The organism is Erythrobacter sp. F6033, assembly GCF_023016005.1.
Taxonomy (GTDB): domain Bacteria; phylum Pseudomonadota; class Alphaproteobacteria; order Sphingomonadales; family Sphingomonadaceae; genus Erythrobacter.
Window position 1 is genome coordinate 1,658,873 of the sequence record NZ_JALKAZ010000001.1, and the last position, 228,529, is coordinate 1,887,401.

Genomic DNA, 228,529 nt, shown 5'->3' on the forward strand with positions numbered 1-228,529 from the left:
AAGCTTGCCCGCGCCGTCCATATAGAAATCGCCCTGCCCGTTGAAATTCGCAGCTCTAGTGTGCGGCACCACAAGCAAAAGCGCATCCATCCGCTTCGGATCCCACTGCTCCGACAAATCGCGAAAGGCATCGCGCGGCCCGTCGAGCCAGATGTTGTCAGCGTTCAGACAAAAGAACGGATCGGGGAGATGCGGCTGCGCTCGAATAAGACCGCCACCGGTTTCCAGCAAAGCATCGCGCTCATCCGAAATCACGACTTTGGGCGCAGCCCTTTCAAGAACATGTGCCTCCAGCGCATCGGCCAAATAGTGAACATTCACCACCGCTTTGGCGATGCCATTTTCCGCCAATCGATCGAGGGCGTGATCGATCAGCGGCTTGCCCGCCACGCGCACCATCGGTTTGGGCTGACTGGCTGTCAGCGGACGCATACGTTTGCCCATGCCGGCCGCCATGACCATCGCGGTGTCGCTTGCTAGGCCATTGCCGTTCACGTGATCTTTCCTCCACCATTCTGGCGCAGCTCGGCTGGAATATTCTCCGTAAACCAATCGGCAACGGGCTTAAGCGCTGGGTGGGCCAGATCGCGCTCCATTGCGGCCCAGACACGCGGGATCATATCGAGATAACGCGGTTTGCCATCGCGTTTATATAGACGCGTGAAGATGCCGACGATCTTGGCGTTCCTTTGCGCACCAAGGCGCGCATAATCCGCTTCAAATTCGTCGCCCGCATCCGCCCGATCAAGGTATCGCTTCAGCATTGCAGCTTCCAGGGCTTCAGGCACGTCGCGGCGGGCATCCTGAAGCAGTGAAACAAGATCATAGGCAGGATGGCCGACCAATGCGTCCTGAAAATCGATCAGGCCCTGCGGAGCTTTGTCAGCCGGATCACCCAGAAGCATAATGTTTTCGGCATGATAGTCGCGCAGCACCGTCACTCCGGGGTTTTGGCGCGCGAGCATGGGAGCCAAAGCTTCCTCCCAAGCCGCATCATAAGCGGCTGCATCAACGGTCAATTCCTGCGCAGGCGCATACCATTCCGTGAGCAATCCGGTTTCTCGCCGATAGGTCGGCATGTCGTAAGCAGGAAAAGGCCCAGCTGGCCGCTTGTGAAGCTCAACCAACGCATCAATTGCGCCTTCATAGGCTGCCGTTTCGCGATCGGGATGATCATCGAGCCAATCGCGCATCCGGTCGTTGCCGAAATCCTCGATCAGCACCCAACCTTGAGGAGCGTCAGATGCGTAAATCTCAGGTGCGCGCAGGCCTTCGCTTGAAAGCCATTCAGCGACATTGAGAAAGGGCACCGGGTCTTCGTGCGGCGGCGGGGCGTGCATAAGCATCGCGCCAGTCCCGTCTCCGCCGCGAAGCCGGAAGTAACGGCGGAAAGAGGCATCGCCCGGAATCGGGTCGATATCGGCATTGCCCCAGCCCGCTTTTGCCAGAAATTCGTGTAGCCCGTCAGGAAGTTCGCTCATGGCATCCGTCCTAGCCAATCGGCACCCGCGCGGGCAATCGCAATTCGGCCTGAACCGGCGGTTTCCAACAGGATCGAAAGGCAAGCGGGCTCATGCGCAAATCCGCCCGCATGATCGGGCCATTCGGCAATCATGGCTGCGCCTTCGCGATAATCATCAAGCCCGATTTCCTCCACTTCGGCTGGGTCATTCAAGCGGTAGAAATCGGCATGAACCACAGGCACACGGAGCGGCGGCGCATCGTAGGTTTCGATGATTGTGAAGGTAGGCGAAGGAACCTCCTGCTCGTAACCAAGCGCCGCGATAATGGCGCGGGCGAGCGTCGTTTTACCCGCGCCCAATCCGCCTTCGAGTTCGATTACATCTTCGGGCCGGAGCACTTCAGCCAATTGCGCACCAAACGCGTCCATCGCGGCCAGGTCTGGTAGCTCGTATTGCTTGGTCTGACTCACGGCAGGTGGATGATCGCGGTCGTGCCCACGCCTTCCTCGCTGGTGATTTCCAGCAATCCGCCATGTGCGGCGACCAATTGCCGCGCCAACGGGATGCCGAGCCCTGTGCGCTTTTCGGTGTCGCTATCTTCCGCTGAACGTCCTCCATCGAGAGCCCGTTCAAGTTCATCCGACGCCATGCCGGCGCCGTTGTCGGAGATCACAAAACTTGTGCTCCATTCACCTTCGGGATCGGGTTTAAGGATTTCGATCAAGATATGGCCATCTGGTCCGGTCCCGCTGATCGCATTGTCGAGCAGATTGCCAACGGCACGGCCCAACTGGCGCGGATCGATATCAACCTTGCGCCCGCGCTTGCCTTTCAAATCCAGGCCGAGCTGGGCTTTGATGATCGCGGTTTCCCGCTCGCGTACCAGCTTGGTCAGGAAGGCCAAAAGATCGGTCTCTTCCTTGGTGATCGGTAATAGGCCAGCTTCGCTTTGCGACAGGTCCAGCACGTTTTCGACCTGCTCGGTCAAACGCGCCACCGCCGTTAGGATTGAATCGATATATTCGCTCGCGCCTTCATCGATCTCACCTGCGGCGCCGCTCTTGAGCAGTTCAGCATAGCCACCAATCGTGGTGAGCGGCGTGCGGAATTCGTATGACATATTGGCGAGGAAGCGCGCCTTGACTGCATCTGCCTCTTCAAGAGCAACCGCGCGCTCACGCAGCGCCTGTTCGGCCTTTTGCGAATCCGTAATGTCGAGAACAGTCAGCAAGCCGTTGCCATCTGGCAGCGGAACACCAGCGAACCGAAGCGTTCGCCCATCAGAAAGCTGCGCCCGCCCCTCTTTTTCCATTCGATCAAGCGTGGCAGCACGAACAACCGCTCCGATCCGTTTCGCTTCGGTGGGCTTGGTAAGATTCTTGCCGATCGCTTCCAACAACGCATCGGCACTTGGGTGCGTATCGAGGAATTCGCTCGACAGCCCCCATGTGCCAGCAAAAGAACGGTTCCAGAGTTGAACCGACCCATCAGGCGCAAAGATCGCCAGCGCTTCAAACAGACTATCGAGCGTCGCCGTTCGTGTGCGCAAAAGAGTGTCGCGCGTGGCGGAAAGTGCGAGACTTTCCGTTTGGTCCTCTGCAACGAGCACAATCCCACCATCGGGCATTGGCTGCGCCACAATGCGCAAATGAACACCGCCTGCGAGAGGCCATGCCTCTTCCTGCATTTCGGTGGAGTCGAACCAAGCGGCATGCTCGCTGCGCCACTCGGGGAAATCGCGCACTTCCGGTGTCAGCCCCTTTTCGCGGGCTTCCGACAGAAACCGCTCAAACGGCAAACTGTCCCGCACCGCGCCGTCAGGCAACTCAAATAGGCGGCGGAATGGCTGATTGGCGAAGGTAAGCTCTTCGGCATCACTGAATTGCGCAACGCCGACGGAAAGCTGATCGAGCATCTCGCGCTGCGCCTCGCGAAATGCCTTGAATTCGCGCAAAACCTGCTGCTGTTCCTCGATATCAATCGCGTATCCGGTCACGCCTTCCTTACCGAGCGGCTGATTGCTCACCCGTAATGTGCGTCGTTCACCGTGCAGGGTGGCTGTAGTAGTCCGCTCTTCAGGCTCCTGCTTTTCAAGCACCGCGCGAGCTTTTTGCGCTGGACTTTGGCCGTCTTCCGGCTCCAGCAATTCGATCTGGCCTTCGATAACTGCCGCTGCGCTTTCTGCATCGACCGCATCGACATAAGCTTGATTTACAAGCTGCAATTTCAAGTCACGCCCGCGAAACCACATCGGCACCGGAGCAGCCTCAATCAGACCAACCAACGCAGCGAAATCGCTTTCTGCCTGAGAGGCCGCCTTACGCATTCGCGACAATTCATCTTGGCTCTCAGTAAAGTCGAACACCCAAACCAGTGCCGCGCCACCCGGCGAAACCTGAGGATCGGCAAGCGCCCCTTGCAATGCCAGACTGCGTCCCGAACCCGGCGGCGTAATCGCGATTTGAAATGGCGCTGCGCTCTTCTGGGTTAGGCGAACACTCTCTGACAGCGATTTCACCTGAGACTCGGACAGCCCCTGTTTGCCCGCATCGTCATCTTCTGGCGCCAATTCACTGAGATAGTTGGGCATCGCATCCAGACCGAGCCAGCGCGCAAGACGCTCTGGCGCTTCGATCCGGCCATCCACCCTCACCAACATCGGAATGGCGGGCGCCATATCGAGCATACGCTGCATTCTTTTCAGCGATGTCTGAAGAGCTTTGGTGCGCCGTGTCTTCGCACTTGCGCGGACCATCATGATCGCCGCGCCCGCAGTCCAGGCGGCGAGCACCAGTCCGATGATGGCAAGAGCGAGCGGCGAAAGTTCCATAGATTGCAGCTATGCCGCCGAAGGCGCGGATGCAACTATCCTCACAAGGAAAAGCCCCCGCAAATTCGATGATTTGCGCGGGGCTTCCCTGTATTGTCGATAAACCGAGCTTTCGCTCAGGAAAAATCGCTTAGTAGCGGTAGTGATCCGGCTTGAACGGACCAGCCGCAGGCACACCGATATAATCGGCCTGTTTCTGACTGAGCTGTGTCAGCTGAACGCCAAGCTTTTCGAGATGCAGCGCCGCCACTTTCTCATCGAGATGCTTTGGCAGGACGTAAACGTCATTCTCGTACTCATCAGATTTGGTGAAGAGTTCGATCTGAGCCAGCGTCTGGTTGGTAAAGCTGGCGGACATGACGAAGCTGGGATGGCCGGTGGCGCAGCCGAGGTTCACCAAACGACCCTTGGCAAGGATCAGCAGCGATTTGCCCTCTGGGAAGGTGACCATATCGGTGCCTTCCTTGATCTCTTTCCAGTCGTAATTGTCGAGCGCAGAGATCTGAATTTCGCTGTCGAAGTGACCGATATTGCACACGATCGCCATGTTTTTCATGTTCTTCATGTGCTCGCCGGTGATCACGTCTTCGTTACCGGTCGCGGTCACGAAAATGTCAGCACGCTTGGTGGCTTCATCCATAGAGACGACTTCAAAGCCGTCCATCGCCGCTTGCAGAGCGCAGATCGGATCGATTTCGGTGACCATGACGCGGGCACCGCCATCGCGAAGCGAAGCAGCAGAGCCTTTGCCAACATCACCGTATCCGGCAACACAAGCGACCTTACCGGCCAGCATCACATCGGTTGCGCGGCGGATCGCGTCGACCAGCGATTCCTTACAACCATACAGGTTGTCGAACTTCGACTTGGTCACACTGTCGTTTACGTTGATCGCCGGGAAAGGCAGCTTGCCCTGCTTGGCGATCTGGTAAAGGCGCATAACGCCCGTCGTGGTTTCTTCCGAAACGCCTTTAATATTCTGAACAGTCTTGGTCAGATAACCGGGCTTCTCAGAGACATAGGCTTTCAGAGCCTTTTGCATCTCGATTTCTTCGGCGTTCTGCGGAGCGGGCATTTCTTCGCCAGCTTCGATGCGCGCGCCCCAAAGCGCAAACATCGTCGCATCGCCGCCATCGTCGAGTATGATGTTGGTGGTCAGATCAGGATCGGCATCGGTCGACCAGTCGAAAATGCGGCCAACATACTTCCAGTAATCCGCCAGTGTTTCGCCTTTAACTGCGAATACCGGAATGCCCTGATCCGCGATAGCGGCAGCGGCGTGATCCTGTGTCGAGAAAATGTTGCAGGTTGCCCAGCGAACTTCCGCGCCAAGGGCTGTCAGCGTTTCGATCAGAACAGCGGTCTGGATCGTCATGTGCAGCGAGCCGGTGATGCGCGCGCCTTTAAGCGGCTGCGCTGCGCCATATTCTTCGCGCAGAGCCATCAGGCCCGGCATTTCGGTTTCGGCAATTGCAATCTCGTCGCGACCATATTGTGCGAGCGCGATGTCTTTGATGATATATTCGTGCGTATGTGCGGCGGTCGCCATTCTAGTCTCCATCGGGGGTAATTTGCGTTACCGCGCCCTAGCGATCTAGCCGCAGACAATCAAATATAAAGTTTTCTTTATATCTCTATGTCGCACTTATCCGCGAAGCCATATTGGTACTTTCGACGATGGAATGTCTTTGACTGTTGCACCGTCCGCTCCCTGCGGAGTGGGCGCTGTCAAAACTTGCTGTTCGTATGTCAGCTTTGCATCCACTGCCTCGCCAACGCCACCGGCTTTAGTGGGAGCCTGAGCCAACTCCTCGCTGGCTTTACTTTCAAGCAATGTGTTGGCTATCACCGAAAGCCGCGCGCGATCCTGAGTCCGAGCGAGTTCGGAGGTGGCGCTCTTCAAATCAGAACAGTCCAGCGTCGGGTGGCCATCACCATAACGATTGGCGATCGTTACTCCGATGCGATCAAGCGTACGCTTGGGCCCTTTTGATCCGTAAGTGGCGACCATATTCCTGCTGAGGTGTTTATGCGCATCGGCAAGGTTCTGCTGATGTGTGCGGGCGAACAAGTCATATTCCCCCCGGAAATCATGAGCGCCCGTGCGGCAGCGGAGCGAAGTCACCATCAGCATGATGTTGAGGCTTCGTATGTTCTCCGCATTGGCTGCTATCGGACTGATATAGCTTTGATCGGCCTCTTGTGCGTTTAGCGCGCTGGCTGTGCTCGCCGCAGTCAGGGCGAAGGCCGCCCCCCATGCTCCAATTGTTCCGCCAACAGACATCTTGTTCTCCCCTTTGCCGCGATCCCCATCGCGTGCATCAGAGGTATGCCAAAGGTGTTTACCTGATCTTCAAAGCTCTCGGTAAAGGCTTCTTAACCCAAACTTTGCCGAGCATCCGTTCGCTTTAGCATTGCCGCTCAGAGGCAAGCACCTATATCTGCGTTCGAAGCGTTGGGACATTTTCGATACCCCGTATCCAGCGCAGCTCACACAATGATGGAGGATGCGATGACAATTTCGGTAGGTGACAAACTTCCCGAGGCAACACTGGTCAAAGCCACAGCCGAAGGTCCGCAGCAGGTTCAGGCAAGCGAGTATTTCGCGGGCAAGAAAGTTGCTCTGTTTTCAGTGCCTGGTGCTTTCACACCGACTTGTTCGGCAAAGCACCTTCCCGGCTTCGTTGAGAAAGCCGAAGACCTGAAAGCCAAGGGCGTCGATGAAATCGTCGGCACTGCGGTCAACGATGCATTTGTAATGGGTGCATGGAATCAGGCGGCGGGCAGCGACGACATCACTATGCTCGCAGATGGCAATGCCGACTTCGCCGAAGCGGTCGGCCTGACAATGGACGGCAGCGGTTTCGGCATGGGCAAGCGCGGTCAGCGTTTTTCGATGGTGATCAATGACGGCGTCGTTGAACAGCTGAACGTCGAAGAGCCAGGCGACTTCAAAGTCTCCAGCGCAGAGCATATGCTCGGTCAGCTCTAGAGCTTTCCATATTGCAGATACAAAAAGGGTGCCTCGATTGAGGCGCCCTTTTTACTGTGACCCTCGAAGGGCTCAGAAGCCCATCAGGCTCATCACTTCCTTACGGCTGCGATGATCTTCGAGGAAACAGCCCATCATGCGGCTGGTCAGCATCTCGACCTCGTGCACTTTAACGCCGCGGCCCGTCATACAGCCGTGCTCTGCCTGAATCACAACGGCGACACCGCGCGGCTCCAGATTGTCCCAGATGCATTCGGCGACCTCTGCAGTGAGGCGCTCTTGAACCTGCAAGCGGTTGGCGAAGCCATGCAGCACACGCGCGAGCTTTGAAATGCCGGTGATCTTCTTGTCAGGCAGATAGGCGATGTGCGCTTTGCCCTTGATCGGCGCCATGTGGTGCTCGCAATGCGAGTGGAACGGGATGTCTTTCAGAAGGACAATCTCGTCATATCCGCCGACTTCTTCAAAGATTCGCGACAAATGCATCGCGGGATCTTCTTGATTGCCAGCACAATATTCCAGCCAAGCCCGACCAACACGCTTGGGCGTATCCAGCAAGCCTTCGCGGGTGGGATCGTCCCCCGCCCACTTAATTAGGGTTCGCACTGCTTCTTGTACGTCTTCAGGAACGTCGGGCTTGCTCAAAGGATTCTCCGGGTCAAATTCATCGTGATCATGCACGTTCATGTAGTTCATGGCTAACGTCTTTCTACGCAAAGAAGCAGACCGGGTGCACGGCCTTCCTCATATTCAAGATGATCCCACTGAAGAAAATCGCCGTGCGTACAAAGGGTTCCCTGCAAAATTTGCAGTCTGAACTGGCCGGGCCACATCGAACTGCAGGTATGATCACGCGGTTTGCCGTGAAAGAAGCCATTACCCCCAACAAAAAAGCCCACCCCGCTAGGGATGGGCTTTCTTGGCGCGCCAGGAAGGATTCGAACCTCCGGCCGCCTGATTCGTAGTCAGGTACTCTATCCAGCTGAGCTACTGGCGCGCGAGAAGTGGGCACATACGGGTGGTTGATCAGCTTGGCAACCTCTGTTTGCGGCCAAACTCAGGAATATTCAGCTTTCTCCGAAAAGACCCGCTGCGAGAGCGCAATCGAGCGGCGGCTTTTTAAGCTGCCGGATGCTTTCAGGCGTATGCCAAGCAATTTCGCCGCCTTCCAATGCTGCCGGAATTCCATCCCATCGCGCGATTCTGTAAAGTAGGATGACAATCGGTATTCCATCCTCACTCACTGCGCCTTCAGCGAAACCTGCGGGTTCACAATCGATGGCATTTACAGAAATGCCCAGTTCCTCATGAAGTTCGCGAATCAAAGATTCTGTTGGCTTTTCATGGTGTTCCACTTTCCCACCAGGGAATTCCCATAGCCCTCCATGATGCTTTTCAGCAGGCCTTTTGTGCATCAGCCATGTGCCATCGCGCCCCTTAAGAGCGCCTGCAACTACGGGAAGCCACGTGCCTGTCATGTCGGATTTCTTTCCATTTTGTCGCTCCGCATCAACCTTTTCTTAATGGTCGGCGGCGATACCGGCCTTCGTCAGGAACGTATTGACAGGTGAAGCATGAAGTTAGCGACATTTTTCAAGAGTATTGGTTCGGATCAGTCCGGCGCCACTGCTGTTGAATACGGCCTGATTGTTAGTTTGATCGTGATTGCAATGGTTGGTGCTCTCCAAGGTGTAGCCGAAGAGAACAGCAACGTTTGGAGCCGCGTCCAGACTGCACAAGAGGAAGCGAGCAACTGACCAAATTAACGCTTTTGAAAGGCTGCGAATTAGCAATTTCTCAAGAGCTGTTGCTTACAACCTCCAATGTCCGGATCGATCTTTTCGATTTGAACAACGGGTAACGAAGACCAAAACCAGGAGACTACCAATGAAATTCTTCAACAAACTTGCACGTGACGAGCAGGGCGCAACCGCAATTGAGTACGGCCTTATCGCTGCTCTGATCGCTGTTGCAGCTATCACCGCTATGCAGAGCCTCGGCTCGACCCTTTCGGATACTTTCTCGGAAGTACAGACCGAAATGGCTGCCTAAGTCTAACGACTTACGGAAAAAGGAAGCGGCGGGGAGTTCCCCGCCGCTTTTCTTTTGCGCGCTGCATATTTGAAGCGCTTCAATATCGCACCGGCCGCAGGATCAGCGCCCGCGAACGACCAGCTTAACTTTCTGCCCCGCGCGCAGAGTGTCGCTTGATCCCATGGCGTTGAGCACCCGGAAACGTTCGACCTGATTCGAATCGTAAGCCATGCGCCGCGCAAGTGAGCTGACCGTATCGCCGCGCTGAACAGTAACCACATCGATTTTCCGAGGTATCACCGCACTCGCTTCGCGCTGACTGATCCGGCGCATCGATTGGAACATCGAAGAAAACGCATTTGACCGGCCCGCGGGCGTGATCGCCTGAAAGTGATAAGCGCGATCGTTCGAAAACTCATACGCGAAAATCGTCACATCAACCTGGCTGTTGCCATTGTTGACCCGAGCCGTGCCGTAAGCAGCGCGAATCCCATTAACGGTAGTGCGCTGAATGCTGGAAGGCGCGAGATTGTTATTCTCACCGCCCAAAGTGGTGAACTGTTGGCGGACATAGCTGTCGAGATCGCCGGCATAAGGGGCCAAAGTCAGTTGCGCCTTACCGCTTTGGCCATTGATGCTGACCGCGCGAGTGCCGTTGACCATGTAAAAGCCCTGCGGCGCGGTGAATGAAAGCATCAGTTCGGGATGAATAAACTGGCTGCCTTCGATCACGCCTTGCTCAGGATCATCGCCGTAAATCATGCCATCAATGCGAGACAGGAATGTGTCGCGATTGGTTGCACCGCTGGCCAGACCTTCGGTTTTCGCAAGCGCGGTCCGAACGCGGCTGGCCGGATCGGGGTGTGTTGAAGCCCATTCCGGCACCGAAGCGTTGTTTCGACCTTGAAGCCGGGCGTCCAGTGAATTTTGCGCCGCGAGGCTCGCAAGCACGGTGCTCATCGCCTTTGGATCATAGCCTGCACGCTGAAGATAAAGGATGCCCAGATCATCGGCCTCTAGTTCCTGACTGCGCGAAAATCGTAGCGTAAGCAGCTGCGATCCCTGCAAAAATCCGCGCGAGACCGTATTGCCGATCGAACTGTCGCCAAGCAGGATTGAGCTACCGATTGCCCCAAGCACACCGAGGATGGAATTGCGCTGAGCGGCTTGTTGGCGGCGCTGCGAATGCCGCGCGGCAACATGGCCGACTTCGTGCCCCAGAACGCCGGCAAGCTCCGCTTCATTATTCATCAATGAAACAAGCTGGCGAGTGGAATAGATATAGCCGCCTGGAACTGCGAAGGCATTGTTGACCGGGCTGTTCAACAAGCTGACCGTAAAGCTATCGCGCGCGTTGCCTAGTCCGGATTGCACGGCGATATTCTTGCCAACCTGTTCGACATAGGCGGCCTGAGGTCCCGACATTGCCCCACCAAATTCGGAGAGCAATTGCGGATGATATTGCGCGCCCTGCTGCGCTTCTTGTTGGGTGATCGGTGTGGACGCCGACGGAACGGAGCCGCCTCCGCCCATGCAGCCACTTAACGCAAGAGCAAGCGGTGCAGTCCCCGCGATCAGAAATTTTCGTGATGTTTTCGACACTTGCTCTCTCCTCTTTACGATCTCCGCGCCCCACCCCGCGCTATCAATCTGTCTCTGTTGTAGACATGACTATCGGGCAAGCGATGCCATGCGGCAACCCTTTGGTAAGGATGACAAACTGTAAAATCTTGCTTCGGGTTAGCCGCCGAGCTGTAGAAAACGCTCTTCACGTGTGCGGATCAACGTCTCGCTCGGAAGATCGGCCAGAGCGTCCAATTCCTCGCTCAAAGCTTTACCAAGACTGGCAGCCATCATCGCTGGATCACGGTGCGCACCGCCCGCTGGCTCTTTTACGATCCGGTCGATCACTTTCAGACGTTTGAGGTGCTGCGCGGTCACTTTCATGGCCTGCGCTGCTTCCGATGCTTTGTCCGATGTCCGCCAAAGGATCGATGCGCAGCCTTCCGGTGAGATCACCGAGTAAATCGAATGCTCAAGCATCAGGACGCGCTCGGCACTTGCCAGAGCAACGGCTCCGCCAGAGCCGCCCTCGCCTACGATGACCGATACCATCGGGACGGGAAGCGCGAGGCAAGCCTCGGTCGAACGGGCAATCGCTTCTGCCTGACCGCGTTCTTCGGCTTCGATGCCCGGAAACGCGCCGGAAGTATCGACCAAGGTCACAACCGGTAGGCCAAAACGGCCCGCCATTTCCATCAGGCGGATCGATTTGCGATACCCCTCTGGTTTACCCATGCCGAAATTGTGTTTGATCCGGCTTTGGGTGTCATTGCCCTTTTCATGCCCGATCAGCATGACGCGCCTGTTTTGGCCCTTGGGGCCTTTCAATTTCGCAAAGCCCCCCATGATTGCGAGGTCATCACCGAAATAGCGATCCCCGCCGAGCGGCATAAACTCTTCAAACGCAAAATCAGCATAGTCGCGGAAATGCGGCCGCTCCGGATGCCGGGCCACCTGCGTTTTTTGCCACGGTGTAAGCGAGGCATAGGTGCTGGCCAAAAGATCCGCGCTCTTGGTTTCAAGCCGCGCGATCTCGCTGGAGATATCCACCTCATCGTTTTCACTGGCACTGCGCAGTTCGGCGATGCGCTCTTCGAGTTGAGCGACGGGTTTCTCGAAATCGAGGTAGGAAGTCATGGCACACCCGCTAATCCCATCCACGGCCTGTAGCAAGGGGAATGGTCGTCTATCACCTGTTGGCAAGCGGGTGGCGCGCATTGACCAGGGATACCAATCGGGCGGCATCGACATGCGTGTATATCTGCGTTGTGGCTATATCGGCATGGCCAAGCAGGGTTTGTAGCACCCTCAGGTCTGCCCCGCCCTCAAGCAGGTGCGTGGCGAAGGCATGGCGCAGGACATGCGGGCTAATTCCTGTCGGATCGAGGCCAGCTCTCGCGGCGAGCTCCTTGAGCAATTGGAACAATCGCACGCGGCTGAGATGTTTTCCTCTGCGTGAAGGGAATAAGAACCGGGACGCTGGCTCGCGGGGCCGAACAGACAGCCATTTCTGCAATGCCTCGCGCGCGCGATCGCTTACCGGCACCATTCGCGCCGCTCCGCCTTTGCCCGTCACTGTAATCAAAGGGGCATCGCGCGGCACCGCGCTTACAGGTAGAGAAACAAGCTCGGTCGCCCGCAATCCAGAGCCGTAGAGCATCTCCAAAAGAACAAGCTGCCTCAGCCCCGCAGGTTTGCCGCTTTGCGCCTCAAACTCGGCGCGCTCCATCAACGCTTCTACTTGTTCATGCGACAGAACTTTCGGCAGCGGGCGACTGGTTCGCGGATTGGGCAGCGCGCCAGATGGGTCATCTTCACGCCACCCCTCATCAACGGCGAAACCGAAAAACTGCCGTAAAGTCGATGACTTACGCGCCACCGTTGACGGAGCGAGTGCGCTCCATTCGCCTGCGAGCTTGGCGACTTGCGCGCGCGATGCCTCGGCTAAATCCCCAAGCGATTCTTCGGCACCGGAAAGATCGCGGGCATAAGCGGCGAGTGTATTTGCAGCCGCCCCTCGTTCAGCTGCCAGCATATCCAGAAAGGCCCGCGTGGCTGCCGACACCGCCGGTATCAGGCCCGCGAGACCGCTTCTGCTGCGATCATCCGGGCTTCCGCCTCTAAGCCAACGCGTCGCAATGCAGAGGTGATGTGATAGAGATGAAGCGGAGTCATTTGCGACCAGCTTTCCCCTTGCATGCCCAACCCGGCCAGCATGGCGACAAGAGTGCGGTTCTGAACCTCTGCCGCGCGCTCAATTGTGCGGGTCCAACGGGTCGTCCGGCTCAGATCAATACCAAGCGCGCCCTCCATGGATTCGCGCTCTGCCCCGCTCAGTCTATCGAGGCCCGCGAGGCCCGCGACTAGGAATGCGGAGGCCAAACCATCGGCGCTTTCATCATTGTCGGCAAATGTATCCAGCGCTTCGAGATCCGCTGATCCCGCACCAGCCGTGCCCACAGCCAGCAAGGCCCAACCCATGCTGCCATCAGCCATCATTCCGCGCCAAGCCGCTGCATCGCGATCAAGACCGGCAGACAACATCGAACTGATCAAAGCACCAGAATAACCCGCCAAGTCTTCAGCCGGTGAAATGCGCGCCGCTGCATATGCAGTTGTTATCAACCCGGCATAGCTGCGCTCTTCACCCCATACACTTTGCATGGCGGCGATCCTGTCGTTCGTTCGCGCTGCGACATAGGCATCACGCAATGATCGCGCGATAGTACCAGCTTCTCCGCCAATCGCGTTGTCTGCGTAAACCTGACTGTAGAAATCGACCATCGCATTTGCCGATAGAATGCCGTCCTGCGCCGCGGTTTGCACCCATGGCTCACGCATCGCCAATGGCAGCATTGGAGCGGCGGCGGCCGACCGCGCAAAATAGCCCGCATTTGGTCCATCCATCGCAGCGTTTAGCAACCCTTGGGGAACCTCTTCTCCGACAGCGTTAGCCAGAGCAAACCGCCATGGGGTCAAGTCTTCAACTGCATCCCATTCGATCTCCACCGCGCGCCGCCCGCGCCCTGCGGCTCCGGCGTAGCGCTGCGCCAGTAGCAGATCGATTTCCGGTGCAATTTCGTTTTCAATCCCGCGATCAAGCTGCGACGCGGCCAACGCGCCTTCGCCTGCATAGGCATTGCAGATAGCCTGCATCATCACCCATTGTGGATCTTCCCGCACGCCGCCCTGCAATCGGACAGCAGGGCAAGCGCCATTGAAGTCAGTCAGAGCAACATAAGAAGTTAGCGCCTGACTGGTCAGCGCGGTGTCCCAGTTACCTGTGTCCACGTCTTGAGCAATCGCCCGCGCAACGGCGAATTCGCCCATACGATTGAGAACACCCGCGCGCAGGTCTGCAAATTCTACCGGATTCATGCCGTCGGGTGCAGCCAATCGACTGGCCAAGGCACGGCGCACAAGGATATGCCCCCAGCGCGATACCATCGGTTTTTTCGTGCCTGCCAAAATCGCTCTGACCAAAGAGGCTGGCTGTTTTCCAAGCGAAGCGGTTGCCAAGCCGCCTTCTTCCGGTGTCAACAGCCCGACTTGCGAAAGCGAACGCCGTGCCGCCGGCGGAATGTCGAACTTCGGTTTTAGACCGAGGCGGTCATCAAGCTCATCCGGAGTGAGCGCTTCAAGCTCTTCGAGGCTTGGCAATCCACTTAGCTCATCGCCTGAAAGCGTGGGCACTGGCGGTAAACCACCGGGCGCCGCAGCCGGGGCGGGAACCGCCGGATTGCCTGGCGTGACGGGCGGCGCCGAACCTGGCGCAGGCGCAGCAGTGGGAAGCGCGGTGGGTGGCGGCGTAGGCGTCGGCGCTGGTGCAGGATCGTCAAATCCGGGCGGCAAAAGCGATTCAGGCGCGTCTTGCGCCGTCGCGAGACTAGTCGCCAAGATACCGCCGGTAGCACCCAAAACGCCCAGCGCCCCTGCACTTGCCAACCAATAATTACGCCGCATCATTCACTCTCCGCAGCTGCGCCGGGCACAGTCACCGTCTGAACAATCGGACGGATCGGTTCTTCTCCGCCATCGATATAGGCAAGCGCCAAAATTCCAACCACTAATGCAGCGATCAGCCAAGGCACGCGGCCCCGGCTGCGCGCTTTGCTGTGTGCAAGAGAAGAATGCGACCTGTTTGCCATATTGCGCGCGCTCTACCCCATCTATAGGCCATGCCGCAATGACTGCAGAGACCTCTTTAAACGACGCAGATATCGATCGGATTGCGGCGCGGATTGACCGCCCCGTGGTGTTGATCGGCCTTATGGGCGCAGGAAAGTCGACTGTCGGCCGCCGCCTCGCCGCGATGCTGGGCCGCGATTTCATTGATGCCGATGACGCGATAGAGGACGCCGCTCAGCGTAAAATCTCCGAAATTTTCGAAGAATTTGGCGAAGCCTATTTCCGCGATGGGGAACGCCGCGTGATCGCCCGTCTGATAGAAGAGAACAGCGGTGTTATCGCAACAGGTGGAGGCGCATTCGTCGATCCAGAAACGCGTGCCTTGATTCTGGAAAAGGCGATTGCCGTTTGGATCGACTGCGATTTGGACACTCTGGTCGAACGGACATCACGGCGGAACCACAGGCCGCTGCTTCGCAATGGCGATCCACGCGAGATACTGGGCAGGCTCATCAAAGAACGCGGGCCGCTTTACAGTCAGGCTCAGGTCCGGGTGCTGAGCGAAGATGGCCCACACAATGATACAGCAAAATTGATTATCGAGGCGATAGACCAATGGATGTGATCCCTGTTTCCCTCGCGGGGCGCAGTTACGATGTGATGATCGAGCGCGGCTGCGTTCTGGAAAGTTTCGCCGCAAGCGCAGGAGACTACCTCACAAGCTATCGTACGACCGGACAGACTGAAGCCCGCAAGGTCCCGATTGTTGCGGACACAAACACACACCGCATCTTCAAAACCGCCATTGAGCAGAGCTTAGACTCGAACGGGTTTTGCGCCGACTGGTTTGTGGTTGAGCCGGGAGAAGGTGCGAAAAGCTGGGCCGTTCTGGAGCAGCTGACGGACTGGTTGTTGGAACTCGGCATCACCCGTTCGGACAATGTCATCGCGCTTGGCGGCGGCGTTGTTGGTGATCTGACGGGCTTTGCTTGTGCTGTGCTGAAACGCGGCTGCGGCTTTGTGCAGATCCCAACCACACTGTTGGCGCAGGTTGATAGCTCAGTCGGCGGAAAAACCGCCATCAACACGCGGGCTGGAAAAAACCTGATCGGGGCTTTCCATCAACCCGTCGCTGTTCTGATTGACCCATTGGTGCTCGACACACTGCCCGACCGTGAAATGCGCGCAGGTTATGCCGAAGTGATCAAATACGGGCTGCTCGGCGATGCTGCATTTTTTAATTGGCTTGCCGAAAATGGCACCGATGTTCTGGCCCGCGAACCGAGCACCCTTGCCCATGCCATCGCAACCAGCATCCGCGCGAAGGCCGCTATCGTTGCAGAGGATGAGCGCGAGACGACGGGCGTTCGGGCTCTGCTTAACTTGGGCCATACATTCGGGCATGCCTTGGAGGCAGAGACAGGGTTTTCCGATCGCCTTCTCCACGGCGAAGCGGTTGCGACCGGAATGGTACTCGCCGCGCATTACTCGGCGCGGCGCGGTGAACTCTCACAATCCGATGCTGAACGTGCGAGGCAGGCTATCGCTGCAGCAGGCTTGCCTGCCGAGCTCGCGAAGCTTGGCATAACGTGTTCCGGCACGGCTCTTGCCGATCACATGCGCCACGACAAAAAAATGGAAGGCGGCACGCTGCCGTTCCTGCTGCTCAAATCCATCGGGCAAGCCTATCTTGCACGCGACGTAGAACTGTCAGACATCGCCGAATTTCTCGATGCACAATTGGTGAAGCAATGACGCGCTTCATCGATCTCTCGATCCCCATCACCAATGATGTGATCTCTGATCCAGAAGTGATGCGGCCCAAAATCCAGTACATGACGCATGAAGATACATGGGCGCAGATCGCCATGTTCTTTCCGGGTTTAGAGAAGGATGACTTGCCCGATGGCGAAGGCTGGGCCGTTGAAATGCTCGAGCTTTCAACACACAACGGCACCCATATGGATGCGCCGTGGCACTACCATTCCACCACCGACGATGGCGCGAACCCCGCGCCGAGCATTGATGAGGCACCGCTAGACCGGTTTTTAAGGCCGGGAGTGAAGCTCGATTTTTCGCATATGCCGCATGGGCATGTGGTCACCGCGTTTGAACTCGAAAACGCCTTCGCCAAAATCGAATACAAGCTGCAACCGCTCGATATTGTCCTGATCCAATCCGGCGCGGTTTACGGCACTGACAACTTCACCGATCAAGGCGTGGGATTGGGCGCGGAGGCGACCCTGTGGCTAACCGAACGCGGCGTCGAAGTGGTCGGCACCGATGCATGGAGCTGGGACGCGCCGTTTAGCCACACTGCCAAACGATGGGCCGAAAAGCGTGATCCAGCGATAATCTGGGAAGGCCACAAAGCGGGCCGTATCCGTCCATATTATCAGATCGAAAAACTGACCAACCTCGAAGCGCTACCCGCCCATGGCTTCACGTTCAGCTGTTTCCCGGTCAAAATTGAACGCGCCAGCGCCGGATGGATCCGCGCAGTCGCCATGGTCGACGAGTAGAATTTTCAGCCAGCAGGGCGGCTCGGCAATTTCGACACTTTTGATCCGAGGTCGCTTATCGAAGCGCCATTTGCAGCCTCTTCAGCGACCATCTCATCGTGCTCCGCGAACAAACGTTCGACCTCTGCGCGCCGCTCAAGCAGCATATGGGCAATACCCGGTGCCAGGCTTTCGCCTTCACCGATTTGCCCGAACAGAGCAGCGATATCGCTCTCCGTCGCTTCGCGAGCGGTCTTAAAAAATTGGCCCTTGCGATCGAAGTAGCCGGTGCCTTTTTTAGCCACGATCCCAATCCCTTCCAAGATCCAAGCTTTCCCTGTGCCGACGAATCGACAGGCAAAGTGTCTCTAATGAAGAGCTGATTGGCGAGTCATACTGCGTAAAATCGCGCAAACCGACGCATTTTGGCGTTTGCATACAACAACTTGGAAATTTCACGCCAGCATGCAATCGCGAAAATTTCGCGCCGCTGACCGGTTATGACTCGGTTGTGGAGCTACTCGAGTTCGAGAATCACTGCATCGACAGCAAGGCTTTCGCCTTCCGCTGCGTTGATCTTGGAGATTGTTGCTTGCTTTTCAGCGCGCAGAATATTCTCCATTTTCATCGCCTCGACCGTAGCCAAAGGCTGCCCCGGCTGAACTTCTTCGCCTTCGCCAACATGCAGTTTCACGAGCATGCCGGGCATCGGACAGATCAGCATCTTGGAAAGATCAGGCGGTTCTTTCTCGATCATCATGCTTTCGAGATGCGCAAGTCTTTGAGGCACAACCAATGCACGGTGCGAGGCTCCGCGCGTCGTGATGACCCAATGATTGCCATCGCGTTCTACGATTAGACCATAACGCTCGCCGCCCTCCCCATCGGGCGAAGTGGACGCAGTTGCTTCAACCATGCCGGGCAACCAATCACAATTGCCTTCGACGCGTTCACCATCGACGATTGCGTGCCCCTCGCCCAGAACGACTTCGTGGCGAGTATCACCGAGCTTCACAAGCCACTCGCTTGTGACACCCTGCAAACCGTCAAGCTGGCCTGAGATGCGCTGCGCGCGCGCCTGCCAGGTGAATTCATTGCCCGCACAGATCGCGGCGAGCATCCTACGGAAATCATCGTTAACCGGCGCGCCCTCGAACCCATCGGGATATTCCTCGGCAATGAAGCCGGTGGTCAGCTCGCCTGAACGGAACCGATCGTGCTGCATAATCGCGCTGAGGAAATCGACATTGTGGCCAAGGCCTTTGATGCGGAAACTGTCGAGCGCTTCGATCTGCAGATCTGCCGCCTCCTCGCGGGTTGGCGCCCAAGTGATCAGCTTTGCAATCATCGGATCGTAGAACATGCTGACTTCGCCGCCCTCGAACACACCATCGTCGACGCGAATGCTGCCCGCGCCATATGCGATACCGCGGCGGGCCTTCCCTTGCACTTCACCGTCATCCAACCAGCCTTCAATCGGCGGTGAGTATTCAATCAAACGTCCGGTCGATGGCAGGAAGCCGCGATAGGGGTCTTCGGCATAAACGCGGTTTTCGATCGACCAGCCGTCAATTCCAATATCGTCCTGCGTCGTGGCAAGCTTCTCGCCAGCGGCCACACGGATCATCTGCTCGACCAGATCAACGCCGGTGATTGCTTCGGTAACGGGATGCTCCACCTGAAGGCGAGTGTTCATTTCGAGGAAGTAGAAACTTTCACCAGTCGGATCGGCACCGCTAACAATCAATTCGACCGTGCCAGCCGAATGGTAATCGACCGCTTTGGACAGGGCGACGCATTGCTCGCCCATCGCTTTGCGCATTTTGTCGGTCACGAACGGTGACGGCGCTTCCTCAACGACCTTTTGGTGACGGCGCTGGATCGAGCATTCGCGCTCGTTCAGATACAGCACATTGCCATGCTTATCGCCGAGGATTTGGATTTCGATATGGCGAGGGTTTTCGATAAATTTCTCGATAAACACACGATCATCACCGAATGAATTAAGCCCTTCGCGCTTGGTCGCTTCAAAGCCTTCACGAACGTCCTTTTCAGACCACGCAAGACGCATGCCTTTGCCGCCGCCGCCAGCGGAAGCTTTCATCATTACTGGATAGCCAATACCGTCCGAAATCTCGACCGCGTGCTCCGTATCGCGAATTTCACCGACAAAGCCGGGAACAACATTCACGCCCGCTTCTTTGGCGAGTTTCTTCGATTCAATCTTGTCACCCATCGCGGCGATTGCGCCCGCTGGCGGGCCGATGAAAGCAATGTTCTCAGCCGCGAGCGCCTCAACGAAACTCGCGCGCTCGGACAGGAAACCATAGCCGGGGTGAACGGCCTCTGAGCCCGTTTCTTTACACGCCGCGATGATCTTTTCCGGGATCAGATAGCTTTCCGCCGCTGGTGCGGGGCCGATATGCACCGCCTCGTCTGCCATTTTAACAAACGGGGCGCGGGCATCTGCATCGGAATAGACCGCCACAGTGGCGATCCCCATTTTGCGCGCTGTCGTGATGACACGGCAGGCAATCTCACCGCGATTGGCAATCAGAATCTTGGAAAACAAACGGAACCTCCGAAAGGGTGCACTAGCGTTGGAAAGCCTATGGCGTTTCACACGCTTTCAGGCAACCTATCGGGAAACACTGTCAGCCTGGCCGGTTGGCCAGTTCGCTCAATTCCTTTGTACGCGCTTCCGTCAATTCGGTCTTGCAAACGGAGACGAGCAAAGGCTCCAAGGTTCCTCCGCGCGCCCAATATCCATCCACACGGCAATGCGCATCGCGATATTTGATCCACGCTCGCTGCCCTTCGAGCAAGCTTGCAAACCAGCCGGGCCGATCATCCCATTCCGAATTCCAGCTTTCGTCGCGAGCCTTCATTTTGGCGCTGGTGATCTTCCACTGGGCATTCAACTTCGCATCGGCCAACCGGTAGTCGATTGCCGCACAAAGGTTCATTTCCTGCTGGATACCCTGATCGCGTTTTTCTTCGTCGCAAACGGGCGTTGGCGCGGCTTGCAACAACAATGAAAGCATCAACGCGGACATTCATTCTCTCCCTTATCCCAGCGCGGCAAAGCCCTGCGCCAGATCGGCTTTGATATCGTCGATATGCTCGATCCCGACAGAAACGCGGATGACATCGGGCCCGGCGCCTGCCGCGATCAATTCATCCCCTTCAAGCTGGCTATGGGTAGTCGAAGCCGGATGGATAATCAGTGAACGGGTGTCACCAATGTTGGCCAGATGACTGAAAAGTTTGATGTTGGAGACAAGTTGCACGCCCGCTTCGTATCCGCCTTTCAAGCCGAAGGTGAAGACAGCGCCGCCCTTCCCGCCGAGATATTTCTGCGCATGCGGGTGATAGAGATTGTCCGGCAGACCGGCATAGCTGACCCATGCGACCTGCTCTTGATCTGTCAGCCATTCGGCCAGCGCCATCGCATTCTGGCAATGCCGCTCCATCCGCAGATGCAGCGTTTCCATGCCTGTCAGCGCCAGAAACGCATTCATCGGGGCCATAGCAGGGCCAAGGTCGCGCAAGCCAAGCACGCGGCATGCAATGATAAAGGCAATCGGCCCGATCGGCTCCAATGCATCCACCAAAACCGCCCCATGATAGGAACCGTTCGGCTGCGTCAGCGAAGGGAATTTGTCACCCTGCGCTTTCCAATCGAAATTGCCGCTATCCACCAGCACGCCGCCAATCGCATTGCCGTGTCCGTTGAGGAACTTGGTGGTGGAATGGACGACAATGTCCGCGCCATGTTCAATCGGGCGGCACAGCGCCGGGCTGGCCATCGTGTTGTCGACCATCAGCGGCACACCGCCGGCATGAGCCACATCGGCAATCGCCGAAATATCGCTGACCACGCCGCCGGGATTGGCGAGGCTTTCGATGAACACACAGCGTGTCTTGTCATCCATCGCCGCGCGGACATTCTCGGCATCGTCAGCATCAACGAAGCGGGTTTCCCAACCGAACTTCTTGAACGCCTCACCCAACTGATTGAGTGAACCGCCATAAAGCTTCTTCGCTGCGACGATATTGCAGCCCGGCTCCATCAGCGTGTGGAAAGCCAGCAATTGCGCCGCGTGGCCCGACGCTACGCCAAGGGCGCCAACGCCGCCCTCCAATGCCGCAACTTTCTTTTCAAGCGCATCATTGGTCGGGTTCATGATCCGCGAATAGATGTTCCCGAATTCCGCCAGTGAGAACAGGTTTGCCGCATGCTCGGGACTATCGAAGACGTAGGATGACGTCTGATAGATCGGCGTGATCCGGGCGTTTGTGGTCGGGTCTGGCTGACACCCCGCGTGAACGGTTAGAGTTTCAGGGCGCGTTTCGGGTGGCAGATCGGTCATGGAAGCACTCTTTCGCAATATTGTTTCAATGCAGATGCATAATGCGGTGCACCGCGGCGGTCACCCTCCACTTTGACGAGAGATTCTATCGCGCCATCTAGCATAGCTATGTTGGCGGATGACAACGCGCCCAATGGCTCGACATAAATGCCGATGGTGAACAGGATCGCGCCGGTTTCAGGCAAGCGGCGCAGCGTCTGGCGCTCCGATCTCACGAACAGGGTATCGCCTGCATTATCAGGCGTCACATGCGCAAATTCCTCTTGCGGAGGCCGCTTTGCCAGCCAACGCCGCTCTCCTGTCGGCGCGATAAACCAATTGCAGCGGCCATAAATCGCGCCGGGCGTGAGTGAATCCATGAACCGATCAACCCCGGTCGCGAGGTGCTCTTCATAGCCCGCAATCGGCGCATGAAGCGCGCGGAGCGGCAGGCCGATCTTGTCCTTGGGATACCAATCAGAAGGCCACGCAACGGCGGCACCAATCAGGCGATAGACATCCTCGTTCTCGCGCTTCGTAAGCAGGCACATATCTTCATGGGTCGAGAGGGCTGCTTCTGGAAGCGCACCGCTAACGCCAAGCATTTCAGCGAGTTCTTCGCCCGGAGCATCAGCTTCCGGTAAAAGCTGCACACCCTCGGGCCAATCGGCGAAAGCACGGACACGTGCGGCGCGATCAGGCTCAGGCTCAAGCCACTCCTCTTGGGAAAGCCGTACAAGACCCATCCGAAGTTGACCGCCACCACGCGCTTTTGGAAGCAGCGAATTGACGGAAAAGCCTAGGGTCATCCTTCAAGGTCAGCCTCTGCGAAAAATCGCCAAGCGTAGAAAATTGTGAAAGCCAAGAAACCCATCAAGGCAAATTTCACAGGGTCAACACCGCCGCCAATCGAACCGTTCAACCATGCGTAGAGCCGCACCAAGCCAGCGATCAATAACCAAATCGTCGCTGTACAAATAATTTGCCCCACCACTCGTCCTACCAGCCTAAGCAAAAGCTGATAAAATTTCTCAAGATTCACTCCGCAGCCTCATCCAGCCCTTCACCCAGTGGCGGCATGTTGTGCCCTAACAGCGTGAGGATATCCGCCGCGCATTCGACCACGTTTGAACCCGGCCCATAGATGCCCTGTACGCCTGCTTCCCGAAGGAAGTCGTAATCCTGCGGCGGGATCACGCCGCCTGCGGTCACTTTGATATCGCCGCGTCCCGCTTCTTTCAGCAAGCGGATGAGTTCGGGGATCAGGGTCTTGTGCCCTGCCGCCAGACTGGATGCACCGACGACATCGACATCGGCTTCGATGGCGTTGTCGCATGTCTCTTGAGGCGTTTGAAACAGCGGGCCTGATACGACTTCAAAGCCCATATCTGAAAAGGCGCTGGCGATGACATTGGCGCCGCGATCGTGGCCGTCCTGCCCCATTTTCGCGACCATGATGCGTGGTTTGCGGCCCAAGCGGCGCTCTACTGCGTCGACGCCATCTGTAACCTGCGCCCAGCGGCGATCAAATTCATATGCGCTTTTGTAGACACCTGTGACGGGTTTTGGCGTTGCGTCATGGCGACCGAAGACGGTCTCCATCGCCATCGAAATCTCGCCCAATGTCGCATCATGGCGCGCAGCTTCGACTGCGAGTTCGAGCACATTGCCGCCTGCCGTGCAGCCATTCGTCAACGCCTCAAGCACAGCCCGACACGCGGCTTCATCACGGTTTGCGCGGACCTGCTCAAGTCTGGCGATCTGGCCCTTGCGCACCTTCGCATTGTCGATGTCGAGCGTGTCGATAGGGTCTTCTTCGTCTTTGCGATATTTGTTCACGCCGACGATCACGGTCTCGCCCTTGTCGATGCCGGTCTGCTTTTCCGCCGCCGCGCGTTCAATCGCGGCTTTCGGTGCGCCAGTGGCGACGTAAGCGGTCATTCCGCCAGCCGCATCGACTTCCGCGATCAGCTTTTCGGCTTCCTCAACCAGCGTCGCGGTCAACGCCTCGATATAGTGCGAACCTCCCAATGGATCGACGACATTGGTGATGCCGCTTTCCTCTTGCAGCACCAATTGCGTGTTACGCGCGATCCGCGCTGAGAAATCGGTGGGCAGTGCGATGGCTTCGTCGAGCGCATTCGTGTGGAGCGACTGCGTACCGCCCAATGTCGCCGCCATCGCTTCAATCGTGGTCCGCATCACATTGTTGTACGGGTCCTGCTCTTGCAGGGAGACACCGGACGTCTGACAGTGCGTGCGAAGCATCTTGGACCGTTCGCTTTGCGCGCCCAGCCCGTCCATCACACGGTACCAAAGCGTCCGCGCAGCGCGCAGTTTCGCGATCTCCATGAAGAAGTTCATGCCGATACCGAAGAAGAACGAAAGCCGCCCGGCAAAGGCATCGATATCGAGGCCCGTCGCCATCGCTTTCTCGGCGTATTCCTTGCCATCGGCAATGGTGAAGGCAAGCTCCTGAACAGCCGTCGCGCCGGCCTCATGCATGTGATAGCCCGAAATCGAAATGCTGTTGAATTTCGGCATGTTGGCAGACGTATATGCGATAATGTCCGACACAATCCGCATGCTTGGCTCTGGCGGATAGATGTAGGTGTTGCGCACCATAAACTCTTTGAGAATGTCGTTCTGGATCGTGCCGGACAGCTTCTCCGCTGGCACGCCGGAACGCTCTCCGGCGACGATATAGAACGCCATGACCGGGATCACCGCGCCGTTCATTGTCATGGAGACGCTCATCGTATCGAGCGGGATCTGATCGAACAGAACTTCCATATCGGCGACTGTATCGATCGCCACGCCCGCCTTGCCGACATCGCCGACAACACGGTCGTGATCGCTGTCATAGCCGCGGTGGGTGGCAAGATCGAAAGCGACCGACAGCCCCTTTTGCCCCATTGCCAGATTGCGGCGGTAAAAGGCGTTCGATTCCTCGGCGGTGGAGAAGCCCGCATATTGGCGGATCGTCCACGGACGCCCCGCATACATGCTGGCCTTCACACCGCGCGTGAACGGCGCAAAGCCCGGCAGGCCGGGATCGAAATCGGAATGATCCGCCTCGGTATAAAGCGGCTTGATATCGAAACCCTCGGGTGTCGACCAAGTCAGATCGCGCCCCTTCGATTCCTTGTCAGCGAGGGCTTTCCAGTCGGCGGGGGTCGGTTTGTCAGTCATGAGAATTTCCATAACCGTTCGCCCTGAGCCTGTCGAAGGGCGAATTCGTGCTTCGACAGGCTCGGCACGAACGGGCCGCTATTTTCCAGTAAACTTCGCCTTGCGCTTATCGAGAAACGCCTGCCCGCCTTCTTTCGCATCATCGCTGGCACCGGCAATTGCTTGCGCTTCAGCCTCCGCCTGAAGGACCTGAGGCAATGCGCCGTCGAGCGCCGCGCCGATGTTCCGCTTGATATGCGCGTATGCGACTGTGGGACCGTTGGCGAGCTTTGCGGCGAGCGCGCGGGCTTCGTCCATCAATGTCGCATCGTCCACGCATTTGTAGATCAGGCCCCAGTCCTCCGCCTGCTCCGCGCCGATTTTCTCGCCGAGCATCATCATGCGGGTTGCGCGGGCGCGGCCGATTGCTCGGGCCAGCATCCAAGTGGATCCGCCATCGGGGACAAGGCCGATATTGACGAAGGCTTGCAGGAAATACGCGCTTTTGCCCGCAATGGTGAAGTCGGCCGCGAGCGCGAGGCTGCACCCGACACCCGCCGCAGGGCCATTCACCGCGCAGATCACTGGCACCTTCGCGCGCAGGATCTGGTTGATCGCGGGGTTATAGTGATTGGAGAGCGCCTCGTGAGAGCCGCCCTTGCTGCCCGTGCTACGCGCCGAAAGGTCTGCTCCGGAGCAAAAGCCCTTACCCTCCCCCGTAATCAAAACCGCACGCGCATCCCCGAGGTCGTAAAAGACCTGGCCGATTTCATTCGCCATTTGTGGCGGCATCGCATTGAGCCGTTCTGGCCGGTTCAAAGTGATAGTCGTCAGCGGTCCATCGGTTTCGACGCGAATGGTTTCGTAGGTCAAAGATGCTCTCCCAAGCGTTTCGTTTCGCAACTGTTATTGGCGCGCTGGAGGAGCCTGCGCAAGTCCGTTAGGGCGCGCTGCGTTCCCGGTTCGAAGCGCAAGCGATCAATGCGCCTCTTTCGGGGTCTCCATAATCTCTGTCAGGATGCCCTGCATATCTTTCGGGTGGAGAAAGAAGATCGGCGTGCCATGCGCGCCAATGCGGGTCGGGCCGAGAATGCGCTTGCCCATGGCCTCAAACTCCTCACGGGCCTTGGCAATATCGGGCACTTCAAAACAGACATGATGCTGACCGCCAGCCGGATTTTTGGCGAGGAATCCGTTGATGGGTGAGCTTTCGTCAAATGGTTCGATCAACTCGATCTGAGTGCCGTTCATGGCGCTGTCCGCCGGAGTATCGACAAAGCAGACCTTCACGCCCTGCTCCGGCAAATCGAACGGCTCATGAATATGCGTGGCACCCATCACATCGCGATAATGCGCGATGGAGGCTTCGATGGAGGGCGTTGCAACGCCGATATGGTTGAGACGGCCTAGTTTCATTGGAAGCTTTCTTGTAGATTATTCATAACGGTCTTGAACCAGATATCGTTCGCCGGCTTTTTATGTCGAGATAGTGCTTACCGGCGCAGCCAAGCCCTCACGCTGGCCACGAAAGCCAGTATTATCCAGACCTCAATGAGAACAATAGCGGTCCACACAAAAGGAAATGCCAATGGATGAGAATCCATCGTCATGCTTTCCAAGCTTCCTTTGATCTCGATTGCGCCGTCGAACAGATCGAACAATCCTGTCAGGGTCCAAAAACAAACACCAAATAAGGTAAAGGCCGCGCTTTGCCTCTCTTTTCCTTTGGGAACATCATCAGCTTTGGGAATGATACTCACAACGGAATATTATCGTGCTTCTTCCAAGGGTTCTCAAGCTGCTTCGTTCGCAGCTTGCGTAGCCCCAGTGCGATCCGTTTGCGTGTATTTCGCGGGTAAATCACTTCGTCGATATAGCCGCGCTGTGCGGCCACGAACGGGTTCGCGAAGCGGTCTTCGTATTCTTTGGTTTTCTCGGCAATCTTTTCCGCATCGCCGCGATCTTGGCGGAAGATAATCTCCACTGCGCCCTTTGCACCCATCACCGCGATTTCCGCAGTCGGCCAAGCGTAGTTGAGGTCCCCGCGAAGGTGTTTTGACGCCATCACGTCATACGCGCCGCCATAGGCCTTTCGCGTGATGATCGTGATTTTCGGCACGGTCGCCTCGCCATAGGCGAACAACAGCTTCGCGCCGTGTTTGATAATGCCGCCAAGCTCTTGTGAAGTACCGGGCAGGAAGCCGGGAACATCCACCAGCGTCACAATCGGAATTTCAAACGCATCGCAGAACCGCACAAAGCGCGCTGCTTTCTTTGATGAGTTGATATCGAGCACACCGGCCAGCACCATCGGCTGGTTCGCGACGATGCCCACAGTGCGTCCTTCAACGCGGCCAAAGCCACAAATAATGTTTGCGGCATGGGTCGGCTGGATTTCAAAGAAATCGCCTTCATCCACGATTTTCGCGATCACCTCATGCATGTCGTAAGGCTGGTTCGCGTTGTCAGGGATCAACGTGTCGAGGCTTTCCTCTACGCGGTCCCACGGATCGTTTACCGGCAACACCGGCGCAGTCTCGCGGTTCGACAGCGGCAGATATTGGAAGAACCGCCGTGTTGCGAGCAGCGCGTCAATGTCATTCTCAAACGCAATGTCGGCCACAGAAGTCTTGGTCGTATGCGTGATCGCCCCGCCCAATTCCTCCTGAGTGACTTCTTCGTTGGTGACGGTCTTCACCACGTCAGGGCCGGTTACGAACATGTAGCTGCTGTCTTTCACCATAAAGATGAAATCTGTCATCGCAGGCGAATACACAGCGCCGCCAGCACAAGGCCCCATGATCAGGCTAATCTGCGGAATGACGCCGGATGCGAGCACGTTACGCTGGAACACGTCGGCGTATCCGCCGAGTGACGCTACGCCTTCCTGAATGCGCGCGCCGCCGCTGTCGTTCATACCGATCACCGGCGCGCCGACCTTCATCGCGGTTTCCATCACCTTGCAGATTTTCTCCGCATGGCGCTTTGACAGCGAGCCACCAAAGACGGTGAAATCCTGACTGTAAACGTACACAAGACGGCCATTGATGGTGCCTGATCCGGTAACGACCCCGTCGCCCGGGATTTTCTGCGTTTCCATGCCGAAATCAACGCAGTCATGCTCAACGAAGCGGTCGATCTCTTCAAAGCTTCCGTCATCGAGGAGAACATCGATCCGTTCGCGCGCGGTCAGCTTACCTTTGGCATGCTGCGCAGCGATGCGCTTTTCCCCGCCGCCCATTTCGGCAGCTTCACGACGACGTTCCATTTCGGCGATATTGGCGGACATTTACGCACCCCTGATTCAATTGTTCAGAGGTCGTTGCCGCAGCCGCGTCGCAGCGTCAACAATAGCGGTTCGACGATACGATCAGAATTTGAGCGTCAGGCTCCGGGCTAGCGCGGGATGGATGCTCTCCGTCACTCTGAGTGCCTTTGTCATTCCGATGTTAGCCTCATCACGGTTTTTGACGATGGCTTCGATGATCTGCCGCGCACATTCTGATGCAGGCATCTTCTTCATCGGATTGCCGTCATTCATCTGCGTATCGACCACAGGCGGCAGAGCCTCGATCACGTGGATGTTCGTGTCTTTCAACTGTTCGCGAAGGCTGAGTGTGTAGAACCGCAATCCCGCCTTTGTCGCGCAGTAAACCGGCTGACGCGCGGCAGGCGCAATCGCTAGGCCGCTGGTGACATTGACGATGGCCGCTTCGGATCGCGACTTTAGCCGTTCCATCAACGCCCCGCCCAGCCGGATCGGCGCGTTTAGGTTGGCGTAGATGCAATCATCCGCCGCATCCGCATCCGGCGTGCCTTTACGAAAGTCGTGATCGACCAGCTGGCCTGCATTGTTGATCAGGATATCCAGCTCTCGCTCTCCCCATGCCTCAACCAGAGCATCAACACCGGCGGCGTCGGAAAGGCCCGATTCGATCACTTCGAAACCCATAGTCTGCATCGCGGCGACCCGTTCTGCATTGCGGCCAGTCACCACAACGGTGGCGCCCAGCTCTTTCAGCTGGAGCGCCATTTCCTTGCCGATACCGGCTGTTCCGCCTGTCAGCAGAACTGTTTTGCCTTGGATGTCCATGATCTGCGTCCTTTACTTAAACAGGACCAATTCCTCGGCCATGGTCGGGTGGATTGCAGTGGTGGAATCAAAGTCCGCTTTTGTCAGACCGACTTTCACCGCGATAGCGGCGGCCTGCATAATCTCCGGTGATTCCGGGCCGATCATGTGGATGCCAACGATCTTGTCGTTCGCTGCGTCTACGATCATCTTGTAAAGACTGCGCTCATTCCGACCTGCAACGACATTCTTCATCGCGCGGAAATCGGACTGGAACACTTTGATATTGCCAAGCGAATTGCGCGCTTCGCCTTCGGTCATACCCACCGCAGCAATCGGCGGATGGCTAAATACCGCGCTCGGAATGCAGGAATGGTCGACAGCGTATGGCTCAACATCGCCAAACACGCTGTCGGCAAAGGCTTGGCCCTCGCGGATCGCGACAGGAGTCAGCTGAACCCGGTCTGTCACATCGCCAACGGCATAGATGTAGTCCACATTCGTCTTGCTGAATTCGTCGACTTTGATCTCGCCTTTTTTACCGAGCTCCACGCCAACCTTGTCGAGGCCCAGTCCTTCGATATTCGGCACGCGCCCGGTCGCGATCATCACTTGATCGAAATCGCGTGCATCGTGACCCGTCATCTTGACGCTCAGCGAGCCGTCTTCGTTTTTCTCAATGCTTTCAAACTCAGCGTTGAAGCAAAACTCAATGCCCTTCGCGAGCGAAATTTTGAGTAACCGGTCCTGCAATGCCGCGTCATAACTGCGCAGGATCACATCGGAGCGATTCACGATGGTCACCTTGCTACCGAATTCGTTGAAGATGCCGGCAAATTCATTGGCGATATAGCCGCCACCCGCGATCAGGATACGCTTTGGCACTTCATCAAGGTGGAAGGCTTCGTTCGAGGTGATCGTGTGTTCGCTGCCCGGAAATTCTGGCACGAACGGGCGCGCGCCGGTGGCGACAAGAATGTACTTTGCGGTGACGACTTTGCCGCTTGAGAGCGTAATCTCATGATCGCCTGTGATCTCTGCCCGCTCGCGGAAAATGGTAACGCCGTGATTGTCGAGCGTTTCGCCATACAACCCTTCGAGCCGGTCGATGTCTTTTTGCACGTGGTCGCGCAGTTTCACCCAGTCGAAGCTCTTGCCTTCGATGGTCCAACCAAATTGTGCAGCGTCCTCGATGTCTTCGGCAAAATGCGCGCCGTAAACGAGCATCTTTTTCGGCACACAACCGCGAATGACGCAGGTACCGCCGACGCGATATTCTTCGGCTGCAGCTACACGAGCGCCATGCGCGGAGGCCACACGGCTGGCGCGTGTGCCGCCCGAGCCAATCCCGATTGTGAAAAGGTCAAAGTCGTATTCGGTATCGGGCATTGTGGTCCTCCTATTGTGCCTGACGATATGGCGCGGGCGGCGGCCATTGCCAACCGCCCGCGCGCATACAATCGCTTTTCGGCATGGGAGGCCGAATGGTTACGCGAACAATTTATCCCTGTGCAGAACGCGGGCCACGTTGGCCGCCACCAGATCCACCACGACGACCGGAACCTCCACGGCGATTGCCGCCGCCTGGACGACCACCACTGCCGCCACCACCGGAGTGGTTTGGACGGCCTTTGCGCGCCTGATGCTTCTGTTTTGGCTTGGACGAACCTTCGCCCGGTCCGTCACCGCCGCCGCGTGGCTTACCGCCGCCCTGCGGTTTCTTACGAAACGGCTTGGGTTTGACGCGCGGTTGGCGCTGTTTCACTTCACGTTTGGTCGGGCCGACGCCTTCGACGACTGCGCGGAAATTGTCCGGCAGCGGAAGGCGCTCCATCTGTGCATCGGTCGTTTTCTGAATATCTTTAAGATATGCGCGCTCATCCTCGGCGCAGAACGCAATCGCGATGCCATCTTTGCCAGCACGCGCGGTCCGTCCGATGCGGTGAACATATTGCTCGGGCACATTCGGCAGTTCGTAATTGATCACGTGGCTGACACCTGGGATATCGATCCCGCGCGCAGCCACATCGGTCGCGATCAGGATGGAGACTTTGCCCCGGCGAAACTCGTCGAGAGCCCGCTGACGCTGCCCCTGAGATTTATTGCCGTGGATCGCGTTGGCTTCGATGCCGCCCTGACCCAGCTTCTTCACAACGCGGTCTGCGCCATGTTTTGTGCGGGTGAAGATCAGCACACGCTCCAGCTCACCTGGAACCTCATGCCGTCCGCGAAGCATCATTTCGAGCAGCGATTGCTTCTCGTCCTGTTGAACCATGAACAGGAACTGCTCGATGCGCTCAGCGGTGGAACTTTCCGGTGTGACAGAGACCTGCACAGGATTGGTGCAATAGCCGCTGACCAGTTCCTTGATCGCCTTTGGCATCGTCGCGCTGAAGAACAGTGTCTGACGCTCTTTCGGCACCAGTTTGTTGATCGTGCGCAGCGCGTGGATAAAGCCGAGGTCGAGCATCTGATCGGCTTCGTCGAGGACAAGCACTTCGACACCGCTGAGGTTGAACGCCTTCTGATCGATCAGGTCGAGCAAACGGCCCGGTGTCGCGATCAGGATATCGGTGCCACGATGCAGCTTGTTCCGGTCTTTATTGACCGAAGTGCCGCCAACGATGACCTGCACTTTCAGGCCCGCAAGCGCGCCGTAATCCTTGGCGCTGTCGGCGATTTGCACCGCCAATTCGCGCGTCGGGGCGAGCACCAGCATGCGGCAGCTCTTGAAGGGAATACGGTTGTCGCTTTCGCGCAGCCGGTCGATTGAAGGCAGCATAAACGCCGCCGTTTTACCGGTTCCTGTTTGGGCAATGCCCAACAGATCACGGCCCGCAAGAACGGGCGGGATCGCCTGCTCCTGAATAGGTGTAGGAGTAGAATAGCCCTTGAGATCAAGCGCCTGCAGAACGGGCTGAGACAGCCCGAGTGTTTCAAAAGTCATTGAGAAAAATCTCGCAATATATGCGAAGCGCGCACCGGAATCGGCGCGCGGTCGCGGTGGTTAAAGAACCGCCCGCGTGAATAGGGAAGTTGTAAAGTGGTAGGGAGACATGCGCCGGGGCGGAGTATTTAGAGCCGCCGCTTCACGCTAGGCATGCGTGTCTCGTTCGATGGGTCAGATGGGGGAGGATAAGTGAAAAGTCAAAGTTATTCTAATTCTGATTGAGGTTATGGCTATTCAAGAGGTCGAGAAAGTCATCAAGTCGTTGGTCTATCGGAGGCACGCCCGGAATCGAATGGATCAATCTTTCCACGGGGTTCTTATGATCACCAAAAATGAGATGAACATTCCTTTTATATTCGTCACTCAGCACAGGCTTTTCATTGACATAAAAGAGGCAATTTCGTGCATAAATTTGCACCACATGGTTGAGCGCCTCAACCTCGTTTGAATTGGCGGTCAAGGTCGTCAATCTGGGACGTGGTGAGTATTGGTTGGGCCTCGTGTACAAAACTGAGATGTGTGGCAGTAGTGGGACTAGAACACTGGGCCTGTGCCAGTGTTCGGCTTGAATGGTCATGTTCTGATAAAAGCCATCCCCAAAAACGAATTCTCGTTCAGGAGAAAAAATAACAAGAAATTTCCCACTTCCGGATAGATTTCTCATCGCGTTTGGAAGAGCTCTGGAAATGTTCGCACCGATCAATGCATTTCTTTCTACTGATGGCAGTGGGCCTCGAAACTCCTCGGCCAACGCGACCCCAGATTCACGGTATTTGGGGCTGCGAGCAACCAGAGACAAAATGCATTCAAGCAGCTGATCGAAAAGCTCATCATCAATCGACTGCGGGAGCATTCGTGAGTCTAACGGTGCTTCAAACGGAGGGCCGGCAGGATCGAGCTTCTCAAGAAAGCTAATTATTATTGGGAAATTGTTGTCAGCATTTTGGAATGCCTGCTCGTAGCTTGAGTCCCAAACCGAGCCATCACCTTGGTTGCCGAGCTTAATGTGATGTCCGTTGCCAATCACACCAAAATTCTTTGGGCTGGATCTCCGGACCTCTCCATCTGGGAGCAGCCAATTCACACCGCCGCTACTGTCCGACCAATTCTTTGATACTACTTCGGGCCACCAATGGTGCCTTTCTGATTTGAGTCGTCCCATCTACCTTCAGGCTAACCCAAACCAGCCGCTTTCATCAACGCCGTCGTGCTCGCATCAAACTCGCCTTCGCCGCCTTCCATATCTTTGGCCATTTTCTTGCCAAGCTCCACGCCGAATTGATCGAACGGGTTGATGCCCATCAGCACGGCGTTCGCGAAGGTGCGGTGTTCGTGGAACGCGATCAGCGCACCGAACATGCCTGCATCCAGATCATCGACGAGGAACATCGCGCTGGGCCGGTCTCCGGGGAAGGCACGCGCGGGGTCTTTGCCGTCGGCTGACATATTGCCGCCCGCCATCAAAGCCGCGCCCTGTGCCAGGCAGTTCATTAGCAATGCTTTGTGATGCGCAGGGTCAAGTTCGTCTCCCGGCGCGATGCTGGCGATAAAGTCCGCCGGCACAAGCTGTGTGCCCTGATGCAGCAACTGGAACACGGCGTGCTGTGCATCGGTGCCCACCCCGCCCCATGTGATCGGCGCGGTTGATCCGCTCACCGGCTCCCCAGATGCGGTCACGCTTTTGCCGTTGGACTCCATTTCAAGCTGCTGGAGATAGTCAGGCAGCAGCGCCAGACGCTCGTCATAGGCAAACACCGCGCGGGTCTGGCACCCACGAAGGCGCGTGTAATACTGGTCAGCGAACGCCGCGAGCAGCGGGCCGTTGGCACGGCCATCAGCTTCGCGAAAATGTGTGTCGATGGCCTGCGCCCCGGCGAGCATTGCGCGGAAATCCTCCATCCCCACGGCCATAGCCACCGGAAAGCCGATGCTTGACCACAGCGAATAGCGCCCGCCGACGCTTTCAGGGAAAGGCAGCACGCGCGTCTCGTCTACACCCCACTCAACGGCCTTTTCAGGGTTCGCCGTCAGCGCAACAACGCGCCCGCTCGGATCGGCCACATCATTGTCGGCCAGCCATTTCAGGGCGCTCGCCGCATTGGTCATCGTCTCGGTCGTGGTGAATGTCTTCGACGCAACCGCGATCATAGTGGTCGTGGGGTCACAGGCCGCAAACGCCTGTTCCAATGCCAAACCGTCAATGTTCGAGACAACGTGGACATCCATGCGTTTCAGATCACGCGTCAACGCATCGACGGCCAGATCGGGGCCAAGCGCAGACCCACCAATGCCGATATGGATCAGATGCTTGACCTCTCCCAGCGCGCCATCGTGAATGGCATCGACCAGCATGCCCATGCGAGCGAGAAGTGCCATGGCCTCTTCAACATCGGCTTCGGTGCCGCTGCCGCGCATCGCGCCATGCGTTGCAGGGCGGCCCTCGGTCGGATTGACCATGCCGCCATCAAACAAGGCCGAGCGCGCCGCATCAAAACCGACAGCTTCTGCCAACGCTTCGAACGCGTCCAGAAAACCGTCGCTAAGGTGCGTTTTCGACCAGTCGAGCAGGACGCCATTTGGGCCATGCTCTGGAATATCGAACTCGATCCGCTGGCTGAGTTTACTCACCCGGTCGGGATCATTCGCGAAGAGATCAGCCAGCGTGGAATGCTCGATAGCCTCCAAACGGGACCAAATTGCGGACATTTCTGATGCGGACATGTGTCAAACCCCTTTGCGCGATGTGTCGCTGCGAGTAAGGGGGCGAGCAATGAATGTTAAGACACAAACTGCACCTGTCGACACAGTAGAGAGCGAAATGAGCGAAGAAACCAGCGGCGATAGCTGGTGGGGCTTCACAAAGTTCGTCCTGAAGCTGGTCACAGCCGTCCTGATCTTCCGCATCTGCGTCTTTTCGCCGTTTTCGATCCCGAGCGAGAGCATGCTGCCACGCCTAATGAACGGCGATTATTTGCTTGCTGCGAAATGGTCGTACGGATTCTCAGGCAATTCATTGCCGTTTGAACTTGGCCTGCCAGAAGGTCGTATTCTCGCAAGCCAGCCCGAGCGCGGCGATCTGGTGATTTTCAAACATCCGATCGACAACACCGACTACATCAAGCGTGTGATCGCATTGCCAGGCGACAGGATCAGCGTTCTTGGCGGACAATTGGTGCTGAATGGCGAATTTGTCCCGCGTGAGCAGATCGAAGATTTCGATATTCCCGTTTCGATCAACACGAGCTGCGCATGGGGATCGGACGAGGTCACCAATGATGCGGGCGAACAAGTGTGCCGATACCGTCAGTTTAAGGAAACCCTGCCCGGCGGACGCAGCTACAGCGTGCTCGATTTCGGCCTGACCCAAGGCGACAGCTTTGAGGAAGTCACCGTTCCCGAAGGCCATATGTTCGTGATGGGCGACAATCGTGACAATTCTCGCGACAGCCGGTTTGAGGCTATGTCAGGCGATGCGGTCGGTCTCGTTCCGCAAGACAAACTTGTTGGCGAGGCATTTGTGATCATCTGGTCGACCGATGGTGGCTCAGAATGGCTTAAGCCTTGGACATGGTTCTCCTCGGCGCGGGGCAGCCGGATCGGAACAGTGCTTTGAGTGTTATATCGCTATGACAAAGCTCATTCCTGAAACCCGCGAATGGCTCGAAGCGACCGGCTTTGCAGTCGTGAATGAAGCGCCTTGGTTGGAAGCGTTGACACATGGCAGCTTCAACGGGGGAGGCAACGCAACGAGCGAGGCAGATTACCAGCGGCTTGAATTCCTTGGTGACCGCGTACTCGGCCTCTCCGTCGCGGCGTGGCTCTATAGCGCGGGCGACGCGCCGGAGGGCCGTTTGTCGCAGCGTTTGAACGCTCTGGTCAGCGGCGCGACTTGTGCGCGGATCGCTCGCAATATCAACCTTCCCGATCACATCAGATTGGGCAAACAAGCCCGCGAAGATGGCGGCGCGGATAGCGATAACATCCTTGGCGATGTAGTTGAGGCCTTGATCGGTGCGAGCTTTATCGAGCACGGCTATGACGTGACGCGCGACCAGATTTATCGTCTGTGGGATGGCGAGCTTTCCGGCGATTCCGGCAAGGCAAAGCATCCCAAAAGCGCGCTGCAAGAATGGGCGGCAGGCAATCGCCGCGCGATGCCGAACTACGATGTGGTCGACCGCAGCGGCCCCGATCACGCCGCGTCATTCACTGTCCGCGTCAGCATTCACAACGTGGGTGAGGCAGAAGGCACAGCATCAAGCAAAAGCGAAGCTGAAAAGCGCGCTGCACAAGCATTTTTGGAGGAATTCGGGTGAACACAGAAGCGCCAACCCAGTGCGGTGTCGTCGCCGTTATTGGTGCCCCCAATGCAGGCAAATCGACATTGGTGAACAATCTTGTCGGTCAGAAGGTCGCAATCACGAGCGCCAAGGCGCAAACGACCCGCGCCCGCATGTTAGGCATCGCGTTATATGGCACGGTGCAAATGATCCTGGTCGATACGCCGGGCATATTCGAACCCAAGCGTCGCCTGGATCGCGCTATGGTCAGCGCCGCATGGGAAGGCGCGGAAAGCGCGGATGCGATCCTGCTACTCGTCGATCCGATCAAACAGCGGCGTCATGAATTGATTCCGCTGCTTGAAGCTTTGGGAAAGCGGCCCGAGAAAAAAATTCTCGTCCTCAATAAGGTCGACAAAGCCAAAAAAGAGCCTCTGCTGGAATTGGCCCAGGAGCTTTCCGAGCGGATCGCTTTTGATGAGGTTTTCTTCATCTCCGCGCTGAGCGGAGATGGTGTGGACGAAATGAAAGAGGCACTGGCGAAAGCGATGCCCGATGGCCCGTGGATGTACCCGGAAGATCAGGTCTCGGATGCCTCAGAGCGCTTGCTCGCCGCGGAAATCACCCGCGAGCAGGTCTATGCCCAACTGCATGAAGAACTCCCGTATGATGCAGCGATACGTCCGGAAAGCTACACCCAACGCCCCGATGGCAGCGTAGAAGTGCGGCAACAAATCGTGATCGCCCGCGACAGTCAGAAACCGATTGTGCTGGGCAAAGGCGGACAGAAAATCAAAGCCATCGGCGAAGCAGCGCGCGCTGAACTTTCGGAAATTTTGGGCGTGAAAGTGCACCTGTTCCTACATGTCAAAGTGAGCGAAGGCTGGAGCGAAGACAAAGAAGTGTTCGAAGAAATGGGGCTCGATTGGGTCAAGTGATCCGCACAGTTAAGACTTTGCCTGTAATAGCTGCGTTGGCAGTTAGTGCCTGCTCACCGGATGCCAGTCTTTCACCTGACGATCTTCCGGAGGACTTGTTCCAGAGTGGCCCGGAAGCAAACGAAGCGACCCCTCCTTACGGCATTAACCTTTATCCAGACACCAAAGTCATTTCGGCGATGCTCGACGGCATCACAATGCTGGTTGAGGTCAATGCCACTTCCGATGAGCTTGAAGCGTTTTATCGCTCAGAGTTCGAACGGCTCGGCTACGATGTAGTTGAACGCAGCGAAAACGGCGACCAAGTCAGTCTTCGCTCCAACGGCACGGGAAGACGGCAAGGTGATCTGACAATAGCGATTAATCGGATGGAAGGAGCCCCAAACCGCTACATCCTCGTTTTCGGAAAAATGTTCGACAGCCACACTTCGCAATAACTAACGCGCAGTAGCTATACGCCCAAGCGGCTAACGCTTCTTCGCAATCTTGATCTTCTGCTGTTTTGCAAAGCTCTTGGTGGAATCCTCGCTGCGGTTCAGTGCCTTCGCGATTTGCTTAAGTCCCTGCCCTTTTGAGGCGAGCAGCTTTAGCCGCGCTGCCTCTTCAGCGTTCCATGGCTGCTTGTGCCGTTCGAAATGTTCCTTGCCCATGCAGCTTTCCTTGGTCAGAGCCGCCCGAACTTCTCAAGCTTCGCGCGCAAGGCGCTCTCATCGAACGGTTTGACAATGTAATCATCTGCGCCTGCACCGATGCCTTCATGGATGTCTTTCGCCTCACCATTGGAGGTGCAAAACATCACGATCGGTTCTTTCGGCGTTGGAATTGCGCGCAGTTTGGACACGAATTCGATTCCGTCCATCTCGGGCATGTTCCAATCGGTCAGAACCACTGCGGGCATGCTCTGTTTGCAGCGCGCCAGGGCTTCTTCACCGTTTTCGGCCTCAACCGGAACATAGCCCAGGCTTTTTGCGATCTTCGAAGACACTTTGCGAATGACCCGGCTGTCATCGACGATCAGGCAAACTTTGGCAGTTTCCTGTTGCACATCCGTACCGTCAAAGCGTCCGCGCATAGCCTTCGCTTGCTCGACGATCGATTCAGTACCGGATGCCTCACCGCCAGCATGGGCAGCGTCGATCGCTTCCTGAACATCCTCAGGCGCGTCGACAGGCTGCACGTCTTCGCGAGCTTGTGTCAGCCGTTCGGCGAGCGTCTTGCCTTCCATCGCGTGTTTATTGCGGTTCGGGCCGGCGTTGCGTTTGATTAGATTTTGAATGGTTCGTGCTCCCCGCCAAGAACTGCGAAGTCTTGTTCACCGTGCAGAGTGTGAGCTCCATCTGGCTCAGTCTCGCCCTCACCCGGTGTCATCCGCACGTGCAGATACGGCATCCAGATGTCGCCATATTCCGCTTTCTGATACCAAACGTCGAGCACATCATAGCTTGCCCACATGCCATCAGGCTCGCGGAGGCGCAGACCCTCGCCGATGCGCGGAACGGCCGCAAAGCGGATACGCTCCTGATTCTGGTGCGTTTCGTTTTGAACTTCGATCTCAATCACGTGTCTTGGTCCTCGATATTGAGACACGTGCTAAGGGGAAATACTAAAGGATTTATGAGCGCCGCCGATGCTTTTTCAATCTGCGGCGCTCGTTGCCATATCAATCGCTCTTGGCCGGGGCCTTTTTCTTGGCAGGAGCTTTCTTCTTTGCCGCAGGCTTTTTCGCAGCTGCTTTCTTCTTTGGAGCGGCCTTTTTGCGCTTTTTCTTCGCTGGCCCCTTGGCTGCGCGTGCATCGATCAATTCGATGGCTTGCGCGGCTTCGATATCCTCGGGCTTCACGTCCTTGGGGATCGTCGCGTTAACATTGCCGTCGGTGACGTATGGGCCATAGCGCCCCGGCATCACCTTAATCTCGCCGCCGCTGGTCGGATGTTCACCGAGTGTCTTGATCGGCTCTGCCTTGCCGCGAGAACCGCCTTTGCGGTTTGCAGCCTCCGCCAGCATGGTGACGGCGGCGTTCATGCCTGTGTCGAAGACATCGCGTGTGCTGGTCAGCTTCGCATATTTGCCATCATGGCGCAGATACGGGCCATAACGACCAATTGCAGCCTCGATCTCTTTACCCGTTTCAGGGTGCGCGCCGACAATGCGCGGCAGATCAAGCAGTTTGACCGCCCATTCCAGATCGAAATCGTCGAGGTCTTTCGGGATCGAAGCCCGGACTTTCTTTTCGTCCACTTCCATCTCGACATACGGCCCGAAGCGGCCCGATTTCCGATGGATTTCCGCGCCGGTCTCCGGGTGTTCACCCATCAAGCCATCCTCGGCTGGATCGGCACCGTCCGCGCCCGGTTGAGCAAAGCGGCGTGTGTATTTGCACTCGGGATAATTCTGACATGCGATAAACGCACCAAAACGTCCGCCGCGCAGGTTCAGCTTGCCACCTTCGCGTCCCTCTTGCTCGCAAAGCGGGCAGAAACGCGCATCCTTGCCGTCTTCGCGCTCGGGGAAGAGATAGTCGGAAAGATACTCGTCGAGCACTTCGGTGACTTCGCTGGGCAGCTTCTCCATGACCTCTTCGGTCTTGGGCTTGAAGTCCTTCCAGAACTTCGACAGCAGCTCTTTGTAATCCTCGCGCCCGTCGGAAACGACATCGAGCTCGTCCTCCATGCCAGCGGTGAATTCATAGGCGACATAGGTCGGGAAAAACCGTTCGAGGAATGCCGTGAGCAGGCGCCCGCTTTCCTCTGCGAAGAACCGGTTTTTCTCCATGCGGACATAATCGCGGTCGCGCACGGTCTGAATGGTCGAGGCGTAGGTTGAAGGGCGACCGATGCCGAGCTCTTCAAGCCGTTTGACCAAAGACGCTTCCGAGAAACGCGGCGGTGGCTGAGTGAAGTGCTGGTTCGCCTCGACAGCGGTTTTGGCCGGCACATCGCCGTCCTTCATCGCTGGCAGCAGACCGTCTTCATCATCGTCCGACTTGTCGTCGAAACCTTCCTGATAGACCGCAAAGAAGCCCGGGAATTTCACAACCTGGCCGGTTGCGCGCAGCTCATGCTGGCCCGTTGCATCGCGCAAAGTCACAGTCGTGCGTTCGAGCTGCGCAGCGGACATCTGGCTCGCCATCGCACGCTTGAAGATCAGCGAATACAGCTTCGCTTCGTCACCTGCGCCGACCTTGTCGCGGCTGAAATTGGTCGGGCGAATGGCTTCGTGCGCTTCCTGAGCGTTCTTGGCTTTGGTACTGTAGAAACGCGGCTTTTCAGGGCGGTATTCGGTCGCAAAACGCTCTTCGATGGCGTCGCGTGCGGCCATGATCGCCGACATGTCCATCTGCACACCATCGGTACGCATATATGTGATCGCGCCTGCTTCGTAGAGCGACTGCGCAAGACGCATCGTATGGCTCGCGGAAAAGCCTAGCTTGCGCGAGGCCTCCTGCTGCATGGTCGATGTGGTGAATGGCGGAGACGGATTGCGCTTGAGCGGCTTTGTCTCGATGCCCTCAACGGTAAAACGTCCGCTTTCAACAGCGGCTTTCGCCTCCATCGCGGTGCCTTCACCGCCGAGAGAGAGCTTTTCGAGCTTATCGCCTTTGTACCGCACCAGCCGCGCATCAAACTCGGTGCCGTCATGCTGGAGCTTCGCGAGCACTGACCAATACTCGTCGGGCTTGAACGCTTCGATTTCGCGTTCCCGGTCAACGATCAGGCGCAGCGCAACCGATTGCACACGGCCAGCCGATTTCGCACCGGGTAGCTTGCGCCACAGCACCGGAGAAAGCGTGAAGCCGAATAGGTAATCGAGAGCGCGGCGGGCCAGATAGGCATCAATCAAAGGCTGATCGAGCTCGCGCGGCGACTTCATCGCTTCGGTCACAGCAGATTTGGTGATTGCGTTGAATGTGACCCGGTCGACCTTTGTAGGCAGGTTCTTGCGCTTCCTCAAAAGCTCCTGAACATGCCAGCTGATCGCTTCGCCTTCACGATCAGGGTCGGTCGCGAGAACGAGACGGTCAGCATCCTTGGCCGCGTCACTGATTTCTTTGAACCGCTTCTGCTTGTCGCGGTACAGTTCCCAATCCATCGCAAAATCATCGTCAGGCCGCACGCTGCCATCCTTCGGCGGCAGATCGCGGACATGGCCGTAGCTGGCGAGAACTTTGAAGTCCTTGCCCAGATATTTTTCGATAGTCTTCGCTTTGGCGGGCGATTCAACAATGACAAGCTGCATGGTGTTCTGGTCTGTGTCCCTACACGTGTACGTATGCGCGAGAGTGGGGTCGGCATCCGCAAAGCGTCAAGTGGTCATTCGAATGTTTGTGTAACATCGCTCATCCGATCGGAGAGCAGGCCGTATACCGCAACACAGAGTAATGTGAACCATGCGAGAGCAACTGCCAAAAATAGATTAGCCGTGATCGTCAGCGCTTGGTAGGCAAACTCGCTGAACCCTAAGTACGAATACTCGTACCAAAGCAACAAACCGATACCGGTAAAATACACCATCAGCGGCGGAATGAAGGTGAAGATCAAAGGCCTCTGGAATGCCTCCGTTTCTGCCCAACTCCATTTCATCGCATCACCAACTCCGCCCCCTTTTGCAGCGGCATGAGGATAGGCAGCTTGCAAGCGCAGCGCGAGATAAACGCCGGGTAGTAAGAACAAGAGCGCGCCCAAGAATACGCAAATCCCAACAATCAAACTCAGCCCAAAATACGTTCCTATTCCGGTGGCGATGCCATTGGGAAGGTTCCCGTTGTGCTGCATAAGCTTGACCATCAGAGCAAAACCAAGGCCCCACGTGACAATGCTAAAAACAAGGTAGAGGCCGTCGCTTTCGAGCAATAATAGATCGAGTGTCGAATATCCAACCAAGTAGATTAGAACATAGGCAGCAAGCCAGCCGACGCCAGATTGCAACAAACGGACCTGCTCTGAAGCCAGGAAGGAAAGCGCGTCTGATTCTACTCGGCTCATGCGAACACCTCTGTCAGGTCTTCCATCTCTTCCGAAAGCACCCGGTAGGTGGCGACTGACAGCGCCATCATCATGATCGGGATGATGTTGAGCGAAATGGAGAGGAAAACTCCGGCGAGCGGATTGTTGACCATGTCACTGCCTTGGAAAACGGTGCTTCCGGTGAATGTCGCAACAACAATGACACCCCAAAAAGCAATAATCCCGATCACGCCAATCGCGGTGTAGGCGAGCGATAGCGAAAACGTGCTGCCGTCGCTCTTACGCCATGCATCTCCGATCGCGTCGAACAGATTGCTCTTACCAGCGACCAGATAGCACGGGGCCATGATCCATTTCGCGCCAAGCAAAATTCCCGGAATCCAGAAGAAATTGAATCCGATCATGATTGCCATGCCAAGGATAATTGCCATGCCGAAAAAGCTGAACACCCGATATTGGTCATCATGGGTTAGCCCTGCCCGCGCCAGCATCTGTCGGCACAGCCAGTACTGCGCCGGGAAATAGAGAAGGAAACTCAGGGTCGAAACCAACCCTTCAACCATGTCGACCGCCAACAGCAAACCAATCGCTGCAAAGACAGCTAAATACATTGCGATTTCACGGCGACTTGCTCCCAGCACATCAAATGTGCCGCTGATCAATTCGCCAGTGGTTGCGGTCCGATTTGGTACATAGGCCATGCTGACTATTCAAAGACCTCCATCATCTCTTCGGCGGGATCGCTGGAGAGACGGTAGATCGCAATGGCCAAGCCGATAAAGATTGCCGAGGCAACAGAATCGGCGATGGCAGACGCCACGATGATCGGGATGGATGAAAAGCCACTAAGCAAGCCGGTGAAACCGCCGAGCACCGCGCTGACGATGAAGATCGAAATCGCAAGGATGACCGCCGCACCGAAGATCGACCAGCTATGGCCGCTTGTCTTCTCCCAGCTTTCCCCGAAAGTATCCATTGCGGGGAGCTTGCCTTCAATCACTAAAGGCAGCGCCAGAGACCACCGCACGATCAGTATTATGCCAGGGACAATAAGCAGCAGGATGCCAAGGCCGATGCCTAGGATGGCGAGAAGGTAAATCCCTAGCCATGGCCAAAACCGCCCAAAACCAGGGGAAGGATCCCGGGCCATCAGAGCAGCATAAAGCCAGTAAATCAGAACGATGCTGATCAGAAATGCCACGATATAGATTATGACTACTCCCGCGCCCATCGCCAGCATTTTCTCAGTGATGTTAAAGCCTGCATTGAATCCAAGGGCACTGCTTGGTCCGCCCTCTCCAATCCATCCATTAAAGGCGTTGATCGGCACCATAATTGCCAGAAATATTCCGACCAACCGGCCGTTTTCTCGTAATTCTGCAAATGTCTGGCCGAGCAGACTTGAAAGTGTAAGCCCTTGGTTCATTTGAATTCTACGCCCCTGTTTTTCATGTGTTAACCGCCTGCCCCGGTTAGGCTCACCAGTCCACCGGCATGGCGTTCCAATTCCCCGGCAATCTCCAGTTCCAGCAGCGCCATGTGCACTGCGGCTGCGCTCGTATCTGACTGACGAATTAGCTCATCAACGCTAATCGGAGCGGTCGAAAGCAAGCCAGAAACGGCATGAGTGCCCGCCCCCGGATCAGCCTGCGTCAATTCGCTATTGTCGAATTCTATCTCCTCTTCGGCAACGCGGAATGTAGAGCGCGGCGCGCCTGTAAAACTCTGCAACAGCTCGATCACTTCGTCCGGCGATTGCACAAGCACAGCGCCATCCCGAATAAGCTGATTACAACCAAGTGATCGCGTATCAAGCGGTGAACCGGGGATGGCCATGACCTCGCGGCCCGCCTCACCCGCCAAGCGCGCAGTGATTAGCGTGCCCGATTTCGGCGCAGCCTCCACGACCAAAGTACCGCTGGCCAATCCTGCGATAATCCGGTTGCGGCTTGGGAAATGGCGCCCGCGCGGTTCCGTCCCTGGCGGTTGTTCCGCAATCAGCAGGCCTTCTGTCGCAATCTGTTCCTGAAGATCGGCGTGTTGCGGCGGATAGGCGATGTCGATCCCGCTGGCGATTACACCGATGGTTCCCCCACCGCTTGCTTGCAATGCCCCTTGATGGCTTGCTCCATCGATACCGCGAGCGAGACCAGAGACCACGGTAAAACCTGCCTCGGCTAGCGAGCCTGCAAACTCCCGCGCCAGTTTGACCGCCGCTGCACTGGCATTGCGCGCGCCAACCATCGCTACGCATGGCTGGGATGCGAGGGCGAGCTTGCCACGGCACGTGATGATTGGCGGTGCGCTTTCCAATTGTGCGAGCAATTCGGGGTAGTCGGGTTGATCGTGGAAGAGATACCGCGCGCCCGCTTTGCGAACGCCAATGACTTCCGCTTCAATGCGTTCAACCGGTGCCGGTTGATAAGAATTTTTCCCACGGCTTGCGAGTTCCGGCAACGCCTCAAGAGCAGCAGTCGCAGTGCCAAAACGCGTTAAGAGCTGCGCGTAGCTAACGGGGCCAATATTTGGCGATCGCAGCAATCGAATTCGGGCGAACGCCTCGGCTTGAGATAGCGCTGAACCTGTGTCGCCGCTCACTTCTTGCTGCCGACCTTGGGCTCTTCACCTCTCATAAGCCGCCCGATATTCGCGCGATGTTGCACCAACACAATCGCAGCGATGCCGATCAGCGGCCAGACAACGAGCGCATAACCCATCAGCCAAGCCGCGACAGGTGCGGCGACAACCGTGGTCATGGAAGACACCGAAGAAATACGGCTGATCGCGAGCGTTGCCGCCCAGATTCCAGCGCAAACAAGCATGACAGGCCAAGCAAGCGCCAGCAGAACGCCGGCTGCTGTGGCGAAGCCCTTGCCTCCCTTGAATTTGAGCCACGGCGTGAAGCAATGCCCTGCAACAGCAGCAACGGCAGCGACTCCTTCCGTGCCAGACAGAAAGTGCTGCGCCAAAAAGACAGGCACAGCCCCTTTTGCGGCATCCAAAAGAACGGTTGCAGCAGCCAAGCCTTTGTTACCTGTGCGCAGGACATTGGTGGCGCCGATGCTGCCACTGCCGATATCGCGCACATCGCCCAAACCCGCAGCCTTTGTCAGCACAAGGCCAAACGGGATTGATCCCATTAGAAATCCCATAAGCGCCGCGTAGATCAATTCCATGTTGGTCCTTTATCCAAATGCCGATTGGCTTTTGCCGGTTCACATTTATCCGTGCCTAAGTAATAGACAGCCCGACGACAAGCTTACAGCGGACAATAACAGCCATTACCGATCCATCTGCCCCAATTCTGATCCTCGACACCGGCGTTGGCGGGCTGACGGTGCTTGGCGAAGTGCGCAAAATGTTGCCGGAAGCACCGGTTATCTTCGCCGCCGATCAAGCAGGCCTGCCCTATGGCACGAAGAGCGAGGCAGAGGTCGCTGCGCGGGTCTGCGGACTGCTTGGACGGATGGCAGAACGGTATCGCCCTCGGCTGATCTGTATCGCATGCAACACTGCAAGCACGATCGCTTTGGGAATGGTACGCGATGTGTTGGAGATCCCGATTGTCGGCACAGTGCCCGCCATCAAACCAGCTGCGGCTCTAACCAAAAGCGGCACAATCGGATTGCTCGGGACCGAGGCAACCATTCGTCAGACGTATGTCGACAACCTCGAACATGAATTTGCCGCGGGAAAAACGATGCTTCGCCATGCAGCGCCCGGCTTGGTCGAACCCGCCGAAAGAAAGCTGCGCGGCAAACCAGTCGATCAATCAGAGATCGACACGGCTGTGGCGGGTCTGCTCGCGAAACCAGGTGCAGAGACGATCGATACGGTAGTGCTCGCCTGTACGCACTTCCCGTTACTCGCCGATGAGCTGAAGATTGCTTTGGGCGAGCATATCAACCTGATCGACGGCGCGGAGGGAATTGCAAAGCGTATCGAATTCCTCACTCGTGGACAGGAATTCTGCCGCTCTAAGCCAGATTTTGCGGTGACAACTGGCCCGCTTGAAGCATTCGTTCCGCTCGGCCCGGCACTTGCCCAATACGGGATTGAGGACATTCAGACTTTTTAGCTGAGAACCACTCGCAAAGATCGCGGTGGCAAAACCGATCACACTTTCCTAGATAATCGGCAACAACAGGGTGCAATCACGGGCTACGATCCCAAAACCTTACGGCACTTCACAGCACGAGTCTGTCATTTGAATTACGATCAAGTATTCGACACCGCGATTGACCGCCTTCACGAAGAAGGTCGCTATCGCGTGTTCATAGACATCATGCGTAACAAAGGCGCGTATCCCAATGCCCGGTGCTTTCACGGACATAACGGGCCAAAGCCGATCACAGTTTGGTGCTCGAATGATTACTTGTGCATGGGCCAGCACGAAAAAGTTATCGCCGCGATGGAAGAGGCTCTGCACGATGTTGGCGCTGGATCGGGCGGCACACGCAATATTGGCGGCAACACGCATTTGCACGTTGAGCTCGAAAAAGAACTCGCCGATCTTCACGGCAAAGATAGCGCGCTGACCTTTACCAGCGGCTATGTCTCAAACGACGCAACGCTCTCTACCTTGGGCAAACTGCTTCCCGGCTGCGTAATTTTCTCGGACGCGCTCAACCACGCAAGCATGATTGCCGGCATCCGTAATTCGGGCTGCGAGAAACGCGTTTTCCGCCACAATGACATGGCGCATCTGGAAGAGATGCTGGCGGCAGAAGACCACAGCGCGCCAAAAGTTATCGCGTTCGAAAGTGTCTATTCGATGGATGGCGACGTCGCACCGATTCATGCGATTTGCGATCTTGCCGAGAAATACAACGCGCTGACCTATATCGACGAGGTCCACGCGGTTGGCATGTATGGCGAGAATGGTGGCGGAATTTCGCAGCGGGACAATGCTGCGCACCGCATCGACATTATCGAAGGCACCTTGGGCAAAGCATTCGGCGTTATGGGCGGATATATTGCCGCAGACACTCGCATCGTTGATTGCATTCGCTCCTATGCCCCCGGCTTTATCTTCACGACATCGCTCTCACCTGTTCTCGTTGCTGGTGTTCTCGCGTCTGTGAAGCACCTCAAAGCAAGCAATGTTGAACGCAACGCCCAGCAGCAGGCGGCGGCTGTTCTGAAACTGAAATTTGCCGAAGCGGGCTTGCCCGTAATGGACAGCGTCACACATATCGTGCCGCTAATGGTCGGCGATCCGGTCCGCGCGAAGAAGATCAGCGATATCCTTCTCGCCGAGTACGGCGTCTATGTTCAGCCGATCAATTTCCCAACAGTTCCCCGGGGCACAGAGCGGTTGCGCTTCACTCCCGGGCCCCATCACACAGAAGAGATGATGGACGAACTGACCAACGCATTGGTCGAGATTTGGGACCGTCTGGATATGGAACTGGCGCAGGCTGCTTGATCCGCTCCAGTTGATCGCGCACTTCCATCGCTACTCTAGAGGACAATCATATATGGGCCGATACATAGCTTTTTTGCTGCCTGCATCCTGCCTCTTAGCAGCCTGCGGAGGGGGCAGTTCTAGTGCTCCCCCGCCAACCAGCACTCCCGCCCCCTCACCATCGCCAAGCCCGACTCCTGTACCGACATACACCGCCTTTGCCGACCAGACTGGTGCGCAGAGCTATGTTTCTAGCTGCGCAGGTTACGACACCAATGTAACTCCTGCTGTTACAATTGCCGCATCGGCCTTTGGTGACGGTTTAAGCTTCGATCTTGCCGCTGACAAAGAAACGTGGACGATTACCGGTTCAGGTTTGAACGCGATGTTTGGACCGACACCAACCGCGGACAGTGACGACAACGAAACAATCTATGTTCGCCAGATTGCCCAAGGCCCACAAGTATTTATTTTGCGGTCACCCAGCCTCAACGGTCTAACTGTCGAGTTTGCCCGGGCTGGCTCGGTTGCTGTCCGAACCACTGGAGACATTGAGTTTTCATGTGTGTTCGGCGTCCCAACGCAGACCAACGATACGTTCCCGACATCGGTCGGAGCATCAGACGTGGACGTCACAGGCTTTGCTCGAATTATTGGGGGAGCAGACGCGGGGCCTTATGATCTTAGTTCCAGCACTGCGAGCCTAGCGGGCAACCCCAATGGAGGCGATTTGACCCTTTCGTTGACGCTTGCTGGTAGCCGAGACACAGGTATCCCAATGCCACCGCAATCTCCGGTCGACTTTGGATCGTTTAGCGGAAACGGACCGGTTACGATTTCAGCTACAAACTTTGGCGGAAATCTCTCGTCCAATGACCTGTCTGGGGTCACTGCAAACTTTGGCGGATGGTTCTTCGGCCCTCAGGCAATCGAGACTGGAATCTCCTTCAGCGCTGAAGGCATTAGGACCGATGGCAGCCGTATCGTCATCCACGGCACAGTTATCGCCCGATAGAGATTCTCCGCAATTCAGTTCGGCCCCATCACACACTTGATCAGACCAGACGGCGCGGTTCCCTAACGGATTTTGCGCGGCTACGGGCTTAGGCTAGTCCTTTTGCTCAATTCAGTAAGGACACAATTAAAATGAGCGGCAACCCCGAACAAAAGTATGACGAAGTAGTACGCGGGCGCAAATCGATCCGTGGCTATCTCGACAAGCCTGTTTCGCGTGAATTGATCGAAGAAGTGCTCGGCCTAGCGATGCGTTCGCCTTCGTCGATGAACACACAGCCGTATCACTTCCACGTGATCACGGGCGAACCGCTCGACAAAATCCGCAAGGGCAACACCGAACGTATTCTTGCTGGTGAACCGGACAGCCGCGAATTCCGGCGCGGTGAGCCTTTTGCAGGCGTCCACCGCGAACGTCAGATCGAAGTCGCCAAACAGCTCTTCGCCGAAATGGGGATCGAGCGTGACGACAAGGAGGCACGTCAAGACTGGGTTCTGCGCGGTTTTCGCCAGTTTGACGCGCCCGTCTGCGTGATCGTCACCTACGACCGCGAACTGGGCACCAGCGATGACACAGCGTTTGATTGCGGTGCGGCGACGACTGCTCTTGTAAACGCGGCATGGTCGCGCGGGCTCGGCTGCGTCATCAATTCGCAGGGCATCATGCAGAGTCCGGTCGTTCGTGAACATGCCGGTATTCCGGACGATCAGGTCATAATGAAAGCGGTGGCAATGGGCTGGCCTGACCCCGATTTTCCAGCGAATGCGGTATACACTCACCGCAAGGAACCAAGCGACGCTATGCGGTTCGTCGGCTTTGATTGACCGTTCGTCAGGCACCGACTCCTAACCGTTATTCAACGGTTCGCCGCATCTGACACCCCAATCACCCTCACATTTGCAAGTCTGACTTGTAAATTCATCTGAATGAAAGTGTCAGGGGCCATAGCGGGGCGAGTTTGAAGGAGTACACAATGAAAAAGATTTCACTCAGGTCGCGTGGTTTGGCTGCTGTGGCCGTGGTTTCGATGGCGGCACCAGCCGCTCTGGCGGCCCAAGATGCGGGCCCTGTTCGGGTGTCGGACCAAACACAAGGTGACGTGTTGACCACCGTAACCGGTTCACCGCCTGCCGATTTATCGGGCCTTACCGAAGGACCGGAGATCGAAGGTCTGATCTCTGCCCGCGACGGTAATCGTCTGCAGGTCACGTCTGCTGACGGCACCAACACCGTTGTCACAATCGGCAGCGGCACCGTGATCAAGGCAAAAGGCGGATTTCTCGGCCTTGGCCGAACCGCTCTTACCGAAGATGCTTTGCTCAACGGTCTGCCTGTAAGCGTAGAGACTGTGGAATGGGCCAACCGTTTGGTCGCCACCGAGGTCGGGCTGAAGAACAAAGATTTGAAAACTGCGGCGATGATCCGCAGCGGCACCAATCAGCGTTTCGAACAGCAAGGTGCGCGGATTACCGAGAACACTATCGCGACAGAGGCCCTTCGCGGCCGCTTTGGCGATATTGACCAGTACAATGTCAAAGGCACAACGAACGTGTATTTTGACACTGGCAAATACAACCTCTCGGCAGAATCCCGCGCAGAGCTTTGTCAGGCGGCATCGCAAGCAGAAGGCATGAGCAACGCGCTTCTGCTGGTCGTCGGCTACACCGATTCAACGGGCAGCTATGAGATCAATCAGGAACTCAGCGAAAAGCGTGCTGGCCGCGTGGTCAATTTCCTTCAGCAGGAATGCAGCTGGAAACCGTACCGCATGCTTACGCCAACCGGCATGGCAGCGTCTGACCCGGCAGCGGACAACTCAACCGCATACGGCAAAGCACAAAACCGCCGCGTTGCGGTAAACATCCTGGTCAGCAAGAGCGCCGAAGGATTGAACTAAAACCGGCCAGAATTGATCGCAAATTATGAAAAGGGCGGTCCTTCGGGGCCGCCCTTTTTCGTCCTTCATCAGCAAGTGATGACGGTTGACTAGGCTTCACAATATTTAGCCTAGTTGGGAATAGAGCGCGATGCTAACATAATTGCCAAACAGTAACTTAAGGTAGAAATATGAAACGGGTAGCGCTCTTACTCGGCACGGCATCGCTCACATTAGTTGCGTGCGGCAGCGAAGGGTCTGCTCCCTCTCCTATCGGTGGCGGGCCGACGCCTACTCCGGTCCCCACTCCGACTCCGACGCCGACACCCACCCCTACTCCAACACCGGTGAGTTACACGCCAGTTGCCACGCAAAGCGGTGATTGGACAATATTGCATACGATTTGCTGGCGGACTGCCGACAGCGAGTTAGGAATACTTGGATTCGAAGAAGCGCAACCCAATACGCTCTCGATCAGTTACTCAGAGAGCCGTGAAGAGTATCGAATGCTTGGTGACGGCATCGATCTGAGTTTCGGGCCGCAAGACTCGCCCTCGCAAATCCCTGGTGGATATACCTCCTACAATCGAAGCGTAGCTGGTGGATTGCTGGACAACTTTTTGATCACCCTTGCGCCACTCGATCGGAACGACACCCTAGTCGCAGAGTACTTTGGGTACTTTACAACCAATATCAACAGTTTAGCAGGCCTCCTGCGCAGCTATGGCTGTCAATTTGGAATGCCTACACAAACTGGAGATTTTGCGGATCAAACGCTGACCTACAGCAACCAATCAATCTTCGGAACGGCATCACGCGACGGTCCAGGGACCGGAGCTGGCGCTTACTCAATCAGCGACACCGTCGCTGAAATGACCTTTGATCCGGTGCGTGGCGAAGTGGATATTATACTCGACATTGCTGCAAATAGGGGCTCTGGAAACACGATTGAGCTAGGTGAATATTCTGGATCATTGAGCGTTAACCAGGACACTGGACAATTCGAAGGTTCTCTTCAATCAACGCTAGTTCTTAACAGCACGTCACAGGTTTCCGGCTATCTGTATGGCCCAAAAAGCAGCGAAGCAGCCATGACATTCGCCGTAACCGGAACGCAATCAGCCGACATAACCTTCCGTTTCTTTGGACAATCATTCTTAAACGCTGACTGACTTTGTGGATGGACTAAGATAGCCAAGTTCGCTCTACGGCTGTGCGCACTACCTCAAACTCACGACATTGTCGCTCGGCTCGCGTTGCCGCGTGCCGTTGAAGAGGCTCATCATTGGTTCGTCGGTAACGATCACGCATTCGGCATCACCAAAGCCGTTAAAGCCGGTCTTCATCGCTGCGCCGTAGGCTCCAAGCATGCCGATTTCGATGTAATCGCCCGCTTGAATATCCGCCGGTAGCGGGAATGGCCCTGCCATATAGTCTGCATCGTCGCAGGTTGGCCCGTAAAATGCGAAGTCCTCCAGACCATCGCGCAGATCATCTTCGAGTGCACTGACAGGGAACCGCCATGCGACGTGTGCTGCGTCATACAGCGCGCCATAGGCACCGTCATTGATGTACAGTTCGCTGCCGCGGCGCTTTTCGACCTTCACGATCATCGAGCTGTATTCAGCGCAAAGCGCCCTGCCCGGCTCGCACCACAGCTCAGCATTGTAAGCGATCGGCAACGCGTAGAAATGCTGATGAATGATCGAAAAGTAATCTTCGAGCGGCGGCGGCTCCATTCCCGGATAGATGCTTGGAAAACCTCCGCCCACGTCGATCATGTCGATCACAACGGAGGCCTCGGCAATCGCTGCACGGGTACGGTCCAGCGCTTGCACAAAGGCGAATGGCGTCATCGCTTGGCTTCCAACATGGAAGCATACGCCGAGCCAGTCGCAATGTTGGCGGGTCACTTGCAGCAATTCCGGGAGGTCTGTGAGATCGCAGCCAAACTTGCTGGCAAGCGACAATTCCGAATATTCGGATGAAACGCGAAGACGCACGCACAGACGCAGGTCTTTTGCTGGCTCACCCGTTTCGGGGTCGCTGCACGCGCCAACGATCTTCTCCAGCTCTTCGACACTGTCGAGGCTGAAGGTTTTCACGCCGTGCTTGAAATACGCTTCACGAATGGCACTGGGCGTTTTGATCGGGTGCATAAAGCACAGTGTCGCATCGGGCAGCGCTGCGCGGACAAGGCGCACTTCAGCAATCGAGGCAACATCATAATGCGTTACGCCTGCGCCCCATAGCACCTCAATCAAATCGGGCGCAGGATTCGCTTTAACCGCATACAGAACCTTGCCCGGAAACTTCCCGACAAAGAATTCCGCAGCACGCTTGGCAGCATGCGGGCGATTGAGGATGACCGGTTCGTCGGGCTGGAGAGCCCTCGCTACGGTCTTGGCATCAGGATAAGTGTGCAATTCAAGGGACCCCCAGAAGGTTCAGCTGTTTAACCAAACGGTTTTGAGGCTGCCTTGCGGTTTAGTCCCTTGGGGCAGCGGAAGCGCGCATATAAACCTTATGCGCGCTCTCGCAATATAAAATCATTCGATGTGCGAAAAGTTCCGCAAATCAGAACGAAACAGCCGGGCGCTGATCCACGGTGCCTTTTTCGCTGTCGTCCAGCCGGTTGAAATCAGCTTCCTGAAAACCGAGCGTACCCGCAAACAGAACCGCCGGAAACGCCTCACGGGCGGTGTTGAACCGCGCAACGGCTGCGTTCAACGCGCGGCGCGATGCTGCCAGCTTGTCTTCGACATCAGCCAGCTCGGTCTGAAGTTCCTGAAAGTTTGTGTTCGCTTTTAGGTCGGGGTAATCTTCGCCCAGCGCCAGCAGATTATCGAGTGCAATTTTCAGCCCTTTTTCATCAGATGACGAAGGATTGCCCTTGGCCGCAGTGTTACGCGCCTGAATCACATTCTCTAGCGTCGAGGATTCGTGCGAAGCATAGCCCTTCACCGTCTCGACCAAATTAGGGATCAGATCATGACGCAAGCGAAGCTGCGCATCAATATCGGCGACACCCTGACGAACATTTTGACGAAGCCCGACCAGATTGTTGTAGATGCCGATAACAAGCAGCACCAACCCAACAACAATCACGACAATCGCGGATGTCCAGAACCAGCCAAAAATCTCAAACATTGTGCACCCCTCCTTATGCGGGCAACTATATACTAACTTCCATTGGTTAAAAGATCGCAGCTTTTATAAGAAATTCGGGAAAAATCATGCGTGCGGATGTTCAGGGATTGATGAATGGGGAGCTGGGAGACTGGCTCCAGCAGCAATCTGCCATGCGTGCAGAAGCGAAGGAAAGCGCGCATTCCCGTTGGACCTGGGGTGCAGTCGTTCTGCTCCCATTGCTCGCCTTTATGTGGTTCGGTCCAAGTTTTTCCGGGCAATTGAAATTCTTCCTTTCCGCTGGCGGCGCAATTGGCGTTGGCGCTTGGGGATACATGCCGATCAACGCCGCCAAGAAAACGATTAAAGTCGGCATCAACTCAGCGATCGCTCGGTCTTTGGGCGTTGAATATGCCCATGATGTGGAGCCGGGCGGCGAATTTGAGGCGTGTCGGACCTATGGTTTGGTCCCAGATTACGATCGTTCAGGCTTCGAAGATCGCTGGTTCGGACAGATCGAAGGGCATCATTTCGAACTGTATGAAGCCCATCTGGAAGAGCGGCGCGGTTCGGGGAAAAACCGCCGCTGGGTCACAGTGTTTCGCGGCGCGATTACCGCAATGGAATTTGGTCGCCCGTTCCATTCAACCACACTCCTTCAACGCGCGGGCAAGCACAAGAAATGGCTTGGCTTTGGCGGACGCAAAGACAATGTGAAATTTCGCGGTCATCAGCTTGACTATGTCGATCAGGTCCACCCGGACTTTGAAGACGTCTTTGAGATTTGGAGCGACGATCAGGTGGAAGCGCGCGTTCTTGTGCACCCATCCTATGTCGAACACCTGCTCGCAGTTGAAAAAGCGTTTCAAGGTGAAGCGGTACGCGCGCTATTCACGCGCGGCTCGGTCGTTATCGCGGTTGAGAGCAATAATCTTTTTGAAAGCGGCTCACTCAATGCCGCGGACGATGAAGCGCGCGTTGCCGAGGCTGCGGAACAATTTGCAGCCCTTGCCGGACTTGCTCTGGCGATCAATCAGAATGAGCGCGGAAGAGTCCTCAACAAAATGGACCCGTCCAGCGATCTCACGAATGAAGGTGGTTTTGGTCGCCGCAGACGCAGCGTCCGCCGCTAACTCAACCGGTTGCGGAAATCCTCATATTCGAAACGCTTCACGCATTCGAGCGCGTCGGTTTCGCTGTCCCACAGCCAGATCGAGGGTAACTGCACACCGTTAAACGTGTTCGTCTTCACCATCGAATAATGCGCTTGATCAAGAAACGCGAAACGCGCGCCTGCTTCAGCCGGAACGGGCAGCTTGTAGTCGCCAATCACATCCCCCGCGAGGCATGACGGCCCTCCCATACGGATCGGAATGCTGTCTTCGTCTGTCAGCTCACCCAGCATGGCGGGGCGATAGGGTGCTTCCAGCACATCGGGCATGTGGCACGTCGCTGAAATATCGCTGATCCCGATAGGCACTTCGTTGAAGCCGGTATCGAGAAGTGTGCCGACCAGAATGCCTGCATCCAATGCGATGGCCTCGCCCGGCTCAATGATGATTTCCGCACCCGTATCCGCCGCCGCATCACGCAGAAATTCGGTCAACGCATCGCGTTCATAGTCCGCGCGCGTGATATGGTGCCCGCCGCCCATATTGATCCATTTCAGCTGACCAAACCACGGCTCGATTGCGTCGAATACGCGGTCCCATGTCTGCCGGAGCGGCTCGAATGTCTGCTCGCACAGATTGTGGAAGTGGATGCCCTCGACGCCCTCCATCGCTTCCTCGGTCAGCTGATCCAGCGGGAAGCCGAGCCGCGAACCGGGCGCAGAAGGATCGTATTTCGGCACTTCGCCGGTCGCGACCATTGGATTGATGCGCAGGCCCACGGAAACATCGCCGCCGGTGGTGGCCGCGTGATCAAGGATCAACGCCGCACGCTTCATCTGTCCGGGTGAGTTGAAAATCACATGCTCGGACAGACGGCAAATCTCTTCGAGTTCCTCCGGCTTGAAGGCCGCGGAATAGGTCGCAATTTCGCCGTCATAGAATTCGCTCGCGAGCCGCGCTTCCCACAAGCCGCTAGTGGAGACGCCATCGAGATATTCGCCAATGATATGCGCGGTCGACCACATGGAAAACGCCTTAAGCGCGGCGAACACTTTGATGCTGGCGCCATCGCTTGCGGCCTCGTCACGGATACCCGCGAGTAGCTGGCAATTCGCACGAATTTTCGCCGCGTCCACGACGAAAGCAGGACTGTCGACGCGGGAGAGATCGAACTGGGCGAACGCGCCCGGATCACCGGCTTTGGTTTGCATTAGAACTTTACCGGCCCGTCCAGCTCTGCGACTTGCCACGGCAGGCCGTGCTCATTCAGCATCTCCATGAATGGATCCGGGTCCATTTCTTCCATATTAAATACGCCCTCACCTGACCATTTCCCGGTCACCATCATCGCACTACCGATCATCGCGGGAACGCCGGTCGTGTAAGAAACAGCCTGATTGCCGGTCTCTTCATAGGCGGCTTCGTGGCTGCAAATGTTGTTGATGTAGAACGTCTTCTCGCCTGAACCGTCCAGCGCCTCGCCCGTAGCGATACAGCCGATATTGGTGTTGCCTTTGGTCGTCTCGCCAAGGCTTTCCGGCTTAGGCAGAACGGCAGCAAGGAATTGCAGCGGGATGATTTCCTTGCCCTGATAGGTGATTGGCTCAATCCCCGTCATGCCGACATTCTGCAGCACGGTCAGGTGTTTAATATACTCATCGCCGAACGTCATCCAGAAACGCGCCCGCTCAATCTCAGGGTTGAATTTCGAAAGGCTTTCCAGCTCTTCGTGATACATCAGATAAGCCTGACGGGTGCCGACTTTCTCAAAATCGAACGGGGTCGAAACTTGCATCGCGGGCGTTTCCACCCACTCGCCGTTCTCCCAATGGCGCGCAGGCGCGGTCACTTCGCGGATATTGATTTCCGGATTGAAGTTGGTGGCAAACGCCTGACCATGGTCGCCGCCGTTGCAATCGAGAATATCAAGCGTGCGGATCGTCTTCAGCTTGTGCTTCTTCAGCCACATGGTGAAGACACTTGTCACACCGGGATCAAACCCGCTGCCGAGCAGCGCCATCAGGCCCGCTTCCTTGAAACGATCATGATAAGCCCATTGCCAATGGTATTCGAACTTCGCTTCGTCCTTGGGCTCGTAATTGGCCGTGTCGAGATAATGCGTGCCCGCCTCCAGACACGCATCCATGATCGGCAAATCCTGATAAGGCAGCGCCAGGTTCACGACGAGCGTCGCGCCGACTTTCTTGATCAAATTGACCATCGCCGGAACTTCTTCGGCATCAATCTCATAGGTTTCGATGCTTTGGCCAGTGCGGGTTTTTACGCTCTCCGCGATGGCATCACACTTGGACTTGGTCCGGCTGGCCAGGTGGATCTCCGGAAAGATGCCTGAATTCATCGCCATTTTGTGGACGCAAACCGAGCTAACCCCGCCTGCCCCGATCACCAGAACTGTCGACATATCCGTAACCTTTCAAATTCGATTCTTGCGCGCTCACTAGTCCAATGCGCTAAGACGGACAAATGATCCAAGACGAAATAAAAAAGCCGACCGCTGTTGGCGTTGCCGAAGCCCTGAAAAGCATCCAGTCCATCCCTCTGCAACCGACCCCGCTTTTGCCTATCGAAATTGGCGGAATTCGGGCGCATGTTAAGTGCGAGAACTTGCAACCGATCGGCGCTTTCAAGATCAGAGGCGCATGGTGGAGGCTCAACAATCTGGAAAGCGATCATGCCGTTGCCGTCTCAAGCGGAAACCATGCACAAGGCGTGGCGTGGGCCGCAAAGCGATTGGGCCTGAAGGCAACCATCGTCATGCCGCGGGACGCACCGGAAGTGAAACTCGCCAACACCCGCGCTCTTGGCGCGGAAGTCGTCCTGTATGAGCGCCCCGGCGAAGACCGCGATGCTGTTGCAGCCAAGTTGATCGACGAACGCGGCGGCACTCTGGTGCACGCATTCGGCGATCCGTGGGTGATGGAGGGGCAAGGCACCGCTGGCTTGGAAGCGGCAGAGCAGTTGGGCCATGCGCCGAGCCGCCTTATCACATGCTGCGGCGGTGGCGGATTGGCCGCGGGCCTTGGCCTCGCCTGCCCCGATGCCGCGATCCATATTGTCGAGCCGGAAGGCTGGGACATGGTCGGGCAGGCCATGAAAGCGGGCGAACTTGTGCGCGTGTCAGAAACTCCGCCCAAGACAATCTGCGACGCATTGCAACCCGATGTCACCAAACAGCTGAACCTCGATATGCTGAAAGACCGCGCCGAACCCGGTGTGACTGTTACCGATGAAGAAGTGCGCGCTGCCCAAAGGTGGGCCTATGCAAACCTGCGGATGGTCGTGGAGCCAGGCGGTGCTGCTGCCCTCGCTGCTGCTTTGGCAGGTAAAGTTCCGGTCGATGAAGGCACCGTTATAATGATCACTGGGGGGAATGCCGATCCGGCGCGCTTTGCCGAGACTATTGCCGCATGATTTGACAATGCGCCCTGCCTTTCGCAGGGGTGTTGCCTGAAAAGAGAGAAGAGGGGATCGTCTCAATGCAGGCTCAAATGCTCGCTCCAGCCGCCGTTTTGGTGGTGTGGACCATCATTGTATTGTTCTGGATCATTCCGCCGCGATTTGGTTCGCTTTCCAAGGCCGACACATCCAGTCTGAAAGGCAAAGAGGGATCGCGCGGTCAAGATCTTGAAGGGGTGCTACCGGATAAAGCCAACTGGCCGGCGCATAATCACACCCACCTGCACGAACAGCCCACTCTGTTTTATGCCGTTGTGCTGATGATCACAGTGCTTGGCCCGACTGGCACCGACGTCATGCTGGCATGGGCCTATGTCGGCCTACGTATTGTGCATTCGCTTTGGCAGATTCTGGTGAACAAGGTCGGGCCGCGGTTCGTCTTGTTCCTGCTCAGCACATTCGTCTTGATCGCGCTTGCGATCCGGTTGCTCATGATCACGGTTTTCGCGGATCCTTCCGCGCTGCCCCAATAACACGAACGGAACTCACCCATGAACGGACTTGATATTCTGCAACCCGCCGTCGCGCTCATGATCTGGACGATGATCATGTGGGCGTGGATGTATGCGACCCGCATTCCGGCGATGAACAAGTCGCCTGATATTGAAAACCCGGCAAAGCTGGTTGGTACAACCGGTGCGAGCCTGCGTCAGCAATTGCCTGAAAAGGTTAATTGGAAGGCAGACAATTACAATCACTTACACGAACAACCTACTGTTTTTTATGCAGTGGTTCTAACGCTTGCTGTGCTGGATCAGGGCGGCGGCATGAACGCATTTCTTGCGTGGATTTACACCGGCCTGCGCGTCACACACAGCCTTGTTCAAGTGACTGCGAACAAGGTGCTTGTCCGTTTTGTATTGTTCGCATTGTCGAGCTTGGTGCTGATCGCGTTGATCTTCCACGCAAGCATCGTGGTGTTCGACATTCACATCTGATTGGTGCCGGACGCGGCGGAGAATTACTCCGCCGCTTCGGTGACTGCCTCGGCTTCATCTTCCTGAGCAGCTAGAAAGCGTTCCCCGTCAAGCGCGGCCATGCAGCCCATGCCTGCAGCGGTCACTGCCTGACGGTAAACGTGGTCTGTTACGTCACCAGCAGCGAAGACGCCCGGAATTGCGGTCTTTGGCGTGCCGGGCTCAACATCCAGATAGCCACTCGCATCCATCGCGAGCTTGCCCTTGAACAGTTCCGTCGCAGGCGCGTGGCCGATTGCGACAAACGCGCCATCGACTTGCAACGTCGATGTCTCGCCCGTTTGCGTGTCTTCGAGGACGAGATGATCGAGAGCGCCGCGCTCGCCGGCTTCAAAGCTCTTCACCTGCTTGTTCCAAAGGATCGACGTCTTCGGGCTTTTGAACAGACGCTCCTGAAGAATCTTTTCCGCTCGCAATTCGTCGCGGCGATGGATCAGGGTTACGTCATCGGAATGGTTGGTGAGGTAAAGCGCCTCTTCAACAGCGGTGTTGCCGCCGCCGATCACAGCGACCTTCTTGCCGCGATAGAAGAACCCGTCGCAGGTCGCGCAAGCTGATACGCCTTTGCCGCCAAGCTCCTGTTCGCCTGGCGCTCCGAGCCATTTGGCCTGAGCGCCGGTGCAGATCACCAGTGTATCGCCGATATATTCATCACCGCTGTCGCCAATGGCTGTGTATGGAGGGCCGCTCTCGAGATCGACCGAGACGATCGTGTCCCACATCATGCGCGTGCCGACATGCTCGGCCTGAGCCTTCATCTCTTCCATCAACCACGGCCCCTGCACCACTTCACGGTAACCGGGATAGTTTTCGACGTCAGTGGTGATGGTCAGCTGACCGCCGGGCTGGAGGCCCTGCACAACAATCGGTTCCAGCATGGCGCGCGCCGCATAGATGGCGGCGCTGTATCCTGCCGGGCCGGAGCCGATGATGAGCATTTTGGTGCGATGGGTAGCCATTGGAGTCGTTCCTAATAATTTCGTGCCCTGACTTAGGCTTTCAGACGGCGCACTTCAATTCGCGGCGGCGTGGAAAGTCTTAGGCATCCACAAGCGCAGCTTTGATGGCGCCCCGTTTCGCAGCATCTACTTCGAGAACTTGTTCGAGATAGACATCTGCATTGCCAAACCGCTCTTTTACAGAAGCCCGCGCCGCCTCAAGGAATTCGGCATCAACGCCCATCAATACCCGCGCCATGGCTTCGTCTCTGGACCCGTATTTGTCGCCCAGCATGTTCATACCGTGCGCGATGCGTTCGTCATTGCGCGGCGAATGGTTGGTCAGCAAGTAGTCGTGCATCGCATCATCTGGATGCACACCAAGAATGTGGTGGAGCAAGTCGACGGCAATCCCGGTTCGGTCTTTGCCCGCCGCGCAGTGGACGAGGCTAGCGCCTTTACCGCTGGCGAGCGCGTCGAAGTAGTCTGTCAAAACCGAATTAAGGCCTTTGCGATCGGGCAACGCGCCGTACAGATCCACCATCGCAGCGTGCGCACTCGTGGCGTCGATGCTGCCCTGTGCCGCTTCAAGGTGCGGCGCAAGCCCGGCTGTCTCGCCTTCAAAATACAGCACCTGCGCGTCGAAATCGGCAGAGCGTCGACAGGTATGGCGCGCGCGTTCGCTATCCCCGCGAAGGTCGATCACATGCCTCAATTGAAGCTCTGAGACGGTAGCAAGATCATTTTCGCTCGCATCGGCATGATGGCCCGAACGGAACAGTAGACCGAGCTTCACCCGCCCACCATCAGCGGTCTTATAGCCCCCATAATCACGGAGGTTGTGAATGCCCTGCGTCGCAAGAAACGGATCTGTTGGGGTGTGTCGAATCATGTCATCGCGTGTGACAGCGGCGGCGCCTTCGCACAACAGTTCTGACGCTTTCGGATAGGGAGTAGCCCCTACCCCACCGTAAGCCAGCATTTGGCAATTGTATTGCTAACCAGCGATCACTCCCGAACCCGCCTTTACCTCAAAACACAGCAGGCTCCCTATTATGGCTCACATCCTAATCGCAGATGACGACGAACTGGTCGCCGAAATGGCGAGCGACATTCTGATTGACGCTGGTCACGCATGCGGATGGGTGACGAATGGAGAGGATGCCTGGACTTTGATGAAACAGCGACGGCCCGACCTATTGCTGCTTGATCAGGATATGCCGGGTATCTCCGGCGTCAGTCTGCTGCGCAAACTGCGTGGATCGGCCACCTTCTATGATCTGCCCGTCATCATGTTCACGGCGATGAGCGGTGAGGCGGATGAAAGCCGAGCAATCTACGCCGGGGCGCAGGACTACATCCGCAAGCCGTTCACGCCACTGATACTGACCAGTCGGATTGAACGCGCCATAATGAAGCTTGGCGGCACCCATCTTGACCTCAAGACGCGGGTGGCTCGTGATGCCGGGTTTCTGGAAAACTCTATTCGGCTCGAAAGACGACCAGTCTAAAGACTGACACCGGCCAGATCGTCGCAGAAATTCTTCGTCCAATCTTGCACATTGTCATCGCGAACAGTGCCGATCATCGCTTCATAGCGGCTCTTGCGCTCATCCAGCGGCATATCGAGTGCGGTTTGGATTGCACGGGCAAGAGCATCGGGACTGTGCGGATTGACGATCACCGCGCCTTTCCCTTCGCATGCCAATTGCTGTGCGGCTCCGGCGAAATCTGACAGGATCAGCACACCGGGATTGTCCGGATCCTGCGCCGCGACATATTCCTTCGCGACCAGGTTCATTCCGTCACGCAGCGGAGTGACCATGCCGATTTTTGATGCGCGGAAGAAACCGTACAGTTCGGCATGGCTGTACCCTTGGTTCACATAACGGATCGGGACGATATCGACCTGTGACCGGGCACCGTTGATCTGGCCCGTTTTCTGCTCAAGCTCGGCGCGGATTTTTTGATAACTCTCGACATCCTCTCGGCTCGGCGGCGCGATCTGGATAAAGATCAGGTCGCGGGTCCGCTCGGGATGCTGGTCAAAAAACCGTCCTATTCCGTCAATCCGCTCGGGCAGACCCTTGGAATAATCAAGACGATCTACGCCGATCATTCCAGTACGGTTGCGCAGGGATTCGAGCAGGCGTTTTTCTGCGTTTTTGGCTTCGTCAGTCTCGCCCTGAGCTTGGAAATGATCCCAATCAATTCCGATGGGATAGGACCTCGCGACAGTCGTCCGGCCTTTGTGATTGATACGGCCGGTGTCCTTGTCGACTTCCGCGCCCAGCTCCGTCTCGCAATAATGAAAGAAACTGCCGAGCCATTCTTCGGTCTGGAAACCGATCATATCATAGGCAAGCATCGTTTCGACCAGCCGCTCGTGAAAAGGCAGCGAGGTTAGCAGGCGCGTCGGCGGCCATGGGATGTGGCTGAAAAATCCGATGCGATTTTTGGCGCCGCGCTCTCGCAAACGATCGCCCAGCGGGATCAGATGATAATCGTGCACCCAAACGAGGTCTTCTTCCTCGATGAGAGGCATGGCGCTTTCGGCAAAGCGTTCATTGACCCGCTCATACCCTTTGCCGGTTTCGTTCTCATATTCGGCAAGGTCGATCCGGTAATGGAACAGCGGCCACAAGGTCGAGTTCGCATAACCATTGTAATATTCATCAATATCGCGTGCTGACAGGTCGATGGTCGCGGTCGTCACACCATCATTGCGCTGCAGGTTCATATTGCCAGTGCGATCTTCGCTTTCCTGCCCAGACCAGCCGAACCAAAGCCCACCATAATCCTTGAGCGCTGCGTTCAAAGCGCCAGCAAGTCCGCCTTGCGCACCCGCAGCACCGCGCGCTTTGGGCACGGCTACGCGGTTCGAGATAACGACTAGGCGGCTCATAGGATTATCTCACATCGCTCCACATTTTGGACAGTAATCCGGCGCAGTTGATTACCCCTACCAGCGAGTAGGTCTGCGGGAAGTTCCCCCAAAGCTCTCCGGTTTCGTAATCGAGGTCTTCGGATAGCAGCCCAGACCCTGTGGTGTGGCTTAGCATGGTATTGAAAAGCGTGCGCGCCTCATCGTCACGCCCGGCGAGATGTAACGCCTCGATCAACCAGAATGTGCAGACGTTAAACGCGGTTTCAGGAGCGCCGAAATCATCCTCAGCGGCATAGCGGAGCATGTGATCGCCGCGCCGCAGGTGTTTCTCAACTGCGGCGAATGTTTGTTGGAAACGCTCGTTATCCGGAGAGAGAAAACGCAGCTCGACCATTTGCAGCAGGCTCGCGTCGAGATAGTCGCTTTCGAAACTGGCGCCATAATGACCGCCGCCGTTTCCATCATCTTTCCACGCTTCCGCTTCGATTTTGGCGCGGATGCTGTCGGCGCGCTCACGCCAAACTTTTGCGCGATCTTCTTTTCCGATATGCGTGGCGACAGTCGCCAGCCTGTCGCAAGCGGCCCAGCTCATCACAGCCGAATAGGTGTGCACCTCTTCGCGCGTGCGGAACTCCCACAAGCCCGCGTCAGGCTGATCGTGCATGGCCCACGCCATCTTGCCGACCTGTTCGAGGTTTTCAAAATCACGCTCATCCGCCGGGCGCAGCAGACGCTTGTCGAAAAAGCTCTGCACGCTGGGCAAAACGATTTGGCCGTAACAATCGTGCTGGATCTGCTTGTAGGCCGCATTGCCGCGCCGCACTGGTCCCATCCCGCGATAACCAGCGAGGTAGCTGGCGGTGGTTTCATCCAGCTCGCTTTCGCCCATGACGGAATAAAGCGGCTGGATTTGCCCGCCCCGCGCGCCGTCAACGATATTGCGCAGATAGGTGAGGTATTTCTCCATCACATCCAGCGCACCAAGGCGGTTCAGTGCCTGAATGGTGTAGTAGGAATCGCGGATCCAGCAATAACGATAGTCCCAATTGCGCTCCGAATGGGCGGCTTCGGGGATCGACGTGGTGAGCGCAGCGACAATCGCGCCGGTTTCCTCATGCTGACACAGCTTTAGCGTGATCGCGCAGCGGATGACCTCTTCCTGCCATTCAAACGGAATATGCAGTCCGCGCACCCAAGTCTGCCAGTACTTACGCGTGCGCTGTTCCATACCGCGCACTTCATCGCGCAAATTGCCGACAAAGGGCTCATCTGGACCGAGGAAGAAATGCGTGTCTTCCTCAATGCGGAATGTCCTGCCATCCAGCACATAGCCAACCGGTGCATCGGTCGAGAGGCGCATCGCCTGCGGGCCAACAATATAGCGGATATGGTTTGTGCCGTGCGTGGTGTCCGCGACTTGTGCGCCGTAATTCTTCACCGGGTTGAGCACAACGCGAATGCGCGGATTGCCCGCGATTGGACGGACAATGCGGACATAGGAAACCGGACGATACATCCGGCCAGAGCGTTCATAGCGCGGGCAAAAGTCGAGAATTTCGACCGCGCTGCCATCACTCGCTTCCAAAGTGGTCACAAGGTTCGGTGTGTTGCGGATATATTCCTGCTTGGAAGACACCTGTCCCTCAAGCTCGAACCGCCAGATGCCAGCATCCCGCTGATCCCCGTTCAGCAGAGCGGAGAAAACCGGATCACCATCAACGCGCGGCACGCAGCCCCAGACCAGCGCGCCCGTCTGATCGATCAGACCGGAAACCTGACAATTGCCAATCGGCCACAGCTCCAGATTGGGGGTGTGCTTTGTCGTCATAATTCAAGCCATTCGTGAACTGAGGATACATCGGGAAGTCGGTATGCTGCGCAAGTCTCTGCGCGGTCACCGACCAGAATTCCGCCGCCGCCTGCTCTGGCGCAAGCGGCAAAACCGGCTTCGTCGGTCAGGTCATCACCGATAAAGAACGGGCGCGATCCCGCAAACGGAGGCGTTTGTAGAAAGGTCGCGACAGCAGAACCTTTGTTTGCGCTTTTGGCGACGATCTCGACAACGCATTTCCCGCTTTGCGCGGCCCATCCGTGCTTGTCAGCCAATTGCTCAGCGAAGGCATGGGCTGCCTCGCCCGCCTGCGGGTTTGCGCGGTAATGCAGCGCTCCGCCATGCGGCTTGTGTTCGTAATCAAGCGCATTGATCGATGCGAATTCTCGGAGTTCGCGCTCGATTGCCTCCGGTAGGCCCTGCGCGCCCTCACCCAAAGCATTGCCATCTGCGGTTCGAATGTCCGATCCGTGAGAGCCCGCACCAGCAATAGGCAGCGTTCCGATATGCTTTTCTATGTCCGCCAGGCCCCGCCCGCTGACAATCGCGACGCGGCCATCAAGCCTGTGCGAAAGCGCGACCAGATCATCCGCCAGTCCAGTGCGCGGCTTGATCTCATCCGGCCCGGGAGCAAGATCGACCAAGGTACCGTCGAAATCGAGAAAAAGTGACACTGGAGCCTTCCCCGAAAGGGAGGCAAGCGTTGGCGGTGCGCCGATTGCAGTGCCGGTTGTCATGATCCGAGGCATAGAGGCTTGGCCTGTCTCGTCAACACACATGCTGCATTGCACAATCGTATGCGTAGCTAGATCACGTGCGTTTTTAGCGCCTCGTAATCCTCACGGCACGCTTCGGCGACTTTAGCGTAGTCATCATCCAGCTGAGGCAGAGGCCCCGGTGCACCGCCAAAGGTGGTCGATCCGTTGACCTTGTCATACCAATGTGAGCCCCAGATGCCGTCTTGTGGATGCCGCCCCTCGCTCCATTCGAGCATCCCAGCGTCCCATTCGATTTCCAAGGCAGAGCACAGCCGGCGCAAGACGCCTTCAGGATCGCTCAGGATTTGCGCACTGTCGACAACCGGCGGCGCTTTACCCAATCGGTCCGCTTCCATTTCAAAATATTGCCGTTGCCGCTTGGTGCCGAGGTGGCCAGGCCGGATCGCGCTGCGTTTGTTAGCATAGCTCGCCGCAACACGGATCGGATCGCGGATCAGAAACGCATGGCGTGTATCGGGAAAGTCGAGAATGCTGACTGGCCCTTCCATATGATGCGGCATATGCTTTTGATACCAGACGGCGCTTCCATCCGGCGTTTCGCCATTCTGTGCCTTCGCGACAGAGTGCCAATCGCAGTCCATATCGGCGATGATTGCATCCGCCATTGGCTGCGGATCACCGGTTTCTTTCAGGTAAGCGCCATAAAACGGCTCATCGCTCACAAACGTATCTGCACGCCCGGAAAAACTCCGCATCATCGCGGTCGAGAGATTTCGCGGTCCGCTCCACATTGCCACCCGGATTGTCATGCGACGTCGCGCTCCATCAACGCTTTGTAGAGCCCCTGAAGCCGCTCAACCATCGGCCCGCGTCCTTCGGTGAGTTCCCGACCGTCCACTTCAGTCACAGGCACAACGCCCGCAAATGTGCCCGTCACAAATGCCTCATCCGCGCCGTAAACATCAGTTAGCGAGAAGTTCTTCTGGAACGCCGGAATCCCAGCTTCTTTGCACACGCGGATCACGCTGCTGCGCGTAATACCTCCGAGGCAGTAATCGCCTGTGGATGTCCAGACTTCGCCTTTGCGAACGATAAAGAAATGCGTCGAATTGCAAGTCGCGACAAAACCGTGCGGGTCGAGCATCAATGCCTCATCCGCACCCGCCTGCGTCGCCTGTATGCACGCTGTGATGCAGTTCAGCTTGCTGTGCGAATTGAGTTTCTGATCCTGCACCGCCGGATCACCGCGCCGCACATGGACAGTGAACAGGCGAATGCCGGTTTCAATCGTTGAAGGCAGCGGCGCTTTGTATTCGGGAATGATCACTATGGTCGCGGGCGAAATAACCACACGCGGGTCTTGATACGGCGTCGAGCGGATGCCGCGCGTCACCATCAAACGAATGTGGACGCCTTCCTGCCCGCGCATATCATTGCCGTCGATAGTTGCATCAATCCGAGCGGACAGCTCTTCTCGCGTCAGGCCGACATCCATCGCAATGGCCTTTGCGCCTTCATACAATCGGTCCATATGCGCGCCCAAGAAGGCGACCTTGCCGTTATGTACGCGCAGCCCCTCCCACACACCGTCGCCCAGCATAAAGCCGCTGTCGAAGACGGATACGCTCGCCTCAGCCCGAGGGACCATATCGCCGTTGACGTTGATCAGGATGGTTTCGTTGCGCGGATCGGCCGCGAAGTCATGTGTGCCTTTTGCCATGAGCCATTTCTAGGCGCCGCGCTGCAAGTGGCAAGCTTTGATCCAGCGTACAAAATTCTGTGCGTTTCCCTTTCGGTGGGAAGCTTGTTAGTATTATCGCCGGGTCGCCCTTGAGGGGGTGTTATGAAGACTTGGATCACATTGGGCACGTGCATCGCGCTGGGTTTATCGGCACCCGCCTTTGCCCAACCAGAACAAGCCACCGGACCGGAACTGTCAGCAGAAAAACTGGAAGAACGCAGGGCAACCTTTGCGTGGCTGCTGGGCACCTGGAACGGCGACCATATGTTCGGGCCCAACTCAAACCGCAGCGGCGCCGCCGTTACGTTTTATCTGGAACAAGATGGCACAGTATCGGCGCGGCTCGATAGACTAAGTCCTTGGATGGAGAGCAGCGAAAAGCGCTTTCGCGACATGGTAGGCAAACGCATCATCAGAGGGATAAATGCGTCTGGCGCTCCGCGTTCTGTTTGGTCCAATTCTGCAAGCGGCGGAGAAGTCTTTGACAAAAACAGCGGAAATTGGACCAATCTCGGCATCATCTATGTCAGCCGAGACGATGGCAAATTGAGCCATCTTGGCGCGATGAGCGACTTTTCCCATTGGGTGAAGGTTTCCGGATCAGCAGGTTCAACCGGCACACGCGATGCTCCATCATCACGGAACACCACTCCGTCGTCACCGGGAGCAAAATCAGCAGACCCGCAGCCAAATGCAGAGCCCACCCAAGACAGCTCCGATGATAGCCAGCGACGATGCCATCTGATTACCTATATCGAATTGCTGACCAAAGGGACTAGCAAGGCCATCACGGACTTCGATCAAAAAACTGATCGCATAGCGGTCTATGATGACTCCCTACCAGCGGTGCGCCTCTACCCTTCCCCAATCAAAAGCTCAGCGGACATCCCAGATTTCATGACTGCAGAGCAATATCTCACCCTTGATCGCTTGGAAGTGTTGGTCGCTGAAACGGTCAAAAACCGCGGCCCCGATGACGCTTTGAAGGGGTATCGTACTGCGCTGATCACAATGCACAGAAGGGCGGCGGATCAATATGAAGGCGCAGGGATCCGCGCCGCCGATGCATTCAAGCCATGCCCGGATTACTCAGAGTCTGTCCCTCAGGCCTTCTTGCTAGCTGCCGAAACAAACATGGATGCTCTGCGTCAGCGACGTGACAAACAGCTTAAACCCTTGCTGGCTGAAGCCGACGCGTTGAACGAGACGCTAATGCGCAAATTCTATGGCGAACTGGATGATGCCCGATCATTGGAAAGCAAAGCGAAAGCCTGGGTAAGCGAACAGATCAAAGATGCCTTCAAAAAGGAAGGAGTAGAACCCGCCAAGATTGACGCTCTCATTCCGCAACTTGATGCCCTTCGGGACCAATATCGCCGACTTGCCGAAGCTGGCACTCCTGTCAGCGATCAACAGCAATCAGCTGACCTTGCAGAGGCGCTGAAAAGAGCCGGGATCGCCTACGATCCAGCGCGCGATGTCGACAAGCCATTGGATACCGCCCAGTCGATCACGGCCAAGCTCTTCAACTACATGAAGGGCCAAATTGTCGGGCCGGGTCCGAAAGATATCTTTTCCTATTATTCGAAAGTGGCTGGCTATGTTGGCCTTGTCAAAGACACTGCGGAAATCATCAACGCTATGAAGAACCTCTATGATCTTTGGGGTATCCGCCAAGAGCTGATGCCGGTTGCCCTCGCCGCAGCAGAAGATCGCGCCTATCTCATCGGTCTGATCGAGCGCTATGACCGCGTCGAAGCGGAGTATCTAACGCTGCAAAACCGATTCAAAGAAGAGGTCAATAAGAGCGCGGCGCAAGGAAATCGAACCTACTGATAATTTGAAGAACCGCATCGTTTGAGCCGCGCTGTTCCCATCACCCTTGCCTTGGTTTAGATGACAGATCGCATTGAAACTCAACGGGGGAACACATTGAGCGACACCATCCCTTCTGGTGACTCCGCAAAGTCGATCTTCTTTAGCTATTCGCGCGCTGATCGAGAGCAAGTCCTCCCGATCATCAACGCCTTAGAGCAAGAAGGGCACTCACTGTGGTGGGACGGCATGCTCAAAGGTGGGGACCGGTTTTCTCAGGTTACCGAAAACGCACTCGAAACGGCGAGCGTCGTTCTGGTCATGTGGACGGCTACTTCGGTCAATTCGGATTGGGTCCGTGATGAGGCCACCCGTGGACGCGACAGAAAACGCCTCCTTTCGGTTTCTCTGGACGGAACAGAGCCACCGCTCGGTTTTCGTCAAACGCAATACATCGATCTGTCAGGAGAAGGTGGCGTAACAGCGCGACCGGCGTTTGCGCAGGTGCTCGAAGCGTTGAACCGAATGCAAGGTAGCGATGACACGGGAAGCACTGCCCTGCCTGTTGCACCATCTGCTGGCGAACCGACACGGCGCGGCGCATTGATCGCTGGCGGATTGTCATTGGCGGCACTGGGTGGTGGCTATGCAGCTTGGCAGGCTGGGCTATTTGGTGGCGGAAACACACCGAATAGCATCGCTGTAATGTCGTTTGAAAACCTCAGTGGTGATCGTGAGCAAGACTATTTCTCCGCCGGACTTGCAGAAGAATTGCGGAGCATTCTCAGCCTAAATCGCCAATTGGCGGTTGCTGCTCAAACCTCATCTGACAAGTTTTCCGACGGCACCCAAACGGCAAGCGCGATCGCAAGCGCATTGGACGTCGCCAATGTGCTGGAAGGCAGCGTCCGTCGTTCCGGCAATAGAATGCGTATCGCTGTGCGGTTAATCGACGGGTCAAACGACCTTGAGGTTTGGTCCGATCAGTTTGATCGGGAATTGGACGACGTTTTGTCGGTCCAGACAGAGATCGCAACGCGTGTGGTTGACTCGCTCATTGCAAACTTCGCCGGGCAGGATGGGCTTGGAACCACCCGTATCGGCGGGACCGATAGCAGCGATGCGCTTGATGCCTATATGCGCGGGGTCGACCTTTATGGCCGCGCAGGAGCAGAAGAAGGCACAGATCGAGCCGCTCTTGCAGCGTTAGATCAGGCGATCGAACTGGATTCAAGCTATGGTGCCGCACACGCAGCCCGCTCTCGTGTATTAACTGCGGTCGGCAATCGGCATGCGTCGAGCGCTGATGAGCTTAAATCCTATTATCGGCAAGCTACCGAGGCCGCGCAGCAAGCCATCGCTCTGGCCCCAGACTTGGCCGAAGGGCATTCGGCTCTGGGTTCGGCTTTGACGAATGGCTCGCTTGATATGGCAGGCGCCCGGCAGCCCTATGACCGCAGCTTTGAATTGGGTTATGGCAATGCGCGGATCCTGATGAGCTATGCCCTGTTCGCTTCGTTCATTGGATCTTTCGCAAAGGGCCGCGATTCAATCGCCCGCGCAGAACGCTTGGACCCCCTGAACGCACCAGTATTTCGTGCCAGTGCCGTCCTAGAATTCGCCGCGAGAAATTACCCCAAAGCCACCGAGGAAGCACGCCGTGCTCTCTCACTGAATGAAGGGACGAGCATCGCCAACCGGATCTTGGGCGACATTGCCAGATTTGAAAATCGCTTCGATGAGGCAAGAGAGTTCTACGCAAAGGAACCGAGCGTTCTGTCGAGGCTTTCAGGCATCGCCATGCTTGAACAGAAAGCTGGCAATCCCAAAGCGGCAGAGACCGCATTTGATGCCATGGTCGACGAATTTGGCGAAAACAGCCTGTACCAACAAGCGCAAGTGATGGCGCAATGGGACCGACCGCAAGAGGCACTGGAATTGCTCAATCGCTCGTATGAAGTTGGAGATTCCGGGCTCGTCCTTTCCCATTCGGACCAGAATCTCGATCCCATTCGACAAGCTCCAGCTTTTCAGTCATTACAACGGCGACTTGGGTTCGCTTAACGTCTACCAATAGGGGGTATTATGAAGAAAATCGTCCTTTCCACTGTCGTGTTCGGTACTGCACTGGGCCTCGCGGCATGTGCGCCAGAAGCCGAAGAAGCAGACGCACCAGAAACTGCTGAAGTCGTAGCTGAAGAAGATTCAACGGACGACGCGATGGTCGCATCTGACGAAGCCACTGGTGAGTTGGACCCCGATGGAAATCCGGTCGATCAGTGATCGGCCATCTCAATCGCCTCGGTTAGAACGAGGCCTGATTGAGAACTATCCATGACAATGGATTTCACAGAATTACGCCAAAAGCTCGGATCGTTCTCGATCCCGGGCTTTTGGTGTCTTCTGGCTCTGAGTGTTGGGGCAATCAGCGCTCCGGCAAATGCCTCAATTCAAACGCCAAATCCCGTTTTGGCTGCACCGCAGGATGCGTATGATCAGGTAATTGCCGAGCTCTATGATGAAGAACTGGCCGAATTCAGGTCCTTCTATGACAGCCTGACAAGCGACGGGGTCAGGGTTTTTACCCGTATGATCGCGCAACTTGATGAAGGTCAGCGAGGGACAATGGGTCTCTTGCTCGCGCGCGCTGACAAAACACCAGCCAGCCGTTTCTTAAACCTGTTCAACAGCTTTGATGACGCGGAATTTGCCAAGGTTGCACGCTCTTTTAAGCTTCGCGACTACGACGACTGGGAGGCCGCGATCACATTGCTTTCCTATGAAACGGCGAAAGATACCCGTGCTGAATTTCTTCAAGATGAAAGCTACCAATGTCATGCGCCGGACATGCCTGACCAAAACAGCGATCTGGAAGGCGAAACCGATAGCGGGCCTCATCTTCAGCTATGCAGTGAAAACATCATTCAATTTCGCAAGGCATTTTTTCCCACAACCCGTCGGGTAACGCGTGGGGTCGATCTGCGCCTCGATACGGCTCCATGGCAGGGCCAAGTATCGCTCTTCGGGCCGAGCACCAAAGCGTATCACGGAGCCAGCGCACGCGCCGATCAGGTCAAACAATTCGGACGAGCGCTGAAAGATTGGGAAATCAACCACACCTGCGGTGCAGTCTATATCGGCGACCGGTTTCTTTTGACGGCGGCACACTGCGTTTACAGCAAGACGCTTAGCAACAAGCGGTTTTTCGACGGTCGAAGAATTCGGCTCGGTTCGCATAGGGTCGATAATCTGGACAACCTTATCCCGATCCGGACTGTCATCACGCACCGTGACTATGACAGCAAAACGCTCCGCAATGACATCGCATTGATCGAACTGGTATCTGAACCGAGGATGCAGCAAGTCCGCAGAGCCAAACTTCCGCCAAGCGCTCGATTTGTGCCTCGTCCGGGCCGATTGATGTTGAGCGGCTGGGGCTATGTACGAAGGACGGCCAGTTCCTCGAATGCGCGCGGACTGGATGGGCAATTCCAGTATAGAGCGTTTGACCGGCTGCAAGGCGGCTTGCTCGACCTGTATGCCCCTAACATCTGCAACAACAACAGAGTCTTCCGCGCAAATCGGTTGAGAATTCGTCCGGGTCAGCTTTGTGCCGGCACAAAGACCGGAATCGATAGCTGCCGGGGTGACAGTGGCGGCCCACTGGTCGATCTGAGGACCGATACCCTCGTCGGCCTCGTCTCTGGTGGGAAAGGGTGCGGCATAATCGGTACGCCATCGGTTTACGTCGATGTCGCCCATTATCTTGATTGGATAGCCAAGGCGAAGGCATTGGCTCGTCGATCCTCGGCCAAAACGCGGCGCACCTATCCCGCAAGCTGAATTGAGTAATCCGCCAACACGCCAAACTGTTGGATTATCCCTGGGAAATGCGTATCGAATTTTGAGCGCCCGAAGAGATCGACGACAAAGGACTTTCAGTCATTCCTGCGAATTCCACTTCGGCTAAAGACAAAGGGAGCGCACCGCCGCTGCCCAATCCGTGTTTTTCTCTCAGTGTGACCGGGCATCGCGCTTCGCATTCTTCTTTTCCAAACGACACGAGCCAGCTTGATGCGGCGATCGATCAGATCTTTTGTGAGATCGACGCAGTACTGAAGGATTTTCAAGAAAGTACGGTATCAATCGGCGCTCCATCCGTCCGATTGCATACGCTTTTGTCCGATGGCGCAGACCATCACGCGGCAAGGCGCGGCCTTGATCGGGGATGGGATCTTTCGACACCCCTTCCCTTTGGCCAGGCATTGAACGCGGCAATCAATGCCGATGTCCAGACTGTGGCTGATGCAAAGGCAGTTCTTGCGGGTCAACAGGTCGCAGATAGCGAAGCCGCCAACCGTTTGGCAGCCATCAGCGATCTTATGAACAAGAGCCGAGTTTTCGAACTTGCTGATGACGATGCGCGATTAACAGAGCTTTTTCTGGCCTCTCTGAGCAAACAATCAGACGCTTCTGCGACCGCCCAGTTCGCTTCCGAATCTGGGAAGCGTGTGGCTCTGGCGGGCCGAATTTTAATAGAACAGTCCGATCTGGTCATCGCGATATGGGACCAAGCGACGACGGCGAATATCGGCGGCACCGGGCACACTGCCTTGGCTGCGCTCAACGCTGGTATCCCCGTGCTCTTGATCGATCCCGTGACCCCGGATGCGTGGCGAGTGGTGCTGGCGCCTGAGGATTTGGCGTCGACTACCGTCTATTCGGAAAGCAGCGACCGATTGTCCTCGCTTCACCAAATCGTCTTGGCCGCTGTATCGGTCGGTGAGAAAGGTGATAGCGGCGATCATTCCGGTCTCAAGACTCTCGACGCCGAGCATTGGCGGGACCAGAGCAGTGTATTGAGCCATGCATTTCGTCGCACAGAAATGCTGTTTGGCGAAACGGGTGTTTGGCGCAGGTTTGCATCAGTGCGGCAAACCTATGAGCGACCTGAAGAGATCGCAGCGGGCAGCGCAAAAGCCCTTATCGTTGCTGCAAGTGCAATGTCACCGGGCGGTAGCTCTGTGGACGAAAGCATAACCCAGCAGATTTTGCCGCGTTTCGCTTGGTTGGACGGAATTTCCGCGCACCTTTCAGACCGTCACCGTTCGGGAATGACGCTCAACTTCATCCTTGGTGCCTGCGCGATTATTGGCGGTATTCTTTACTTGCCGCTGGTTGATCCGGCACAAAAGTGGATATTCGCCTCGATCGAGCTGGCGTTCCTGCTTGCAATCTTGCTCAACACATCAATCGGTCGAAAGCTTCGCATTCATGACCGATGGTTTGAGACAAGGCGTGCAGCAGAATATCTAAGATACAGTCCGATGCTCAGCATTTTGGGCGTTGCCCGGCCTGCGGGCGAGTGGCCGCACGGTGCGAAGAGCCGTTGGCCGGAATGGTATGTCAAACACACGAACAGAGCGGTCGGATTGCCAGAGTGCACTGTCGATGAAGCTTACTTGAAGTCGTCACTCACCATTTTGCGCGATCACTATGTCGACCCTCAACGCAATTACCACCGCGCTAAATCAGAACGTCTTTCGCGCGTCCATCACGGGCTGGATCACCTTTCTGAGTGGCTATTCATCGGCGGTGTTCTCTTCGTGGCGCTGTACCTCGTCTTGGCGGGCCTTTCAGCGTTTTCCGTCATTGATCCCAATTGGCTTACGCGGTCGGCGAAATGGTTCACCGTGCTTGCGGTAGCGATGCCCACTTTGGGCGGTGCACTCGCAGGCATTCGATATTTCGGCGATTTTGAAAGGTTTGCCGAGATATCCGATGTCACTTCTGAAAAGCTGGACGCGATAGCCGATCGGCTTGGCGTGATATTGAACGCGTCTGACAACGCCATCACATACAGTCATGCCTCTGAAATCATGCGTGCTGCCAACGATGTGGTGTTCGCTGAAATACAGAGCTGGCAATCGGTGTTTCGCCGGAAAGTCATCGCAGTCCCGGCTTAGACTCTCGCAAATTTTGTCGGTTGCTTTGCGACCAAACCGGTGTCGGAATTCAGAGACTGATCCTTGGCGCACGCTAAGGCTGCGCACGCCAAGGATCGCGATATCTCAGTTGCGCGTCACGCGGTTCTACGGTCGCTTCCGGCTTCCGTTTGTTGATCCAAACGCTCCAGCTCTTCAAGAATCCACGGCGTGACATCGCGGTGCGCGTTCCGGCCGATAAACAGATCCATGTGGCCGTAATCGGGAATAATCCGTTGCTTGTAGAGCGAACCGCCATTGTGATCTGACAACCAGACACGGGTGCGTTGTCCGCTTTCAGGATAAAAAATCTGATTGGTGGCTCCTGAGAGGAAGCTGATCGGCATAGCCAATCTGCGGGCAGCCGCGTCGTCGGTGTAGATCGACTTGCCATCTACATCGACTGCCAGACCTTTGTGCATGATTTCACCGAGTTGCTTAAACGGAGTCAGCGAAACGCGGCTGAACATGCTGCCGAGCGCGAGATGGGTGTCATGGCCAAGTTGGCGATGGTCCCAGCTGGGCCCGAACACACCGAATACACGGCGACAGGTTGGGTTCTTACAGGCCTGCCCTTCTGGCACAGGTATTTGATACGCGATGGCATCAATCTGATTGTCAGCTTCGCTGCCTTGGCTGACGAAATCCATATGCCCGTCGAGCAGCGAGATTTCGCCCAGCATGCCGGCAACCCCAAGGTCGGCTTTCATGTAATTGAGCCAGTCTGTCACCGGATGCAGCGTGAGCTGCGAACTGATCAGAGAGCGGACATTTGTCACCCAGCCAGCACCGATGCCCATCAACAGGCTCATTGAACCAACACAATGCGCCAATGCCTGAACGCTATCGGCACCCGTGACAGCGCGGATTTTCGCCACCGCAGCGGGCCAATCGTGCCGGGCGATATCGTCAATTGTGAATTCCGGTGGATGCTCCGTATCGTTGCCGGAATCCGCACTGGCGCGGTAATCGAACAACCACACATCATACCCCTGAGCCACAAGGCTTTCGGTGAGATTCTCATCCACCGTTGGCGTTGCAAAGCTAGACGCGCGAACAGAAAAACCGGGAGCCAAAACGATGGGTCCGCGCGCGCCGCCGCGATAGCGGGTAAGCCCGATATTCACACCATCGCCAGTCGGAACGATATGCCGCTCTGATGGCGGCAAGTGCAGTTCGCGGTACGAAAGCGATGCGGCATCCTTGCTCGCGAAGTCATTGAGTGTCGCCAGCATCCCGCCATATGCGCGGAACACCGTCATCGCAAAGAAACCCGCAAATTTGGCCACGAAGTACGTTTCGATGGCCTTCTTCGCTTTGGGGATCAAATTGACGACATGTCCCACCAGCGTATCAGAATCGTGGACAGTAATCGTGGTTAGCTGCCGCATGAATTCATCAATGCCGAGCTTCAAGACGCCGCGCCCGATCAGCTCGCCGTGCTCATCCTCTCCGTGACGAAGAGTAACAAACAGAGTGGTCAGATCGGTCCACGGGTCTGTTTGGGCTTTCCCTTGTCCCCGCTGTTCGAGCGTTTTGAAGCCATGGAAATGGATCGGGCCATCCGGCCCCTCCAACACCATGTCATAAAGCATTTTCCAGCTTTCCGCCTTGTCCGGATCGGCAACAAGCAAGCGGAACGTACCTTCACGCACTGGCATCGGCTTTGCGGAGATAGAGCTGACCACAACTTCGCCCGTAATGCGCGAACGGTGCTCGGGCTCGTCAATCATGCGGTGCAAATTGTCAGTAGTGACTGTTAGCAGGAAACTGCATTCGCCATTTTCTGACTGTCCCCATGCTGAGCCGTTGACGTAATCGTCACGGATACGCTCAACATGACCGCATGGCCGATGGTGACAACCAGTCGCGCTGATATGACCTGCCATCGTTTCGGTGAAAGCGAGGCCGGGGCTCATCGCCTCCGGGTGATCTTTGACCAGCTGCCGGATCGCGGTTTTGCCCTCTTCGATCGCACCGCTTTCAAAATGCTGGGCCACTTTTGTGACAGCATCGGCCACCGGATTGATGGCATGGCCGCCCACCCATTTGGCGATAGACAACTTCAACGTTTCTTTGTGAGGAACCGTTTGTGGCTCTTCAATCGCCTGCTCTTCATCGGGGGCCGCTTTTGGCAGTGGGGTTTCCTCACCAAGCGAATAATCGATGGTCCAGCCTTCGCGCTGCGCAAGTTTTTCAACCGCGCGTTCGGCCACGGCGGTGATCGTTAGCAACGGATTGACGCCGACCGCGCCGGGAATTGCCGCACCGTCGCACACGTATAGGCCCGGATACACATCGGTGCCACTATTGCCCGCAAAGACACGGCAGCTGTCGTCAACGACGCCGGAAGCGGCATCATCGCCCATGCCGCACCCACCAATCGGGTGCACTGTGATCAGCTTTTGCCCCATCGGTTCTGACCAGAGCGGGTCGGAGAAATACTGAGCTTCGATCGCCTCAGCCGCTTCGCGCATTTTGTCATCATCGCGGCGATAGGTGCGCTGCTCACCGGCATTGGCCCATTGAATGGTGATACGATCATCTTCGAGGGAGAGCTGACCGCCGGAATCATCCACGCTCATCACCAGATAGGTCAAGGTGCGCGCCATTGGTCCCTTATAGGCCCATTCGGCGATACTGCCGGGATCAGCCTGAACCGCTTCGCCCATCGCCTTTGCATCCAGCAAACGCGGCTTCACCTGATCGAGACCGAAGCGGGTAAAGCCATCGGCAAGTGCTTCGCCGAAGAAGAATGCAGGGCCCAATCCGGCGGCTAGAATGCCGGGGGCCACACCCTCTTCGATAACCAGACCTTTGGCAGGATCTTCATTGTCACGCATGTCGATGACGCCGGTAATGCACGGGCCAGGATAGGCCTCTTCCCCAACTTCATTGGTGCCGACACCCATCGCGTAAATCGGGTTTGCGGTGACCACATCACCTTCTTTTTCCGATTTGAAATAGCTGTCATAAGCAAAGCCAAGAGCATCGCCATTACCAGAGAAATGCGTCCCCAATCGATCGGAAAGAGCCAGACCCTTTTCGCGCGATCTGAGGAGGATCTCGGTTGAGCCAATCGCGCCAGCCCCCAAGATCACGTGATCGGCGGAAATGGTCGTCGATTGACCTGAGGCATCGTCTCCATTGTGCTCGACATGGACACGCCAGACATCACCGTCTCGCGCAATCCAGCGCACTTTCGCCTGCGTGAAGATCTCTGCGCCGTGGTTTGAAGCATCGGGCAGATAGTTCATCAGAGTGGTGTTCTTCGCGCCGACATTGCAGCCGGATGTGCAATCGCCGCAATTGGTGCATGCTGGTTGCGGCACGCCAAACTTATTTGTCTTATCCTCAAAATTCACATTGATCGGAGTTTTGTAGAAGCGCTTATCCATGGTCTTTGCCGAGTGCTCGAGCGCTTCGAGTTTACCCAGCGTGGGGTGTGTTTCAGGATAGACGTTTGGCGAAAGCATCTCTCTCGCGCGCTCATAATATTGGTCAATCGCGTGAGGATCTTCGCGGAATGCCGCGGGCCAATGTTCGTAGCCGAGCAATCGCTTATCCAGTTCCAGCGATACGTTCGCGTTAATCAGCGAAGTCCCGCCAAGGCCGCATCCGACAAGCGCATATTGATCATCGTTCACATGCACTTCGAACATGGCGTCCGGCGAACCGATCCGCCCGCCTTTGACGCTAAATTGCATGGCACCTTGAGCATCGGATATCTTGTTCGGATATTCACCCGGCAGCATTTCCTTGCCGCGTTCCAGGATACAGACATCCTGCCCGGCCCGGGCCAAGCGGGATGCGGCTACGCCTGCACCATAGCCGGAACCGACAACCAAAACGGTGTAGTGCGATTTCGCCTGATCGAGGCTGCGAGCGATACGTTTTTGAAAAGTCATTCTGCGGCCTCCCGAAGCTCTGCATCTGATCGTGCGAGTATTTTGCGAACGCGGACATCGGCTTCCTCGACAATGCGAGCGTGAACGACGTTAGAGAAATTGGCCCAATGGTCAGCAGCGCGTTCAACAGCTGCGGAAGCTTCGTCGACCAATCGGCTTGCTCGGCCGCTGCCTTCGACGCGCACCGGCGTGATTTTGCCATCGGTCGGATCATTGAACAGACGCAGTGAGGCGACTTCGAGCTCGTCAGAGACAAGCATCGCAGCACAGCCTTGCACTGGCATCAAAGTCGGCTCGTCGAGCACCCAGCCGCCTGTATTGAAGACGCCGACGGGTACGTCATAGCCATCGACAAGGAGTTCATCCTGAAACGGTTTGTGGGTGTGTCCAAAAATAAATGAAAGCTCGCGCGGCATATCCGAGATTTCTTCGCGCACTTGATGCGCCAGCGGCGTCCCGAGATACCAACCGAGATCTTCGATCTCGTCTTCACCCAAGACATGGCCGTAACCATCGCGTTGCCGTTCTGCCGCGCGACCCGCCGTCAGGTCGACTGCGGCGCGGATCAGATTGTCCAGCGTGACACCGTATTTAAGCGGCATTTTCGGATTGATGCCGAGCTTTGCATGCAGGCCGCCAGTGATCCGGCGGGCAATGCTCTCAGCAAAATCGTGGCTTGCACCCGCGCTAAGCATGACTTCGTAAAGCGAGCCTGCTTCATCGCCGATTTCGCCTGCGCTACCCAGATCGGACCACAGGAAATCAATCCATGGACCGTTCTCCTGCTCCAGCTGACGCATAGTGTCAGGACGTGCTTCGCCATCGCCCAGGAACGCGCGCATATTCGAAAGAGCGCGGTACATCCCATCAAGGTAGTGCCCGTGATGCATAACCACCGCACGCTTGGTCTCGCCGTTTGACAGCCCCCAATTTGGGTAGGCAATTTTGACAGACGCGCCCTGCAAATGCGGGCGATGGGCAAAAAGAGATTCCATCAGGCGGCAGCGATGCGTGGGTGTGCCGAAAATCTTTGTAACCGAGTCCAGATCACCCGGGACCTGGCCCGCCTCTAGCGCCGAAAGAAAACCGTTGTCCTGCGCCATGCGCCACAAGTGATGATCGTGATTGCCGGCGACATAGATGATTTCCCGATCGAACAATTCGATGCCATCAACCGGGAAGAAAGCATCCAAGAGTTGTAGGAAGCTTTTCGAGACATCACCAAACGGTGAAAGACCAAGGTCCAAAGCGTCGCCAAGCAGAACAAGCTGCGGCTTCTCCTGATCGCGCAGCGTTTCCCTCATACCATTGGCAAAAGCGGCGAGCACTTCTGAAGGGCCATCGGCGATTTCACCGCTGCCATGGACATGAGTCAGCAAGCTGTCACGCGCGCCGAGGTGAAGATCAGATAATACTACATGGCGGATGCTCATGAGCGGTTCTCCAGACAGGTGTAAAACGCATCGCGCACCAGTTTTTCGCGGGCATCATCCCACTTTGCGGTGCCAAGTTGATTGGTGATCCAGGCGTAAGCTACGCCGTCTTCGGGATCGCAAAAGGCGAGCGAACCGCCCACTGCGAAGCTTCCGAAGGCGCTGCGAGTCCGTGCAAATTCCCACGCGCTGAACGGCTTTTCGAAACAGTGCGAATAATACATGTCAGCGGTAAGGACTTTGTCTTTCAGCCCCTTGTGCGGATGCCGATGCCCTTTTGTGAGGATGGCCATGACCTCAGGCGTGACGCCCAGTTTCTCGCCACCTTCTGCAAAGGCATTGTACAGTGTCGCCAATCCGCGCGCCGACGCCATGCCGCCAGCAGCGCCCTGCCCGATGCGCCAATAGTCCTCATTGTCGAGTGCCTGCGGTCCTTCAAGGACAAGCGGATTGTTCAACGTGCGGAATGCGAGCGTACCTGGCAGACACATCTTGAATGTGAGAGCCCACGGCATCGTGGTGTGGCGAATGAAGAGGTCCTGCATTCCGAACCCTTCGATCTTTGCAATACGATCGCGATCAAAGCTTTCGGGGAGACCAATGAAAACGTCTTGCCCAAGCGGGCCGGCCACTTCCTCAGCAAAGAACTGCGGCAGTCGCCGCCCTTGTGGATCACGGCGGTGGATCAATTCACTCGCGATCCAGCCGAGCGTGTAAGCGTGGTTCCCGGCGTAGTCGCCGGGTTTCCAATTGGGTTTCTGACCAGCGATGGCAGCGCAGATCGCTTCCTCATCGCCGATATTCTTAAGGGTGAGCTTTAAATCGATCGCCGCAAGCCCGGCTTGTTCGGACAAGGCCTCGCCTACCGTTACTGCTTCTTTCCCATGCGCGCCAAACTCGGGCCAGATATCGGAGACGCGCTCATCATAGGAAAAAAGGCCCTGCGAAACCGCGACAGCACTGGCCATTCCCGTAAGCCCCTTGGTGAGCGAGTAGACCAGCGCGATATCATCGGCGCCCCACGCTTCCGTTCGCGCAGAATCTCTCCATCCACCGTGCAAATCCACCACGGTCTTTCCGCGATGCATAATCGTGCAAGCCGCACCCAGTGCCTCGCCAGACATGATCGATGCCTGAAAAGCATGCGCAACCGGCTCGAAGCCTTCAGCGACATAGCCGTGACCCGATACGTTTGAACTGGCCTCTTGCTGCCCGCTATCCTGTGGCGCGCGATTTGACGATTGCATTGCAACACCCCTGCTCGCGCAAGGCAAACGGCCTCGCGCTTTCGCGAGCAGAGCTAAGGAAGAATGGTTAATAGCGAGTTAGTGATAATCCAACGCGCTGCTTTTCCATGCAGCAAAGCAACGGCCTTTACTTGTGAAGTTAGTTGCCAGTTTGGCGATCGTTTGAATATTATTAATAGAATTACACAAGTCGCAAATGGAGCGATCTATCGATTTGAATTTATGATTGGTGATTGAGCAAGATTCTGCGCACCTAAATCGCCATGAGTGCTGTTGATGGATGGCCACACACTTCGGCTTCCAATGCCATCTGATGCCGCCCGAGGTAGCAAGCGCGGAATTGGTCCACGACTCATTGGGGCAATTGGCTTGCTGGATTTTGGTAGCGGAGGAGGGACTCGAACCCCCGACACATGGATTATGATTCCACTGCTCTAACCACCTGAGCTACTCCGCCCCATTGGGGATTCGCGAGGACAATTGCCTCAAGCGAGCGGCGCATTTAGGGCGCGGCTGCGCGCGGGTCAACCGTTGATGCGCGTGTTTTAAAGCCGCTCTCGTCCGCGGAACACGCAGGTCTTCACCAGATCCCATGGCCCGCCTTGATACAGATGCAGTTCCAAAGCCGGAAACTCAAAGCGGACATGTTCGATCGCAGGCGCCAATTCAGCCTGGAGCGCCCTCGCCTCGCGCTTGGTCACCTTGTTTTGGATCGTAATGTGCGGGCGCGGCTCATACAAATCTTGCGCGGTCAGGCTGCCATGGAAATGCTCCGCAATGAATTCCCGCAATGACAGCAATTGCGGGCTGTGCAACGCGATGGCTGTGCCGGTGTGCAGGTCCATTACACCGCTCATCTCTGCCTCTGGCGCCGAAAATTCTCCTGCAACACGCGGCAGGAAGTCCTTCAATTCATCGAGCAACGACGGTGCAAAGGAATGGAACATTGTGACATGCGCATGCAGATGATTGCGCTCTGCCGGATAGTGCGCGCGGCGCAGGCGATCAGCCCAGCCTTGAATGTTAGACGGCAGTTTTGCAGTGACGATAAACGGGTTGGCCATTCGGGTTTGGCCTACATTTCGCCCCGCTCACGGCGGAGGCGATACCATTTGTCGACAGCGGCATTATGCCCCTCAAGCGTCTCGTTAAACTCATGCCCACCCGTGCCATCGGCCACCATAAACAGGTAGCTATGCCGTTCCGGGTTCAACACCGCGGCGATGCTCTCGCGCCCCGGATTGGTGATCGGCCCGTCGGGCAAGCCAACACGTGTATAAGTGTTGTAGCCGTTCACAGCCGCAATCTCGGATTGGCGGATGCGGCGGCCTAACGGCTTACCTTTGGTGATCGGATAGATGATCGTAGGGTCTGCTTGCAGCAACATGCCCGTTTTCACGCGGTTGGAATACAGCCCTGCAACAGTGCCCCGCTCTGACGCTGTGCCGGTTTCTTTCTCCACAATAGAGGCGAGGATCAACGCCTCTCGCATCGTTTCGACAGCGATATCCGGACCGCGCTTCGCCCATGCTTCGGCGAGATATGTGTCCATCGCGCTTTGCATCTGTTCGATGATTTCACCGCGATCTTGTCCGCGTTCATACGAATAGGTATCCGGCAACACAGACCCTTCGAGAGGAACCTCGATTTCGCCAGTAAGCAATTCTTCTGCCATCAGTTTTTCATAAACGAGGATCGACGGCATGCCCTCTGGAATGGTCACAAACCGGCGGATCACATCTCCGTTTTGAAAGGCTTCCAGAATGTCACCCTGGCTCATTTCCGGCTTGAGCGAAAACTCGCCTGCCTGAATGGGGTCAGACGATCCCAGCACCCGAGCATACATCAGGAAACCGTCGGCTGATACGATCAGGCTTTCGTCTTCCAGCTTGTTCGCCACCGCGCTCAGCGATGATCCTGCTGGAATAACAAATGGCGTTTCCTGCTTGATCGTGGTGCTGCCCATCAGGGAGCCGCCAAGATACAGACCCGCTGCCAGAGCAATTGCGAGCAGCAGCCCGACGATGCAGCCGAGCTTTTTCATGCGCTTACCCGTCCACCTTTTGCATAATCAGCGATGCGTTGGTGCCGCCAAAGCCGAAGCTGTTGTTGAGCACTGCGCGCACTTCGCGCTTTTTCGCGGTAAGCGGCACAAGGTCGATCCCTTCGGTGCCGTCGTCCGGATTGTGCAAGTTCAGCGTCGGCGGAACAATGCCATCGCGCATGGCCAGGATACAGAACACCGCCTCAACCGCGCCAGCGCCGCCCAGAAGGTGCCCGATGGCCGATTTGGTCGAGCTCATAGACGCACCGCCCAAATCTTTGCCCAGCACACGCATCACAGCGGCGAGTTCGATTGTGTCGGCCATTGTGCTGGTGCCGTGGGCGTTGACGTAATCAATGTCGCCCGAGCTGAGGCCAGCCTTCTTCAAAGCCATTCGCATAGCAAGTTCCGCGCCCTTGCCTTCAGGATGCGGCGCCGTGACGTGGTACGCATCGCCCGAAAGGCCGTATCCGGTCACTTCGGCATAGATCGTCGCGCCGCGTGCTTTGGCACGTTCGTATTCTTCTAGCACAACGACACCGGCGCCCTCACCCATGACAAAGCCAGCGCGGTCTTTGTCATAGGGACGGCTCGCCTCGGTAGGCCGGTCGTTCATATCGGTGTTAAGCGCACGCGCCTGAGCGAAACCAGCAATGCCAAGCGGATTGATGGTGCTTTCCGCGCCGCCAGCCAGCATCACATCGGCATCATCCATCATGATCATCCGCGCGGCGTCGCCAATCGAATGCGCTCCGGTGGAACATGCAGTAACAACCGCGTGGTTAGGCCCCATAAAGCCGTATTTGATCTGCACCTGTCCGGTGACAAGGTTGATCAGGCGTCCGTGCACAAAGTGCGGAGACACTCGCGCAGGGCCGCGATTGGCCAGTACTAGGCTTTCGCTTTCAATCCCCGGAAGCCCGCCGATCCCTGCGCCGATGGAACAACCGGTGCGCTCTTTTTCCGCATCGGTCATATCGGTCAGGCCTGCGTCTTCGAGAGCCTGACCCGCCGCGTCGATACCGTAGACGATAAAGGGATCGACTTGCCGCTGAACCTTGTGATCGACGCGCCTATCCGCGTCGAAGCCCCAAGGGTGGTCTTTGTCTTTCACCTCGCACGCAATGGTGCATTTCTGGTCTGACGTGTCGAAGCGCGTGATCTGGCCCGCGCCGCTTTCGCCAGCAATCAGGTTTTTCCAAGAGGTTTCGACATCGCCGCCCAGCGGGGTGACAAGTCCAAGTCCGGTTACAACAACGCGGCGCATACCATTCTCCAAAAGCCCCGAACGGGCGTTATTTGTGTGACGCAGAAACACTACAGGCCCGCGACCCTGCAAAGGGCTCGGGCCTGTTGGTCAGCCGCCCGCCATGCGGGCATGCCGGGGGCAATTAGCCCTTATGTTCTTCGATGAACTTGGTCGCATCGCCAACGGTGCTGATTTTTTCAGCCGCATCGTCAGGAATTTCGACGCCGAATTCTTCTTCGAAAGCCATCACGAGCTCAACGATGTCGAGGCTGTCTGCGCCCAGATCATCAATGAAGCTGGCTTCTTGAGTTACTTTGTCGCCTTCAACACCAAGGTGCTCGACAACAATTTTCTGCACGCGGTCGGCAGTATCGCTCATGTGTATCCCTCTTAAATTGGGTTTTGAATAACAAGGATGGCCCTAATGGCCCGTTCGATTGAGCGCAAGTGCCGATCACTTTTGCCCCCGTCTGCGCCCTTCAATCGAACAGCGAACGGGCCGGTAACAGCTCGATATCGCTGCGCATTATCAAGGCGCGCTCGATCATGTATTTATGCCATGAGCCGAAGATCACAAGGGCTTTGAGCCCCTTTCCCGCTACGGAATCGAGTGTTTCCCCAATCAAATCATTGTGCGCACGGTTGATCTGTGTCCATCCGCCGGAGCCAAGATCCGCGTCAAAATATGTCTGATACGGGGTTTGCGCGCGCTCGACGATGGCATCGTATTCCGGTGTATGGATAAAGTGCGGATCATCGCCGCGACCATCCAACTCACGAGAATATGCGGCTCGCGCGGCCAAATGCTCGGCCCATTGCGATGCGCGCACCGGGTCATTCTCAATTCTTTCCAGCGCAGCCGTGCGATTGGCGGCCAATTCACGGCTCCAGCCGGCATTGCCAGTGATTCTGAAACCCATGAGTTTCGACAGCGGAAATGCGACCTCGGTAAGTTCAGGGAACACGCGGGCACGCGGCGCTGTGATCTTGCCCGTCTCGGCAAAGCTGCAGCGGGCTTCTTCGATTTGATCCGGCGGCAATTCGCTGAGCACTATGTCGGGTTCTGCGCGCATGATCGCGCGGCGCAGGACATCCAAAGAATAGCGCTTGCTGTCTCGGTGACGTCCGTGGATCGCGCCGATTACCGTGACTTTGGTCAGTGCCGGGTCTGCATTTCCGTCAGCGGCAGAACACCCTGTGAGCGGAAACGCAGCTGCGCCCGCGCCAAAAGCAAGGCCGCCCAAAACCGCATCTCGCCGCGTGGTGTTCATACTCACCGGTTCGAGTTGATCGGATAAGTCGTTACACTATTCAGCTGGTGCCTCCGCCGCATCAGCGGGTTCGGCATAGCGCGCGGCGATTATCTCTGCCCGCATGGCAACCTGATTGCGCCCGCGCTCCCAACTATCGACCCGGTCAAATGCCTCAAGCGTCATCGGCTTATCTGGCGAAGCATTGAGCGCCCGCTGATACGTTTCGCGAGCCATGTCATAATCACCGAAACGCTCATAACACAGCGCAACGTTGAACAGGACAGATGCATGATCCGGCGCATGCAGTTCAATCGCTTTAAACGCTTCGCAGGCGGCATCCTCGTTGCTCTTGGTCAGTTTTACAGCCGCTTTGAACGCGTTGCGATCGGCCTTCTCCAATCCCTTGCGGCGTTCCAGAATGCGATAATCTTGCCGGTAGGTGCGCGGGGCAAGCGCCCTTCGAACACGGTTTGCGAAACTGCGCACCAATCCGTTTGTCATTTCGCTGCGTGATGGACGCGATCCGGAATCGTCGCAGTGATCTTCTGTGCGAGACAGCTCGTCACGCTCGTAATAGAGCACCTCCCCATCACGCCCGACCAATTCAATATCGGGGTAAAGCGACACTTCGAACCGATTGCAGTCGTAATAGGTCGTTTTGTACAGGATGCATTTCTTGTCCTCGTTCTTTTTCTCGCAAGACCGGACTTCTTTATCTTCAAGCTGCGTGATGGAGGATTGAGAATCGGCCGACCCTTGGATCACCGCATCAACGGGCGTGTTCCGGCCCGGCGCCACATCAAACCACCGGTTGTTATCGACACCAGCGCGTTCGAGGACTTTCTTCAATTCAAAGCCGAGCTTCCCCCCCTGATTGCCATCCAGCGGATCGACCGCAATCACTTCAAGCTCGATGCCCGCGTCGCTTGATGCCGGGAGATACCCTTCGACTGAGATCGTTTCAGCCTGGGCAAGGCCCGTGGTCATCATCGCCGCCAATGCAGCTGCACCTGACCCGATACGAAAACCCGATTTCATTACTTCATTCCCCCTTGAATAGGCTTTTCCCTATCGGAGACTGCGCCTTAGGGTAAGATGAATTGCGAGACGCTAAGCTGCTCGTTCGGCATCAATTTCATACGATCATGAGCGACCCAACAGCCCATCTCAGCTCATGAACGGCTCAGCGGTCGATCGGAACGATTTGCGCCGCCACCCATTAAGTTATTGAAAGCGCGACGCAATCAGCGCAGCGCAATGCACACAAAACTCTCTCAAGGAGAACCATGACTAACACTGTTGAAACATTGAAAGAACTTACACAGACAACTTTTGACTCGGTCGAAGGATATCGCAAGGCAGCCGAAAAATCGGAAAGCCCGGCCCTGACCAGAGCACTCGAACAACGCGTCGGAATGCGCCAGCAGACGCTTTCGAAATTGAACACCGCGCTGACAAACCATGGCGAAGAAGCCATTTCAGAAGTCAGTATGACGGGTTCAGCACACCAGACTTTCCTAACGATCACCGAAGCATTTTCGGATGGCGACGAGGCAGCGGTCGAGCGCGTGGATGAAGGCGAAGAATACATCGCCCAGAAGTTCCGGGACGCATTGAATGACGACGACATCCAATCGATGGATATGTCGGTCCGCACGCTGCTCCAGGATGCTTATGCGGAGATCAGCAAGGGCGAGAAATTCGCCGATATGCTGGAAGATCAATATGCATGACGTGACAGAGTGACGCTGGGGGAAGCGTCAGGGCGTGAGCGCCCGTTACACATGTGACCGTAGCGCAGTGCGCTCCGCCCCCTCCCCGGTAACATCACACAAAGAAAAGGCCGCTTCGCGTAAAGTGCGAGGCGGCCTTTTTCGTGTTCGCTATGTAGAGGAGCGTTTACTGCTCGCCCTCTTTCTTAGGCGGCTCTATCGTGCGTAGGAACAGCTCGCGCAATTGCGCAGGCTCGGCCTTGCTCGGCGCGCTCATCATCAGGTCTTCGCCCTTCTGGTTCATCGGGAAAGCGATCACTTCGCGGATCGCTTCCTCGCCAGCGAGCAGCATCACGATCCGGTCAATACCCGGAGCCGATCCGCCATGCGGCGGCGCGCCCAACTTGAACGCTTCGATCATGCCGCCAAATTCGCGGTCCACATCTTCCTTGCTGTATCCAGCGAGTTCAAACGCTTTGTACATGATATCCGGACGGTGGTTCCGGATCGCGCCCGATGACAGTTCATAGCCGTTGCAGACGATATCGTACTGCCACGCTTTGATCTCCAGCGGGTCCATGTTTTCGAGCGCTTCCATCTCGCCCTGCGGCATGGAGAACGGGTTGTGGCTGAAATCGACCTTCTTGTTGTCTTCGTCCCACTCATACATCGGGAAATCGACGATCCAGCAAAACTTGAAGCAATCCTGCTCGATCAGATCGAGTTGCTCGGCGATCTGGGTGCGCGCAGCACCGGCGAGTTTCGCCGCGTCCTTTTCCTTGCCAGCGGCGAAGAACAATCCGTCATCCGCGCCAAGGCCAAGCTCGTCATACAGCTGAGCCATCAGGTCAGGGCCGTGGTTCTTCGCGATAGGCCCGCCAAACTCGCCGCCCTTGCGGGTCACATAGCCGAGACCCGCAAAACCTTCGCTGCGTGCCCAATTGTTCATATCATCGAAGAACTTGCGGCTCTTCTCATTCGTCTTCGGCGCAGGGATCACGCGGACCACGCCGCCGCCTCCCACGATCTTCTCGAACAGGCCAAAACCCGATTTTTCGAAATGGCTGGTCACATCGCTGATGATCAGCGGATTGCGCAGATCGGGCTTATCCGTGCCGTATTTCATCATCGCTTCGGCGTATGGAATACGCGGGAAGCTGCCCGATGGGGTTACGCTGTAGCCGCCCGAGAATTCCTCAAATGTGCCAGCAAGCACGGGTTCAAGCGCTTGGAACACATCTTCCTGCGTGACAAAGCTCATTTCGAAGTCGAGTTGATAAAACTCAAGCGAGCGATCAGCGCGCAAATCTTCGTCGCGGAAACACGGCGCGATCTGGAAGTAACGATCAAAGCCGGAAACCATCAGCATCTGTTTGAACATCTGCGGCGCCTGCGGCAGCGCGTAGAAATTACCCGGATGCATGCGGCTCGGCACGAGGAAGTCGCGCGCGCCCTCCGGGCTTGATGCAGTGAGGATCGGGGTCTGGAATTCTGTAAAGCCCTGCGCCGTCATACGGTTGCGCAGCGAAGTGATGACATGGCTGCGCAGCACAATGTTGCGGTGCATGGTTTCGCGCCGCAAATCGAGGAAGCGATATTTGAGGCGGATTTCCTCGGGATATTCCTGCTCGCCAGCAACCGGCATAGGCAATTCTTCCGCCGCGCTCTGGATTGTGATCGAGCGAACGAACACTTCGATTGCGCCGGTGGGCAGGTCTTTGTTCACGGTTTCGGGCGTGCGGGCCTTCACATCGCCATCAATGGTAACAACGGATTCGGCGCGAAGGCGTTCAAACACCGAAAGCGCGGGCGAATCTTCGTCTGCGACGAGTTGGGTGATTCCATAATGATCGCGCAGGTCGACGAACAAAACGCCGCCATGATCGCGTTTACGGTGGACCCAACCCGACAAACGGACCGATTCTCCGACATTTTCAGCGGAAAGCTGTGCGCAAGTGTGTGTGCGATAAGCGTGCATGGTAATCTTTCACAAATTTGTTGTGTGTTAAGGCCAACCGAAACCAACTGACCGCCACTTGCCCCGGCATGCAGGGCACAATGGTGCGCCAATCGCCGCATCGACCGCAAAATGCAAGCCACAGCTACGCCTGTGAATGAAGGAAGCGCCGATGAATGAAGCCAATCGCAGACTTTTTATAAGGCTGCACGAACGTGTAATCCATTTCAGGTGGCTTGAGGGAAAGCTGATCCAGGGCCAGGCTGATGCGGTTTGGGGTGAGCTTCAAGATATGCTGCGCCACCATCAGCAAATCGATTCACTTGCTCCAATGCGATCAACGATCGAAGCGGCGCGCGCGCTGGACCGTGATGCACTGGACATCAAAAATTGGGATACCCTTTGCCAAGCCGTAGAGAGATACGAAGCCGAAGTCGGCTCGCTGCACGGCATCAAAGTAATCCGACATGCGCCACTATATTTTGAACCCTCCCCCGATGAACCCTTTGAGCCCTTCATAAATATCAGTCTTAGCGGTGGAGAGGACTTCAACTTGCAATCCCTTTGCTATCGTTACGGGGCGAACATGATTGGCGGTCCTCCAAGAGCTCTACCGCAAGGGCCAACGCGCCGCCTTCACGATAAGGTTTCCACCGATGGCCTCGCCGAGCTGTCACGGGCAACTTGGGAATTCAAGATTGGCGAAGGTCCGATCAAAGCGCGGGAAGCAATGGCTTCTGGTGAATTGTTAGCCACGCTTTCCATGCTCATTTCCACCGGGACGCATATCGCATTTCGCAACGCGCTGCGCCGCAATGGATTGCCGTGCCCGGCTCATTTCATTCTCGCCAATGACGGAGAAAGCCCTGAATTTGGTTCTCCCATCGTAACAAAGGAAGAATACGGGCCAGTAACCGGCGGCCGCTACTTTGCGCTAGGGCGAGAGCCGCAATACGCTGCGCCAAAAATCTGGTCTGAGGAAGAAACCTCCCGCATGGCCAACCCACGCCAATTGATGATGGCGAACTTGCTCAACCATGCGGGGGCACTGGAATATGACGAACTCAGCAACAAGCGCGATGCAGCTTTCATTGCGCGCGGTGTTCGGTTGCGCTTTGTCCAAGATCATGTCGAAGAAACCTACGATGAGCGCGAAGCAAAGCGCAAAGGCGCCAATCCGTTTGGGATAGACCTAGGGATAAAGCCCAAGCAGGCCGAAGCTGCTGCAAATTTCGTTTTGCGAGACGTGCTTCGAACCAGTCCAAACAGAATGAAAGACCCCGCATTGCGCGAAGCGGTAAAGCTGTTTGGCGACATCTTTCGCAAATAACGGCGCCTTAAACCCTTCCATCTGTGGGAAGACGAGGGTTGCCCCCTAAACTCTTTTGCTAAACAGGCGTATCGGGTTAAGCGCGGCAGCGCTGCATTGACGCAGCGTCCTGATGGGCATTGAGCCCGAGAGCGGTACTCCGCTCCAACGAACAAGAAGAACAATGAAAATACACGATCTGATTACCACCACCGAAGCTCTCACCGAATTGTGCGAGCGCCTCTCCAAATCCGAATTTGTTGCCGTGGACACAGAGTTCATGCGCGAGAACACCTATTGGCCGGAACTCTGCCTCGTGCAGATCGCCAACACGGAAGAAGCCGCCGCGATTGATCCGCTGGCCGATGGCATCGACCTGACCCCGCTGCTCGATCTGATGTGCGAGAATGACGAGGTTTTGAAGGTGTTTCACGCCGGCGGTCAGGATGTCGAGATTATCGTCAATCTGACGGGCAAGACCCCCTACCCGATCTTTGACACGCAAATCTCAATGATGGCGATCAGCCAGTCTGAACAGATCGGCTATGCCAACCTCGTTGAAACATGGCTGGGCATTACGGTCGATAAAGGCGCGCGCTTCACCGATTGGAGCCGCCGTCCGCTCACCGACCGCCAGATTGAATATGCGATTGGCGATGTGACGCATTTGTCAGTCATCTTCCCGAAGATCCTGCAAAAGCTGATCAAGACAGAGCGCGGCAACTGGCTCAATGCGGAGATGGAAAAATTGGCTGATGCGAGCAATTACATCGTCGATGCGGACAATTCGTGGAAACGCATCCGCTCGCCGGGGCGCAATCCGACCGTTCTGGGCCGGTTGAAAGCTTTGGCGGCATGGCGCGAAGGCGAAGCGCAACATAAGAATATTCCGCGCGGCCGGATCATGCGCGACGAAACGCTCGCCGACATCGCGAGCCACCCGCCAAAGAAACAGGCCGATCTGGCCAAAGTGCGCGGTCTTTCCGCCGCATGGAAAGACAATGACATCGGCAAACGCATGATGAAGATCATCGCCGATGCAGAACCGCTTTCCAAAGAAGAAATGCCGCAGAAAATGAAACGCGGCGCGCCACTGGGCAAAGAAGGCGCTCTGGTCGCTGACTTGCTCAAACTGCTGCTCAAAATCCGCGCGCGCGAAATCGATGTGGCGCCGCGCTTGCTAACCCGTGCAGACGAGATGGAAGCACTCGCCGCCGGAGTTCGCGAGCTGAAAGTGCTCGAAGGCTGGCGTTATGAAGTGTTTGGCAAAGACGCGCTGGAGCTCGTCGAAGGCAGGCTCGCCTTCGCAGTTCAAGGCGGCAAGCTGAAGATGACCCATATCGACGACATGCAAGCGAGCATGGAAGAGTCGCAAGCCGACGCCGAAGCGGCGGAGTAAAGCGGGCATTATGTCCACTTACCTCCCCACCATCAAACAGCTGCAATATCTCGTTGCGCTGCATGAGCATGGCCATTTTGGCCGCGCTGCAGATGCCAGCTTTGTTTCGCAATCCACGTTATCAGCGGGCATTCGCGAACTGGAATCCCTGCTTGGTGTGACACTTGTGGAGCGCAGCCGGCGCGTGGTTCGTTTTACCGCTCTGGGCGAGCAGGTCGTGACCAAAGCGAACAAGCTGCTGCGTGAGGCGGAGGAGCTTTCCGATCTGGTTCAGGCTGCGGGCAAGCCTTTATCGGGTCAGCTTCGTATGAGCGTGATCCCAACCATCGCTCCATTTATGATCCCGCGTCTGTTGCCTCGCCTGCGCAATGAGCGCCCCGACCTGCAATTGATGCTGCGCGAAGAGACCAGTCAGGACGCGATGGATTCGCTCCAGCATGGCCGCGTTGATTGCGTCCTGCTCGCGCTGCCTTTTGATACGGCAGAGGCGGAATACGAACATATCGCGGATGACAGGCTGTTTGTCGCATTCCCGAAAGACGATCCGCGCGATCCGCCTGCGAGTATTCCGCCAGAAATGATCGACCAGGGGCGGCTGTTGCTGCTTGAGGATGGGCATTGCCTGCGCGATCACGCTCTCGCCGCCTGCAACCGCAGCGAATTGCGCGCCAGCGCCGCGATGATCGGCACCAGTCTTCATACATTGGTGCAAATGGTCGATCACGATCTTGGCCTGACCATGCTGCCTGAAATGGCGATCGATGCGGGCATTCTGACTGGCACCGAAGTTGTCGCCCGCCCGGTTGAAAGCGACACGGCCAAGCGAGAGATTGTGCTTGTGTGGCGGAAGAACTCCCCGCGCGAGGCAGATTTCAAGCTTCTCGCAGAAGAACTGCGCGCCGGTTAATCTTAGCTCCCCCGAGTACTGAGAACGCGGCTTTAAAGCCGGCACAGGCGCAAATCCTCACCTTCAATACCCGACAAAAAATTTGCGTCCGAACACTCACGCATAGTGCAAAAGAGCTACGCGACATTTTTATACAATACCCAACTGGTGGAATTACGTAAACCGATTCGCACAGAGGGGAAAGTTCAAAATAGTTTGAGCTATTCACATGCATTTTGCATGCGATAATTCACGCATTTAACAATTCAAAAATCAAATCTGCGGGTATTATTTGTATAAACTCGCCAATAAAACAAAAAATGCAGGTCGCAGCCCTTATTTACTAATAGGAGTCTGCAATGCCCGAGAATGAATTCAAAGCCGTAACCATGAGTCAACTTGTGGACACACTATACGGCTCAATCGCAAACTTCGTGACGCCATCGGGAAAACGCGCCGAAAGCGAGTTCGCGACCTATGTCACGCCCACCATTCCGCTCGCCGATGATGATCTGTTTTTCCTGACGGGCGAAATACCTGACGGCAGCGCAGAAGGCGGCGACAATGCCCGCGCCGATGCCTTCAAGAAACGCCGTGAAAGCGCGTTCTATTTCTCCAATCTCGTCAATTTCGTACCTTCGGTTGAACCAAACACCGTGTTCGTGACCGATGTCGACGAAAACGAAGAGACGCTCGCTGGAACGCGCAAGCTCAAGAGCTTTGAGGAATTCCGGACAAAGGGCCAGTCGCTCGACAAAATCTTCTTCGAAGTCATCAATTCGGCCCGTGTTCTCGACCGCCCACGGTCTGCTGCGGAACAAGAGAAGATTGATCAACTGCGCGCTCTTCTGGAAGTGCCGGTCGAAGACGAAGTTACCGATGACGATCTGGCAGCGGCTGATCTCACCGATGATCCGCTCGCGGGCCTCGATGATCTGGGCGACCTCGATGACTTGGATCTCGATGGCCTGGACGGTCTTGATGATATCGATCTGGGTGATCTTGGTGGCAGCACCTTTTTGGAAGGCGGCGACCCGCCAGAGCCGACCAAATTGATGCAGAACTACAATTACTTCCGCAATCTCTATGAGAACGCAGAAGCAGCGATGATCGAGAAGCTGATCGATATCGAGCGCGATCCTGCCAATGCGCGGTACCGCGCAAAACTGACTGCCATTGAAAAGAAGAAACTGCACCGTTTGATGCAGCTTTGGAACACCGTCGGCAAACGCGGCAAGGTCAACAAGATCATCAACATCATCAATGCTCTGGAGCAAGGGGGCATGGTCGAATACCGCGCCCGCCTTCAGGAAGTGATGGAGAACACAAAGTTTGATGTCGACCTGATCGCCGATGCAACAACCGCGAGCCATTTCACGTCAATCACTCCAGCCAATCTGTTCAAACAGGAAAGTTGGCAGAAGTTCTCGCTGAACAACAAATCGACCTACGATGAATTTTCGAGCGAGACGAAATCGTTCCACGGCAAGGTCGGGTTCGTTCTGCCAATCGGCATGACCGGCGCTGGAAAAATGTCAAAATCGAGCACCGATTCCGAAGAGGAAACATTTTCTGATGAAGTGTCGATCTCGTTCGAAATCGCTCAGGGTATCCTTGTCCGCCCGTGGTTCGATCCGGCGTTCTTGATGTGCCGAAAGTACACGATGACTGATCCGGCAACCGGAGACTCGCTTGCCGCGCTTGAGGATGATGATTTCGTATTGTCTGATGGCGGCAAGCCGCCAAAGGGCATTCTGCCTGCCTACACAACTTCGGTCATCTTCATCCGTAACCTGAAGATCAAGTCCGAACAGATTCTGGACTATGTCGAGAAATCGAAAAGCGACAGCAGCTTTTCTGGTCGGACGACTCTGCCGTTCTTACCAGCTGCAATCGGCGGCGGCAGGGATACATCCAAGGAAGACGAGCTGGTCACGACCGACCGTTCAACCGGCGAAATAACCATCGGCGGCACGCACATCGTCGCATTCCGGGGCACCTATCTGAACAAGGCGCCCAATCCCGATCTGGAAGAGCACTCTGACCCGTCGCACTGGGTCTGATCGATGGACGCTCTTGCTCTAGTAAGAGGCGTCGAGGCACTGATCGCGCAGGAGGTAAGCAAGTCTTACCGCCTGCCGATCGCCGAAGTCGCCCAACCCGATGCCGAAGGACGCGCCTTCACCCTTGCCGGCTCGCTCGAACTCAATGAATTTATCGTTGATTCCGGCATGCTGCTTGTCCTGAGCGAATGGGTTGAGGCCGCGCGCGAAGGGCGGCCGGTAATCGATCCTGAAACGTCGTCGTCCACTCCCGATTTCTGGGAGAATTTCGACCGCGTCCAGGATGATTTCATGATGATGGTGCTGAACCGTCTTCTGGAGCTGAAGATCCGGAGCGAACGTGTCTCGCCCAACAAGACCGTTGCCTCGGTCTATTCGAGGATCATTGAGGGAGCCGACTTTGATCGCGGCGGAAGCGATGAGGTTCCCGGGGAAGTTCAGAAAGCGAAATCGCTGCTCTACGATGACGACGGATCAGAATTTCCGCCACAAACCCCCGGATACACCAAGTTTATCGAGTTAAGCGACGCATTGTTCGATGCCCAAATGGAACTCTTCGAACTGCCGCAGGACGCTCCGCCGCCGCTTAGAAACGCGCTTGAAGAGAAAGTCCTGCGCGCGGAAACGGCGCTTAATGTTCAGGGGAACAAGGCCGAATTTGACCGTGCGCAGCGCCTCATCAAAGAATTTGAGGACGATGGCACTGGAGAGGACGAACGCAGTCAACTGCGTGAAACCCTTTCCCAATCGGAAATTGACAGTATCGCCGAACCGGGGCGGGTTTATCATCGGACCACTTTGGAAGGGATCGAAGCGCTCAGCTCTCCTGATCCGGAAAGCGGCTGGCAATATTTCGAACTGACCGCGCAAGAGGTTCTGGATACGATCGATTGGAGCTTGCTCGATCGGCTCGGCGTCAACCGACAGTCTGTGGTCAATCAGCTGCCCTATGTGCACCGTGTGCGCGCGACTTTTCGTGAGTTCCAGATCAGGCGCAACTGGCTCGATTTCGATCTCTTTAAGGCCGATTATTGGGACCATGATGAACTGGTTTCTGATGGCGCCGGAGGCGGTATCCTTCCAGTGATTCCAGAGAGTATTGTTCTGGTCCCCAGTTACCAGGTGACCCGCCTCAAATGCTCCTGCAAATTGGCGAGTTCAGGCGACACAACAATCGTTGCCAATATTGCTGTGCCCGAAAAACAGCAGCCCAAGATCAAGGAATCGTCAAAAAATCTGATCCGGCTCGCAAAGGCCCGGATTGGCGGGAAAAAGCAGCTCGCCTTTGCGAAGGGCTTTGGCGCGAATGCCGCGATCAAGAGCATGATCTCACCCAAGAAGATCAGCAAGACACGCTTGATGCAGCGCGGCGGGATGCTGCGTGCGTTAAGGCAAACCGATCTATCCAAGATCGCAGCCATGCAGCAAGCCGGGCCTCAGGTTCAGGCACGGCGCGGAGGCGGGCACAGGAGCGCAGTGGCGCTAGGCCGCGGGCGAGGCGGAGCGGCTGCCAATCCCAAAGGGCTTGCGGCGATGATCGGCAAGCGTGGCGGTATCGGCGCGATGGCGTTTGGTTTCAAGAATAAGGACCGCATTGCCAAACTGATTAAGCAACAACAGGCAGAAGCAGAGCGCGCCAAGCGGAACCGCAAAAAGCATCTCCAAGGCACTTTTATCGTGGAATCCATCGATTCTGACGCGATCAATCACCTGCAAATCGGAATGACCCCGCTGCGCAATGGCTCCCCCTCCGGTTCAACGGTCATGGTGGCCAATTTTGGGCAAGGCGAAACCGAAAAGCCTTTTTCGCAAGAAGTCATGCCGGGAAACTACCGCTTCAACGCATTCTTCAAGGGCGAGGAAGTGTTCAAGCATACAGTCAGCGTGTCCGCCAATGCCGAACCGCCAGCCTTGGATCTGATCTTCGCGATTGAGGAAGATTTGATAGCGGGCCGATCATTCGATCCGGCCGATGACGGATCAGGCTTCTTCTCAGTCTTTGGATATGGGGTCCGAGCCGTACCCCAATGCCCGAAATGATCGAAGAAATTGGGAGCTAACCCATTAAAATTGAATATTTTCACACTTTAAGGGAGGGACATATGTCAAACGAAACCTACACCGTGAAATCCGGTGATACATTGCAGAAAATCGCTGACCAGTTCGATGTCGATATGCAGGATTTGGCGCTGCGCAATAACATCCGCGATCCAAACCTGATCCATGTCGGGCAAGTCATCACGGTTCGCGAGGCAAGCAATGTCTATCTCGTGAAGTCAGGCGACAGCTTGTCCAAAATTGCGAACGCGCATGGCACAACAGTCGATGCAATCATGGCGGCGAATCCGCGCATTCGCAATCCAAACCTTATCTCGGTCGGGCAATCGATTGTGATCCCGACCGGATCAAGTTCGAGCTCAAGCAGCACCGGTGGCAGCACCACTTCGAGTGGCGGGACCAGTGGGCACCTGAGCCTTACCGAAAAAGACATTCGCGACATCAAAAAGACGTTGCAAACCGAATGGGTGCAATTCGCCGGCGATGATCAGGCGAAAGGGATCGTCGATACGATCCTGAACCGGCTTGCTTCCGATCACTGGGGATCAACCATCGCCAGCGTCGTGAATGCCCGCAACCAGTTTTCCGACATTAACGGCCCGGTTTCGCGGCGCGATGGTCGCAGCTCGGTCGATCAGATCGCAATGAGTCTTGTGAGCAGCCGCGTGAACGATTTCGTCGATGACTATCTTCAGGCGCGCTCAACCGGGACAGGATCATTCGTGGACTCGCATCTCAACTACGCGAACCCGCATTTCTCCGATGCACGTAATCTGGCGTGGATCATGGCTCTGGACGGACCTGTGCTGGGACGCGGCAACGCGATCCACCGCCATGGCACCGTGCCGGAATTGCAGCGCTTTCGCCCTGACCCGTTCCAAGTCGTTCTGCCGGGCGGCACCGCGCCATCGGCATCGCAATCCGTGACCAGTACATCGGTCGATGGCCGGGCCATCGCGGCTCAGCATAATGTCGATGTGAAAAGCCGCGCTGTGAAGATCAGCACTCTGCACCCATCCATGGAGGCAGTCATTGTTGCAGTATCTCAGGCCGCAAACGAGCTGGGACTGCCCCGCCCTGTTATCACATCGGGCAATGATAGCCGCCACAGCCGCAATTCGCTGCACTACTCAAATCGCGCACTGGATTTCCGCGGGCGCAACATCACTCGCGATCAAGGCTTTGCGCTGGACAGCCGTGTCGAACAGAAGCTGGGCGATGATTACGATGTGATTTTTGAAACGTTCTCGAACTCGAGCAACAATCACCTTCATGTCGAGTACGATCCACGGTAAGGAACGGACATGAAAGCACATTACAAAACAGGGATTGCGATCCCAGCCGCTCTTCTTGTCCTAACTGCGGCATGTTCCAATCAGCCCGAGGCCTCTGCGCCTCGGGCTGATGAGGATACGGCGGCAGCAACTTCTGATCCGCCATTGGCCCAGTCGAGCATCATTGACCCAGCGGATGATGCCGGACCTTCGGAAGCGATCGCGACCGAGACCGCGATCTCCAGCAAGAAAGATATGAAGCAAGGCGATAAGCCGGCCTGCATGATCGAATTCGCTTACGAGGGATACAACCCGGAAACGCTCATCTGGGAAGGCGAAACCTGCGATAATGTGAAAGCGAGCCTGCTCGATCCAAAGGGCCTAAAGTCGCTCGGCAAATGGGATCGGTTGGACGAATTCGCTCAGGGGCATGTGGAGAAACTGCCTGACGACAAAGTGCTGTATGTCGAAGGCGAATTCACTGCGTCGATCTATCCAGTGGGAACGACACGCGAGAGTTACGAGGTAACCGTCGCGGATTAGAGTGCTGCTCCGCATCACAAGCCTTTTTAGTTTAGCCCATATCGGGCATAGCGGCACTCGCAATGACTGAAGAGCCGTTTACGCCCCCGAACACTGCCGGAGCCGGCTTTCTACTGGGCATGCTGGCGACGATGCTGGGCGCGTTTGCTTACCTCGTTTACGGCCCCGGTATCGACAATGGCTATGCCGGGTTCGGCGTGTTGGTTGCCATACCATTTGCTTTGGGAGCGTTGGTTGGCGGGCTAGGCTGGGCGCAATACAACACGGTTGGCTGCATCCTCGCGCCGATCGCTCTTTTCGCGGTGCTTTTCCCGTTCGTCTATTTCGGTCTTGCCGAGGGACTTGTGTGCATCATGATGGTGCTGCCCTTCTGGCTCGTCGGCGGAATAGGTGGGGCGCTTGCGGGCCTGATAATCAGGATCCGGCGAGAAGAAGCCGAACGTGAAGCAAGTTCGGGCATGCGCCTGAAAATCTCCGCCGCCCTCACACTGCCATTCGCGCTGATCTATGCCGAGGAAATGAGCCCAGCGCAGTGGCAGGAGCGGTCCGTGACGCGCACCGTCACAATCGCTGCGAGCGCGGAGGACGTGTGGCCCATGCTGATCGCGATCCCCGATATTGCGGAGAGCGAAGGCAAGGCCACTTTCACCCATGATGTGGTCGGCATCCCCCGCCCCAGCGATGCTGCTCTGGTCCAGCGCGAAACCGGCTTGGTTCGCGAAGCCGAATGGGGCCCGAATATCCGTTTTGAAGAGCACGTTGACGAGATCGTCGAAGGCGAGCGGATCGCATGGTCCTTCGTATTCCCAGACGGTTCCGTTCAAGCGCATACAGATAGGCATATCGACCCCGACGGCCCCGTCGTGAAGATCGCGCGCGGAGGCTATACGCTCATCGAAAATGGTCCGGACGAGGTCACGCTGGAGCTGACCACTCACTACCAGATGCGCACCCGGCTCGGCTGGTATTTCGGCCTATGGGGCGAAGTGCTGCTCGGTGATGTTCACGACAATGTGCTCGAGGTAATCAAGGCGCGGGCTGAGGGGTAGAGGCACGAGCACTTCTACGTGCAGATGACGGGCCAGCATTATACTGGCCCGTCCCCATTCAAGTCAGTACTTTGCGAAAAGTGACCTTGTCGTCACCTGACGTCCAATAGTCCCGAATGCACGCTTCCCGATCATATCCGAGCATATCGTAGAAAGATCGCGTTCGTTCGAACTCATCTTTACCTGATGTGTCGACAAGTAGGATACGATTACCAGCTGCGGCGAGTTCCGCTTCGACAAATCGCATCAGTTGCGTTCCGAGACCCTGACCATGCCTCTTCGGGTCAACGGCAATCATCAGGAGATTCCAAACGCCTTCTGCCATTTGCTCGGGCAGATAATATGCAATGCCATCAACCGCCCCGTCATCGAATACGACCCATCTTTGATCAGGGTCATTTTCGAAGAACGGGGCAGTCATATCTTCGAGCATTTCCGGCGGAAACATCTCGTTCTCACCAACGAGATAACGCGCGCGCTCAAGGTCCCGGCTTTCAAGCGGCCGAATATTGTGATTTTTCATTGTTAGACTTTCGAGTAATTTTGAATGCAAAAAACCATGCACCAAAGCTCACTTTGGTGACGGTTGGATTTCAAATGCCAATCACAAAAGGATCAGCGAATTGTCGCAATCGTTTTCAAAAAAACTCCATGCCCACAGTGGGCTTAGAAGCAAATACTCAAGTCGTAGAGCGCATGCAAGCTAGAGCGCCAACAACTCAATCCATATGCTTCAAACCGACCCGGAGGTAATCCCAACCAGTGATCACGGTCAGCACGGCTGCTGCCCATAGGCTGCCTAGGCCGATTACGTGGACCCAGCTCTCCGCGAAGGTCAGGCAACCTGCGTCGGGTGACTGGCATGGCTGTCCATGCACTGCGCCGCCAGCGATCAGCGCGCCCAGAGCGATCAGTTGAAACGTCGTCTTCCACTTCGCCAGCGCCGAGACCGGCACTGACACCTGCAATCCGCCCAAAAATTCGCGCAGACCCGATACCGCGATCTCCCGGATCAGGATCACAAGACCCGCGATCACATGCATATCGCCGACATATGGCCCGCGCAGATATCCTTGCGCGGTCAGGATCAGCAGCACGGTCGCCACCATAATCTTGTCCGCAATCGGATCGAGGAAGATGCCGAGCTTCGACACCGTCCCCTGCGCACGCGCCAGATAGCCGTCAAAGAAGTCTGTGATCGCAATCAGCGCATAGAGCGCAAACCCGATCGCATATCCCAGCCGCCATTCCGGCCACCACAGGAAGAACGCCAGCAATGGCAGGGCGAATATACGCGAAAGCGTAAGGATGTTGGGTAACGTCAACATATGGATGGATGCTCTAGCGTCACTTTTATCCGCGCAAAAGTCACCTTGCTGGTTTGTGAACGCTCTTGTGCATACCAGCGCAGCCGCTATCTGGGAATCAGAGGAGCGATTTCGAACACCATTTATGACAACTTCGACGCGTCTCCTGACCCGTAAGCGGTTTATGCCGCTGATGGTCACGCAATTTTTCAATGCGTTCAATGACAACCTGTACAAGACCGCTTTGGTCCTGTTCGTCGTCTATTCCGTTTATAATGATGAGAAACAGGAAGCCTTCTTCAGCGGCGTAGCCTCGCTGTTGTTTATCCTGCCATTCGTATTGTTCTCTGCGCTCGCTGGTCAGTTGGCCGATACGCGGGACAAGGCCGCGATCATTCGTATCGTCAAACTGTGCGAGATCGGCTGGGCGAGCCTAGGTGCGGCGGGCCTGTTTATGGCATGGCAGGGCATCGCCGTGCACACCGTAGCGATACCATTACTGCTTGCTGTCGTGTTCCTTGCCGCAGTGCAATCGGCGTTTCTCGGCCCGATCAAATACGCGATCCTTCCTCAGCACCTAAGGAAGGATGAGGTCCTGCCCGGCACTGGCCTGGTCGAAGCCGGGACATATATTGCGATCCTGATGGGGACGATCCTCGCCGGATTTATCGATATCGAATATGCGATAGTCCTCGTCGTGTTGACCTCTATCGTCGGATATATCGTTTGCCGCTGGGTTCCGGATGCGCCGCCACAGGGCAATCACGAACTGCATTTCCCACTGTTGGAGCCCTATAACGAAAAGACCCGCAATCCGATTTTGCGCTGGCTGGGCATTGTACCGGTTGCTCTGGCCGATCAGGTTGTGATGAGCTGGCGTCTGGTCAAGAAGACCCGCGATATTCGAGAGATTTGGTACGCGATTATCGCGATCAGCTTTTTCTGGACCATCGGTGCGGTGTTGTTCATCCAGTTTCCGCCGCTCGCGAAAAATCAGCTGCTCGCCACTCCCGAGGTTGCCAGCCTGTTTCTGGTGATTTTCTCAGTCGGCATTGCGGTCGGTTCGATGGTGATCAACACGCTGCTTAAAGGCGAGGTATCCGCTCGCTACGCACCGATCTGCGTTGTGTTTATGGGTATATTCCTTGTCGGCTTTTACTTCGTATGCCGCGCATGGATCCCCAATGAAGCGGGCGAATTGCTGCCAATTCAGGAATGGATTCTTGAGCCGCTGGCGATACCGCTTTCTCTGATCCTGCTGGGCATCTCGACCGCCGGCGGAATGTTCGTCGTGCCGCTCTATGCGTTCCTGACCACACGCTGCGCGCCCGATGCCGCCAGCCGCACGATTGCGGCGAACAATATCGTCAATTCACTCGCAATGGTGACTGGTTCTGTTGTTGCACTCGGCATGACCGCGCTGGGAATACCCGTAGCCGAGCAACTGCTGTTCGCAGCATTGATGACGGTAATCTCTGCCTGGTTGGGCAAGAAATTGCACAAGGCTGAGATAGAGGCCGCTCCCGCAAGAGCCGCCGTGTAATCAGAAGATAAAGACGAGCACCGCCGCTGTTACCGCCACATATGTGGTAGCAAAACCGCGCACGTCCTCGGCCGTCAAACGCCAGAGCGCTTCTGCCGGGATATCATGCAAGTCGGCCTTTACGCTCGGCGGCAAAGTTGCGCGGAACGGGTGACGGCTTGTTTCATCGGTAAGGACAAGGCTGCGACGCATATTCTCTCTCGAGTTGTGTTGTTTTCTGATGCCCGCCTACGCCATTTTAACGTTTTCTTAACCCCTTCCCCCGCGCTCGCTTATCCCCTGTCACACAGCGGGACAGAACTGGCGCTTCGCTAACCATATTGGCATCGCCCACATCACTGTAATTGCCTCTGGTGCCCTGCCCCGCTAAGCGCCGGTGACAGGTCCGGATAATGGGAGAAACGGGACATGAAGAGCGCAGCTGAACTGCTGGTGGAATGCCTTGCCGAACAAGGCACCGACCGCGTCTTCACCGTTCCGGGCGAGAGCTTTCTTGCAGTGCTTGATGCGCTCCATGACACCGCAACAATCGAAACCGTCACTTGCCGTCAGGAAGGCGGCGCGGCGTTTATGGCCTGCGCGGATGGCGCAATGGGTGCGGCAGGTTCTGGCCGCCCTGGTGTAGCGTTCGTAACGCGCGGCCCTGGCGCGACAAATGCCAGCATCGGCGTGCATGTTGCGCATCAGGACAGCCAGCCGATGATCCTGTTTGTGGGCGATGTCGCGCGCGGGATGCGGGACCGCGAAGGCTTTCAGGAAGTCGATTTCAGCGCCTATTTCGGACCGATCTGCAAATGGGCAACGCGCATCGACGATCCAGCGCGCATCCCCGAATACATCGCACGAGCATATTCGGTCGCGATCAGCGGACGCCCCGGCCCCGTTGTCATCGCTTTACCCGAAGACATGCTGTGCGATGCAGTTGATCCGGCGAAAAAACCGCGTCCGCTTACTCACCGCCCTGCTCAGGCCGCGTGCCCTGATGCGATGCAGGCATTGTTCGGCCTGATCGCGGATGCCGCAAGCCCAGTTGCAATTATCGGCGGCGCAGGCTGGAATGCGAAGGCGCGGGATCATTTTCAGCAATTCGCCGAGAACATCGGCCTTCCCGTGGCAACCGCATTTCGTAGGCAGGACGCGATTGCGCCGTCCTCCTCCGTCTATGCCGGCAATATGGGATACGGCCCCAACCCGAAGCTGGTCCAGCGGGTGAAAGACGCCGATCTGATAATCGCAGTCGGTGCGCGGTTGGGTGAAGCGACAACCGACGGATACGAGGTGCCGACACTGGAGCATCCCGATCAATTGCTCGTCCACATTCATCCCGATGCCAATGAGTTGGGGCGCGTTTACAAAACCGATCTCGAAATGTGCTGCAGCGTCGATGAATTTGCGGAGGCAGCCGCATTGTGGGAGGACAGCAGTGTCATCCCGTTCGATGCAGGCGCAGAAGCAAACCGCGAATGGAGCGAGTGGGCGACGCCTAAGCCGTCAGACAACGCGCCCGCGCTCGATATGGCCGCCTGTGTCGCTCACATGCGCGAAGTGCTCCCCGAAGACAGCATCATCTGCAACGGCGCCGGCAACTTCGCCGGCTGGTGGCACCGATATTGGCGCTATGCCGGCTATCCCAGCCAGCTTGCGCCGACCGCGGGCGCGATGGGCTACGGCGTGCCAGCCGCAGTCGCAGCCGCCCTTCGCCATCCCGAGCGTCAGGTTGTTGCAGTGGCCGGAGACGGGGACTTTCTGATGAATGGGCAAGAGCTCGCCACGGCGGTTCAGCACGGCGCGAACATGCTGGTGCTGGTGATCGATAACGGCGCCTACGGCACGATCCGCATGCATCAGGAGCGCGAATATCCTGCCCGCGTATCCGGCACGAAGCTCGCCAATCCTGACTTTGCCATACTTGGTGCAGCATTCGGCGGTTGGAGCGCCACGGCAACGACCACGCAGGAATTCACCGACGCCTTAGCCGATGCGCAAACCCGCACCGGTCTGCGCCTCATTCATATGAAGATTGACATCGAACAACTCGCCGCGAGCGGCGCAACGATCAGCGGACTTCGCGCAAAGGCTTAAGTGGTCAGCCTTCTGCCATTGCGCAGATCAGCGTCCACTCGTCCGGCTTTATCGAGGCGACGGATAGGCGCGACAGGCGCACAAGTTCGCAATCGGCCAGTTTCGGTTCGGCCTTGATCTGTTTGAGAGATACGAAATTATCGAACTTGCGCGTCGGCTTCACCTTAACCGCCGCCCATTTGCCGGTTTCGTCCGTCGGATCGAGAATGTCTGCGACACTGACCGTGCAGATGCCGACAATCTCCAAGCCCTCACGCGAGTGGTAGAAAAAACATTCATCGCCGACTTTCATGGCTTTCAAATTGTTCTTGGCCAGATGGTTGCGTACGCCATCCCATGTGCCTTCTTTCTCGGCGACCAGATCATCCCAGCTGTATTTGAAAGGCTCGGACTTGATCAGCCAGTAGTTCTTTTCAGCCATGAAATTCTCTCCTGATCACAGGTAATATTGCAGCGCTGCGTAGTTTTTCGGTCAATACGAGGCCACCCTAATGCACCATATACAATCGAATTAACCCGATTTTTAGAGGCTGCCCGCATACCTGCGCAACTATTGCTTCAAGCCTTGGAGCATCAGTCCATCGGGGAGGGCGCGCAATCTGTGCGTAAGGCAGAGACGGTGACCGACAATAAAAACACGGATCGCTTCGGCAGAGCCGAAAAAGATCTAATCGCACTGGGCATCGCAACAGCTGCGATCATCATGTTCGTCGGCACCGGCGGCAGTGTTCTGCCGAGCGTCATCGATGCAGTCTTTGCCAATGGCCGCGGTCCGGACAAGCTGCTGGTCAACGCTATGTTGCTTAACATCGCGCTGATCATTTTCGGATGGCGCCGCTATTCCCAACTCACAATTGAAATCACCGAGCGGAAACGTGCCGAGGCCCATGCCCGCGAACTTGCCGAAATCGATCCGCTGACGGGCCGTCTCAACCGTCGCAGTATGGCCATCGCAACAGACAACTTGCGCGAACAGGCAATGGAAAAAGGCCAAGCTGTCGCTTACGCCATGATTGATCTGGATAATTTCAAACAGATCAATGATATGCACGGGCACTCTATCGGCGATCAGGTATTGGTGAGCCTTTCCGAACGGATCGTGTCTCATCTTCCCGATGATGCCCTATGCGCCCGCCTTGGCGGAGACGAATTCGCGTTCGTCATGGCTTATGATCCGAACATGCGCAGCCGCATAGACGAGCTTGTCATTCGCTTGTTTGATCATGTGATCCTGCCATTCAGGCTGGAATCGCTCGTGATCGACGCGACGATGTCGATCGGTATCGCAACGGACCATGACGAAGCCGTCCAGAACAAGAGCGTAAACAACGCCGCAGAATTGATGCACCGCGCTGACATCGCGATGTACCACGCCAAAAAGCAAGGCAAGAACCGGTATTTCTGGTTTGAACCAAGCATGGAAAACGAATTGCGTTTCCGCAACGAATTGGAAGCCGGCATCCGGCGCGGCGTTGCCGAAGGCGAGTTTGTCCCGTTCTATGAGCAACAGGTCGACATCGCCACTGGCGAATTGGCCGGATTTGAAATGCTCGCGCGTTGGCAATCCCCGCAACTCGGCCTCGTCAGCCCCGAAGTCTTCATTCCGATTGCAGAAGAAATCGGCCTGATTGCCGAAGTCTCCGAACAATTGATCAAGCGCGCTTTTGCCGACGCGCGGCATTGGGACGAGAATCTGACCCTATCAGTCAATATCTCACCGGTTCAGCTGCGTGATCCATGGTTTGCGCAGAAACTTCTCAAGATGCTGGTCGAACATAAGTTCCCGGCGAACCGCCTCGAAATCGAAGTCACCGAAAGCTGTCTGCATGACAATATCGGCATGGTGCGCTCTATGATCACCAGCCTCCGAAATCAGGGCATAGCGATCAGTCTCGACGATTTCGGCACCGGCTATTCCAGTCTTGAGCAACTGCGGACCTTGCCATTTGACCGGCTCAAGATTGATCGGTCATTCGTCAACGAGCTTCGCAATTCAGACGGCAACAGCACGATTGTAGACGCAATTGTCTCTCTTGGACGAGGGTTGAATATGCCGATCACCGCCGAAGGCATCGAGAGTGAAGACGTCCTCGAGATGCTAAAGAAAATGGGTGATCTCAAAGGCCAAGGGTACTTGTACGGCAAGCCAGAATGCGCTGAGGAAGTGCTAGAGCGTCTGCGCCGCCTCAACAAACTGGCGCGCTCGATTGAGCCCAATGCCGATGGAGCCGCGACAGAGGCGGATATCCGCGCGGAGCATCCTCTCCTTCAAAGCGCCAGCAAATAGCCGCTTTCAAGAGCCGCTCACACTAGACGGAGCGCCTGCGGGTGCATAAATGCGCAATCACTATGCGCGTTCCCTTCATCAAAATGCATGGCCTCGGCAATGATTTCGTGGTGCTCGATGCACGCAAAACCGCCCTGCCCGCTATCTCGGGAGCATTCGCGTCGCGGATTGCCGACCGGCGCGAAGGGATAGGCTGCGACCAGATGATCGTTCTGGAGCCCAGCCAGGCAGCCGATTTCAAGATGCGCATTTTCAATTCCGATGGCGGCGAAGTCGAAGCCTGCGGCAATGCAAGCCGCGCGGTCGCATTGCTGCACGGAACAGCTGCAAGCGTGGAAACCGCTGGCGGTACAATTGCGCTTGAGCCTGCAGCTGGCGGCGCAAGCGTCGATATGGGCATTCCGAAATTTGAATGGGACGCAATCCCGCTCGCATACCCGATGGACACGATGAGTATGCCAGTGGGTTGGGACGGTTTAGCCGCGCCGATGGCCGTGAATGTCGGCAATCCGCATGTCATCTTCTTCGTCGATGATGCCGATGCCGTGGACCTTGCAGCAATCGGTCCTGTCATCGAAACCGACGAGCTTTTCCCCGAACGGATCAATGTGAATGTCGCAAGCCGTGCTGGCGAGGATCACCTCACATTGCATGTGTGGGAACGCGGCGCCGGCCTTACGCGGGCCTGCGGCACGGGGGCCTGCGCAACGGCGGTTGCGGCCATCCGCAAGGGCATCGCGCAAAGTCCCGTCACAGTCACCCTGCCCGGCGGCGATCTCACGATTGCGTGGGAGCAAGGCGGCTCCATCCGCATGACCGGCCCCGCGACCGAAGCCTATCGCGGATCATTCGAATGGGATGACTATTCGTGAGCGCGCCGGTTGATGTGAAGCCTGAAATTATCTCGCTCGGCTGCCGCCTGAATATCGCCGAAAGCGAGCGGATGCGCGCGATGCTGGCCGATAGCGGCGATGTCATTGTCGTAAACTCCTGCGCCGTCACATCCGAAGCCGTGCGCCAAACCCGCCAAGCCATCCGCAAGGCTCGCCGCGCGCGCCCCGATGCTCGGCTGATCGTCACAGGCTGCGCCGCCGATATTGAACGCGACCAGATCGCCGATATGCCCGAAGTCGACGGGTTGGTCGCAAATGAGCGCAAGCTTGATCCGCGAGCATGGAACGTCCCTGTCGCGGAAACACCCATCGCGCCGACAAAGACCCGCGCCTTCATCGCGGTGCAAAACGGCTGCGATCACGACTGCACATTCTGCGTCATCCCTCAGGGACGCGGCAAAAGCCGTTCGCTGTCGGTTGCAGAGGCACTGCGCCAGGTGGAACAGCACCTTGCCCAAGGCGCAAAGGAAGCCATCCTGACCGGCGTTGACCTCACCAGTTGGGGGCATGATCTGCCGGGCGAGCCCAAACTCGGCACATTGGCGACCGCGATCTTGGGGGAATTTCCCGAGCTCACCCGCCTGCGCCTGTCCTCACTCGACGGGATCGAAATTGACGAGGAGCTGTTTGAACTCTTCGCGGGCGAGCAGCGCGTCATGCCGCATCTGCACCTTTCCCTTCAGCACGGTGCGGATTTGATCCTGAAACGGATGAAGCGACGCCATTTGCGCGGTGACGCGGTCGATCTGGTGCTCGGCCTGAAAGCGCGCCGCCCTGAAATCACCGTGGGTGCTGACCTGATGGCGGGCTTCCCGACCGAAACCGACGCGCATCATGCGGAGAATCTCTCGATCATCCACGAGCTTGGCATTGCGCATGGACACATCTTTCCGTTCTCGCCCCGCCCCGGCACGCCAGCTGCGCGGATGCCGCAAATGGACCGCTCAATCATAAAAGCACGCGCCGCTGAATTGCGCACCGCCGTCGCCGAAGTGCGCAGCGCGTGGCTCGACAGTCTTGTGGGCGAAACGCTGCCCGTCCTCGCCGAGCGCGACGGAACGGGCTATGCGCCGAACTATGCCCGCGTGCGCCTTTCCAAAGGCACCGAAGCCGGGCAAATCGTCAATGTGACCGTGCGCGGTATCGAGGAAGGCCTGCTGGTATGAGCGAGACAAGTTGGAGCGACAGGCTGCTTGGCGGCTTTCGCAAAACCTCCGACCGGCTCAGCGAAAACCTCACTGGTCTTGCTGGCGGCGGCAAGCTGGATGATGCGACACTGGACGATATCGAAGACGCGTTGATCATTTCAGACCTTGGCCCTGCGGCCGCGGGCCGTATCCGCGCAAAACTCTCCGAAAAACAGTTCGGCACGACGATTACTCAGGAACAGCTGAAAGAGGCCGTGGCCGAGGAAATTGCAGAGATTCTGCGACCCGTTGCCAAACCTCTCGAAGTCACAGCCTTCCCCCGCCCACAAGTGATCTTAGTGATCGGCGTAAACGGATCGGGCAAGACCACGACCATCGCAAAGCTCGCACATCTCTTCACCGAAGATGATTACGGCGTGCTGCTTGCGGCGGGCGACACATTCCGTGCCGCCGCCATCGGTCAGCTCGCGACATGGGCAGAGCGCGCGGGCGTAGACATCGTGCGCGGTCCTGAAGGCGGCGACCCCGCCTCCATCGTGTTCGACGCGGTAAAGCAAGCAACCGACACTGGCATCGATGCGCTGGTGGTCGACACAGCCGGACGGCTTCAGAATAAACGCGAGCTGATGGACGAGCTGGAGAAAATCCGCCGGGTCCTTGGTCGGCTCAACCCGGAGGCTCCGCACGATGTTGTCCTCGTACTAGATGCCACAAACGGACAAAACGCGCTTTCACAGATCGACGTGTTTAAAGAAGTCGCGGGAGTGACGGGCCTGATCATGACCAAGCTGGACGGCACAGCGCGCGGCGGCGTGCTCGTCGCAGCAGCGGAGCAATATGGCCTGCCGATCCACGCCATTGGAGTGGGTGAGAAAATGGAAGATTTGCGCCCGTTCGATCCCGATCTGGTCGCGCGCGTTATCGCAGGGGTCGCACAATGACTGAAGAAAACACCGCAGTAGACGCTATCGAAGCGGCCAGCGCAAAACCGAAAGCGGGCTGGCTCAACATGCTGGTCGATTACGGGCCGCTGATCATATTCCTCACAGTGTTTAAGCTCTATCCTGTGCCGGCGGATTCCCAGTTCGGCGATATCGCACCGGTCATTTACGGCACTATCGCTTTTATGGTCGCAGCGGTTATCGCGCTTGGTTTCAGCAAGTTCAAACTCGGCCATGTTTCACCGATGTTGATGCTTTCGACCGCGCTTATCGTGGGGTTCGGAGCGCTCACAGTATTCTTCGGCGATCCGCGCTTTGTGCAATTGAAGCCGACAATCATTTACGGCTTTTTCGGTGTCATGCTGCTCGGCGGCTTTGTCATGGGCAAAGCTTTGCTCAAGATCCTGCTTGAGGCTGCGTTTGAAGGTGTGGACGAGCAAGGTTGGCTGAAAATATCGCGCAATTTCGGCATCTTCTTCCTCGCACTCGCAGGCCTCAATGAAGCGCTGGTCGCCTACATGTCATTCGAGGGATGGCTCTGGGCGAAAATATGGGTGTTCATGCCGCTCAGCCTGATCTTCACGATGCTCAACCTGCCGATGCTGCTCAAACACGGGCTCGATATCGGGCAGGAAGGTGATGCCGCAGAAAACGCGCCGCCCAGACCTTAGGCGTGATGTTTTCAGGGCCGATCCGTATCAACACAGTCTAGTCCGTCAGACTGAAATCTCTTTCCGAGTTCCCTAAATAGGCCGGACAGCGCATTGATGCCCGCATCAGGGAAGAGACCTATTTGAAGGCATGACCGTGCGATACATTGGTGCGTGGCAACCAGAAATAACTGTAATCGCTGAGAAACGAGAGCCGGGCTGATTGGACGGGCACTGTAAGTGTAGCTAGTCTGAAAAGAAAAGGCCTGCGAACGATGCTCCGTACCATTCCGTTTATCATGTCTCACCCGCTGAACAGAAATGGGAAAGCGAGGGCATTGAGCCGGTATCTAGGTTGGCAAATCACGTCACGATTGTCCTCCAAACCCAAAATTGTCCCGTTTGTCGACGACACTTTATTGAGCATGGAACGCGGAATGACCGGGGCAACGGGCAATTACTATTGCGGCCTGCACGAACCCGACGAAATGGCATTCGTCCTGCATTTTTTGCGCGAAGATGATCTGTTCCTCGATATCGGTGCGAATATCGGCACATACACCGTGCTTGCATCGGGGGCGGTCGGCGCGCGCACCATGACGTTTGAACCCATTCCAGAAACCTTCAGCAAGCTCGAGAGAAACGTCGCAGCGAACGGGATCGAAACGCAAACCCAGCGTCACAATATCGGGCTTGGCGCAGAGGATGGGACGCTGAAATTCACCGCTGATAACGACACGATGAACCATGTTGTTTCTGCAGAAGAAGCCAAGCGCGTCGCGACGATCGATGTGCCTGTGCGCCGCGCGGATGATATTGTTGGATCAGAATCGCCCAGCCTCGCCAAAATCGATGTCGAAGGGTGGGAGGCAAATGTTTTGCGCGGCATGACACGCACTCTTGCCAACCCGTCGCTGGCGGCGATTGTGATGGAGACCAACGACAGCGCAGACCGGTATGATGATGATGCGCAGGATGAAGCCGCCGAGATCGTAACCGGCGCGGGCTTCGTCCCGCATTCCTACAACCCGTTCACGCGTAAGCTTACCCAAGTCCAGCTAGGCCAAAGCGAGCTGCACAACGTCATCTTTGTCCGCGGCATGGAAAGCGTGCAGGCCCGCGTCAAACAAAGCCGCAAGTTCAAGCTGATAAACGGAGAGATTTAGCGCAAATTTCTCACCTGCGAAGGGTACCAGCCCGGCTTTTTCTAGGCGGGAAAGAGCCTTTCCGAAACCGGCGGATTGCCATCGCTAGCCTCCCGCCGATCCTGCGACGATGTCTTTCCCGAATGCGAAAATATCCGCGGCCCAGCAAACGCGACGCTCAGAAAGTATCCGATAATCGCGCTTGATCCATAGCCGACGATTGGCGTTGGATAGGCGCCTATGGCCGCCGCGCCAACCAAGGCAACCCAGCAGAGCGCAAATGTGTAGTGTGCCTGCGTCCGTTCTTTTCCGGCGATTACGAATGCCGGCAGCACCAGCAACGCGGAACCCAGCCAGAGCGACAATCCGACCAAGGGATTGACGTCAAACGCCGTCCATAAAATGTGATCAACATAGGGTACAGCTGGCAGACGGTCGGGCAGCAGGAGCGTAGCTCCAAATGCCATGCCACAGAACGCCAAAAGCGCTGCACTGCGCATACTGCGCTGCATCGCGAACACGCCCAATGCGATCAAACACAACATCCCCGCCCCAGCCCGGTCCGGCTGAAACGCAATGGCCAAAGCCGCAATGACTACGGCGATCACAGATGTGATGTTTTGAACTCGCGCATAGGCAAGCGCGATCACTGGCAACAAAATTAAACTGGTCTGGACAAAAAACGGGCCGACCAGAACCCAACGTGAAGCCCCTTCGATAGCGTATCCAAACGCCGCGGTTCCGGCCAGAACAAGCGCTCCGCCCAGGGCAATCGCCGCCGCCAAGCGATCCGTCATCGGCACAGTGAAACGCATGACGGCCAGCAGTAACAGGCCGATTACGAGCGAACCAAAATTGACAATGATCATGCTGGCCGGCGCGCTGGCAACATAGAGATAAGCGAGACCGATCAAGCAGGCCAAAAGGCCGCCGATTGCTGCGGTTAAAGTGAATTTGTCTTTCATGATCTCAGCCCTCTTCGCTCGGGCCAATCTCAAACTTTCCTACTCGAATGTCCAGCGTCAAACTGCGCGCGGCTCTTTGAAAATTGCATCCCGGCACACGGTAAAAGTTGGACAAGTGTCAACGGCGTCCGATCAGGCCAAAGCGTTCAATTTTATACCAAAAAGCGTGTAGGCACCGGATGACATGTTGGAGAATGTGTCAACCGAATCCAACAACGCTAAGGCCTAGCTAGATTTCCACCTGACTGCCCAATTCCACCACGCGGTTAGTGGGCAGTTTGAAGAAATCCATCGCGCTGGCCGAGTTTCTCAGCAGCCATGCGAATATTTTCTCTCGCCAGATCGGCATGCCCGGCTTGTCACTCGCCAGCAGCGTCTGCCGCGACAAGAAGAAGCTGGTGTGCATCATATCGAACTCGCCGCCGCACCGTTCCATCTTCTTCAGACCGATCGGCACGTTGGTTTCTTCCATAAAGCCGTAATGCAGCACCGCGCGATAAAACCCGTCGCCCATATCGGTGTATTCGCACCTCTTCTCGGGATCGACGTAAGGCACATCCTGAATATCGACCGTCAGGATCACGACCCGCTCGTGCAGCACTTTGTTGTGCTTGATATTGTGAAGCAGTGCGGATGGCACGCCAGAGCTGCTGGAGGCCATAAAGATCGCGGTGCCGGGCACGCGCAAGGCCGAGTTTTTGGCGCTCTTGGCAAAGATTTCCATCGGCAGCGCGTGCTCGCTCATCCTCTCCCGCATCAGCTTGCGGCCGCGTGCCCATGTGGTGAGCAGAAGGAAGGCGATAAAGCCGACCATTAGAGGGAACCAGCCGCCCTCTGGCACCTTGGTCAGGTTCGCCGCGAAGTAAGCGCCATCGACGATCAGGAAGACCAGCACAATCGGCAGCGCGTACCACCATTTCCATTTCCACACGCCGACGAAAAGGACAGCCATCAATAGCGTATCAATCGTCACCGCACCCGTCACCGCGATACCGTATGCGCTGGCGAGGTTGGACGAGTTCTGGAACGTCAGCACCAGAATGATGACCGCGACCATAAGCGCCCAGTTGATGAACGGAATGTAAATCTGGCCACCCTCGGTCTCGCTAGTGTGAAGAGTTTTCAAGCGAGGAATATAGCCCATCTGGATCGCTTGGTGGGTGATCGAGAATGCGCCGGAGATCACGGCCTGGCTCGCAATGAATGTCGCGATTGTGGCGAGTAAGACGAGCGGCAGGCGGTATTCCTCCGATGCGAGGAAGAAGAACGGGCTTTGGATGGCTTCGGCAGCTTGTTCGGGCGGCAGGCCGATAATCATCGCGCCTTGGCCGAAATAGTTGAGCAGAAGGCACGGCATGACAAAGCCGAACCAACTGAGCCGCATCGGGCCGCGGCCAAAGTGGCCCATGTCGGAATACAGCGCTTCCGAGCCGGTCACTGCGAGAACCACGGAACCCAGCGCAAGGAAGGCGAGCCAGCCGTCGATCACAAAGAAGTTGATCGCGTAATACGGGTTCAGCGCCCACAGAATCTCCGGCGTGTTGATGATCTGCCACGATCCCATGCCCGCAATCACCGTGAAGTAGACGATCATCACCGGCGCAAACAGCGCGCCGACCTTTGCCGTGCCGCGTTTTTGCAGGACAAACAGGAAGACAAGAAGAGCGAGCGCAATGGGGATCACATATTGTTCAAGCCCCTGATCGACGACCGTCAAACCCTCAACCGCAGAAAGGACCGAAATCGCTGGCGTGATCATGCTGTCGCCGTAGAACAGCGATGTCGCAAACACCCCGAGCAGAATGGCCACCCAGCCATATTTTGTCTTGGTAATGCTGCGCGAAATCAGAGCAACGAGAGCGAGGCTGCCGCCCTGCCCTTTGTTATCGGCGCGCATCAGGATCGAGACATACTGGATCGACACGACCAGCGTCATCGACCAGAAAATCAGGCTGATCACGCCAAGAACATGCGGGGTATCCAGCGCCAGAGGGTGCGGGCCGACAAAGGTTTCGCGGAAGGCATAAAGCGGGCTGGTGCCGATATCGCCGAACACAACGCCAATGGCGCCAACCGCCAGTGCAGACTTGGACGCGCTGTGCCCATGGCCCCCGCTGGGAGCCTGGTGCGCAGGTGCCGCTTTTGCCGGTGCTGTGTCGCTCATATCAGCTGGATTTCCCGATCCTCGGTACTGCCCTAAAACACATCGTAAATTACCAACGACGATGCGCCCATCGAAATGCGGTTTACCGCAAGGTCGCGGCCCCTAGCACCGCGTTTTCGCGCCTGCAACATTTCGCCTCGTTCGCACTGTGACACTATTGCAGCATCGGTGCGTTGGCGATCATGTCATCAAGCTGTGTCACGCGCGCTTCCAGGTCTTCACGCCAAGGCGCATCTTCGGGCGAACGCGCAAGCAAACTTGCCCAAATGTTGCGGGCTTGCCGGACTTCGCCCGATTGCAGGAATGAGAAACCAAGGAAGAAATCAGCCGCCGGATTGGTCGGATCGATTGAGCGAGCCCTGTCGTAAGCATGGACAGCGGCCGGGGTAACGAAACCATCGGCATGAGCGGTCAGCGACATGGCGAGTGCCAGCCAACCCTCAATGTGTTCGGGATTATCAGTTAGCCCCTTACGCAGCAGACCCGCCGCATCGTCAAACTGTCCGCGCCGGGCAAAGGCATCGGACGTGACAAGATAGTTCGGCTTTGGTTGGGTCGCATCGAACAATGCGGAGCGCGCTTGGACCATGTCTTCGCCAGAGCGCGGCTCTTGCACCATCGCAGCCTTAGGGCTCCCGGATTGCGCAGGGGAGCCTTGCCACGCATATCCGGCAAGGCCGAACAGCAGAACCGATCCGAACAGCGCGTATCCCTCTTTGGGCAGGCGCAGCATAAACGCCGCGAGCGCAAAGGACGCGAGCGCCAGTGCGGCAACTGCCAGCCAACCGCCCATTACGCGCTCTCGTCCTTGCGCCGGCGGCCCAAACGCCGAAGCAGCACGAACAAAGCAATCAGGATCAGGAACACAGGAACGGCAAAGAGCGGCCATGTGGTCGAGCTGACCTTGGGCTCATAGCTTACATAGTCTCCGTAACGGTCGATCAACCACGCCCTGATCTCCTCCGGCTCTTCACCAGCAAGGATCTTGGTACGAACCTGATGCCGCATATCGCCCGCCATCGGCGCATCGCTGTCATTGATAGCCTGCGACTGGCATTTGAGGCAGCGAAGCGTGCTCATCAACTCGGTCGCCTTCGCCTCAAGCGCGGGGTCTTCAAGTTGCGTGTAAGCATAAGGCGCGGGCGGCATCGTATCCTGAGCCGACAATGGAGCTGCGACAAACGCTAGAAAGAGGAGTGCTAAACGGATCATCGCACATCTTCCAAGATCTGGAGCAGCTTGGGCACATCATCCGCGCGGATATCGCCAATATGCTGATAGCGGATATTGCCCGCCGCATCGATCACGAAGGTCTCCGGCACACCGGCAGCGCCGATCTCGATTTGCAGCTGTGAAATGTCGTCAGCCCCAATGCGAGTGTACGGATTGCCGTAACGGTTGAGGAAGTTAGCAACGTCCTCTGGCTTGTCACGGATCGCGATGCCGATCACTTCAACGCCCTCTTCCTTCAACGCTTCAAGCTGCGGAGCCTCAGCGATGCAAGGCAGGCACCAACTCGCCCAGACATTGAGCAGCTTGGGCTCTCCACCGACAAAGTTTGCGCGTGACACTCCTGGCAGACCGTCAACTGCTGGTGGCAGGCTGAATTCCGGCAGAGGCTTGTCGACCATATGCGACGGCACCGATTCAAACCGTCCATTTGCCAGCATGTACGCCGCCAGCCCTGCAAAGAACAGGAACAGCGCGAGCGGAATGAAAAAGACTGGGCGCATTATTCAGCTGGCTCCGGCAAAGGTTCATTCGACAGCGCTGCTTTGTCGTCTCGGCGTTCCTTACCCTTACGGATCGCAGTTCGACGCTTGAGGTCAACGCGCACGCGGCCAACGATCGAGAGGATTCCGCCAAGCGAAATCAGCAATCCACCATACCAGATGAAGGTGACAAACGGTTTCCACCACACACGCAGTTGCCAGCGGCCATCCTGCGCCTGATCACCGATCACAGCGTAAAGCTGGCCATCCCAGCGCGTAACCAGCGCGCTTTCGCTAGTCGCCTGGGCGGGCGCCCAAAAATTGCGTGCTTGAGGAGTAATGACAATGGGCTCTTCCCCGCCGCGTGAAACGGCAATGCGCGCTTCAACAGCAGTCCAGTTTGGCCCTGCAATTGGGTCTACACTGCGAAGCTCAATGTTCCAGTCGCCAAGCTGCTCGGTCGAGCCGGGCGTTACTGCAGCAAGCCGTTCCTGTGTAAACGCGCTTTCGCTGGCCATACCAAACAGCGACACTGCAACGCCGAAATGAGCCATAATCATACCCCAGGTCGCAAGCGGAACCGTGCGAATGTTACGTCCCCTCAGCGGCAGCAATGCGCCAATGCCAAGCGCGACTGAAAGGGCCAGTCCCAGAACCGCAAGGATCGAATAATCCCCAATGATCGCAACCAGCGAGACAACCGCGATCGCCACAGCTGCAATCAACGAGATTTCAAATTGGATGCGCGCCGGCTTGTCTTTCTTCCAGCGGAGCAGCGGTCCAATTGCCATGACAATGAACATCGGGATCGCGAAGATCGCACTGGCTGGATTGAAGTATGGCGGACCGACGGAAACGCGAACATCGAACGCTTCGGTCAAAAGAGGGTAAAGCGTGCCAAGCAGCACAATTGCGAGAATTGCCGACAGCATCACGTTGTTGAACACGAGCGCGCCTTCGCGGCTCGTCGCGGTGAAGCGTTTGCCTTCTGCAATCGAACCAGCCCGAACTGCAAAGATCGCGAGCGCGCCGCCGATATACAGGCCAAGCAGGATAAGGATGAAACTGCCGCGCTCAGGGTCAACAGCAAAAGCATGCACACTTGTCAAAACGCCAGAGCGGACAAGGAAGGTGCCGAGCATCGACATTGAAAACGCCAGAACGCCGAGCATTATCGTCCATGTTCGCAGCGCATCGCGCGCGGCGAGCACACTGACCGAATGCAGCAAAGCGGTTGCTGCGAGCCACGGCATTAGAGAGGAATTCTCAACCGGGTCCCAAAACCACCAGCCGCCCCAGCCAAGCTCATAATAGGCCCAGTAAGACCCGGCGGTAATGCCGAGCGTCAAAAACACCCATGCGAAAAGCACCCACGGGCGCATAACTTTCGCAAAATCTGGTGTGACCTGCTTCGAAATCAGCGCGCCCATAGCAAGGCTAAACGCGACCGACAGACCAACATAACCGACATACAAAGTCGGCGGATGGATCGCGAGACCGATATCCTGAAGCAGGGGATTGAGACCCGTCCCTTCAACAGCAGGAATAGGCAAACGTTCAAATGGGTTCGAACTGAGCAGAAGAAACGCGTAAAAGCCGAGCGCCACAAAGCCCTGTACGGCCAGAGTGGCGCTCATCGTTTTATGCGGGAGCCTCTTCTCAAGCCCAGCAAGCAAGCCGCCCGACAAAGCGAGAACGGCGACCCACAACAGCATCGAGCCCTCGTGATTTCCCCAAGTGCCCGTCAGCTTATACAGCATCGGCTTCATCGAGTGCGAGTTCGTCGCGACGAGTTTGATCGACAGATCAGTGATCGCGAACGCCCATAGCAAAAGACAGAAGGCCAATACCGCAAGGAACGCTTGAACCACCGCAGCAGGCCGCGCGTAAATCGCCAGCGCCGAAGCTTTGTCGCCGCCGCGCAAGCCCATCACGCCGGAAAGAATTTGCAGCACTGCCAGCGCAGTTGCGAGCCATAGAGCAGCGAGACCGAGTTCAGCGAGCATAGGAGCTAATCCACTCCGATCGTCGTCTCAGCGGCGTAATCCGCGGCCTGATGCGCTTCCAACCCTTCGAGCTCACGCGGGACGTAATTCTCGTCATGCTTGGCTAAGAGGTTGGTCGCCTGAAACACCCCGTCCGGGCCAAGACTACCCTCGGCGACCACGCCAGAACCTTCCACAAACAAGTCAGGCAGGATGCCGCTATATTGGACGGGAATGGTGCTGGCTTCGTTGCCTGTGACAACGAATTTGACGGTGATGCCGTCTGGTTGCGGCGCAATTGACCCGGCTTGAACCATTCCGCCCAAACGCACAGCCTGGCCGACCGCAGGCGGCTCAGCCGCCATCTGTTCGGGCAAATAGAAATAGTTCGCCTGATTGCGCAGCGTCCACGTCGCAATCAGCCCTGCGGCGATGATCGCCACCAGCGCAAGGACAACCAGCGCCAGCCTTTGATGCTTGGCTTTCATCGGCGTTTCACCTCATCCCTACGTTTCTCGGCTTTGCGCATCGTCAGCCAGCTCCACGCGATTAGCAATGCAAGCGCGCCCAGCCCGATTGCATAGGCTGCGACCACAAAATCCCAATGATCCAGCGCCTCACGCATCAGGCAGTCTCCGCTTTAGGCGTTACTGCACGCGGCGCATCGTCGTCCAAAGCCCGGCGACGAAGCCGTGCCTCAACCTGTTGTTCGGCTATCAAAGCGCGCATTCGCATCAAGACTATCCCGCCGAACAGCAGGGAAAAGCCGATGACCGCAGCAAGCAACGGCCACAGATAACTTGCATCAATCGATGATCCGCCTGCAGTGATGCTGGGCGGTTGATGCAGAGAATTCCACCATACAACGCTGCGATTGATGATCGGTATATTGACCGCGCCGACAATCCCGAAAATCGCAGCAATCTTGGTCGATCCGCCTTCGCGCGCAGTCGCCTGAGCCAGTGCGATATATCCGGCATAGAGGAACAACAGCACCAACATGCTGGTCAACCTTCCGTCCCACACCCACCACGCGCCCCATGTGGGCCGCCCCCAGATCGAACCGGTGGCAAGACAGATAGCGGTGAATGTCATGCCCGGCAGCGCAATCGCGCGCGCTGCGATGCTCGCGAGTGGATGCTTCCAGATCAGCAGCATAGCAGAGGAGATCGCGATGCCAGCCCATCCGCCCATACCAAGCCACGCAGACGGCACATGGATAAACAGAATGCGAACGCTTTCGCCCATTAAGCGGTCTGGGGAGACGTTCATCATCCCCCATGCAATCGCACCTAACGACAAAACCAAACCGCTCCAGAAGAGAAGCGGTGTCAGCCACTTTGCTAGTGACAGGAATCGTTTGGGGTTGGCGTAAATATGCATTGTTTGGCCTGACCGCCGTTCTAATGCCCCCTGCGCCGCCTGCAAGGGCGGAAATTGCGCAATACCCTATCTCAAATCGTGCAACCGCAGCGTTTTATCCGCGCCCGATCAAATCCTGAGCCATGCGGTCTGCAACGACATCTGGCGAAACACGTGTTTCATCGCTCTTCTGCCAGACTTGCTCAAGCTTTTCCGGGATCGTTGCAATGCGTGTGTTCACTTCGCTTACGCGCGCAGTTTTCCCGTCACGGCGAGCAAGATATTCTGTTGCGACCGAGATAATACCGCCCGCATTGATGACATAATCTGGAGCAAACAGGATGTCGCGCTCAAACAGAGCCTTGCCATGATGCGCGCGCGCCAGTTGATTATTCGCCCCGCCCGCAACAATTGCCGTGTCGAGCGATGCGATGGATTTTTCGTCCAAGATAGCGCCCAGCGCGTTCGGGCTGAGCACGTCGCACGGTGTCGTCAGGATGGCCTCGGCATCGACAGCCTTACCGCCGATTTCCTCAGCAAGCGCTGCGGCGCGATCGGCATTGATATCTGCAAGCGTTAATTTCGCGCCGTCCTTGGCGAGCAATTTGGCGACACCGCCGCCGACACTGCCAGTGCCTTGCACCGCGACATGCACGCCCTCGACGCTGTCCTTGCCGAGCTTATGTCGGACGGCGGCTTTGATGCCGAGATAAATGCCCATCGCCGTGAACGGGCCGGGATCGCCGCCCGCTGCGTTGTTGCCAGACACTGGAAGGCCGGAAACATGCGCGGTGCGTTTTGCCACGGCAACCATATCGGCTTCGCTAATGCCAACATCTTCTGCGGTCACATATTTGCCGCCCAACCCTTCGACTGCATCGCCGAACGCAGCGAGCAACTCCGGTGTCTTGGTGCGGGCATCATCGGCAAGGATCACTGCTTTGCCGCCGCCCATGGGCAGGCCAGCCATCGCGTTCTTGTAACTCATGCCCCGCGACAGGCGCAACGCATCGCGAACAGCGTCCTTTGGCTCGGGATAGTGCCAGAACCGTGTGCCGCCAGCACCTGGGCCGAGATGAGTTGAATGGACCGCAATAATCGCCATCAGACCACTGGCTCGATCGCGCACGATGTGCACCATCTCGTGATCGTCAAAATCCGGTTCTGTCCAGAATGCGGTCATATACAAAAACGCCCCAATGATACGCGCACACAGAACAGCAGACCCACAGAGGGATCATCGGGAAGAGTGGGAAAATGGGGCGACCGAGGGGACTTGAACCCCCGACCTCCGGTACCACAAACCGGCGCTCTAACCAACTGAGCTACGATCGCCACATGCCCATCCCGGTGCAACCTTTTGAGTTGCTGCCAAGCCCGTGCAAGGGGGGCGTGATACGCCTGTTGCGTGGGCCGTCAAGGCTACGCTTGGGCGGCGCGAGCCAATTGCACAAAGTGCCGCCGTTGGGAAGCGAAAACTGATTCAAATGCCAGTTCACGCAATATTCTTACGCGGGTCTCTTGGGCAGCCTTGGCGAGAAGGGCTTGCTTGGCTATCCCGATACCATGCCTGTACCCGGTGATTCCTCAATAGAAGTTCTGCGATCGCACCCTGGCGTGCGCCGCGTACCGTCTCCGAAAATCGAAATGGTTGTGGTGCCAAAGTTTCTACCGGCCGATCTGTGCGCCGATCTGATTCACCTGATCGAAACCGACCGCCGCCCTTCCACTCTGGCCGATTACAACGGAGACGCTTTATTCCGCACCAGCGAGACATGCGACATGAAGGCCGAAGAGCCCGCCGTGCGGGAAGTCGAGCGATTGCTCCATGAATTGACGGGTATTGACCCGGCGCATGGCGAGACGTTGCAAGGACAACGCTATGAAGTTGGGCAAGAGTTCAAGCAGCACACCGACTGGTTCAATCCCGATGGCCCCGATTGGGAGAAGTTTTGCAGTACGGCAGGCCAACGCACGTGGACATTTATGGCGTACCTCAACACTGTCGAAGCAGGCGGAACCACACGGTTCAAGTCAATTGGCAAGAAGATTGAGCCAGAGCTGGGTAAGCTGGTTGGCTGGAACAACCGCAACCCCGATGGAAGCGGTAATGTGAACACGCTCCATCACGCGATGAAGGTCCGCAAGGGCATGAAGTACGTGATCACAAAGTGGTATCGTGAAAAGCCTTGGGGGTAAGGGCGAATTTGAGCCCACTTTTGCAGCCCGCCCCCAAACAGAAAAAGGCGAGCCCGTCAGCCCGCCTTTCCCTTACAGCACGAGGCTGCAAACTGGTGTTTTGCTTACTTCGTAAGCGCCACTTATTTCTTGAGCGCCAATTACTTCTTGAGGCTGAGTCCGCCAAAGCGCTTGTTGAACGCGGCAACACGGCCACCTTCTTGAAGCTGCTGTTTGCCACCGGTCCATGCCGGGTGGCTGGTTGGGTCGATTTCAAGAGCGAGAGTGTCGCCTTCGCTGCCCCAAGTCGAGCGGGTTTCAAACTCGGTACCATCGGTCATTTTGACCTTGATGGTGTGATATTGTGGGTGCCCTTCGGCTTTCATAACTCTGGTCCTTCTTAGCGTTCACCGGTTCCGACCGGCGGTGCTATAAAATAGGGAAGCGGCGCATTTAGCGGGATTCGGGGGAATTGCAAGCAGAGTCGCGATCAGCCCTGAGGCGGATCAGCGATCATTGCGGTGAATTCAGTCTCGCAGGTTGTCTTGCCCTCGACGCTCGCTTTGCCTTTGAATTTGTAGATCGTCCGGCGTTGCTGGAGGAATTCCACTTCAAGGTCGAGTAAACAGCCCGGCGTGACCGGAGCGCGGAACTTTGCGCCGTCGATACCCATGAAGATGACGAGCTTGCCGGTGCCGGAAAGCTCCAGCGTTTCAATGCCAAGTATCGCGGCCGCCTGAGCCAAAGCCTCAATCTGAAGCACACCAGGCATAATCGGAGCGCCAGGGAAATGCCCCTGAAAAAACTCCTCGTTCATGCTGACGGCTTTCACCGCATGGATGCGTTCGTTGAGGTGGATCGATTTGACCCGATCCACCAGCAAAAGCGGGTAACGGTGAGGCAGAGCCTTCAGAATTTTGTGAATGTCATAATCCACAATTGGCTCTTTTGGCGTTTCCGATGTTTCCGGTTGGTCGCTCATACCCTGCCCCCGTTATGCGCTTGGTCTCGCGGAGCCTTAGCGGCCCTGCGGCGTTTCCGTGCTTGGCTGCTGTTGCTGCTGAGCCGCTTGCTGCTGTTGAATCAGCTGTGCAGTGATCAAAGTCTGCTGGATCTCCTGAAAGATCGTAGCACCCTGACGGCTTGGACGATAATTTGCAGGCGGAACGATACCGGCTGTCGGGATCTTGGTGTTCAGCGAAGTTACGATGAGCGGGGTGATGTCAAGATTCTCACCTCCGAATTGAATTGCTTCCGGTTCGAAGACGACTTGGATTTGCTGAGCCGTCGCGATCTCTTGAAGGGCGATAGGATACTGACGAAGGATCTGTTCAACAGCAAAGATGCGCGCGTTGTTCACCTGCTGGTTGATCGTCGCAATTTCCGCTTCAAGCGTGCCGATCTGTGTGACGTTCGGAGAACTCTGAACCGCTGGAAGCTCTGCATCTTCGATCTGGCCATTGCCATTGGTATCGAACGGCTGCAGCAACGTAGAGAGCTCCTGCTGCTTGGTCCGGCGCGTTTCCAATTGTGCCGCATAGGTCGTGTTGACCTGCTGGTAGGCGGTTTGCAGGGCAGTCGTGCCGAGGATGGCGCGGGCGACATTTGCCGTGGCAATCTTGCCCTCTACCTGAGCGACTGCTGGCGCGGTGGTGGCAAGAGCTGCGAGCGCAAGGCCAGCAGGAGCGAGAAGTTTGACTACTGATTTCATTAGAACTGAGTTCCTACGTTAAACGTGAATTGTTTCTCATCATCGCCCTCGACACTGCGGATCGATTGAGCGAGATCGATACGGAACGGCCCGAATGGCGAGTTCCAGTTTACCCCGATGCCCGCGGTAATACGCGGAGTGGGTGAATTTCCGAGGAATACCTCGCGGATCGCGCTGTTCGCGCGAATACTTGGGACGTTAGCGGTCACGCCGTCAGCTGCGATCGGATTGATCGTCGCGACCTGTGTGGTCGATGTCGTACCGTCAGTATTTGTAGTTGTGACAGTTTCGATAAAGATCGGATCACCGTTACCATCAACATTCTGAAGACCGTTGGGGTTATCTTGAAGCAATGGCGCATCAACGCCCCACAGCGCGCCGACATCCAACCAGATAGAAGGACGCAGGCCAAGCTCACGTGCTCCAGTGCCAAGCGGCAATTCGAGTTCAGCGCGTGCAAGATAATAATTGCGACCACCGATTGCGTCATCACGAACCGAATCGCGGTCTGTGATTGGCACACGATTACCATCACCATCGGTCACATATGGCTGGGTCAGAATACGCGGACCTACACCGCGAATGTCAAACCCGCGGAACTGGGGTTCGCCAAGGAAGAAACGGTCTGTAAGCAACACATCGTCGACGCCCGGACCGCGATCGGCAAGCGGGATAACAGTGCCACCCTCAGCCGAGAGCGAGAAGATAAAGCCGCTATTGCGTACATTCCAGAACTGCTGGGCACGGCCACGGAAACGCAGATAGCGCACATCGCCGCCAAGACCTGCAAACTCGGTGCTGAGCGATACATTGCGACCGCGTGTTGGGCGCAGGCGCGAGTTGAGTGTGTTGTAGCTCAGGCTAACGCCCAAGATTGAGCTAAGCCGATCACCGAGCGCATCACACAGGAACCGTCCAGCCAGAAGCGGGTCGCATTCTCTGATACCGTCGCCGTTCAAATCGGAGAAGAAGAGGTTCTCGTCCAGACCAACTTCATCATAATTCAACGTGTAGCTGCCTACGAGAGACATAAACTCGGTCAGCGGCACACCAAGACGAACCGCGAAACCAGTGGTCGCCTGTTCGAAGGTTGTATTCCGGTCCCGGTTGTTGAAGTTGAAGCTGCTGATATCGCGGCGGTAAATATCGATACCAGCCGAGATGTTGCGATCAAACACATACGGTTCAGTAAAGCTGATCTGCGCTGAGCGCGAGAACTGCGAATAGTTCAGGCTCAGCCCGATTGTCTGACCGCGCCCACGGAAGTTTCTCTGGCGGATTGAACCGGCAAGAATGAACTGTTCGATCGACGAGAAGCCAGCGGAGAATTGCAATTCGCCGGTCGGCTGTTCTTCCACGTTCGCTTCGAGAATAATCCGGTCAGGCGCGCTGCCCTCAGTCTGGGTGACCTCGAAGTTTTCCTGGAAGTACCCGAGCGAGTTGATACGCGCAGTCGTACGCTGGACACCCAACGAGTTAAACGCATCGCCTTCCGACAGGCGGAACTCACGGCGCAGAACTTTGTCCTGCGTCAGCGTGTTGCCGTTCACATCGACCCGCTCAACATAGGTGCGGTCCGCTTGACGAAGGATAAAGGTGATATCCATCGTTTTATCGTCTTTGTTGCGATTAAAACGTGGCTGCACGTCTGCGAAAGCATAACCAAACCGACCCGCTAGCTCGGTCAGTTGCTCTACCGTGTCTTCAACCGATTTCGCGTTGTAGAAATCGCCGCTTTGCATCGGCAGCTGCGTGCTCATCAAATCGCTGTCAAAGTCGCGAAGCTGGCTTTCCACTTCGACATTGCCGAAATTGTAGCGTTCACCTTCTTCAACGACATAGGTGATGATGAAGTCTTCTTGATCCGGCGTAAGCTCAGCTACCGCAGAAACCACGCGGAAATCGGCATAACCTTCGGTCAGGTAGAATTGGCGCAGTTTCTGTTGGTCAAACGCGAGACGATCGGGATCGTAGCTGGTATTTGAGCTAAAGAAGCGAGAGAAGCGTGCTTGCTTGGTGACCATTTCACCGCGCAGCTTGCTGTCAGAAAACACCTCGTTGCCGATAATGTTGATCTGACGGACCTTAGATTTCGGCCCCTCGGTAATTTCAAACACAACATCAACGCGGTTCTGCGGAAGCTGAACCATTTTTGGCTCGACCACAGCGGCAAAGCGCCCTTGGCGTTTGTAAAGCTCAACAATCCGGGCCACGTCGGCGCGAACCTTGGAGCGGGTAAAAATCTGGCGCGGCGACAATTTGATCTCTGGCAGGATCTTGTCGCTCTTCAGCCGATCATTACCTTCCAAAACGATCCGGTTTATGACCGGATTTTCTGTGACGGTAATGACAACATTCCCGCTGTCGTTTCGGATCGAGAAGCTTGAGAAAAGTTCAGTCGCGCCGAGATCTTTGAGAGCCTCATCCGCTGCTGCCGAGGTATATTCCTGGCCGACGCGCATACGGATGTAGCTCAGGATCGTTGTCGGCTCCAACCGCTCGGCACCCGATACGCTGATCGTGCGAATGACGTTTGCTGATGGAGCAGGCGCCGGTGCAGGTGCTGGCGCAGGCTGCGCTGTACCGGCAGCCGTAGCATCGCCAGTCGTATCCTGTGCGGATGCAGAATACGGCACGCCAGCAAGCATCGTCGCACCTGACAGCGCGAGAGCATAACGGCCAGCATTGCCGTATTTTTGGGGGGTGACAGGTTTGCTGCCCGTCTGGTTGCGTCGATTCATGGAGTAAAAGTTCCCGTCTAACCCGTCTAAATTACGCACGCCTTCCCCGCGACGCGTATTCTCACGGCCCATATTCGGTCCGCACTTGCCTCTGCCCCATGCAGCGTTCTCAATCAAGCGGAGTCCCTGGCCAAAGCCAGATCGTCCGTTTCCTGTCCCCGACTAACTGCCAATCAGCTAGCCAAAGATCGCCCCGAAGATAGACAACGACGTTACATCGTTGAACGTGACCACCACCATAAACACCAACACCAGCGCAATGCCTGTGCGGTATGCCCATTCTGTTGCTTGCGGTCCCACCGGCTTTTTCCGCACCGCTTCGGCTGCGTAGAAAGCGAGATGGCCTCCGTCGAGAGCGGGGATTGGCAAGATGTTGATGAATGCCAAGTTAAGCGAGATCAAAGCAACGAAATTCACAAAGGTCGTAAGGCCAAGGCTCATCTGCTCGCCAGAGTATTTTGCGATCTTGATCGGACCGCCCAATTCCTTGATCGAGCGCTCGCCAGTTAGGATTTGCTTGATGCCTGTCAGCATCATTGAAAATACATCACCGGTGTGCGCAACTGCTACGGGAACCGATTCAAGAACGCCCACTTCTTCAAGCACATATTCGCCGCCATAAGGGCCGACGCCAAGCAAGCCGATGTCGCTCGTATTGCCAAATGTGTCCGTCTGCGTGACCCGCGCAGTGGTGAGCGGAAAGTCCATTGTCGCACCGTCACGCTCGACAGTTACGACCATCGCGCGTTCTGGATAAAGAGCAACTTCGCGTCGGATAGATTCGAAATCCTCAACCGGCTCTTTGTCGATAGCAACGATTTTATCGCCGAGTTCAATGCCAGCCGCCTTCGCAACAGACGTCTCAGAAAACTCACCGACAATGCGCGAATCCTCAGCACCAACGATGGTCACTTTGCCGTAAACAGCAAAAAGCGTCGCAAAGAGCGCGAAGGTAATGAGTAAGTTTGTGACCGGCCCAGCAGCAACAATCAGCGCGCGCTTCCATAGTGCCGCGTGATGGAAATTGCCTTCGCTCTGTTCCGGAGTGGCATTGGCATTACCCTGAGTATCGGGCGCAGAAGCGGGATTCATATCGCCTTTGAACTGAACATATCCGCCCAGCGGCAATGCGGACAACTTCCAGCGTGTGCCGTGTTTATCGGTGCGCCCCCAAATCTCTTTGCCGAACCCGACCGAGAATGCTTCTGCCTTCACGCCGAACCAGCGCCCGACGAGATAATGACCGAGTTCGTGAAGCGTGATGAGCGGACCCAACACAAACAGGAACCCGACGATGTACATCCAGAAAGGGGGCGATTCAAACAAGGGCATGGCTCTCTAATGATTGGCGGGCGCGGATGCGCGCTTCCGCGTCGATGGCCAGCACATCTTCCAGATTGGCTGGCGCGGTGGCCGTATAACGGCTCAACGTGTCCTCTACCACTGCCGTAATGCGCATGAACCCGATCTGACCATCGAGAAATGCAGCAACGGCGATCTCGTTTGCCGCATTGAGGATTGCGGGAGCGGCCCCGCCTGCTTCGATCGCATTGCGGGCCAGCCGCGTCGCAGGAAAGCGGGTTTCATCGGTTGGGTGGAAAGTCAGTTCGCCGATTGCCGCCAAATCCAATGGCTCAAGCGGCGTCTCCATCCGCGTTGGCCAAGCAAGGCAGGACGCAATCGGCACGCGCATATCGGATGGACCTAGCTGTGCCAGAGTTGAGCGGTCCTGATACTCAACCATCGAATGAATCACGCTTTGCGGATGCACAACGATACGCAGCTTATCGAGACCAACCGGGAAAAGGTGATGAGCTTCGATAAATTCGAGGCCCTTGTTCATCATCGTCGCCGAATCGACGCTGATCTTTGCGCCCATGGACCAGTTAGGATGCGCGACCGCCTGCTCAGGGGTCGCGGCCTCAAGCTGCTCAGGCGTCCAGGTCCGCAGCGGACCACCACTTGCGGTAAGGGTGATCCGCGACACTTCGCTTAAGTCATTGCCCGCAAGGCACTGGAAAATGGCATTGTGCTCGCTGTCTGTCGGAAGCAGCGTCGCGCCATGCTTCGTAACCGCCGCCGTCAGGACTTCACCAGCAGAGACAAGTGCCTCTTTGTTGGCCAATGCAATGGTACCGCCGCGTTCGACTGCCGCCATAACCGGACCTAGCCCTGCACAGCCTACAATAGCGGCGACGCACATATCGACTGGACGTGCCGCTGCCTCGCAAAGCGCTGTCGCACCGCCAGCGGTTTCAGTATCGGCGCCCGCCAACGCAGAACGCAGTTCACCGAGACAACTCTCGTCACCGACGGCCGCCCACTTTGCACCAAATTCGCGCGCTAGGCTCGCAAGCTCCGCCGCTGAACAATTCGCCGTGAGCGTATCAACCTGCCATTTGTCCGGATTGCGCCGGATCAGATCGAGTGTCGATGCACCAATTGATCCAGTAGCGCCGAGAATTGTGATTGAACGTTTCACCCGGATCACATCCCCAGCAAAGCTGGCGCTACCGCCACCACAAACAGCACGAAGTATACAGCAAGAAACCCGTCTGCCCGATCAAACACGCCGCCATGCCCAGGGATCAAATTGCTCGAATCCTTCACCCCGGCGCGGCGTTTCATCCAGCTTTCAAAGAAATCGCCAGTTTGCGCGAGCACAGCGATGAGCGTGCCTGCTACGATAGCCGTTCCGACACTGAGCCAAGCAAAGCCATCACCGGCGGCCGGGCCAAAATCAGCTAGCTCGATACCAATTCCAAGCGCGCTCGCGGCGAGTGCACCGCCAAGCAATCCTGCCCATGTTTTCGAAGGGCTGATCGAGGGGGCAATCTTCGGCCCGCCAACAGCGCGCCCCATGAAATATGCGCCCACGTCTACGGCCACCACGGGGGCAAGGAAGACCAACAGAACCTCAATTGGACTGTGTGTCATTCGGACTTGGATCAAGGCTAAGCCCGCAGCACTGACATAAGCCGCGCCAAAAAACAGCCATGTCACCTCTGACAAGGCCGAAACGCCAAATTTGTGAACCAGTCGGTTCCATTCCCAAAGAACCAGACCTGCCAATAGCGATACAAATCCAACCCAGAACCAGCCGCCGAGCCACAGCGCTACGCTGACTACCAGGACCATCAGGACACCGGAGACGAGACGTAGCGGTAAGTCGGCCACGCCCTTCACTTCTCGGGCGGGCTTTGCACCCGAAGCTTCGAGTGCTTTGTTGGTAATTTCGTCCAAACGGTCTTTAACGCCCGCCATAACGTCGCTCCCGCTTGGCAAAATCATCGAGCGCTTCGGCGAGATGCTCGGGTTTGAAGTCCGGCCATAGTGTGTCGACAAACAGCATTTCAGCATAGGCAGCTTGCCACAAGAGGAAGTTGGACAGCCTTATTTCACCGCTGGTGCGGATCAACAGATCCAGCGGCGGAAGATCATGCGTATCTAGGTTAGCCGCGATGGATTGCGCCGTGACTTCGCCGATCTCGGCGGCTTTGGCCGCGGCTCGAACGATTTCGTCTTGCCCACCATAGTTCAAAGCGACCGCAAGTGTTTTCGTGCCTTTCGACGTCTGCTCCAGCGCGTCTTCAAGCATTGCCACGATGTCCGGAGCAAGACCGCGCCAGTCGCCGATAATCTTGAGCTTCACGTCATTGGCGACAAAATCTGGCAGGTCCGATTTAATGAACTTGCGCATCAAGTTCATTAAATCATCGACTTCATCTTCAGATCGCTTCCAGTTTTCCGAAGAGAACGCATACAGCGTTATGCAATCGAGGCCCATCGGCTCAAGCCCGCGAACAAGCCGGCGCACTGCCTCAACTCCGCGCTGATGCCCGACAGCGCGAGGTAGCGCGCGTTTCTTCGCCCACCGGCCATTCCCATCCATAATGATGGCAACATGGCGCGCACGTCCGTCTGTCTGAGCGGGACCCTCGCCCATTGGCTCTCCCCTACCTGCCCGTGCCTTACTGGGTCAGGATTTCTTGTTCTTTTTTGACCGCTGCTTCGTCAGCATCGGCGACGAATTTATCGGTCAACTTCTGAACTTCATCTTCCAACCGCTTACGATCATCCTCGGAGATCTCTTTCTTCTTCTCGTCAGCTTTGAGATCTTCCATACCGTCGCGGCGTACATTGCGGATCGCAATCTTTGATTTCTCTGCATACTGACCGGCGAGCTTGGCAAGCTCCTTGCGCCGCTCTTCGGTGAGATCGGGCATCGGCAGGCGAATGGTCTGGCCATCCGTCATCGGATTGAGGCCGAGATTGGCTTTGGAGATGCCTTTTTCTACGGCAGAAACATTGGTTTTGTCCCACACCTGAACGCTGAGCATGCGCGCCTCTGGAGCGGACACTGTTGCGACCTGGCTTAGCGGCATCATCGCACCATAGACTTCGCAGACTACGGGGTCGAGCAGGCTCACATTGGCACGGCCGGTACGCAGACCGCCCAAATCGCCTTTCAGCGCTTCAACGGCACCATTCATGCGGCGCTCGATATCGGCCTTGTCATATTGCGGCATGGCTTACGCTTCCTTCTGCACTATCGTCTGTGTGCCCTCGCCCGCGAGGACGGTGGCAACATTGCCTTTTTCACGGATCGAGAACACCACTATCGGAATGTCGTTCTCGCGGCAAAGTGCAACTGCGGTTGCATCCATTACCTTGAGATTGTCTGAAAGCACCTGATCGTAGGCGATCGTTTCGAAACGCTTCGCTTCCGGATTGTGCTTGGGATCGCTGTCGTAGACACCATCAACGCTGGTGCCTTTCAACAGAGCATCGCAATTCATCTCTGCTGCGCGCAAAGCCGCACCGGTGTCGGTGGTAAAAAACGGATTGCCCGTTCCCGCTGCGAAAATAACGATACGCCCTTTCTCAAGGTGACGTTCTGCACGGCGACGGATGTAAGGCTCGCACACGCTGCTCATCGGAATGGCTGATTGTACGCGCGTCTGCACGCCAGCCTGTTCCAGCGCGTTCTGCATCGCCAGCGCATTCATAACTGTTGCCAGCATGCCCATGTAATCGCCTGTCGTCCGATCAAGCCCGCGCGCTGCACCCGCAACCCCGCGAAAGATGTTGCCGCCGCCAATTACGAGGCAAACTTCCAGACCGGTTTCCTGCGCTGCCTTCACTTCTTCCGCGAGGCGCGCGACATAGGCCGGATCAATCCCGTATTCCTGCTCCCCCATCAAAACCTCGCCCGAGAGTTTCAGGAGAACGCGTTTGATTTTGGGAAGAGCCATGGCCTGAGGATACTCCGTGGTGGAATTTTTGCTTTGCCGCCCTTATCCGGCACATACCGCGCTGCCAAGGGGCTGCACGCTGATTGAGAGAAGTAATGCTGCGCAAACTGATCATTGCCGGGTTCCTCGTCGCTGCAATCGGCGCGGTCAAAGCCGGGTACGATACGATGCGCGATCCGGTAATTGAGCGGGTTGCGATTACCAGTGATGAGCTGCCCGTAGGCTCTGAGCCACTTACCATAGCGTTTCTTACTGACATTCACGTGGCAGGCCCCGATATGCCGCCATCGCGGCTGGAAAGGATCGTCGAGCAGGTAAACGCGCTTGAACCCGATTTGATCGCGATTGCAGGCGATCTGGTCAGCGAAAAACGCACGGCGACGCATATCTATTCACCCGAAGAGGTCGTCACGCCCCTTGGCAACCTGCAAGCAAAGCTAGGCGTTGTGATCGCGCCAGGAAATCATGATCATTGGTACGATTGGCCTGCCCTTAGCGCTGAGATAGCAAAGCATCCGAACCTTACCGTGTTGGCCAACGATGCCGCGCAGTTCGGGCCACTTGCTGTCGGTGGAGCGGACGATGCCTTTACCGGGCGTGATGATCTGGAGGCGACATTTGGGGCGATGGCCCCGCTAACAGGCGCGCGCATTGTCGTTACGCATAGCCCCGACATATTCCCGCAGGTGCCGGTCGATGTCGATCTGACTCTTGCCGGACACACCCATTGCGGCCAGATCGTCTACCCATGGGGCGGCTCACCAGCGACAATGTCGGATTACGGAGAGCTCTACGCCTGCGGGGTTTACGAGCAGCATGGCAAGACTTTGGTGACCAGCGCGGGGCTAGGAACCAGCCTGCTACCGATCCGCCTGTTCACGCATCCTGAGGTATGGCTGATAGAAATGCGGCCGCCGCCGAGTTGATATGAACCCGACAGCACGTTCTTGTTGCAGGCTTGTGTTCAACCGTTGGCCAAAATCCCGAGGTCGCCGAGGCGATTTCGCGTGATACTTGTCAAACCACTCGGATTTTTAGAGACTACAGTAAGGCGCAATTCTACGGAGAAGAAATTGATCAAGCGGTGGATCGAAACAATCGGAGAGCACCCACTTGCGACAGGATTGTTAGCATTGCTCGGAATCGGGGGTTTTTGGGTTTCAATTGTTGGATATCAGCAGGATCGCTCGGATGCTCGGGCGACTTCAGATCAGATCGAAACCGGATTTTCTGAAACTGACACAAAGATTGACGACACAAGAACCAGCGTAGAATCGATCAAACGAAGTCTCGAACAAGAGCAATTGGAAAAGGAAGGTCAGTACCTAGAAGGCACGTTTTTATACGAAGATCCAGTTGAAGGCGTGTATTCTAATTTTTGGACAGCCTACCCGATCCGATCCGGAAGTTCGCCAGAATTGACAATCCGTGGTGAAGGCAAAACTGTAGAATTCTCGGGCGTGATCCAATTAAATTGTGAAAATGGAAAGTACTTTTGGCACAGCGGCAATCTGTTTCAAGAGCCGCTATCAGATGAAGAGATTCGAAATCTCGTACCAAATCAAGCCGTACGCGCAATGGTTCGAATCTTCTGCAGATTCTAGTTATCGCAGGTATTCAGTAGCGTTTTTATTACCACTGAACTCACTTCAAACGCCTCTCCCATCTCAGCGCTGCGTCCCTAATGCGGGATACTCAACAGAAAAAGGCCGCCGCAGCGATAAGCTGCGACGGCCGGAATTTCGTCTTCGACAGCGAAGAAACGCTGAGGCTTAGCCTTTGAGCGTAGCAGCGACTTCTGCGGCGAAGTCTTCTTCTTCGACTTCGATGCCTTCGCCGAGCTGGAAGCGGACATAGTCAGTCAGTTTGACCGAGCCGCCATTGTCCTTGCCGAACTTGGCAACAGTGTCTTCGACCGAAGTCTTGTTGTCCATCACGAACATCTGGCTGAGCAGGGCGTTCTCTTTCGCGAACTTCTTGATAGCGCCTTCGACCATTTTTTCCTGCACGTTTTCAGGCTTGCCGCTTTCGGCTGCCTTTTCCTGTGCAACAGCACGCTCACGCTCGATCAGAGCAGCGTCAAGGCCGTCTGCATCGAGAGCCTGCGGAAACATCGAAGCGATGTGCATCGCCAGCTGCTTGCCGAATGGCTCAAGCACGTCCGCACCAAGATCGCTTTCGAGAGCAACCAGAACGCCGATTTTGCCGAGGCCTTCAGCCGCTGCGTTGTGCATGTAGGAAACAACCGAGCCGCTGCCGACCGAGACGGTCTTCATACGGCGGATTTGCTGGTTCTCACCAATCGTCGCAACGTTGTCAGTCAGCTTGTCAGCAACGGTTCCGCCCTCTGGGTAGTCCGCTTCCTTGAGCGCTTCGACATCATCGCTGCCCAATGTGAGAGCAACCGAAGTGGTGTGGCGCACGAAGTCTTGAAACTTGTCGTTTTTCGCAACGAAGTCCGTTTCCGAGTTCACTTCAACGGCAACGCCTTTGGTGCCTTCAACGGCAACACCGACGAGACCTTCAGCAGCAGTGCGGCTGGATTTCTTTTGCGCGGTGGCGAGGCCCTTGGCGCGCAAGCCGTCGATAGCAGCTTCAATATCGCCGCCAGCTTCGACCAGTGCCTTCTTCGCATCCATCATACCCGCGCCGGTTTTTTCGCGCAGTTTCTTCACATCGGCGATAGAAAAATCAGCCATTATGAATTCCTTCAAATAGTAGTGAGGGCGCCGGGGCCCTATTGGGGGATACCCGGCGCGCTAGAGAATGATTGTGACACGCGATTTACGCATGTCTTGAAGTTCAGTCCGTAGACTTAAGCTTCAGCAGGTGGCTCAGCCATCGCGCCAACATCTTGGCCCGAATCCGCAACCGCTCCGCCTTTACCAGCCATCGCAGCATCGCGAATCGCATCGCAATACATACGGACGGCACGGCTTGCATCGTCATTGCCTGGAACAGGGAACGCGATGCCGGTCGGATCGGTGTTGGTGTCGAGAACTGCGATCACGGGAATACCCAGAACCGCCGCTTCTTTAATGGCGAGGTCTTCTTTGTTCGCGTCGATCACGAACATCACGTCCGGAACGCCGCCCATGTCACGGATACCGCCAAGCGACAGTTCAAGCTTGTCACGCTCACGCGTCAGCTGGAGAACTTCTTTCTTGGTGAGACCGCTTGTTTCGCCCGAAAGCTGCTCTTCAAGCGTTTTCAGGCGCTTGATCGAACCGCTGATGGTTTTCCAGTTGGTGAGCATACCACCGAGCCAACGGTGGTTGACGAAGTGCTGGCCCGATGCGCGAGCAGCTTCAGCAATCGGCTCTTGCGCCTGACGCTTGGTACCAACGAACAGAACTTTGCCGCCCGAGCGAACGGTGGATTCAACGAAGTCGAGCGCACGCGCGAAAAGCGGAACAGTCTGCGACAGGTCGATGATGTGAACACCGTTGCGGTTGCCGAAGATGTACGGCTTCATCCGCGGGTTCCAGCGGTGGGTCTGGTGGCCGAAGTGTGCGCCGGCCTCAATCAATTGCTGCATTGTGACGGTAGTGGCCGCCATAGGTAATTCCCTTCCGGTTTGTCCTCTGGAAAGCATGGAACCGCTGGCGGAGATCCCGCTGCGGCACCGGTATGATGCGCTTTCCATGTGAATTTCACCGCGCCTGAAACCCGATGATTCGGGCGACCATTGCGGCGATGCGAGGGCACTTAGCCCCCTTCCTCCACAAAATCTAGTGCATTTCCGCCATTTGGAACACAAGTGGAACAAAAGTGCTTGACTGATGAGAACACTTATAGAACAAACGAGGCAGAACAAAGATCGAACGAAGGAATTACCCGATGCTTGCGACCACACTTACAATCTTGTTTTCGGTAGTCGCCATAGCCACTGCGATCACATTGGTGGATTGCTGGCTGCGGGCCCGTTCGGCCTATTCTGCGCTCAAACGCCAAAGCGATTTGGTGAAAGCTGGGTTTGTACCTCAGGTGGAAGCGCACTTCGTCCGGTTGCGTCCGGCAGCGCCGCGTCCGCTGGGCACTACGCGTCCGTTTGCACGTCGCCTGCCGCGTCAGTCGGATGGTCCAGTTCGTGTGCTCGGCGCCGCTTGATCGAACCGTATTTGATCAAAGCGTAAGGCATCAGCAGCAAATAGCCGGCGCTGATTACCGTTAGCGACCACCATGGCTCCTGAATGAGGGCTGCGAAGCCCAAACCGGTAAAGGCAATCAGTCCCAGACGAATGCCTCTGCGCGGACGGATCGCCATCCAGCTAAGCGTGGCCATGTTTGAAATAAGCAAAATCGCGATCAGGCTTAGCCATACAGCAAGCAGGATTGGGTCGCGAAACGCCTCTATGTCGGTCGCCATCCAAAGATAGAACGGCATGAAGGCTAGCCCCGCCCCCACTGGCGCAGGAACGCCTGTCAAAAATCCCGCTGATTTATGTGGCTGTTCATCAACATCGATCTGCGCGTTAAACCGCGCCAGTCGCAATGCGCAGCAAATCGCAAATGCAAGAGCCGCAAACCAGCCGAAGCGGTCAAGGTCTTGAAGCGACCACATATAAAGGATGATTGCGGGCGCCATGCCGAATGACAGCGAATCCGCCAGACTGTCCAATTCTGCACCAAACCGTGATTGTGCATTCAGCAGCCGAGCGATGCGGCCATCGATCCCATCGAGAATGCCGGCAAGAAGAACCGCAAGTATAGCGTAAGCCCATTGCTCTTCGATAGCGAAGCGTATGCCGGTTAAGCCCGAACACAGCGCGGCCGCGGTGATCGCGTTGGGCAACATCGCGCGCAGGCTCAAACCTCGTACATCGCCTGGAGCAACCGCACCCTCATCCTCGGCCGCTTTGGGACCAACACGAGGCGCAGCCAAGCGCGCGGGTTTGCGAAAACTGGGTTTCTTCAATGCACGCTCTTTGCAATCAGGATCACTGCGCAATCCCTTCGAGCAGGCCCGTCTGCGAACCAACTTCTGCTAAAATCGTCTCACCCGCGATACAGCGCTGCCCAAGCAGAACTTTGGGCTCCATGCCCGCCGGAAGATACACGTCCACTCGGCTACCAAACCGGATAAGGCCTACTCGCTGCCCAACGGCGACGGTATCGCCCGGTTTCACCGAGGGGATGATACGCCGCGCGACGAGCCCTGCAATCTGCGTAAAACCAACAGCCAAGCCATCAGTCCGCTCGATCAGAATATGCTGACGTTCGTTTTCCTCGCTCGCTTTGTCGAGGTCGGCATTCATGAACTTACCCGGAATATAAACCAACCGGCGCACCGTCCCAGCAATTGGTGCGCGGTTTATGTGAACATCGAAGACGCTCATAAAAATGGAGACGCGCGTCACTGGCCCATCGGGAAGACCGCGAAATCCCGAGCCATCATCGATCTTCAGCTCTTCGGGCGGTTCCATCTGAGTGATGAGCGAGACAATACCATCGGCAGGCGCGATAATCGCGTTGTCTGCTTGCGGCACCACCCGTTCGGGATCGCGAAAGAATGCAAATACTCCAGCTGAGAGAAGCAACATCGGCCAACCGATGATTTCCCAGTCGAATATCAGCAAGGGCACCAAGCTGATTGCAACCGCAATCACGCCATATTTGCGCCCTTCAGGATGGATCGCAGGCCAGCTCCATCCAGCTTCACCGCGCCCTTGGTTATCGAGAATTTCGCCTGTCATAAGCTGGCATTTAGGGGCTGAACCGCTCCCCGGCAAGCAAGGTCGCACGGCTTTATCACTTAACTGGGCACATCGCAGTTCGGCCCAACGTCCGTTTTTGGGCTCCGCTTCGGCAGACGATGCACACTCCTCGCCTTCACCACTTAGTAAGATATTTACCTTAATTCCCGGCTCCGAAATGGACACTTCCGCGAACATCCCTTCGGATAGCAATTCCGCGCAGAAACTCGCTGCGCGCTTGCTTGGTGAGATGCCGATCTATGTCATCGGTGTCGCAATCATGGCCCTTTGCATCGGGCTTCTACTTTCGCACGGGGTCTCCCCTAGCGTTAGCGGTGTCATTGAAAATGCCCGTATTTTCGGATTGTTTGTGCTGATCCTGGTAGCATTCGACGCAGCCTGGCAGCTTAACCGGAACCGCCCGAAAAGCCCGACCGCGTTTCTAAGAGAGCGTTACACTGCAAGGCCTCTGTGGCACGTCATTTCTTGCGGCCTTCCCATGATGGCAATCGCAATTGTCGTGCTGCCATTCTTCTCAAAAATGAAGTCCGCCATCCCGCTGTTCAATGACTATACGTGGGACCAGACATTCATCGAATGGGATCAGGCAATTTTTTTCGGATATGATGCTTGGGAAGTAATGCAACCGGTCCTCGGCTTTCCGATTATCACAGCCTTCCTCGCCTTCCTTTATCACATCTGGTTCTTGCTGCTCTATCCAGGCGTCATGTTCTTTGCGTTCTACAAGAACATGGACAGCCAACTGCGCCGCCAGTTTTTCCTCACTTACATGCTCAGCTGGTCACTGATTGGCGGAGCCATGGCGACATGGCTCGCTTCGGTCGGCCCCGTTTTCCTCGAACCGATGCTGGGCAATGGCCATTTCAATCCGCAAATGGACTATCTCAATGCCGCGAATGAACAGATCCCGATCATGACGCTGCGTGTGCAGGGTCTGCTGCTTGAATGGCATGGAGCTTCATCGAGCGGCCTTGGCAGCGGCATCACTGCGATGCCCAGCATGCATTGCGCCATCGCTTTCATCTATTGGCTGGCAGTGCGCCAAATCCATAGTGGCTGGGGCAAGTTCTTCGGCGCGTTCTTCATCATCACATGGATCAGCAGCGTCCACCTCGCCTACCACTATGCAGTAGACGGGCTGGTTTCGCTGATCGCCGTGATCGGCATCTGGTGGGCATCAGGCCGCATCATCGCAGCATGGGACGCTCTTGTTACCCGTCAGGCGACCTTGCGCACAAACACCGTGCCGGCCGAATAGCCCGCACCAAAGCTGCAGATTAGGCCGGTGTCGCCGCCGGCAAGATCGTCGCTGTTCAGGTGGAACGCGATAATCGAGCCTGCGCTCGACGTGTTGCCGTATGTGTCGAGCACAGTCGGGCTTTCATCGTCGTTGGCTTCGTGGCCCAAAACACGTTGAGCGATCAGCCGGTTCATTCCTGCATTTGCCTGATGCAACCAGAGGCGGCGCAAAGTAGCCGGATCCATCTGAAGCTTCTCAGCTTCGTCGATGATCATCTGGGCGACCATCGGGACCACTTCCTTGAACACCTTACGGCCTTCTTGAACGAAGAGCTTATCCGCCCCGTCCGCATTTTCGGGCGCAGCACGGTTCAAGAATCCAAAGTTATTGCGAATATTGTTGGAGAAAACAGTCTTCAGCTTGGTGCTGAGGATGTCCCAGTGTTTCTCCGGCGCGATAGCCGCATCCTCGACCAGGACAGCAGTCGCCACATCACCAAAGATAAAGTGGCTGTCGCGGTCGCGCCAGTTCAGGTGACCAGATGTGATTTCTGGGCTGACGACAAGGACGCTCTTAGCATTGCCTGCACGAACATAGTCTGCGGCGGTTTGGATGCCGAATGTCGCGGAAGAGCACGCAACGTTCATATCGAAACCAAATCCGTCGATACCCAATGCCTGCTGAATTTCGATCGCCATCGCTGGATATGGCCGCTCCATATTGGAAGCCGCGCACAAGACCGCGTCAACGTCGCTTGCATCACGGCCAGCGCGTTCCAGTGCCTGCTTGGCAGCGATCACGCCGATCTCGGCCATCATAGACAGCTCATCATTGGTGCGCTCTTCCCAACGCGGGCTCATGGTTTCCGGGTTCAGCACCGGCTCTTTCGACATGACGTGCCGCGCCTTGATACCACTCGCCTTTTCGATGAATTCAACCGACGAATGGCTCAGCTCTTCGGCATCACCTGCAGCAATTGCATCTGCGTTCTGTTCATTGTGGCGGTCCACAAAAGAGTTGAAGCTAGCGACTAGCTCTTCGTTGGTGATCGACTCGCTCGGCGTAAAAAGCCCGGTGGATGAGATGACAGGTCGATGGGTAAGCTGCATGCTGCCTAAGCCTTTATGTAACTGGGATGCGCGCAATAGGCCTCAGACCAACCGCTATCAAGAGCACGCGACTTGTCTTCGCACATCAGAAATTCGGCGAAACTGCTCTATTGGGAGAAAGCGGCGGTGGTGGACAGGATAGGATTCGAACCTATGTACGCTTGCGCGGGCAGATTTACAGTCTGCTGCCTTTAACCACTCGGCCACCTGTCCACACCATGCCATGCAGGATTTAATCGCTGCTTTGCCGGGAGTTGCGCATCAACAAAAATTGCTATGCGCAGCCGAGAGGCGCCCCTTTGGCGAAGCGGCGCTTGCCTGTCAATGGGGCTGCTGGCAGGGGAGCCATATGAAATGCATTTGCAGGAGCAATTATGACCAAGGGTGACCGCAAACGTGCGCTAAGAGGGCGCGCTGGTCGGATGAAGGGCGGACGCGGTTCTGGCAAAGGAACTTCGGGCCATGTCCGCCTATGGGGGCGGCATCCAGTTGAGGCCGCGCTCAAGAATCCCATCCGTCAGCATCGCAAGTTATGGGCAACGCGCGAAGCCATCGAAACTCTTGACGGCGAATTGCCTGACGACTTCCCCGTGGAATATGCCGAGGTCGCAGACCTCGGACGTCTGGTTGCAAAAGACGCCCCGCATCAAGGCCTCGTGCTCGAATGCGAGCCACTGGACGGCGTTTTCCTCGATGATGTTGCAAACGGCGACAAGGCGCGGCCAGTGGTGGTTCTCGACCAAGTGACTGACCCGCACAATGTCGGCGCAATTCTGCGATCCGCCGCAGCGTTCAACGCGGCCTGCATCCTGACTCAAGACCGCCATGCCCCGCCGGAAAGCGGAGTGCTGGCGAAATCAGCGTCGGGCGCGCTTGAGACAGTTCCGTGGATCCGCGTCGTCAATCTCGCCCGAGCGCTCGATGAGCTTGCAGAGGCCGGATATTGGCGCATCGGAATGACCGGTGAGGCAGAGGCTACGCTTGCAGAGGCAATGCCGGAAGGACCGGTTGCCATCGTCCTGGGCGCAGAAGGCGAAGGTATGCGCCACAATATCGAGCAACATTGCGATGCATTGGCCAAACTGCCGATCTCTTCGTCAATCGAAAGCCTCAATGTCTCAAACGCAGCGGCGATCTCGCTTTATGCCGTGGCAACCAGATCGTAACGTCTCTGCTGGAGGATAACTCGCATGACAAAACCAACTTCGATCCGAATGGGCGCAGCAAGTCTGCTCGCCGGACTATCACTCCTGCTATCAGGTTGTTTCATAACACCCGGAAAATTCACTTCCGAGCTTGTTTTGACAGACGCGAATGAGTTCTCTTTCACCTATGAAGGCGAAGTCTTTTTCCTAGGTCTGTCACAACTTGCGAAAATGGCGGCTGCTGAAGACGCGAAATTCGAAGCAGAATGCTACGATGAAGACACCGGTGAAGACCGCGAATGCACTCAAATCGAAATTGATGATCAACGGGCAAATTGGGAAGTCGACGCACAAGCGCGAGCAGCCAAAGCTCAGCGCGAAAGCGATCAAATGGCCGCGATCATGGGCGATATTGATCCGACCGACCCGGAAGCTGCCGAATCGCTTCGCCAAATGCTACTCCGTCAAAAGGGCTGGAACCGTGTCGAGGACAAAGGCAATGGCGTCTTCGATGTGAGCTATTCGGTCAATGGCACGCTTGGCCATGACTTCATGTTCCCAATTATTGAAGGCATGCCGCCATCCAACCCGTTTGTTCAGATCATTGTACGTGATGACAATGTGGTTCGAGTGAATGCGCCTGGCTTCGCCGCTCAGAATGACGAGAATCCAATGGGTGCAATGATGGGCGGCATGGGCGGTATGGCCGGCCTTGCTGCTATGGGCGCCGACGGTGAAAGCGCTGGCCAAGCGATGCCTGACATTCCCAAGATCGAGGGCACCTTCACTATTCTCACGGAGGGACAAATGAGTATCCGCGCCAACAACACCGATGAAGGCTCGTCACCTACGTCTGACGGAGAAAAGCTCGCTTGGGACATTTCGCCCCGTACGAAAGCAGCGCCCACTGCACTCATTGCTATCGGCCAATAAGTCAGACCGGTCTCAACAAACAAAGCCCCGCCAGACATATCGTCTGGCGGGGCTTTGTTTTGAAGATCACGCCTCAGCGTTCCTTACGCTAAAGCTCAACGCCGTTCTTAGTTGACGGCGTCTTTTAAGCCCTTGCCCGCTTTGAATTTCGGCTGGTTTGATGCCTTGATGGTCATTGGTTCGCCTGTGCGCGGGTTGCGACCTGTCGAAGCCTTACGACGCGCTACCGAGAATGTTCCAAACCCGACCAGTCGCACTTCATCGCCATTCGACAAAGCTTTTGTGATCGCATCAAACACACCTTCAACGGCGCCTGCTGCGTCGTTCTTAGAAAGGCCGCTTGATTCTGCGACTGTACCGATCAGATCATTCTTGTTCATCTTGGGAACCCCCTCGTCTTCAAAAATTCGTGTCGTTAAATTGAGCGCTTCGGCGATGGCGAGAGCACGCCGACGCTAAGTCTCAGAGATTGAGCCCGTTTCAGGAGGCTGTCAAAGGCAAATATCGCAGAAAACTACGGATTTTACATTCGAACTGGCGACACCTCGCCTGCAAAGGCGCGCGCAATCGCTATTCCCTCCCAGCAACACATGCTGCTTGTGATGAGCTGGTGCGACCCGGCTGCGATTCGCTGCATGCTGAGGGTTCTCTAGCTGATCAATGTGCGGTTGGCACGTCCGAACCGCTCGAGCCGCCCGATCCGGAAGATTGAGCGCCGGGTTGCGAGGCCAGATCATCCGCTTCGGTCCACTCAATCGGTTCGGGCACATCTGTCAAAGCATGCTCCAAAACCGCGTCGACATGGCAGACCGGAATAATCTCCAGGCCTTCCTTCACATTGTCCGGAATCTCCGCGAGATCCTTCACATTTTCTTCGGGGATCAACACCGTGGTGATACCGCCGCGCAGCGCCGCGAGCAGTTTTTCCTTAAGTCCGCCAATCGGAAGGACGCGGCCGCGCAACGTGACTTCCCCGGTCATCGCAACGTCAGGGCGAACTGGTGTCCCTGTGAGCGTGGAGACGATCGACGTGACCATTCCGATCCCTGCGCTGGGGCCGTCTTTTGGTACAGCGCCTTCGGGCAAGTGGATGTGCACATTTTTCCGCTGGAAGAGAGACGGTTTGATCCCGTAAGCGGGCGCGCGCGCTTTCACGAAGCTGAAGGCCGCGGCGACAGATTCGTTCATCACCTCGCCGAGCTTACCTGTCGTTTTCACCTCGCCTTTGCCGGGCGTGGTCACACTTTCGATGGTGAGCAGTTCCCCACCAACGGATGTCCAAGCAAGCCCCGTGACAGCGCCAACCTGCGCCTCATCTTCGCTCATTCCATGTTTGAATTTGCGAACACCTGCAAAGTCACCGAGATTGTCAGGAGTGATAACAATGCTGCTCGCTTCCTTCTCAAGGATTTTGCGCAAACTCTTCCGCGCCAGACGCGCAATCTCGCGCTCGAGAGTCCGCACACCGGCTTCGCGTGTGTAATAGCGGATAAGGTCGCGCAGACCTTCATCGGTCAGCTCAAACTCTTCCGGCTTAAGCCCGTGCTGCTCAACCTGCTTGTCGATCAGGTGCCGCTTGGCGATCTCAACCTTTTCGTCCTCCGTGTAACCCTCAAGACGGATGATCTCCATCCGGTCCAGCAGCGGCTGAGGTAGATCGAGGCTGTTTGCAGTGGTCACAAACATGATGTCCGAAAGGTTCAGATCGAGCTCAAGATAGTGATCCTGAAACTTGTCGTTTTGCTCCGGATCGAGCACTTCGAGCAATGCCGATGCCGGATCGCCGCGGAAATCCTGACCGAGCTTGTCGATCTCATCGAGCAGGAACAACGGATTGCTGGTCCCCGCCTTCTTCAGATTGTTGACGATCTTACCCGGCATGGAGCCGATGTAAGTCCGGCGATGGCCCCGGATTTCCGCTTCATCGCGCACACCGCCGAGTGACTGGCGCACAAATTCGCGCCCAGTCGCCTTGGCAATGCTCTTACCGAGCGAGGTCTTACCCACACCGGGCGGGCCGACGAGACACAGGATCGGTCCCTTCAGTTTGTTCGTGCGCGCCTGAACGGCAAGATATTCGATGATGCGATCTTTGACCTTTTCCAGACCGTAATGATCAGCATCAAGGATTTCCTGAGCCTTGCCGATGTCTTTCTTGACCTTGGATTTCTTGCCCCATGGCAAGCCAAGCAGGATGTCGAGATAATTGCGCACAACTGTCGCCTCAGCGCTCATTGGCTGCATGCCTTTGAGCTTCTTCAGTTCCGCACCGGCTTTCGTCTTTGCTTCTTTGGAAAGCTTGGTCTTCTCAATCTTTTCGGCCAGTTCAGCGATCTCGTCGCCTTCCTCACCGTCGCTGCCGCCAAGCTCGCTCTGAATCGCCTTAAGCTGCTCGTTGAGGTAGTATTCGCGCTGGGTCTTTTCCATCTGACGCTTCACACGCCCGCGGATTTTGCGCTCCACCTGAAGTACAGAAAGCTCGCCTTCCATGAAGGCCATCACCAGCTCCAGCCGCTTCAACGGATTCGCTTCGGTCAGCAGGGATTGCTTGTCCGAAACCTTCGCGTTGATCGCAGCCGCGATCATGTCACCCAGCTGGCCAGCATCATCGACATCGCCAAGCTCGACTGTCGTATCATCGCCCATTTTTTTGTTGAGCTTGGAATACTCCGCGAACTGCTCGGAAACTTGCCGCATCAATGCGGTCACTTCGCTGCCAGCGACAGTCTCTGGCTCAAGGATATCGACCTCGGCCAAGACATAGTCGCCCTCAGCCCGCAATCCCGCCAATTTCGCCCGGTGCGTGCCTTCTACCATGACACGAACAGTGCCATCGGGCAGTTTCAGCATCTGGAGCACCTGCGCCACGACACCAACATCGTATAGATCATCGCCCTCCGGATCGTCGCATCCGGGATCAAGCTGTGCGAGCAAGAAGATATCCTTGCTGGCCTCCATCGCTGCTTCAAGCGCGGCAACCGACTTATCGCGTCCAACAAACAGTGGGACGACCATGCCGGGAAACACCACGATGTCGCGGAGCGGGAGGATCGGAAAGTGTTGTGTCATTGATTCAAGTCCATGGCCGCCATTGGGGCGCGCCTTTGTGGTGAATATGGGTAGCCCATTCGCTCCCCGCAATGCCTACTTTAAGGAAGCTGTGGAGTGACACAAACGGACGGTTAACCCGGTTGTGATAGACAGCCGACCGCGCACAAGTTGGAGGATGCAGTGCACTATTTCATCTGGATTATCGGTGGCTTTGCCTTGTTGGGCCTGTCCGGGTTGATCGAAGGATACGGAGATCTCGGCGCAGGTCCAGAAGACCGGCTGCCGTTCTACTTCACCGCTTTGGCCATATTGGTCGGTGCAGGTTTTTGCTTTTTTAAGGGGTGGCGAGGCGCAGCGGCAGAATTCCCATGGGCTAAGAACAAAGAAACATCGCAATCAACCGAAGCGGTGCCTGCAACGCGGAAAACTGACAGCGACGGAACTGAGACTGAAACCGAATTTGATGTCGATGCCGCGTTTGAGCGATACATGAAAAGTCGCCCCAGTGACGTGAGCGCAACGGCAAAGCACCAACCGGCTCAAAGAAATGGTCCGGCGGCGCGCTCAGGCTTCGGTCGCAAGGGCGTCTAGCAATATCGATTAAACCGGATGCCCGTCATGCCGGCGCGGATCAAATGTGTAGAAACAGCTGAACGTGTACCGCAGGCCTGATGTGATCGCCTCAACCCCGTGCCGATAACTGTTGGTAGAGGGGAAGTAGGCAAGCATCCGCGGCTTGATTTCCGGTTTCAGCTTACGATCCGGAAAATGGATACCGCCGCCTTCATATCCATCGTTCAGATAGATAATCGAGGCGAAGGCGCGCCATGGAGTGCCATTGGGTCTTCCATCTGGCTCTTCGCAATCGGCATGTGGTTTTTGATTGTCACCCGGCCTCCAACGAACAAGCTGCAGCGTATCGGCATAAACCGGATCGTCGATCTCATAGTCCGCCTTGATATGCGCAACCGTCCTTTTGCGGATTTTCTCCATCAATTTCAGGATGTTCGGCGACATAGAACGCGGGTTGATCATCCGGCCATGCCATACATCGCTTTCAGGCAGATACGTTTCCCAAGGGGCATTGAAATCGCTTGCATAGTCGTAAAGAGTTGCCCGCTCTTCTTCGGTGATGAAGTCGGGGACGAGGCCGATGGGCTTACCATTCAGAGTTCGGGCATGCCGCACTTCATCCGCAGATTTGGGCCTCGGTGCCGACTGGACATTGATCTGTCCCGGAACATTGCTCGCCATTCCAGGCAAAACTGTGGGCCGTGCGAGGTTACCGACAAGGCCGGGCAATCCGCCACCCATGTTCGGGTTGAATTTCTTGCCAGTCATCGCGCCCCGTCTCGTTCAGATTATCCCATGCCCGGAAGGTTAAACCCCGGTGGCAGTCCCATCCCGCCTTGCATCTCTTTCATCTGATCAGCTGACACTCGATCAGCCTTGTCGCGTGCGTCATTGAATGCTGCCGTCACGAGGTCTTCGACCATGTGCTTCTCTTCGAGCTTCATCAGGCTGTCATCAATGTTGACGCCCAAAATGCGGCCCTTTGCCGTAGCCCGCACTTTCACTAGACCGCCGCCAGCGGCACCTTCGACTTCGATATTGTCGAGTTTGACCTGCATGTCGCTCATTTGGGACTGGATCGTTTCAGCAGCTTTCTGTGCCGCCTGCATCATTTCTTCCATCGATTTCATAGGGGGTACTCCATCAATTCCATTTGCTGCCCGCAGCGCGAGCGATTTTGCCATTTGATCCGTCCGCCTCTAAAAGCTTGGCGTCTGGGAATGCCTCCAATGTGGCTTTCACCAGCGGATCAGACAAGATGCGGTTTCGCGCGGCGCTCGCTTCGGCTTGTTCTAACTCACGTAATGTCGGCTGCGCATCGCCCGTGCCTTTTTCGACCAACCACCGACGTTGCTTGATCTGGAACAAGGCGTCGCGAATTTCCGGTCCGGGATCGTCCGGAAAGTTATCCGCTTGTTCGTAAATCAACTTATCGGGGCCAAGTTCGATCACGCGCACCCGGCTGCGCATCAATTCTGCGACGTGCATTTTGCCCGAACGATCAACTTCATCGACCAATGCCGCCCAATCAAGCGCTCCACTGGATGCTGATGTCGAAGACGCATCTGGGGCACTTCCATCGGCGGAAACCGCTGCGGGAGCTGGTCCGTTTTGCGCGATTTCTTCAATCCGCTTTGCCAGTTTCCCGGGGTCCGGCATTTCCGCGGCATGGAGAACGCGCAACAACGCCATCTGAAGCGAGACCAGCGGATCCGGCGCCTGCCTGACCTCTTCATGCCCTTTCAGCATCAGTTGCCAAAGGCGGTGAAGTTCGCCTGCGCCCAATTTCGCTGCAAACTCGCCCAATGCGGCGCGCTCTTCTTCGCTAGGGGCGTCCGCTTCTGCGCCTGATACCTGAGCGACTGTGATCTTGTGGACGATGTCCATCAGGGCGCGCATCAAGGCAAGGGGTTCGACGCCTAAAGAATATTGCTCATCAATCGCGGCAAGCAAAGCCTTTGCATCGCCTTCGAGCAGATGCGAGAGCAAGTGCCGCTGCGCGCTCTTATCCGCTAGGCCGAGCATATCTTGGACCCGGTCAGCAGTGACCTTGCTGTCCTCATCAAGATCGGCATGCGCGATCGCCTGATCCAAGATCGAAAGACCATCGCGCACTGAGCCTTCGGCAGAGGCTGCGATAATCCGCAGCGCCTCGTCTTCGGCCTCAACGCCTTCAAGCGCGCAGACCTTTCCGAAATGCGAAGCCAGCAAGTCAGACGGAATGCGCCGCAAATCGAAACGCTGAGTCCGGCTCAGAACAGTGACCGGTAGCTTTTCGACTTCGGTCGTCGCGAAAAGGAACTTCACATGGGCAGGAGGCTCTTCAAGCGTCTTAAGCAACGCATTGAATGCATTGCGCGAAAGCATGTGAACCTCATCGATGATGTATATCTTATAGCGCGCCGAAACCGCCGCATAACGGACCTGCTCAATAATATCGCGAACATCATCAACGCCGGTATGCGAGGCAGCATCCATCTCGATAACATCAATGTGGCGGCCCTCGGCGATCGCGGTGCACGGCTCACATTGTCCGCATGGATCGATTGTCGGACCGCCCTCGCCGTCTAAGCCAACACAGTTGAGAGCTTTGGCAATGAGGCGCGCGGTTGAGGTTTTACCAACCCCGCGAACGCCAGTCATCAAAAACGCATGAGCCAGCCTGTCACGCTCGATCGCGTTGGCCAGCGTTCGCACCATCGGCTCTTGCCCGATAAGCTCAGAGAATGTTTGCGGCCGATATTTGCGCGCAAGCACACGGTAAGGCTGACTTGTGTCAGTCTCTGTCGCTTTAGGTGCCTCTTGAGGCGGAGCCGCTTCGGGCGCTTTTTCCGCCGCTGGTTCGGCTTTTGCAGGCTCCTCTGGAGCTGGTGCGGGATCACCAAACATTGAGTTCTGCCCGGCAGCCTCCAATTCGGCGGCAGTGGGCGTATTCTCTTCGCCGTTCTCGGTCAGATCTGGATCGGAATCAGTCACACGAACAGGCTAGGCGCTTGCGCGCCATTTGTCATTCGCATGATTGGGGAAAAATAAAGGAGCCGAGCGACCCGTCGCAATTCACCTGGGCTGCTTCCTTCCGGACCTGACCCGGTGAGCGAACGCAAACGTCCACCCGACTCCCGAACGCGCATATGGCGAGCTTTCATTGAGATTTCAACACCGGAAATGCCGGCACAGATCGCAATGCGCTCACTTGAAATTATCGGCGTAGGCCTGAAGCTTAAGCGACTTTGGCGGCGTAGCGTGAACGCGCGCGGTTATACCGTATTTTTCGGCATAGACTTTCGCAGCGTCTTTAGTTGGGAAATTCAGCTTCACCTGAGCCTGCGTATCGCCGCTTCCGGTCCAACCCATCAGAGGATCCGGTCTACGTGCCTCGCTTTGCTCAAACTCAAGCACCCAAGTGTCTGTCTTGGCTTTGCCCGATTGCATCGCGCTTTTCGGTTGTTGGTAGATTCTTGCGGTCATGGGTATCCAGTAATGCAAACCTAGCTTCGATTGAAGGCGTTTTTCGTCTTGAGGCTCGGCTTTTCCACCCATGGCTGATCGGGCCAGCGATGTTTGGGGTATCTGCCCTTCATATCCTTCGCGACATCGGACCAGCTCCCGCGCCAAAAGCCCGGCAAATCCCGCGTCGATTGAATTGGCCGTCCTGCAGGACTGGTTAGCTTGAGCAAAAGCGGCGTGCTGCCGATCATCGGATGACGGTCTAGACCAAACAATGCCTGCACGCGGACCTCTATGCTCGGCGCATCGTCGCTGGCGTAGTCGACAGCATGGCTTGTCTGCGCTGGCGAAATGAATTTCTGCGGGGCGCGTTCGTCCAAAGCCTGCCTTGTGTCCCAATCCAACACCCCCAGCGCTGCTTCGGCGAACTGGTGCGCAGGAAGATTGAGGTCGCGGCGCCCTTCCAATAGAGGCGCAAGCCAAAGTTGAGCGCTATCAAGCAGCGCATCTTCGCTAAGCACACCGATGCCAGCGAAACACGCTCTAGCCAGAAATCCCTCGGGCAATAACGTCACCAGATCGTCGAGAGCTTTTTCAACAAGAATACTGACGACCTGCGCCGCGTCTGGTTCGGGATCAGGGCCGCTCGAAATGGTGATCGCACCAAGCCGCTTCTCCAATCGCGTCTCAACCCGCTTTTCTTTTTCGTTCCAGCGTATTGTCGAGTGCTTTTCGATTCGATTCCGAAGCACAGTCTCAACTTCATGCGTGCTCATTTCAACCGCCGACGTGATCCGAGCTCCCTTAGCTTGACCTTGAGCATCGGCGATCACGATCCATTCCGCTCTTGAAAGGGGTGACGCCGGGTCAAGTTGGAATCCTCTTCCGCCAGCTGTCAGCCATTGCTCGCCGCTCGCATCACGGCGTCTTGCAACGAAATCCGGTTTCGCCATTGCGACATGTAGCCCTGGATTTGAGAGTGGTTCTGCTTCCTTTTCCGCCAGAGATTGTGCGTGCTTGCTCCAGCGTTGCGCAAGGTTACGCGCGGCATCGGCCCGCTTGCCACGTTCACTCTTCCAGCGAGAGGCGCGTTGCAACAAATCTTCGCCGCGTCCGCCCAGCCCTCTCTCCTGCAGTAGCACTATGAGCTCCGCCACTTCGTGCGCTTCACCACTGCGTGCGCCAAACAGGACCGCCGCAGCCGACACTGGATCGAGCGGAAGCCGCGCGATTTTCTCGCCCCAAGCTGTGATGCGGTTATTGGTATCGAGCGCTCCCATTGCGCGCAGACTGGCGTATCCAGTTTCTATTGAGGCGCTTGGCGGAGAATCCAGCCAAGCGAGCGAGACCGGGTCGACCGCACCCCACTTCGCGAGCTTGAGCAGGAGCGGCGCCAAATCTGCAGTTTCGATCTCGGGTGGAGAGAACTCCGGCCTCCCGCCATGCCCGCCCTCTTCCCAAAGACGATAGGCAATGCCCGGACCTTGACGAGCGGCGCGCCCTGCACGCTGGGTTGCAGCGGCCTGACTCGCTCTGTGGGTCACAAGATGGGTGGTGCCAGCCGCCCGATCAAACTCGGCATGGCGCGCGAGACCGCTGTCGACGACAATAGATACGCCGTCCAGTGTCAATGAGGTCTCCGCAATGGCTGTTGCTAGGACAATCCGCCTCCGTCCATCTGGATCGCGCTTTATCGCAAGACGCTGTTCACGTGGCTCCACCTGCCCATGCAGAGGCAAAATTGGTGCTTCTGGAAGGCGCGTCTCCAGTCTCTCGCGAACTCGCTCGATTTCGCGAACGCCGGGAAGAAATGCGAGTATGTCTCCATCTTGATCACGCCAAGCAGTCATGACTCCACTTACGATCTGCTCCTCGACAGATTGCGAGGGATTGCTGCCAAGCCATTTGATTTCTAAAGGAAAGCTGCGCCCTTCGCTTTCGATGACTGGTGCCTCATCGCCAAGCAGCTGCGCGAAACGTGTGCCATCGATCGTCGCCGACATGACAAGCACGCGCAGATCTTCACGCAAAACGCTGCGCGTTTCCAATGCAAGCGCCAGTCCAAGGTCGCTGTCCAAATGCCGCTCATGCGCTTCGTCAAACAGAAGCGCGGATACGCCAGGCAATTCCGGATCATCAACGAGCTTGTTCACCAAAATGGCTTCGGTCATCACGACAATGCGGGTTGTACCGGACACTTTCGTATCCAGCCGCGTCATATAGCCGACGGTTTCCCCCGGCTTTTCGCCAAGCATTTCGGCCATTCTTTCAGCGGCAGCACGCGCCGCAACGCGTCTGGGCGATGTAATAATGATCTGACCTTCGCACCAATTTTCACTGATCAAGGCAGGCGCGACTGCAGTCGTCTTGCCTGCCCCAGGCGGGGCAATCAAGACAGCGGCCCCGCGCTTAGAAAGCGCGGCGCATATCTCCGGTAATACGGCGTGAATGGGAAGCAAGCGGGACACCGCCCCGCTTAATAGCCCCGCGCTACAGCAAACTGCGCGGCTTCGCCCATCGCAGCACGCGCTTTGCTCTCGGGGAAGATCGAAATCGCATCAATTGCGCGTTGCGCGAAATGGCGCGCTTTCTCGCGCGTGTCTTCGACCGCATTATGGCTGTCGATCAAGGTGATCGCATGTGCGAGGTCGGCGTCCGAAGTGCGGTGGCCCGAAATTGCCGCCTTCCAGAATTTGCGCTCTTCGTCGTCACCGCGAGCATGCGCGAGTATGACCGGCAAAGTCATCTTGCCTTCGCGGAAGTCATCACCCTGATCCTTGCCCATTTCGGCGGCTTCAGAATCGTAATCGATCGCGTCATCAACCAGTTGGAATGCAACGCCAAGATTGCGCCCATATTCCTCGAGTGCTCGCTCTTGCTCTTCGCTGCATTCCGCAACGACGGCGCTAATCTGGCTTGCTGCAGCAAAAAGTGCTGCGGTTTTCGCACCAATGATATGCAAATATTGCTCTTCGCTGGTCGATATCTGGCGCTGGGCGGAAAGCTGCGAAACTTCCCCTTCTGCGATCACAGCACTCGCATGGCTCAATATCTTCAATACCTTGAGAGAGCCATCCTCGGTCATCAACTCGAATGCGCGGCTAAACAGAAAGTCACCGACCAAGACCGTAGCGGGATTGCCAAAGATGATGTTTGCCGCCGCTTTGCCGCGTCGCAGCTCGCTTCCATCGACTACATCATCATGCAGAAGTGTTGCCGTGTGGATGAATTCGACAGCAGCTGCCAGCTTGTGATGGCGCGTACCCTGATACCCAACCAGTTCTGCACCGGCGAGTGTGAGCATGGGGCGAAGCCGTTTGCCACCGCCTGAGATCAAATGACCTGCAAGTCTTGGAATAAGCGGGATTTCGCTCTGCATCCGGTCAAGAATTACGGAGTTCACCGAGTTCATGCCGTTGGCAGTCAATGACAGCATCGGGTCCAGCGTCGGATGCTTGCGAGGAAGAGGGACGACTTCTGCGCTCATAAAAAGGCGCTTTGGGGCAGCGCCTTGTGCTTGGCAAGCGCAGATTTGCTGTTAGCTTTGCAAGCGATGTCCGATGAAACGCACCAGCCGCCTGCCGACGATCCGCAATTGGCGATCTTCCGCAAGAGCATCGATAATATCGATGCCGCAATCATTCATATGCTCGCGGAGCGCTTTCGCATCACGCAAGCTGTGGGTGAGTATAAAGCAAGGGCGACACTCCCGCCGGCCGATCCTTCGCGCGAAAAACGACAGATTGAGCGGTTAAGGAAGCTATCCGAAGCCGCCGACCTCGACCCCGAGTTCAGCGAAAAGTTCCTGCGCTTCATTATCGAAGAGGTCATTCGCCACCACGAAAAGGCCCGCGAAGTATGACGTATTTTCTAATCGTCGACTGATTCTGGAGCAGGCGCGGGTATCCCATGATTTTCCGGAAGCGCGGGAGAATCGGGTGGGATGGGTGTTCCATTTTCTAGCGACTCGAACACATCTTCCCGAGATCTGAGTGCTTCACGCCGTTCACGAAAAAGCCTTCGCTCGGCGCGAGTTAACCGCACCAGATTGCCGTTTTCATCCCGCATATATTCGGACGCCGGATATGGCCGGTCGTTATTCCCGCACTTAGGGTCGTTTTGTTTGCTGGCATCGCATTCCGGCCCGACTGGTCCGTTGTCAGTTTCCAATGCGCCGTACGGATTGTTGAAGACCGTCCGTGAGGAATCGAAATTGGACCCTGCACATCCCGACAACGCCAGAACAAAGAGTCCAGCCAGTGCTACCCTGCATCGCATATCCAGTCCCCAAACAACTGATCGGTCCGCGAACCTCTGCCAGCACGCTTTAACTGCCTATGAATGGTGCTCTATGCCCTCGGCAGGCGAAGCTCCACCAGCAACCCACCAAGGTCCTCGCTCTCGCTAAGCGTAACTCCGCCGCCGTAAATTTCGGCAACATCGCGCACAATAGCCAGGCCGAGGCCTGTACCGGGTTTACCCGTGTCCAGCCGTGCACCGCGATCAAAAATGCGGGCGCGTTCTTCCTCAGGAATCCCGGTGCCGTCATCCTCGACCCAGATTATGCATTCCGCGTTATCCGGCTGTGTATCGATAGTAACGAAAACACTCCCGCCGCCATATTTCGCCGCGTTCTCGATCAGATTGCCGAGGATCTCATCCAAATCCTGCCGCTCAATGGCGACCATCGTGTCTTTCTTGCCCGCAATGTCCAACCGTCCGCTTGGGTAGAGTCGCTCGACTGCGCGGCGCACGGCTTCGGCGCTGGCGCGAATATCCGTTCGCGCATGACCGACAGCCCGGCGTCCGACCGCCCTCGCCCGCGCAAGGTGGTGGTCGACGTGCCGCTGCATTGTGCGCGTTTCGCGGAACACCGCTTCGTTGAGGTCTGGCGATCGCGCGGTGGCCGCGTTAGTGAGAACCGTAAGCGGCGTCTTCAGCGCGTGCGCTAGATTGCCAGCGTGCGTGCGCGCCTCTTCGGCCTGCTTCTCCGAATGTTCGAGCAACCCGTTGAGCTCCTCCACAAGTGGTTGCACTTCTGTGGGCAAAGGCTCTGTAATCCGGTTTTCTCCGCTCGTCCTAAGGCGGGAAATTGCGGCACGAACACGGCGTAATGGCTGCAGTCCATACCGAATTTGCAAAAGCGCCATCGCAATCAAGCCAAGGCCGAGGACCAGAAAACTCCAGATCAATATCGCCCGCACTTGCTGGATTTGAGCGTCCATTTCTTCGGTCGCGCTTGCAACTGCAAAGGTCCAACGTGTTTCGCTACCAGGAAGAATAATCGTCCGCTCAGCGATCCTCAGCGGCTCACCAGCAAATTGATCTGAATCATAAAAATGCGCATCATTGTCGAAATGATCGCCCCTCACCTCGATTGTTCGATCCCATAGGCTGCGTGATGGCCATGGTTCGGTTTCGCCGCCGCTGATCTGCCAATAAAAGCCGCTGTTAGGCTCCAGAAACCGTTGGTCTCCCAAGCTGCGGTAGAAATAAACATCGCCGAACGGATCGATTTCCGCCGATGCGATCATCGCGGTCAGAACATATTCGAGCTGTTCGTCGAAATTGCTGCGAACCTGACTGGCTAACGTCCGGTCAAGAGCCACACCACCAAGCAGCAACAGCATAGTAATCCAGCCAGCCGCGATAAGCCCCATCCGGCGGGCAAGGCTGCCGCGACGGGGTTTGGGCGAAGGCGCATCGCCCTGATGCGCCTCATCCACACCCTCAGCTCCGGACGAATCCGGCGCGGCAGCAGGCATATTTGCGCCCTTACGCTCTTGGAGCGTCTGCGGGATCGTCGAGGCTGTAACCGAGGCCACGGATCGTAGTGATTACCTCTGCGCCAAGTTTCTTACGGATACGGGTGACAAAAACTTCAATCGTGTTCGAATCGCGATCAAAGTCCTGATCATAAATGTGTTCGATTAACTCAGTCCGACTGACCACTTTGCCTTTGTGATGCATCAGGTAAGACAACAGCTTATATTCCTGTGCGGTCAGCTTCACGGGCTCGCCATCCAATGTGACACGGCCGGAGCGTGTATCCAGCCGGACGTTGCCAGCCGTCAGCTCCGAAGATGTGTTACCCGAAGCGCGGCGAATAAGCGCGCGCAGGCGGGCGATAAGCTCTTCGGTCTGGAATGGTTTGGCGAGATAGTCATCCGCGCCTGCATCCAGTCCGGCAACTTTATCGGACCAGCTGTCTCGCGCCGTCAGCACGAGAACCGGGAAATCGCGCCCCTCCTTGCGCCACATGCCGAGCACTGAAAGCCCGTCAATTTCGGGCAAGCCCAAGTCAAGGACGCAGGCATCATACTCTTCCGTGCTGCCAAGGAAGTGCCCGTCTTCACCATCGGTCGAGAGGTCCACGGCATAGCCGTTTTGCTCAAGCGTAGATTTCAATTGTTGGCCCAGTGTGGGCTCGTCTTCGACGATCAGGATGCGCATAGTCCACCAGATTTCTGCAAATGAATTGAAAGGTTGGTGCGCTTTTGAGCGCATCGCGTCAAGCAAGGGTGATGTCTGTCACCCGTCGCTGTCCACCGGAGAGTTTTGAAGGAAATGAGCGCCCTATCTTGAACGGTTTATGATCCGCCCGCTTTTGGCATCCACATCAACATATGTAACGCGGCCATCTTTGATGAATTTGAGGCGGTATGCCCGGGCGGTCGCATCATATGCCGGCCCGAGATACTCGCTGCCACGCATACGCGGAAGAACCCTGCGCTCAATCTCGCGCAGTGAAAGCTGATTGCCCGCTTTCATTTCCTTGCGAGCCTGCCCCTGGTCGCTGCGAGATTGCTCTTGCATGCCGTTATGGGCAGCAGTCGCGGGAACGGCACCGTAAGATACCAGCGCAAACGCTGCAGCAAGACCAAGAAGATGTTTCATAATGCGGTCATGCCTAAAGGAGGAGCGTTGAACAAGCTGTGAATGGCTACGTTGTCATGGGTTCAGCGTTGTATGCAAGCGTAATGCAACTATTCCTCATCATCACTCGTCATTTCATATGTGATTGTGATGTTGACCCCGGTGCTCACCTGTCCGGGCTGAACTGGAGCGGAAGCATCTGCCGATTCCTCTGCAATTCCTGAGCGTGCCATCATCTGAGGCATTGGGCCGCTGCGACTTATCGCTTCACTGATCGAAAGCACCTCAACTCCGTCATAACCGAGCATCTCGGCATAAGCTTCAGCGCGTTGCTGGGCCGTTGCAATGGCACGTTTGCGTGCCTCATCCTTGGCCGCTGTGTCATCATCGATCAGAAATGTCGGACCGTTCAAATCCGTCGCACCCGCACTAACAAGAGCGTCGAGCACCCGTCCTGTCTCATCGATATCGCGCAGCTTTACGTTCACACGATTGGACACCTGATAGCCGCGAAAAACCTGTTGCTGTGTGTTACGGTTATAGTCGTAACGCGCATTCAGATTGATGCCGGTTGTTTGAATGTCTTTTTCATCAACGCCCAGCGATTTGATCCGCTCAATCACCTGGCGCATCTCAACCGAGTTTTGCCTTAGAGCTTCAACAGCGGTTCGAGCCTCACTGGTCACGCCTGCTCCAATCGTCACAGTGTCAGGTGCCGTCTTGACCTGCTCTGAAACCGTCAGTTCGATGATGGGGCCTTCGGCCTCTATCTCAACATTGGTGGCGGCAGCAGGCGATACGGCCATTGCTGCCAAAGCGGCAGCGGCGGATGCGGTAAAGAATTTCATGAGTGACCTCCTGCAAGTCTCAATTGGTGACCCGCCATGTCGCCGGGCTGAACGGGATATGTGCAAAACACTTTTGAGCGGTTAGAGACACGGTGAACAGGGGAGACCAAATGCTCAAGACGTTTCTGACCGCAATTGCCGTTACGCTTGCTCTGCCGGTGGCGGCGCAGACCACTATGGAACGTGTGCCAGATCGCCCAGCTGGCGAAGGCGAAGGGCCGTTCGAAACGCTCTTGATCAAAGGCGCGACCATGATCGATGGCACCGGCGCACCGCCTGAGGGACCAGTCGATATCGTTGTTAAAAATAACCGCATCGCGTCGATCATACGCGGCGGCGGAGCCGATATCGCAGCCGACCGCACTATCGAAGCAGGCGGCATGTATGTCCTCCCCGGTTTCGTCGATACGCATGGCCACAATGGTGATCCGGCGAAAGCGCCGCAGCCTTCCTATGGATTCAAACTGTGGCTTGCTCACGGCGTGACAACTGTTCGCGGCGTCGGATTTGGATGGGGGCCGAACGATCCCTCTCTCAGCCAGAAATCCCGCAGTGCTGCCAACACTATCACTGCTCCGCGATTGTTTGCCTATCAGGTGCCCGGCACGGTCTGGGACAAAGGCGTCGCCGACACTCCCGAGAAAGGGAGGGAGTGGGTCCGGTGGGCAAAGGCGCGCGGATATGACGGGATCAAGTTCTTCAACAATGAAACTCCGCCCGTAATGGAGGCGATCCTTGACGAAGCCGACAAGCTCGGCCTCGGCTCGGTCGCACACCTGGGCCAGCGCGGCGTTTCCGATGTGAATGCGCGCAAAGCCGCAGAGCTCGGCATGGATGGCGTAACCCACTTCTACGGTCATTTTGAAAGCCTGCTGGATGGCAGCCGTCTGCCGCAATATCCGGCGGACTATAACTACCTCGACGAACAGGCGCGCTTTGCGTGGGTGGCGCGGCTCGCCGATCAGGTCGGCGAACCGGGCAGCGAAGAATGGGATGACTACATCGATTATCTGATCGAGAATGACGTCACGCTTAGCCCGACATTCAATATCTACGCGGCGAGCCGTGATGTGATGAAAGCGCGCAATCTGGAATGGCATGACAAATACACGCTGCCATCGCTGATGAAGTTCTACGCGCCCAGCCTCACCAATCACGGCAGCTATTACCACGACTGGACCAGCGAAGATGAAGTCGCCTGGCGCGGGTTTTATCGCAAATGGTTCGATCTGACCCGGGAGTTCAAGGATCGCGGTGGACGCGTCACGGCGGGTTCTGACCCGGGCTATATCTATCAGACATGGGGTTTCGCCTACATCTCCGAGCTTGAGATGCTGCGCGAGGCTGGGCTTACGCCACTGGAAGTCATCCGCGCAGCGACAATTGATGGCGCTCAGGAAATCTACGATTCCAAAGGCGAAATTGCTCCGATGGGCTCCATCAAAGTCGGCCAGCTCGCCGACCTGGTGATTGTGCCCGAAAATCCGCTCGCCAACCTCAAGGTTCTCTATGGAACAGGCCACACCCGTCTGAACCGCGAGACGAACAGCCTCGAAACCGTAGGCGGCGTTCGCTGGACGATCAAAGACGGTATTGTGTTTGACGCACCCAAGCTGCTCGCGGATGTTGCGCAAATGGTTGAAGAACAGAAAGCCGCGCAGCAATAGGCGCCGGAAAGCACAAGCAGCCTTGCAGGCACCACCGCCCTCGCCTACTTGGCGCGGCCTATGGCGCAACCACCAATCCTCAGCCTCGAAGGGCTCGGCCTGCAACAAGGCGGTCGCTGGCTGTTTGGCGGGCCACATCCCGGAGAAGGTGCAGAGCCGATTGATCTTCACGTGCTTCCCGGTGACCGGCTTGCGCTGATCGGGCGCAACGGTGCAGGCAAGACGACGCTGTTGAAGATCGTCGATGACCAGATCGAAATGGATCGGGGTATCCGGCGAGTAAAGCCAGGAGCGCGGGTCGTCTTTCTTGAACAGGACCCGGACCTCAGCGGGTTCAAAACGTTGATGGATTTCGCCCTTTCCGGCGATGATGCGCCTGCTGAGCATGAAGTGGACAGCATCGCAGGCCAACTCGGCATCGAAATGGACCGCGAAACCAGCACGGCCAGCGGCGGCGAGAAACGGCGTGCAGCAATTGCCCGTGCTCTTGCCCAAGATCCTGATTTGCTCCTGCTTGACGAGCCGACCAACCATCTCGATCTCGGCGCGATTGACTGGCTTGAAGACTGGCTGACCCGGTACAAGGGCGCGTTCATCACGATCAGCCACGACCGGACATTCCTGAAACGCCTTACCAGAGCGACGCTTTGGCTCGATCGGGGGACGATGCGCCGTAAGGAAGTCGGCTTTGGCGGATATGAAGCTTGGGAAGAGCAGGTATACGCAGAGGAGGCGCGCGCGGCTGAAAAGCTGGACGCGAAACTGAAGCTGGAGGCCCATTGGCTTGAGCGCGGCGTCACGGCGCGGCGCAAGCGCAACCAAGGGCGGCTCGAAAAGCTCGGGCAGATGCGCGCGGCCCGCGCAGCGATGATCACCGATAGCGGTTCGGCCAAGCTCAAGCTTGCGAATGATGAGGACTTCAAATCGAAATCCGTCATCGTCGCTGAAGGCATCACCAAAAGCTTTGATGGCCGCGCGATCATCAAACCTTTCACTCTGCGGATCCAGAATGGCGACCGCATCGGCATCGTCGGCGGCAATGGCGCTGGCAAAACGACGCTGCTCAAAATGCTCACCGGCGAACTGGAGCCGGACAGCGGGAAAATCACCCGCGCAAGCACGCTAAGCGGTGTCATGATCGACCAACAGCGCAAGCTGCTGGAGCCGACGGCAAGTGTGCGCGATATCCTTGCCGAAGGCGGCGACTGGATCGATGTACGCGGCGCGCGCAAACATGTTCAGGCATATCTCAAAGACTTTCTGTTCGACCCGAAAATCGTCGACACCAAGGTCGGAATCCTTTCCGGCGGTGAGCGTTCGCGCCTTCTTCTCGCCCGCGAATTTGCGCGCACAGCCAACTTGCTGGTGCTCGATGAACCGACCAACGATCTCGACCTCGAAACGCTCGACCTCCTGCAAGAAGTGATCGCCGATTTCGACGGCACCGTTCTGATCGTCAGCCACGATCGCGACTTCCTTGATCGCACCGTCACCGTCACTCTCGGCCTCGACGGATCGGGCAGCGTCGATATCGTTGCGGGCGGTTACGAGGATTGGGAGGCCAAACGATCCCGCCGCTTTGTCGGCAAATCCAAACCGAGCAAACCCGCGCCCTCACCCACCCCCGCTTCCTCGGCCCCGAAATCCACCAAGATTTCGTACAAGGATCAGCGTGACTACGAGATTCTGCCACAGCGGATCGAAGAGCTTGAAACCGCTATCGCAAAGGGTGAGGAAATCCTCGCTGACCCTGATCTTTACACCTCCGATCCAAAGCGGTTTGCGACCATTTCCAAAGGCATCGAAAACGCCCGAGCGGAAAAGGACGCCGCCGAAGAACGCTGGCTGGCCATCGCCGAACAGATCGAAGGATGACCGACGCGCAGGCCGTTCAGCTCCATTCGGAGATCGCCGCTTGCACCATTTGCGCAGAGCATCTGCCGCTTGGTCCTCGTCCGGTTGTCCAATTCTCGCCAAACTCGCGCATTTTGATCATCGGTCAGGCCCCCGGCACCAAGGTCCATGCCAGCGGCACTCCGTGGGATGATGACAGCGGAGACCGCCTTCGCGACTGGCTCGGTCTCGACAAAGCTGCATTCTATAATCCTGACAACGTCGCCCTGATGCCGATGGGGTTTTGCTACCCGGGCAAAGCCAAAGGCGGCGATGCACCGCCGCGAAAGGAATGCGCGCCTGAGTGGCATCAACGCGTTATGGACTGCCTTCCGAAAGACCGCCTCACGCTACTCGTTGGCTCTTATGCCCAGGCGCATTACCTACCGGAAAACCGCAAAGTCTCTTTGACCGAACGAGTCCGCAACCATCGCGAGTTTGCGCCCATAATCCCGCTGCCGCATCCCGCATGGCGGGTGCGAATGTGGATGGGGAAAAATCCATGGTTTGAAAGCGAGCTTTTGCCCACACTCAAAACCCGCGTCGCTACCCAACTTAGCCATCAATAAGGTCTCGCATTTGCCATAATTCGAAGGCAGGTTGCAGCCTACCCAATCAAGGAGACCCTGCCATGACCGATACGACCCAAATTGCCCGCGAATTTGTCAAACTCCTTATCGAAGAAGATGACGCCGGCCTGCAAGAATACTGGTCCGATGATATCGTTAGCCTTGAGCCGCAAGAGGGCGAGATGGCCCGTGTGGAAGGGCGCGAGGCCTTGCTGGCGAAACACGCATGGTGGAACGAGAACGCCGAAATGCACTCGGTTTCAACCGACGGCCCCTATGTCTTCGGCGACCAATTCGCTGTCCGTTTCACAATGGATGTCACGATGTTTGGCGAACGCAGCCAGTCCAGCGAAGTCGGAATTTACACGCTGAAAGACGGCAAGATCGTGGAAGAGCGCTTCCTCTACGCCGCCGAAGAATAAGCCAGAGGGACACGTGCGAAACGGGTGACACATTCTCCAACATGTCACCCGTGTCCTACAGGCTGTAAGCCCCAGAATGCCGCGCTTTCTGCGCTGTAGGACACACATGACAACTGTCCAACTCGCTCACCCGATCCGGTAGAAGTTCGCAACACGCTCCAACGCCAGTTTCAGCACCAATTTGCCGCTGCGCGCTGGCCAGCCCAGCGCCTTTTCCGCATCGGGCAGACCGTCTCCCGCGCACACCACGCGCCATAGGACATCTTCCAATCCGCTCCCCGCTTCGGCCAGCGCAGCGTCGAAGCGGGATTTCGCCGCTATTTGCTTTTCTGTCGCGGACAATCCCTGATCGCCGGTGGTTTTGACCCGCACCGGATCCCAGCGCATGGTGACATTCGGTGATAGCTGCGCCCGCTCATAATCGCGCCGCAAGGCCTCACCCGCCTCGAACAACCGGGTTTCAAGGTGCCCGCGGGAATGGAGCCAAGCAATCGGGCTTTCGCCCACATTCATTGTTACCGTGCGGCGCTTTCCTTTGGCCGCCCCCGCCCTCTTGGGGCCTTCGCTTGTCAGCTCTCGCTCCACCAATTTACGCATATCACTTACTCCATTTGAACCGAATAGGTGATAATGGACTTGCATTGCATCCACATCTGTAGGAAAGTCGCAAATCACCAAATTGGTTTTTCTAGTCACGGAGCAAGCCATTGATTAACCGAATCCGCGATATACGAAAGGCGAAGGGGCTGACGATGGCAGAGCTGGCCGAGGCTTGCGAGCCGGCGACGACCGCTCAGACTATCGGTCGACTTGAAACGGGGATGCGGAACCTTTCAATCAAATGGATGGACCGCATTGCGGCCGCGCTCGGCGTTGATCCGGAAAATCTGGTACGCTCTGACCAAGCACCGCAGCCGCAGGTTGTGGCACAGCTAACCGGTAGCGGAGCACAGGCGCTGGACACACCGCGTGAAGCGGTGCTGCCGACCGATCTTGCAAGCCAGGGCGATCAAAGACCGCTGATTGTTCTGAAGGTCGAGGAAAGCACGGGCGAGTTTCGCCCCGGTGATCTGATCTGGCTGAGTCAGCTTGATCCGGAGGATGCAGGCCAAGCGATCAACCGTGATTGTCTTATCCCGCGTCCCGGCGGGCGGTTTGCATTCGGGCGGCTGATCGACCGCAGAGGCACTCTTGTCGGATTGTTGCCGCCGGGCGCTGGGCAAAAACAACAGGTGGTGGATAATCCCCCCTGGATCGCGATGGCCGTGATGCTCGTGCGCCCGCTTTAACCGTGTTTGTTTCACGCATCTTACCAGCTGACGCGCGATCCTGATCGTGAACGCACAAGGAGATCATTTGAAGCACATCCTTTCCATAAGCACGCTGTATCCCAACGCCCCCAATCCGCGTTTCGGGACTTTTGTTGCGCGCTCATTGGAAGGGCTGGCCCAGCGCGGCGACTGGCGCGTGACCGTAGTGAATCCGATTGGATTGCCGCCGGTTGTATTCGGGCGATATCAGTCGCTTGCCGATCTTGATCCCCTTTCGATCGAGGAAGGCATTCCTGTTCATCGCCCCCGATTTACCCTGATCCCGAAAGTTGGCGCGCGTCGTAATGCTGCGACCATCGCAAAGGCTATTTTGCCAGCCATTCGGGCCATCCATGCCGAGCAGCCAATCGATTTAATTGATGCGCAGTTCTTCTTTCCCGATGGACCGGCAGCCGCAATCGTGGCCAAGGAAATGAGCCTGCCGCTCTCGATTAAGGCGCGCGGAAGCGACATCACCTATTGGGGTCAGCAAGACGCCATTCTGGAGCAGATGAAGGATGCTGCAGAGCAAGCGACCGGCCTGCTGGCTGTTAGCGAAGCATTGAAGCGCGAGATGATTTCTCTCGGGATGCCGGGCGATAAAATCACGGTGCATTACACCGGGCTGGACAGAAACCGTTTCCGTCCGCTCGATCACACACAATTGCGCAGTCAGGTCGGGCAGGAGCTCGGCTTTGATCTGCCTGACACTGTGCCCATGCTCGCCTGTGTCGGCGCACTTACGGGGCGAAAGGGGCAAGACCGGATCATCGCTGCCCTCCCCTCAATTGAGGGCGCCAGGCTCGTGATTGTTGGCAAGGGAGAGGATGAGGCGAAATGCCGCGAATTGACGCGCAGCGTTGGCGTTACGGATCGAGTGCATTTCACCGGATCGATCGACCATGATCTGTTGCCGCTGATCCTTTCGGCAGCCGATGTCATGGTCCTGCCGACCGAGAACGAAGGCCTGGCAAACGCTTGGGTCGAGGCGCTCGCCTGCGGAACGCCTGTGGTCACGACAGATGTAGGCGGTGCGCGCGAGTTGATCGTCAATGACACTGCAGGTCGGTTGCTAACTGAGCGCACGCCGGAAGCCGTTGCCGAAGCGGTCAATGCTGTGCTGAACGCGCCGCCAGACCCGCAAGAGGTTGCGGATCTGGTCGAGCACTTCAGTTGGGAAAGCCACGCAGAGCGGCTGTCCGATTATTCGATGGGGCTGGCCGGACGCGCCTGACCTTCGCCGCGCGCTTTGCGTTCCTGAATGTCAGCCTCGGTTTCCTGCGGGACGAAACTGTCCGAATTCACACCCAGCCAGATCAGGATCGGCGCAGCGAGATAAACGCTGGAATAGGTACCGACGAACAGTCCGACGGTGATCGCGAAAACAAGACCAAACAGGCTTGCCGGACCGAACAGCAGCAGCGGCAGAAGCGCGACGAGCAGAGTCAACGACGTCATAACTGTACGGGCCAGAGTTTCGTTGACCGACAGATCGAGCAGCTCGGGCAGCGGCATCTTGCGGAACTTCTTCAAGTTCTCACGAATGCGGTCGTACACGACGATCGTATCGTTCAGCGAGTAACCGATAATGGCCAGAATAGCCGCGATGATCTGCAGGCTGAATTCCAATTGGAAAACCGCAAACAAGCCAAGGGTGAGCGAAACATCGTGGAACAGCGCAAACAACGCGCCGACGCCGAACTGCCATTCGAACCGGATCCAGATATACATCGCGACGCCGATCATGGCGAGCGCGAGGGCAAGAGCGGCGCTTGAACGGAACTCTTCGGCGACTTTACCCGATACGGTGTTGTTGCCGTCCGTCCGGACGTTTTCATACTGGCTATCGATCAGAGCGATGACTTCGTTTCCGATTTCGGTCGCAGCACCGGGGGTGGATTCGACGTCTTCGGGCAGCGGAACACGAATGGACACAATGTTCGGCGCGCCAAATTCCTGGACGACAGGCGTACCGTAACCGAGCCCGGCCACCTTCTCGCGCAGATCGGCAACGGGTGCTTGGTCGATCCCTTCAAAGGTCAGTTGAACTTCTTGGCCACCAGCGAAGTCGACGCCGTAGTTCAGACCCTGTGTCATAACAGCGGTCCAGCTCGCCACAATCAGCAACATGCTGATGGCAAAGAACGGTACGCGCAGTTTCAGGAACTTGATGTTCGTGTCAGCGGGGACGAGTTTGAGCAGTTTCATGGTCGTGTCCCTCCTCAAACGTTGATGTCGTTAGGGCGATTTTTCCGCAGCCATCCGGCGACCCACATGCGGGTCAACGGAAGCGCGGTGAAAACGCTGGTGAACAGGCCGATGATCAGAACCACGGCAAAGCCGCGGATCGGACCGGACCCGAAAAAGCCGAGCAAACAGGCCGAAATGAAGTTCGTGATGTTTGCATCGTAAATTGCGCGGCTGGCCTCTTTGTAGCCATTTTCGACCGCAGCGATCACGCGCCGGCCTCGCTTACGCTCTTCGCGGATGCGTTCATTGATCAGCACGTTGGCATCCACCGCCGCACCGATTGTCAGAACGAAACCGGCAATGCCCGGCAGCGTTAGCGTGCTGTTCGCAAAGGCCATGATGCCGAGCAGCATGAGCACGTTGAACACCAGAGCGATGGTCGCATAGACGCCGAACCGGCCATAAGTTGCGATCATCAATACGATAACCGCGATGCTGCCGATCAACATGGCGAGAAGGCCGCGCTGGATCGAATCTGCACCGAGCTCGGCGCTGACGGTGCGCTCTTCGATCACTGTCAAAGGCACTGGAAGAGCACCCGAGCGCAGCGAGATCGCGAGGTTGTTTGCGCTGTCGGCATTAAAGCTGCCCGAAATCTGCGCCGAACCGCCACAAATAGGCTCATTGATGTTCGGCGCCGAAAGCACTTCTTCGTCCAAAATAATCGCAAATGGCTTGTTCACATTCTGACGCGTCAGAGTGCAGAAACGGGTGCCGCCTTGAACGTCGAATTGGATGTTGACGACATTCTCGTTGGTCTGCGGATCAACACCGGCGGTCGCGCCGGTCAAGCGGTCTCCGCGAATGCCGCCAAGACGCCGCACTGCGATTGACTGCCCTTCGAAATCGCTCCCTTCAGCGTAAGGGAAAATCTGGCTTCCCGGAGGCGCAATGCCCGCCTGCACGTTGGTTGGCAGCGCGTTTTGATCGACAAGTTTGAATTCAAGCTGCGCAGTCTGACCAAGCAGTTCTTTCAAAGCCTCAGGATCGTCCAGTCCCGGCACCTGTACAACGATGCGCGTTGCGCCTTGCCGAATGATTGTCGGCTCGCGAGTGCCCAGTTCATCGATACGGCGGCGGACGACTTCGGTCGCGCTTTCCATCGCATCATTCACGGCCGTTTCTGTGCCACTAGCCGTTGGTGCGAGCACCATGCGCTGGCCATCGACGACTTCCAGATCCCACTCACGCACAAGGTTTTGACCCTGCATCATCGGTTCCAGAATGCCTCGCGCACGATCAATATCGCTCGCGTCGCTTAGCATGAAAGACAATCTGCCGTCCGCCGTCGAAATATCGCCAATCCGAATACGCGGTTCGGCGTTGCGCATCGCCTGACGCACGGCCTCTTCCATGTTTTGCAGTCGCTGCGCAGCGACTTCTTCGGCCTCAGCCTCAAGCAGAAGGTGCGAACCGCCCGCGAGATCGAGCCCGAGATTGACAGTCGGTTCGGGCAGTGCGTCGGGCCAATCGGCTCCACCTGCATTGAACAGTGAAGGCAATGCCATCAGTGCCGCTGTGAGGGTGATACCCCACAGCATAATCTTCTTCCAAAGAGGGAAATCGAGCATTGCCGCGTGTTCTCAGTCTTGTTCTTAAAAAATCGCGATTAGTCGTTTGCGGCTTTGCCGCCCGGCGGGATGATGTCGCCGATTGTGTGCTTGACCGCTTTCACGCGGACGTCCTTTGCCAGATCGATTTCAACATAGGTGTCATCAACCTTGGCAACTTTGCCGACAAGACCGCCCGCTGTGACAACCTGATCGCCCTTTTTCAGGCCGCCAATCCGTTCCTGATGCTCTTTCTGCTTTTTCATCTGCGGACGGAAAATCAGAAACCAGAAAATGCCGAAAATGCCGATCCAAGGAAGCAGGCTCAAGATAAAGCCCATTGGACTTCCCGATCCTGATGCGGCCCCACCTGCTGCGGCGAAAATCTCAATCATGCCCTATCGAACCTTGCAATTACGGGACGCCAAAAGCGCCCAATTGATGTCTCAGTATTTGGGTCGGAATGAACACCGCGCGAATAACGCGCCCGTCCGGCCTCCCCTATTCCATGTAAGTGGGCGCGCGTAGCAGCATTGCAAGCGCCCCGCAATCAGCGGGCCAAACACCTTCGCCACCGCTGGTGGAAAACACAATACGCTTTCGATGCCAATGATGCTTGCATGGCCATGCCCCCCGCCCTATACGGCGCGCCTCCACTGGATACGGGAAGTAGCGCAGCCTGGTAGCGCATCACACTGGGGGTGTGGGGGTCGCAGGTTCGAATCCTGTCTTCCCGACCAGTGGAACATTCATCGGACAGAGACATACGTTCGCCGCAAGGTGATTGCCGCACGGCAATTTTTATTCAACTGCCCGCACGGAACTTGCGCAAGGGGCCTGCGTTGTCACGTCTGATGAAATACCGATACCTCCTTACCTCAACGGCAGCGATAGCATGTGTATCGGCGCCATTGGCGGCTGAGGACGAAGTGCGGGTAGATTCCGGAGCCGACAACAACGCTTCAATCGCGGCGCAGGAAGGGTCAGACGAAACCGAATCCGCCCGCACAAGACGCGTGTTCACGCCTGCAGATTTTGAACGCTTCGCGCCGCGCAACGCGCTCGACATGGCACAACAGATCCCCGGTTTTTCAATCCAGTCAGACGATGGTGGTCGCGGGCTTGGTCAGGCCAGCACCAATGTTATCATCAATGGGCAACGTATCTCGGGCAAATCAAACGGCCCTGTAGAAGCGTTGCGACGCATTCCGGTTGATGAGGTTGTCCGCCTCGAAATCGTTGACGGGGCCAGCCTCGAGATTGGCGGGCTTTCCGGTCAGGTCCTCAATGTCATCACAAATTCGACTGGCGGTGTGACCGGTCAATTCCGTTATTCCGCTGAATGGCGCAGTTTCGGCGTCCCCTTCCGTTGGGGAGATGGCCAGATCTCGCTCGCCGGTGGTGGCGAGAAAACCGAATGGACGCTCAGTTTTGAAAATGACGCCGGCCGGCGCGGAAATGAAGGCATCGAGCAGGTATTTAACGCCGCTGACATCCTGATCGACACACGGGACGAGCAATCAAAATTTGTTTTCGACAGGCCCAGTCTGTCTGGCTCCTTCGCCCGCACTGCCGAGAATGGCAATATTCTGAATTTGACGGGTAGCGTCGCGGCCAATCTGTTTGATCGAAGCGAGACATCAATCCGCACCGGGTCCATTTCACCGACGGATCGTTTTCGCCTGTTCACTTCGAAAGAAGACGAATTCAATTACGAATTTGGTGCCGATTACAGTTTTGACCTTGGCGGCGGCACTTTGAAAGTGATCGGTTATCGCCGGTTCGAAGACAGCCCGACAGCATCCGAAGTTACAACCACATTCGCGGATGGCACGCCGCCGGAAGGATCGCTGTTTATTCGCGATGCCGACGAAGCTGAAACGATCCTGCGCGGCGAATACAGTTTCGATGGATTGGGCGGCGATATCCAATTCGCGCTGGAAGGCGTGAAAAACTCGCTCGACATCGAATCCACACTGGAAGTGCGAGACGCAGCTGGTGTCTTGCAGCCCGAGGAATTCGACGGATCAAGTGCCAGCGTTGAAGAGGACCGCGCAGAGGGAAGCGTAACCTATGGCCGCGCGCTCGCCGAAAACCTTCAGATGCAGCTATCCGCTGGCGGCGAATATTCGACGATCAGCCAAAGCGGGCCGCTCGGTCAAACCCGTTCATTCTTCCGTCCCAAAGGCTTCGCCGCGCTTGATTGGAAAGCGAACGACACGCTCAATCTTTCGGGCCGCGTCGAACGGGTTGTTGGCCAACTTAATTTCTTTGACTTCATTGCATCGACTGACCTCAATCAAGACCGCGTGAATGTCACCAACGCCGATCTCGTCCCTCCGCAAAGCTGGCTTTTCGAGCTGGAGGCCACGCAAAGCCTTGGCGCTTTCGGCTCGATCAACCTGCGCGGTTTTTATGAGGATTTGAGCGATTTTGTAGACCAGATCCCGATTGATGGCGGCGGCGAGGCGCCCGGCAATATCGATGCAGCCACAATCAAAGGCGTCGAAGGGGAAGTCACATTCCTGTTCGATCCTGTTGGGGTGCGCGGGCTGAGAATAGATACTGAATTCAGGTTCGCAGATAGCGAAATCATAGATCCCCTCGTAGGCACGCCGCGGGACATCTCAGGGTTCCGCAACTTCTCGATTGACGTCGAAGCGCGCCAGGATTTCTTTGGATCGGACTGGGCGATTGGCGGTGCTTATCGCTATAGCGAAAACCGTCCGAATGTACGCCTTGGCGAAATTGCTTTGAGGGAGGAAACTCCGGGCTTCGCTCGCGTATTTGTAGAGCACAAAGATGTGCTCGGCATGACCGCGCGTTTTCGCGTTGGAAATCTGATCAACCAGAAAGACAATTTTGATCGCACAATTTTTACCGACCGGCTGAATGGCATCGTCGATCTGCGAGAAGAGCGCAGACGCGTCTTCGGCGTGATCTACTCCTTCGATATCGAGGGTTCGTTCTAGCGGTTGCGTAGCTTTCTTTGTCCGCCTAGTCGGTGGGGCAGAGGATGATTGATATGACCGACACCGCCCCCTCCCTTCCCCGTATGCGCTCGTGGCTTTTTGCGCCGGGTGATAGCGACAAGAAGATGGGAAAGGCGATTGCGAGTGAGGCAGACATTGCGCTGCTCGACCTCGAAGATTCTGTTACTCCCGAAAATAAAGCAGACGCGCGTCTGCGCGTGGCGACGGCGATTGCAGGCGCGCCGGATCGTTCGCGTGTCTGGGTTCGGGTCAACCCGCTTTCCGGCGATTGGACAGAAGCCGATCTGGACGCCGTCGTCGCGGCTGGTCCGGGCGGGATTTTCCTGCCCAAGGCCGAAGGCGGACACGATGTCGAACGCCTTGATGCGATGCTGTCTGCGCGCGAAGTTGCTGCCGGCTTAGATGATGGCGCGATCAGAATTGCCGCGTTGGTGACAGAAACCGCCGCCGCGATGTTCACCACCGGAACGTATGACAGCGCAATCGATGGCCAGCGGCGGCTAGTGGCGATGAGCTGGGGTGCGGAAGATTTGTCCAGCGAACTTGGCGCACGCGAACAGCGCGGCCCGGATGGCGAATACACCCATGTTTACGAGATGGCGCGCAGTCTGTGTTTGCTCGGCGCGGTGAAAGCAGGCGTCGCGCCGATAGAAACGGTCCAGCCAGAATTCCGTGATCTCGACAAACTCACCGCCCGTGCCCGCAGCGTCCGTGCGCAAGGCTTTCGCGGAATGTTGGCGATCCACCCGGCTCAGGTCGCCCCGATCAACGAAGCCTTCACGCCGAGCGCCGAGGAATTGGACCACGCCCGCGCGGTAATTCAGGCTTTTGCTGACAATCCCGGTGCTGGCACAGTTTCGATGGATGGAAATATGCTCGATCGCCCGCATTTGGTTCTTGCTCAGCGTCTGTTGGTTGAGGCGGGTGAACCCTAAAAGGTTATCTCATTTTCCTACACTAACCAATTTGGTTATCAACGTCGCGACTCATCCCAATTGGAGCGCGGCACATGGCTATTCTCGAATCCCTGATCGGCCCGATCACCTCAATCATCGACAAAATCATTCCCGACAAGGAAGCCCGCGCAAAAGCCAAGCTTGAGCTGATCAAGCTGGAAGGTACGCAGGACATGCGGATGATCGAGGCCCGCCTGCAAGCTATCGTCGCCGAGGCACAGTCAAATGACCCATGGACCAGCCGCGCCCGCCCCAGCTTTCTCTATGTGATGTACGCGATGATCCTGTGGGCACTCCCCATGGGCATCCTTGCCGCCTTCAATCCCGCCGCCGCAGGAGAAATTGCACGAGGTATGAACGCCTATCTCAATGGCTTGCCCGAACCGCTCTATGCACTGTTTGGCACAGGCTATCTCGGCTACACAGCGGCGCGTCAGTGGGGAAAGGTTAAGGGCGTGGATCGGTAGATTATTAGGAATCAGATTAGCAGTTTCGTAAGCGTATTGAGTTACTTTCTTGAGCAGAAAGCGCGTTATTCGACTATCCGGTTAGCCGCCTCGTTAACAGAAATACGAAAAGCATGATCCAGATTATCTACACAAGCATTGCGGCCGACGACCTCCCGCAAGGCGAAGTCTTTAACATCGTCTCGCATTCCGCGAGCAGGAATGCCGACCGTAACCTGACCGGATTCCTATGCTTTTCGAAGAATCGCTTTTTCCAGATTCTCGAAGGCGACCCGGGCACTGTTGATACCCTGATGGCGGTACTGAAAGACGATCCGCGCCACCATTCCGTAGAAATCCTCGACCGCAGCCCGATCAAGGATCGTGCGTTCCCCAAATGGTGGATGAAGCGGGTGCCCGCTGTCACGAACATCGCCGAACTTGAAGAGACCATTCCAAGTCTAAAAGACACATCGAGCAAGGCGACAAAAGCTTTACGCCAGTTTTTGACCGTCTGAGAGAAACTACCCCGGCGATGTAAAAGCGGGTTTCTAACTCTTCACGTTTTTCGCTTCACGGTCTAACCCGTGACGATGACCAACACAGTCTACGTCCTCAACGGCCCAAACCTGAACCTGCTCGGCCTGCGTGAGCCCGAGATTTACGGCTCGCAAACGCTCGATGATATTGCAAGCATGCTGGAAGATCGCGCTCGCGAGCTTGGCCTCACTATCGATATGCGCCAGACCAATCACGAAGGGATGCTGGTCGATTGGTTGCATGAAGCCCAAGCCGAAGGAGCGCGCGCTGTCTTGCTCAATGCAGCGGCCTACACCCACACCTCGATAGCGCTTCTTGACGCGATCAAGGCGATCAATACGCCTGTCGTCGAAGTGCATTTGTCCGATCCCAAAACACGCGAAGCCTTTCGGCACACCTCATTTGTGGGGATGGCCGCGGCCAAGACTGTCGAAGGGCATGGGGCGGATTCCTACCGCATCGCTCTCGAAGCCGTAGCGTCAGGCGACGTCTGAGAAACACTATTGAATCGACGAATTTCGCCAATTGCCACTTGCCAGCCGCAATTGGCGTGAATAGGCGAAGGTAAGGGTTACGGCCCAAAACTACACAAGGGGTATGCATGGCTACCAGTAAGCCGGCCGCCGGAAAAAAATCCGGCATGAATATTGATTCCGCTTTGGTTCGCGAACTTGCCGAACTGCTAAACGAGACGGGTCTCACCGAAATCGAAGTAGAGGACGATGATCGCAAGATCCGCGTTGCACGCGGCGGCGTGGTTGCCGCGCCTATGGCAGCGCCTGCGCCTGTCGCTCCAGCAGCGGCTCCTGCACCCGCAGCTGCGGCTCCCGCTCCGGAAGCTCCGGCCGCAGCGGACAATGCCGATGCGATGAAGTCACCGATGGTTGGAACAGTCTACCTCGCTCCCGAACCGGAAGCGCCAAACTTTGTGAAGGTTGGCGACAAGGTGAGCGAAGGCGACACGATCCTGATCGTCGAAGCGATGAAGGTGATGAACCCGATCACTGCCGACAAATCCGGCACGATCAAATCCATCCTGGTCGACAACGCGCAGCCGGTCGAATTTGACCAGCCGCTCGTGGTAATCGGCTGATCGGCGACACCATGAGCATTACCCGCATCCTGATTGCCAATCGCGGCGAAATCGCGCTGCGCATTCACCGTGCAGCCCACGAAATGGGGATCGAGACAGTTGCGGTGCACTCCACCGCAGACGCCGATGCCATGCATGTGCGCCTTGCCGATCACGCGGTCTGCATTGGCCCGCCATCGGCAACCGACAGCTATCTGAACCACGCGGCGATTATTTCCGCTGCCGAAGTCTCTGGCGCAGATGCGATCCACCCGGGCTATGGCTTTCTTTCCGAAAACGCGAAGTTCGCGGAAATCGTGGAAGCGCATGATCTGAAATGGATCGGGCCAAAGCCTGAGCATATCGTCACGATGGGCGATAAAGTTCAGGCAAAGAAGACTGCGGGCGACCTTGGTCTGCCGCTGGTTCCCGGTTCGGCTGGCGCGGTTTCCGACCCCGAAGAAGGGAAGAAAATCGCCGCCGAAATCGGCTATCCGGTGATCATCAAAGCTGCGAGCGGCGGCGGTGGGCGCGGGATGAAGGTCTGCGAAAGCGAAGACAAGCTCGCCAGCCTGATGCAGGCCGCCGGTAACGAGGCGAAATCAGCATTTGGCGATGCGACCGTTTATATCGAAAAATATCTCGGCAATCCGCGCCACATCGAATTTCAGGTGTTCGGCGACGGCAAAGGTAATGCGATCCATCTGGGTGAGCGCGATTGCTCGCTGCAACGTCGCCACCAGAAAGTTCTGGAAGAGGCCCCCTCCCCCGTCATCAGCCATGATGAACGGATGCGGATGGGCGAAGTCTGCTCCAAAGCGATGCGCGATATGGCCTATCGGGGCGCGGGCACGATTGAGTTTCTGTGGGAAAACGGTGAGTTCTACTTCATCGAAATGAACACCCGTCTTCAGGTTGAGCACCCTGTGACCGAAGCAATCACCGGCGTCGATCTGGTGCGCGAGCAAATCCGCGTTGCCGCTGGCAAACCGCTTTCGGTAAAGCAGGAAGAGCTTGAGTTTAATGGCCATGCCATCGAATGCCGCATCAACGCGGAAGACCCGTTCAACTTCACCCCTTCACCGGGCAAGGTGACGTATTACCACCCGGCTGGCGGCATGCATGTACGGGTCGATAGCGGGCTGTATGCAGGCTATTCAATCCCGCCATATTACGACAGCATGATCGCCAAACTGATCGTCTATGGGCGCAACCGCGAAGGATGCATCATGCGTCTGCGCCGCGCGCTCGAAGAGATGGTCGTCGAAGGTGTCAAAACGAACATCCCTCTGCATCAGGAATTGCTCCAGCAGAATGATGTGCTCCACGGCGACTATACGATCAAATGGCTTGAAGAGTGGCTGGAGACACGCGAGGGGTGAGCGCACGCAGAGCGTAAGTGCGCGGGACAATTTGCATAAGCCATTTTGAAATCACGAGATCGGTAGTACGCTGCTGTAATGGCAGATAATAATCGTCGGTATCAATCTCTCACCGGTCTGAGCAGCCTTTGGTGGCCAGCGGTGGTCATGGGCCTATTCACTTTGCTGGCGGTAGTGATGACCGCGATTGCCCCCTTTACTGTCGTTCTCGTCCTCCTTCTGACGGTTCCGCTCATTTTCGTGCGAGCTGGAGCCGCTGGGCGGACTACCATCGTCGCGGGATTTACCTTTCTCGCCGCGATCTTTTTCGGCATCCCGATGGTATCAAAGCTCATCGTGTATTCTGATCTCGGTAAATATGATCGCCCGTCGGTAACATTGGCCGAAAAGATAGAATGGAACGGCGACTTGCTGATCGCGACTGGCCCGCGCCAATTGGAGAGATTTTTGCTCGACGATGGCTTGGCGCCATCTGGCGTAACGCTGGATATGTTGCTTATCTATGGACAGACCAGTTCGGTTACGCTCGCGGAATACGAGCCAACCGATTTCGAGGCATTGAGCGCGGACATTGACGCTCGACATTACGGTGCAAAAACAACGTTTAGCGTTTCGCCTTCATCGGCTTGCCAAGATTTACTGCGGCGATACCGAGAGGGGTTCAATGGCCGAACAACTGCCAATCAAATTGCTCTGAAAGAATGGCGCTCGTGGCGCGCGGAACTGACGCAAAATTGCGTGATTCAGCAGGCAACTCCTACGGATTTTGCTTGGAAGATGCGTTTTGGCGGGTGGCGAAATGAAGCTGCCGCCGACATTGGCGATGCGCCGATCAACATATTCGGCTTCAGCCATGGTCCCGGCTATCGATCTTACAGACCATATCGGCCCGGCGTCTGGGTCAAATACGCAGAGATCGTCGGACCAGACGGATCCATAAAATTTCGAGCGTTTGGTCAGAATGCTTATGCACTGGCGGCACCACTGCAGCTAAATTCCAGTCATAATCTGACCGACGTTTCCTTTGCCCACACCCGCTTTTACCGCGGCTCCGGCATCAGCGAAGCCGAGTACAAGTTGTTGCCAGAAAGCCTGCGACGCGAACTCAGATCACTATTTTGGCATCGCTGAACAGCGTAAAATGCCTTCAGCGTCGTTACGACAAACCGCGCGGTTCGATTGCCTGGAAACTGCTCTAAAAGCAGGCTATTCGATCAATCGAATGTCATGCCCGCAGCCTCTGCTTCGGCAATGATCTCTGCGCTGGTCTTCATCGGGCTTTCTTGAACCAGATCGTACCAATCCGGTTTTTCATCGATGAAAATTTGATGCTTGATCGGAAGGCCTTTCGGCAGATCAAACAGTCCGGCCAGAAAGGTGCGGCCTCCGGTCGGCTTTAAATGGTACCAAAGGTTGCTGCCGCATTTCGAGCAAAAGGCTCGTTCGGCCCACTCGCTTGATTGGTACACCGAAACGGCCTCTTCCCCTTCAACAGTGAAGCCATCGCTTTCTATACCTGCGTACATTGATCCACCCCAGCGGGCGCACATTTCGCAGTGGCAGACGTCGATTTCCTTGTGAGCGCCCGTCAGGGTCAGCTTCACAGCACCGCACAGGCAGTACCCTTTGATAGGTTCATCGATGCGTTCGGCGTCGCTCATCGGAAGACTTTAAAGCGGGACACCCGGGACCTGTTTGGAGGTCCGGATCGTGAGGGATGTTTTCACGCTTTCGACATTAGGAGCCGGAGTCAGCTTGCCCGTCAGAAATTCCTGAAAACTCTGAAGGTCCTGGCTCACAATCTTGAGAATAAAATCGATCTCGCCATTGAGCATGTGGCACTCGCGAACCTCGGCAAGCGTCGCCATGTGATCTTCAAATTCGCGAAGGGCGCTTTCGGCCTGGCTTTTCAAGCTGACCATGGCGAAAACCGTGATCGCAAAGCCCAGCTTCGAAGGGTCCAGATCGGCGTGATAGCCGCGAATCACGCCGTCTTCCTCAAGCCCGCGAACGCGGCGAAGACACGGCGGTGCGGTCAGTCCGACACGCTGGGCCAATTCAACATTGGTCACGCGCCCTTCGGCCTGCAATTCAGATAGTAGGCGCTTGTCGATCTCGTCCAGATTGGCCATCGGCTGCAAACTCTCCGTTGCGTGCGCTGCCAGCATTGTGAAGGCAGCTAATGTAAGACTTCTCTCGCGAAACAACATGCACGCATCAATACGCGCATGGATAATATTATTAGGTTTGCCAGCAATTGTCCCGCTTTGCAACGCAGTGTGACTGTGCACCTGTAACATATGCGGCATGGTGTAATGGTCTAATCTGGATTCGGTGCGCCCGAAGCATTGCGTGCGGGTCCTGCCATAGGGAGCTTTGATGTTTTTTGATGACCGCCTTGCCACTGTGCTGCGCCAACGCGCCACGAGCGAGGCGGGCGCGCGCACGCAATTCAGGCAATTGCTCGACATCCTGGGCAATCGAAAGTTCGCACCGCAGGATGAACGCTCTGGAAGCCTGATCGCAGCTGCGTGGTTGCGGATGGATGCACTGGCCGAGGAATTGCCGCCGGCAGACCGCGCAGCAATGATACGTGAAACCGGCTGGCGCTTTCGCAGCCCCGATCTTGCCGCGCATCTCGCGGATCATGAACCAGAGGTCGCCTCCGCCGCCTTGAACCGTGCGCATTTATCAGCCGAAGATTGGGAGGCATTGATACCGCGTCTGCCAGTGCGAGCGCGCGGTTTCTTACGGCTAAGGCGTGATCTGCCTGTCGATACCGAAGCTTTGCTTGAGCGGCTGGGCGTGCATGATCGCGGATTGCCTTCGCCTCATGCTCGCCAAGAAGCACCTGAAGAACGGATACCTGCTGCGCCAGTCGAAGCGGCAGCTGAGCGGGAACAGTTCGAAGCGGAACCAGAAGCAACAAGCGATCAAATCGATCCCGTTGCCGAACTGCAAGACCCTTTCGATCCTGCTGACAGCGGCCGGAGCGAGATTTCTGCGCTGGTTGAGCGCATTGCCCAGTTCCGCAAGACACGCGATGTCGCGCCTAGCGATGTCGAGCGCTCGCCAAAACTCCCGCTAGGCCTAGAAGAGCGCACGGGGGCGGGCGACCGCCGGATCAGCGCCTTCGGCTTTTCTGCAGATGCGAATGGCAGGATCGATTGGGCCGAAACAGAAGCAGCTGCGATGGTAACGGGTGTGCGCCTGACCCGCCCTTCTGTTCTGGGCGGGCGCGACAACGAAAACGAAGTCGAGCGGGCATTCCACCGGCGTCTTCCAATCTCCCATTGCGAGTTCAGCTTGCGAGGAGCACCCGCAATCGAGGGTGACTGGATCGTCGATGCGCAGCCAAGCTTTACCGACGATGGAAGTTTTTCGGGCTATCTTGGGCGGTTCCGGCGACCTGCCAATGATGATCCGAACGCTCCCACGGCCGAAGCACGCGAAGCGGACCGGATTCGCCAATTGCTGCATGAGCTTCGTACTCCCGTTACCGCGGTCCAAGGCTATGCCGAGGTGATCCAACAGCAATTGTTTGGCCCCGCCCCGCACGATTACCGTGCCCTCGCCGCAGCAATCGCCGCTGACGCCGCGCGTATTCTATCGGGTTTTGAAGAGCTGGACCGGCTGGCGAAGCTGGAAACCGGGGCGATGACTATGGAGCCGGGCGAGGCAGACCTTTCTGCAATCGCCCATGCGACCAGCAATCAACTCGCTCAGGTGCTTGGCACCCGTATGGCAGGGATCGAGTTTGGCAAAGAGCCGGAAGGCCCCGTCTTCGTTGCGCTCGACAGCGAAGACGCAGAGGCACTTTTGTGGCGATTGATGGCAACGCTCGGCGGGAATTGCGCGTCGGGAGAGAATTTGGTTGCCTCCCTAGAAGCCGGTTTCACCGAAGCGCGCCTTACCTGCGATCTGCCGGCCCAACTTATGTCTGAGGAGGACGTGTTCGCCGCAGAGGCCAAGCCCGTTGGCGACACCATCAATGCTGGTCTGTTCGGCGCGGGGTTCTCCTTACGGCTGGCCCGCGCAGAAGCACGGGCAGCGGGCGGCGCGCTTTCGATCAAGGATGATACGGTGACACTCACCCTGCCGCTCTTGACCGCCCGACAGGCCCTGCCTAGCCAAACAGAGCGCGGGGAGCGGGACAACGTAGCCTGATCGGATCGCGCACTCAGATCAACGCGCTGTGCCCTGGCATGGCGATCAACGCCGGAAGCGTCTGACATGGCCCAAGGCTCTATGCTGACCCCTCCATTACCGAACGCTACCGCTGAGTTCGCGAGCGATTTCGGACAGCGCGTCTTGTTGACTGTCGATACAGAAGAAGAGTTTGATTGGAACGCACCATTCCGCCGCGATGGCTATGGTTTGGAGCATGTCGAAAAGCTCACACGGTTCCAGAGCTTTTGCGAAGAAATCGGGGCTCACCCAGTCTACCTTGTCGATTGGCCGATTACACAGAACAGCCGCGCGGTAGAGATTATCGGTGATGCGGTTCGAAGGGGAACTGCAGAGGTCGGCGTTCAGCTGCACCCATGGGTCAATCCTCCGTTTGACGAGGACGTCACGACGCGCAATTCCTTCGCCGGAAACCTTCCAACCGATTTGGAAGCCGCCAAATTCACGGGACTGCGGGATGCTATCGAATCCGCATTCGGCATCGCCCCGATTGTCTACCGCGCAGGCCGATACGGGCTCGGGCACGAAACTGCCGACCTTTTGAAGACATCCGGCATTTCGATCGATACTTCCGTGCGGTCTTTGTTCGATTACAGCGTGCAAGGCGGCCCGGATTACACCCACCATCCGCTCGTGCCCTATTGGGTCGATGAAGAGCGCACCTTGCTCGAATTGCCGGTGACGAGCGTCTATTGGGGCGTGCTGCGCCAGCTGGGAAAGCAGATACACCGTGCCCAGCGCCACGTACCGACGCTCTTTTCAGCATTTTCGCGGCTTAACCTGCTCGAACGTATTGCGCTGACACCGGAAGGGGTCACCGCTGAAGAAGCCCTTCGGGGAATCGACATTGCCCTCGACGATGGCCTGCCGCTTTTGGTGTTGAGTTTTCACAGCCCATCGCTCGCGGCGGGACACACGCCCTATTGCAACAGCGATGAAGATGTCGAACGCCTCTATGACTGGTTTCGGCAGGTTTACGCCTATCTGGCCCAAAGAGGTGTCGCCAGCGCCACTCTGAATGACGTTATTTCCTCAGTTAATCGCTAAAAATTCAAAAGAAGCGCGCTTCATGCTTGTATCCATCGAAAGGTGGCTGTAGGGGCCATCCTCGTTCGCGCAGCCGATACCCTATGGGCCTGTAGCTCAGTGGTTAGAGCTGGCCGCTCATAACGGCTAGGTCGCGGGTTCGAATCCTGCCGGGCCCACCAACCTTTACGGGCGGCGGACGAAGAGATGAATGTCGGGGAGTGGCGCAGCCAGGTAGCGCACCTGTTTTGGGTACAGGGGGTCGGAGGTTCGAATCCTCTCTCCCCGACCATCTCTTGAAATACAGCCGAAACTGCCGCTTATCTGCACAAAGCAAAGCGGCGATGTGAGGCCAAACCCATGATAACAATTCCCGGATTCCCTGACGCAGCTCCGATGGCGGGGCTCGCCGGAGGCATCCTGATTGGCATTGCAGCGGCGGTGATGCTGATCGGCGTCGGACGAATCGCCGGCGTTTCGGGAATTGCCGCAAGAGCATTTGGGCTCAGCGAAAGCTCCCTGCCGCGTTTCTCGGCATGGTCATTCCTGATAGGATTACCGCTCGGCGCATTTATCGTTTCGGCGCTCTCCGGCGATCCAGCGCCCGACTTCGCATCTCCAATCTATCTCGTGCTCGCAGGGCTAATCGTGGGCATCGGAACAAAGCTTGGCAGCGGCTGCACCAGTGGGCATGGCGTGTGCGGGATGAGCCGGTTTTCCCAACGCTCTATCGTCGCCACCATAACCTTCATGATCACCGGCTTTGCGACCGTAGCCATCATGAACGCTATCGGATTGGAGGTGCTGCCATGATTGGCCGTACACTGATCCCGATAGTTTCCGGCGCTGTATTCGGGGCCGGTCTCACAATCGGCGGAATGACTGATCCGGCAAGAGTGCGCGGATTTCTGGATATATTCGGAGATTGGGACCCGACGCTCGCATTTGTGATGGGCGGCGCGGTGATAACGATGGTTATCGCATGGCAAGCTCAAAGCCGTTTGGCCAAGCCCGTCTTCGCAGAGAATTTTGCCCTGCCAGATAGCAGCGATCTGACGCCGCGATTGATCGGTGGAGCGGCGCTGTTCGGGATCGGCTGGGCAATCGCCGGGCTCTGCCCCGGCCCCGGTCTGGCCGCACTGGCCATCGAACCAATGTCAGCAGCGATCTTTGTAGTCTCTATGTTGCTGGGAATGGCAGCAGTTCGGGCGTTTGAGCGCGCTTAAACGAAAGCTAGCTACTCGGCCGGCTGTGCCAGCCCCATATCGGCTTCGTTTTCCTGATCCCGGGCTTTCGCCGCTTTCGCCTCTGCACGGTCACGGCGGTGCAGCAGGAAGAACGTAAGCGCGGCCCCAACCAAAGGCAGATAGAAGTGCATCAATCGCCATGTGCTCATAGCAGGTACCAGCACACCCATCACTACAAACGGGGCAAATAGGAGCAGGAACGCCGCTTCCGCGCCTCCAGCGCCTCCGGGGGTGGGAACGATCGAACTGATCGTCTGGACAAGCCACTGCAAGAGCCAGAACAAAGCCGGCTGCCATTCAACGCCAAAGGCTGCCAGAACGAGGCCAGCAATCGAAAAACGAACCGCCCATTGCAATGCAGTCAGGCCCAAATTGATCAGAGCCAGTCCCTTGCCCTGACGGAACACGCTGGCCCAATCGCTCGCAATCTGGATGATGTGGATTTTTGCCCGGCGCAGAATTCGGAAAGACCAATCGCGCACGGTCGCTCCAAACGCTCCGGTTGCAATCAGTGTAAGCCCAGCCGCAATTGCCAGAACCACTCCGCCAACTATCCATAGAGCGGATTCAATCGTACCATTGAGCCGGGTAACAATTTCAGGATCAGATCCGACAACCCCCAACATCGCATATCCCGTGACGCCAAGGCATAGTGCGACCATTGAAAGCGTCATGAACGTATCTTCGGCAGCTTGAAAAGATATGAGGGTAATTGAGCGCCGTGAATCGACCCCTTCACCAAGCAAGAACAGAACCTTGATCGGCATTGCCCCGGTCGAAGATGGAGTGATCGAATTGGTCACCATCGTGCCGGTTATGACTTTCAACGCCTTCATGAACCCAAAATCAAGGTTCAGAAAACGCGCCCAGATAGCAAGCCGGATCGAGTTGGAGATCATCGGGACGAACACTAAAAGCGTGACAAGTCCAAGCAGGCCGGGTGCCACCAGCTTCTCGCTGAGATCAATACCGCCAAGCGCATAGATCAGCACCGCGACATTGCCGAGCGCAACCAGCGGCAGGATCGACAGTGCAATTGTCAGCGTACGGCGCGGCATATTGCGCCAATGGCTGACCATTGGATTCTCGTCAGAAACCGAGTTGTCGGGCGGAATATCCTGGCTCACGAGAAGCTCAATACCCGTTTCAGAGGTTCGGCAAAGGCCTTCTCACGGCGTGCGTCGCGTGCGTTCAACGCCTCGACGTATTCAACATTCATCAATTGCTCGAAAGTCTGCTGCCAGCGGTTGTGCGAATTGGCGAGCTCCACAGAGCGGCGGCGCATCGCAGAATAATCACCGCGCCACACTTTCGTGACATTGTTTGCCATTGCGATGAAATCGTCGACCGGTCCGAGCAAACCTGTTCCGTCTGGAACACGTTCGGGCATCGCTCCGCTTGCGACGCCGACCACGGGCAGTCCCGAAGCCTGCGCCTCGAGCACAGAGATGCCGAATGTCTCGTCCGCCATCCCGCTGACATAGATGTCGCAAGAAGCGAGCGCAGTCGCGAGGTCTTTGCGGTTGGTCACATAGCCTGGAAACGCAATCGGAAGTCCCTGAGACTGTTCGATCAGGCTTTCGCGCAGCTTGCCTTCGCCCAGAAGCACCATCCCCGCACCGAGCTCCGGTGGCAGGTTCTTGAACATATCGACCAGCGTGTAAGCGCGCTTTTCGTTATCGAGCCGTCCCGCATAGATCAGCAGTGGGCCGTCGCCTTCAGGCAGACCGACTTTGGTCCGGTAATTCGGATCGCGATGTTCGGTCGAAAATTGATCGATGTTTACACCCAGGCCCAACACGCCGGTGTTCTTCTGGCCAACTTTGTTGATCATACTCTCCGCTTCGCGGTTGAGCGCATAGACGCGGTCAAACCGGTTATACGTCATCCAAGCGTAGAAATAGCCGAGGTTCTTGAAGAATGTCGCCGGGTAGTGCCCGGACAAATCCTTCATCACGCGATAAATCTGAGAATTAGGAAAATCGGTTCTGTAGCCCGCAACAAGCGCGGTATCGGGGAAGCGCCAGCGGTGGCGGATCGCCAACCACGGAAGCACCCACGGGCACTGGCTTTCGATGATGTTCGGCTGGTATTCGCGCAAAAGCTCGAACACTTTGTCGTTGCGATTAATCCAGCGATAGTTCGGGCTGCCCCAAACTTGCGGCGCGCCGACTTCGGCAAAGATGGTCCGGCCTTCGACGGTAATCTTATCTTCGGCGCCCGGCACGATTTGCAGCAAGCGGTGCTCGGAATGCTCAAGGAAGTACTTGCGCTTCTCTTTGAGATAGGTCGAAATGCCGCCACCGCCGCTCGCAGACCAGCTTTGTGTCAGGTCACAAACCAGGGTGTTTTCAGGCAAAGCGGTGCTGTTACCGGAAGCGTTTGCCGGAGTAATTGCGGGACGGTTCGGCGTCATAAGCTACGTCCATCTGCTTTCTGCGAGTGCTTTAGAGACCACAGCACCTACGCTGCAAGGGGGGCGGTTGCTATTCATGCAACCGAATGCTCGCCTAGATAGGGGGCATTTGCGACACTTAAAGTCCCCTAATTGGGTCCCATTGTGAGCCCTCGCATGAACGCCAGCTTACTCTTTGCCTATTGTTCCATCGTCGCAGGCGCACTCGGATTCACACCGCCAGTAAGGATCGGACGGGGCTCATTTGCAAGGATGCCGACGACCTGCGTCCAGACCGCAACATTCTGGCGAAGCTGACTTTTATCGATTTTATCGAGCGTATCGTCCGGCGTGTGATGCAGATCGAAATAGCGTGTTCCGTCCTGCTGCAAATCGATGATCGCGCCTTTTTGATCGCGAACGATATTAAGGTCTGCCCCGCCGCTTGCACGGATCGTCGAATTTGCGACGCCGTATCGCGCAATAGACTTGGCAATTTTGATGTGGAGATCGGCGTTGGTCTCGCGGAAATTGCTTTCAAAACGCCAGATACGGTCTGCGCCGAAGTCACTTTCCAGACCGACCGCGATAGGTTCATTGATATGGGCTTCGCTGTAGGCCCGGCTGCCCCAGAGCCCGACTTCTTCAGCGCCTGCGAACAATACACGCACCGTCCGCAATGGTTGGCCAGGCTTGCTTACATTCAAAGCCGCCGCTGCGATGATGCCGCAGCCTGCGCCATCGTCAAACGCACCCGGTGCGTTCCACCAGCTATCGATGTGGCAAGCCAGAAGGACAGGCGGGAGAGCGGGATTGCTGCCCACGATCTCACCAACGACATTTCCGCTCATAGTCATGCCAAGGCGGCGCGGGTTGAGTTCCAAGTTCATCATCACAGGCGTATCGCCAGCGCGCTCAAAAATCCGTTCAAGGTTTTGTGCATCCGGAACGCTCATCGCGGCGGCCGGGATGGGATCGACGCCCTCCGGGAAGCGCGTGACGCCGGTATGGGGATTGCGATGCTCGTCGGTGCCAATCGATTTGATCACGATAGCCGCAGCGCCCTTCGATGCCGCAATACCCGGGCCGGCGAACCGGGCGCCGCCATAATAGCCATAATGCGAACCATCCATCGACACCCGCATTTCGTGGCTGATGTAAACGATCTTGCCATCGAGACTGCCCTCAGGCGCGGCGATCAGATCATCGAGAGTGGGAAAGAATACAAGCTCCGCCTCAAGCCCGCCTACCGGCGTTGCCGCGCTGTTGCCGAGCGGTTGGACAACAAGGTTCTGGACATATGGCGCAACCAGATTTGCACGGTGGATGTCACCGGGGACCCAAGTGTCCATTTCAAACGGCTCGTTCGCGACATTGGCAAAGCCGTTTGCCTTGAGCCAATCCATCGCCCAATTGCGAGCCCGGGCCTCTGCCTCTGTACCCGCTTGCCGGGGCCCTACTTCGGTTGTGATCCCTTCAACGAAATCCCAAGCAATCTCGTCATTCTCCAAAGCCGCATCAGCAACGGTGTCGAGGCCGATCGAAGCATCGGATTGAGCCAATGCAGGTGTGATGGAAAGCGAAAGTGCGCCAAGCGCGATTAGGGTCTTTTTCATGGACGCAATCGCTAATACGGCGACTGCGCGGTGTCCAGCGGACTATCCGTTCGATGCTGCGCGCTTCAGCGCAACCAGCTCGGCATTTTGATCCAGTGTTGCATCTTCTTGGGCCCGAGGCTCAGCTCTTTGGGCCTTAGGCTCATCACCGTTGCCCTGTGTCGCATGATCTTGAACCAGACGCTCTGCATTCTCGACACGGTTCCGACCGCTCGATTTCGCTAGGTAAAGCGACTCATCCGCCCGCGCGAACAGGCTTTCGTAATTCTCACCCTCGCGGGCTGTTGCCACGCCAAAGCTGGCAGTCAGGCGAATATCATCATTCAGGCCGGGATGTTTGAGATGAGCAAACGCTTGCCTGATCCGCTCAGCCAACCGTTCCGCAGGCAGGTTTTCGCAGTTCCAGACCGCGATACAGAATTCTTCGCCGCCGACCCGGCCAGGAACATCACAGCCGCGAACCATATCATTGATGATACGACCAAAGCCGGTGATCGCGAGATCACCTGCCTGATGCCCCCATATATCGTTGACCTGTTTGAAGTGATCGATGTCTGCAACGACCAGGCTGAGCGGGCGCCCTTCGGACTGCGCGCGCGGCAGCATAGTGAGCATGGATTGTTCAAACGAAGCACGGTTGTGCAGATTGGTCAGCGGATCCATCTTACTGTCTTCGCGAAGAGCAGAGGTCAATTCAAAGATAGTCGCGCCAAGCAGGATCATCGCCCCCATGATCGATTTGACGCCAAGCACCAGTCCGATCAGCGAATAATAGAGCGATTGCTGATACTCGCCAGCAGGAATTGTCGTTTCAAACATCACCGTCAGCGATGGGCGGATAAAGAAATCGGCGCCTGAAAAGGCAACCAAAAAGAGAATTGCGTAATCGCTGATATGGCGGCGCTGCGCGCTCAACAGCGTTGTCAGGCCAACCATATACATCGCGCCATAACCGATATTGACGAGAACGAGCGCCGGGCTCGCATTGTCGGTAAAGTTAAGCGCGAGCCCCAACACCAACGCGGTGATGCCATAAATAACCGCGATGGTCGGCAGATGCAGACGTTGCCCTACACGTTCGCACAGTGACCCCAGAAAGAACGTCACGCCGATTGTGTAAAAGAGCTGCGTTGTATGGAACGTGTAAAATGCATCGCCAGGAAGGAAATGGGTTACCAGAAATCCGGTCGCAAATGCGACATAGCCAAGCGCAAATCCGAGCACATGGCGCTTCATCTTGCCAAGCTTCCAGAACACCGCAAATGTCGCCGCAAACAGCAGCGCCATCATCGGCGTCAGTAGTCCAAGAATTTGCGTTTGCATCGACCCGTTCGGCTCCCTTGCTTGCGGGTTAAACCGATAAGGTTAACGCCGTCTTTAGGCGAAGCACGTGGAATGCATTTTTTTCAAGTGTCTTTTACAAATAATTGTCTCCGCGAACCCACCTTGCCCCGGCGCGCGCATGCCCCTATCTCACGCGGCAAGAATCCAATCAGATATTATCCGTACAAAGGACCCGCCCGATGGCCGCGCAATACGCCTATGTCATGAAGAACATGACCAAGACTTTCCCCGGTGCCCCAAAACCGGTGCTTTCGAACATCAACCTTCAATTTTACCAAGGCGCAAAGATCGGTATCGTTGGCCCTAACGGCGCGGGTAAATCGACCCTGATCAAGATCATGGCCGGCATCGATACCGACATTACTGGTGAAGCATGGCCGGGTGAAAACATCACCGTCGGTTACCTGCCGCAGGAACCGCAGCTTGATGAAAGCAAAACCGTCATCGAAAACGTGCGCGAAGGCGCTGGTGAAACCGCCGAAATGGTCGAACGCTTCAACGCGATTTCTGCCGAAATGGGCGATCCGGGCGATGACACCGATTTTGACGCGCTGATGGAAGAGATGGGCGTGCTCCAGGAGAAGATCGACGCAGTCGACGGTTGGACGCTCGACAACCAGCTTGAGATCGCGATGGAGGCGCTGCGCTGCCCGCCTTCCGATGCGCCTGTTACCAACCTTTCCGGCGGTGAGAAACGCCGTGTCGCCCTCACCCGCCTGCTGATCCAAAAGCCCTCAATCCTGCTGCTGGACGAGCCGACCAACCACCTCGACGCGGAATCGGTTGAGTGGCTGGAAAACCACCTGAAAGAATATGCTGGCGCCGTGCTGATGATCACGCACGATCGCTACTTCCTTGACAATGTGGTGGAATGGATCCTCGAGCTCGATCGCGGTTCCTACTATCCGTATGAGGGCAATTACTCGACTTATCTTGAGAAGAAAGCCAAGCGTCTGGCGCAGGAAAGCCGCGAGGAATCCGGGCGCCAGAAAGCGCTGTCGCGCGAGCTCGAATGGATCAAGCAAACGCCAGCTGCGCGCCAAACCAAGTCAAAGGCCCGCGTGCGCAAGTTTGAACAGCTTCAGGACGCGCAAGGCGACCGTAAGCCAGGCAAAGCGCAGATCGTTATTCAGGTGCCAGAGCGCCTCGGCGGTAAAGTGATCGAGGCCAAGGGCATCTCGAAAGCTTACGGCGACAAGCTGCTATTTGAAGACCTCTCCTTCATGCTGCCCCCCGGTGGCATTGTCGGCGTGATCGGGCCGAACGGCGCGGGTAAATCCACCCTGTTCCGCATGATCACAGGTCAGGAAACACCCGACAGCGGCACCATCGAAATCGGTGACACCGTGCATCTGGGCTATGTCGATCAGTCCCGCGATGACCTCGACCCGAAGAAAAACGTCTGGGAGGAAATCTCCGACGGGCTCGATTACATGCAGGTCAACGGCCACGACACATCGACCCGCGCCTATGTCGGCGCGTTCAACTTCAAAGGCGGAGACCAGCAGAAAGTTGTCGGCAAACTGTCCGGCGGTGAGCGTAACCGCGTCCACATGGCCAAAATGCTGAAACAAGGCGGCAACGTGCTTCTGCTCGATGAGCCGACCAACGATCTCGACGTGGAAACACTCGGCGCGCTGGAAGAAGCCATCGAAAACTTCGCAGGCTGCGCCGTGGTTATCTCGCACGACCGCTTCTTCCTAGATCGCCTTGCAACGCATATTCTCGCGTTCGAAGGCAACTCACACGTCGAATGGTTCGAGGGTAACTTTGAGGCTTACGAGGAAGACAAACGCCGCCGTCTTGGCGATGCGGCTGATCGGCCTACGAGGTTGGCGTATAAGAAACTGACTCGGTAAGCCGTGAGCTTTATCGAGCAATCTGAAAAACGCGGTGGGCTTGCTCGCCGCGTTTTTCTGTTTCTGGGGCTCGGCTTTCTAACGTTCTTGGTCGCAGGATTTTTCTGGGCCACCGCCACACCGGGAACATCTTGGGAAGAAGCCGTAGGCGATCCCGAGGATACAGAGCTTCCAGCACGTCTAGAAACGCATGTCCTACAGCTCGCCAACTCACCGCGCAGTTTGGCAAGCACAACAAGCATAATGCGCGCACAGGAATATATCGAATTCGAGCTTGCCTCGCTTGGGTATACAGTCGAGCGGCAGGGGGTTGTCCCGCCAGCAAACAACCTGATTGTGAAGGTTGAAGCGGTCGAACCAAACGTAAAAACGCTCGTGATCGGAGCTCACTATGACACCGTACCCGGGTCTCCGGGAGCGGATGACAATGCAAGCGGTGTTGCTGCTCTGCTCGAACTGGCGCGACTGTTAAAATCCAGCAAGGGAATGGCAAAAACGAATATCGAAATCGTGTTCTACGCCAACGAAGAACCACCGTACTTTAAGACCGCAGCCATGGGCAGCTATGTTCACGCGCAATCGATTGAAAATCGCGAAAGTATTGAGGGTATGATGTCCTTAGAGACGATGGGCTATTTCTCGGACGAACCGGATAGCCAGAATTATCCGTTTCCGCTCTCACTACGATATCCGAGTACCGGAAATTTCATTGCCTTTGCGGGTGACACCTCCTCGCGCGAATTTCTGAGGCAAATGGTGGGAGAATTCCGCGACCATGCCAAAATTCCGTCAGTGGGCGGAACCGTTCCTTCGGTCGTGCAAGGCATCGATTGGTCAGACCACTGGGCTTACTCAGAAGCGGGGATTCCCGCATTCATGGTGACCGACACTGCGATCTTCAGAAACCCGCATTACCACCGCGAAAGCGATGTGCCCGAGACGCTCGACTATGATCGTTTGGCACTGGTTGTTGAAGGCCTTGGGAAGGTTTTGGTTTTGAAATAACAATCTGTTTTCAATTTGAGTTTTTACAAACTGTGATGGCATGTAGAAGTAGGACCATGAAACACCTCACCCTCCTCACAACCCTCGCCCTCCTCGCCTCCCCCGTCACTGCGCAAGACGAGCTGGGCGACTTCCTTGAAGCGACCGAGGCGGAGACTGTGTCCGCAGAGGCTCCGGCACCCGCCGGGCCCAAAATCTATTCTCCCAAAGAGCTGAAAGAAGCAGGCGGCACTCAGCCGGAAATTACAGGTTTTCCCGAAGAAGTGCCCGGCCTCAAGGAAGTGCAGGCAACTGGTGCGCAGGGCGAGCCGATGTACCAGTTTGTTGTGCGCGCGGATGGCTCGATCACAGATGTCGAGGCCGTGCGATCAACCGGCTCTGACGAGCTCGATGCTGTTGGTGCCGCCTATATCGAAACGTTTGAAGCCAAAGTCGGGCGCGATGCCGATGGCAATCCTATCGACGTTCGCGTCAATCTGCCGCTCAGTCTTTGGATTGATACGCTTGCTAAGGGTTCGCTTGGCCAGAAAACATGCGGAGCTTTCGTTACCGAAGCCGACTGGCACCTGGTGACCTTCCCGGATTCCGCGATCAATAAAATGCGGATATGGAACCTTTCAACCGGAACATTACTTTTGGCCAGTCCGGATGGCTTCAAAGGCAAAAGGCTGGACGCGCAAACAGTTTATGACATCTGCAGAGCCGAACCGGATCGAATTTTCTTCCGTGTTTTTGCTGGCTTAGAAAGACCCTAGGGAAGTTCGTGACGCTCTGGCATTTCGCAATTTGATCCGTTAAGTTCGGGAAAAGAACAGATCAGGAGGCCTGGCATGAACAACGCCACTCGCAACACCATTCTCATCGCAGCTGCAATTGTCGTCGGGCTGGTGCTGGGCTTTCAATTCCCGATGCTCGGATTGTTGCTGATCATCCCGGTGATTGCATTCGTCGCAATCGTCTTCCTGCGCAATAAGGGCGGAGCCGATGCAGACGAAAGCCTTGCCGCGGAAGCGCGCAAGTTCACGGCCAGCGAAGGCAAAGCGGCGATTTATGTGATGCGCAAAGGCTTTGTCGCGGGGCAGCAAGGCATGAATGTCACCATAGACGGCGGTCAGACCACGCAATTCCGCACGGGCCGCTTTGCAAAGGCTGAAGTCGAACCGGGCGAACACACGATCACCGCGCAAATGGCGAGCCAGACCAAAGGCACCGCCGCGACGCACACCGTTTCATTGGCAGCAGGGGAATGTGTGTTGCTTGATGTCAAACTGAGCGTCGGCGCATTGCAGGGATCATTGTCTTACGAAGAAACGCGCAATACTGCCGAAGCGCGAGGCAAATTGGCGGGCCTGAAACTGGTGCTTTGGTCAGAGCCAGAGGCGTAATTGCCAGTCTGCTCGCCTTATGGCGAGACCCAGCGCCCTGCCCAATCATCGCCATCGCGCGTAAACTGAGCCCGGATATGGCCGGTATGCGCCAGATAGAACCAATCAATCTCGTCCAGCTCGATCAGCAATACGGAGAAATTCGGTCGGCCTGCGATAACCTGCTCGTCAGTCGGTTCGACACCTTCAAACTCAGGCGGCAGACCTGATGTCGGCGTGTCTGATGCACTGCCCGGACCATCCCCGAGATAACACCGCCGTGCAAAATTGTTGCTCGCATCCCATGCAGCTTGTGTCACTGGCGCATCGCGCAGGATCTTGCCGCGTCCTTTAACCCGGATCTGCACCTTTTCCGGTTGATCATAGAACAGCACCGCCATGCGCGGATCGGCGTCAATCGTCGCAACCTTGGGCGCGCGGGTGTCCGTATGAAACCTGAGGGTGAAGGCCTGCGGATCGAACTCACGCAGCACCATAACGCGCGCATCGACATCGGCGGTTACCACCGTGGGCACGTGCATAGGCGTCTTGCGATCTTTGCCTGCACGTATCAGGCGATAGGTCATGTCCTCACGGACAGTGTCTAGATTATCGAACATCTCGGTCGCGCTTGTGATTGATTCATACCCTCCGTCAAGTCATTCATAAAACAAGCCCTCAACATTAACGTAAGCCTAAACGAGTGGTTAAGGATCGGGTCATGGACTCGGCGGTAGAACCCAATGTATCGAAACGTATCAATAATGCCGTAAGTGGTGGGGCGGCGACACTGGAGGCACTTATGAATTTATCCCTATTGATGAAGGGTAGTGCGCTGTCCGCTCTCGCTTTTGCGCTGGCGTTTGTCGCACCTCCCGAAGAAGCACATGCTGCGACCGGAGCGGTCGAAGCGGGTGCCGAATTTGAATCCGAACAGCCCGACACTCGCCGGGAACGACGCGCTAACCGCCGCGGCGAGCGTCGCCAGACGCGTCAGAACAATCGCGGCCAGCGCACGCAGGCCCGTCAGGAACGACGCGCCGAGCGTCCTGCTGCAAGGCAGAGCAACCGCGCTGAGCGACGGCAGGACCGTCAGGTCAATCGCAGCGAACGCCGCGCAAACCGTCAGGACAACCGCGCAGAACGCCGCAGTTCGCGCCAGAATTCGCAGTCTGAGCGTCGCAATACGCGCCGCGTTGACGAGCGGACTGTAGAGCGGCGTGACGCTCAGCGCCGGACTCAGCAGTTCGAACGTCGCGGCGAGCGCGTAAACAACCGTGCCGAACGCCGTGGTAACCGCGCTGAGAACCGGGCTGACCGCCGTGACAATCGTGCGAACAATCGGGCCGAACGTCGCGGAAACCGGTTCGAAAACCGCGCGGACCGTCGCAACAACCGCGTAGAACGTCGTGGTGATCGGTTCGAAAGCCGCGGTGACAACCGGGTTAACCGCCGCAGCGATAGGCGCGCAAACAATGGGCGCCGCGATGGTTTCCGTGACGGAGTGCGTTCAGAACGCCGTGCAGACCGCAGAGCAGAGCGCCGCGCAGATCGTCGCCGGGATATCCGCCGCGATCAGCGCAACAGCTACCGCAATGGCTATCGCAACGGACAGCGTCAGGCGCGCCGTGATCATCGCCGGTGGAACCGCACTTGGCGCAACAATCACCGGTATAACTGGAACAACTACCGGTATTCCAACCGGAGCATTTTCCGCCTCGGCCGGTATTATTCGCCATATCGTTCGCACCGTTACAGCCGCTTGAGAATCGGGTTCCACCTCGACAGCCTGTTCTTCAGCTCGCGCTATTACATCAATGACCCATGGCAGTATCGTCTGCCAGCGGTCTACGGTCCATATCGCTGGGTCCGGTATTATGACGACGTAGTGCTCGTCGATATTTACACCGGCGAAGTGGTCGATGTGATCCACGATTTCTTCTGGTAAATTCCGACAAGGGAATAGCCAGAGGCACAAACTGCCCCCGCCCGAGCAATCTGGCGGGGGTTTTTTGTTTGCCTGCCAAAGTGTTTGCACCAACCGAGCGACTTGGTAAGCAGCGCCCATGACGAAGACGGAAACTATCCCTGATCAGGCCGGCCTAAAGCGCTTTGGCAAAAGCGTGCGAGAGCGGTTGGAGGCTGATCCCGGCGTGTACCAGATCCCCACCGATATGGCGGATATGTACGCGGTCGGTGATTTCCTGACGGCGGCAGAATGTGAGCGTTTGTGCCTGATGATTGATGAGATAGCGAAGCCATCTTCGCTGCATGAAATCGGTTATGAAAGCGGTTTTCGCACCTCCTATTCCGGCGATCTTGATCCGGGCGACAGTTTCGTGATGGGCATTTCGCGCCGCATCGATGACTTGCTCGGCGTGCCATCGAAAATCGGCGAAGCGGTTCAGGGTCAGCGCTATCTTCCCGGACAACAATTCAAACCGCATAATGACTGGTTCTACACCACCGAAAAATACTGGGAGCTGGAGAAGAAACGCGGCGGTCAACGCAGTTGGACCGCCATGGTTTACCTGAACGAAGTTGAAGCAGGCGGCGGCACACACTTCACCGATATCGGCATCAATATAGAGCCCAAACCCGGCGTATTGCTGGCATGGAACAACGCGACCCATGACGGCATCCCGAACCAAAACACAATGCACGCTGGCACCCCCGTATTGGCGGGGAGCAAGTACATCATCACCAAATGGTATCGCACGCGAACGTGGAAGTAGGAAAGTTGGGAGTAAACCCAGCTTCCAAAATCAACCTCGAGCCAGGGCCTCTGCGATCAGCTTGCGGCTGTTTTCGACACCGTACAGCGCGATAAAGCTGCCTATGCGCGGCCCCTGCTCGCTGCCGAGCAACGTCTCGTAAAGCGCACGGAACCAGTCGCGCAGGTTCTCAAAACCGAACTCCTCGCGCTTACCGATCTCGTAAACCGCCGTTTGCAGGGTCTCGGCGTCCGCATCACCTGCTGCGTTCGCCAGCGCCTCATCGAGCGCACGCAGCGCCGCCGCCTCGTTGTCCGAAGGCGCGCGCTTGTTCAGCGTCGGCACGATAAAGTCGCGTGTGTAAGCAACGGCTGCATCAATCATTGCGTCAACGGATGCATCATTGACCGGCTCACCCAGATAGCTGGTGAGATATTCGGAGACGTTTTCCGCAGTCGCTTCCGCGCCCAAAACACTGGCGAGGTTGAGCAGCAGCCCGAATGAAACCGGCACAGTATCGCCTGCCCCCGGTGCTTCGGGTGATGTCATCGTCTCGTTGGCGCGCAGCAAATGCCACGCCGGATTGCCCAGCTGCTTGTCGAGCGGCTGATCGGTCAGCCGCTCCCGGAACTGCCAGTAATCGTCGACCGCGCGCGGGATCACGCCGGTGTGAAGCTGTTTTGCGCTTTTCGGGTTCGGGAAGATGTAAAAGCCAAGGCTTTCCTGCGTTCCGTACTTCAGCCACTGCTCAATCGTCAGGCCATTGCCTTTCGATTTCGAGATTTTCTCGCCCTTCTCATCAAGGAACAGCTCGTAAATCAGACCCTCTGGTTTGTTTCCACCGAGCACCCGCGCAATCTTGCCCGATTGCACGCCAGTGTCGGTCAAATCCTTGCCGTACATCTCGTAATCGACGCCCAGCGCGACCCAGCGCATGGCGAAATCGACCTTCCATTGCAGCTTGGCTTTGCCGCCCAGCGCGCTTTGTTCGACCACGCTGCCATCTTCATCGGTAAAGCGGATCAGGCCCGCCTCGGCATCGACGATTTCGACGGGCACCTGCAGCACGACACCTGTCGTCGGGCTGATCGGCATGATCGGTGAATATGTCGCCGCGCGCTCTGCTCGCAATGTCGGCAGCATGATGTCGAGAATGTCTTGGTTGTGCGCGAGGACATTCTTCAGAGCGTCGTCAAATGCGCCGGAATTGTAACGATCCGAAGACGCGACGAATTCATAGTCAAATCCGAACCGGTCGAGAAATTCGCGCAGCATCGCGTTGTTGTGATGCGCGAAGCTTTCGTACTTCTCAAATGGATCGGGGATCTGCGACAGCGGCTTACCAAGGTTTTCGGTCAGCATCGCCTGATTGGGCAGGTTGTCCGGCACTTTGCGCAGGCCGTCCATATCATCGCTGAACGCGACAAGGCGGGTCTTTTGCCCCGTCAACGCTTCGTAGGCGCGGCGGACAAAGGTGGTGCGCAGCACTTCCTGAAAAGTGCCGATATGCGGCAGACCCGAAGGGCCATATCCGGTTTCAAACAGAACAGCCTCGCCATTCGGTTTTCCATTGCGCAGCCGTTTTGCGAGGCGCTGTGCCTCCAGAAATGGCCAGGCCTTGGAATTGCGAGCGGCTTCTTGGAGCATTGTGTCTGTCATAGTGTGGCGGCTTTTATGGAAGGTTGGCGATGTTGCAAGCGCGAAGGCTTATCCAGCGTTTCAGGAATGTAGGACACAGTTGACAAATCGGCGAAGTGTCACCCGTGCCCTACAGGTGTTTCAGCATACTTTTCATAGACTTGGCATTGTTGGACACAGTTGACATTTGTCCAACTTAAACTCCGAATGATTGGGCCGTGATATAGGTTCCGACTTAGTCGACTCTTGGCGTGTAGGACAGCGCCAGCAACGCTTCAGATGCCAATCCCGCCGCGCCCATCGTTTTTCAATCTCGTAAACTAAAAATGCGGTGCCTCCACAGGCGCCGAAAACTGCCAAATCCCATCTATCCGCGCCGCTGGTTATTCTTTCCCATATTTTGGGATTTCATTAGTCTATTTGAAACCATGTTTGCCTAACCGCAGGTGTATGACGGGTGCAGACTCAATCCTTATCGTAATCCCAGCGGTTTACGGGCTTTTTGCCCTTGCCCTCGCTGTGATCGCTGTAATGGATCGAAAGATCGTCGCCGCGCGATGGGCTGCGCTCGGATTCTTTGTCGCCGGCGTCTCGATCACGATTGATGGATTGCGCAGCCTTACAACCATCGACTGGATCGGCTGGTTCACGGTGGTGTGTCATCACGTCGCACTGTGGGCGATGATGCAGGCCTTTGTCGTTCGGCATCAACCGTGGATACCGAAACCCGCCACGGGACTGGTTCTGTTGAGCACGGTGCTGCTGTTGCCCGGGGTTCCGTGGGAGTTATCCCCCTGGATGCGGACGATGGCCGTGCAGGGCATCGGCGCGGGGATTATTCTCGCCGGGGCAAGCGTGATGATGAAACATCGCGGAAAAACGCCGGTCGATATGATTGCCTTCGTCGTCGCTGGTGTATCCGGCGTGCTCTACGCGGCGCGTGTTTTTGTGGCTTTGTTCTACCCTTCGGGTCAGGGAAGCGCCGCAATCGACAGCTATTACAGCTGGATTTCAATGATCTTTCACACGAGCAGCGCCATTATGGCGGTGCTGGTTGGCCTGCTTTTGATGGTCGCGATCGGTCACGATATGTTGCAGGGGCAGATCCTTCAGGGAGAGATCGACCCGCTCACCAAGCTTGGCAATCGCCGCAGAATGGAGCGCGCGATCAGCGAGGATGGTGACGGGGGCCAAGCCATCGGATCTGTGATCGCGATTGATCTCGATCACTTCAAGAAGATCAATGACCTCTATGGCCACGATGCAGGCGACATTGTGCTGCGCAAAGTCGGCAAGCGGCTTCTCAGCCTGCTGCACCCGTTTGGGGAGGTCTGCCGTATCGGTGGTGAAGAATTTGTCGTCCTTATCAAGTCCGATTTCTCGCCCGGCACATCGGCGCTCGCGCTGGCTATTCGTAAGGCCATCGCCACGATCGAATTCGACGGTGTGCTCGCCAAGGCAAAAGTCACTGCGAGCATTGGATACCACCTTCGCGAGGGCAGCAAGCCAGTATCAGGATCAATCCGGCGCGCCGACCAGGCCGTATATTGCGCAAAAGCGGACGGACGGGACCGTGTTGTCGGAGCAGAAACCCGCGATGGTTTCAGCGTGTTGAAGGCCGTCGGCTGATCGAATAGCGCTTTGGTGAAACCACCTCTTGCAGCGACCATTCTACGCGCTAAGGCAAGAGACAGTGTATCAAAGCAAGCGCCCTTTTCTGTTGACCCTGATGTTGATGGCAATTGCCGTCCGCACGGTGTTGGGCGCGCCGTGCTGTCTCGATATGGCGCAAGCGGCTCCGGTTGAGGCTCATGCGGCGGGTGAAAGCCACAATCATCACACTGACGCGCCCGAAAACGCGCCCCAGGACGCTCACAGCGGGCATTCGGATAGCAACACTGCAAAACCGTGCTGTTCGGCATGTGGCCCGACTTTACCGCCAGAGCCCGCCCAGTTCACCGCTGCGACTGCTCCGCGCGAAGTGCCGCAGCCTGCGCCGATCCGCGCGCTTGCCACGCGCCCGCCCTACCCTGCTTACGAAGCCACGGGGCCGCCTCTCCTGATCTGAAACCCCAATTCAGATTTCAGGAGAATACAATGAACACGTTTTTCAAGGCGGGCCGTTTGCTCGCCGTCACTGGTGCCGTTTTCGGCGCCGCACCCGCTGTCGCCGATGAAGGCCACGAAGACGGCGATACTTACGAAGTGAACGCTCTGGGCCATGCGCCTATCGGCGTGATGGGCGATCACCGCCACAAACAGGGCGAATGGATGGTCAGCTACCGCCTGATGCATATGGACATGGCGGGTATCCAGATCGGAACCGACGATGTGACGCCCGAAACGGTCGCGACAACCGTGCCAAACCGCTTTTTCGGCGCGCCCGGTCAACCGCCCACCCTTCGCATTGTGCCGACCAGCATGCGGATGGATATGCATATGGCGGGCATCATGTACGGCCTGTCTGATCAGGTGACGCTGATGGTGATGGGCAATTACGTCACGAAAGAGATGGACCACATCACTTTCCAAGGCGGCATGGGCACCACTCGCTTGAGCGAGTTTCGCACCACGACTGCGGACATTGGCGATACAAAAGTCTCCGCGCTGATCGGCCTAACAGACACGGTGCATATCAATGCCGGTATCTCGATCCCGACAGGCGCGATCACGGAGGAAGCGCAAATCCTCACCCCGATGGGCGGCACTCCGACCGTGCGCACACCATATCCGATGCAGATCGGGTCGGGCACGTTCGATCTGGAGCCGGGCATCACCTATTCGGATCGCAATGACAGCTTCGCTTGGGGCGCGCAGATCAGAGGCACAGTGCAGCTCGGCGATAATGATGAAGGCTATTCGCTCGGCAATCGCGGCATGGCGACAGCCTGGGTTCAGGCATCGCTGACGCCGGGCGTCGCGCTTTCAGCTCGTGTTCAGGGGGAAACTGTAGGGCGTGTGGACGGCATTGATCCGGCCATTGTCGGCCCGGTTCAAACCGCCAATCCCGATTTCCAAGGTGGTGAAACTGTAACCGCGCTGGCTGGTGTTAACTTTGCTGCGACCGGCGGCGCGCTCAAAGGTTGGCGTCTCGGGATCGAAGGCGGGCTGCCGATCGTTCAGGATCTAAATGGCCCGCAAATGCCCACCGATTACACTCTGACGGTTGGCCTTCAGAAAGCGTTTTAACGGCTCGCCCTAAGGCATCCCCCCGCTTTAGGGTCGCAGGAGAGGGGCAGCGCCGCAGCAATGCGTGCGTTGTCCCTCTTTCCATTTTGGCTCAGGCAAAAACGCTGCTGAAATCGCTGCGATGCTGTTCTTTGTACTTTTTCAGCAAATCGGGGATCAAAAACAGGTCCGCGATGATCCAGAACACCCAGATCACCATACCGACCATGCCAATGAACGGCGCAAAGAACATCGCGAAGATAGAGATGAAAAAGGTCGTGAGCTGCGCGACAGCACCTTTCCTGTCCCCGCAATAAAACCGGTGCGCGGAAATCTGGCCAAGGACAAACCAGAAGAGATATGCGATCGCGACATTGCGTTTTTCGGGAACACCAAACGCTGCATCGAAAGCGGTGAATTTCTTGCGTGGCCGGGGGCTGTAAGATGCTGGCTCTGCGCCTTCCATCCGCGCTGCCAATGGCGACGCCGCCCGATTGCCGCCTGCTAGATGATCGAATTTGGTCGAGCGCGGCGCTTTCGAACCCGTTGGATCAAAACTTGTCGTAGCAGGTGCCTGATTTTTGCGGGCCCTCTCTGAAGCAATGAACGCCTCGCGCTTGGCCGCGATGTCATCGTCTACCGGTTCTGCTGCACCGCCAAAGCCCTGCGCCTTTCCAAATGCTGGCGCAGCGGCTGTTGCACCCGGTGCCAATCCTTTGCGACCGAAACTCATATCAAACCCCTGAATATCTTGTCGAAAGCTATATCTCGTGGGCGTTAAAACCGGGTTTAGCGTCTCAGGTGTTCGTATCGAGGCGGGTAATCTTGCCGCCGCTGACGGTGTATTCGGAATAGGAGCAACACTCCTCGCTTCCATTGGCAAACACATACCCGACCGACAGATAAACCCGATCGCCGGTCATACCGCTATCATCGATGCGGATTTTGGGAGCGTCCTCTGTAAAGTTGAGACGATACAGCGCGCGGATTTCTTCGTGACCATTGGCGAGAACGACGCCGTTCATTGTGACAACTGCGTTCGGGGCAAAAGTGCGGACATAACGATCCAGGTTACGGGCACGATAGGCATCGACATGTGCTTGAACCGCGCGAGCAGCCGCAGGTGTTTGCGTGTTTTCCTGAGCCACGGCACTCGGGGTAGCAGCCATCATTGCTGCGGCGACCATCATCACTTTGAAACGCATCCCACCCTCCTGAAAAATGATCTGAGAATTCTGCCCGAAAGTATCGCGCGCAATCGTTTACTTTTGGTGTGCATTTGCGCATTCCTAATTCGGTGAGCGCCCCTGCACCTCCTTCGCCTGAGCCTGTTCCGCTACCCGCATTGCATGCCAATCATGGCGGCAACTGGCTGCGTTCGCCCACGGGCTCCACCGGAGCGGTGTCAAAGGGCGACGCGATCATGGCAGCGTCTGACACGCCGGTTCTGATCCTGAACGCTCCTTTGGTGGCAAGCCGCCTCGGCTATCCCGATCTTTCGGGTCTCGACCTGCTGGAGCTGTTCGCTTTCGTCCATCCCGCCCGGTTCTGCGTGCCTACACCGCGAGGCTTGGCGCAGGCGCTGGAGCTGGAAGAGCCCAAGGGCGACGAACATGTGCCCGCATTCCTGCAGCGCGCAGCAGGCGCAATGATTGCGGCCTGCGAAGACCCCGAATGGTTTGAACGGCAAGGCGCGTGGAGCACTTTGCAAAGCATGGAGCGGCTGCGCTGGCCTTGGGCGCAAGTCCTGAAACCGCATATCGCCAAGCCGGAGCGTGCCGAAAAGTGGTTGTTCGCGACTTTGCCGGAATGGGAAGAAACGCCCGAACGCGGTTCGCCGCGACAGGTGGAATTGCCCGATGAGGACGTGCTTGCCCAGCTTGATCATCTGACCGGCGAAGGCTCTGAAAAACGCGAAGGTCAACGCGAATATGCGAAGGACGCGGCGCGTATCTTTGTGCCGCGTGACAAGCGCGAATTGCCGCATGTCGCCTTGGCGCAGGCTGGCACGGGTATCGGCAAGACGCTGGGTTATCTCGCGCCGTCTTCGCTATGGGCGAGCGCATCGGGCGGCACGGTCTGGGTTTCGACCTTCACCAAAAACCTGCAACGTCAGCTGCGCAGCGAAAGCAAACGCGCATGGCCTGCAAAGCGCCCTGACAACACGCCGCCTGTGGTCGTGCGAAAGGGCCGAGAGAACTATCTCTGCCTGCTCAATCTGGAGGACGCGCTGCAAGGCGGCTTTGCCGGACGGCCCGCGATATTGGCGCAGCTGGTGGCGCGCTGGGCAGCCTTTACGCGCGATGGCGATATGATCGGCGGCGATTTGCCCGGCTGGCTCGGCACCCTGTTCCGCAAACGCGGGATCGCGGCGCTGACCGATCAACGCGGCGAGTGCATCTATGCTGGATGCCCGCATTACCGAAAGTGCTTTATCGAGCGCGCCGGACGCGACAGCGCGCAGGCCGATCTGGTGATCGCCAATCATGCGCTCGTAATGGTCAACGCAGCGCGCGGACGCGACCATGCACAGCGCCCCACCCGCCTGATCTTTGATGAAGGCCACCACGTTTTCGAAGCGGCAGATTCGACCTTTGCTGCTACCCTTTCAGGGCAGGAAGCGATCGAACTGCGCCGCTGGATCATGGGGCCGGAGCGCAAAAACAGAGGCCGCAGGCGCGGTCTTGCTGCGCGGCTCGCCGATGTTGCAAGTTATGATGATGAAGGCGGCGAAGCCATCGAAGCCGCCTGCGAGGCTGGCGCAGCATTGCCCGGTGAAGGCTGGTTGCAACGCTTGGTCGAAGGCGAACCTTCCGGCCCCATCGAAACTCTGCTCGCAGCAGTGCGCGGCGCGACATATGCCCGCGATGAAAGCGGCGGACAGGAAGCAGGCTATGGTATCGAAACCGAAGCAGGCGGGTTGCCGGGCGACGTGATCGAAGCCGCAGGCGGCGCTGCCGAAGCTCTCGCGGCGATCCGCACTCCTCTGATCCGCCTGGGCGGACGGCTGGAGGCGGTGATGGCGGACCCGCCCGATTGGCTGGACGGTCAGGGCCGCAATCGGATCGAAGGCGCGCGCCATTCACTGGCATGGCGAATTGATTTGCTGGCCGCATGGGAAGCGTTGTTGGCACGGCTCGGCGGACCGGCGGACCCTGAATTTGTCGATTGGCTTGCGGTTGACCGCTCCGATGCGCGCGAGTTCGATATCGCGATCCATCGCCGCTGGCTCGATCCGATGAAGCCATTCGCAAAGGTCGTGCTCGAACCGGCCCACGGTGTGATGCTGACCAGTGCCACCTTGACTGACAGGATCGGTTCGCAAGCTGGCGACCCGTGGGAAAGCGCCATCTATCGTTCCGGCGCGGCGCATGTCGAAACGCAGCCTCTGCTGTCCGCCGCGCAAAGCCCGTTTGACTATGCGGCCCGCGCCGAAGTTTTGATCGTCACCGATGTGAAGAAAGGCGATCTGCCGGGGCTCGCCGGAGCCTATGCGCGTATCATCGAGGCATCCGAAGGTGGCGTGCTCGGCCTGTTCACCGCGATCCGCCGGATGCGCGCCGTGCATGGCCGAATTGCAGACCGTTTGGCCCGCGAAGGCCTGCCCATTTACGCGCAGCATGTGGACCCGATCGACACCGGCACGCTGGTAGACATTTTCCGCGACGATCCGCGCGCTAGCCTGCTCGGCACCGATGCCTTGCGTGACGGAGTGGACGTGCCGGGTCGCTCGCTGCGCTGCGTAGCCTTGGAAGCCGTGCCATGGCCACGGCCCGACATTCTACACAAAGCGCGCCGCGCGGCCTCAGGTGCTGGCGGGCAATATGATGACCGGATAATCCGCGCGCGGCTCGCACAGGCATTCGGACGGTTGATCCGCAACAAGGACGATCACGGCCATTTCGTCGTGCTGTCCTCCGCCTTCCCCAGCCGATTGCTCAGCGCATTTCCCGAAGGCACCGCGATCCACCGCGTCACTCTCGACGAAGCATTGGAGCGCATCAAAAGCGGCGAAATCGGCGAACGCATGGTGGAACCTGCCCAAAACGCTGGAAATGCCGACCTCGAACCGCCAGATTGGGTGCCATGATCGAGCAATGGGTTTTTCTTGTCCGCGTGCTGGCCGTCGGCGGCGGCCTCACACTGATTGCGATGGTTGTCGCCAGCGAAGTGCGGTTATCAATCCGAGTGCCGCTTGTCGGAATGCTCGTTGGCGTGATCGGCTACCTGCTCAATTCGACGCCGCTTATGACGCCGGAAACCCTGATTGATCCATTGGTAGATTTCGTGGCGCTATCGACCCCGTTCTGGATTTGGCTGTTTGGCCGCCGGTTGTTTGAGCGTGAACCGGAACGCAGGATCATGCTGGGCGCCGCCGCGGCAATGTTCCTTGGCTGGTTTCTGGCAAATTTCGTGACGGTACTGAGCTCTGTAGGTTTCGTTTTTCTGCACCTCGTAGCGCTTGCCCTGATCGTTGATCTTGTCCGGATCGGCGTCTTCGAACGCGAAGATGATCTGGTCGAAGAACGCCGGATCGTACGTCTATGGCTCCCATTACTGGTCGCTGCTCAAGCAGGGCAGATATTGCTCACCGAACTGGCTGAAATGGTCACAGACTTCGACAGCACCTATCCTCCTGCTTCGCTTCTGAACTCCGTCATCATCCTCGTTATGATGTTTTTCTCGGCAATGGCTTTGTTTCGAACACAGCCGGAATTGCTGCCGGCAGAGGAAGAGCAGGGTTCTCCGCCCGAAGAATTGCCTCAGCCACTTGACCTGACGCCATCGGAGCACGTGCTGCACGACAAGTTGAAGGCCGCAATGGCAGACGGGACATACCGGGAGACCGGCCTGTCCATCGCCGCCCTCGCCGATCATCTCGACACGCCTGAGCACCGTTTGCGCGCTTTGATCAACAGGCGACTGGGCTATCGCAATTTCTCCGCTTTCCTGAACCGTCATCGCATCGCCGAGGCGCGCGAAAAGCTATCGAATCCCGATGATGTTGATCTGCCAGTGCTCACAATCGCGATGGATCTCGGGTATAATTCGCTTCCGACATTCAACCGCGCATTTCGGACCGAAACCGGCACAACCCCTAGTGAATTCAGACGCTTATCCTTCAGTGACAGCGAAGAAGTATGGGGTGATGCCACTGGTCAAAACTGAAAAAGCGTGTGCGTTTTCGGAATTGATGCGGATTTTGCGGGTCTGCGGAGAGGTTTGTGATAGCCTGCTTCATACAGCGGATATCAACCGCTTAGGAGACGCGCCATGATGGCACCCGAACAGACTGTGAATTTTGCCACCGCCTTTGAAACGGTGGGCGAGCACTTCATGAAAGTCATATATTTTGACGGTGGCCGTTATCTGATCGCAGCGGGCGCGCTGACAATATTCTTGCTGGTCTTCAACACATGGGCGACCAACCGGCGTATACAGCGCAAGCGCAAAGCTGGTGCCGCCGATTATAAACGCGAAGTTCTGTCATCCGGCCGCACCATTCTGGTCTTTGCAGTGACCACCCTCGCAACCCTGATCGGGCGCGAGATGGGTGTGATCAACTTCCACCTCGACAATCCTGCGCTGCTCACAATCGCGTGGCAGTTCGCATTGATGGTCTTGGTGCATGATGCCTATTTCTACTGGCTGCATCGCGGCATGCATTTAAAGGCGTTGTTCAAATCGACTCATATGCATCACCATAAATCGCGCACGCCAACACCGTGGACTGCGTACAGCTTCGCCAGCACCGAAGCCTTCCTAGAAGCCGCCTATGTCCCGTTGTTCCTGCTGGTCACAAGCCAACTTGGTATCTCCTATGCCGGTTACGCAATCCTGTTCTTCCTCTGGCATCAGATCATCCGCAATGTGATGGCGCATGCGGGCAGCGAGCTGTTCCCTGCTGGATGGGTGGACAATCCGCTCACCAGCTGGATCAGCACCACGACGCACCATGATCTGCACCATTCATCCGGCCACAATTATGGGTTCTATTTCACCTGGTGGGACAAGATGATGGGCACCGAGCATCCGCGTTACAAAGAAGAATTCCGCAAGAACGCCAAGCCGCTGATCATGTTTGGCCGCCCGGCGAAACCTGCCGATACCGCCGCGCCCGAAAGCGCGTAGGCTCCTTTAACCAGTCCCCAGCGGTCAGCGCACTCCTCGCGCAGGCCAAGCGGCAGTCTTTTTGACGCCTCCGATGGGCGCGTCATGAGACTGCCGCATTTGCTTTACACAGCCGTGATTGTCGTGCTGTAGGGGCATCGCGGCGCATGGTGCGTTGGTGGTTTAATGAGAACGGAGAGCCAAGCGGGTGACCAAAATCCTCGGACTGTTGCGTCACGCCAAATCCGATTGGGATGATACCGCCCAGCGCGATTTCGACCGCGGCCTGAACGATCGCGGCAGGCGCGGCGCGCGCGTGATCGGTGATCATATCCGTAAGCACGGGATCAAATGGGACAGCGTGATCGCCAGCCCTGCCGTGCGCGTTTCGGCCACTCTTGAAGCGGGCTTGCCCGAACTTGAACCTATCTATGACAAGCGGCTGTATCTGGCGGCTTCGGACACGATTTTAGAGGCGGTTCAGGAACATGCCGCCGGGGCCGATGCTGAACCGAACACCGTGCTAATCTCCGGCCACAATCCCGGCCTGCAGGAAGTGTTGCTCGATCTAGTTTCACCGGCGCATGAGAACGATCTATTCAAGGAGGCATCGGTCAAATTCCCGACAGCAACCTTTGCCGTTCTGGAATGCAATATCGACAGCTGGGCGGATCTGAAAAACTACTGTGCGAAGCTCGTCCACTTTGCCCGCCCGCGCGATCTGGACCCTGATCTGGGACCGGAGTTTTAGTCTGCAATCAATTGTCGCGGCCCCGGACCTTTCTCAGCCAAGTGATCGTTGTCGTTATAAATCGCGCATTTCTTCAGGCTTAGGCACCCGCATCCGATACATCCATCAAGAGCATCGCGTGTCCTTTGCAACTCCGCGATTTTAGCATCCAGCACACCGCGAATACCCTTGCTGATGCCCTGCCAATCGCGCGCGGTCGGCGTGCGGCCATGCGGCAATTTCGAAAATTCCGCCTCTATCTCGCCGAGCGTCAGGCCAAGCTGCTGAGCGATGCGGATGAAGCTAACCCGGCGAATGTCCGAGCGCAGAAAGCGCCGCTGATTGCCGCCGGTCCGCACAGGCTCAACCAATTTCTTGTCCTCGTAAAACCGGATAGCGGACACTGAGAGGCCCGTGCGGCGTGCCATTTCGCCAATCGGGATCAAGTCGGTTTTGCGTAGAGCCTGCGCCATGTTTGACACCTTTCAAAATTTTCTTGACCTCAAGTTAGGTTGAGATTGCATCATACTCAAGTCTGCTGATTCGGATCAGCCTATTTGAAAGGATCACATCAATGCCCAAAGGCACCCTAGAGCACGCTAATATCTCCGTTACCCAGCCAGAGCGTAGCGCGGAACTGTTCAAGCAAATGCTCGGCTGGGAAGAGCGTTGGCGCGGTCCAAGTCAAAAATACGGGTGGAGCTTGCATGTCGGCGATCCTGAAAACGGACAGACATATCTTGCGCTTTATACTGGCGACCATGTGAAGGGAGGCTATTCAAAAGGGCAGCCGCTCAATCACGTCGCGTTTGTCGTTGATGATCTGAACGAAGCCGAAAATGTAGTCGCCGCCGCGGGCCTGAAACCCTTTGGCCACGATGACTATGATCCCGGCAAAAGGTTCTACTTTTTCGATTGGGACGGGATCGAATTCGAAGTCGTCAGCTATTCCGGAGATGCGTCATGAACGAGATTATTCCGCGCGAGCCGATGTTTGCACCCGCGCCGAAGAGCGCGAAACGGAGGCCCTACAGAAGGCTTTTCTGGATCGGTTTGCCCTTCACCCATGGCTGGTCTGTACGGCTGATTATCAGCTCGCCCGCCCACGGTCGTTAAAGCACTTAAACCCAATCAGGCGTTCCCGACGACGAAACACGCCGCCGCCATGAATCCGCCTGCCCAGCGGTTTGAGCGGAACCGTTCAAGCGGGTTCGCAGGGTCTTCGGGATCAAGCGTGGAGACCTGCCACAGCAAATGTAGCGCGACGGGAAGGAGCGCCACTAGCGCCAGCCAATCGGGGCGGTAGAGCCAGATGCCGAGCCCCCACAACCCGATGGTCGCGGCGTAAAACCCGCCAACGCCCGCGTGAACTTTTGCGCCCATACGCAACGCAGAGGATTTGATGCCGACCAGCGCATCATCCTCACGGTCTTGCAGAGCGTAAATCGTATCGAACCCAATCACCCAGCAAATACAGCCCGCATAGATGCAAGCGAGCACATCCCAATTGTCCCAGCGCAATTGCGTCCAGCCGACCAGCACGCCCCAGTTGAACACCATGCCCAGCCACGCCTGCGGCCACCACGTAATGCGCTTCATAAACGGATAGGCTGCGACCATGGCGAGGCTGGCCAGCGCGACCAACTGCGCTTCCAGCCGGAGTTGCAGCAATACGACCAACCCGACGAGGCACAAGGCAAGCAGCCAACCCCACGCGAGCTTCTTGGATATACGCCCGCTCGCCACTGGCCGCGCGGCGGTGCGCGCAACCTTCTTATCAAGGTCGGCATCAACGATATCGTTATACACGCACCCCGCCCCGCGCATGGCAATCGCGCCGAGCAAAAGCCAGCCGAGTAGCGGCAATTGCCATCCCGCTCCCGTCAGCCACACACCGAATACGCAGGGCCAGAACAGCAGCCACCAACCAATCGGACGGTCAAACCGTGCCAGCTGCGCGAGATCGCGCGGCAATTGCGGCAACCGTTCAACAAGCCCGCGGTGCTCGGTGTCGGGAACAATCTCTTCGGTCACACGGCCTCATCGCGCTTCGCCGCGCGCCAGCCGAGCAAGGCCAGCACCAGCATCGTGATGTTACCGGCGAAATCGAGCATCCCGATCGAGGTCAGAACCGGCTCGACATAGTGGAAATGGTAGTTGAACCAGAAGAACGGCAGCAGCGCCGCAGCGAAAACAAGAAACGCTCGCGAAGGCCATTCCAGAACCAGTGCCATAATGCCGAACAAGACCGCCTGAGATCCGAAGCACGCCATCGTGAAGGTCGTAAGATAGGTGCTGTCCCGATATTCGGGCGTCACAGCCAGTTCGATCACGTTGGCAGGCGCAAACAGCGCCCATCCGCCAAGCAGCAGAAACACCGCCGCGATCCCGTATTGTGCCATTTTTGCTGTCATGACTTGCTCTCTAGCGTCCGCCGCGCCTAGGGGAAAGCCCATGTCAGCCACACCATCTTGGCCGCCCCGAAGCGCCCCGCGATTGTTCGTCGAAGACGAACTCGCCGAAGGCCGCACCTTTGCGCTCGATGGCGGACACGCGCACTATCTAGGCAAAGTGATGCGGGTGCGCGAAGGCGATGCCGTGATCCTATGCGACAACATCACCGGCGAATGGGCGGCCCGTGTCGGCCAAGTGGACAAGCGCCGCGTCGATGTGACCGTGGTAGAGCACTTGCGTGAGCGTGAAAGCGTGCCGGACCTGTGGCTGTGCCCCGCGCTTCTAAAGAAAGACCGGTTCGATATGGTGCTGGAAAAGGCCACCGAGCTGGGCACCGCGCGCATTCAACCGGTTATCACGCGCCGCTGTGTCGCCGATAAGCTGAACCTTGATCGCGCCCGCACTCTGACGACCGAAGCCGCCGAGCAATGCGTCCGCACCGCGCTTCCCGAAATCGGCGAACCGCAAAAGCTCGACGCGATGCTGCGCGATTGGCCTACGGAACGCGCGCTGTTCTTTGCCGATGAATTGGGCGGCGAGCCGGTGGCAGACGCGTTTTGCTATCACGAAGGCCCAGCCGCGATCCTGATCGGACCCGAAGGCGGATTTGACGATGCCGAGCGAGAGGCCATTCGCGCTCACCCATCCGCCAAACCCATATCGCTCGGTCCGCGTATCCTGCGCGGAGAAACCGCCGCGATTGCGGCCCTATCCGTCTGGATGGCCGAAGCCGGAGACTGGCTCGGTCAAGCGGACGAGGAAGAATGACTTCGTGCGTCCAAAGTCAGTTTACCCTTCCCACAACGGAATCGGTTTTCTAGGGCAACTGACAAGACAGAAAGGTGCCCTACCCTAATGAGCACAAGAGAGACATCCGACGCCCCCGAGCCCGTGATCGAAGGCATGGAGCAATTGATCGCTCCGATGGCCGGCGGGGAAAAGCCGTCAAGCGACTGGCGCATCGGCACCGAGCACGAGAAATTCGTCTACAAACGCGAAGATCGCCGCGCCCCGTCCTATGATGAGCCTTGCGGCATTCGGGACATCCTAGGCGAGCTTCAGGAATATGGCTGGCAGCCGGTTGAAGAAAACGGCAACGTTATCGCCCTGAAAGGCGAAGACGGCGCGGTAAGCCTTGAGCCTGCTGGCCAACTTGAACTTTCCGGTGCGCCGCTAGAAAACCTCCATCAGACATGCGCGGAAACCGGACGCCATCTGGAACAGGTGAAAGCCATCGGCGAACGCTGCGATGCGGGCTATCTTGGCCTTGGCATGTGGCCGGACAAGACCCGCGAAGAGCTGCCGATCATGCCAAAGGGCCGCTATGGTATCATGCTGAAGCATATGCCGACGGTCGGCAATCTGGGCCTCGATATGATGCTGCGGACCTGCACCATTCAGGTCAATCTCGACTATTCTTCCGAAGCGGACATGGTGAAGAAGTTCCGCGTCGGCCTTGCACTGCAACCGCTCGCGACTGCTTTGTTTGCGAACTCGCCTTTCACCGAAGGCAAACCCAACGGCTACCTTTCCTATCGCAGCCACATCTGGTCAGACACCGATCCGCACCGCACTGGCATGCTGCCCTTCGTATTCGAAGATGGCTTTGGGTATGAGCGCTGGGCCGAATACATGCTCGAGGTGCCGATGTATTTCGCCTTCCGCGACGGCAAATATATCGATGCGGCGGGCCTGAGCTTCCGAGACTTTATGGACGGCAAATTGTCTGTTCTTCCTGGCGAACGTCCCACCGCGAGCGATTGGTGGGATCACCTCTCCACCGCCTTCCCAGAAGTGCGCCTCAAGAGCTTCCTCGAAATGCGCGGCGCGGATGGTGGACCGTGGAGTCGCATTTGCGCTCTGCCCGCGTTCTGGGTTGGCCTGCTGTATGATCAAGGCGCGCTGGATGCGGCGTGGAACCTTGTCAAAGACTGGTCCATGGAAGAGCGCGAGCGGCTTCGCAATGAAGTCCCGCGGCTTGGCCTGGAAACCAAACTTCCCGGTGGCACTGGCACGATGCAGGATCTGGGCCGCGAAGTGCTCGCCATTGCGCATAAGGGCCTCGCGGCACGTGGTCGTCTGAATGCAAGCGGCGACAATGAAACCGGCTATCTCGAAACGCTCGATGAAATCGTCAGCACCGGCAAAGTGCCGGCTCAACGTCTGCTCGATGCCTATCACGGCGAATGGAACGGCGATGTGACGCAGGTCTACAAATACTCGTTCTGAGGGAGAGAATGGAATGCTGATCGTAGTAGGAAAAGCCAAGTTGGGTAGCGGCGCGTTGGATGCTGGCCGCTCGGCGCTCGCCACCATGATCGAGGCATCGCGCGCGGAAGAAGGGTGCGTCGATTATTCCTACGCGACTGACATTCTTGATCCTTCAACGATGCACATTATCGAAAAGTGGGTGGATGAGGCCGCGTTGGTGGCGCATTTTCAAACACCGCATATGGCCGCATTCCAGAAAGCGCTTGGCAATCTTGATGTGACAATCAGCGAAGTGCTGAAGTTTCAGGCCGACGATGGCACGCCTTTGATGTGACCGCCTGAACGGGGTGGTTTGGTGTCAGAATTGCGTCCGTTTGTATCGCTTTGTCGCAGACGCGCATTCCTGACCGATCGTTAATCTAAGCGACACGCCATCCATGTCTTTTTCCCGTATCCGAAGTGGATATGGAGGGACTTACGTGACAATCAGGCTAAACGGGCGCGCCGGATCAACAGCGCTCGCGCTCACTTTAATGACCGCACTAACCGCCTGCGGTGGAGGCGGCTCTACCACCCCGGGCACAACGACCGCTACCGCCACACCTACTCCAACCCCCACCCCCACAGATTCAACGGCTCAGGCGAATGCTGTTGTTCAGCAATTCCTGAACCTCGATCTCGCCAATCTCGACAATTACGCGGCCCCCACCCTGCCCGCCTATTACGACAACACCGTCGACGCGATCGACAACACCCCCGCCAATGACCCTGTGACCGATCCAATCGCCACATTGGGCCGCGTGTTGTTCTACGACGCCGCATTGAGTGTGAACGACACAACAAGCTGCGCGACCTGCCACCAGCAAAATATCGGCTTTGACGATGACGAACGTCTTTCAACCGGTTTCCAAGGCGGGTTGACCAGCGCGCACGCCATGCGGCTCGGCAATATCCGATATTATGAGCCGGGCGAGATGTTCTGGGATCGCCGCGCTGACGATGTTGAGGATCAGGCGACACAGCCTATTCTCGATGCGACTGAAATGGGCTGGTCCGCAAATGGCGGCTTGGCAGCCCTGATCACGAAGATGGAAGGCCTTGCCTACTATCCCACCTTGTTCGAGTTTGTGTTCGGCGATGGAGCGATCACCGAAGCGCGAATCGAACGCTCTCTTGCTCAATTCCAACGCGCGATGATCTCTTCCGATAGCCGCTGGGATCAATCCTATGCGCAGATTTTCGCCGCTGGCGCACCGGGCCGCGCGTTGAATCAAGCGCTGCCGGGCTTTACTGCGAGCGAACAGCGCGGGCGCGAGCTGTTTATGACGGGCGTGAACAATGGCGGCGCTGGCTGCCAGACATGCCATCAGCCTCCTACTTTTGCTCTGAACGCAAACAGCCGTTCGAATGGACTTGATGCGGGCGAGACGGAGGTCTTCAAATCGCCTTCACTCAAGAATGTCGGGCGATCGACATTCTTTATGCATGATGGTCGTTTCACGACATTGCGGCAAGTGGTCGATCACTACAGCGACGGCGTGCAAGCGGGCCCGGCGCTCGACAACAGGTTGCAGCAAGGCGGCGTGCCGCGGCGGCTCAACCTGACAATTGATGATCGAGAGGCTCTGGTCGACTTCATGGAAACGCTAACCGACGACACTTTGGCCGCCGATGCGCGCTTCACCGATCCGTTTATCCGATAGATTACTCGGCGGGTTCGGGTGCGGCTTCGCCAGCTGCCCCGCCCCGCCGGTCTATCCGGCCAAGCAAGCGGCGCTTTAGCCGTGCGAGCGGCGCTGTGATCAGGCCGCGATGCTCCATCCAGTCGTAATATTCGCGATATTTCGGATCTTCGGCGAGCATATGCGCCTCTTCGGTGCGCGCGCGCCAATAGTAGATACCATTGACGAGCAGCAGGAAGAAGCAATTGCGAATGGCCTCTGCTGGCGATCCGCTGGTCACGAGAAATGGCAGGTGCAGGCACCACCAATAGAGGTTCTTTGAAAGATAGGCCGGATGGCGCGTGTAACGGTACGGACCGTTGGTGAGCACGCCGCGATAGGTCAGGTTTGAAAAGCGGATGCCAAATGCCACCGTTGCCCATGCGTAGGCCGCTGTCAGCGCGACCAGCCATGCGCCCCAGACCCACAGCAGGGTTTCGTTGTCCGCCATCCAGTAATCCCATTTGGCGATGTCACGTTCATAGCTTAGCACTTGGCTGTTATTGCCGATGATGCCCCACACGAACGGCGGGTAACAGATCAACGCGGCGAGCCAACCACCGAGGAATGGATTGCCCGAGCGGATATGCGCGTCGAGCGGACGCAGCGTGAAGAGATAACCGACCGTTCCGACCAGCACATCGATCATAAACAGCAGCGTGATCAGCAGAACGGCGAGCTCGACCGGGTTGCTGGTGATGACCGATGGATCGGCCTGAACCACAAAGGCGAAACCGCCCGGCAGGATGGAGATCATAAAGGCGCCAAAGAACCCCTTGATCAGCCAGGCACGCCAGTGTTTCTTGATTTGCTCTGCGTCCCATTCCTCGCTGCCGATCAGCATGGCACCGAAATGCCAGCTTGAATCCCTGGGATCGATCATGAACCGGTCGAGCCAGATGATGTAGGGAACCGCGAGCACAACCATCGGGATCACCGCGACCGACAGAACTTCCATCGCAAACAGATACGATCCGTCCCAATACCAGCGGCACAGGCCATAAAGGCCCGCCAGCACGGCATAGGTCGCCCAGATACCTGCGATCTTGACGGTTGAAACCGGCAGAACGTCCGCGACGCTGCGTTTCAATTTCCAGTCAATGCCGGTTGAAGGGCGCAAATGAACTCGGTCGACCAAGATTGACCAAATCGCCATTGGTCCAGCGATAAACAGCAATGCGGCCAGTGCAGCATAGGGACCAGACAACACCCCGCGCTCAGGCGAAAATGGCCCGGAAAACCCGAATGTTTCCGCAATCAGGGGAAAGGCACGGCAGAACGCGATCCAGCCAAACAGGCCAAGCAATCCGGCAAGGCCAACGCCCGCCGAAACATCGCTTACGGGCGGTTCGCTCTGCAGCGCTGCCGCACTCGGTTGAGAATTCGCGTCCATCACCCCTCCGCCATAGCGGGAAAGGGTTAACAGCCAGCTTGCGAAAGACGCGCGTCTATTGGCGGGACAGGCGTGGCAGAAAGATTAATCCCGCCAAGCGCATCCAAATTCAGGATCAACGATAGGCGTGGATCGTGCCGCCATCGTCCAGCACATAGAGATGACCGGCTGCGACGACAGGAGGCAAGCTGACGGGATCATCAATCTCTGCGAACAATTGCGAAGAGCCTTCACCCGCGCTCACGCGCCAGATTTCGCCGCGTGAACTAGCCACCCAAAGGTGGTTTCCAGCGAGCACAGGGCCAGTCCAGAAAATCGGGTCTTTCTTCTTTTCGACATTGCGGAACGGCTGAAGCTGGGTGATCCAACGAACCCGTCCACTCGAACGAGCAATCGCCAGCAAGCGGGCATCGTCGGTCAGAGTAAAAATCCATTCGCCTGCAATCGCTGGCGTGGAAATGCCCGCGAGGTTGAGCTCCCAGATACGCTGACCCGTGACCAGTTCATATGCCGCCATGCGTCCGCCCTGACCCAGCGCGTAAACGCGGCCGGAATCGATGATTGGATCGGCGTCGATGTCGGTTAGCGAGCTCACCTGTGTCGAGATGTTGGTCCGCGCGAGAGCATCGGCCCACAGCGTCCGGCCATTCTCGTAACGATAAGCGTTCAGCTCACCGCTGGAATAGCCTGCGATCACTGTGCCCTGCCCTGCTGCGGGGGCTGCGACACCGAAAACGCCCGATTGCGCGGTCGATCCGGATTCGTCCCAAACCAGCTCACCATCGGAAGCCTGCAGCGAGATGATCTGGTTATCTTGCGTCATCACGAAGATCTGACCGAAAGCGATGGTCGGCGATCCGCGCAGCGGGCCAGCCGGTTTCACTTTCCAAATCTCTTCGCCATTTTCCGCGCGCAGTGCTTTCACTTCACCCGCGCCATTGGTCGCATACAGGATGCCGTTGTCAAAGCTGACACCGCCGCCAAAAGCGGACGGACGCATGTCATCTTCCATCACCGCATCAGAGCGCCACATGGTCGCGCCAGTGTTCTTGTCAAAAGCGTGAATCGTGCCGTCGGAACCAACTGCGAACAGCTTGTCGCCGCCGATTACTGGAGCCGCGGCGAGGCGCACGCTGTTGCTGGCGCCAGCGATGCTGGCAGTCCATGCCGGTGCCGGATTCGCGCCCAGAGCAAGGTGGCCATAGGCTTTGCTGGCAGAGCCGCCGACCTGCGCCCATTCGGCGTTGCTGCGCGCTGGCGGAAGAACAACACTGACACTGGCGAGAGCCGGATCAACCGTCGCGCCGCTTTCAATGCGTGAAAGGATTGGCATACGTTCGCCAACGGTCGGCGTGGTTTTGCCATCACCGGCACATCCGGTCAGCACAGCGGCCATCGCGCCTGCGATGATGGCTGTTCGAATTGAAGTGTGCTGTTTCATTCTTTGTCCGTCCAAATAAATTTCAAAAGCGCCGTTCGGGCGGATTATTGCGGTTGTTCGACTAGCCCAGCTTCTGGATCGATCCCTTGATCTTCGAGCAGCTGTTCCACGTCGTCCACCGCATCAATGCCCAACAGCCCAGCCATTTGGCGTGCGCGTGATCGAAGTGTTTCGGGAAGCTCTTCGTCTTTGGCAATCTCACCGAACAGCGCGCCGGCCGCATCGCGGTTGCCCGCTTCAAGCTGCGCGATTGCGGTCAATTCGCCCGCACTGCCGAAGAATGGGTTTCCGGGCACGGCCAAGTCTTTGAGCTTGGCGATAACATCCGCTGGCTCGCGGTCGTCAAAATTTGTGGCGACTTCGCGAATACGGGCCAGATCGCGCAGCGCGGGCGGCGCGTTCTCATCAGATGCAATCGTGCCGTACAGTTCGACTGCCTTGGCCGTTTCGCCCTGTTCCAATGCAGCCGCAGCTTGCATGAACCGAGCCGAAGTGCGGGCGCCATCATTGTCTGCGCTCGTCAATTCTTCGACTGTCGCGCTTGCACCGGCGAAATCGCTGCCTTCGAACTGGTCCAATGCCTGAACCAGCGTTTCCGACTGCGCCTCAAGGCCGCTTTCGGTGTAGTTATCCCACACGAGATACCCGCCGAACGCTGCCAGCAACAAGGCGAGTCCAGAACCCAGCATTACGCCGTATTTTTGGAAAAACTGCGTCGCATCATCCTGACGCACAGCTTCATCGATTTCGCGCATGAGGATTTCGTCCTCAGGCGTTGGGTCATCGACGGTGACTGACGGTGTTTTGTTTGATCCAGAAGTCGGTTTGAGCGCCACGGAGCTCTATTCCTCATGTCATTTCAGTGTGTGCGGGCGTCTTTAGGCGGGCCTGCGATCTTCCGCAATGGCGCGCGCGCATGCGAGGCTTTGCTCTCCCCGCTTCGGTTGCACTATTTGTTGGCCGGAAATTGGAGCCGCGAAGTTGAATGGCGGGTTAAGCGGTTAGCCGCTCACCCTATTTTACGCCTTTCCATTTACCGCTCAGGGCAGACGAATATAGGTCCGAATAGCGTTCGATCATGCGCGAGGCATCGAACATATCCATTGCCTTTTTGCGGTTTTGCTTTCCGATTTCCGCGCGCAGATCAGGATCTTCGACGAGTTCGCCGATCACCGTCGCAAGCGCATCGACATCATCGGGCACCGCAATATAGCCGCGGTTTTTCTCTCCCACGATTGACTTCACATCACCCACATCGGGTGCCGCAACTGGCAGCCCAGCCGCCATCGCTTCCACCACGGAAAGCGGGAATTGTTCCGATTTTGAAGACAGCGCGAAAATGTCGAACAGCCCGACAACGGAGGCTGGATCATCAATTGCGCCGGGCAAGTGGACGCGGTGGCTAACATCGTGCCGCACGGCCGATTCCAGAATAGCATCGCGCTCCGGCCCCTCGCCAAGGATAACCAGATGCCAGTTTTCGGGCATGTCCCGGACCGCTTCGACCAGCATGGGCAGTTGTTTAACGGCGCGCAGCCCAGCGAGCGTGCCGATCCAACGCTCCCCTTCGCGCTTCACCAGCCGCAATTTCTTGGCATCGGGCTTTCGCGCAAAGGCTTTCGTGTCGATCCCGTTGGGAATGCGCACTATCCGTTCGCGCGGCTGTTTCCAGGCATCGAGAGCAATTTTTTCGAGCGTGTCGCTTGGCACGACTAAAGAATGCGCGCGGCCCAAAGCGATCCGGCGATACCAATTGCGCGTCCATTTCAACTGATGGGCTTCGTCTTCGTTGAACCCGTCTTCGTGATGGATGAGCGGCGGCAGGTTGAATTGCTGCGCAAACACGGTGTGCGCCATAACCACATCCATCGCCCCCCAATTGTATGTGAGGATGAGGTCATAGTCTTTAAGCGCCTGTGCAATCCCGACCAATCGCCCCGGCGTAGGACGACCCGTCAGCGACGGGAAATTGTCAGGATAGCCTACCAGAGCGCGCTTGCGATCAATCAGGGAGCGTGCACCCATCTGATCCGGCATTGCCGATACAATATGGTGGGTCAGACCTTTGCCAAACGCATTGATCAGCTTGGCACAGCGCACTTCCTTGCCGCCTGCCGAAAATGTCGAATGGCAGTGAAGAACTTTTGCAGTTTCAACCATCAGACGCTCGCCAGCAATTCATCAATCGCAGCGCGCGCCTCCGGCTCATCCAGCGACGGCGCATGGCCAACGCGCGGCACGGTGACGGTCTTCATCGCAGGGTTGCGCGCACCCATTTGCCCGACAGTTTCGGGCGTCAGCAAATCGGATAGCTCCCCGCGAACGAGCAACATCGGAACATTGCGCAACGCTTCATAGGCGAGCCACAGATTTGCCGGGGCGGCGTTGCCGGGCTGTTTGAAAGGCTCTGCAATGGCCATGTCGTAATCGTAGCTGATCCGGCCATTCTGACTGACGACCAGAGTGCGCTTTGCCATTTCGAGCCATTTGTCGAGATCGAAATCGGGAAACGCCGCTCCATGCGCCTCGGCCAGCGAGCGCGCCGCGTGTATCCATGTCGGATAGCTGCCACCTTGGCCGACATAGGTGCCAATGCGCTCAACACCGGCCATGTTCACCTCTGGCCCGATATCATTCATCACCAGCGCAACAATGCGTCCGGGCCTTGTCGGCGCCATCAGCATGGTCATCAATCCGCCCATCGACGTGCCGATCGATATGAACCGGTCAATGCTTTGCTCAGCAAGCAGTTTTTCGACGTCTGCAACATATTGCAGCGGATTATAGGTGTCAGATGACGGCGCATAATCGCTCATCCCGCGCCCGCGCATTTCGGGCACAATCACTCGCCGGGTCTGGCACAGGTGGTCAGCCAGGTCCGCGAAATCGCGCGAATTGCGTGTGAGGCCGTGCAGGCACAGGACCGGCGGTCCGTCATATCCTTCCGGTCCCGCATAGTCGCGGTAATGCAGATTTAGCCCGTCTTCGCTGGTCCACGAGCGGTCTTCATAATTCGATGCCATGTTCGGCAGTCATCCTTCACAGATTGTCTGGTCCGCGCGCTTGCGCACGCTTCCACTTATCCCCACTATCGCCGGATGCGATCCGAACCGCAACCTTCCGAATATCGCGCCGATACCGCCATAACGCAGCTGACCGACTGGATTGCTGCGCCCGTGGAGGCCGCCGATTTCCCTCAGACCCAAGTGCGATTCCGCAATAATCGCTGGGCGGCGACCGTCGGGCTGGACCATTTCAGCGACGCGGATTGGGCCAAGCATTTCGGGCGATTCGAGCCGCTGGAGGGCAACCTGCCCCACCCTCTCGCACTGGCATATCACGGGCATCAGTTCCGCGTGTACAATCCCGAAATCGGCGACGGACGCGGATTCCTGTTCGCTCAGATGCGCGATGGTGATGGCCGATTGATGGATCTTGGCACCAAAGGATCGGGCCAGACGCCCTTTAGCCGCGCAGGTGATGGGCGCCTTACGCTGAAAGGCGGCGTTCGCGAGATTTTGGCGACGGAAATGTTGGAAGCGCTGGGCGTAAATACGTCAAAGACTTTCTCCATCATCGAAACCGGCGAGCAATTGACCCGGCAGGATGAACCCTCGCCTGCCCGCTCCGCCGTGATGGTCCGGTTGAGTAACTCGCATATTCGCATCGGTACGTTTCAGCGTCTCCTTGCGATTGAGGAACGCGATCAGATGGCGCAGCTCGTCGATTATTGCCTGAAGCAGTTTCCCGGACCGATGCCGCCCGAGGATGCGCCTGGCCGCGATGAGCCCGCAGTTATCCTGCTGCATCAGGTTGTCGAGCGGATGGCTGACCTCGCCGCCAGTTATATGGTCGCCGGTTTCGTTCACGGCGTGCTCAACACCGACAATATGAACATCACAGGCGAAAGCTTTGATTACGGTCCGTGGCGGTGGTTGCCGACATGGGACCCCGGTTTCACCGCTGCCTATTTCGATCACAGCGGGCTATATGCTTTCGGTCGCCAACCGGAGGCGCTGCATTGGAATTGCGGTCAATTGGCGGTTGCACTGCGCATGCTGACCGATTCCGAACCGCTAGTGGCGGCGATGAACCGCTTCGGAGAGCTTTACATGGCAGCGATCTCTAGGCGGTGGTGCTGGCGATTGGGCATTGAACCGCTCGGTAGTGATGCCGATACGGCTCTCGTCGGCGTGTGCGAGCAATATATGCGCGAACACAAAATGGGCCCGGACGCGTTTTTCTTCACGCATCGCGGCGGACGCGGCGACCCGAGTGGTCCATTGGGTGACGCTCTGACGGCCTATACGCCGACCGATAGCTCGCACAATTACTGGGCCGATGAGGCCCCGCAAAGCATGCTGATCGAAGAGGTCGAAGCCATCTGGTCAGCCATCGCCGACAATGATGACTGGTCTCCACTCTACGCCAAAGTCGATCAACTAAGGCGGATGGGGCAAGCACATGGAGAACCGCCGGAGCCCAGAGGACACGCAAAAACTACGTGATTTCCGCTATATCAGCGCGGACTCTTGCACATCGTGCATTTGTAAAATTGGCGTGAACCCTATCTTTTCCAGTAAAGCAGCGTTACCCGAATTTCGACACAGAGCGGCGCTCCACGAAGAGCACCGCCGACAGAGGAACCTCACAAAAGGGGCAAGTTTCGAAGAGTGACTAACACAACTCTGATTTCTCATGATCCCGCCACTGGCGATGAATTGTGGCGCGGCGAACACGGCGATGTCGATGCCGCTGTCAGCGCTGGCCGAAAAGCTTTTCCGGCATGGGCCGCTCGCCCGCTTGCCAACCGTATCGAAATGGTGCGCCGCTTCGCAAACGAAGTGCGTGCAGAGGCCGATGGCATCGCCGAATTGATCGCGCGGGAGGCCGGCAAACCGCTTTGGGAAGCTCGAACCGAAGTCGATGCTGTCATCAACAAGGTCGATATCTCGGTAAATGCCTATGCCGAACGGACTGGTAAGAAGAAGCTGGATAGCGCGCTAAACGGATCCGCTGCTCTGCGTCACAAACCGCATGGCGCGATGGCTGTGTTGGGGCCGTATAACTTCCCGGCTCACCTGCCCAACGGGCATATGATCCCGGCATTGATTGCGGGCAATGTTGTCCTGTTCAAACCGTCGGAGAAAACGCCAGCAGTCGGCGCTGCCTTGGTCGAATGTTTCCGCAAAGCAGAGTTTCCCGATGGCGTGGTTCAGCTCGTGATTGGAGGCCCCGAAGAAGGCAAAGCTCTCGTCGCCCATCCGGGAATTGACGGCGTGCTGTTCACCGGATCGGCCAATGCGGGGATCGCCATCAACCGCAAGCTGGCATCAAACCCGGGCAAAATCGTGGCGTTGGAAATGGGCGGCAACAATCCACTCGTCGTAACAGACACGCCCTTGCTGGCTGACGCAGCCGCGTTAATCGTCCAGAGCGCATTCACGACTGCGGGCCAACGCTGCACCGCTGCGCGCAGGCTCATCATCGTCGATTCCATGTTCGATCCGCTGATGAAAGAGTTGGTCAAGCTGACCAAGAGCCTCCTGATCGGCAATCCATTGGACGACGTTCAACCGTTTATGGGCCCGGTGATTGACAATGAGACCGCCGAATTGCTCGGAGAAAGTTTCCTCGCACTGGTGACTGCGGGGGGTAAGCCGATCACTCATATGCGGCGTCTTGATCCCGACAAACCGTTTCTGACACCCGGAATTATCGACACCACGGATATTCCAGATCGGCCCGATATCGAGCTGTTCGGTCCGATCTTGCAAGTCATCCGCGTGCCCGATCTCGACGCGGCTATTGCAGAGGCTAACAACACCCGGTTTGGTCTGTCTGCATCGCTTATCGGCGGTTCGCCCGATGATTACGCGCGGTTCTGGGCCAATGTTCGTGCGGGTATTATCAACTGGAACCGACCGACAAATGGCGCATCATCTTCCGCACCGTTTGGCGGGATCGGGCTGTCGGGCAACCACCGTCCAGCGGCGTTCTATGCGGCGGATTACTGCGCATATCCGGTGGCGAGCACAGAAATGAATCAGCCGCGCGCAAATATCGCGATCGGTATCAAGAACTGATTGCGGGGCTATTTGGCCCAGTAAACAAGGTCGACTGCGGTCATCCCGCCTGGTCCTTCGCGGAAGTGCGCCACGAAATGTTCGGTGCGGCCATCTCCGACAATTGAATGCTCGGGCTGTTCATATGTCACCGGGCGGAGTCTAGCGCGGTCTGCACGGGTGAAATGATACCCCATCGCATCTTCGATATCGACAGGCGTGACATAACGGACAATGCGCACATTGCAGTCAGCATTTGATGAGCCAGCGGCTTGCTGGACCATCCCGTGAGGCATAACCGCCGATGGTCCGGGCATGTCGACTGACCAATTCAAACCCTCAGACAGCGAGCTGACGCATTCCTGCGGTCCGCCAACGGCGACTAGCATCGCATCGGCTTTGGTCAGTGCGGATAGATCTGCGGGGCCTGCATCACTCGACGGGAATGGCAATGCAGGGATTTGTCCTTCGGCAAGCAATTCGACACGGGCCGCATCGCGCGCACGGTTGGCAAGTTCGTCTGTTGCAACCAGAGGTGGCAGTGCGTGATCGGAACGCAGTGTGAGCACCGCATTCGCCTCATTGCGATAGGCGAGATCAGGATCGACCATCAGTGGATCATTCAACGCCTTGGCCATCAACGGATCGGTTGCAACCACGCTTTGCTCGACCACTGTTTCGGCTTCAGGCGCGCAAGCAGACAGCGCCAAGCCCAGCAGAGCTGTTGAGCCAATGAAGACAATGCGGATTTGTCGCGTGAACATGGCCGCCTTTTGCCGCAACAAGGTTAACATTCGCTATGCCGGGCACGCAAAATGAAAACGCCCCCATGCCGCAAGGACATGAGAGCGCCTTCCGCGGTGGTGGATACCGCGCTTAGGCCGTTGGTGGGTTGGCCCAAGTTGGGAGGAGAAGGCACGCGGCGTAGGTGGGATTGCCCCGTGCCCCTCATTCGATATGTTCATGTATAGAGGCATGAACCTGAACGACCTGCAATCAGGTCCGAAAGCATCGGTTCAGCCTTGTAGCGCGGTGTAAACCCGCCCGCGCTTGCGCTGAGCACTGGCGAAGCCTACGGGCCGTGCTTCATGGCGACACCTCCCCGCACCTCCGCGCAAAGCACCGAACAGCCCTCCGGCTTACCAGCGGCTTTGGGCGCGTATCTGATGTGGGGCTTCCTGCCCCTTTATCTGCTTTTGGTGACGAGCGTGCCACCGTTTGAATTTGTTGGCTGGCGGATCATCTGGACGCTGCCGTTTTGCCTGATCATCGTTGCCCTGCGGAAGCAGTTTCCAGCGTTGAAGGAAGCGCTCACCAACCGCCGGACGCTGCTTGCCTTGTTCGCCAGCGCCGTGCTGATCGCGATCAACTGGTTCGTCTACATCTGGGCGATCATGGAAAATCAGGTCTACGCCGCGAGCCTTGGCTATTACCTTAACCCGCTGCTCAATGTGCTGCTCGGGACGGTGCTGCTAGGTGAGAAACTTTCGAGGTGGCAATGGCTCGCCGTCGCGATTGCGCTCACGGCAGTGGCTCTGTTGGCGGCGGGTGCGCTTACAACGCTCTGGATCAGCCTGAGTCTCGCTTTCAGCTTTGGGCTGTATGGCATTGTACGCAAACAGGTTAATGTCGGATCATTGCCCGGATTGACCATCGAGAGCGCAATTCTACTGCTGCCCGCAGCCGGTATCGCGTGGTGGTATGCGCAAGCGCCCGCTGGTTCGGCGTTCGGTGATGACTGGTTTTTGAGCGGCGCGATCATATTCTCAGGCGTCGTAACAGCCGTACCGCTATTGCTGTTCGCGATCGCAGCCAAGCGGATGAATTATTCGACGCTCGGTTTCATCCAATACCTCGCCCCGACGATCGTTTTCCTGCTCGGGCTCACGGTGTTCGGCGAGGAATTACGCCCCGTTCAACTCGGCAGTTTCCTGCTGATCTGGACGGCTGTGGCGATCTTTATGTTCGATCTGTGGGCGCGCAGCCGCAAAGCAAAAGCGGCTGCATAGCTAGTCGGCAATCCGCCAGTGGATCGTCTGGCCGCCATGCCAAGGCACGATGGTCTGTCCGGCAAGCTCCAGCTCTTCCGGCACCGCAACTTCAGTGCGCTCCAGCGTGATGGTTTCCTCATTTACGGGCAGACCGTAAAAAGCCGGGCCGTTTAGCGAGGCAAACGCTTCGAGATGCTCCAATGCATCTTCTTCGTCGAAAACCGTGCAATAGCTTTCCAGCGCGTATGGCGCACCGAAAATGCCTGCACAGCCGCAGGCGCTTTCCTTGTCACCGCGAAGATGTGGGGCACTGTCAGTGCCGAGGAAGAACTTGGGCGAACCCGACGTGGCCGCTTTGCGCAGCGCCAGCCGGTGCAATTCCCGCTTGGCAACCGGTAGGCAGTAATTGTGCGGCTGTATCCCGCCGACCAGCATCGCGTTGCGATTGATATGGAGATGCTGCGGGGTGATTGTCGCGGCGATATTGGGGCCGGATTGCTCCACAAATTCCACCGCATCGGCTGTAGTGATGTGTTCAAACACGATTTTAAGCTTCGGAAAATCCCGAACAATCGCGCGCATGTGCCGCTCGACAAACTCCGCTTCACGATCAAATACATCGATGTCGTGATCGGTCACTTCACCGTGGATGCACAGGATGATGCCATCGGCCTCCATCCGTTCTAGCACCGGATAAATCTTCGCTACGTGGCTAACACCGTGCGCGGAATTGGTGGTCGCATTCGCCGGATAGAGTTTGGCGGCTGTGAAGATGCCTTCAGCAAAGCCGCGCGCAAGATCTTCGGGATCAGTCGTGTCAGTGAGGTAGCATGTCATCAGCGGACTGAAGTCCACCCCTGTCGGAACCGCCGCATTGATCCGGTCGCGATATTCCGCCGCCAGCGCAGCAGTGGTGACCGGCGGCGTCAGGTTCGGCATCACAATCGCCCGGGCAAATTGCCGCGCTGTGTAAGGCACAACGCCGCGCATGATATCACCGTCGCGGAAATGCAGGTGCCAATCATCAGGGCGGCGGATCGTAAGCGTATCGGTCATGCCTGAGCCTTAGTCGGGCAAGTAAAGTCTTTCCAGTCCCGCCGGACACTCATACAGCGCTTTGTATGACCAAAATCGGATTTCTGGCCTGCGAAACAACCGTTCCAAGCGCAGGCGAACGACGCGGAGACGCATTTGAACATGACCTGATGATCTCTTCGCTTGCGCCTGCCTTTGAAGCGGCGGGTTTGGACTTGTGCGTGATCGACTGGGAAGCCCCTCTGGAAGCGTTTGAGAGCATCGCGCTCGTAATGCTTGGCACATCGTGGAACTATCAGGACAAGCCCCAGGCCTTCCTTGAAAAACTCGAAGCGCTGAACGAGCGCGGTATCACAGTCTGCAATCCGCCAGACATCGTGCGCTGGAACGCCAAGAAAACCTATCTCCGCGATCTCGCCGACGCGGGCGCCCGCACCATCCCTACACTTTGGCGCGAGAATGTGACCGCCAAGGGTGCGCTGGAGGCCATGGAGGTTTTCGACACAGACCGGATCGTAGTGAAACGTCAGATTGGCGCAGGCGCAATGGGCCAAGAGCTGATTTCGCGCGGCTCGATGCCCGATGCCGATTGGTCATTCGGGCATCCGGCAATGTTGCAACCCTTTCTCCCCGCTATTGCCGAAGAAGGCGAGCTGAGTTTTGTCGTTATCGAAGGCGAGCTAAGCCATGCGCTGCGTAAACTTCCGGCCAATGGCGATTACCGCATTCAATCGCTGTATGGCGGGACGGAGAACGTCCATCAACCTAGCGAGGAAGAGGCCGCTGCTGCGGCAGCGATAATCGCCGCACTTCCTTTCCCCGCGCCGCTCTATGCCCGTATCGATATGCTGCGGGCAGAAGATGGCGCGTTGATGGTTATGGAAGCCGAGCTGATCGAACCTTATCTCTATCCCGAACAGGGACCGGGTCTGGGCAAGCGTCTGGCCGGGGCCATAGCCAACCGGATGAGAACATGACCGCCAGGACTTTAGCCAACCGCGCCATTATCCGCCTCGTCCCACTGGAGGATGGAGAGGATGTGCGGGGTTTTCTGCAAGGTCTCGTCACCAATGATGTGAGCGGCGATCTGCCAGTCTATGCCGCGCTATTGTCCGCGCAGGGCAAGGCGATGTTCGATTTCTTTGTTTGGGCGGGCGACAATGGCGCGTTGCGGCTCGATTGCGAAGCAGAGGTCGCGGATGATCTCGCCAAACGCCTCTCGCTCTATCGACTGCGCCGCAAGATCGACATAGCCCGCGATGAAACGCTTGGCGTGTTCTGGAGCATCGAAGCCTTCGATGGCGGAACCCCTGATCCTCGCCTGTCTGAACTCGGCTTTCGCGCAGTTGCCGCTACGAATGACGCTAATGCTGCTGACGCGACTTATCTTGCACACCGCCTCAATCTTGGCGTGCCCGAAGGTCGCGGCGAGTTGGGTGATATTCTTTGGCTGGAAACCAATGCGGTCGAGCTGAACGGCGTCAGCTTTGAGAAAGGCTGTTACATCGGTCAGGAAAACACCGCGCGGATGAACTGGCGGCAAAAGGTCAACCGGAGACTGGTCGTTGTGCCGATTGACAGGTCCGAAGATAAACGGCGCAAGGCGGTCTATCCTGAACTGGAATTGGCCGTCGATCACTTGCGCGTTGCCGATCTTGATCCTGCGGCCCTGCCCGACTGGCAGGCGACGGGTATTGCCGATTAACGCTGGTAATGCTGCGCCATTGATGCCTCGAGGTTGGCAGCAGCACGCTCACGTGCCGTGTCTCTCGGCAGGCCAAGCGACTTTGCCAGCGCCCCGCCAATCAACGCATCACCCAAGGCCAACAACACGAGGCTGAGCGTGTCTTTATGAACATGCATTTCGTCCTCGGAATGATCCGCTTCGCCCGGCGCAATCTCGTCGACCAGCTCGTGAATTGTGCTGATAATCGGGTTTAGGGCATCCTCGTTACCCGTGAGCAGCATCCAGCTGGTGAGCGCACCCGCACCTTCGCGGTCGAACGCGTCGAAGGCGAGGTCCACAACTTCGCGCGCTGAACCAAGCCCCGCGCGGCTCGCGTGCACGGCTTCGATAATCGTCTCGCACACAGTCTTTGCCAGATGCTCTGCCAGAGCCTTTTGCAGCCCCGATGCCGATCCAAAATGATGGAGCAGATTGGCATGCGTGCGCCCTATGCGCGACGCCACTGCCTTCAGCGTGACGGATTGCGGACCTGTTTCGATAAGGAGTGCACGCGCGGCCTCTAGGGCGGATTTGCGGGATTCCTCAGGAGTTAATCTCTTACGGACTGTCATTACCTGTCGTCCCTAGTGAAAAGCACCGAAATGAACAAGCAATCGGAACCGCGAATCAAAAAAGCCCCGGCACACGCAATCGCGACCGAGGCTTTGGATGGGTCAAAGTGCTTCGAACTCAGGCCGCTACTGGCGCTCCAAATCCGGCGGTGCCGGCAAAAGACAGCTCGTACTCCGCCGTTGGCGCCATCTCGCCGCGCCCGCAGGAATGCCGTTCGACCACGCGGCCAGTTGGCTCAAAGCCAAGCTTGCGCAAAACCGCGCCCGATGCCGGGTTGTCGAGGAAGTGCGACGCCACCAGCCGTTGATGCCCGAGAGTGCGCGCAACTTTGAGCGCTGCAGCACCCGCTTCGGTTGCGAAGCCCTGCCCCCAATAAGGGCGTGCGATCCAGTAGCCGAGTTCAACCGCACCTTCATCCATCGGATCAATCCCGATGCAACCGACAACCTGTGCATCGCGCGCGCGAGTGATCAGAAAGCGCGGAAACATGGGATCAATCGGGAGTGACACGAACTTGCGCGCGTCCTCTGCGGCATAGGGCCACGGGGCGCTGGCTAGATTTCGCACGACACCCTCATCGGCGATGCCCGAAAGCACGCCCTGCCAATCTTCTGGCCAGATGGGTCTGAGCAGCAATCTGTCGCTACGATGGAACACAATTCTTCTCCCAAGCGAGAACTCAATTGCCCCTCACCGCGCCGATAGGCGGGCTGCATGACAATTTCGTTGCCGTGGAATTTTATTATTCCACGGGTTTTCGAGGGAGAAACGAGAAGAGGGAGATGGCTCCCCCGAATGGGGTGGCCCTTCTCCCTCTACGCTGCCGATTGTGTTATCGGCTAGGACCGCCCCGGTGGACGATCCTTTTCTTGAACCGTCCGGTTATTCAGCTGCTTCCGCAATCATGTCTACCGACACGAATTTGCGGCCTAGTTTGCCTTTATGGAATCGGACCACGCCTTCGCCGAGTGCGAAGAGAGTGTGGTCTTTGCCCATGCCGACATTGGTGCCCGGATAAAACTTGGTGCCGCGCTGGCGCACGATGATGTTGCCGCCGATCACGTCCTGACCGCCGAATTTCTTCACACCAAGGCGGCGACCTGCTGAGTCGCGACCGTTACGCGATGAACCGCCTGCTTTCTTATGTGCCATGGGTCCTGATCCTTACTTCGTGTCAGCTTTAGGCGCGGCTTTCTTAGCCGGTGCCTTTTTGGCTGGTGCTTTCTTCGCTGCAGGCTTTTTAGTGGCTGCAGCCTTCGGAGCGGCTTTCTTGGCCGGAGCTTTTTTCGCCGGAGCCTTCTTGGCAGGTGCTGCCTTGGCTTCGGTTTCAGCTTTCGGTGCAGCTTCTTTTTTAGGAGCAGCAGCCTTCTTAGCCGGGGCTTTCTTGCCTTCACCAACGTCAGTGATGCGCAGAAGCGTCATCTGTTGACGGTGACCAGCCTTACGGCGGTAGTTGTGGCGACGACGCTTTTTGAAAACGACGACTTTTTCGCTCTTCGCTTGCGCGATGATTTCAGCCGATACGCTCACTTTGGCAGCGTCAGCGATGCTATCGCCTTCACCTGCAAGCAAGACATCACCCAAGGTGATGGTGTCGCCCGCTTCACCAGCGAGCTTCTCAACGGCAATTTTGTCTCCGGCGGCAACCCGATATTGTTTGCCACCTGTGCGCACTATCGCGAACATGGCTATATACTCTCAATCTCTTGGCGTGTCCGGCTTTATGCAAAAGGCTCGCACCACCGAACGGCATTGCGGCGCCGTTTGGATACAGCGCCGGAAAGAACGGTGCCGTTAAGGGAAACACTGGGGCAAGTCAACGCTATCTGGCGCAGAATCTGCCTTTGACGCGACTCTTTTTCAAGAACTTGCATCTATCTGGCTTTGCGGGAGCAAACCATCGTGATATTCGCCCAGCCAACAATGACACGCCCGTATGCCTCCTTATTGATCGCCGCGACATCAGCAATTCTGCTTTCTGCCTGCGTTGGCAGCAGCGACAAATATCCTTCGCTGGTGATCCGCGACTTTGAGCGGGCGCAGGGTCAGTTCACGCCTGTAGCCGGTGAGCCTGAAGCTCCGATTCGCCCCGTCGCCTCGAGCGAAGATCTGGATGCATTGGTCGCGCGCGCCGTGGATGCTTATCGCCGGTTTGAACAGGTTGAGATGGGGACAATCATTCTTGTCGCAATGGCGCAGAATGACAGCATCGAAAGCAACCGCCGGCAAGAGGCCCTCGTCGCCTTTGCCAATCTGCAAGCAATCCGCAGCGAAACAGCCGTCGTGCTGGCTGACCTAGACCGTCTGACAGCTGAGGCCGTGACGACATTTGCCCCGCAAGAAGAAATAGCCGCCGCGCGCGCCAAAGTCGAAACGCTGATCGCTGGTCAGGACGGTACTCTCGCGGGCCTTTCTGAAACAATGAACCAATGAACGCCGCCTGCGAAGCCTGCCCGGTGAAAGACAGCGCGGCTTGCGCAGTCCTTACGGAGGAAGAACGCGATGTTCTCGCAGCCGCTGGACGGACGCGGGTTCTAAAACGCGGAGAGATGCTCTTTGCGGCAGGCGATCAAGACGCAGCTTGCGCAACTCTTGTATCAGGCGCCCTCAAAGTTTCGGCTATCAACCGTGACGGAGACGAGCAAATCCTTGCATTGGTCCATCCGTCGGGTTTTATCGGTGAACTGTTTTCTCCTTTCGCCCATCACGATGTAGTCGCGCTGACCGAAAGCAAGCTTTGCACGTTTGCGCGCGCTGACATTGACCGGGCGATAGAGCAATATCCTGCCCTCGCCCGCGCCTTGTTGCGCCGCAGTCAGGAAGACCTGCTGGCAACACGTAGCCTGCTGGAGCTGAACGCCACAGCCGATGCCGAAGCACGTCTTGCGGCTCTGCTATACGATTTCGCTGCCGCGGCCAGCCACA

221 protein-coding genes, 7 tRNA genes and 1 other RNA gene (2 of these 229 cut by a window edge) are annotated in these 228,529 nt (G+C 56.9%); 97 read left to right on the forward strand and 132 right to left on the reverse strand.

All coding sequences use genetic code 11. The annotated features are described in order from the left end of the window. The 6 genes from MWU39_RS07870 to MWU39_RS07895 form a co-directional block, all read right to left on the reverse strand. Window positions 1-462, reverse strand: partial view of a nucleotidyltransferase family protein gene (locus MWU39_RS07870; RefSeq protein WP_247160339.1) — the 5' portion only. The gene continues 228 nt to the left of window position 1, outside the view; 462 of the gene's 690 nt are visible here — the first part of the coding sequence; the start codon lies at window positions 460-462; the stop codon falls past the left edge of the window. Between the two features lie 29 nt (window positions 463-491). Then, window positions 492-1,481, reverse strand: coding sequence for a phosphotransferase (locus tag MWU39_RS07875; RefSeq protein WP_247159453.1), 990 nt, complete (start codon window positions 1,479-1,481; stop codon window positions 492-494). Continuing rightward, window positions 1,478-1,933 (reverse strand): tRNA (adenosine(37)-N6)-threonylcarbamoyltransferase complex ATPase subunit type 1 TsaE, encoded by a 456-nt coding sequence (gene tsaE, locus MWU39_RS07880; RefSeq protein WP_348646378.1) that lies wholly within the window; start codon window positions 1,931-1,933, stop codon window positions 1,478-1,480. The genes MWU39_RS07875 and tsaE overlap by 4 nt, the downstream gene beginning before the upstream one ends. Next, entirely contained in the window at window positions 1,930-4,293 is a 2,364-nt protein-coding gene (locus MWU39_RS07885; protein ID WP_247159454.1) for a PAS domain-containing sensor histidine kinase, read from the reverse strand. Before MWU39_RS07885 ends, tsaE begins: the two co-directional genes overlap by 4 nt. A gap of 130 nt (window positions 4,294-4,423) precedes the next feature. Then, entirely contained in the window at window positions 4,424-5,842 is a 1,419-nt protein-coding gene (gene ahcY, locus MWU39_RS07890; RefSeq protein ID WP_247159455.1) for an adenosylhomocysteinase, read from the reverse strand. A 96-nt stretch (window positions 5,843-5,938) separates the two neighbouring features. Beyond that, window positions 5,939-6,577, reverse strand: a complete 639-nt coding sequence (locus MWU39_RS07895; protein WP_247159456.1) for a hypothetical protein — start codon at window positions 6,575-6,577, stop codon at window positions 5,939-5,941. Window positions 6,578-6,805: 228 nt separating this feature from the next. Between MWU39_RS07895 and MWU39_RS07900 the strand changes: the two genes are divergently transcribed. Next, window positions 6,806-7,285: a peroxiredoxin gene (locus MWU39_RS07900; protein ID WP_247159457.1), complete on the forward strand. Its 480-nt coding sequence runs from the start codon at window positions 6,806-6,808 to the stop codon at window positions 7,283-7,285. 72 nt (window positions 7,286-7,357) lie between these two features. Here MWU39_RS07900 and folE read toward each other — a convergent pair whose 3' ends face one another. The 3 genes from folE to MWU39_RS07915 form a co-directional block, all read right to left on the reverse strand. Then, the gene (folE, locus tag MWU39_RS07905) at window positions 7,358-7,981 is read right to left on the reverse strand and encodes a GTP cyclohydrolase I FolE (protein ID WP_247159458.1); all 624 of its coding nucleotides are present in this window, start codon (window positions 7,979-7,981) and stop codon (window positions 7,358-7,360) included. Window positions 7,982-8,205: 224 nt separating this feature from the next. After that, a tRNA-Arg gene (locus tag MWU39_RS07910) sits at window positions 8,206-8,282 on the reverse strand. A 70-nt stretch (window positions 8,283-8,352) separates the two neighbouring features. After that, window positions 8,353-8,763, reverse strand: a complete 411-nt coding sequence (locus MWU39_RS07915; protein WP_247159459.1) for a (deoxy)nucleoside triphosphate pyrophosphohydrolase — start codon at window positions 8,761-8,763, stop codon at window positions 8,353-8,355. Between the two features lie 96 nt (window positions 8,764-8,859). Here MWU39_RS07915 and MWU39_RS07920 point away from each other — a divergent pair, with 96 nt between their 5' ends. Both MWU39_RS07920 and MWU39_RS07925 read left to right on the forward strand, forming a co-directional pair. After that, window positions 8,860-9,042 carry a Flp family type IVb pilin gene (locus tag MWU39_RS07920; RefSeq protein WP_247159460.1) on the forward strand — a complete coding sequence of 61 codons (183 nt, stop codon included), beginning with the start codon at window positions 8,860-8,862 and terminating at the stop codon, window positions 9,040-9,042. Window positions 9,043-9,172: 130 nt separating this feature from the next. After that, complete coding sequence (locus MWU39_RS07925) at window positions 9,173-9,337, forward strand: Flp family type IVb pilin (protein WP_218404954.1); 165 nt, start codon at window positions 9,173-9,175, stop codon at window positions 9,335-9,337. 102 nt (window positions 9,338-9,439) lie between these two features. On the opposite strand, the gene MWU39_RS07930 is transcribed toward MWU39_RS07925, so the two are convergent. The 5 genes from MWU39_RS07930 to MWU39_RS14545 all read right to left on the reverse strand — a co-directional run bounded on the left by MWU39_RS07930 (window position 9,440) and on the right by MWU39_RS14545 (window position 14,973). After that, the gene (locus MWU39_RS07930) at window positions 9,440-10,852 is read right to left on the reverse strand and encodes a M48 family metalloprotease (RefSeq protein WP_247160341.1); all 1,413 of its coding nucleotides are present in this window, start codon (window positions 10,850-10,852) and stop codon (window positions 9,440-9,442) included. Between the two features lie 207 nt (window positions 10,853-11,059). Beyond that, window positions 11,060-12,019, reverse strand: coding sequence for an acetyl-CoA carboxylase carboxyltransferase subunit alpha (locus MWU39_RS07935; RefSeq protein ID WP_247159461.1), 960 nt, complete (start codon window positions 12,017-12,019; stop codon window positions 11,060-11,062). 52 nt (window positions 12,020-12,071) lie between these two features. Further along, entirely contained in the window at window positions 12,072-12,947 is an 876-nt protein-coding gene (locus tag MWU39_RS07940) for a tyrosine recombinase (RefSeq protein ID WP_348646379.1), read from the reverse strand. 8 nt (window positions 12,948-12,955) lie between these two features. After that, window positions 12,956-14,848, reverse strand: a complete 1,893-nt coding sequence (locus MWU39_RS07945; protein WP_247159463.1) for a hypothetical protein — start codon at window positions 14,846-14,848, stop codon at window positions 12,956-12,958. Further along, on the reverse strand, window positions 14,845-14,973 hold the full coding sequence (locus MWU39_RS14545) for a hypothetical protein (RefSeq protein ID WP_281501093.1): 129 nt from the start codon (window positions 14,971-14,973) through the stop codon (window positions 14,845-14,847). The genes MWU39_RS07945 and MWU39_RS14545 overlap by 4 nt, the downstream gene beginning before the upstream one ends. A 95-nt stretch (window positions 14,974-15,068) precedes the next feature. On the opposite strand from MWU39_RS14545, the gene MWU39_RS07950 reads away from it, so the two are divergent. From MWU39_RS07950 to MWU39_RS07960, 3 genes are read left to right on the forward strand one after another with little or no spacing between them, the layout of a single operon-like run. Further along, window positions 15,069-15,635: a shikimate kinase gene (locus MWU39_RS07950; protein WP_247159464.1), complete on the forward strand. Its 567-nt coding sequence runs from the start codon at window positions 15,069-15,071 to the stop codon at window positions 15,633-15,635. After that, window positions 15,626-16,765 carry a 3-dehydroquinate synthase gene (aroB, locus tag MWU39_RS07955; RefSeq protein WP_247159465.1) on the forward strand — a complete coding sequence of 380 codons (1,140 nt, stop codon included), beginning with the start codon at window positions 15,626-15,628 and terminating at the stop codon, window positions 16,763-16,765. The genes MWU39_RS07950 and aroB overlap by 10 nt, the downstream gene beginning before the upstream one ends. Continuing rightward, window positions 16,762-17,532, forward strand: coding sequence for a cyclase family protein (locus MWU39_RS07960; RefSeq protein ID WP_247159466.1), 771 nt, complete (start codon window positions 16,762-16,764; stop codon window positions 17,530-17,532). The genes aroB and MWU39_RS07960 overlap by 4 nt, the downstream gene beginning before the upstream one ends. A gap of 5 nt (window positions 17,533-17,537) precedes the next feature. Here MWU39_RS07960 and MWU39_RS07965 read toward each other — a convergent pair whose 3' ends face one another. From MWU39_RS07965 to pgi, 15 genes are all read right to left on the reverse strand, one after another. Beyond that, window positions 17,538-17,816, reverse strand: a complete 279-nt coding sequence (locus tag MWU39_RS07965) for a hypothetical protein (protein WP_247159467.1) — start codon at window positions 17,814-17,816, stop codon at window positions 17,538-17,540. A gap of 212 nt (window positions 17,817-18,028) precedes the next feature. After that, on the reverse strand, window positions 18,029-20,083 hold the full coding sequence (locus MWU39_RS07970; protein WP_247159468.1) for an acetyl/propionyl/methylcrotonyl-CoA carboxylase subunit alpha: 2,055 nt from the start codon (window positions 20,081-20,083) through the stop codon (window positions 18,029-18,031). Window positions 20,084-20,165: 82 nt separating this feature from the next. Further along, on the reverse strand, window positions 20,166-20,567 hold the full coding sequence (locus tag MWU39_RS07975; RefSeq protein WP_247159469.1) for a lysozyme inhibitor LprI family protein: 402 nt from the start codon (window positions 20,565-20,567) through the stop codon (window positions 20,166-20,168). A 12-nt stretch (window positions 20,568-20,579) separates the two neighbouring features. Then, the gene (locus MWU39_RS07980; protein WP_247159470.1) at window positions 20,580-21,884 is read right to left on the reverse strand and encodes an O-acetylhomoserine aminocarboxypropyltransferase; all 1,305 of its coding nucleotides are present in this window, start codon (window positions 21,882-21,884) and stop codon (window positions 20,580-20,582) included. After that, entirely contained in the window at window positions 21,881-22,672 is a 792-nt protein-coding gene (locus MWU39_RS07985; RefSeq protein WP_247159471.1) for a DUF3445 domain-containing protein, read from the reverse strand. Before MWU39_RS07985 ends, MWU39_RS07980 begins: the two co-directional genes overlap by 4 nt. Window positions 22,673-22,901: 229 nt before the next feature. Further along, a complete protein-coding gene (gene scpA, locus MWU39_RS07990; protein WP_247159472.1) occupies window positions 22,902-25,055 on the reverse strand; it encodes a methylmalonyl-CoA mutase in 2,154 nt (717 codons plus the stop codon). A 78-nt stretch (window positions 25,056-25,133) separates the two neighbouring features. Further along, complete coding sequence (locus MWU39_RS07995; protein ID WP_247159473.1) at window positions 25,134-25,907, reverse strand: enoyl-CoA hydratase-related protein; 774 nt, start codon at window positions 25,905-25,907, stop codon at window positions 25,134-25,136. Between the two features lie 105 nt (window positions 25,908-26,012). Beyond that, on the reverse strand, window positions 26,013-26,450 hold the full coding sequence (gene mce, locus MWU39_RS08000; RefSeq protein WP_247159474.1) for a methylmalonyl-CoA epimerase: 438 nt from the start codon (window positions 26,448-26,450) through the stop codon (window positions 26,013-26,015). Between the two features lie 77 nt (window positions 26,451-26,527). Beyond that, entirely contained in the window at window positions 26,528-26,794 is a 267-nt protein-coding gene (locus tag MWU39_RS08005; protein ID WP_247159475.1) for a hypothetical protein, read from the reverse strand. Further along, window positions 26,791-28,323, reverse strand: coding sequence for an acyl-CoA carboxylase subunit beta (locus tag MWU39_RS08010; protein WP_247159476.1), 1,533 nt, complete (start codon window positions 28,321-28,323; stop codon window positions 26,791-26,793). The genes MWU39_RS08005 and MWU39_RS08010 overlap by 4 nt, the downstream gene beginning before the upstream one ends. Window positions 28,324-28,404: 81 nt before the next feature. Next, on the reverse strand, window positions 28,405-29,127 hold the full coding sequence (locus MWU39_RS08015) for an SDR family NAD(P)-dependent oxidoreductase (protein WP_247159477.1): 723 nt from the start codon (window positions 29,125-29,127) through the stop codon (window positions 28,405-28,407). 12 nt (window positions 29,128-29,139) lie between these two features. Further along, window positions 29,140-30,495: a glutathione-disulfide reductase gene (gene gorA, locus MWU39_RS08020; protein ID WP_247159478.1), complete on the reverse strand. Its 1,356-nt coding sequence runs from the start codon at window positions 30,493-30,495 to the stop codon at window positions 29,140-29,142. Window positions 30,496-30,607: 112 nt separating this feature from the next. After that, the gene (locus tag MWU39_RS08025; protein WP_247159479.1) at window positions 30,608-32,053 is read right to left on the reverse strand and encodes a DEAD/DEAH box helicase; all 1,446 of its coding nucleotides are present in this window, start codon (window positions 32,051-32,053) and stop codon (window positions 30,608-30,610) included. A 211-nt stretch (window positions 32,054-32,264) separates the two neighbouring features. Next, a complete protein-coding gene (locus MWU39_RS08030; protein ID WP_348646380.1) occupies window positions 32,265-33,083 on the reverse strand; it encodes a hypothetical protein in 819 nt (272 codons plus the stop codon). Between the two features lie 146 nt (window positions 33,084-33,229). Continuing rightward, entirely contained in the window at window positions 33,230-34,777 is a 1,548-nt protein-coding gene (gene pgi / locus MWU39_RS08035; protein WP_247159481.1) for a glucose-6-phosphate isomerase, read from the reverse strand. Window positions 34,778-34,826: 49 nt separating this feature from the next. On the opposite strand from pgi, the gene lepB reads away from it, so the two are divergent. From lepB to MWU39_RS08055, 4 genes are read left to right on the forward strand one after another with little or no spacing between them, the layout of a single operon-like run. Then, the gene (lepB, locus tag MWU39_RS08040; RefSeq protein ID WP_247159482.1) at window positions 34,827-35,669 is read left to right on the forward strand and encodes a signal peptidase I; all 843 of its coding nucleotides are present in this window, start codon (window positions 34,827-34,829) and stop codon (window positions 35,667-35,669) included. Window positions 35,670-35,682: 13 nt separating this feature from the next. Further along, a complete protein-coding gene (gene rnc, locus MWU39_RS08045) occupies window positions 35,683-36,372 on the forward strand; it encodes a ribonuclease III (protein ID WP_247159483.1) in 690 nt (229 codons plus the stop codon). Beyond that, complete coding sequence (era, locus tag MWU39_RS08050; protein ID WP_247159484.1) at window positions 36,369-37,274, forward strand: GTPase Era; 906 nt, start codon at window positions 36,369-36,371, stop codon at window positions 37,272-37,274. Before rnc ends, era begins: the two co-directional genes overlap by 4 nt. After that, window positions 37,271-37,711, forward strand: coding sequence for a hypothetical protein (locus tag MWU39_RS08055; RefSeq protein ID WP_247159485.1), 441 nt, complete (start codon window positions 37,271-37,273; stop codon window positions 37,709-37,711). The genes era and MWU39_RS08055 overlap by 4 nt, the downstream gene beginning before the upstream one ends. A gap of 30 nt (window positions 37,712-37,741) precedes the next feature. On the opposite strand, the gene MWU39_RS08060 is transcribed toward MWU39_RS08055, so the two are convergent. From MWU39_RS08060 to plsY, 9 genes are all read right to left on the reverse strand, one after another. Beyond that, the gene (locus tag MWU39_RS08060) at window positions 37,742-37,924 is read right to left on the reverse strand and encodes a hypothetical protein (RefSeq protein WP_247159486.1); all 183 of its coding nucleotides are present in this window, start codon (window positions 37,922-37,924) and stop codon (window positions 37,742-37,744) included. 14 nt (window positions 37,925-37,938) lie between these two features. After that, a complete protein-coding gene (locus tag MWU39_RS08065) occupies window positions 37,939-38,499 on the reverse strand; it encodes a response regulator (RefSeq protein WP_247159487.1) in 561 nt (186 codons plus the stop codon). Window positions 38,500-38,537: 38 nt separating this feature from the next. Then, entirely contained in the window at window positions 38,538-38,834 is a 297-nt protein-coding gene (locus tag MWU39_RS08070) for a hypothetical protein (RefSeq protein WP_247159488.1), read from the reverse strand. A gap of 100 nt (window positions 38,835-38,934) precedes the next feature. After that, window positions 38,935-41,511 carry a type I DNA topoisomerase gene (gene topA, locus MWU39_RS08075; RefSeq protein WP_247159489.1) on the reverse strand — a complete coding sequence of 859 codons (2,577 nt, stop codon included), beginning with the start codon at window positions 41,509-41,511 and terminating at the stop codon, window positions 38,935-38,937. 74 nt (window positions 41,512-41,585) lie between these two features. Further along, entirely contained in the window at window positions 41,586-42,257 is a 672-nt protein-coding gene (locus MWU39_RS08080) for a hypothetical protein (protein WP_247159490.1), read from the reverse strand. After that, window positions 42,254-42,940 carry a hypothetical protein gene (locus MWU39_RS08085; protein ID WP_247159491.1) on the reverse strand — a complete coding sequence of 229 codons (687 nt, stop codon included), beginning with the start codon at window positions 42,938-42,940 and terminating at the stop codon, window positions 42,254-42,256. Before MWU39_RS08085 ends, MWU39_RS08080 begins: the two co-directional genes overlap by 4 nt. A gap of 5 nt (window positions 42,941-42,945) precedes the next feature. Continuing rightward, a complete protein-coding gene (locus tag MWU39_RS08090) occupies window positions 42,946-43,665 on the reverse strand; it encodes a glycerophosphoryl diester phosphodiesterase membrane domain-containing protein (RefSeq protein WP_247159492.1) in 720 nt (239 codons plus the stop codon). Between the two features lie 29 nt (window positions 43,666-43,694). Beyond that, window positions 43,695-44,837 (reverse strand): DNA-processing protein DprA, encoded by a 1,143-nt coding sequence (dprA, locus tag MWU39_RS08095; RefSeq protein ID WP_247159493.1) that lies wholly within the window; start codon window positions 44,835-44,837, stop codon window positions 43,695-43,697. Continuing rightward, window positions 44,834-45,415 carry a glycerol-3-phosphate 1-O-acyltransferase PlsY gene (gene plsY, locus MWU39_RS08100; protein WP_247159494.1) on the reverse strand — a complete coding sequence of 194 codons (582 nt, stop codon included), beginning with the start codon at window positions 45,413-45,415 and terminating at the stop codon, window positions 44,834-44,836. The genes dprA and plsY overlap by 4 nt, the downstream gene beginning before the upstream one ends. Before the next feature lie 95 nt (window positions 45,416-45,510). Here plsY and murI point away from each other — a divergent pair, with 95 nt between their 5' ends. From murI to MWU39_RS08130, 6 genes are all read left to right on the forward strand, one after another. Continuing rightward, window positions 45,511-46,317: a glutamate racemase gene (murI, locus tag MWU39_RS08105; RefSeq protein WP_348646393.1), complete on the forward strand. Its 807-nt coding sequence runs from the start codon at window positions 45,511-45,513 to the stop codon at window positions 46,315-46,317. A gap of 129 nt (window positions 46,318-46,446) precedes the next feature. Next, the gene (hemA, locus tag MWU39_RS08110; protein ID WP_247159495.1) at window positions 46,447-47,667 is read left to right on the forward strand and encodes a 5-aminolevulinate synthase; all 1,221 of its coding nucleotides are present in this window, start codon (window positions 46,447-46,449) and stop codon (window positions 47,665-47,667) included. A gap of 52 nt (window positions 47,668-47,719) precedes the next feature. After that, the gene (locus MWU39_RS08115) at window positions 47,720-48,661 is read left to right on the forward strand and encodes a hypothetical protein (RefSeq protein WP_247159496.1); all 942 of its coding nucleotides are present in this window, start codon (window positions 47,720-47,722) and stop codon (window positions 48,659-48,661) included. 131 nt (window positions 48,662-48,792) lie between these two features. After that, window positions 48,793-49,485 (forward strand): nitroreductase, encoded by a 693-nt coding sequence (locus MWU39_RS08120; protein WP_247159497.1) that lies wholly within the window; start codon window positions 48,793-48,795, stop codon window positions 49,483-49,485. Window positions 49,486-49,634: 149 nt separating this feature from the next. After that, window positions 49,635-50,558 (forward strand): OmpA family protein, encoded by a 924-nt coding sequence (locus MWU39_RS08125; protein WP_247159498.1) that lies wholly within the window; start codon window positions 49,635-49,637, stop codon window positions 50,556-50,558. A gap of 326 nt (window positions 50,559-50,884) precedes the next feature. Continuing rightward, window positions 50,885-51,709: a hypothetical protein gene (locus MWU39_RS08130; protein WP_247159499.1), complete on the forward strand. Its 825-nt coding sequence runs from the start codon at window positions 50,885-50,887 to the stop codon at window positions 51,707-51,709. Between the two features lie 48 nt (window positions 51,710-51,757). On the opposite strand, the gene MWU39_RS08135 is transcribed toward MWU39_RS08130, so the two are convergent. Continuing rightward, window positions 51,758-52,963 carry a type III PLP-dependent enzyme gene (locus tag MWU39_RS08135; RefSeq protein WP_247159500.1) on the reverse strand — a complete coding sequence of 402 codons (1,206 nt, stop codon included), beginning with the start codon at window positions 52,961-52,963 and terminating at the stop codon, window positions 51,758-51,760. A 151-nt stretch (window positions 52,964-53,114) separates the two neighbouring features. Beyond that, window positions 53,115-53,687, reverse strand: coding sequence for a LemA family protein (locus MWU39_RS08140; protein WP_247159501.1), 573 nt, complete (start codon window positions 53,685-53,687; stop codon window positions 53,115-53,117). Between the two features lie 86 nt (window positions 53,688-53,773). Between MWU39_RS08140 and MWU39_RS08145 the strand changes: the two genes are divergently transcribed. After that, on the forward strand, window positions 53,774-54,799 hold the full coding sequence (locus tag MWU39_RS08145; RefSeq protein WP_247159502.1) for a DUF3137 domain-containing protein: 1,026 nt from the start codon (window positions 53,774-53,776) through the stop codon (window positions 54,797-54,799). Here MWU39_RS08145 and MWU39_RS08150 read toward each other — a convergent pair. Together MWU39_RS08150 and MWU39_RS08155 are read right to left on the reverse strand one after the other, a co-directional pair. After that, window positions 54,796-55,989: a carboxynorspermidine decarboxylase gene (locus MWU39_RS08150; protein WP_247159503.1), complete on the reverse strand. Its 1,194-nt coding sequence runs from the start codon at window positions 55,987-55,989 to the stop codon at window positions 54,796-54,798. The two genes, MWU39_RS08145 and MWU39_RS08150, sit on opposite strands and share 4 nt — an antisense overlap. After that, window positions 55,989-57,200, reverse strand: a complete 1,212-nt coding sequence (locus MWU39_RS08155) for a saccharopine dehydrogenase family protein (protein WP_247159504.1) — start codon at window positions 57,198-57,200, stop codon at window positions 55,989-55,991. Before MWU39_RS08155 ends, MWU39_RS08150 begins: the two co-directional genes overlap by 1 nt. A 62-nt stretch (window positions 57,201-57,262) precedes the next feature. On the opposite strand from MWU39_RS08155, the gene MWU39_RS08160 reads away from it, so the two are divergent. From MWU39_RS08160 to MWU39_RS08170, 3 genes are read left to right on the forward strand one after another with little or no spacing between them, the layout of a single operon-like run. After that, entirely contained in the window at window positions 57,263-58,210 is a 948-nt protein-coding gene (locus MWU39_RS08160; RefSeq protein ID WP_247159505.1) for a threonine/serine dehydratase, read from the forward strand. Window positions 58,211-58,242: 32 nt separating this feature from the next. Then, window positions 58,243-58,728 carry an MAPEG family protein gene (locus MWU39_RS08165; RefSeq protein ID WP_348646381.1) on the forward strand — a complete coding sequence of 162 codons (486 nt, stop codon included), beginning with the start codon at window positions 58,243-58,245 and terminating at the stop codon, window positions 58,726-58,728. 18 nt (window positions 58,729-58,746) lie between these two features. After that, window positions 58,747-59,193, forward strand: coding sequence for an MAPEG family protein (locus tag MWU39_RS08170; RefSeq protein WP_247159506.1), 447 nt, complete (start codon window positions 58,747-58,749; stop codon window positions 59,191-59,193). 23 nt (window positions 59,194-59,216) lie between these two features. Here MWU39_RS08170 and trxB read toward each other — a convergent pair whose 3' ends face one another. Both trxB and MWU39_RS08180 read right to left on the reverse strand, forming a co-directional pair. Next, entirely contained in the window at window positions 59,217-60,191 is a 975-nt protein-coding gene (trxB, locus tag MWU39_RS08175; RefSeq protein ID WP_247159507.1) for a thioredoxin-disulfide reductase, read from the reverse strand. Between the two features lie 79 nt (window positions 60,192-60,270). Continuing rightward, window positions 60,271-61,062, reverse strand: coding sequence for a tyrosine-protein phosphatase (locus tag MWU39_RS08180; RefSeq protein WP_247159508.1), 792 nt, complete (start codon window positions 61,060-61,062; stop codon window positions 60,271-60,273). Window positions 61,063-61,225: 163 nt separating this feature from the next. Between MWU39_RS08180 and MWU39_RS08185 the strand changes: the two genes are divergently transcribed. Next, window positions 61,226-61,681 carry a response regulator gene (locus tag MWU39_RS08185; RefSeq protein ID WP_247159509.1) on the forward strand — a complete coding sequence of 152 codons (456 nt, stop codon included), beginning with the start codon at window positions 61,226-61,228 and terminating at the stop codon, window positions 61,679-61,681. Here MWU39_RS08185 and MWU39_RS08190 read toward each other — a convergent pair. The 5 genes from MWU39_RS08190 to MWU39_RS08210 form a co-directional block, all read right to left on the reverse strand. After that, window positions 61,678-63,075, reverse strand: coding sequence for a trehalose-6-phosphate synthase (locus tag MWU39_RS08190; protein ID WP_247159510.1), 1,398 nt, complete (start codon window positions 63,073-63,075; stop codon window positions 61,678-61,680). The two genes, MWU39_RS08185 and MWU39_RS08190, sit on opposite strands and share 4 nt — an antisense overlap. Before the next feature lie 4 nt (window positions 63,076-63,079). Next, on the reverse strand, window positions 63,080-64,885 hold the full coding sequence (locus tag MWU39_RS08195) for a glycoside hydrolase family 15 protein (RefSeq protein WP_247159511.1): 1,806 nt from the start codon (window positions 64,883-64,885) through the stop codon (window positions 63,080-63,082). Next, on the reverse strand, window positions 64,882-65,625 hold the full coding sequence (gene otsB / locus MWU39_RS08200) for a trehalose-phosphatase (RefSeq protein WP_247159512.1): 744 nt from the start codon (window positions 65,623-65,625) through the stop codon (window positions 64,882-64,884). Before otsB ends, MWU39_RS08195 begins: the two co-directional genes overlap by 4 nt. A gap of 68 nt (window positions 65,626-65,693) precedes the next feature. Further along, window positions 65,694-66,416: a sulfotransferase gene (locus MWU39_RS08205; protein ID WP_247159513.1), complete on the reverse strand. Its 723-nt coding sequence runs from the start codon at window positions 66,414-66,416 to the stop codon at window positions 65,694-65,696. Then, window positions 66,413-67,327 (reverse strand): aminotransferase class IV, encoded by a 915-nt coding sequence (locus MWU39_RS08210; RefSeq protein ID WP_247159514.1) that lies wholly within the window; start codon window positions 67,325-67,327, stop codon window positions 66,413-66,415. The genes MWU39_RS08205 and MWU39_RS08210 overlap by 4 nt, the downstream gene beginning before the upstream one ends. A gap of 123 nt (window positions 67,328-67,450) precedes the next feature. Here MWU39_RS08210 and MWU39_RS08215 point away from each other — a divergent pair, with 123 nt between their 5' ends. From MWU39_RS08215 to MWU39_RS08235, 5 genes are all read left to right on the forward strand, one after another. Next, window positions 67,451-69,184: a hypothetical protein gene (locus MWU39_RS08215; RefSeq protein WP_247159515.1), complete on the forward strand. Its 1,734-nt coding sequence runs from the start codon at window positions 67,451-67,453 to the stop codon at window positions 69,182-69,184. A 96-nt stretch (window positions 69,185-69,280) separates the two neighbouring features. Beyond that, window positions 69,281-71,227: a TIR domain-containing protein gene (locus MWU39_RS08220; RefSeq protein WP_247159516.1), complete on the forward strand. Its 1,947-nt coding sequence runs from the start codon at window positions 69,281-69,283 to the stop codon at window positions 71,225-71,227. A gap of 21 nt (window positions 71,228-71,248) precedes the next feature. Further along, window positions 71,249-71,446 carry a hypothetical protein gene (locus MWU39_RS08225; protein WP_247159517.1) on the forward strand — a complete coding sequence of 66 codons (198 nt, stop codon included), beginning with the start codon at window positions 71,249-71,251 and terminating at the stop codon, window positions 71,444-71,446. A 57-nt stretch (window positions 71,447-71,503) separates the two neighbouring features. Then, window positions 71,504-73,006: a serine protease gene (locus MWU39_RS08230; protein WP_247159518.1), complete on the forward strand. Its 1,503-nt coding sequence runs from the start codon at window positions 71,504-71,506 to the stop codon at window positions 73,004-73,006. Between the two features lie 422 nt (window positions 73,007-73,428). After that, window positions 73,429-75,129, forward strand: coding sequence for a hypothetical protein (locus MWU39_RS08235; RefSeq protein ID WP_247159519.1), 1,701 nt, complete (start codon window positions 73,429-73,431; stop codon window positions 75,127-75,129). Between the two features lie 116 nt (window positions 75,130-75,245). Here MWU39_RS08235 and MWU39_RS08240 read toward each other — a convergent pair whose 3' ends face one another. The 10 genes from MWU39_RS08240 to MWU39_RS08285 form a co-directional block, all read right to left on the reverse strand. Beyond that, window positions 75,246-79,055 carry a GMC family oxidoreductase N-terminal domain-containing protein gene (locus tag MWU39_RS08240; RefSeq protein ID WP_247159520.1) on the reverse strand — a complete coding sequence of 1,270 codons (3,810 nt, stop codon included), beginning with the start codon at window positions 79,053-79,055 and terminating at the stop codon, window positions 75,246-75,248. Further along, the gene (locus tag MWU39_RS08245; protein ID WP_247159521.1) at window positions 79,052-80,488 is read right to left on the reverse strand and encodes a metallophosphoesterase; all 1,437 of its coding nucleotides are present in this window, start codon (window positions 80,486-80,488) and stop codon (window positions 79,052-79,054) included. The genes MWU39_RS08240 and MWU39_RS08245 overlap by 4 nt, the downstream gene beginning before the upstream one ends. Beyond that, window positions 80,485-81,735, reverse strand: coding sequence for a serine hydrolase domain-containing protein (locus MWU39_RS08250; protein WP_247159522.1), 1,251 nt, complete (start codon window positions 81,733-81,735; stop codon window positions 80,485-80,487). Before MWU39_RS08250 ends, MWU39_RS08245 begins: the two co-directional genes overlap by 4 nt. Before the next feature lie 380 nt (window positions 81,736-82,115). Further along, a tRNA-Met gene (locus MWU39_RS08255) sits at window positions 82,116-82,192 on the reverse strand. An 88-nt stretch (window positions 82,193-82,280) separates the two neighbouring features. Next, window positions 82,281-82,799 carry a 2'-5' RNA ligase family protein gene (locus MWU39_RS08260; protein WP_247159523.1) on the reverse strand — a complete coding sequence of 173 codons (519 nt, stop codon included), beginning with the start codon at window positions 82,797-82,799 and terminating at the stop codon, window positions 82,281-82,283. Window positions 82,800-82,810: 11 nt separating this feature from the next. Continuing rightward, window positions 82,811-83,779: an endolytic transglycosylase MltG gene (gene mltG / locus MWU39_RS08265; protein ID WP_247159524.1), complete on the reverse strand. Its 969-nt coding sequence runs from the start codon at window positions 83,777-83,779 to the stop codon at window positions 82,811-82,813. Between the two features lie 4 nt (window positions 83,780-83,783). After that, complete coding sequence (gene fabF, locus MWU39_RS08270) at window positions 83,784-85,046, reverse strand: beta-ketoacyl-ACP synthase II (protein ID WP_247159525.1); 1,263 nt, start codon at window positions 85,044-85,046, stop codon at window positions 83,784-83,786. Between the two features lie 124 nt (window positions 85,047-85,170). Beyond that, on the reverse strand, window positions 85,171-85,407 hold the full coding sequence (locus MWU39_RS08275) for an acyl carrier protein (RefSeq protein WP_067596821.1): 237 nt from the start codon (window positions 85,405-85,407) through the stop codon (window positions 85,171-85,173). Between the two features lie 100 nt (window positions 85,408-85,507). Next, window positions 85,508-86,299: a hypothetical protein gene (locus MWU39_RS08280; protein WP_247159526.1), complete on the reverse strand. Its 792-nt coding sequence runs from the start codon at window positions 86,297-86,299 to the stop codon at window positions 85,508-85,510. 36 nt (window positions 86,300-86,335) lie between these two features. Beyond that, window positions 86,336-87,319, reverse strand: a complete 984-nt coding sequence (locus tag MWU39_RS08285; RefSeq protein ID WP_247159527.1) for a tetratricopeptide repeat protein — start codon at window positions 87,317-87,319, stop codon at window positions 86,336-86,338. Between the two features lie 248 nt (window positions 87,320-87,567). Here MWU39_RS08285 and MWU39_RS08290 point away from each other — a divergent pair, with 248 nt between their 5' ends. Further along, window positions 87,568-88,014, forward strand: a complete 447-nt coding sequence (locus tag MWU39_RS08290) for a PA2169 family four-helix-bundle protein (RefSeq protein ID WP_247159528.1) — start codon at window positions 87,568-87,570, stop codon at window positions 88,012-88,014. Between the two features lie 166 nt (window positions 88,015-88,180). Here MWU39_RS08290 and aspS read toward each other — a convergent pair whose 3' ends face one another. After that, on the reverse strand, window positions 88,181-89,971 hold the full coding sequence (gene aspS / locus MWU39_RS08295; protein ID WP_247159529.1) for an aspartate--tRNA ligase: 1,791 nt from the start codon (window positions 89,969-89,971) through the stop codon (window positions 88,181-88,183). A gap of 310 nt (window positions 89,972-90,281) precedes the next feature. Between aspS and MWU39_RS08300 the strand changes: the two genes are divergently transcribed. The 8 genes from MWU39_RS08300 (at window position 90,282) to MWU39_RS08335 (ending at window position 100,531) form a co-directional block, all read left to right on the forward strand. Beyond that, window positions 90,282-91,280 (forward strand): hypothetical protein, encoded by a 999-nt coding sequence (locus MWU39_RS08300; RefSeq protein WP_247159530.1) that lies wholly within the window; start codon window positions 90,282-90,284, stop codon window positions 91,278-91,280. Window positions 91,281-91,443: 163 nt separating this feature from the next. Next, complete coding sequence (gene rnd, locus MWU39_RS08305) at window positions 91,444-92,658, forward strand: ribonuclease D (protein ID WP_247159531.1); 1,215 nt, start codon at window positions 91,444-91,446, stop codon at window positions 92,656-92,658. 10 nt (window positions 92,659-92,668) lie between these two features. Continuing rightward, window positions 92,669-93,565, forward strand: a complete 897-nt coding sequence (locus MWU39_RS08310; RefSeq protein WP_247159532.1) for a hydrogen peroxide-inducible genes activator — start codon at window positions 92,669-92,671, stop codon at window positions 93,563-93,565. A gap of 338 nt (window positions 93,566-93,903) precedes the next feature. Next, on the forward strand, window positions 93,904-95,607 hold the full coding sequence (locus MWU39_RS08315; RefSeq protein WP_247159533.1) for a hypothetical protein: 1,704 nt from the start codon (window positions 93,904-93,906) through the stop codon (window positions 95,605-95,607). 3 nt (window positions 95,608-95,610) lie between these two features. Then, on the forward strand, window positions 95,611-97,647 hold the full coding sequence (locus MWU39_RS08320; RefSeq protein WP_247159534.1) for a hypothetical protein: 2,037 nt from the start codon (window positions 95,611-95,613) through the stop codon (window positions 97,645-97,647). Window positions 97,648-97,709: 62 nt separating this feature from the next. Further along, complete coding sequence (locus MWU39_RS08325; RefSeq protein WP_247159535.1) at window positions 97,710-98,960, forward strand: LysM peptidoglycan-binding domain-containing protein; 1,251 nt, start codon at window positions 97,710-97,712, stop codon at window positions 98,958-98,960. A 9-nt stretch (window positions 98,961-98,969) separates the two neighbouring features. Beyond that, the gene (locus MWU39_RS08330; RefSeq protein WP_247159536.1) at window positions 98,970-99,482 is read left to right on the forward strand and encodes a hypothetical protein; all 513 of its coding nucleotides are present in this window, start codon (window positions 98,970-98,972) and stop codon (window positions 99,480-99,482) included. A 62-nt stretch (window positions 99,483-99,544) separates the two neighbouring features. Continuing rightward, window positions 99,545-100,531 (forward strand): hypothetical protein, encoded by a 987-nt coding sequence (locus MWU39_RS08335; protein ID WP_247159537.1) that lies wholly within the window; start codon window positions 99,545-99,547, stop codon window positions 100,529-100,531. 58 nt (window positions 100,532-100,589) lie between these two features. Here the strand turns inward: MWU39_RS08335 and MWU39_RS08340 are convergent, their stop codons facing one another. After that, on the reverse strand, window positions 100,590-101,054 hold the full coding sequence (locus MWU39_RS08340; protein WP_247159538.1) for a GNAT family N-acetyltransferase: 465 nt from the start codon (window positions 101,052-101,054) through the stop codon (window positions 100,590-100,592). A 196-nt stretch (window positions 101,055-101,250) separates the two neighbouring features. Beyond that, a complete protein-coding gene (gene pgsA, locus MWU39_RS08345) occupies window positions 101,251-101,859 on the reverse strand; it encodes a CDP-diacylglycerol--glycerol-3-phosphate 3-phosphatidyltransferase (protein ID WP_247159539.1) in 609 nt (202 codons plus the stop codon). 124 nt (window positions 101,860-101,983) lie between these two features. Between pgsA and MWU39_RS08350 the strand changes: the two genes are divergently transcribed. Continuing rightward, on the forward strand, window positions 101,984-103,381 hold the full coding sequence (locus tag MWU39_RS08350) for an MFS transporter (protein WP_247159540.1): 1,398 nt from the start codon (window positions 101,984-101,986) through the stop codon (window positions 103,379-103,381). Here the strand turns inward: MWU39_RS08350 and MWU39_RS08355 are convergent, their stop codons facing one another. Then, the gene (locus MWU39_RS08355) at window positions 103,382-103,573 is read right to left on the reverse strand and encodes a hypothetical protein (protein WP_247159541.1); all 192 of its coding nucleotides are present in this window, start codon (window positions 103,571-103,573) and stop codon (window positions 103,382-103,384) included. It lies immediately after the preceding gene. Between the two features lie 216 nt (window positions 103,574-103,789). On the opposite strand from MWU39_RS08355, the gene MWU39_RS08360 reads away from it, so the two are divergent. Beyond that, entirely contained in the window at window positions 103,790-105,463 is a 1,674-nt protein-coding gene (locus MWU39_RS08360; RefSeq protein ID WP_247159542.1) for a thiamine pyrophosphate-binding protein, read from the forward strand. A 4-nt stretch (window positions 105,464-105,467) separates the two neighbouring features. Here the strand turns inward: MWU39_RS08360 and MWU39_RS08365 are convergent, their stop codons facing one another. Further along, window positions 105,468-105,884 carry an EVE domain-containing protein gene (locus tag MWU39_RS08365; protein ID WP_247159543.1) on the reverse strand — a complete coding sequence of 139 codons (417 nt, stop codon included), beginning with the start codon at window positions 105,882-105,884 and terminating at the stop codon, window positions 105,468-105,470. 198 nt (window positions 105,885-106,082) lie between these two features. On the opposite strand from MWU39_RS08365, the gene MWU39_RS08370 reads away from it, so the two are divergent. From MWU39_RS08370 to MWU39_RS08395, 6 genes are all read left to right on the forward strand, one after another. Next, complete coding sequence (locus MWU39_RS08370; RefSeq protein ID WP_247159544.1) at window positions 106,083-107,750, forward strand: EAL domain-containing protein; 1,668 nt, start codon at window positions 106,083-106,085, stop codon at window positions 107,748-107,750. A 62-nt stretch (window positions 107,751-107,812) separates the two neighbouring features. Continuing rightward, on the forward strand, window positions 107,813-108,622 hold the full coding sequence (gene dapF / locus MWU39_RS08375) for a diaminopimelate epimerase (RefSeq protein WP_247160344.1): 810 nt from the start codon (window positions 107,813-107,815) through the stop codon (window positions 108,620-108,622). Continuing rightward, entirely contained in the window at window positions 108,619-109,809 is a 1,191-nt protein-coding gene (locus MWU39_RS08380; protein WP_348646382.1) for a MiaB/RimO family radical SAM methylthiotransferase, read from the forward strand. Before dapF ends, MWU39_RS08380 begins: the two co-directional genes overlap by 4 nt. Further along, window positions 109,806-110,732, forward strand: a complete 927-nt coding sequence (ftsY, locus tag MWU39_RS08385; RefSeq protein ID WP_247159545.1) for a signal recognition particle-docking protein FtsY — start codon at window positions 109,806-109,808, stop codon at window positions 110,730-110,732. The genes MWU39_RS08380 and ftsY overlap by 4 nt, the downstream gene beginning before the upstream one ends. After that, window positions 110,729-111,403, forward strand: coding sequence for an inner membrane-spanning protein YciB (locus MWU39_RS08390; protein ID WP_247159546.1), 675 nt, complete (start codon window positions 110,729-110,731; stop codon window positions 111,401-111,403). The genes ftsY and MWU39_RS08390 overlap by 4 nt, the downstream gene beginning before the upstream one ends. A gap of 353 nt (window positions 111,404-111,756) precedes the next feature. Further along, the gene (locus MWU39_RS08395; protein WP_247159547.1) at window positions 111,757-112,548 is read left to right on the forward strand and encodes an FkbM family methyltransferase; all 792 of its coding nucleotides are present in this window, start codon (window positions 111,757-111,759) and stop codon (window positions 112,546-112,548) included. A 41-nt stretch (window positions 112,549-112,589) separates the two neighbouring features. Here the strand turns inward: MWU39_RS08395 and MWU39_RS08400 are convergent, their stop codons facing one another. The 11 genes from MWU39_RS08400 to MWU39_RS08450 form a co-directional block, all read right to left on the reverse strand. Further along, window positions 112,590-113,492, reverse strand: a complete 903-nt coding sequence (locus tag MWU39_RS08400; protein ID WP_247159548.1) for a hypothetical protein — start codon at window positions 113,490-113,492, stop codon at window positions 112,590-112,592. Window positions 113,493-113,721: 229 nt separating this feature from the next. Beyond that, on the reverse strand, window positions 113,722-115,656 hold the full coding sequence (locus MWU39_RS08405; protein ID WP_247159549.1) for a potassium transporter Kup: 1,935 nt from the start codon (window positions 115,654-115,656) through the stop codon (window positions 113,722-113,724). A 154-nt stretch (window positions 115,657-115,810) separates the two neighbouring features. Next, window positions 115,811-116,449, reverse strand: coding sequence for a tetratricopeptide repeat protein (locus tag MWU39_RS08410; protein WP_247159550.1), 639 nt, complete (start codon window positions 116,447-116,449; stop codon window positions 115,811-115,813). Then, complete coding sequence (locus MWU39_RS08415) at window positions 116,449-116,868, reverse strand: cytochrome c-type biogenesis protein (protein WP_247159551.1); 420 nt, start codon at window positions 116,866-116,868, stop codon at window positions 116,449-116,451. The genes MWU39_RS08410 and MWU39_RS08415 overlap by 1 nt, the downstream gene beginning before the upstream one ends. Next, a complete protein-coding gene (locus MWU39_RS08420; RefSeq protein WP_247159552.1) occupies window positions 116,865-117,389 on the reverse strand; it encodes a DsbE family thiol:disulfide interchange protein in 525 nt (174 codons plus the stop codon). The genes MWU39_RS08415 and MWU39_RS08420 overlap by 4 nt, the downstream gene beginning before the upstream one ends. Further along, window positions 117,389-119,374 carry a heme lyase CcmF/NrfE family subunit gene (locus tag MWU39_RS08425; RefSeq protein ID WP_247159553.1) on the reverse strand — a complete coding sequence of 662 codons (1,986 nt, stop codon included), beginning with the start codon at window positions 119,372-119,374 and terminating at the stop codon, window positions 117,389-117,391. The genes MWU39_RS08420 and MWU39_RS08425 overlap by 1 nt, the downstream gene beginning before the upstream one ends. A 5-nt stretch (window positions 119,375-119,379) precedes the next feature. Further along, a complete protein-coding gene (gene ccmE / locus MWU39_RS08430) occupies window positions 119,380-119,841 on the reverse strand; it encodes a cytochrome c maturation protein CcmE (protein WP_247159554.1) in 462 nt (153 codons plus the stop codon). After that, complete coding sequence (gene ccmD, locus MWU39_RS08435; RefSeq protein WP_247159555.1) at window positions 119,838-119,978, reverse strand: heme exporter protein CcmD; 141 nt, start codon at window positions 119,976-119,978, stop codon at window positions 119,838-119,840. Before ccmD ends, ccmE begins: the two co-directional genes overlap by 4 nt. Beyond that, complete coding sequence (ccmC, locus tag MWU39_RS08440; protein ID WP_247159556.1) at window positions 119,978-120,736, reverse strand: heme ABC transporter permease CcmC; 759 nt, start codon at window positions 120,734-120,736, stop codon at window positions 119,978-119,980. The genes ccmD and ccmC overlap by 1 nt, the downstream gene beginning before the upstream one ends. A 94-nt stretch (window positions 120,737-120,830) precedes the next feature. Then, window positions 120,831-121,898: a Glu/Leu/Phe/Val dehydrogenase dimerization domain-containing protein gene (locus MWU39_RS08445; protein WP_247159557.1), complete on the reverse strand. Its 1,068-nt coding sequence runs from the start codon at window positions 121,896-121,898 to the stop codon at window positions 120,831-120,833. A gap of 75 nt (window positions 121,899-121,973) precedes the next feature. Continuing rightward, a tRNA-His gene (locus tag MWU39_RS08450) sits at window positions 121,974-122,050 on the reverse strand. Between the two features lie 231 nt (window positions 122,051-122,281). Here MWU39_RS08450 and MWU39_RS08455 point away from each other — a divergent pair. Then, window positions 122,282-122,914: a 2OG-Fe(II) oxygenase gene (locus MWU39_RS08455; RefSeq protein ID WP_247159558.1), complete on the forward strand. Its 633-nt coding sequence runs from the start codon at window positions 122,282-122,284 to the stop codon at window positions 122,912-122,914. A gap of 140 nt (window positions 122,915-123,054) precedes the next feature. Here MWU39_RS08455 and rpmE read toward each other — a convergent pair whose 3' ends face one another. The 10 genes from rpmE to pyrH form a co-directional block, all read right to left on the reverse strand. Next, on the reverse strand, window positions 123,055-123,279 hold the full coding sequence (gene rpmE / locus MWU39_RS08460; RefSeq protein WP_247159559.1) for a 50S ribosomal protein L31: 225 nt from the start codon (window positions 123,277-123,279) through the stop codon (window positions 123,055-123,057). Between the two features lie 104 nt (window positions 123,280-123,383). After that, window positions 123,384-123,875: a 3-hydroxyacyl-ACP dehydratase FabZ gene (fabZ, locus tag MWU39_RS08465; protein WP_247159560.1), complete on the reverse strand. Its 492-nt coding sequence runs from the start codon at window positions 123,873-123,875 to the stop codon at window positions 123,384-123,386. Window positions 123,876-123,911: 36 nt separating this feature from the next. Next, window positions 123,912-124,604, reverse strand: a complete 693-nt coding sequence (locus MWU39_RS08470; protein ID WP_247159561.1) for an OmpH family outer membrane protein — start codon at window positions 124,602-124,604, stop codon at window positions 123,912-123,914. After that, entirely contained in the window at window positions 124,604-127,252 is a 2,649-nt protein-coding gene (gene bamA, locus MWU39_RS08475; protein ID WP_247160346.1) for an outer membrane protein assembly factor BamA, read from the reverse strand. Before bamA ends, MWU39_RS08470 begins: the two co-directional genes overlap by 1 nt. A 270-nt stretch (window positions 127,253-127,522) precedes the next feature. Further along, the gene (gene rseP / locus MWU39_RS08480; protein ID WP_247159562.1) at window positions 127,523-128,677 is read right to left on the reverse strand and encodes an RIP metalloprotease RseP; all 1,155 of its coding nucleotides are present in this window, start codon (window positions 128,675-128,677) and stop codon (window positions 127,523-127,525) included. Further along, window positions 128,664-129,827: a 1-deoxy-D-xylulose-5-phosphate reductoisomerase gene (dxr, locus tag MWU39_RS08485; RefSeq protein ID WP_247159563.1), complete on the reverse strand. Its 1,164-nt coding sequence runs from the start codon at window positions 129,825-129,827 to the stop codon at window positions 128,664-128,666. Before dxr ends, rseP begins: the two co-directional genes overlap by 14 nt. Before the next feature lie 5 nt (window positions 129,828-129,832). Further along, entirely contained in the window at window positions 129,833-130,609 is a 777-nt protein-coding gene (locus MWU39_RS08490; RefSeq protein WP_247159564.1) for a phosphatidate cytidylyltransferase, read from the reverse strand. Beyond that, on the reverse strand, window positions 130,596-131,291 hold the full coding sequence (gene uppS, locus MWU39_RS08495) for a polyprenyl diphosphate synthase (RefSeq protein WP_247159565.1): 696 nt from the start codon (window positions 131,289-131,291) through the stop codon (window positions 130,596-130,598). The genes MWU39_RS08490 and uppS overlap by 14 nt, the downstream gene beginning before the upstream one ends. A 25-nt stretch (window positions 131,292-131,316) precedes the next feature. Further along, on the reverse strand, window positions 131,317-131,874 hold the full coding sequence (frr, locus tag MWU39_RS08500) for a ribosome recycling factor (protein ID WP_247159566.1): 558 nt from the start codon (window positions 131,872-131,874) through the stop codon (window positions 131,317-131,319). 3 nt (window positions 131,875-131,877) lie between these two features. Further along, the gene (gene pyrH, locus MWU39_RS08505; protein ID WP_247159567.1) at window positions 131,878-132,600 is read right to left on the reverse strand and encodes a UMP kinase; all 723 of its coding nucleotides are present in this window, start codon (window positions 132,598-132,600) and stop codon (window positions 131,878-131,880) included. A gap of 95 nt (window positions 132,601-132,695) precedes the next feature. On the opposite strand from pyrH, the gene MWU39_RS08510 reads away from it, so the two are divergent. Beyond that, window positions 132,696-133,526 (forward strand): metallophosphoesterase, encoded by an 831-nt coding sequence (locus MWU39_RS08510; RefSeq protein ID WP_247159568.1) that lies wholly within the window; start codon window positions 132,696-132,698, stop codon window positions 133,524-133,526. A gap of 81 nt (window positions 133,527-133,607) precedes the next feature. Continuing rightward, window positions 133,608-134,204: a hypothetical protein gene (locus tag MWU39_RS08515; protein ID WP_247159569.1), complete on the forward strand. Its 597-nt coding sequence runs from the start codon at window positions 133,608-133,610 to the stop codon at window positions 134,202-134,204. 168 nt (window positions 134,205-134,372) lie between these two features. Here MWU39_RS08515 and tsf read toward each other — a convergent pair whose 3' ends face one another. The 4 genes from tsf to MWU39_RS08535 form a co-directional block, all read right to left on the reverse strand. After that, complete coding sequence (tsf, locus tag MWU39_RS08520; protein ID WP_247159570.1) at window positions 134,373-135,299, reverse strand: translation elongation factor Ts; 927 nt, start codon at window positions 135,297-135,299, stop codon at window positions 134,373-134,375. Window positions 135,300-135,415: 116 nt separating this feature from the next. Beyond that, entirely contained in the window at window positions 135,416-136,159 is a 744-nt protein-coding gene (rpsB, locus tag MWU39_RS08525; protein ID WP_247159571.1) for a 30S ribosomal protein S2, read from the reverse strand. 480 nt (window positions 136,160-136,639) lie between these two features. Continuing rightward, entirely contained in the window at window positions 136,640-137,413 is a 774-nt protein-coding gene (locus tag MWU39_RS08530; RefSeq protein ID WP_247160347.1) for a phosphatidylcholine/phosphatidylserine synthase, read from the reverse strand. A 127-nt stretch (window positions 137,414-137,540) separates the two neighbouring features. Beyond that, the gene (locus MWU39_RS08535) at window positions 137,541-138,296 is read right to left on the reverse strand and encodes a phosphatidylserine decarboxylase (RefSeq protein ID WP_247159572.1); all 756 of its coding nucleotides are present in this window, start codon (window positions 138,294-138,296) and stop codon (window positions 137,541-137,543) included. 178 nt (window positions 138,297-138,474) lie between these two features. Between MWU39_RS08535 and MWU39_RS08540 the strand changes: the two genes are divergently transcribed. Beyond that, on the forward strand, window positions 138,475-139,575 hold the full coding sequence (locus MWU39_RS08540; protein ID WP_247159573.1) for a phosphatase PAP2 family protein: 1,101 nt from the start codon (window positions 138,475-138,477) through the stop codon (window positions 139,573-139,575). Here the strand turns inward: MWU39_RS08540 and MWU39_RS08545 are convergent. Together MWU39_RS08545 and MWU39_RS08550 are read right to left on the reverse strand one after the other, a co-directional pair. Further along, complete coding sequence (locus MWU39_RS08545; protein ID WP_247159574.1) at window positions 139,536-140,666, reverse strand: beta-ketoacyl-ACP synthase III; 1,131 nt, start codon at window positions 140,664-140,666, stop codon at window positions 139,536-139,538. The genes MWU39_RS08540 and MWU39_RS08545 overlap by 40 nt on opposite strands. A 127-nt stretch (window positions 140,667-140,793) precedes the next feature. Further along, window positions 140,794-140,879 (reverse strand) — tRNA-Tyr (locus MWU39_RS08550). A 161-nt stretch (window positions 140,880-141,040) separates the two neighbouring features. On the opposite strand from MWU39_RS08550, the gene rlmB reads away from it, so the two are divergent. Together rlmB and MWU39_RS08560 are read left to right on the forward strand one after the other, a co-directional pair. Further along, window positions 141,041-141,832 (forward strand): 23S rRNA (guanosine(2251)-2'-O)-methyltransferase RlmB, encoded by a 792-nt coding sequence (gene rlmB / locus MWU39_RS08555; RefSeq protein ID WP_247159575.1) that lies wholly within the window; start codon window positions 141,041-141,043, stop codon window positions 141,830-141,832. 24 nt (window positions 141,833-141,856) lie between these two features. Continuing rightward, window positions 141,857-142,744 carry a hypothetical protein gene (locus tag MWU39_RS08560; protein ID WP_247159576.1) on the forward strand — a complete coding sequence of 296 codons (888 nt, stop codon included), beginning with the start codon at window positions 141,857-141,859 and terminating at the stop codon, window positions 142,742-142,744. Between the two features lie 107 nt (window positions 142,745-142,851). On the opposite strand, the gene MWU39_RS08565 is transcribed toward MWU39_RS08560, so the two are convergent. Beyond that, window positions 142,852-143,124, reverse strand: coding sequence for an HU family DNA-binding protein (locus MWU39_RS08565; RefSeq protein WP_247159577.1), 273 nt, complete (start codon window positions 143,122-143,124; stop codon window positions 142,852-142,854). Window positions 143,125-143,401: 277 nt separating this feature from the next. Further along, a complete protein-coding gene (gene lon / locus MWU39_RS08570; RefSeq protein WP_247159578.1) occupies window positions 143,402-145,813 on the reverse strand; it encodes an endopeptidase La in 2,412 nt (803 codons plus the stop codon). Between the two features lie 162 nt (window positions 145,814-145,975). On the opposite strand from lon, the gene MWU39_RS08575 reads away from it, so the two are divergent. Next, window positions 145,976-146,386 carry a hypothetical protein gene (locus tag MWU39_RS08575; RefSeq protein WP_247159579.1) on the forward strand — a complete coding sequence of 137 codons (411 nt, stop codon included), beginning with the start codon at window positions 145,976-145,978 and terminating at the stop codon, window positions 146,384-146,386. Between the two features lie 9 nt (window positions 146,387-146,395). Here MWU39_RS08575 and MWU39_RS08580 read toward each other — a convergent pair whose 3' ends face one another. The 7 genes from MWU39_RS08580 to MWU39_RS08610 all read right to left on the reverse strand — a co-directional run bounded on the left by MWU39_RS08580 (window position 146,396) and on the right by MWU39_RS08610 (window position 153,302). Beyond that, window positions 146,396-147,136, reverse strand: coding sequence for a 2OG-Fe(II) oxygenase (locus tag MWU39_RS08580; RefSeq protein ID WP_247159580.1), 741 nt, complete (start codon window positions 147,134-147,136; stop codon window positions 146,396-146,398). Between the two features lie 20 nt (window positions 147,137-147,156). Then, window positions 147,157-147,498: a YbaB/EbfC family nucleoid-associated protein gene (locus MWU39_RS08585; RefSeq protein ID WP_247159581.1), complete on the reverse strand. Its 342-nt coding sequence runs from the start codon at window positions 147,496-147,498 to the stop codon at window positions 147,157-147,159. Between the two features lie 13 nt (window positions 147,499-147,511). Further along, window positions 147,512-149,344 carry a DNA polymerase III subunit gamma/tau gene (locus MWU39_RS08590; RefSeq protein ID WP_247159582.1) on the reverse strand — a complete coding sequence of 611 codons (1,833 nt, stop codon included), beginning with the start codon at window positions 149,342-149,344 and terminating at the stop codon, window positions 147,512-147,514. 52 nt (window positions 149,345-149,396) lie between these two features. Further along, window positions 149,397-149,491, reverse strand: an RNA gene (ffs, locus tag MWU39_RS08595) — signal recognition particle sRNA small type. A 66-nt stretch (window positions 149,492-149,557) separates the two neighbouring features. Further along, entirely contained in the window at window positions 149,558-149,836 is a 279-nt protein-coding gene (locus MWU39_RS08600) for an ETC complex I subunit (protein WP_247159583.1), read from the reverse strand. Between the two features lie 20 nt (window positions 149,837-149,856). Then, complete coding sequence (hrpB, locus tag MWU39_RS08605) at window positions 149,857-152,283, reverse strand: ATP-dependent helicase HrpB (RefSeq protein WP_247159584.1); 2,427 nt, start codon at window positions 152,281-152,283, stop codon at window positions 149,857-149,859. A gap of 8 nt (window positions 152,284-152,291) precedes the next feature. Then, window positions 152,292-153,302 (reverse strand): polyprenyl synthetase family protein, encoded by a 1,011-nt coding sequence (locus MWU39_RS08610; protein ID WP_247159585.1) that lies wholly within the window; start codon window positions 153,300-153,302, stop codon window positions 152,292-152,294. Window positions 153,303-153,368: 66 nt separating this feature from the next. Between MWU39_RS08610 and MWU39_RS08615 the strand changes: the two genes are divergently transcribed. Then, complete coding sequence (locus tag MWU39_RS08615; protein ID WP_247159586.1) at window positions 153,369-153,677, forward strand: chorismate mutase; 309 nt, start codon at window positions 153,369-153,371, stop codon at window positions 153,675-153,677. A gap of 487 nt (window positions 153,678-154,164) precedes the next feature. On the opposite strand, the gene MWU39_RS08620 is transcribed toward MWU39_RS08615, so the two are convergent. From MWU39_RS08620 to MWU39_RS08635, 4 genes are all read right to left on the reverse strand, one after another. After that, window positions 154,165-155,475, reverse strand: a complete 1,311-nt coding sequence (locus tag MWU39_RS08620) for a HAMP domain-containing sensor histidine kinase (protein WP_247160348.1) — start codon at window positions 155,473-155,475, stop codon at window positions 154,165-154,167. A 115-nt stretch (window positions 155,476-155,590) separates the two neighbouring features. Then, a complete protein-coding gene (locus tag MWU39_RS08625; RefSeq protein WP_190787694.1) occupies window positions 155,591-156,268 on the reverse strand; it encodes a response regulator transcription factor in 678 nt (225 codons plus the stop codon). A gap of 123 nt (window positions 156,269-156,391) precedes the next feature. Further along, window positions 156,392-156,712, reverse strand: a complete 321-nt coding sequence (locus MWU39_RS08630; RefSeq protein WP_247159587.1) for a PepSY domain-containing protein — start codon at window positions 156,710-156,712, stop codon at window positions 156,392-156,394. An 89-nt stretch (window positions 156,713-156,801) separates the two neighbouring features. Beyond that, on the reverse strand, window positions 156,802-157,539 hold the full coding sequence (locus tag MWU39_RS08635) for an SIMPL domain-containing protein (RefSeq protein WP_247159588.1): 738 nt from the start codon (window positions 157,537-157,539) through the stop codon (window positions 156,802-156,804). Between the two features lie 110 nt (window positions 157,540-157,649). On the opposite strand from MWU39_RS08635, the gene MWU39_RS08640 reads away from it, so the two are divergent. From MWU39_RS08640 to MWU39_RS08655, 4 genes are all read left to right on the forward strand, one after another. Beyond that, entirely contained in the window at window positions 157,650-159,206 is a 1,557-nt protein-coding gene (locus MWU39_RS08640) for an amidohydrolase family protein (RefSeq protein WP_247159589.1), read from the forward strand. 60 nt (window positions 159,207-159,266) lie between these two features. Further along, entirely contained in the window at window positions 159,267-161,081 is a 1,815-nt protein-coding gene (locus tag MWU39_RS08645) for an ATP-binding cassette domain-containing protein (RefSeq protein WP_247159590.1), read from the forward strand. Beyond that, a complete protein-coding gene (locus tag MWU39_RS08650) occupies window positions 161,078-161,668 on the forward strand; it encodes a uracil-DNA glycosylase family protein (RefSeq protein WP_247159591.1) in 591 nt (196 codons plus the stop codon). The genes MWU39_RS08645 and MWU39_RS08650 overlap by 4 nt, the downstream gene beginning before the upstream one ends. A 62-nt stretch (window positions 161,669-161,730) precedes the next feature. Further along, on the forward strand, window positions 161,731-162,090 hold the full coding sequence (locus MWU39_RS08655) for a nuclear transport factor 2 family protein (protein WP_247159592.1): 360 nt from the start codon (window positions 161,731-161,733) through the stop codon (window positions 162,088-162,090). A gap of 126 nt (window positions 162,091-162,216) precedes the next feature. Here the strand turns inward: MWU39_RS08655 and MWU39_RS08660 are convergent, their stop codons facing one another. Further along, a complete protein-coding gene (locus MWU39_RS08660; RefSeq protein WP_247159593.1) occupies window positions 162,217-162,687 on the reverse strand; it encodes a DUF6456 domain-containing protein in 471 nt (156 codons plus the stop codon). A gap of 110 nt (window positions 162,688-162,797) precedes the next feature. Between MWU39_RS08660 and MWU39_RS08665 the strand changes: the two genes are divergently transcribed. Both MWU39_RS08665 and MWU39_RS08670 read left to right on the forward strand, forming a co-directional pair. After that, window positions 162,798-163,379 carry a helix-turn-helix transcriptional regulator gene (locus tag MWU39_RS08665; protein ID WP_247159594.1) on the forward strand — a complete coding sequence of 194 codons (582 nt, stop codon included), beginning with the start codon at window positions 162,798-162,800 and terminating at the stop codon, window positions 163,377-163,379. Between the two features lie 46 nt (window positions 163,380-163,425). Further along, window positions 163,426-164,634: a glycosyltransferase gene (locus tag MWU39_RS08670; RefSeq protein WP_247159595.1), complete on the forward strand. Its 1,209-nt coding sequence runs from the start codon at window positions 163,426-163,428 to the stop codon at window positions 164,632-164,634. On the opposite strand, the gene secF is transcribed toward MWU39_RS08670, so the two are convergent. From secF to yajC, 3 genes are read right to left on the reverse strand one after another with little or no spacing between them, the layout of a single operon-like run. Then, window positions 164,604-165,608, reverse strand: a complete 1,005-nt coding sequence (gene secF, locus MWU39_RS08675) for a protein translocase subunit SecF (RefSeq protein WP_247159596.1) — start codon at window positions 165,606-165,608, stop codon at window positions 164,604-164,606. The two genes, MWU39_RS08670 and secF, sit on opposite strands and share 31 nt — an antisense overlap. A 14-nt stretch (window positions 165,609-165,622) precedes the next feature. Next, a complete protein-coding gene (gene secD, locus MWU39_RS08680) occupies window positions 165,623-167,221 on the reverse strand; it encodes a protein translocase subunit SecD (RefSeq protein ID WP_247159597.1) in 1,599 nt (532 codons plus the stop codon). Window positions 167,222-167,259: 38 nt separating this feature from the next. After that, entirely contained in the window at window positions 167,260-167,595 is a 336-nt protein-coding gene (gene yajC / locus MWU39_RS08685) for a preprotein translocase subunit YajC (protein WP_247159598.1), read from the reverse strand. A gap of 268 nt (window positions 167,596-167,863) precedes the next feature. Between yajC and MWU39_RS08690 the strand changes: the two genes are divergently transcribed. The 9 genes from MWU39_RS08690 to MWU39_RS08730 all read left to right on the forward strand — a co-directional run bounded on the left by MWU39_RS08690 (window position 167,864) and on the right by MWU39_RS08730 (window position 175,720). Then, window positions 167,864-167,940: transfer RNA gene (locus MWU39_RS08690), tRNA-Pro, on the forward strand. Window positions 167,941-168,054: 114 nt separating this feature from the next. Beyond that, the gene (locus tag MWU39_RS08695) at window positions 168,055-170,172 is read left to right on the forward strand and encodes a TonB-dependent receptor plug domain-containing protein (RefSeq protein ID WP_247159599.1); all 2,118 of its coding nucleotides are present in this window, start codon (window positions 168,055-168,057) and stop codon (window positions 170,170-170,172) included. 53 nt (window positions 170,173-170,225) lie between these two features. Then, window positions 170,226-171,128, forward strand: coding sequence for a CoA ester lyase (locus MWU39_RS08700; protein WP_247159600.1), 903 nt, complete (start codon window positions 170,226-170,228; stop codon window positions 171,126-171,128). Window positions 171,129-171,202: 74 nt separating this feature from the next. Continuing rightward, window positions 171,203-171,616, forward strand: a complete 414-nt coding sequence (locus MWU39_RS08705) for a holin family protein (RefSeq protein ID WP_247159601.1) — start codon at window positions 171,203-171,205, stop codon at window positions 171,614-171,616. 113 nt (window positions 171,617-171,729) lie between these two features. Beyond that, window positions 171,730-172,113: a BLUF domain-containing protein gene (locus MWU39_RS08710; RefSeq protein WP_247159602.1), complete on the forward strand. Its 384-nt coding sequence runs from the start codon at window positions 171,730-171,732 to the stop codon at window positions 172,111-172,113. 75 nt (window positions 172,114-172,188) lie between these two features. Continuing rightward, window positions 172,189-172,629: a type II 3-dehydroquinate dehydratase gene (locus MWU39_RS08715; RefSeq protein WP_247159603.1), complete on the forward strand. Its 441-nt coding sequence runs from the start codon at window positions 172,189-172,191 to the stop codon at window positions 172,627-172,629. Between the two features lie 146 nt (window positions 172,630-172,775). Further along, the gene (gene accB / locus MWU39_RS08720) at window positions 172,776-173,228 is read left to right on the forward strand and encodes an acetyl-CoA carboxylase biotin carboxyl carrier protein (protein WP_247159604.1); all 453 of its coding nucleotides are present in this window, start codon (window positions 172,776-172,778) and stop codon (window positions 173,226-173,228) included. An 11-nt stretch (window positions 173,229-173,239) separates the two neighbouring features. Further along, window positions 173,240-174,589, forward strand: coding sequence for an acetyl-CoA carboxylase biotin carboxylase subunit (gene accC, locus MWU39_RS08725; RefSeq protein ID WP_247159605.1), 1,350 nt, complete (start codon window positions 173,240-173,242; stop codon window positions 174,587-174,589). Window positions 174,590-174,667: 78 nt separating this feature from the next. Then, window positions 174,668-175,720, forward strand: a complete 1,053-nt coding sequence (locus tag MWU39_RS08730; protein ID WP_247159606.1) for a hypothetical protein — start codon at window positions 174,668-174,670, stop codon at window positions 175,718-175,720. Window positions 175,721-175,803: 83 nt separating this feature from the next. Here MWU39_RS08730 and MWU39_RS08735 read toward each other — a convergent pair whose 3' ends face one another. After that, entirely contained in the window at window positions 175,804-176,250 is a 447-nt protein-coding gene (locus MWU39_RS08735) for a GFA family protein (RefSeq protein WP_247159607.1), read from the reverse strand. A 9-nt stretch (window positions 176,251-176,259) separates the two neighbouring features. Next, window positions 176,260-176,721: an Lrp/AsnC family transcriptional regulator gene (locus MWU39_RS08740; RefSeq protein WP_247160349.1), complete on the reverse strand. Its 462-nt coding sequence runs from the start codon at window positions 176,719-176,721 to the stop codon at window positions 176,260-176,262. Window positions 176,722-176,968: 247 nt separating this feature from the next. Between MWU39_RS08740 and MWU39_RS08745 the strand changes: the two genes are divergently transcribed. The 6 genes from MWU39_RS08745 to MWU39_RS08770 all read left to right on the forward strand — a co-directional run bounded on the left by MWU39_RS08745 (window position 176,969) and on the right by MWU39_RS08770 (window position 181,029). Next, window positions 176,969-178,756: a histidine kinase dimerization/phospho-acceptor domain-containing protein gene (locus MWU39_RS08745; RefSeq protein WP_247159608.1), complete on the forward strand. Its 1,788-nt coding sequence runs from the start codon at window positions 176,969-176,971 to the stop codon at window positions 178,754-178,756. Between the two features lie 66 nt (window positions 178,757-178,822). Next, window positions 178,823-179,824: a polysaccharide deacetylase family protein gene (locus MWU39_RS08750; protein WP_247159609.1), complete on the forward strand. Its 1,002-nt coding sequence runs from the start codon at window positions 178,823-178,825 to the stop codon at window positions 179,822-179,824. A gap of 85 nt (window positions 179,825-179,909) precedes the next feature. Beyond that, window positions 179,910-179,985 (forward strand) — tRNA-Ile (locus MWU39_RS08755). A gap of 33 nt (window positions 179,986-180,018) precedes the next feature. Further along, a tRNA-Pro gene (locus MWU39_RS08760) sits at window positions 180,019-180,095 on the forward strand. Window positions 180,096-180,166: 71 nt separating this feature from the next. Continuing rightward, window positions 180,167-180,616, forward strand: coding sequence for a YeeE/YedE thiosulfate transporter family protein (locus MWU39_RS08765; RefSeq protein ID WP_247160350.1), 450 nt, complete (start codon window positions 180,167-180,169; stop codon window positions 180,614-180,616). After that, window positions 180,613-181,029 carry a DUF6691 family protein gene (locus tag MWU39_RS08770; RefSeq protein ID WP_247159610.1) on the forward strand — a complete coding sequence of 139 codons (417 nt, stop codon included), beginning with the start codon at window positions 180,613-180,615 and terminating at the stop codon, window positions 181,027-181,029. Before MWU39_RS08765 ends, MWU39_RS08770 begins: the two co-directional genes overlap by 4 nt. A gap of 11 nt (window positions 181,030-181,040) precedes the next feature. On the opposite strand, the gene MWU39_RS08775 is transcribed toward MWU39_RS08770, so the two are convergent. The 4 genes from MWU39_RS08775 to MWU39_RS08790 form a co-directional block, all read right to left on the reverse strand. Continuing rightward, window positions 181,041-182,177 carry a lysylphosphatidylglycerol synthase domain-containing protein gene (locus tag MWU39_RS08775; RefSeq protein ID WP_247159611.1) on the reverse strand — a complete coding sequence of 379 codons (1,137 nt, stop codon included), beginning with the start codon at window positions 182,175-182,177 and terminating at the stop codon, window positions 181,041-181,043. Beyond that, a complete protein-coding gene (locus MWU39_RS08780) occupies window positions 182,174-183,466 on the reverse strand; it encodes a glycosyltransferase (RefSeq protein WP_247159612.1) in 1,293 nt (430 codons plus the stop codon). Before MWU39_RS08780 ends, MWU39_RS08775 begins: the two co-directional genes overlap by 4 nt. A gap of 179 nt (window positions 183,467-183,645) precedes the next feature. Continuing rightward, window positions 183,646-185,061 (reverse strand): M28 family peptidase, encoded by a 1,416-nt coding sequence (locus MWU39_RS08785; protein ID WP_247159613.1) that lies wholly within the window; start codon window positions 185,059-185,061, stop codon window positions 183,646-183,648. Between the two features lie 42 nt (window positions 185,062-185,103). After that, window positions 185,104-186,384 (reverse strand): diguanylate cyclase, encoded by a 1,281-nt coding sequence (locus tag MWU39_RS08790; RefSeq protein WP_247159614.1) that lies wholly within the window; start codon window positions 186,382-186,384, stop codon window positions 185,104-185,106. A gap of 200 nt (window positions 186,385-186,584) precedes the next feature. On the opposite strand from MWU39_RS08790, the gene ettA reads away from it, so the two are divergent. From ettA to MWU39_RS08810, 4 genes are all read left to right on the forward strand, one after another. After that, window positions 186,585-188,264, forward strand: a complete 1,680-nt coding sequence (ettA, locus tag MWU39_RS08795) for an energy-dependent translational throttle protein EttA (protein ID WP_247159615.1) — start codon at window positions 186,585-186,587, stop codon at window positions 188,262-188,264. A 3-nt stretch (window positions 188,265-188,267) separates the two neighbouring features. Then, window positions 188,268-189,269, forward strand: a complete 1,002-nt coding sequence (locus MWU39_RS08800) for a M20/M25/M40 family metallo-hydrolase (protein WP_247159616.1) — start codon at window positions 188,268-188,270, stop codon at window positions 189,267-189,269. 56 nt (window positions 189,270-189,325) lie between these two features. Continuing rightward, window positions 189,326-190,024, forward strand: a complete 699-nt coding sequence (locus tag MWU39_RS08805) for an energy transducer TonB (protein ID WP_247159617.1) — start codon at window positions 189,326-189,328, stop codon at window positions 190,022-190,024. A gap of 75 nt (window positions 190,025-190,099) precedes the next feature. Beyond that, a complete protein-coding gene (locus tag MWU39_RS08810) occupies window positions 190,100-190,654 on the forward strand; it encodes a DUF2846 domain-containing protein (RefSeq protein ID WP_247159618.1) in 555 nt (184 codons plus the stop codon). A gap of 17 nt (window positions 190,655-190,671) precedes the next feature. Here the strand turns inward: MWU39_RS08810 and MWU39_RS08815 are convergent, their stop codons facing one another. Continuing rightward, a complete protein-coding gene (locus MWU39_RS08815) occupies window positions 190,672-191,253 on the reverse strand; it encodes a pyridoxamine 5'-phosphate oxidase family protein (protein ID WP_247159619.1) in 582 nt (193 codons plus the stop codon). A gap of 182 nt (window positions 191,254-191,435) precedes the next feature. Between MWU39_RS08815 and MWU39_RS08820 the strand changes: the two genes are divergently transcribed. Together MWU39_RS08820 and MWU39_RS08825 are read left to right on the forward strand one after the other, a co-directional pair. Beyond that, a complete protein-coding gene (locus tag MWU39_RS08820; RefSeq protein ID WP_247159620.1) occupies window positions 191,436-192,581 on the forward strand; it encodes an RcnB family protein in 1,146 nt (381 codons plus the stop codon). Window positions 192,582-192,699: 118 nt separating this feature from the next. After that, window positions 192,700-193,368: a 2OG-Fe(II) oxygenase gene (locus MWU39_RS08825; protein WP_247159621.1), complete on the forward strand. Its 669-nt coding sequence runs from the start codon at window positions 192,700-192,702 to the stop codon at window positions 193,366-193,368. Window positions 193,369-193,398: 30 nt separating this feature from the next. On the opposite strand, the gene MWU39_RS08830 is transcribed toward MWU39_RS08825, so the two are convergent. Continuing rightward, window positions 193,399-195,006, reverse strand: coding sequence for a lysine--tRNA ligase (locus MWU39_RS08830; protein WP_247159622.1), 1,608 nt, complete (start codon window positions 195,004-195,006; stop codon window positions 193,399-193,401). A gap of 429 nt (window positions 195,007-195,435) precedes the next feature. On the opposite strand from MWU39_RS08830, the gene MWU39_RS08835 reads away from it, so the two are divergent. The 3 genes from MWU39_RS08835 (at window position 195,436) to MWU39_RS08845 (ending at window position 198,174) form a co-directional block, all read left to right on the forward strand. After that, window positions 195,436-196,614 carry a GGDEF domain-containing protein gene (locus MWU39_RS08835; RefSeq protein WP_247159623.1) on the forward strand — a complete coding sequence of 393 codons (1,179 nt, stop codon included), beginning with the start codon at window positions 195,436-195,438 and terminating at the stop codon, window positions 196,612-196,614. A gap of 64 nt (window positions 196,615-196,678) precedes the next feature. Beyond that, window positions 196,679-197,053 (forward strand): hypothetical protein, encoded by a 375-nt coding sequence (locus MWU39_RS08840; RefSeq protein WP_247159624.1) that lies wholly within the window; start codon window positions 196,679-196,681, stop codon window positions 197,051-197,053. Window positions 197,054-197,082: 29 nt separating this feature from the next. Beyond that, entirely contained in the window at window positions 197,083-198,174 is a 1,092-nt protein-coding gene (locus MWU39_RS08845; RefSeq protein ID WP_247159625.1) for a transporter, read from the forward strand. 91 nt (window positions 198,175-198,265) lie between these two features. Here MWU39_RS08845 and MWU39_RS08850 read toward each other — a convergent pair whose 3' ends face one another. Together MWU39_RS08850 and MWU39_RS08855 are read right to left on the reverse strand one after the other, a co-directional pair. Next, window positions 198,266-198,886 (reverse strand): TM2 domain-containing protein, encoded by a 621-nt coding sequence (locus MWU39_RS08850; protein ID WP_247159626.1) that lies wholly within the window; start codon window positions 198,884-198,886, stop codon window positions 198,266-198,268. Window positions 198,887-198,950: 64 nt separating this feature from the next. Next, complete coding sequence (locus MWU39_RS08855; RefSeq protein ID WP_247159627.1) at window positions 198,951-199,358, reverse strand: nuclear transport factor 2 family protein; 408 nt, start codon at window positions 199,356-199,358, stop codon at window positions 198,951-198,953. A 218-nt stretch (window positions 199,359-199,576) separates the two neighbouring features. Here MWU39_RS08855 and MWU39_RS08860 point away from each other — a divergent pair, with 218 nt between their 5' ends. The 4 genes from MWU39_RS08860 to MWU39_RS08875 all read left to right on the forward strand — a co-directional run bounded on the left by MWU39_RS08860 (window position 199,577) and on the right by MWU39_RS08875 (window position 205,015). Continuing rightward, window positions 199,577-202,243, forward strand: a complete 2,667-nt coding sequence (locus tag MWU39_RS08860) for an ATP-dependent DNA helicase (protein ID WP_247160351.1) — start codon at window positions 199,577-199,579, stop codon at window positions 202,241-202,243. Further along, the gene (locus MWU39_RS08865; protein WP_247159628.1) at window positions 202,240-203,322 is read left to right on the forward strand and encodes a helix-turn-helix domain-containing protein; all 1,083 of its coding nucleotides are present in this window, start codon (window positions 202,240-202,242) and stop codon (window positions 203,320-203,322) included. Before MWU39_RS08860 ends, MWU39_RS08865 begins: the two co-directional genes overlap by 4 nt. A 105-nt stretch (window positions 203,323-203,427) precedes the next feature. Further along, a complete protein-coding gene (locus MWU39_RS08870) occupies window positions 203,428-204,285 on the forward strand; it encodes a sterol desaturase family protein (RefSeq protein WP_247159629.1) in 858 nt (285 codons plus the stop codon). 187 nt (window positions 204,286-204,472) lie between these two features. Further along, window positions 204,473-205,015 (forward strand): histidine phosphatase family protein, encoded by a 543-nt coding sequence (locus MWU39_RS08875; RefSeq protein WP_247159630.1) that lies wholly within the window; start codon window positions 204,473-204,475, stop codon window positions 205,013-205,015. Here MWU39_RS08875 and soxR read toward each other — a convergent pair. Further along, a complete protein-coding gene (gene soxR, locus MWU39_RS08880; protein WP_247159631.1) occupies window positions 205,012-205,467 on the reverse strand; it encodes a redox-sensitive transcriptional activator SoxR in 456 nt (151 codons plus the stop codon). The two genes, MWU39_RS08875 and soxR, sit on opposite strands and share 4 nt — an antisense overlap. Window positions 205,468-205,568: 101 nt before the next feature. Between soxR and MWU39_RS08885 the strand changes: the two genes are divergently transcribed. Next, entirely contained in the window at window positions 205,569-205,961 is a 393-nt protein-coding gene (locus MWU39_RS08885) for a VOC family protein (protein WP_247159632.1), read from the forward strand. A 164-nt stretch (window positions 205,962-206,125) separates the two neighbouring features. On the opposite strand, the gene ubiA is transcribed toward MWU39_RS08885, so the two are convergent. Then, a complete protein-coding gene (gene ubiA, locus MWU39_RS08890) occupies window positions 206,126-207,028 on the reverse strand; it encodes a 4-hydroxybenzoate octaprenyltransferase (RefSeq protein WP_247159633.1) in 903 nt (300 codons plus the stop codon). Beyond that, window positions 207,025-207,408: a hypothetical protein gene (locus MWU39_RS08895; protein ID WP_247159634.1), complete on the reverse strand. Its 384-nt coding sequence runs from the start codon at window positions 207,406-207,408 to the stop codon at window positions 207,025-207,027. The genes ubiA and MWU39_RS08895 overlap by 4 nt, the downstream gene beginning before the upstream one ends. A 40-nt stretch (window positions 207,409-207,448) precedes the next feature. Here MWU39_RS08895 and MWU39_RS08900 point away from each other — a divergent pair, with 40 nt between their 5' ends. The 4 genes from MWU39_RS08900 to MWU39_RS08915 all read left to right on the forward strand — a co-directional run bounded on the left by MWU39_RS08900 (window position 207,449) and on the right by MWU39_RS08915 (window position 211,362). Further along, window positions 207,449-208,216: a 16S rRNA (uracil(1498)-N(3))-methyltransferase gene (locus tag MWU39_RS08900; protein WP_247159635.1), complete on the forward strand. Its 768-nt coding sequence runs from the start codon at window positions 207,449-207,451 to the stop codon at window positions 208,214-208,216. Between the two features lie 87 nt (window positions 208,217-208,303). Beyond that, window positions 208,304-209,677, forward strand: a complete 1,374-nt coding sequence (locus MWU39_RS08905) for a glutamate--cysteine ligase (RefSeq protein WP_247159636.1) — start codon at window positions 208,304-208,306, stop codon at window positions 209,675-209,677. A 13-nt stretch (window positions 209,678-209,690) separates the two neighbouring features. Further along, window positions 209,691-209,993, forward strand: a complete 303-nt coding sequence (locus tag MWU39_RS08910; protein WP_247159637.1) for a putative quinol monooxygenase — start codon at window positions 209,691-209,693, stop codon at window positions 209,991-209,993. Between the two features lie 199 nt (window positions 209,994-210,192). After that, window positions 210,193-211,362 (forward strand): cytochrome c peroxidase, encoded by a 1,170-nt coding sequence (locus MWU39_RS08915; RefSeq protein ID WP_247159638.1) that lies wholly within the window; start codon window positions 210,193-210,195, stop codon window positions 211,360-211,362. A 1-nt stretch (window position 211,363) separates the two neighbouring features. Here the strand turns inward: MWU39_RS08915 and MWU39_RS08920 are convergent, their stop codons facing one another. The 5 genes from MWU39_RS08920 to MWU39_RS08940 all read right to left on the reverse strand — a co-directional run bounded on the left by MWU39_RS08920 (window position 211,364) and on the right by MWU39_RS08940 (window position 217,237). After that, window positions 211,364-212,773 (reverse strand): DUF1295 domain-containing protein, encoded by a 1,410-nt coding sequence (locus MWU39_RS08920; RefSeq protein ID WP_247159639.1) that lies wholly within the window; start codon window positions 212,771-212,773, stop codon window positions 211,364-211,366. Between the two features lie 115 nt (window positions 212,774-212,888). Then, window positions 212,889-214,214, reverse strand: coding sequence for a PQQ-binding-like beta-propeller repeat protein (locus MWU39_RS08925; RefSeq protein ID WP_247159640.1), 1,326 nt, complete (start codon window positions 214,212-214,214; stop codon window positions 212,889-212,891). 44 nt (window positions 214,215-214,258) lie between these two features. Then, complete coding sequence (locus MWU39_RS08930) at window positions 214,259-215,050, reverse strand: tetratricopeptide repeat protein (RefSeq protein ID WP_247159641.1); 792 nt, start codon at window positions 215,048-215,050, stop codon at window positions 214,259-214,261. Between the two features lie 178 nt (window positions 215,051-215,228). Next, window positions 215,229-216,374: a glycosyltransferase family 4 protein gene (locus MWU39_RS08935; RefSeq protein WP_247159642.1), complete on the reverse strand. Its 1,146-nt coding sequence runs from the start codon at window positions 216,372-216,374 to the stop codon at window positions 215,229-215,231. Further along, window positions 216,374-217,237 carry an alpha/beta hydrolase gene (locus MWU39_RS08940; protein ID WP_247159643.1) on the reverse strand — a complete coding sequence of 288 codons (864 nt, stop codon included), beginning with the start codon at window positions 217,235-217,237 and terminating at the stop codon, window positions 216,374-216,376. Before MWU39_RS08940 ends, MWU39_RS08935 begins: the two co-directional genes overlap by 1 nt. A 75-nt stretch (window positions 217,238-217,312) precedes the next feature. Here MWU39_RS08940 and MWU39_RS08945 point away from each other — a divergent pair, with 75 nt between their 5' ends. Then, the gene (locus MWU39_RS08945) at window positions 217,313-218,722 is read left to right on the forward strand and encodes a protein adenylyltransferase SelO (RefSeq protein ID WP_247159644.1); all 1,410 of its coding nucleotides are present in this window, start codon (window positions 217,313-217,315) and stop codon (window positions 218,720-218,722) included. Between the two features lie 90 nt (window positions 218,723-218,812). Continuing rightward, the gene (astD, locus tag MWU39_RS08950; protein ID WP_348646394.1) at window positions 218,813-220,300 is read left to right on the forward strand and encodes a succinylglutamate-semialdehyde dehydrogenase; all 1,488 of its coding nucleotides are present in this window, start codon (window positions 218,813-218,815) and stop codon (window positions 220,298-220,300) included. 8 nt (window positions 220,301-220,308) lie between these two features. Here astD and MWU39_RS08955 read toward each other — a convergent pair whose 3' ends face one another. Then, window positions 220,309-221,043, reverse strand: a complete 735-nt coding sequence (locus MWU39_RS08955; RefSeq protein WP_247159646.1) for a hypothetical protein — start codon at window positions 221,041-221,043, stop codon at window positions 220,309-220,311. A 324-nt stretch (window positions 221,044-221,367) separates the two neighbouring features. Here MWU39_RS08955 and rarD point away from each other — a divergent pair, with 324 nt between their 5' ends. Next, the gene (gene rarD / locus MWU39_RS08960; protein ID WP_247159647.1) at window positions 221,368-222,288 is read left to right on the forward strand and encodes an EamA family transporter RarD; all 921 of its coding nucleotides are present in this window, start codon (window positions 221,368-221,370) and stop codon (window positions 222,286-222,288) included. Here rarD and pyrC read toward each other — a convergent pair whose 3' ends face one another. Next, window positions 222,289-223,326, reverse strand: a complete 1,038-nt coding sequence (gene pyrC, locus MWU39_RS08965; protein WP_247159648.1) for a dihydroorotase — start codon at window positions 223,324-223,326, stop codon at window positions 222,289-222,291. 65 nt (window positions 223,327-223,391) lie between these two features. On the opposite strand from pyrC, the gene MWU39_RS08970 reads away from it, so the two are divergent. After that, window positions 223,392-224,282, forward strand: a complete 891-nt coding sequence (locus MWU39_RS08970; protein WP_247159649.1) for a hypothetical protein — start codon at window positions 223,392-223,394, stop codon at window positions 224,280-224,282. Then, window positions 224,279-225,010, forward strand: a complete 732-nt coding sequence (locus tag MWU39_RS08975) for a folate-binding protein (protein ID WP_247159650.1) — start codon at window positions 224,279-224,281, stop codon at window positions 225,008-225,010. Before MWU39_RS08970 ends, MWU39_RS08975 begins: the two co-directional genes overlap by 4 nt. On the opposite strand, the gene MWU39_RS08980 is transcribed toward MWU39_RS08975, so the two are convergent. The 4 genes from MWU39_RS08980 to rplU all read right to left on the reverse strand — a co-directional run bounded on the left by MWU39_RS08980 (window position 225,007) and on the right by rplU (window position 227,290). Beyond that, window positions 225,007-225,603, reverse strand: a complete 597-nt coding sequence (locus tag MWU39_RS08980; protein WP_247159651.1) for a helix-turn-helix domain-containing protein — start codon at window positions 225,601-225,603, stop codon at window positions 225,007-225,009. The two genes, MWU39_RS08975 and MWU39_RS08980, sit on opposite strands and share 4 nt — an antisense overlap. A gap of 118 nt (window positions 225,604-225,721) precedes the next feature. Next, on the reverse strand, window positions 225,722-226,240 hold the full coding sequence (locus MWU39_RS08985) for a GNAT family N-acetyltransferase (RefSeq protein ID WP_247159652.1): 519 nt from the start codon (window positions 226,238-226,240) through the stop codon (window positions 225,722-225,724). 246 nt (window positions 226,241-226,486) lie between these two features. Beyond that, entirely contained in the window at window positions 226,487-226,756 is a 270-nt protein-coding gene (gene rpmA, locus MWU39_RS08990; RefSeq protein WP_247159653.1) for a 50S ribosomal protein L27, read from the reverse strand. Window positions 226,757-226,768: 12 nt separating this feature from the next. Next, window positions 226,769-227,290, reverse strand: a complete 522-nt coding sequence (gene rplU / locus MWU39_RS08995; protein ID WP_247159654.1) for a 50S ribosomal protein L21 — start codon at window positions 227,288-227,290, stop codon at window positions 226,769-226,771. 237 nt (window positions 227,291-227,527) lie between these two features. On the opposite strand from rplU, the gene MWU39_RS09000 reads away from it, so the two are divergent. Together MWU39_RS09000 and MWU39_RS09005 are read left to right on the forward strand one after the other, a co-directional pair. Then, window positions 227,528-228,037 (forward strand): hypothetical protein, encoded by a 510-nt coding sequence (locus tag MWU39_RS09000; RefSeq protein WP_247159655.1) that lies wholly within the window; start codon window positions 227,528-227,530, stop codon window positions 228,035-228,037. Further along, window positions 228,034-228,529 carry the 5' portion of a Crp/Fnr family transcriptional regulator gene (locus tag MWU39_RS09005; RefSeq protein WP_247159656.1) on the forward strand. 209 nt of this gene lie beyond the right edge of the window, so 496 of the gene's 705 nt are visible here — the first part of the coding sequence; it begins with the start codon at window positions 228,034-228,036; its stop codon lies off the right edge, out of view. The genes MWU39_RS09000 and MWU39_RS09005 overlap by 4 nt, the downstream gene beginning before the upstream one ends.

What these genes read in the sequence shown, in the direction of transcription:
- MWU39_RS07875 (WP_247159453.1), bottom strand. Translation starts at nt 1,481, where the DNA reads ATGAGCGAACTTCCTGACGGGCTACACGAATTTCTGGCAAAAGCGGGC.
- MWU39_RS07885 (WP_247159454.1), bottom strand. Translation starts at nt 4,293, where the DNA reads ATGGAACTTTCGCCGCTCGCTCTTGCCATCATCGGACTGGTGCTCGCC.
- ahcY (WP_247159455.1), bottom strand. Translation starts at nt 5,842, where the DNA reads ATGGCGACCGCCGCACATACGCACGAATATATCATCAAAGACATCGCG.
- MWU39_RS07895 (WP_247159456.1), bottom strand. Translation starts at nt 6,577, where the DNA reads ATGTCTGTTGGCGGAACAATTGGAGCATGGGGGGCGGCCTTCGCCCTG.
- MWU39_RS07900 (WP_247159457.1), top strand. Translation starts at nt 6,806, where the DNA reads ATGACAATTTCGGTAGGTGACAAACTTCCCGAGGCAACACTGGTCAAA.
- folE (WP_247159458.1), bottom strand. Translation starts at nt 7,981, where the DNA reads ATGAACTACATGAACGTGCATGATCACGATGAATTTGACCCGGAGAAT.
- MWU39_RS07915 (WP_247159459.1), bottom strand. Translation starts at nt 8,763, where the DNA reads ATGACAGGCACGTGGCTTCCCGTAGTTGCAGGCGCTCTTAAGGGGCGC.
- MWU39_RS07920 (WP_247159460.1), top strand. Translation starts at nt 8,860, where the DNA reads ATGAAGTTAGCGACATTTTTCAAGAGTATTGGTTCGGATCAGTCCGGC.
- MWU39_RS07925 (WP_218404954.1), top strand. Translation starts at nt 9,173, where the DNA reads ATGAAATTCTTCAACAAACTTGCACGTGACGAGCAGGGCGCAACCGCA.
- MWU39_RS07930 (WP_247160341.1), bottom strand. Translation starts at nt 10,852, where the DNA reads ATGGGCGGAGGCGGCTCCGTTCCGTCGGCGTCCACACCGATCACCCAA.
- MWU39_RS07935 (WP_247159461.1), bottom strand. Translation starts at nt 12,019, where the DNA reads ATGACTTCCTACCTCGATTTCGAGAAACCCGTCGCTCAACTCGAAGAG.
- MWU39_RS07945 (WP_247159463.1), bottom strand. Translation starts at nt 14,848, where the DNA reads ATGATGCGGCGTAATTATTGGTTGGCAAGTGCAGGGGCGCTGGGCGTT.
- MWU39_RS07950 (WP_247159464.1), top strand. Translation starts at nt 15,069, where the DNA reads ATGACTGCAGAGACCTCTTTAAACGACGCAGATATCGATCGGATTGCG.
- aroB (WP_247159465.1), top strand. Translation starts at nt 15,626, where the DNA reads ATGGATGTGATCCCTGTTTCCCTCGCGGGGCGCAGTTACGATGTGATG.
- MWU39_RS07960 (WP_247159466.1), top strand. Translation starts at nt 16,762, where the DNA reads ATGACGCGCTTCATCGATCTCTCGATCCCCATCACCAATGATGTGATC.
- MWU39_RS07975 (WP_247159469.1), bottom strand. Translation starts at nt 20,567, where the DNA reads ATGTCCGCGTTGATGCTTTCATTGTTGTTGCAAGCCGCGCCAACGCCC.
- MWU39_RS07980 (WP_247159470.1), bottom strand. Translation starts at nt 21,884, where the DNA reads ATGACCGATCTGCCACCCGAAACGCGCCCTGAAACTCTAACCGTTCAC.
- MWU39_RS07985 (WP_247159471.1), bottom strand. Translation starts at nt 22,672, where the DNA reads ATGACCCTAGGCTTTTCCGTCAATTCGCTGCTTCCAAAAGCGCGTGGT.
- scpA (WP_247159472.1), bottom strand. Translation starts at nt 25,055, where the DNA reads ATGACTGACAAACCGACCCCCGCCGACTGGAAAGCCCTCGCTGACAAG.
- mce (WP_247159474.1), bottom strand. Translation starts at nt 26,450, where the DNA reads ATGAAACTAGGCCGTCTCAACCATATCGGCGTTGCAACGCCCTCCATC.
- MWU39_RS08010 (WP_247159476.1), bottom strand. Translation starts at nt 28,323, where the DNA reads ATGTCCGCCAATATCGCCGAAATGGAACGTCGTCGTGAAGCTGCCGAA.
- MWU39_RS08015 (WP_247159477.1), bottom strand. Translation starts at nt 29,127, where the DNA reads ATGGACATCCAAGGCAAAACAGTTCTGCTGACAGGCGGAACAGCCGGT.
- gorA (WP_247159478.1), bottom strand. Translation starts at nt 30,495, where the DNA reads ATGCCCGATACCGAATACGACTTTGACCTTTTCACAATCGGGATTGGC.
- MWU39_RS08025 (WP_247159479.1), bottom strand. Translation starts at nt 32,053, where the DNA reads ATGACTTTTGAAACACTCGGGCTGTCTCAGCCCGTTCTGCAGGCGCTT.
- pgi (WP_247159481.1), bottom strand. Translation starts at nt 34,777, where the DNA reads ATGTCCGCATCAGAAATGTCCGCAATTTGGTCCCGTTTGGAGGCTATC.
- lepB (WP_247159482.1), top strand. Translation starts at nt 34,827, where the DNA reads ATGAATGTTAAGACACAAACTGCACCTGTCGACACAGTAGAGAGCGAA.
- rnc (WP_247159483.1), top strand. Translation starts at nt 35,683, where the DNA reads ATGACAAAGCTCATTCCTGAAACCCGCGAATGGCTCGAAGCGACCGGC.
- MWU39_RS08060 (WP_247159486.1), bottom strand. Translation starts at nt 37,924, where the DNA reads ATGGGCAAGGAACATTTCGAACGGCACAAGCAGCCATGGAACGCTGAA.
- MWU39_RS08065 (WP_247159487.1), bottom strand. Translation starts at nt 38,499, where the DNA reads ATGGAAGGCAAGACGCTCGCCGAACGGCTGACACAAGCTCGCGAAGAC.
- topA (WP_247159489.1), bottom strand. Translation starts at nt 41,511, where the DNA reads ATGCAGCTTGTCATTGTTGAATCGCCCGCCAAAGCGAAGACTATCGAA.
- MWU39_RS08080 (WP_247159490.1), bottom strand. Translation starts at nt 42,257, where the DNA reads ATGAGCCGAGTAGAATCAGACGCGCTTTCCTTCCTGGCTTCAGAGCAG.
- MWU39_RS08085 (WP_247159491.1), bottom strand. Translation starts at nt 42,940, where the DNA reads ATGGCCTATGTACCAAATCGGACCGCAACCACTGGCGAATTGATCAGC.
- MWU39_RS08090 (WP_247159492.1), bottom strand. Translation starts at nt 43,665, where the DNA reads ATGAACCAAGGGCTTACACTTTCAAGTCTGCTCGGCCAGACATTTGCA.
- plsY (WP_247159494.1), bottom strand. Translation starts at nt 45,415, where the DNA reads ATGGAATTGATCTACGCGGCGCTTATGGGATTTCTAATGGGATCAATC.
- MWU39_RS08115 (WP_247159496.1), top strand. Translation starts at nt 47,720, where the DNA reads ATGGGCCGATACATAGCTTTTTTGCTGCCTGCATCCTGCCTCTTAGCA.
- MWU39_RS08120 (WP_247159497.1), top strand. Translation starts at nt 48,793, where the DNA reads ATGAGCGGCAACCCCGAACAAAAGTATGACGAAGTAGTACGCGGGCGC.
- MWU39_RS08125 (WP_247159498.1), top strand. Translation starts at nt 49,635, where the DNA reads ATGAAAAAGATTTCACTCAGGTCGCGTGGTTTGGCTGCTGTGGCCGTG.
- MWU39_RS08140 (WP_247159501.1), bottom strand. Translation starts at nt 53,687, where the DNA reads ATGTTTGAGATTTTTGGCTGGTTCTGGACATCCGCGATTGTCGTGATT.
- MWU39_RS08145 (WP_247159502.1), top strand. Translation starts at nt 53,774, where the DNA reads ATGCGTGCGGATGTTCAGGGATTGATGAATGGGGAGCTGGGAGACTGG.
- MWU39_RS08150 (WP_247159503.1), bottom strand. Translation starts at nt 55,989, where the DNA reads ATGCAAACCAAAGCCGGTGATCCGGGCGCGTTCGCCCAGTTCGATCTC.
- MWU39_RS08155 (WP_247159504.1), bottom strand. Translation starts at nt 57,200, where the DNA reads ATGTCGACAGTTCTGGTGATCGGGGCAGGCGGGGTTAGCTCGGTTTGC.
- MWU39_RS08160 (WP_247159505.1), top strand. Translation starts at nt 57,263, where the DNA reads ATGATCCAAGACGAAATAAAAAAGCCGACCGCTGTTGGCGTTGCCGAA.
- MWU39_RS08170 (WP_247159506.1), top strand. Translation starts at nt 58,747, where the DNA reads ATGAACGGACTTGATATTCTGCAACCCGCCGTCGCGCTCATGATCTGG.
- trxB (WP_247159507.1), bottom strand. Translation starts at nt 60,191, where the DNA reads ATGGCTACCCATCGCACCAAAATGCTCATCATCGGCTCCGGCCCGGCA.
- MWU39_RS08180 (WP_247159508.1), bottom strand. Translation starts at nt 61,062, where the DNA reads ATGATTCGACACACCCCAACAGATCCGTTTCTTGCGACGCAGGGCATT.
- MWU39_RS08185 (WP_247159509.1), top strand. Translation starts at nt 61,226, where the DNA reads ATGGCTCACATCCTAATCGCAGATGACGACGAACTGGTCGCCGAAATG.
- MWU39_RS08190 (WP_247159510.1), bottom strand. Translation starts at nt 63,075, where the DNA reads ATGAGCCGCCTAGTCGTTATCTCGAACCGCGTAGCCGTGCCCAAAGCG.
- MWU39_RS08195 (WP_247159511.1), bottom strand. Translation starts at nt 64,885, where the DNA reads ATGACGACAAAGCACACCCCCAATCTGGAGCTGTGGCCGATTGGCAAT.
- otsB (WP_247159512.1), bottom strand. Translation starts at nt 65,625, where the DNA reads ATGACAACCGGCACTGCAATCGGCGCACCGCCAACGCTTGCCTCCCTT.
- MWU39_RS08205 (WP_247159513.1), bottom strand. Translation starts at nt 66,416, where the DNA reads ATGACAATCCGGGTGGCAATGTGGAGCGGACCGCGAAATCTCTCGACC.
- MWU39_RS08210 (WP_247159514.1), bottom strand. Translation starts at nt 67,327, where the DNA reads ATGGCAAAAGGCACACATGACTTCGCGGCCGATCCGCGCAACGAAACC.
- MWU39_RS08215 (WP_247159515.1), top strand. Translation starts at nt 67,451, where the DNA reads ATGAAGACTTGGATCACATTGGGCACGTGCATCGCGCTGGGTTTATCG.
- MWU39_RS08225 (WP_247159517.1), top strand. Translation starts at nt 71,249, where the DNA reads ATGAAGAAAATCGTCCTTTCCACTGTCGTGTTCGGTACTGCACTGGGC.
- MWU39_RS08230 (WP_247159518.1), top strand. Translation starts at nt 71,504, where the DNA reads ATGGATTTCACAGAATTACGCCAAAAGCTCGGATCGTTCTCGATCCCG.
- MWU39_RS08240 (WP_247159520.1), bottom strand. Translation starts at nt 79,055, where the DNA reads ATGACTTTTCAAAAACGTATCGCTCGCAGCCTCGATCAGGCGAAATCG.
- MWU39_RS08245 (WP_247159521.1), bottom strand. Translation starts at nt 80,488, where the DNA reads ATGAGCATCCGCCATGTAGTATTATCTGATCTTCACCTCGGCGCGCGT.
- MWU39_RS08250 (WP_247159522.1), bottom strand. Translation starts at nt 81,735, where the DNA reads ATGCAATCGTCAAATCGCGCGCCACAGGATAGCGGGCAGCAAGAGGCC.
- MWU39_RS08260 (WP_247159523.1), bottom strand. Translation starts at nt 82,799, where the DNA reads ATGGCCAACCCGTTTATCGTCACTGCAAAACTGCCGTCTAACATTCAA.
- mltG (WP_247159524.1), bottom strand. Translation starts at nt 83,779, where the DNA reads ATGAAAAAGCTCGGCTGCATCGTCGGGCTGCTGCTCGCAATTGCTCTG.
- fabF (WP_247159525.1), bottom strand. Translation starts at nt 85,046, where the DNA reads ATGCGCCGCGTTGTTGTAACCGGACTTGGACTTGTCACCCCGCTGGGC.
- MWU39_RS08275 (WP_067596821.1), bottom strand. Translation starts at nt 85,407, where the DNA reads ATGAGCGATACTGCCGACCGCGTGCAGAAAATTGTTGTCGAGCACCTT.
- MWU39_RS08280 (WP_247159526.1), bottom strand. Translation starts at nt 86,299, where the DNA reads ATGAACACCACGCGGCGAGATGCGGTTTTGGGCGGCCTTGCTTTTGGC.
- MWU39_RS08285 (WP_247159527.1), bottom strand. Translation starts at nt 87,319, where the DNA reads ATGAAATCGGGTTTTCGTATCGGGTCAGGTGCAGCTGCATTGGCGGCG.
- MWU39_RS08290 (WP_247159528.1), top strand. Translation starts at nt 87,568, where the DNA reads ATGACTAACACTGTTGAAACATTGAAAGAACTTACACAGACAACTTTT.
- aspS (WP_247159529.1), bottom strand. Translation starts at nt 89,971, where the DNA reads ATGCACGCTTATCGCACACACACTTGCGCACAGCTTTCCGCTGAAAAT.
- MWU39_RS08300 (WP_247159530.1), top strand. Translation starts at nt 90,282, where the DNA reads ATGCGATCAACGATCGAAGCGGCGCGCGCGCTGGACCGTGATGCACTG.
- rnd (WP_247159531.1), top strand. Translation starts at nt 91,444, where the DNA reads ATGAAAATACACGATCTGATTACCACCACCGAAGCTCTCACCGAATTG.
- MWU39_RS08310 (WP_247159532.1), top strand. Translation starts at nt 92,669, where the DNA reads ATGTCCACTTACCTCCCCACCATCAAACAGCTGCAATATCTCGTTGCG.
- MWU39_RS08315 (WP_247159533.1), top strand. Translation starts at nt 93,904, where the DNA reads ATGCCCGAGAATGAATTCAAAGCCGTAACCATGAGTCAACTTGTGGAC.
- MWU39_RS08320 (WP_247159534.1), top strand. Translation starts at nt 95,611, where the DNA reads ATGGACGCTCTTGCTCTAGTAAGAGGCGTCGAGGCACTGATCGCGCAG.
- MWU39_RS08325 (WP_247159535.1), top strand. Translation starts at nt 97,710, where the DNA reads ATGTCAAACGAAACCTACACCGTGAAATCCGGTGATACATTGCAGAAA.
- MWU39_RS08330 (WP_247159536.1), top strand. Translation starts at nt 98,970, where the DNA reads ATGAAAGCACATTACAAAACAGGGATTGCGATCCCAGCCGCTCTTCTT.
- MWU39_RS08335 (WP_247159537.1), top strand. Translation starts at nt 99,545, where the DNA reads ATGACTGAAGAGCCGTTTACGCCCCCGAACACTGCCGGAGCCGGCTTT.
- MWU39_RS08340 (WP_247159538.1), bottom strand. Translation starts at nt 101,054, where the DNA reads ATGAAAAATCACAATATTCGGCCGCTTGAAAGCCGGGACCTTGAGCGC.
- pgsA (WP_247159539.1), bottom strand. Translation starts at nt 101,859, where the DNA reads ATGTTGACGTTACCCAACATCCTTACGCTTTCGCGTATATTCGCCCTG.
- MWU39_RS08350 (WP_247159540.1), top strand. Translation starts at nt 101,984, where the DNA reads ATGACAACTTCGACGCGTCTCCTGACCCGTAAGCGGTTTATGCCGCTG.
- MWU39_RS08355 (WP_247159541.1), bottom strand. Translation starts at nt 103,573, where the DNA reads ATGCGTCGCAGCCTTGTCCTTACCGATGAAACAAGCCGTCACCCGTTC.
- MWU39_RS08360 (WP_247159542.1), top strand. Translation starts at nt 103,790, where the DNA reads ATGAAGAGCGCAGCTGAACTGCTGGTGGAATGCCTTGCCGAACAAGGC.
- MWU39_RS08365 (WP_247159543.1), bottom strand. Translation starts at nt 105,884, where the DNA reads ATGGCTGAAAAGAACTACTGGCTGATCAAGTCCGAGCCTTTCAAATAC.
- dapF (WP_247160344.1), top strand. Translation starts at nt 107,813, where the DNA reads ATGCGCGTTCCCTTCATCAAAATGCATGGCCTCGGCAATGATTTCGTG.
- ftsY (WP_247159545.1), top strand. Translation starts at nt 109,806, where the DNA reads ATGAGCGAGACAAGTTGGAGCGACAGGCTGCTTGGCGGCTTTCGCAAA.
- MWU39_RS08390 (WP_247159546.1), top strand. Translation starts at nt 110,729, where the DNA reads ATGACTGAAGAAAACACCGCAGTAGACGCTATCGAAGCGGCCAGCGCA.
- MWU39_RS08400 (WP_247159548.1), bottom strand. Translation starts at nt 113,492, where the DNA reads ATGAAAGACAAATTCACTTTAACCGCAGCAATCGGCGGCCTTTTGGCC.
- MWU39_RS08405 (WP_247159549.1), bottom strand. Translation starts at nt 115,656, where the DNA reads ATGAGCGACACAGCACCGGCAAAAGCGGCACCTGCGCACCAGGCTCCC.
- MWU39_RS08410 (WP_247159550.1), bottom strand. Translation starts at nt 116,449, where the DNA reads ATGGGCGGTTGGCTGGCAGTTGCCGCACTGGCGCTCGCGTCCTTTGCG.
- MWU39_RS08415 (WP_247159551.1), bottom strand. Translation starts at nt 116,868, where the DNA reads ATGATCCGTTTAGCACTCCTCTTTCTAGCGTTTGTCGCAGCTCCATTG.
- MWU39_RS08420 (WP_247159552.1), bottom strand. Translation starts at nt 117,389, where the DNA reads ATGCGCCCAGTCTTTTTCATTCCGCTCGCGCTGTTCCTGTTCTTTGCA.
- MWU39_RS08425 (WP_247159553.1), bottom strand. Translation starts at nt 119,374, where the DNA reads ATGCTCGCTGAACTCGGTCTCGCTGCTCTATGGCTCGCAACTGCGCTG.
- ccmE (WP_247159554.1), bottom strand. Translation starts at nt 119,841, where the DNA reads ATGAAAGCCAAGCATCAAAGGCTGGCGCTGGTTGTCCTTGCGCTGGTG.
- ccmD (WP_247159555.1), bottom strand. Translation starts at nt 119,978, where the DNA reads ATGCGTGAGGCGCTGGATCATTGGGATTTTGTGGTCGCAGCCTATGCA.
- ccmC (WP_247159556.1), bottom strand. Translation starts at nt 120,736, where the DNA reads ATGCATATTTACGCCAACCCCAAACGATTCCTGTCACTAGCAAAGTGG.
- MWU39_RS08445 (WP_247159557.1), bottom strand. Translation starts at nt 121,898, where the DNA reads ATGACCGCATTCTGGACAGAACCGGATTTTGACGATCACGAGATGGTG.
- MWU39_RS08455 (WP_247159558.1), top strand. Translation starts at nt 122,282, where the DNA reads ATGCCTGTACCCGGTGATTCCTCAATAGAAGTTCTGCGATCGCACCCT.
- rpmE (WP_247159559.1), bottom strand. Translation starts at nt 123,279, where the DNA reads ATGAAAGCCGAAGGGCACCCACAATATCACACCATCAAGGTCAAAATG.
- fabZ (WP_247159560.1), bottom strand. Translation starts at nt 123,875, where the DNA reads ATGAGCGACCAACCGGAAACATCGGAAACGCCAAAAGAGCCAATTGTG.
- MWU39_RS08470 (WP_247159561.1), bottom strand. Translation starts at nt 124,604, where the DNA reads ATGAAATCAGTAGTCAAACTTCTCGCTCCTGCTGGCCTTGCGCTCGCA.
- bamA (WP_247160346.1), bottom strand. Translation starts at nt 127,252, where the DNA reads ATGCTTGCTGGCGTGCCGTATTCTGCATCCGCACAGGATACGACTGGC.
- rseP (WP_247159562.1), bottom strand. Translation starts at nt 128,677, where the DNA reads ATGCCCTTGTTTGAATCGCCCCCTTTCTGGATGTACATCGTCGGGTTC.
- MWU39_RS08490 (WP_247159564.1), bottom strand. Translation starts at nt 130,609, where the DNA reads ATGGCGGGCGTTAAAGACCGTTTGGACGAAATTACCAACAAAGCACTC.
- uppS (WP_247159565.1), bottom strand. Translation starts at nt 131,291, where the DNA reads ATGGGCGAGGGTCCCGCTCAGACAGACGGACGTGCGCGCCATGTTGCC.
- frr (WP_247159566.1), bottom strand. Translation starts at nt 131,874, where the DNA reads ATGCCGCAATATGACAAGGCCGATATCGAGCGCCGCATGAATGGTGCC.
- pyrH (WP_247159567.1), bottom strand. Translation starts at nt 132,600, where the DNA reads ATGGCTCTTCCCAAAATCAAACGCGTTCTCCTGAAACTCTCGGGCGAG.
- MWU39_RS08510 (WP_247159568.1), top strand. Translation starts at nt 132,696, where the DNA reads ATGCTGCGCAAACTGATCATTGCCGGGTTCCTCGTCGCTGCAATCGGC.
- tsf (WP_247159570.1), bottom strand. Translation starts at nt 135,299, where the DNA reads ATGGCTGATTTTTCTATCGCCGATGTGAAGAAACTGCGCGAAAAAACC.
- rpsB (WP_247159571.1), bottom strand. Translation starts at nt 136,159, where the DNA reads ATGGCGGCCACTACCGTCACAATGCAGCAATTGATTGAGGCCGGCGCA.
- MWU39_RS08535 (WP_247159572.1), bottom strand. Translation starts at nt 138,296, where the DNA reads ATGACAGGCGAAATTCTCGATAACCAAGGGCGCGGTGAAGCTGGATGG.
- MWU39_RS08540 (WP_247159573.1), top strand. Translation starts at nt 138,475, where the DNA reads ATGGACACTTCCGCGAACATCCCTTCGGATAGCAATTCCGCGCAGAAA.
- MWU39_RS08545 (WP_247159574.1), bottom strand. Translation starts at nt 140,666, where the DNA reads ATGCAGCTTACCCATCGACCTGTCATCTCATCCACCGGGCTTTTTACG.
- rlmB (WP_247159575.1), top strand. Translation starts at nt 141,041, where the DNA reads ATGACCAAGGGTGACCGCAAACGTGCGCTAAGAGGGCGCGCTGGTCGG.
- MWU39_RS08560 (WP_247159576.1), top strand. Translation starts at nt 141,857, where the DNA reads ATGACAAAACCAACTTCGATCCGAATGGGCGCAGCAAGTCTGCTCGCC.
- MWU39_RS08565 (WP_247159577.1), bottom strand. Translation starts at nt 143,124, where the DNA reads ATGAACAAGAATGATCTGATCGGTACAGTCGCAGAATCAAGCGGCCTT.
- lon (WP_247159578.1), bottom strand. Translation starts at nt 145,813, where the DNA reads ATGACACAACACTTTCCGATCCTCCCGCTCCGCGACATCGTGGTGTTT.
- MWU39_RS08580 (WP_247159580.1), bottom strand. Translation starts at nt 147,136, where the DNA reads ATGACTGGCAAGAAATTCAACCCGAACATGGGTGGCGGATTGCCCGGC.
- MWU39_RS08585 (WP_247159581.1), bottom strand. Translation starts at nt 147,498, where the DNA reads ATGAAATCGATGGAAGAAATGATGCAGGCGGCACAGAAAGCTGCTGAA.
- MWU39_RS08600 (WP_247159583.1), bottom strand. Translation starts at nt 149,836, where the DNA reads ATGACCGCAAGAATCTACCAACAACCGAAAAGCGCGATGCAATCGGGC.
- MWU39_RS08610 (WP_247159585.1), bottom strand. Translation starts at nt 153,302, where the DNA reads ATGAGCGCAGAAGTCGTCCCTCTTCCTCGCAAGCATCCGACGCTGGAC.
- MWU39_RS08615 (WP_247159586.1), top strand. Translation starts at nt 153,369, where the DNA reads ATGTCCGATGAAACGCACCAGCCGCCTGCCGACGATCCGCAATTGGCG.
- MWU39_RS08620 (WP_247160348.1), bottom strand. Translation starts at nt 155,475, where the DNA reads ATGGGGCTTATCGCGGCTGGCTGGATTACTATGCTGTTGCTGCTTGGT.
- MWU39_RS08625 (WP_190787694.1), bottom strand. Translation starts at nt 156,268, where the DNA reads ATGCGCATCCTGATCGTCGAAGACGAGCCCACACTGGGCCAACAATTG.
- MWU39_RS08630 (WP_247159587.1), bottom strand. Translation starts at nt 156,712, where the DNA reads ATGAAACATCTTCTTGGTCTTGCTGCAGCGTTTGCGCTGGTATCTTAC.
- MWU39_RS08635 (WP_247159588.1), bottom strand. Translation starts at nt 157,539, where the DNA reads ATGAAATTCTTTACCGCATCCGCCGCTGCCGCTTTGGCAGCAATGGCC.
- MWU39_RS08640 (WP_247159589.1), top strand. Translation starts at nt 157,650, where the DNA reads ATGCTCAAGACGTTTCTGACCGCAATTGCCGTTACGCTTGCTCTGCCG.
- MWU39_RS08645 (WP_247159590.1), top strand. Translation starts at nt 159,267, where the DNA reads ATGGCGCAACCACCAATCCTCAGCCTCGAAGGGCTCGGCCTGCAACAA.
- MWU39_RS08650 (WP_247159591.1), top strand. Translation starts at nt 161,078, where the DNA reads ATGACCGACGCGCAGGCCGTTCAGCTCCATTCGGAGATCGCCGCTTGC.
- MWU39_RS08655 (WP_247159592.1), top strand. Translation starts at nt 161,731, where the DNA reads ATGACCGATACGACCCAAATTGCCCGCGAATTTGTCAAACTCCTTATC.
- MWU39_RS08660 (WP_247159593.1), bottom strand. Translation starts at nt 162,687, where the DNA reads ATGCGTAAATTGGTGGAGCGAGAGCTGACAAGCGAAGGCCCCAAGAGG.
- secF (WP_247159596.1), bottom strand. Translation starts at nt 165,608, where the DNA reads ATGAAACTGCTCAAACTCGTCCCCGCTGACACGAACATCAAGTTCCTG.
- secD (WP_247159597.1), bottom strand. Translation starts at nt 167,221, where the DNA reads ATGCTCGATTTCCCTCTTTGGAAGAAGATTATGCTGTGGGGTATCACC.
- yajC (WP_247159598.1), bottom strand. Translation starts at nt 167,595, where the DNA reads ATGATTGAGATTTTCGCCGCAGCAGGTGGGGCCGCATCAGGATCGGGA.
- MWU39_RS08695 (WP_247159599.1), top strand. Translation starts at nt 168,055, where the DNA reads ATGAAATACCGATACCTCCTTACCTCAACGGCAGCGATAGCATGTGTA.
- MWU39_RS08700 (WP_247159600.1), top strand. Translation starts at nt 170,226, where the DNA reads ATGACCGACACCGCCCCCTCCCTTCCCCGTATGCGCTCGTGGCTTTTT.
- MWU39_RS08705 (WP_247159601.1), top strand. Translation starts at nt 171,203, where the DNA reads ATGGCTATTCTCGAATCCCTGATCGGCCCGATCACCTCAATCATCGAC.
- MWU39_RS08710 (WP_247159602.1), top strand. Translation starts at nt 171,730, where the DNA reads ATGATCCAGATTATCTACACAAGCATTGCGGCCGACGACCTCCCGCAA.
- MWU39_RS08715 (WP_247159603.1), top strand. Translation starts at nt 172,189, where the DNA reads ATGACCAACACAGTCTACGTCCTCAACGGCCCAAACCTGAACCTGCTC.
- accB (WP_247159604.1), top strand. Translation starts at nt 172,776, where the DNA reads ATGAATATTGATTCCGCTTTGGTTCGCGAACTTGCCGAACTGCTAAAC.
- accC (WP_247159605.1), top strand. Translation starts at nt 173,240, where the DNA reads ATGAGCATTACCCGCATCCTGATTGCCAATCGCGGCGAAATCGCGCTG.
- MWU39_RS08730 (WP_247159606.1), top strand. Translation starts at nt 174,668, where the DNA reads ATGGCAGATAATAATCGTCGGTATCAATCTCTCACCGGTCTGAGCAGC.
- MWU39_RS08735 (WP_247159607.1), bottom strand. Translation starts at nt 176,250, where the DNA reads ATGAGCGACGCCGAACGCATCGATGAACCTATCAAAGGGTACTGCCTG.
- MWU39_RS08740 (WP_247160349.1), bottom strand. Translation starts at nt 176,721, where the DNA reads ATGGCCAATCTGGACGAGATCGACAAGCGCCTACTATCTGAATTGCAG.
- MWU39_RS08745 (WP_247159608.1), top strand. Translation starts at nt 176,969, where the DNA reads ATGTTTTTTGATGACCGCCTTGCCACTGTGCTGCGCCAACGCGCCACG.
- MWU39_RS08750 (WP_247159609.1), top strand. Translation starts at nt 178,823, where the DNA reads ATGGCCCAAGGCTCTATGCTGACCCCTCCATTACCGAACGCTACCGCT.
- MWU39_RS08770 (WP_247159610.1), top strand. Translation starts at nt 180,613, where the DNA reads ATGATTGGCCGTACACTGATCCCGATAGTTTCCGGCGCTGTATTCGGG.
- MWU39_RS08780 (WP_247159612.1), bottom strand. Translation starts at nt 183,466, where the DNA reads ATGACGCCGAACCGTCCCGCAATTACTCCGGCAAACGCTTCCGGTAAC.
- MWU39_RS08785 (WP_247159613.1), bottom strand. Translation starts at nt 185,061, where the DNA reads ATGAAAAAGACCCTAATCGCGCTTGGCGCACTTTCGCTTTCCATCACA.
- MWU39_RS08790 (WP_247159614.1), bottom strand. Translation starts at nt 186,384, where the DNA reads ATGCAAACGCAAATTCTTGGACTACTGACGCCGATGATGGCGCTGCTG.
- ettA (WP_247159615.1), top strand. Translation starts at nt 186,585, where the DNA reads ATGGCCGCGCAATACGCCTATGTCATGAAGAACATGACCAAGACTTTC.
- MWU39_RS08805 (WP_247159617.1), top strand. Translation starts at nt 189,326, where the DNA reads ATGAAACACCTCACCCTCCTCACAACCCTCGCCCTCCTCGCCTCCCCC.
- MWU39_RS08810 (WP_247159618.1), top strand. Translation starts at nt 190,100, where the DNA reads ATGAACAACGCCACTCGCAACACCATTCTCATCGCAGCTGCAATTGTC.
- MWU39_RS08815 (WP_247159619.1), bottom strand. Translation starts at nt 191,253, where the DNA reads ATGTTCGATAATCTAGACACTGTCCGTGAGGACATGACCTATCGCCTG.
- MWU39_RS08820 (WP_247159620.1), top strand. Translation starts at nt 191,436, where the DNA reads ATGAATTTATCCCTATTGATGAAGGGTAGTGCGCTGTCCGCTCTCGCT.
- MWU39_RS08825 (WP_247159621.1), top strand. Translation starts at nt 192,700, where the DNA reads ATGACGAAGACGGAAACTATCCCTGATCAGGCCGGCCTAAAGCGCTTT.
- MWU39_RS08830 (WP_247159622.1), bottom strand. Translation starts at nt 195,006, where the DNA reads ATGACAGACACAATGCTCCAAGAAGCCGCTCGCAATTCCAAGGCCTGG.
- MWU39_RS08835 (WP_247159623.1), top strand. Translation starts at nt 195,436, where the DNA reads ATGACGGGTGCAGACTCAATCCTTATCGTAATCCCAGCGGTTTACGGG.
- MWU39_RS08845 (WP_247159625.1), top strand. Translation starts at nt 197,083, where the DNA reads ATGAACACGTTTTTCAAGGCGGGCCGTTTGCTCGCCGTCACTGGTGCC.
- MWU39_RS08850 (WP_247159626.1), bottom strand. Translation starts at nt 198,886, where the DNA reads ATGAGTTTCGGTCGCAAAGGATTGGCACCGGGTGCAACAGCCGCTGCG.
- MWU39_RS08855 (WP_247159627.1), bottom strand. Translation starts at nt 199,358, where the DNA reads ATGCGTTTCAAAGTGATGATGGTCGCCGCAGCAATGATGGCTGCTACC.
- MWU39_RS08860 (WP_247160351.1), top strand. Translation starts at nt 199,577, where the DNA reads ATGGCAGCGTCTGACACGCCGGTTCTGATCCTGAACGCTCCTTTGGTG.
- MWU39_RS08865 (WP_247159628.1), top strand. Translation starts at nt 202,240, where the DNA reads ATGATCGAGCAATGGGTTTTTCTTGTCCGCGTGCTGGCCGTCGGCGGC.
- MWU39_RS08870 (WP_247159629.1), top strand. Translation starts at nt 203,428, where the DNA reads ATGATGGCACCCGAACAGACTGTGAATTTTGCCACCGCCTTTGAAACG.
- soxR (WP_247159631.1), bottom strand. Translation starts at nt 205,467, where the DNA reads ATGGCGCAGGCTCTACGCAAAACCGACTTGATCCCGATTGGCGAAATG.
- MWU39_RS08885 (WP_247159632.1), top strand. Translation starts at nt 205,569, where the DNA reads ATGCCCAAAGGCACCCTAGAGCACGCTAATATCTCCGTTACCCAGCCA.
- MWU39_RS08895 (WP_247159634.1), bottom strand. Translation starts at nt 207,408, where the DNA reads ATGACAGCAAAAATGGCACAATACGGGATCGCGGCGGTGTTTCTGCTG.
- MWU39_RS08900 (WP_247159635.1), top strand. Translation starts at nt 207,449, where the DNA reads ATGTCAGCCACACCATCTTGGCCGCCCCGAAGCGCCCCGCGATTGTTC.
- MWU39_RS08905 (WP_247159636.1), top strand. Translation starts at nt 208,304, where the DNA reads ATGAGCACAAGAGAGACATCCGACGCCCCCGAGCCCGTGATCGAAGGC.
- MWU39_RS08910 (WP_247159637.1), top strand. Translation starts at nt 209,691, where the DNA reads ATGCTGATCGTAGTAGGAAAAGCCAAGTTGGGTAGCGGCGCGTTGGAT.
- MWU39_RS08915 (WP_247159638.1), top strand. Translation starts at nt 210,193, where the DNA reads ATGACCGCACTAACCGCCTGCGGTGGAGGCGGCTCTACCACCCCGGGC.
- MWU39_RS08920 (WP_247159639.1), bottom strand. Translation starts at nt 212,773, where the DNA reads ATGGACGCGAATTCTCAACCGAGTGCGGCAGCGCTGCAGAGCGAACCG.
- MWU39_RS08925 (WP_247159640.1), bottom strand. Translation starts at nt 214,214, where the DNA reads ATGAAACAGCACACTTCAATTCGAACAGCCATCATCGCAGGCGCGATG.
- MWU39_RS08935 (WP_247159642.1), bottom strand. Translation starts at nt 216,374, where the DNA reads ATGGTTGAAACTGCAAAAGTTCTTCACTGCCATTCGACATTTTCGGCA.
- MWU39_RS08940 (WP_247159643.1), bottom strand. Translation starts at nt 217,237, where the DNA reads ATGGCATCGAATTATGAAGACCGCTCGTGGACCAGCGAAGACGGGCTA.
- MWU39_RS08945 (WP_247159644.1), top strand. Translation starts at nt 217,313, where the DNA reads ATGCGATCCGAACCGCAACCTTCCGAATATCGCGCCGATACCGCCATA.
- MWU39_RS08955 (WP_247159646.1), bottom strand. Translation starts at nt 221,043, where the DNA reads ATGTTCACGCGACAAATCCGCATTGTCTTCATTGGCTCAACAGCTCTG.
- rarD (WP_247159647.1), top strand. Translation starts at nt 221,368, where the DNA reads ATGGCGACACCTCCCCGCACCTCCGCGCAAAGCACCGAACAGCCCTCC.
- pyrC (WP_247159648.1), bottom strand. Translation starts at nt 223,326, where the DNA reads ATGACCGATACGCTTACGATCCGCCGCCCTGATGATTGGCACCTGCAT.
- MWU39_RS08970 (WP_247159649.1), top strand. Translation starts at nt 223,392, where the DNA reads ATGACCAAAATCGGATTTCTGGCCTGCGAAACAACCGTTCCAAGCGCA.
- MWU39_RS08975 (WP_247159650.1), top strand. Translation starts at nt 224,279, where the DNA reads ATGACCGCCAGGACTTTAGCCAACCGCGCCATTATCCGCCTCGTCCCA.
- MWU39_RS08980 (WP_247159651.1), bottom strand. Translation starts at nt 225,603, where the DNA reads ATGACAGTCCGTAAGAGATTAACTCCTGAGGAATCCCGCAAATCCGCC.
- rpmA (WP_247159653.1), bottom strand. Translation starts at nt 226,756, where the DNA reads ATGGCACATAAGAAAGCAGGCGGTTCATCGCGTAACGGTCGCGACTCA.
- rplU (WP_247159654.1), bottom strand. Translation starts at nt 227,290, where the DNA reads ATGTTCGCGATAGTGCGCACAGGTGGCAAACAATATCGGGTTGCCGCC.
- MWU39_RS09000 (WP_247159655.1), top strand. Translation starts at nt 227,528, where the DNA reads ATGACACGCCCGTATGCCTCCTTATTGATCGCCGCGACATCAGCAATT.